Annotated in this window: 179 protein-coding genes, 5 tRNA genes, 1 rRNA gene and 1 riboswitch; of the genes, 149 read left to right on the top strand and 36 right to left on the bottom strand. The window is 59.1% G+C overall.

Annotated features, from left to right (window positions below; translation table 11 throughout):
- Positions 1–2: 2 nt before the first annotated feature.
- The 54 genes from rrf to rplQ all read left to right on the top strand — a co-directional run bounded on the left by rrf (position 3) and on the right by rplQ (position 40,205).
- Positions 3–117: ribosomal RNA gene (rrf, locus tag DYI22_RS12595) — 5S ribosomal RNA — on the top strand.
- A 231-nt stretch (positions 118–348) separates the two neighbouring features.
- Complete coding sequence (locus DYI22_RS12590; RefSeq protein WP_213478414.1) at positions 349–1,548, top strand: hypothetical protein; 1,200 nt, start codon at positions 349–351, stop codon at positions 1,546–1,548.
- A gap of 53 nt (positions 1,549–1,601) precedes the next feature.
- A complete protein-coding gene (locus DYI22_RS12585) occupies positions 1,602–2,630 on the top strand; it encodes a hypothetical protein (RefSeq protein WP_228301000.1) in 1,029 nt (342 codons plus the stop codon).
- On the top strand, positions 2,627–3,184 hold the full coding sequence (locus DYI22_RS12580) for a hypothetical protein (protein WP_213478412.1): 558 nt from the start codon (positions 2,627–2,629) through the stop codon (positions 3,182–3,184). The genes DYI22_RS12585 and DYI22_RS12580 overlap by 4 nt, the downstream gene beginning before the upstream one ends.
- A gap of 8 nt (positions 3,185–3,192) precedes the next feature.
- Complete coding sequence (locus DYI22_RS12575; RefSeq protein ID WP_213478410.1) at positions 3,193–5,589, top strand: DUF6160 family protein; 2,397 nt, start codon at positions 3,193–3,195, stop codon at positions 5,587–5,589.
- Between the two features lie 110 nt (positions 5,590–5,699).
- Positions 5,700–6,668 (top strand): biotin--[acetyl-CoA-carboxylase] ligase, encoded by a 969-nt coding sequence (locus tag DYI22_RS12570; protein ID WP_213478408.1) that lies wholly within the window; start codon positions 5,700–5,702, stop codon positions 6,666–6,668.
- Positions 6,665–7,396, top strand: a complete 732-nt coding sequence (locus DYI22_RS12565) for a type III pantothenate kinase (RefSeq protein WP_213478407.1) — start codon at positions 6,665–6,667, stop codon at positions 7,394–7,396. Before DYI22_RS12570 ends, DYI22_RS12565 begins: the two co-directional genes overlap by 4 nt.
- Positions 7,393–8,157 carry an SPOR domain-containing protein gene (locus DYI22_RS12560; RefSeq protein ID WP_228300998.1) on the top strand — a complete coding sequence of 255 codons (765 nt, stop codon included), beginning with the start codon at positions 7,393–7,395 and terminating at the stop codon, positions 8,155–8,157. Before DYI22_RS12565 ends, DYI22_RS12560 begins: the two co-directional genes overlap by 4 nt.
- 31 nt (positions 8,158–8,188) lie before the next feature.
- Positions 8,189–8,264 (top strand) — tRNA-Thr (locus DYI22_RS12555).
- A gap of 38 nt (positions 8,265–8,302) precedes the next feature.
- Positions 8,303–8,387: transfer RNA gene (locus tag DYI22_RS12550), tRNA-Tyr, on the top strand.
- A gap of 10 nt (positions 8,388–8,397) precedes the next feature.
- A tRNA-Gly gene (locus DYI22_RS12545) sits at positions 8,398–8,472 on the top strand.
- 17 nt (positions 8,473–8,489) lie between these two features.
- Positions 8,490–8,565, top strand: a tRNA-Thr gene (locus DYI22_RS12540).
- A 51-nt stretch (positions 8,566–8,616) separates the two neighbouring features.
- Positions 8,617–9,813, top strand: coding sequence for an elongation factor Tu (gene tuf, locus DYI22_RS12535; RefSeq protein WP_213478406.1), 1,197 nt, complete (start codon positions 8,617–8,619; stop codon positions 9,811–9,813).
- 42 nt (positions 9,814–9,855) lie between these two features.
- A tRNA-Trp gene (locus DYI22_RS12530) sits at positions 9,856–9,931 on the top strand.
- 33 nt (positions 9,932–9,964) lie between these two features.
- Positions 9,965–10,333, top strand: coding sequence for a preprotein translocase subunit SecE (gene secE, locus DYI22_RS12525; RefSeq protein ID WP_213478405.1), 369 nt, complete (start codon positions 9,965–9,967; stop codon positions 10,331–10,333).
- 12 nt (positions 10,334–10,345) lie between these two features.
- A complete protein-coding gene (gene nusG / locus DYI22_RS12520; RefSeq protein WP_213478404.1) occupies positions 10,346–10,879 on the top strand; it encodes a transcription termination/antitermination protein NusG in 534 nt (177 codons plus the stop codon).
- A 118-nt stretch (positions 10,880–10,997) separates the two neighbouring features.
- Positions 10,998–11,429, top strand: a complete 432-nt coding sequence (rplK, locus tag DYI22_RS12515; protein ID WP_012139849.1) for a 50S ribosomal protein L11 — start codon at positions 10,998–11,000, stop codon at positions 11,427–11,429.
- 1 nt (position 11,430) lies between these two features.
- Complete coding sequence (gene rplA, locus DYI22_RS12510; protein WP_213478403.1) at positions 11,431–12,129, top strand: 50S ribosomal protein L1; 699 nt, start codon at positions 11,431–11,433, stop codon at positions 12,127–12,129.
- Positions 12,130–12,354: 225 nt separating this feature from the next.
- Positions 12,355–12,885 (top strand): 50S ribosomal protein L10, encoded by a 531-nt coding sequence (gene rplJ / locus DYI22_RS12505; protein WP_048497732.1) that lies wholly within the window; start codon positions 12,355–12,357, stop codon positions 12,883–12,885.
- Positions 12,886–12,925: 40 nt separating this feature from the next.
- The gene (gene rplL, locus DYI22_RS12500; protein WP_213478402.1) at positions 12,926–13,300 is read left to right on the top strand and encodes a 50S ribosomal protein L7/L12; all 375 of its coding nucleotides are present in this window, start codon (positions 12,926–12,928) and stop codon (positions 13,298–13,300) included.
- Positions 13,301–13,542: 242 nt separating this feature from the next.
- A complete protein-coding gene (gene rpoB / locus DYI22_RS12495; protein ID WP_213478400.1) occupies positions 13,543–17,619 on the top strand; it encodes a DNA-directed RNA polymerase subunit beta in 4,077 nt (1,358 codons plus the stop codon).
- An 80-nt stretch (positions 17,620–17,699) separates the two neighbouring features.
- Positions 17,700–21,914 carry a DNA-directed RNA polymerase subunit beta' gene (rpoC, locus tag DYI22_RS12490; protein ID WP_213478398.1) on the top strand — a complete coding sequence of 1,405 codons (4,215 nt, stop codon included), beginning with the start codon at positions 17,700–17,702 and terminating at the stop codon, positions 21,912–21,914.
- Positions 21,915–22,080: 166 nt separating this feature from the next.
- The gene (rpsL, locus tag DYI22_RS12485) at positions 22,081–22,455 is read left to right on the top strand and encodes a 30S ribosomal protein S12 (protein ID WP_018405045.1); all 375 of its coding nucleotides are present in this window, start codon (positions 22,081–22,083) and stop codon (positions 22,453–22,455) included.
- A 115-nt stretch (positions 22,456–22,570) separates the two neighbouring features.
- A complete protein-coding gene (rpsG, locus tag DYI22_RS12480) occupies positions 22,571–23,041 on the top strand; it encodes a 30S ribosomal protein S7 (protein ID WP_048497735.1) in 471 nt (156 codons plus the stop codon).
- Between the two features lie 18 nt (positions 23,042–23,059).
- Positions 23,060–25,165 carry an elongation factor G gene (fusA, locus tag DYI22_RS12475; protein WP_213478396.1) on the top strand — a complete coding sequence of 702 codons (2,106 nt, stop codon included), beginning with the start codon at positions 23,060–23,062 and terminating at the stop codon, positions 25,163–25,165.
- Between the two features lie 34 nt (positions 25,166–25,199).
- Complete coding sequence (gene tuf / locus DYI22_RS12470) at positions 25,200–26,396, top strand: elongation factor Tu (RefSeq protein WP_213478394.1); 1,197 nt, start codon at positions 25,200–25,202, stop codon at positions 26,394–26,396.
- 185 nt (positions 26,397–26,581) lie between these two features.
- On the top strand, positions 26,582–26,893 hold the full coding sequence (gene rpsJ / locus DYI22_RS12465) for a 30S ribosomal protein S10 (protein WP_004580743.1): 312 nt from the start codon (positions 26,582–26,584) through the stop codon (positions 26,891–26,893).
- A gap of 76 nt (positions 26,894–26,969) precedes the next feature.
- Positions 26,970–27,608, top strand: coding sequence for a 50S ribosomal protein L3 (gene rplC, locus DYI22_RS12460; protein ID WP_213478393.1), 639 nt, complete (start codon positions 26,970–26,972; stop codon positions 27,606–27,608).
- A gap of 11 nt (positions 27,609–27,619) precedes the next feature.
- Positions 27,620–28,225 (top strand): 50S ribosomal protein L4, encoded by a 606-nt coding sequence (gene rplD / locus DYI22_RS12455; RefSeq protein WP_213478391.1) that lies wholly within the window; start codon positions 27,620–27,622, stop codon positions 28,223–28,225.
- A complete protein-coding gene (gene rplW / locus DYI22_RS12450) occupies positions 28,222–28,515 on the top strand; it encodes a 50S ribosomal protein L23 (protein ID WP_041341428.1) in 294 nt (97 codons plus the stop codon). Before rplD ends, rplW begins: the two co-directional genes overlap by 4 nt.
- A 17-nt stretch (positions 28,516–28,532) precedes the next feature.
- Entirely contained in the window at positions 28,533–29,360 is an 828-nt protein-coding gene (gene rplB / locus DYI22_RS12445; protein ID WP_213478390.1) for a 50S ribosomal protein L2, read from the top strand.
- A gap of 23 nt (positions 29,361–29,383) precedes the next feature.
- On the top strand, positions 29,384–29,659 hold the full coding sequence (rpsS, locus tag DYI22_RS12440; protein WP_012139770.1) for a 30S ribosomal protein S19: 276 nt from the start codon (positions 29,384–29,386) through the stop codon (positions 29,657–29,659).
- A 17-nt stretch (positions 29,660–29,676) separates the two neighbouring features.
- On the top strand, positions 29,677–30,009 hold the full coding sequence (rplV, locus tag DYI22_RS12435) for a 50S ribosomal protein L22 (RefSeq protein WP_008940674.1): 333 nt from the start codon (positions 29,677–29,679) through the stop codon (positions 30,007–30,009).
- An 11-nt stretch (positions 30,010–30,020) separates the two neighbouring features.
- Entirely contained in the window at positions 30,021–30,704 is a 684-nt protein-coding gene (gene rpsC, locus DYI22_RS12430) for a 30S ribosomal protein S3 (protein ID WP_029655325.1), read from the top strand.
- A gap of 12 nt (positions 30,705–30,716) precedes the next feature.
- Entirely contained in the window at positions 30,717–31,130 is a 414-nt protein-coding gene (rplP, locus tag DYI22_RS12425) for a 50S ribosomal protein L16 (protein WP_213478389.1), read from the top strand.
- On the top strand, positions 31,130–31,321 hold the full coding sequence (gene rpmC / locus DYI22_RS12420) for a 50S ribosomal protein L29 (RefSeq protein WP_213478432.1): 192 nt from the start codon (positions 31,130–31,132) through the stop codon (positions 31,319–31,321). The genes rplP and rpmC overlap by 1 nt, the downstream gene beginning before the upstream one ends.
- Before the next feature lies 1 nt (position 31,322).
- The gene (gene rpsQ, locus DYI22_RS12415; protein ID WP_213478388.1) at positions 31,323–31,589 is read left to right on the top strand and encodes a 30S ribosomal protein S17; all 267 of its coding nucleotides are present in this window, start codon (positions 31,323–31,325) and stop codon (positions 31,587–31,589) included.
- An 18-nt stretch (positions 31,590–31,607) separates the two neighbouring features.
- Complete coding sequence (rplN, locus tag DYI22_RS12410; protein WP_007154005.1) at positions 31,608–31,976, top strand: 50S ribosomal protein L14; 369 nt, start codon at positions 31,608–31,610, stop codon at positions 31,974–31,976.
- A gap of 16 nt (positions 31,977–31,992) precedes the next feature.
- Positions 31,993–32,313 (top strand): 50S ribosomal protein L24, encoded by a 321-nt coding sequence (gene rplX / locus DYI22_RS12405; RefSeq protein WP_012139777.1) that lies wholly within the window; start codon positions 31,993–31,995, stop codon positions 32,311–32,313.
- 15 nt (positions 32,314–32,328) lie between these two features.
- Positions 32,329–32,868 carry a 50S ribosomal protein L5 gene (rplE, locus tag DYI22_RS12400; protein WP_213478387.1) on the top strand — a complete coding sequence of 180 codons (540 nt, stop codon included), beginning with the start codon at positions 32,329–32,331 and terminating at the stop codon, positions 32,866–32,868.
- 12 nt (positions 32,869–32,880) lie between these two features.
- Complete coding sequence (rpsN, locus tag DYI22_RS12395; RefSeq protein ID WP_213478386.1) at positions 32,881–33,186, top strand: 30S ribosomal protein S14; 306 nt, start codon at positions 32,881–32,883, stop codon at positions 33,184–33,186.
- Between the two features lie 88 nt (positions 33,187–33,274).
- Positions 33,275–33,667 (top strand): 30S ribosomal protein S8, encoded by a 393-nt coding sequence (gene rpsH, locus DYI22_RS12390; RefSeq protein WP_213478385.1) that lies wholly within the window; start codon positions 33,275–33,277, stop codon positions 33,665–33,667.
- A gap of 9 nt (positions 33,668–33,676) precedes the next feature.
- On the top strand, positions 33,677–34,210 hold the full coding sequence (rplF, locus tag DYI22_RS12385) for a 50S ribosomal protein L6 (protein ID WP_213478384.1): 534 nt from the start codon (positions 33,677–33,679) through the stop codon (positions 34,208–34,210).
- Positions 34,211–34,219: 9 nt separating this feature from the next.
- Positions 34,220–34,567 (top strand): 50S ribosomal protein L18, encoded by a 348-nt coding sequence (gene rplR / locus DYI22_RS12380; protein WP_213478382.1) that lies wholly within the window; start codon positions 34,220–34,222, stop codon positions 34,565–34,567.
- Positions 34,568–34,579: 12 nt separating this feature from the next.
- Positions 34,580–35,080: a 30S ribosomal protein S5 gene (rpsE, locus tag DYI22_RS12375; protein ID WP_008174892.1), complete on the top strand. Its 501-nt coding sequence runs from the start codon at positions 34,580–34,582 to the stop codon at positions 35,078–35,080.
- A 4-nt stretch (positions 35,081–35,084) separates the two neighbouring features.
- Positions 35,085–35,273, top strand: a complete 189-nt coding sequence (rpmD, locus tag DYI22_RS12370; RefSeq protein WP_012139786.1) for a 50S ribosomal protein L30 — start codon at positions 35,085–35,087, stop codon at positions 35,271–35,273.
- 1 nt (position 35,274) lies between these two features.
- Positions 35,275–35,709: a 50S ribosomal protein L15 gene (gene rplO / locus DYI22_RS12365; RefSeq protein ID WP_213478381.1), complete on the top strand. Its 435-nt coding sequence runs from the start codon at positions 35,275–35,277 to the stop codon at positions 35,707–35,709.
- 17 nt (positions 35,710–35,726) lie between these two features.
- On the top strand, positions 35,727–37,049 hold the full coding sequence (gene secY, locus DYI22_RS12360; RefSeq protein WP_213478379.1) for a preprotein translocase subunit SecY: 1,323 nt from the start codon (positions 35,727–35,729) through the stop codon (positions 37,047–37,049).
- A gap of 30 nt (positions 37,050–37,079) precedes the next feature.
- Positions 37,080–37,193: a 50S ribosomal protein L36 gene (gene rpmJ / locus DYI22_RS12355; protein WP_008174902.1), complete on the top strand. Its 114-nt coding sequence runs from the start codon at positions 37,080–37,082 to the stop codon at positions 37,191–37,193.
- A gap of 141 nt (positions 37,194–37,334) precedes the next feature.
- Positions 37,335–37,691 carry a 30S ribosomal protein S13 gene (gene rpsM / locus DYI22_RS12350; RefSeq protein ID WP_099619752.1) on the top strand — a complete coding sequence of 119 codons (357 nt, stop codon included), beginning with the start codon at positions 37,335–37,337 and terminating at the stop codon, positions 37,689–37,691.
- 13 nt (positions 37,692–37,704) lie between these two features.
- The gene (rpsK, locus tag DYI22_RS12345; protein ID WP_007153992.1) at positions 37,705–38,094 is read left to right on the top strand and encodes a 30S ribosomal protein S11; all 390 of its coding nucleotides are present in this window, start codon (positions 37,705–37,707) and stop codon (positions 38,092–38,094) included.
- A gap of 18 nt (positions 38,095–38,112) precedes the next feature.
- A complete protein-coding gene (gene rpsD / locus DYI22_RS12340) occupies positions 38,113–38,733 on the top strand; it encodes a 30S ribosomal protein S4 (protein WP_213478378.1) in 621 nt (206 codons plus the stop codon).
- A 35-nt stretch (positions 38,734–38,768) separates the two neighbouring features.
- Positions 38,769–39,773, top strand: coding sequence for a DNA-directed RNA polymerase subunit alpha (locus tag DYI22_RS12335; RefSeq protein ID WP_213478377.1), 1,005 nt, complete (start codon positions 38,769–38,771; stop codon positions 39,771–39,773).
- Positions 39,774–39,806: 33 nt separating this feature from the next.
- Positions 39,807–40,205: a 50S ribosomal protein L17 gene (gene rplQ, locus DYI22_RS12330; RefSeq protein WP_036134902.1), complete on the top strand. Its 399-nt coding sequence runs from the start codon at positions 39,807–39,809 to the stop codon at positions 40,203–40,205.
- A gap of 66 nt (positions 40,206–40,271) precedes the next feature.
- On the opposite strand, the gene uvrA is transcribed toward rplQ, so the two are convergent.
- Positions 40,272–43,094: an excinuclease ABC subunit UvrA gene (gene uvrA, locus DYI22_RS12325; protein WP_213478376.1), complete on the bottom strand. Its 2,823-nt coding sequence runs from the start codon at positions 43,092–43,094 to the stop codon at positions 40,272–40,274.
- Between the two features lie 179 nt (positions 43,095–43,273).
- On the opposite strand from uvrA, the gene DYI22_RS12320 reads away from it, so the two are divergent.
- The 18 genes from DYI22_RS12320 to DYI22_RS12235 all read left to right on the top strand — a co-directional run bounded on the left by DYI22_RS12320 (position 43,274) and on the right by DYI22_RS12235 (position 62,233).
- Positions 43,274–44,644 carry an MFS transporter gene (locus tag DYI22_RS12320; RefSeq protein WP_213478375.1) on the top strand — a complete coding sequence of 457 codons (1,371 nt, stop codon included), beginning with the start codon at positions 43,274–43,276 and terminating at the stop codon, positions 44,642–44,644.
- A 58-nt stretch (positions 44,645–44,702) separates the two neighbouring features.
- Entirely contained in the window at positions 44,703–45,233 is a 531-nt protein-coding gene (gene ssb / locus DYI22_RS12315; protein WP_228300997.1) for a single-stranded DNA-binding protein, read from the top strand.
- 199 nt (positions 45,234–45,432) lie between these two features.
- Positions 45,433–46,947: a PilN domain-containing protein gene (locus DYI22_RS17640; RefSeq protein WP_323132910.1), complete on the top strand. Its 1,515-nt coding sequence runs from the start codon at positions 45,433–45,435 to the stop codon at positions 46,945–46,947.
- The gene (gene gspM / locus DYI22_RS12305; RefSeq protein WP_213478373.1) at positions 46,944–47,639 is read left to right on the top strand and encodes a type II secretion system protein GspM; all 696 of its coding nucleotides are present in this window, start codon (positions 46,944–46,946) and stop codon (positions 47,637–47,639) included. The genes DYI22_RS17640 and gspM overlap by 4 nt, the downstream gene beginning before the upstream one ends.
- Position 47,640: 1 nt before the next feature.
- Positions 47,641–48,006, top strand: a complete 366-nt coding sequence (locus DYI22_RS12300) for a hypothetical protein (protein WP_213478372.1) — start codon at positions 47,641–47,643, stop codon at positions 48,004–48,006.
- Between the two features lie 17 nt (positions 48,007–48,023).
- Positions 48,024–49,745, top strand: coding sequence for a pilus (MSHA type) biogenesis protein MshL (gene mshL / locus DYI22_RS12295; RefSeq protein ID WP_228300996.1), 1,722 nt, complete (start codon positions 48,024–48,026; stop codon positions 49,743–49,745).
- Positions 49,746–50,585: an ExeA family protein gene (locus tag DYI22_RS12290; protein WP_213478370.1), complete on the top strand. Its 840-nt coding sequence runs from the start codon at positions 49,746–49,748 to the stop codon at positions 50,583–50,585.
- Positions 50,582–51,682 carry a hypothetical protein gene (locus tag DYI22_RS12285; RefSeq protein ID WP_213478369.1) on the top strand — a complete coding sequence of 367 codons (1,101 nt, stop codon included), beginning with the start codon at positions 50,582–50,584 and terminating at the stop codon, positions 51,680–51,682. Before DYI22_RS12290 ends, DYI22_RS12285 begins: the two co-directional genes overlap by 4 nt.
- A gap of 3 nt (positions 51,683–51,685) precedes the next feature.
- A complete protein-coding gene (locus DYI22_RS12280) occupies positions 51,686–53,455 on the top strand; it encodes a GspE/PulE family protein (protein ID WP_213478368.1) in 1,770 nt (589 codons plus the stop codon).
- Entirely contained in the window at positions 53,455–54,684 is a 1,230-nt protein-coding gene (locus tag DYI22_RS12275; RefSeq protein ID WP_213478367.1) for a type II secretion system F family protein, read from the top strand. The genes DYI22_RS12280 and DYI22_RS12275 overlap by 1 nt, the downstream gene beginning before the upstream one ends.
- Positions 54,685–55,299: a hypothetical protein gene (locus DYI22_RS12270; RefSeq protein ID WP_213478366.1), complete on the top strand. Its 615-nt coding sequence runs from the start codon at positions 54,685–54,687 to the stop codon at positions 55,297–55,299. It abuts the gene before it with no gap.
- Between the two features lie 6 nt (positions 55,300–55,305).
- Complete coding sequence (locus DYI22_RS12265) at positions 55,306–55,815, top strand: prepilin-type N-terminal cleavage/methylation domain-containing protein (protein WP_213478365.1); 510 nt, start codon at positions 55,306–55,308, stop codon at positions 55,813–55,815.
- Positions 55,816–55,850: 35 nt separating this feature from the next.
- Positions 55,851–56,309: a type II secretion system protein gene (locus DYI22_RS12260; protein ID WP_213478364.1), complete on the top strand. Its 459-nt coding sequence runs from the start codon at positions 55,851–55,853 to the stop codon at positions 56,307–56,309.
- 97 nt (positions 56,310–56,406) lie between these two features.
- Positions 56,407–56,865 (top strand): type II secretion system protein, encoded by a 459-nt coding sequence (locus DYI22_RS12255; RefSeq protein WP_213478363.1) that lies wholly within the window; start codon positions 56,407–56,409, stop codon positions 56,863–56,865.
- Entirely contained in the window at positions 56,862–57,359 is a 498-nt protein-coding gene (locus tag DYI22_RS12250; protein WP_323132909.1) for a type II secretion system protein, read from the top strand. The genes DYI22_RS12255 and DYI22_RS12250 overlap by 4 nt, the downstream gene beginning before the upstream one ends.
- A complete protein-coding gene (locus DYI22_RS12245; protein WP_213478362.1) occupies positions 57,359–58,129 on the top strand; it encodes a PulJ/GspJ family protein in 771 nt (256 codons plus the stop codon). The genes DYI22_RS12250 and DYI22_RS12245 overlap by 1 nt, the downstream gene beginning before the upstream one ends.
- The gene (locus DYI22_RS12240; RefSeq protein WP_213478361.1) at positions 58,119–58,532 is read left to right on the top strand and encodes a hypothetical protein; all 414 of its coding nucleotides are present in this window, start codon (positions 58,119–58,121) and stop codon (positions 58,530–58,532) included. The genes DYI22_RS12245 and DYI22_RS12240 overlap by 11 nt, the downstream gene beginning before the upstream one ends.
- The gene (locus DYI22_RS12235; RefSeq protein WP_213478360.1) at positions 58,529–62,233 is read left to right on the top strand and encodes a DUF6701 domain-containing protein; all 3,705 of its coding nucleotides are present in this window, start codon (positions 58,529–58,531) and stop codon (positions 62,231–62,233) included. Before DYI22_RS12240 ends, DYI22_RS12235 begins: the two co-directional genes overlap by 4 nt.
- 4 nt (positions 62,234–62,237) lie before the next feature.
- On the opposite strand, the gene ntrC is transcribed toward DYI22_RS12235, so the two are convergent.
- The 4 genes from ntrC to glnA all read right to left on the bottom strand — a co-directional run bounded on the left by ntrC (position 62,238) and on the right by glnA (position 67,138).
- The gene (ntrC, locus tag DYI22_RS12230; RefSeq protein ID WP_213478358.1) at positions 62,238–63,665 is read right to left on the bottom strand and encodes a nitrogen regulation protein NR(I); all 1,428 of its coding nucleotides are present in this window, start codon (positions 63,663–63,665) and stop codon (positions 62,238–62,240) included.
- On the bottom strand, positions 63,662–64,756 hold the full coding sequence (gene glnL / locus DYI22_RS12225; RefSeq protein ID WP_213478427.1) for a nitrogen regulation protein NR(II): 1,095 nt from the start codon (positions 64,754–64,756) through the stop codon (positions 63,662–63,664). Before glnL ends, ntrC begins: the two co-directional genes overlap by 4 nt.
- A 256-nt stretch (positions 64,757–65,012) precedes the next feature.
- Complete coding sequence (locus DYI22_RS12220) at positions 65,013–65,537, bottom strand: DUF4124 domain-containing protein (protein ID WP_213478357.1); 525 nt, start codon at positions 65,535–65,537, stop codon at positions 65,013–65,015.
- Positions 65,538–65,734: 197 nt separating this feature from the next.
- Positions 65,735–67,138, bottom strand: a complete 1,404-nt coding sequence (glnA, locus tag DYI22_RS12215) for a glutamate--ammonia ligase (RefSeq protein WP_213478356.1) — start codon at positions 67,136–67,138, stop codon at positions 65,735–65,737.
- Between the two features lie 470 nt (positions 67,139–67,608).
- Here glnA and typA point away from each other — a divergent pair, with 470 nt between their 5' ends.
- From typA to DYI22_RS12190, 5 genes are all read left to right on the top strand, one after another.
- Entirely contained in the window at positions 67,609–69,420 is a 1,812-nt protein-coding gene (gene typA, locus DYI22_RS12210; protein ID WP_323132908.1) for a translational GTPase TypA, read from the top strand.
- A gap of 101 nt (positions 69,421–69,521) precedes the next feature.
- Positions 69,522–70,484 carry a prolyl aminopeptidase gene (gene pip / locus DYI22_RS12205; RefSeq protein ID WP_213478355.1) on the top strand — a complete coding sequence of 321 codons (963 nt, stop codon included), beginning with the start codon at positions 69,522–69,524 and terminating at the stop codon, positions 70,482–70,484.
- 81 nt (positions 70,485–70,565) lie between these two features.
- Positions 70,566–71,021 carry a D-aminoacyl-tRNA deacylase gene (gene dtd, locus DYI22_RS12200; protein ID WP_213478354.1) on the top strand — a complete coding sequence of 152 codons (456 nt, stop codon included), beginning with the start codon at positions 70,566–70,568 and terminating at the stop codon, positions 71,019–71,021.
- A gap of 520 nt (positions 71,022–71,541) precedes the next feature.
- Positions 71,542–72,468 carry a porin gene (locus DYI22_RS12195; protein ID WP_323132907.1) on the top strand — a complete coding sequence of 309 codons (927 nt, stop codon included), beginning with the start codon at positions 71,542–71,544 and terminating at the stop codon, positions 72,466–72,468.
- A 237-nt stretch (positions 72,469–72,705) separates the two neighbouring features.
- Complete coding sequence (locus tag DYI22_RS12190) at positions 72,706–73,566, top strand: CYTH domain-containing protein (RefSeq protein WP_213478352.1); 861 nt, start codon at positions 72,706–72,708, stop codon at positions 73,564–73,566.
- On the opposite strand, the gene DYI22_RS12185 is transcribed toward DYI22_RS12190, so the two are convergent.
- Entirely contained in the window at positions 73,563–74,732 is a 1,170-nt protein-coding gene (locus DYI22_RS12185; RefSeq protein ID WP_213478351.1) for a potassium channel family protein, read from the bottom strand. The two genes, DYI22_RS12190 and DYI22_RS12185, sit on opposite strands and share 4 nt — an antisense overlap.
- Before the next feature lie 79 nt (positions 74,733–74,811).
- Between DYI22_RS12185 and glnE the strand changes: the two genes are divergently transcribed.
- The 3 genes from glnE to DYI22_RS12170 all read left to right on the top strand — a co-directional run bounded on the left by glnE (position 74,812) and on the right by DYI22_RS12170 (position 79,209).
- Positions 74,812–77,712, top strand: a complete 2,901-nt coding sequence (glnE, locus tag DYI22_RS12180) for a bifunctional [glutamate--ammonia ligase]-adenylyl-L-tyrosine phosphorylase/[glutamate--ammonia-ligase] adenylyltransferase (protein WP_213478349.1) — start codon at positions 74,812–74,814, stop codon at positions 77,710–77,712.
- Between the two features lie 77 nt (positions 77,713–77,789).
- Positions 77,790–78,716, top strand: a complete 927-nt coding sequence (locus tag DYI22_RS12175) for a branched-chain amino acid transaminase (RefSeq protein ID WP_213478348.1) — start codon at positions 77,790–77,792, stop codon at positions 78,714–78,716.
- A gap of 85 nt (positions 78,717–78,801) precedes the next feature.
- On the top strand, positions 78,802–79,209 hold the full coding sequence (locus DYI22_RS12170; RefSeq protein WP_213478347.1) for a DUF6165 family protein: 408 nt from the start codon (positions 78,802–78,804) through the stop codon (positions 79,207–79,209).
- Positions 79,210–79,284: 75 nt separating this feature from the next.
- Here the strand turns inward: DYI22_RS12170 and DYI22_RS12165 are convergent, their stop codons facing one another.
- Positions 79,285–80,349 (bottom strand): glycosyltransferase family 9 protein, encoded by a 1,065-nt coding sequence (locus DYI22_RS12165; protein ID WP_213478424.1) that lies wholly within the window; start codon positions 80,347–80,349, stop codon positions 79,285–79,287.
- Positions 80,350–80,513: 164 nt separating this feature from the next.
- On the opposite strand from DYI22_RS12165, the gene DYI22_RS12160 reads away from it, so the two are divergent.
- The 9 genes from DYI22_RS12160 to DYI22_RS12120 are packed head-to-tail and all read left to right on the top strand — an operon-like array spanning position 80,514 to position 89,451.
- Positions 80,514–81,215, top strand: a complete 702-nt coding sequence (locus DYI22_RS12160; RefSeq protein WP_228300994.1) for a 3-deoxy-D-manno-octulosonic acid kinase — start codon at positions 80,514–80,516, stop codon at positions 81,213–81,215.
- Positions 81,216–81,220: 5 nt separating this feature from the next.
- Complete coding sequence (locus DYI22_RS12155; RefSeq protein WP_213478344.1) at positions 81,221–82,555, top strand: O-antigen ligase family protein; 1,335 nt, start codon at positions 81,221–81,223, stop codon at positions 82,553–82,555.
- A gap of 54 nt (positions 82,556–82,609) precedes the next feature.
- Complete coding sequence (locus DYI22_RS12150) at positions 82,610–83,296, top strand: cytidylyltransferase domain-containing protein (RefSeq protein ID WP_213478343.1); 687 nt, start codon at positions 82,610–82,612, stop codon at positions 83,294–83,296.
- 26 nt (positions 83,297–83,322) lie between these two features.
- On the top strand, positions 83,323–84,939 hold the full coding sequence (locus DYI22_RS12145) for an aldolase catalytic domain-containing protein (protein ID WP_213478342.1): 1,617 nt from the start codon (positions 83,323–83,325) through the stop codon (positions 84,937–84,939).
- Positions 84,908–86,233: a hypothetical protein gene (locus tag DYI22_RS12140; protein ID WP_213478341.1), complete on the top strand. Its 1,326-nt coding sequence runs from the start codon at positions 84,908–84,910 to the stop codon at positions 86,231–86,233. Before DYI22_RS12145 ends, DYI22_RS12140 begins: the two co-directional genes overlap by 32 nt.
- Before the next feature lie 9 nt (positions 86,234–86,242).
- Positions 86,243–86,965 (top strand): lipopolysaccharide core heptose(II) kinase RfaY, encoded by a 723-nt coding sequence (locus DYI22_RS12135; protein WP_213478339.1) that lies wholly within the window; start codon positions 86,243–86,245, stop codon positions 86,963–86,965.
- Positions 86,966–87,015: 50 nt separating this feature from the next.
- Positions 87,016–88,098 (top strand): glycosyltransferase, encoded by a 1,083-nt coding sequence (locus tag DYI22_RS12130; protein ID WP_213478338.1) that lies wholly within the window; start codon positions 87,016–87,018, stop codon positions 88,096–88,098.
- Positions 88,099–88,142: 44 nt separating this feature from the next.
- Positions 88,143–88,793, top strand: a complete 651-nt coding sequence (locus DYI22_RS12125; protein WP_213478337.1) for a hypothetical protein — start codon at positions 88,143–88,145, stop codon at positions 88,791–88,793.
- Positions 88,794–88,797: 4 nt separating this feature from the next.
- A complete protein-coding gene (locus DYI22_RS12120; RefSeq protein ID WP_213478336.1) occupies positions 88,798–89,451 on the top strand; it encodes an HAD family hydrolase in 654 nt (217 codons plus the stop codon).
- Here the strand turns inward: DYI22_RS12120 and DYI22_RS12115 are convergent.
- The 4 genes from DYI22_RS12115 to DYI22_RS12100 form a co-directional block, all read right to left on the bottom strand.
- Entirely contained in the window at positions 89,448–90,584 is a 1,137-nt protein-coding gene (locus DYI22_RS12115) for a glycosyltransferase (RefSeq protein WP_213478335.1), read from the bottom strand. The two genes, DYI22_RS12120 and DYI22_RS12115, sit on opposite strands and share 4 nt — an antisense overlap.
- Positions 90,581–91,411: a glycosyltransferase family 2 protein gene (locus DYI22_RS12110; RefSeq protein WP_213478334.1), complete on the bottom strand. Its 831-nt coding sequence runs from the start codon at positions 91,409–91,411 to the stop codon at positions 90,581–90,583. Before DYI22_RS12110 ends, DYI22_RS12115 begins: the two co-directional genes overlap by 4 nt.
- 136 nt (positions 91,412–91,547) lie before the next feature.
- Positions 91,548–92,456 (bottom strand): lysophospholipid acyltransferase family protein, encoded by a 909-nt coding sequence (locus DYI22_RS12105; protein WP_213478332.1) that lies wholly within the window; start codon positions 92,454–92,456, stop codon positions 91,548–91,550.
- Between the two features lie 81 nt (positions 92,457–92,537).
- A complete protein-coding gene (locus tag DYI22_RS12100; RefSeq protein WP_213478331.1) occupies positions 92,538–93,206 on the bottom strand; it encodes a YrbL family protein in 669 nt (222 codons plus the stop codon).
- Positions 93,207–93,271: 65 nt separating this feature from the next.
- Here DYI22_RS12100 and DYI22_RS12095 point away from each other — a divergent pair, with 65 nt between their 5' ends.
- Positions 93,272–93,967, top strand: coding sequence for an SGNH/GDSL hydrolase family protein (locus DYI22_RS12095; RefSeq protein ID WP_228300993.1), 696 nt, complete (start codon positions 93,272–93,274; stop codon positions 93,965–93,967).
- Here the strand turns inward: DYI22_RS12095 and DYI22_RS12090 are convergent.
- The 4 genes from DYI22_RS12090 to lpxL are packed head-to-tail and all read right to left on the bottom strand — an operon-like array spanning position 93,906 to position 97,950.
- Positions 93,906–94,955, bottom strand: coding sequence for a glycosyltransferase (locus DYI22_RS12090; RefSeq protein WP_323132906.1), 1,050 nt, complete (start codon positions 94,953–94,955; stop codon positions 93,906–93,908). The two genes, DYI22_RS12095 and DYI22_RS12090, sit on opposite strands and share 62 nt — an antisense overlap.
- 2 nt (positions 94,956–94,957) lie before the next feature.
- Positions 94,958–96,067, bottom strand: coding sequence for a glycosyltransferase family 4 protein (locus tag DYI22_RS12085; RefSeq protein WP_213478328.1), 1,110 nt, complete (start codon positions 96,065–96,067; stop codon positions 94,958–94,960).
- Positions 96,064–96,999, bottom strand: a complete 936-nt coding sequence (locus DYI22_RS12080) for a mitochondrial fission ELM1 family protein (RefSeq protein WP_213478327.1) — start codon at positions 96,997–96,999, stop codon at positions 96,064–96,066. Before DYI22_RS12080 ends, DYI22_RS12085 begins: the two co-directional genes overlap by 4 nt.
- Positions 97,000–97,950, bottom strand: a complete 951-nt coding sequence (gene lpxL / locus DYI22_RS12075) for an LpxL/LpxP family Kdo(2)-lipid IV(A) lauroyl/palmitoleoyl acyltransferase (protein WP_213478326.1) — start codon at positions 97,948–97,950, stop codon at positions 97,000–97,002.
- Positions 97,951–98,087: 137 nt separating this feature from the next.
- Between lpxL and waaA the strand changes: the two genes are divergently transcribed.
- Positions 98,088–99,350 carry a lipid IV(A) 3-deoxy-D-manno-octulosonic acid transferase gene (gene waaA, locus DYI22_RS12070; protein ID WP_213478325.1) on the top strand — a complete coding sequence of 421 codons (1,263 nt, stop codon included), beginning with the start codon at positions 98,088–98,090 and terminating at the stop codon, positions 99,348–99,350.
- 46 nt (positions 99,351–99,396) lie between these two features.
- Here the strand turns inward: waaA and DYI22_RS12065 are convergent, their stop codons facing one another.
- Positions 99,397–100,800, bottom strand: a complete 1,404-nt coding sequence (locus DYI22_RS12065; RefSeq protein ID WP_213478324.1) for a TolC family outer membrane protein — start codon at positions 100,798–100,800, stop codon at positions 99,397–99,399.
- A gap of 137 nt (positions 100,801–100,937) precedes the next feature.
- Positions 100,938–101,051: riboswitch (TPP riboswitch) on the top strand.
- Between the two features lie 80 nt (positions 101,052–101,131).
- Between DYI22_RS12065 and thiC the strand changes: the two genes are divergently transcribed.
- From thiC to cpdA, 4 genes are all read left to right on the top strand, one after another.
- The gene (gene thiC, locus DYI22_RS12060) at positions 101,132–103,009 is read left to right on the top strand and encodes a phosphomethylpyrimidine synthase ThiC (RefSeq protein ID WP_213478322.1); all 1,878 of its coding nucleotides are present in this window, start codon (positions 101,132–101,134) and stop codon (positions 103,007–103,009) included.
- Positions 103,010–103,484: 475 nt separating this feature from the next.
- Positions 103,485–104,102 (top strand): NUDIX domain-containing protein, encoded by a 618-nt coding sequence (locus DYI22_RS12055; protein WP_213478320.1) that lies wholly within the window; start codon positions 103,485–103,487, stop codon positions 104,100–104,102.
- On the top strand, positions 104,102–104,587 hold the full coding sequence (locus DYI22_RS12050) for a DUF1249 domain-containing protein (RefSeq protein ID WP_213478318.1): 486 nt from the start codon (positions 104,102–104,104) through the stop codon (positions 104,585–104,587). Before DYI22_RS12055 ends, DYI22_RS12050 begins: the two co-directional genes overlap by 1 nt.
- Before the next feature lie 171 nt (positions 104,588–104,758).
- The gene (gene cpdA / locus DYI22_RS12045; protein WP_213478422.1) at positions 104,759–105,565 is read left to right on the top strand and encodes a 3',5'-cyclic-AMP phosphodiesterase; all 807 of its coding nucleotides are present in this window, start codon (positions 104,759–104,761) and stop codon (positions 105,563–105,565) included.
- 32 nt (positions 105,566–105,597) lie between these two features.
- On the opposite strand, the gene metE is transcribed toward cpdA, so the two are convergent.
- The gene (metE, locus tag DYI22_RS12040; protein WP_213478317.1) at positions 105,598–107,871 is read right to left on the bottom strand and encodes a 5-methyltetrahydropteroyltriglutamate--homocysteine S-methyltransferase; all 2,274 of its coding nucleotides are present in this window, start codon (positions 107,869–107,871) and stop codon (positions 105,598–105,600) included.
- A 134-nt stretch (positions 107,872–108,005) separates the two neighbouring features.
- On the opposite strand from metE, the gene DYI22_RS12035 reads away from it, so the two are divergent.
- From DYI22_RS12035 to DYI22_RS12025, 3 genes are all read left to right on the top strand, one after another.
- Positions 108,006–108,896 (top strand): LysR family transcriptional regulator, encoded by an 891-nt coding sequence (locus DYI22_RS12035; protein WP_213478316.1) that lies wholly within the window; start codon positions 108,006–108,008, stop codon positions 108,894–108,896.
- 44 nt (positions 108,897–108,940) lie between these two features.
- The gene (gcvH, locus tag DYI22_RS12030; RefSeq protein WP_213478314.1) at positions 108,941–109,333 is read left to right on the top strand and encodes a glycine cleavage system protein GcvH; all 393 of its coding nucleotides are present in this window, start codon (positions 108,941–108,943) and stop codon (positions 109,331–109,333) included.
- A 194-nt stretch (positions 109,334–109,527) separates the two neighbouring features.
- Entirely contained in the window at positions 109,528–110,724 is a 1,197-nt protein-coding gene (locus tag DYI22_RS12025; RefSeq protein ID WP_213478313.1) for a class I SAM-dependent rRNA methyltransferase, read from the top strand.
- 147 nt (positions 110,725–110,871) lie between these two features.
- Here the strand turns inward: DYI22_RS12025 and DYI22_RS12020 are convergent, their stop codons facing one another.
- Entirely contained in the window at positions 110,872–111,528 is a 657-nt protein-coding gene (locus DYI22_RS12020) for an HAD family hydrolase (RefSeq protein ID WP_213478311.1), read from the bottom strand.
- A 174-nt stretch (positions 111,529–111,702) separates the two neighbouring features.
- Here DYI22_RS12020 and DYI22_RS12015 point away from each other — a divergent pair, with 174 nt between their 5' ends.
- The 3 genes from DYI22_RS12015 (at position 111,703) to DYI22_RS12005 (ending at position 115,905) form a co-directional block, all read left to right on the top strand.
- Positions 111,703–112,218, top strand: coding sequence for an RNA pyrophosphohydrolase (locus tag DYI22_RS12015; RefSeq protein ID WP_213478310.1), 516 nt, complete (start codon positions 111,703–111,705; stop codon positions 112,216–112,218).
- 30 nt (positions 112,219–112,248) lie between these two features.
- Positions 112,249–114,555 (top strand): phosphoenolpyruvate--protein phosphotransferase, encoded by a 2,307-nt coding sequence (gene ptsP / locus DYI22_RS12010; RefSeq protein WP_213478309.1) that lies wholly within the window; start codon positions 112,249–112,251, stop codon positions 114,553–114,555.
- A 105-nt stretch (positions 114,556–114,660) separates the two neighbouring features.
- Entirely contained in the window at positions 114,661–115,905 is a 1,245-nt protein-coding gene (locus tag DYI22_RS12005; RefSeq protein ID WP_213478308.1) for a patatin-like phospholipase family protein, read from the top strand.
- Positions 115,906–115,967: 62 nt separating this feature from the next.
- On the opposite strand, the gene hslU is transcribed toward DYI22_RS12005, so the two are convergent.
- The 5 genes from hslU to DYI22_RS11980 all read right to left on the bottom strand — a co-directional run bounded on the left by hslU (position 115,968) and on the right by DYI22_RS11980 (position 122,486).
- Positions 115,968–117,299: an ATP-dependent protease ATPase subunit HslU gene (gene hslU, locus DYI22_RS12000; RefSeq protein WP_213478307.1), complete on the bottom strand. Its 1,332-nt coding sequence runs from the start codon at positions 117,297–117,299 to the stop codon at positions 115,968–115,970.
- Between the two features lie 12 nt (positions 117,300–117,311).
- A complete protein-coding gene (gene hslV / locus DYI22_RS11995) occupies positions 117,312–117,842 on the bottom strand; it encodes an ATP-dependent protease subunit HslV (protein WP_213478305.1) in 531 nt (176 codons plus the stop codon).
- A gap of 110 nt (positions 117,843–117,952) precedes the next feature.
- On the bottom strand, positions 117,953–118,456 hold the full coding sequence (locus tag DYI22_RS11990) for an SPOR domain-containing protein (protein ID WP_213478303.1): 504 nt from the start codon (positions 118,454–118,456) through the stop codon (positions 117,953–117,955).
- Between the two features lie 18 nt (positions 118,457–118,474).
- A complete protein-coding gene (gene argS, locus DYI22_RS11985; protein WP_213478302.1) occupies positions 118,475–120,160 on the bottom strand; it encodes an arginine--tRNA ligase in 1,686 nt (561 codons plus the stop codon).
- A gap of 112 nt (positions 120,161–120,272) precedes the next feature.
- A complete protein-coding gene (locus DYI22_RS11980) occupies positions 120,273–122,486 on the bottom strand; it encodes a primosomal protein N' (RefSeq protein ID WP_323132905.1) in 2,214 nt (737 codons plus the stop codon).
- A gap of 232 nt (positions 122,487–122,718) precedes the next feature.
- Here DYI22_RS11980 and rpmE point away from each other — a divergent pair, with 232 nt between their 5' ends.
- Both rpmE and DYI22_RS11970 read left to right on the top strand, forming a co-directional pair.
- Positions 122,719–122,943, top strand: a complete 225-nt coding sequence (gene rpmE, locus DYI22_RS11975; protein ID WP_213478300.1) for a 50S ribosomal protein L31 — start codon at positions 122,719–122,721, stop codon at positions 122,941–122,943.
- A 230-nt stretch (positions 122,944–123,173) separates the two neighbouring features.
- The gene (locus DYI22_RS11970) at positions 123,174–124,439 is read left to right on the top strand and encodes a malic enzyme-like NAD(P)-binding protein (RefSeq protein WP_213478299.1); all 1,266 of its coding nucleotides are present in this window, start codon (positions 123,174–123,176) and stop codon (positions 124,437–124,439) included.
- Positions 124,440–124,511: 72 nt separating this feature from the next.
- Here DYI22_RS11970 and DYI22_RS11965 read toward each other — a convergent pair whose 3' ends face one another.
- The gene (locus DYI22_RS11965; protein WP_213478298.1) at positions 124,512–127,004 is read right to left on the bottom strand and encodes a penicillin-binding protein 1A; all 2,493 of its coding nucleotides are present in this window, start codon (positions 127,002–127,004) and stop codon (positions 124,512–124,514) included.
- 195 nt (positions 127,005–127,199) lie between these two features.
- Between DYI22_RS11965 and DYI22_RS11960 the strand changes: the two genes are divergently transcribed.
- The 12 genes from DYI22_RS11960 (at position 127,200) to DYI22_RS11905 (ending at position 143,506) form a co-directional block, all read left to right on the top strand.
- Complete coding sequence (locus DYI22_RS11960) at positions 127,200–128,264, top strand: pilus assembly protein PilM (protein WP_213478297.1); 1,065 nt, start codon at positions 127,200–127,202, stop codon at positions 128,262–128,264.
- On the top strand, positions 128,264–128,827 hold the full coding sequence (locus DYI22_RS11955; protein WP_213478296.1) for a PilN domain-containing protein: 564 nt from the start codon (positions 128,264–128,266) through the stop codon (positions 128,825–128,827). The genes DYI22_RS11960 and DYI22_RS11955 overlap by 1 nt, the downstream gene beginning before the upstream one ends.
- Entirely contained in the window at positions 128,827–129,438 is a 612-nt protein-coding gene (locus DYI22_RS11950) for a type 4a pilus biogenesis protein PilO (protein WP_213478295.1), read from the top strand. Before DYI22_RS11955 ends, DYI22_RS11950 begins: the two co-directional genes overlap by 1 nt.
- Before the next feature lie 2 nt (positions 129,439–129,440).
- On the top strand, positions 129,441–129,986 hold the full coding sequence (locus DYI22_RS11945; RefSeq protein WP_213478293.1) for a pilus assembly protein PilP: 546 nt from the start codon (positions 129,441–129,443) through the stop codon (positions 129,984–129,986).
- 66 nt (positions 129,987–130,052) lie between these two features.
- Positions 130,053–132,122, top strand: a complete 2,070-nt coding sequence (gene pilQ / locus DYI22_RS11940; RefSeq protein WP_228300991.1) for a type IV pilus secretin PilQ family protein — start codon at positions 130,053–130,055, stop codon at positions 132,120–132,122.
- Between the two features lie 128 nt (positions 132,123–132,250).
- On the top strand, positions 132,251–132,817 hold the full coding sequence (gene aroK, locus DYI22_RS11935; protein ID WP_213478291.1) for a shikimate kinase AroK: 567 nt from the start codon (positions 132,251–132,253) through the stop codon (positions 132,815–132,817).
- 16 nt (positions 132,818–132,833) lie between these two features.
- A complete protein-coding gene (aroB, locus tag DYI22_RS11930; RefSeq protein WP_323132911.1) occupies positions 132,834–133,919 on the top strand; it encodes a 3-dehydroquinate synthase in 1,086 nt (361 codons plus the stop codon).
- A 40-nt stretch (positions 133,920–133,959) separates the two neighbouring features.
- Positions 133,960–135,429: an AAA family ATPase gene (locus DYI22_RS11925; protein WP_228300990.1), complete on the top strand. Its 1,470-nt coding sequence runs from the start codon at positions 133,960–133,962 to the stop codon at positions 135,427–135,429.
- A 235-nt stretch (positions 135,430–135,664) separates the two neighbouring features.
- Positions 135,665–140,113 (top strand): glutamate synthase large subunit, encoded by a 4,449-nt coding sequence (gene gltB / locus DYI22_RS11920; protein WP_213478289.1) that lies wholly within the window; start codon positions 135,665–135,667, stop codon positions 140,111–140,113.
- A gap of 78 nt (positions 140,114–140,191) precedes the next feature.
- Complete coding sequence (locus DYI22_RS11915; protein ID WP_213478419.1) at positions 140,192–141,610, top strand: FAD-dependent oxidoreductase; 1,419 nt, start codon at positions 140,192–140,194, stop codon at positions 141,608–141,610.
- 120 nt (positions 141,611–141,730) lie between these two features.
- Positions 141,731–142,795 (top strand): uroporphyrinogen decarboxylase, encoded by a 1,065-nt coding sequence (gene hemE, locus DYI22_RS11910; RefSeq protein ID WP_213478288.1) that lies wholly within the window; start codon positions 141,731–141,733, stop codon positions 142,793–142,795.
- A 342-nt stretch (positions 142,796–143,137) separates the two neighbouring features.
- Positions 143,138–143,506: a PilZ domain-containing protein gene (locus DYI22_RS11905; protein ID WP_213478287.1), complete on the top strand. Its 369-nt coding sequence runs from the start codon at positions 143,138–143,140 to the stop codon at positions 143,504–143,506.
- Between the two features lie 63 nt (positions 143,507–143,569).
- On the opposite strand, the gene radA is transcribed toward DYI22_RS11905, so the two are convergent.
- Together radA and ettA are read right to left on the bottom strand one after the other, a co-directional pair.
- On the bottom strand, positions 143,570–144,946 hold the full coding sequence (radA, locus tag DYI22_RS11900; protein WP_213478286.1) for a DNA repair protein RadA: 1,377 nt from the start codon (positions 144,944–144,946) through the stop codon (positions 143,570–143,572).
- A complete protein-coding gene (gene ettA / locus DYI22_RS11895; protein WP_213478285.1) occupies positions 144,946–146,607 on the bottom strand; it encodes an energy-dependent translational throttle protein EttA in 1,662 nt (553 codons plus the stop codon). The genes radA and ettA overlap by 1 nt, the downstream gene beginning before the upstream one ends.
- Positions 146,608–146,984: 377 nt before the next feature.
- Between ettA and glyA the strand changes: the two genes are divergently transcribed.
- From glyA to DYI22_RS11855, 8 genes are all read left to right on the top strand, one after another.
- Entirely contained in the window at positions 146,985–148,241 is a 1,257-nt protein-coding gene (gene glyA / locus DYI22_RS11890) for a serine hydroxymethyltransferase (protein WP_213478284.1), read from the top strand.
- A gap of 92 nt (positions 148,242–148,333) precedes the next feature.
- A complete protein-coding gene (gene nrdR, locus DYI22_RS11885; protein ID WP_213478283.1) occupies positions 148,334–148,852 on the top strand; it encodes a transcriptional regulator NrdR in 519 nt (172 codons plus the stop codon).
- The gene (gene ribD / locus DYI22_RS11880) at positions 148,849–149,964 is read left to right on the top strand and encodes a bifunctional diaminohydroxyphosphoribosylaminopyrimidine deaminase/5-amino-6-(5-phosphoribosylamino)uracil reductase RibD (protein ID WP_213478281.1); all 1,116 of its coding nucleotides are present in this window, start codon (positions 148,849–148,851) and stop codon (positions 149,962–149,964) included. Before nrdR ends, ribD begins: the two co-directional genes overlap by 4 nt.
- Positions 149,965–150,029: 65 nt before the next feature.
- On the top strand, positions 150,030–151,145 hold the full coding sequence (gene ribBA / locus DYI22_RS11875) for a bifunctional 3,4-dihydroxy-2-butanone-4-phosphate synthase/GTP cyclohydrolase II (protein WP_213478279.1): 1,116 nt from the start codon (positions 150,030–150,032) through the stop codon (positions 151,143–151,145).
- A gap of 48 nt (positions 151,146–151,193) precedes the next feature.
- The gene (gene ribE / locus DYI22_RS11870; RefSeq protein ID WP_213478278.1) at positions 151,194–151,670 is read left to right on the top strand and encodes a 6,7-dimethyl-8-ribityllumazine synthase; all 477 of its coding nucleotides are present in this window, start codon (positions 151,194–151,196) and stop codon (positions 151,668–151,670) included.
- On the top strand, positions 151,670–152,146 hold the full coding sequence (nusB, locus tag DYI22_RS11865; protein WP_213478276.1) for a transcription antitermination factor NusB: 477 nt from the start codon (positions 151,670–151,672) through the stop codon (positions 152,144–152,146). The genes ribE and nusB overlap by 1 nt, the downstream gene beginning before the upstream one ends.
- Positions 152,147–152,149: 3 nt before the next feature.
- Entirely contained in the window at positions 152,150–153,094 is a 945-nt protein-coding gene (thiL, locus tag DYI22_RS11860; protein ID WP_213478275.1) for a thiamine-phosphate kinase, read from the top strand.
- Positions 153,091–153,618, top strand: coding sequence for a phosphatidylglycerophosphatase A (locus tag DYI22_RS11855; protein ID WP_213478274.1), 528 nt, complete (start codon positions 153,091–153,093; stop codon positions 153,616–153,618). Before thiL ends, DYI22_RS11855 begins: the two co-directional genes overlap by 4 nt.
- 31 nt (positions 153,619–153,649) lie before the next feature.
- On the opposite strand, the gene DYI22_RS11850 is transcribed toward DYI22_RS11855, so the two are convergent.
- Entirely contained in the window at positions 153,650–153,856 is a 207-nt protein-coding gene (locus tag DYI22_RS11850) for a DUF6316 family protein (RefSeq protein ID WP_213478273.1), read from the bottom strand.
- Positions 153,857–154,100: 244 nt separating this feature from the next.
- On the opposite strand from DYI22_RS11850, the gene DYI22_RS11845 reads away from it, so the two are divergent.
- Positions 154,101–154,784, top strand: coding sequence for a DUF2057 family protein (locus DYI22_RS11845; protein WP_213478272.1), 684 nt, complete (start codon positions 154,101–154,103; stop codon positions 154,782–154,784).
- Between the two features lie 21 nt (positions 154,785–154,805).
- On the opposite strand, the gene DYI22_RS11840 is transcribed toward DYI22_RS11845, so the two are convergent.
- Positions 154,806–156,335, bottom strand: coding sequence for a WS/DGAT/MGAT family O-acyltransferase (locus tag DYI22_RS11840; RefSeq protein ID WP_213478271.1), 1,530 nt, complete (start codon positions 156,333–156,335; stop codon positions 154,806–154,808).
- A 113-nt stretch (positions 156,336–156,448) separates the two neighbouring features.
- Positions 156,449–157,360 carry a LysR substrate-binding domain-containing protein gene (locus tag DYI22_RS11835; protein WP_213478269.1) on the bottom strand — a complete coding sequence of 304 codons (912 nt, stop codon included), beginning with the start codon at positions 157,358–157,360 and terminating at the stop codon, positions 156,449–156,451.
- Positions 157,361–157,463: 103 nt separating this feature from the next.
- Here DYI22_RS11835 and DYI22_RS11830 point away from each other — a divergent pair, with 103 nt between their 5' ends.
- On the top strand, positions 157,464–158,450 hold the full coding sequence (locus DYI22_RS11830; RefSeq protein WP_213478267.1) for a glutathione S-transferase family protein: 987 nt from the start codon (positions 157,464–157,466) through the stop codon (positions 158,448–158,450).
- 4 nt (positions 158,451–158,454) lie between these two features.
- Here DYI22_RS11830 and ispB read toward each other — a convergent pair whose 3' ends face one another.
- On the bottom strand, positions 158,455–159,423 hold the full coding sequence (gene ispB, locus DYI22_RS11825) for an octaprenyl diphosphate synthase (RefSeq protein ID WP_213478265.1): 969 nt from the start codon (positions 159,421–159,423) through the stop codon (positions 158,455–158,457).
- 241 nt (positions 159,424–159,664) lie between these two features.
- Between ispB and rplU the strand changes: the two genes are divergently transcribed.
- From rplU to proB, 4 genes are all read left to right on the top strand, one after another.
- A complete protein-coding gene (gene rplU, locus DYI22_RS11820; RefSeq protein WP_213478264.1) occupies positions 159,665–159,976 on the top strand; it encodes a 50S ribosomal protein L21 in 312 nt (103 codons plus the stop codon).
- 36 nt (positions 159,977–160,012) lie between these two features.
- On the top strand, positions 160,013–160,273 hold the full coding sequence (gene rpmA / locus DYI22_RS11815; RefSeq protein WP_213478262.1) for a 50S ribosomal protein L27: 261 nt from the start codon (positions 160,013–160,015) through the stop codon (positions 160,271–160,273).
- A gap of 144 nt (positions 160,274–160,417) precedes the next feature.
- The gene (cgtA, locus tag DYI22_RS11810) at positions 160,418–161,611 is read left to right on the top strand and encodes an Obg family GTPase CgtA (RefSeq protein ID WP_213478260.1); all 1,194 of its coding nucleotides are present in this window, start codon (positions 160,418–160,420) and stop codon (positions 161,609–161,611) included.
- Positions 161,612–161,645: 34 nt separating this feature from the next.
- On the top strand, positions 161,646–162,770 hold the full coding sequence (gene proB, locus DYI22_RS11805) for a glutamate 5-kinase (RefSeq protein WP_213478259.1): 1,125 nt from the start codon (positions 161,646–161,648) through the stop codon (positions 162,768–162,770).
- Between the two features lie 56 nt (positions 162,771–162,826).
- Here the strand turns inward: proB and rpsT are convergent, their stop codons facing one another.
- Positions 162,827–163,096: a 30S ribosomal protein S20 gene (gene rpsT / locus DYI22_RS11800; protein ID WP_213478258.1), complete on the bottom strand. Its 270-nt coding sequence runs from the start codon at positions 163,094–163,096 to the stop codon at positions 162,827–162,829.
- A gap of 280 nt (positions 163,097–163,376) precedes the next feature.
- On the opposite strand from rpsT, the gene murJ reads away from it, so the two are divergent.
- From murJ to DYI22_RS11740, 12 genes are all read left to right on the top strand, one after another.
- Complete coding sequence (gene murJ, locus DYI22_RS11795; RefSeq protein WP_213478257.1) at positions 163,377–164,957, top strand: murein biosynthesis integral membrane protein MurJ; 1,581 nt, start codon at positions 163,377–163,379, stop codon at positions 164,955–164,957.
- A gap of 44 nt (positions 164,958–165,001) precedes the next feature.
- The gene (ribF, locus tag DYI22_RS11790; RefSeq protein ID WP_213478256.1) at positions 165,002–165,979 is read left to right on the top strand and encodes a bifunctional riboflavin kinase/FAD synthetase; all 978 of its coding nucleotides are present in this window, start codon (positions 165,002–165,004) and stop codon (positions 165,977–165,979) included.
- Between the two features lie 61 nt (positions 165,980–166,040).
- Positions 166,041–168,860 carry an isoleucine--tRNA ligase gene (gene ileS, locus DYI22_RS11785; RefSeq protein ID WP_213478255.1) on the top strand — a complete coding sequence of 940 codons (2,820 nt, stop codon included), beginning with the start codon at positions 166,041–166,043 and terminating at the stop codon, positions 168,858–168,860.
- Positions 168,860–169,384, top strand: coding sequence for a signal peptidase II (gene lspA, locus DYI22_RS11780; protein ID WP_213478254.1), 525 nt, complete (start codon positions 168,860–168,862; stop codon positions 169,382–169,384). The genes ileS and lspA overlap by 1 nt, the downstream gene beginning before the upstream one ends.
- Positions 169,384–169,836, top strand: a complete 453-nt coding sequence (fkpB, locus tag DYI22_RS11775; protein WP_213478253.1) for an FKBP-type peptidyl-prolyl cis-trans isomerase — start codon at positions 169,384–169,386, stop codon at positions 169,834–169,836. The genes lspA and fkpB overlap by 1 nt, the downstream gene beginning before the upstream one ends.
- Positions 169,837–169,854: 18 nt before the next feature.
- On the top strand, positions 169,855–170,808 hold the full coding sequence (gene ispH / locus DYI22_RS11770) for a 4-hydroxy-3-methylbut-2-enyl diphosphate reductase (protein ID WP_213478252.1): 954 nt from the start codon (positions 169,855–169,857) through the stop codon (positions 170,806–170,808).
- A gap of 149 nt (positions 170,809–170,957) precedes the next feature.
- A complete protein-coding gene (locus DYI22_RS11765; protein ID WP_213478417.1) occupies positions 170,958–171,449 on the top strand; it encodes a GspH/FimT family pseudopilin in 492 nt (163 codons plus the stop codon).
- The gene (pilV, locus tag DYI22_RS11760) at positions 171,440–171,880 is read left to right on the top strand and encodes a type IV pilus modification protein PilV (RefSeq protein ID WP_213478251.1); all 441 of its coding nucleotides are present in this window, start codon (positions 171,440–171,442) and stop codon (positions 171,878–171,880) included. Before DYI22_RS11765 ends, pilV begins: the two co-directional genes overlap by 10 nt.
- Positions 171,877–172,989 carry a PilW family protein gene (locus DYI22_RS11755; RefSeq protein WP_213478416.1) on the top strand — a complete coding sequence of 371 codons (1,113 nt, stop codon included), beginning with the start codon at positions 171,877–171,879 and terminating at the stop codon, positions 172,987–172,989. Before pilV ends, DYI22_RS11755 begins: the two co-directional genes overlap by 4 nt.
- An 11-nt stretch (positions 172,990–173,000) precedes the next feature.
- Positions 173,001–173,555, top strand: coding sequence for a pilus assembly PilX family protein (locus DYI22_RS11750; RefSeq protein WP_213478250.1), 555 nt, complete (start codon positions 173,001–173,003; stop codon positions 173,553–173,555).
- 21 nt (positions 173,556–173,576) lie between these two features.
- Positions 173,577–177,089 carry a pilus assembly protein gene (locus DYI22_RS11745; protein WP_213478249.1) on the top strand — a complete coding sequence of 1,171 codons (3,513 nt, stop codon included), beginning with the start codon at positions 173,577–173,579 and terminating at the stop codon, positions 177,087–177,089.
- A gap of 9 nt (positions 177,090–177,098) precedes the next feature.
- Entirely contained in the window at positions 177,099–177,578 is a 480-nt protein-coding gene (locus DYI22_RS11740; protein WP_213478248.1) for a type IV pilin protein, read from the top strand.
- Positions 177,579–177,597: 19 nt separating this feature from the next.
- Here the strand turns inward: DYI22_RS11740 and DYI22_RS11735 are convergent, their stop codons facing one another.
- The 3 genes from DYI22_RS11735 to DYI22_RS11725 all read right to left on the bottom strand — a co-directional run bounded on the left by DYI22_RS11735 (position 177,598) and on the right by DYI22_RS11725 (position 181,303).
- Positions 177,598–178,161, bottom strand: coding sequence for a GspH/FimT family pseudopilin (locus DYI22_RS11735; protein WP_213478247.1), 564 nt, complete (start codon positions 178,159–178,161; stop codon positions 177,598–177,600).
- Positions 178,162–178,269: 108 nt separating this feature from the next.
- A complete protein-coding gene (locus tag DYI22_RS11730) occupies positions 178,270–179,655 on the bottom strand; it encodes a sigma-54-dependent transcriptional regulator (RefSeq protein WP_213478246.1) in 1,386 nt (461 codons plus the stop codon).
- A gap of 52 nt (positions 179,656–179,707) precedes the next feature.
- Positions 179,708–181,303 (bottom strand): sensor histidine kinase, encoded by a 1,596-nt coding sequence (locus DYI22_RS11725; RefSeq protein WP_228300989.1) that lies wholly within the window; start codon positions 181,301–181,303, stop codon positions 179,708–179,710.
- 137 nt (positions 181,304–181,440) lie between these two features.
- On the opposite strand from DYI22_RS11725, the gene DYI22_RS11720 reads away from it, so the two are divergent.
- Positions 181,441–183,105, top strand: coding sequence for an NAD+ synthase (locus DYI22_RS11720; protein ID WP_213478244.1), 1,665 nt, complete (start codon positions 181,441–181,443; stop codon positions 183,103–183,105).
- A gap of 30 nt (positions 183,106–183,135) precedes the next feature.
- On the opposite strand, the gene DYI22_RS11715 is transcribed toward DYI22_RS11720, so the two are convergent.
- Positions 183,136–183,969 (bottom strand): outer membrane protein assembly factor BamD, encoded by an 834-nt coding sequence (locus DYI22_RS11715; protein ID WP_213478243.1) that lies wholly within the window; start codon positions 183,967–183,969, stop codon positions 183,136–183,138.
- Positions 183,970–184,106: 137 nt separating this feature from the next.
- Here DYI22_RS11715 and rluD point away from each other — a divergent pair, with 137 nt between their 5' ends.
- The 3 genes from rluD (at position 184,107) to clpB (ending at position 188,544) form a co-directional block, all read left to right on the top strand.
- Positions 184,107–185,084 (top strand): 23S rRNA pseudouridine(1911/1915/1917) synthase RluD, encoded by a 978-nt coding sequence (gene rluD, locus DYI22_RS11710; protein ID WP_213478242.1) that lies wholly within the window; start codon positions 184,107–184,109, stop codon positions 185,082–185,084.
- Positions 185,074–185,829 carry a peptidoglycan editing factor PgeF gene (pgeF, locus tag DYI22_RS11705; RefSeq protein ID WP_213478241.1) on the top strand — a complete coding sequence of 252 codons (756 nt, stop codon included), beginning with the start codon at positions 185,074–185,076 and terminating at the stop codon, positions 185,827–185,829. The genes rluD and pgeF overlap by 11 nt, the downstream gene beginning before the upstream one ends.
- A 138-nt stretch (positions 185,830–185,967) precedes the next feature.
- Positions 185,968–188,544, top strand: coding sequence for an ATP-dependent chaperone ClpB (gene clpB, locus DYI22_RS11700; protein WP_213478240.1), 2,577 nt, complete (start codon positions 185,968–185,970; stop codon positions 188,542–188,544).
- 62 nt (positions 188,545–188,606) lie between these two features.
- Here clpB and DYI22_RS11695 read toward each other — a convergent pair whose 3' ends face one another.
- A complete protein-coding gene (locus DYI22_RS11695) occupies positions 188,607–189,080 on the bottom strand; it encodes a DUF4124 domain-containing protein (RefSeq protein ID WP_213478239.1) in 474 nt (157 codons plus the stop codon).
- A 506-nt stretch (positions 189,081–189,586) separates the two neighbouring features.
- Here DYI22_RS11695 and DYI22_RS11690 point away from each other — a divergent pair.
- The 4 genes from DYI22_RS11690 (at position 189,587) to pssA (ending at position 193,818) form a co-directional block, all read left to right on the top strand.
- A complete protein-coding gene (locus DYI22_RS11690) occupies positions 189,587–191,305 on the top strand; it encodes an acetolactate synthase 3 large subunit (RefSeq protein WP_213478238.1) in 1,719 nt (572 codons plus the stop codon).
- Between the two features lie 2 nt (positions 191,306–191,307).
- Positions 191,308–191,799: an acetolactate synthase small subunit gene (gene ilvN, locus DYI22_RS11685; RefSeq protein WP_070970156.1), complete on the top strand. Its 492-nt coding sequence runs from the start codon at positions 191,308–191,310 to the stop codon at positions 191,797–191,799.
- 68 nt (positions 191,800–191,867) lie between these two features.
- Positions 191,868–192,884: a ketol-acid reductoisomerase gene (gene ilvC, locus DYI22_RS11680; protein ID WP_213478237.1), complete on the top strand. Its 1,017-nt coding sequence runs from the start codon at positions 191,868–191,870 to the stop codon at positions 192,882–192,884.
- Positions 192,885–192,975: 91 nt separating this feature from the next.
- Complete coding sequence (pssA, locus tag DYI22_RS11675; RefSeq protein WP_213478236.1) at positions 192,976–193,818, top strand: CDP-diacylglycerol--serine O-phosphatidyltransferase; 843 nt, start codon at positions 192,976–192,978, stop codon at positions 193,816–193,818.
- The last annotated feature ends 618 nt before the right edge of the window (positions 193,819–194,436 follow it).

The following is a 194,436-nucleotide window of genomic DNA, read 5'->3' as shown; positions in this document are numbered from 1 at the left end:
TGCCTGACGACCATAGCGGTCTGGAACCACCTGATCCCATCCCGAACTCAGAAGTGAAACAGACCTGCGCCGATGGTAGTGTGGCGTTGCCCATGTGAGAGTAGGTCATCGTCAGGCTCCTAATACCTAAAACCCCAGCATCCTTGATGCTGGGGTTTTTTATTGCGCGAAATAAATTTCAGATTTGCACGATTCTATGACGCCGCTCACAGTGACAATCTGTAAGCAACGTTAATATTCTGTAAACAAACTGGCCACAAAAATAAAAGAGCCAGACTCAGAGACGCTCATCAGTCATCTTTTAATCAGCCGCAAAAGCACAACAAGCGGCAGTCGTGAGATGTGGCTATGAGTAAGAAAGTAACCCTGTTTTCCCTCCTGTCCGTCTTTGCTGCGGGAGTCGGCGCAGAGCTGCGTCCTATTTCCGATGATGTCATGTCCGAAGTCACCGGCCAGGCCTTTCTGTCGGTAGACCGGGAGTATCATCCGGACCCCGCTAACACCACTTCCTACACCCGTATCAATCTGGGTATGGATATTGATGTCCAGACCAATGTGGATGTTTTGGAGCTGGGCCGTTACGAGCGGGAGGGCGAGCGTCCCGGTTCCTCAGACGTGCTCATTGAGAATTTCGCTCTCGGCTACATCAATAATCAGGCGTATTTTGATAAGAACCCGAAGGCCGCTCGCCAGGTCAAACCCGATGGCACCGCCTACGCCGAGGGTGAGATCGTACCCTTCCAGATCAGTGATCCTTTCTTCGAATTTGCCTTTGATGATGCCACCAATGAGGTTGTCGGTGTTCGCCTTGGGTTTGGTCGCGCGATGGGCGTTCTGTCAGGCAGTATTCAGAGCCTGACCGGTAACGTAAACATCGATATCATCGACACCGGTCAGGGCCTGAGGGCGGCGGAAAACAGCACCGGCGGATTCTTCGATCAGCTGGTTCAACTGCTGACCCCGGTGCTGGCCGGAGGGAGCCCGCTGATTACGAAGGCCCAGCTGGTGCAGGGGCCGGATGCCCCTAATGCCGGTGAGCTGGACCCGGTGAGGGCCGAGTTTGTAGGCGTCCCGAATGGCGAATCCTTTGTGCTTGAGGATGTGAACGGCGCGGTTGCGGGAATCATTGACCTCATATCCCCCACCCTCAGCTCCGAGCTGTATACGGCGAACTGTTCCGGCTTCCTCTTCGGCTCCTGCGACGTTGTGGTGGTCGCGCGAGATTGCGAAGTGCTCGGTATCGAGGCCTGCTTCCCCCTGGATCAGTACAACAGCTTCCCGGTAGGAGAGCTGGATAGCGACGGTAACGGCGGGCGCCGTATTGTTGCTCCGAAAGAGGGGGCCTTCATCTCGTTTCAGACCAAGGACCTGGAATGGTTGAAGGACGTTAAAAACACCAGCGCTACCCCCGAAGATTTCATCCGCGCCACGTCCGGCGCCTTCTTTAACATTCCCAATGGCGCCGTTGAGGTCAATCTCGCTGAGGCACTGAACGGTACTGCCCGCTATCGGACCGAATACATTGACCGCGGCAAGGGGTTGTTCTGATGATCACTGGTTGTTGCCCGTCGCTTTCTATCGGCCTGGTACGGATGTCACAGATGCTCATGGCATGGCTGTTGGTGCCAGCTCTCGCTTCCGGCGAGCTGCAGGATCTTACGGAAGCGGAGCTCTCTGAAGTAGATGGAGCAGGTATCGGTGTTGTGCTGGAGAACTTCAAGTTTTCCCATGGCACCGACGCCCCCGACGAAAATGGCGAGCAGGCCAGAATTTTTCGCATCGGGGGGATCCAGAGTACCGACGGTCGTGATGTGGATATCACCGTGAATCATCTCTATATCTCCGGTAGCGGCAGCAATTATGGCCGGAACTTGAGTCCGGTAAACCTCGGACGTCTGGTTAACCCATACAAAATCGATGTGATTGATGGCAATACCATCGGCGTGACGGACAAGGCAGTTCTTGAATTCGCCGCGCCGGCACTCATGGCTGCGGAACAGGGGTTTGACTGCATGAGCCCCGCCGCAGTTGCCGTTTCAGGGCCCTGCTCCAGCCGCCCGAAAACCGACGACTACATCGGCGAGAGGCCGGATATCGGGATGCAGATGAATGTCGCGGTCGGGGAGGACCGTTCGGCGAATATCAATATCCACGCGGTCAGTGCGGTCATCGACGGCAGTTACCTGAGGCTATGGGGGGATAACGAGCGCCGGCAGATGGTTGGTCAGTTCAAGCTCAACTTTTTCTCTCCGGAAGTCTCCATCAATGCCTGTGAGCTGGATGGCAGTGAGTGCGGCTCGCGCATACTGCTCCGTGATTTTGCTCTGCAACTGGCCATCGGAAACGAGTTGCAGCCCGTGTTCTTTGACGTCGACGCGACCGGAAACTTTGTTGTCGAGGTTGCAGCCATACGGCGACCTTCGCCCGGAGCTATCGGGGCCGATGGTCAGCGGGCAAGCAGCGATCCGGAAGCCTGGGATTTTTACCAGGACTACTACACCAATCCAGACTATCGCTCCAATCTGCATATCGGGAATCTCAGTGTTGGCGATCGCGACTTTGGGGCGGCCCGAGTGGAAGGCATGCTGATGCAGCACCTCGAAATCAGAACACGGGATCTTGCGCCATGATCAAGACACTAGGGCGGCTTGGGAGGCCGATCGCGTTCGGGGCCTGCCTGGCGCTCACCTTGCCCAGTGCAGCCGAGCTGACCAGACTGGACGACGAGTCGTTGTCGGCGGTGTCCGGGCAGGGGGGTATCTATCTGTCTGGTGACATCAGTATCAACGAAATGGGCGGACCGGTGGAAAACAGGTACTTCGGTCGTTGCGAAGACACAACTAAAAAGTGCGGCGCCCGGTTTGCCTATCGGTTGAAAGAGACCGGGGGATGGATGGTGCTCGACGACATTCGCGGCAACTTTGCTTTCGAAGGACTGACGCTGCGGGTGCGCCACATTGATTCAGGATTTGGTGGCGACGGCGAGCTCTTCGATCGGGATGTCCTGGAGCTGGGGTTGCCCGACATCGTTCGATTCAATGACGTGCGATTCAAGATCGCGGCCAGTAACACGCCTCGTCCGACCGATCCGGGGTTCCAGCAGACGGATATCTTTTCGGTGCAAATGCGGGGGGCAGTCATCATGGAAGGGAATCTTCTGGTGTTTCCCGAAGGCAATCCTTAGGAGTCGCTATGCACGTTTGCGCGAGGAACAAACCCACCCCGAGACTGCTGTGCCTGGTGGCGTTAATGCCAATGACCGCGGGGGCCGAGATGAAAAGTCTTGATGACCAGGCGCTTGCAGGCATCAGTGGTCAGAGCGGGATTACTCTGGAGTTGGACCTGCAGATGGAGGCGGACCGACTGTCGTACTTTGACGATGGCCAGGGTATCCATCTGGAGGGATTTCGGGTCGGTTCGGCCAGTGATCCGAGCGAGCAAGCGTTCCACCTGGTCAGGGTCGACATCACTGACGATGCCGCCCTGAACCTGGATTACTTGGTTGAAGACCGGAGAATCGAGTTTGGAGACATACGCCTGGCCGGCGCGCCGGGTTTGAGCATGGGCGGGCTTTACTTCGACCACAGTCTGGAGGGGCGTCTTTCCATCCGGGCCGGTGGTGCCACCGGAGGCTCAGGTTATACCTTTGACTCCGCGTATACCATGACCGGCGGGCGGCTTGGCTACCGTACCAATGGCAACGAAGTGTTTCTGGACGACATCACCCTGAACGTGGAAGCCCTGGGGGTGACCCTGGATGTTGTCGGCGACACGCTTCAGCTTGAGGCTCCCCACACCGTGGGCACTTATGAAATCGGAGCCATCCGATACAGTAACAACCCGCTGAATCACGGTCGCTCCCGTGACATTGTCAGCGGTGCGGAACTGCCCAGTTACGGTGGTCTCAGTGGTGCATTTGATATCACTGCCTCGACGTCACTGAGTGCCGGCGGCCGAGCGGGCGAGGGGCTGCGAATCGATAACGAAACCGTGATCAACAGCGCTCATTTTCTCTATATCGACGACGGACGTGCGCTGGCCTTGCGAGACATTACTGGTTACTACCGGGTCAACGATCTTCGCCTTGACGTCACCAGTGACTGGCACGGCCGCGCTGCACTCGGGCTGACGCTGGGGTCCCTGGAAGGCGAGTTTGCTGTTGGCGATATCCAGTTAGGCGGTGCCGGGCGCAGTCTGGGCGGGGTAAACGTCAGCTTTCTGCTGGAAGACCAGGTATTCAACGGCCGCACCTATTCCAACGCCGTCTATCTTCAGGGCGGCGGCCACCCCGACGCCGGTGCGCAGGGGTTGAGGCTGGCCACCGAGTGGAGTTTGCGGCTGGCTGATCTCAGCTATGTCGACGATGGCAACCGGGTCATCTTCAGCGGTCTGCAATCCTGGGGGCGGGGCGATGTTACCGTCAATGTCACCCGCGACGAAACCCGCAACGGTACAAGGTTCTACGACGGATTACGTATCGGGTTCGAAGGGGTAGAGGCGGGGTACCGGATCAACGGCCTGCGGGTGGGGGATGAAGAGGCGCCCCTGCAGGGCGGGACAGAGCTGTTGCTGGCCCTGGGTTTCTATCCAGCCTATGAGTTCACCCTGGATGGTCACGTCACGCTGGGTGCCGGCGGGGCCAGTGGTGAGGGTATCACCATCAACTCGGACATTCGCATCCGTGACGGCCGCGCCGCGCTGATCGCCGCGCCCTATGACGAGGGGGGCGGTGAGATTGCGCAGAAGGGCCTCTGGATCAGTGACCTGAATTATAACGCACACATTCGCGACATGACCGTGGATGTTTCCGACGACGGTCTTGAAATGGTGGCAGCGGAAAGCTGGAGTACCATGGACGTTGGCAATCTGCGGGTGGGAGACAAGGCCACCGGCAGCAGCTTTGGCCGATTCGTGGTTCAGACGTACGAGACTGGCAGCAGTATGACCATAGTCCCGGGCGGGGCGGGCGATGTCTGTGTCGGGGGCGCTGGGACGAGTGCCGCCAGTTGCTCTGGGGCCGGTGGTGTCTGGGAGCAACGGGGCGATGAGGGAATCACCATTGGTATGAAGCAGATACTTGCCCGTGCGGTGGACGACACCCGCAAGAATTCCTTTGCCTGGGAGACCAATCGCCAGCCCGGTGGCGACGGCGGCTTGATCAACGGCAGCGGCACGCGCCTGGTTCTGAACGACATTTACACCAGTGACGGCGGTGATTTCGACAACGACGGCGTTGACGATAACACCTTCGGAATCCGCACCGACCTCGCGGTCGACGTCTATCAGACCAGGGTCGTCAAGAAAAGCGACGGGCCGGACAGTCTCGGGGTGCCCGGTGCCAGAGGCGATGAGAAAATCATGGATGCGTCTGCTGCAGCCGGGTATCGCTACGAATCTTCGCCCTCGGCCGCGGACCTGGAGAATCGCCCTCTTGGGTTTGCGGTCCGCGCCCAAAGTCGTTTCAAGGAGCTGTCCATCAATAATGTCGACCTGGTCCACCCCGTTGGCGGTCCGCAGACCGTGGTGTACGGCGTCAAGATGCAGAACTTCGACATCAAAGCCAATCTGACCGCAACTCCGATACCCTGAGCGCCGGGCCTCTGGGCTCGCCGGGCAGAGTATCGAGGCGCGGTTTTGTCTTTTGTTGTCTGCTGTTGTTTAATCCCGCTCTGGTTCTCTCAATTTTCAGGCGTTACCCGATGAAATCCCGAGCTCTGATAGGTCTTATGGCGGATGGCAACGTGCACTCCGGTGAATCCCTTGCGTCCAGCCTGGGGATCAGCCGCACCGCTATCTGGAAACAGGTGAAGCGTGCGGTGGCAGAGGGCTACGATATTGATACCATTCGGGGCAGGGGCTACCGATTGAAAACGCCGGTGGACCTTCTGAGCCACGAAGACATCGTTCGACATCTACCGCCGGCGATTTGCCAGCGCCTCCAACTGGATGTTCTCGACGAGGTAGACTCCACCAACGCAGAAATCATTCGCCGTCGCCCCAGCCTTGGTTCACCGGTCATCCCAGTTTGTATTGCAGACTGTCAGACGGCAGGCCGGGGGCGTCGTGGCCGTCAGTGGCAAAGCCCGCGAGGCGAGAACCTGTATCTGAGCCTCGGCCTCACGTTCCGCGGTGGCTTTGCGATGTTGGATGGGCTCAGTCTGGTGCTCGGTGTGGCTGCGGCTGAGGCGCTGGAAGCCGCTGGTGTGGATCGCGTCGGGCTCAAATGGCCCAATGACCTGTTTCTGGGCCGAGGCAAAATTGCGGGCATTCTGGTCGAGCTGCAGGGCGAGCTTGAAGAGGGAGTGGTACAGGTGGTGGCCGGTATTGGCCTGAATGTGCACATGAGGCGCGCGGAGGGCGTCGATCAGGCGTGGGAGAGCCTTGCCATAGCGTCGCCAGAGGCGCACTGGTCACGAAACCTCCTGTCGGCACGCCTGATTGCCTCGTTGGTCGCCGCGGCGGATCAATTCAGTTCAGAGGGTTTCGAGGCATTCCTCGACCGCTGGCAGGCGCGGGATATTTTCGCTGGCCAGGAGCTGACAACATCCCAGAGTGATCTGGCCGGGATTGGTCGTGGGATCGACGCCGCCGGCAATTACCTGCTTGATACCGGTCAAGCTCTGGTTCCCGTGCGCGCAGGTGAGATCAGTTTGCGAGTGCAGTCATGAGATTGCTGGTAGATGCCGGAAATACCCGCGTCAAATGGCAGTTGCGGGATGGCCAGGTTCTGGTGAGGCAGGGGGCGAGTCGATTCGACGACGACGTCTTCGCGGAGCTTGCCGGCATCGGGGGTTCGGTGTCCGGAGTGGCGATCTCTACGGTAATTTCCGAGTCCCGGCGTTTGGAGCTTGAGCATAAGCTGGCAGGGGTTGTGCCGGTTCGACCGCGGTTTTTCTGGTCAGAGTCTGTCCGCAACGGGCTGAAGAGCGCCTACGCGAACCCGGAAACCATGGGGGCAGACCGTTGGCATGCCATGTACGCCGGCTGGAGGAAAGTGGCGGGAGCCTTTGCCGTGATTGATGCCGGCAGCGCCATTACCGTGGACTTTGTCGGTGGGGACGGGCAACACCGAGGCGGGTACATACTGCCCGGCCGGGGAATGATGCTGCGCAGCCTGAAGAGCGACGCCGCCCGCATCCGCTTTGAAGATCACAAAGCCGACGCCGGAGAGCCGGGCGTGACCACCAGCGAATGCGTCTTGCACGGGTTGTTCTGGCTATGGCAGTCCATGGTGACTCGCATCCAGCAGGATTGTCAGCATTACGGTATTGATTCAATTTTGCTCACCGGGGGCGACGCCGACGGTATCCACGCGGCAGGCTTGCGCGCCGAATATATTGAGGACCTGGTGCTGGTCGGTCTGGCCACCATCGATGCCGAAGAGGCTCGGCAATGAAGTGGTTTGTCCTGTTATTGATTCTGTGCAATGGGGCTCTGTGGTACGTCGGGAAAGCGGTGTCGCCGGCGTCCAGCAGCGCAGCGCATCCCGGGGGCAGTTTGCCCCGGGTCGCCACCCTGAAAGCCCCTGTCGATTCCGCCAGTTCATTGGCCGCCGTCGAGTTCAGTGAACCTCAGCAGTCCGCGGCACCTGTTGATTCCTTCGAGTCTGAGGAGCCGGGGGAGCCGGTTCAGCCAGCGGGTCCTGCGGAACCTGCGGAGCCTTCGCCTGCCTTGCACTGTGTCAGGCTTGGCTGGTTTGAGAGTGAGGCGGATGCCCGGGCCGCGGTTGAGGGGATGTCGGCGGGCAGTGGCCAGATAGTCGTCGAACGTATTGAGCGGCCTCGCTCGCCCTTGCATTGGGTGTTGATTCCGCCGCAGCCTCCGGCTCAGGCTCGCGAGGCGTTCCGTGAGATACAGAGCCGGGGGATTGACTCGTACCTGGTCACCGAGGGTGAGAACAGTTACGCCATTTCCCTCGGCCTTTTCGAGTCCAGAGAGTCCGCCGAATCCGTGCTGGAGGAAAAAAAGCGCCAGAATCTCAATGCAATACTGGCCATCTTCCCACGAAATCAGATAAGCTACGCGCTCGTTTTTGAGGCAGGCCGTTTCCGGAGTCCGGAACAGGTCAAAGCGGCGGAAACGGATTACGGAGAGAATTTCGATTTAGTCGAAATCAGGCCTTGCGAAGGTGTTGCAACGCCAGAAAAAAATCCGTAGTATACCGCCCTCGCTGACGAGGCGATTGTGAGCTGGCGTAGCTCAGTTGGTAGAGCAGCTGACTTGTAATCAGCAGGTCGGGGGTTCGATTCCGTCCGCCAGCTCCATTTAAGTTTTGCCGGGTTCGCGTAAGCGGATTCGACTCGGAGGGGTTCCCGAGTGGCCAAAGGGATCAGACTGTAAATCTGACGGCATCGCCTTCGCAGGTTCGAATCCTGCCCCCTCCACCACTAATTGCTCGCGGGCATCGTATAGTGGCTATTACCTCAGCCTTCCAAGCTGATGACGCGGGTTCGATTCCCGCTGCCCGCTCCAATTTGGTTTTTTGAAATGCTCATGTAGCTCAGTCGGTAGAGCACATCCTTGGTAAGGATGAGGTCACCGGTTCAATTCCGGTCATGAGCTCCACTATTTGTCCGGTCAACGTTGCGATCCAGGTTGATTAGGGAGATTGGTCGAATGTCTAAGTCTAAGTTTGAACGTAATAAGCCGCACTTGAACGTGGGTACTATTGGTCACGTTGACCATGGTAAAACCACTCTGACCGCAGCTCTGACCCGTGTTTGTCACGAGGTGTGGGGTACTGGCGAAAGTCGTGCATTCGACCAGATCGATAACGCACCGGAAGAGCGTGCGCGTGGTATCACCATCGCCACCTCTCACGTTGAGTACGATTCTCCGACCCGTCACTACGCACACGTAGACTGCCCGGGCCACGCCGACTATGTGAAGAACATGATCACCGGTGCGGCTCAGATGGACGGCGCGATCCTGGTTTGTTCCGCAGCTGACGGCCCCATGCCGCAGACTCGTGAGCACATCCTGCTGTCCCGTCAGGTAGGCGTTCCTTTCATCGTTGTGTTCCTGAACAAAGCGGACATGGTTGACGATGAAGAGCTGCTTGAGCTGGTCGAGATGGAAGTTCGTGACCTGCTGAGCCAGTACGACTTCCCGGGTGACGACACTCCGATCATCACCGGTTCTGCGCTGATGGCGCTGGAAGGCAAAGACGACAACGAAATGGGTACTACCGCTGTGAAGAAGCTGGTAGAAGCCCTGGATGACTACATCCCTGAGCCGGAGCGTGCCATCGATCAGCCGTTCCTGATGCCGATCGAGGACGTATTCTCCATCTCTGGTCGTGGTACCGTTGTGACCGGTCGTGTGGAGCGTGGCATCATCAAGGTCGGTGACGAAGTGGAAATCGTTGGTATCAAAGATACCGTGAAGACCACCTGTACCGGTGTTGAGATGTTCCGCAAGCTGCTGGACGAAGGTCGTGCTGGTGAGAACGTTGGTGTTCTGCTGCGTGGTACCAAGCGTGACGACGTTGAGCGTGGCCAGGTTCTGTGTGTGCCGGGCTCCATCAAGCCGCACACCAAGTTTGAGTGCGAAGTGTACGTGCTGTCCAAAGAAGAAGGTGGTCGTCATACTCCGTTCTTCAAGGGCTACCGTCCGCAGTTCTACTTCCGTACCACCGACGTAACCGGTTCTTGCGAACTGCCGGAAGGTGTGGAAATGGTAATGCCGGGTGATAACGTCAAGATGAGTGTTACCCTGATCGCCCCGATCGCCATGGAAGATGGTCTGCGCTTCGCGATTCGCGAAGGCGGCCGTACCGTTGGCGCAGGCGTGGTCTCCAAGATCATCGAGTAACCTTCGGGTTACTCTTTGTGTTGCGCTGAGTTGTTTCGGTGCAGGCCAGTAGCTCAATTGGCAGAGCAGCGGTCTCCAAAACCGCAGGTTGGGGGTTCGATTCCCTCCTGGCCTGCCATTTTTTAACATCCGGATACATAAGTTGATTCCTATGGAGTCAAAAGCCGTTCAGTCAGCCAGCCGTTTCGATACCGTGAAGTGGCTGGTTGTTTTCGTTCTGATTGCCATCGGTGTGGTGGGAAATCAGTATTTTAATGCCGAGTCACTGCTGTATCGTGTTCTGGCTCTCGTGGCTCTTGCGCTGGTAGCGGTTTTTGTTGCGCTGCAGACCGACCGTGGTCGCCGTTTTGCGGCGCTGCTCAAGGAAGCGCGGGTAGAGATCCGGAAAGTTGTATGGCCCACCAGGCCGGAGTTGATACAAACCACCGTTATTGTTGTGGTGTTTGTGTTGGTTGTGGCGTTGTTGTTGTGGGGAATGGATTCGCTGATCAGTTGGCTGGTCGCCGGATTTATCGGTTAACAGGAGTGGGCAATGGCTAAGCGCTGGTACGTCGTTCACGCGTATTCTGGCTTCGAAAAGCATGTAATGCGCACTCTGAAAGAGCGCGTGGCTCTCGAGGGCATGGAAGACAAGTTTGGTGAGATTCTTGTTCCCACCGAAGAAGTTGTCGAAATGCGCGATGGCAAGAAGCGCAAGAGCGAGCGCAAGTTTTATCCCGGCTATGTGCTCGTTCAGATGGAAATGGATGATGGCACCTGGCACCTGGTGAAGAACACGCCGCGAGTGCTGGGCTTCATTGGTGGTACCAAGGATAAGCCGGCGCCGATCACTGAGCGTGAAGCGGAGGCGATTCTGCGTCGCGTTGAGAGTGGTGCGGATAAGCCGAAGCCCAAGACTCTGTTCGAGCCGGGCGAGATTGTGCGCGTGGTTGAAGGTCCGTTTGCGGATTTCAATGGCGTGGTAGAAGAAGTCGACTATGAGAAGAGTCGGGTCAAGGTTGCGGTTCTGATCTTCGGTCGCTCAACTCCGGTAGAGCTGGAGTTCGGGCAGGTTGAAAAAGACTAGGTCGCGGCCTGAAATCTGAAAGCTCGCGCGCTCATGCGTCGCGGGCTTTTTGTGTCTGCTTTTTGCAGTTGTAACTACAGGGGAGCCGAAAGGCGTCTGAACCCATAGGAGATTTATCATGGCGAAGAAGATCGAAGCCTATATCAAGCTTCAGGTTGCTGCCGGTAAGGCCAACCCGAGCCCCCCCGTTGGTCCTGCTCTGGGTCAGCGCGGTGTGAACATCATGGAATTCTGTAAGGCGTTCAACGCCCAGACCCAGGACATGGAGCCGGGTCTGCCGATTCCGACTGTCATTACTGTTTACAGTGATCGCAGCTTTACCTTTATCACTAAGACCCCGCCTGCACCGGTTCTGCTGAAAAAGGCAGCTGGCATCAAGAGTGGCTCCGGTCGTCCGAATACCGACAAAGTCGGTACCGTGACCCGTGAGCAGCTTGAAGAAATTGCCAAGACCAAAGAGCCGGATCTGACTGCAGCCGATATGGATGCAGCGGTTCGTACCATTGCAGGAACAGCCCGCAGTATGGGCCTGAATGTGGAGGGCCTGTAACATGGCAAAGCTGAGCAAGCGTCAGAAGCTGATTCGCGAAAAAGTAGATTCAACCCGCGCCTACTCTGTGGATGAGGCCGTAGCCCTGCTCGTCGAGCTGGGTCAGAGCGTCAAGTTCAAAGAATCTGTAGACGTTGCGGTGAACCTGGGTGTGGACGCGCGTAAATCCGATCAGGTTGTCCGTAGCAGCACCGTGCTGCCTCACGGCACTGGTAAGTCGGTTCGCGTAGCCGTCTTCACCCAGGGTGCGAACGCTGAAAAAGCGACCGCGGCCGGTGCCGACATTGTTGGCATGGATGACCTGGCGGAAGAGGTCAAGAAAGGCAACATGGATTTCGATGTGGTTATCGCTACTCCGGACGCCATGCGTGTTGTTGGTCAGCTGGGCCAGATCCTGGGTCCCCGCGGCCTGATGCCGAACCCGAAAGTCGGTACTGTGACTCCGGACGTTGAGACTGCGGTCAAGAACGCCAAGGCTGGTCAGGTTCGGTACCGCACCGACAAAAACGGCATCATTCATGCGCCGTTGGGTAATGTTGAATTCTCTGCCGAGAACATCAAGGAAAACCTTGAAGCGCTCGTGGCAGACCTGAAAAAGGCCAAGCCGTCGTCGGCGAAAGGTGTGTATCTCAAGAAGATCACCGTTTCGTCAACTATGGGTCCTGGCCTGACTATCGATCAGAGCGGTCTGAACATCTGATCCTTTGAGCGGTAGTTACTTTGTAGTCTGGGCGGAAGCCAAGGCTGTCAAAGACCGCAGGCCCCCGAAGCCGTTCTGTTAAATGCGGAGCGGCTACAAGGGTTAAAGCAACGCCTGCGCAGACGGTGTGAAGACGTTCTCTCTGAACCCAAACACCGTTAAGGCGCCCGCAAGGGCAATGATGGGTTTGCCGGGATAACCCCGGCGAAATCGAGGAGAAATCCAGTGGCAATTAGACTCGAAGACAAGAAAGCGATCGTCGCTGAAGTCAACGAGACTGCCGGTGGTGCTCTGTCTGTGGTTCTGGCTGACTACCGTGGTGTGACCTCTGGTGACATGACGGCTCTTCGTGCCAAGGCTCGTGCCGAAAACGTACGTCTGAAGGTTGTTCGTAACAACCTGGCGAAGATTGCGATTCGTGGTACCGAGTTCGAGTGCATCGATGAGGCCCTGGTTGGCCCGACCATTCTGGCATTCTCTATGGAAGATCCGGGAGCGGCTGCGCGCCTGCTGAAGGATTTTGCCAAAGAGAAAGAGGCATTTGAGATCAAAGGCCTGGCCGTCGGCGGTGAGCTGATGGGTGCAGACCAGATTGATCGCCTGGCCAAGCTGCCAACGCGTCACGAAGCGTTGACAATGCTGGCCGCCGTAACACAGGCACCGATCACCAAGCTGGCACGTACACTGAACGAAGTTCCTTCGAAAGTGACTCGTGCTGTAGCGGCAGTTCGCGACCAGAAGCAAGAAGCTGCTTGATTCTGTTGAACACCATTTTTTATATTTTTGGGAGAAAGTCATGGCTCTGTCTAACGAAGACATTTTGAACGCAATTGCAGAAATGAGCGTAATGGACGTTGTTGCGCTGGTTGAAGCAATGGAAGAGAAGTTCGGCGTATCTGCGGCTGCCGCCGTAGCTGCTGCGCCTGCAGCTGCCGCTGCTGGCGAAGCTGCTGAAGAGCAGACCGAATTTGACGTTGTTCTTACCGGTCCTGGTGAGAAGAAAGTAAACGTTATCAAGGCCGTTCGTGAACTGACTGGCCTGGGTCTGAAAGAAGCTAAGGAAATGGTTGACGGTGCTCCTTCTACCATCAAGGAAGCTGCGAGCAAAGCTGACGCTGAAGAAGCCAAGAAGAAGCTTGAGGAAGCAGGCGCTTCTGTTGAGCTCAAGTAAGAGTCGGCTGTTGATCGAAACCGTGCATTAAGCATGGATAGGCTGGTGGCTTTGTGCCACCGGCCTTTTTCTGTTGTATATGCTATAGAGTCTGGTGTGCAATTACAGGTTGATGTCAGTTTCTATAACCTACAGCCAGAGTCTTGTTCAAGACGGCGCAGTATGCCGAGCAATTCGGCCCCGAAGCAGAACAATGGTTGCTTCTTGATACCAGGTATCAGGTCTAAAGCTGGGGAATGCAGATGACTTACTCCTACACTGAGAAAAAGCGGATTCGCAAAGATTTTAGTAAATTGCCTTCCGTGATGGACGTCCCCTATTTGCTGTCTATTCAGCTGGATTCGTTCCGGGACTTCCTGCAAATGGAAGCCGCACCTGAAGATCGCCGGGAAACCGGTCTTCACGCAGCATTCAAATCCGTATTCCCGATTGTCAGTTACTCTGGCAACGCCGCGCTCGAATACGTGAGTTACCGTATCGGTGAGCCGGTATTTGATGTCAAGGAATGCCAGCTTAGGGGCGTAACCTACGCAGCGCCGCTGCGCGTTAAAGTCCGCCTTATCATTTACGATAAGGAATCGTCCAACAAGGCGATCAAGGATATCAAAGAGCAGGAAGTCTACATGGGCGAAATGCCCCTTATGACGGAGAACGGTACCTTTGTTATTAATGGTACCGAGCGAGTAATCGTCTCCCAGCTCCACCGTTCACCTGGTGTGTTCTTCGATCACGACAAGGGCAAGACCCACTCATCCGGCAAGCTGTTGTACTCTGCGCGGGTGATTCCTTACCGTGGCTCCTGGCTGGATTTCGAGTTTGATCCGAAAGACAGCGTGTTCGTTCGAATCGACCGTCGCCGTAAGCTGCCGGCATCGATTCTGCTCAGAGCGCTGGGCTACACCTCCGAGCAGATGCTCGAGATGTTTTTTGAAACCAGTAAGTTCAGCCTGGGCGCGGAAGTGTGCAAGCTGGAACTGGTGCCAAGCCGACTGCGCGGTGACATTGCCACGTTCGATATCAAGGACAACGAAGGCAATCTGATCGTTGAAGAAGGCCGCCGTATTACCGCTCGTCACATCAAGCAGCTTGAAAAAGCTGGCATCAACGAGCTGGAAGTGCCGACCGAATACCTGTACGGCCGAGTATTGGCCAAGGACATGGTGGATACCAAGTCCGGCGAAGTGCTGGTTGAGGCGAACAGCGAGCTGAGCGAAGAGATCGTTACCAAGATCCTGGATGCCGGTGTAACCGACATCGAGACACTGTATACCAACGATCTGGATTGCGGTCCGTTCATGTCCGACACCCTGCGTATTGATCCGACTCGCACTCCGCTGGAGGCGTTGGTCGAGATCTATCGCATGATGCGTCCTGGCGAGCCCCCCACGAAAGAGTCGGCGGAGAACCTGTTCAACAACCTGTTCTTCTCCGAGGAGCGTTACGACCTGTCCGCGGTTGGCCGTATGAAGCTGAACCGTCGTCTGCGTCGTGAAGAAAGCACCGGGGAAGGTACGCTGACCCACGACGACATCATCGACGTGCTCAAGACGCTGATCGATATCCGTAACGGTCAGGGCCAGGTCGACGACATCGACAACCTGGGTAACCGTCGTGTTCGTTGCGTCGGTGAAATGGCCGAGAACCAGTTCCGCGTTGGCCTGGTGCGCGTCGAGCGTGCGGTTCGCGAGCGCCTGAGTCTGGCAGAAAGCGAAGGCCTGATGCCGCAGGACCTGATCAACGCCAAGCCGGTAGCGGCGGCGGTGAAGGAGTTCTTCGGTTCCAGCCAGCTGTCCCAGTTCATGGACCAGAACAACCCGCTGTCCGAGGTCACTCATAAGCGTCGTATCTCGGCCCTTGGGCCAGGCGGTCTGACCCGCGAGCGCGCCGGCTTCGAAGTCCGTGACGTACACCCGACCCACTACGGTCGTGTGTGTCCGATCGAGACCCCGGAAGGCCCGAACATCGGTCTGATCAACTCGCTGGCGACCTATGCCCGCTCCAACTCCTACGGCTTCCTGGAAAGTCCGTACCGGAAAGTGGTTGATGGCCTGGTAACTGACGACGTGGTTTACCTTTCCGCCATTGAGGAAAGCAACTACGTGATCGCCCAGGCCAGCGCAGCCATGGACGACAACAAGCGTCTGTCCGATGAGCTGGTTACCGTTCGTCATCAGAACGAATTCACCGTAACCCCGCCGGAAAACGTCAACTTCATGGACGTGTCTCCGCGCCAGGTGGTGTCGGTTGCTGCTTCGTTGATCCCGTTCCTCGAGCACGATGACGCCAACCGGGCGTTGATGGGCTCGAACATGCAGCGTCAGGCGGTTCCGACCCTGCGTTCACAGGTGCCGCTGGTCGGTACCGGTGTAGAACGCACGGTGGCACAGGACTCCGGCGTCTGCGTGACCGCCCGTCGCGGCGGTGTGATCGAAAGTGTGGACGCCGCCCGTGTGGTTGTCCGTGTGAACGATACGGAAACCGAAGCCGGTGACGCTGGTGTGGATATCTACAACCTCACCAAGTACACCCGCTCGAACCAGAACACCTGCATCAACCAGCGTTCCATCGTGCGCCAGGGTGATGTGGTTGCCCGCGGCGATGTGCTTGCAGACGGGCCGTCGGTAGATCTGGGTGAGCTGGCACTGGGCCAGAACATGCGCATCGCGTTCATGCCCTGGAACGGTTACAACTTTGAGGACTCCATCCTCATCTCCGAGAAAGTGGTGCAGGAAGATCGTCTGACCACCATCCACATTCAGGAACTGACCTGTGTGGCTCGGGACACCAAGCTGGGAAGCGAGGAAATCACCGCGGATATTCCGAACGTTGGTGAAAGCGCGCTGTCCAAGCTGGATGAGTCCGGGATTGTTTATATCGGTGCGGAAGTTGGCCCCGGTGACATTCTGGTAGGCAAGGTAACGCCGAAGGGCGAAACCCAGCTGACACCGGAAGAGAAGCTGCTGCGTGCGATCTTCGGTGAGAAGGCGTCGGATGTGAAAGACACATCCTCCCGTGTGCCGACCGGCACCCGTGGCACGGTTATTGACGTGCAAGTCTTTACCCGTGACGGCATCGAGAAGGACCAGCGGGCCCAGGCCATCGAGAAAGAGCAGCTGGATCAGTACCGCAAGGACCTGAAAGACGAGTACCGCATCGTTGAAGGCGCCACCTACGAGCGTTTGACCAACGCGCTCAAGGGCCAGGAAGTGATCAGCGGCCCCGGTCTCAAGAAGGGTGCCAAGCTGGACGAAGGTTACCTGGCCGAGCTGCCGAAGGCCGACTGGTTCAAGCTTCGCATGAAAGACGAAAGCCTGAACGAACTGCTGGAGAAATCCGAGCAGGGTCTTGAGGATCGCAAGAAAGAGCACGAAGCGCGCTTTGATGACAAGAAAGGCAAGCTTCAGCAGGGCGATGACCTGGCTCCGGGCGTTCTCAAGATCGTCAAGGTCTACCTCGCGATCAAGCGTCGTATCCAGCCCGGTGACAAGATGGCCGGTCGTCATGGTAACAAGGGTGTTATCTCGGCGGTCATGCCGATCGAAGATATGCCATACGATGACAACGGTACCACCGTGGATATCGTGCTGAACCCGCTGGGTGTACCGTCGCGGATGAACGTGGGTCAGGTGCTGGAGACCCATCTGGGTGCTGCGGCCAAAGGCCTGGGTGAGCGGATCAGTCAGATGCTTGACGAGCAGCGTAAGGTTGCTGAGCTGCGCAAGCTTCTGGATGAGATCTACAACCACTCAGACGAAGTTACCAAGGTGGATCTGGATTCCTTTACCGATAAGGAAATCCTGGATCTGGCTGGCAATCTTCGCTCCGGCGTACCGATGGCGACGCCAGTGTTTGACGGCGCCAAGGAAGCGGAGGTCAAGCGGATGCTTGAGCTGGCTGGCCTGAATACTACAGGTCAGACCAAGCTGTATGATGGCCGTACCGGCGATGCCTTTGATCGCCCGGTTACCGTTGGCTATATGTACATTCTCAAGCTGAACCACCTGATCGACGACAAGATGCACGCTCGTTCCACCGGTTCTTACAGCCTGGTTACCCAGCAGCCGCTGGGTGGTAAGGCGCAGTTCGGTGGTCAGCGCTTCGGTGAGATGGAAGTGTGGGCTCTGGAAGCCTACGGTGCGGCATACACGCTGCAGGAAATGCTTACCGTCAAGTCTGATGATGTAAACGGTCGGACCAAGATGTACAAGAACATTGTCGATGGCGACCATCGCATGGAGCCGGGCATGCCCGAATCCTTCAACGTTCTTGTCAAGGAAATCCGCTCGCTGGGTATCGACATCGAGCTGGAATCCGACTGAGCCGAATTGTTTTTTGGCAGCGTGAGCGGGACGCCCTCTGGGCGCCCGCCCGAGATTAACGCCATCCGGAGCTTTTACTGATGAAAGATTTGCTGAATCTTCTCAAGAGCCAGAATCAAAGCAAGGAATTTGATGCCATCCGTATCGGGCTGGCATCTCCCGACATGATTCGGTCATGGTCTTTTGGCGAGGTGAAAAAGCCTGAGACTATCAACTACCGTACCTTCAAGCCGGAGCGTGACGGTCTTTTCTGTGCCAAGATCTTCGGCCCGATCAAGGACTACGAGTGCCTGTGCGGCAAGTACAAGCGCCTGAAGCACCGCGGTGTGATCTGTGAAAAGTGCGGCGTGGAAGTGGCGCTGGCCAGCGTACGTCGTGAGCGCATGGGTCACATTGAGCTGGCCAGCCCGGTTGCGCACATCTGGTTCCTGAAATCATTGCCGTCCCGCATCGGTCTGATGCTGGACATGACACTGCGCGACATCGAGCGCGTACTGTACTTTGAATCGTTCATCGTGATTGATCCGGGCATGACCACGCTCGAAAAAGGTCAGTTGCTGAACGATGAGCAGTACTACGAAGCCCTGGAAGAGTTCGGTGACGAGTTCGACGCCCGCATGGGTGCCGAGGCGGTCAAGGAGCTGCTCGAGGGTATCGATCTGCAGGCGGAAGTGGACACGCTGCGGGAAGAAATTCCCCAGACCAACTCCGAGACCAAGATCAAGAAGTTCAGCAAGCGTCTGAAAATTCTCGAGGCCTTCCTGTACTCCGGCAACAAGCCGGGTGACATGGTGATGACCGTGTTGCCGGTTCTTCCGCCGGATCTGCGTCCGCTGGTGCCGCTGGACGGTGGTCGGTTTGCCACGTCCGATCTGAACGACCTGTATCGCCGCGTGATCAACCGTAACAACCGTCTCAAGCGTCTGCTCGAGCTGAACGCTCCGGACATCATCGTGCGCAACGAAAAGCGCATGCTGCAGGAAGCGGTGGACGCACTGCTGGATAACGGCCGCCGCGGCCGTGCCATCACCGGCACCAACAAGCGCCCGCTGAAGTCCCTGGCTGACATGATCAAGGGTAAGCAAGGCCGCTTCCGTCAGAACCTGCTAGGTAAGCGGGTGGATTACTCCGGTCGTTCGGTGATCGTGGTTGGTCCGTACCTGCGTCTGCACCAGTGCGGTCTGCCGAAGAAGATGGCACTGGAGCTGTTCAAGCCGTTTATTTTCTCCAAGCTGGAGCACCGCGGCCTGGCGACCACCATCAAGGCCGCCAAGAAGATGGTCGAGCGCGAGGAAGGCGTGGTCTGGGACATCCTGGACGAGGTCATCCGTGAGCACCCGATCATGCTGAACCGTGCGCCGACCCTGCACCGTCTCGGTATCCAGGCGTTCGAGCCGGTACTGATCGAAGGCAAGGCGATTCAGCTGCACCCGCTGGTCTGTGCCGCCTACAACGCCGACTTTGACGGCGACCAGATGGCGGTACACGTACCGCTGACCCTGGAAGCCCAGCTCGAAGCCCGCGCGTTGATGATGTCCACCAACAACGTGCTGTCGCCGGCGAACGGCGAGCCGATTATCGTGCCCTCTCAGGACGTGGTTCTGGGTCTGTACTACATGACCCGTGAGCGCAAGAGCGCCCTGGGTGAAGGTATGGTGTTCGCCGATGTCAAAGAGGCACATCGTGCCTATGGCGCCGGCATGGTTGACCTGCAGGCCATCGTCAAGGTGCGCGTGAAGGAAGTGACCATCCAGGAAAACGGTGAGCGCACTGAAGAATTCAAGATCGTTGACACCACGGTTGGCCGTGCACTGTTGTTTGATATTGTGCCGGACGGCCTGTCGTTTGACCTGGTTAACAAGCCCATGGTCAAGAAGGCGATCTCTAACCTGATCAACACCTGCTACCGTGATGCCGGTCTGAAGGATACCGTTATCTTCGCTGACCAGCTGATGTACATGGGTTATCACTACGCAACCGTTTCCGGTATCTCCATCGGCTTCAACGATTTCGAGATCCCGCCGGAAAAGTACGAGCTGGTTGATGCGGCCTCTGACGAAGTGAAGGACATCGAGACCCAGTACGCGTCCGGTCTGCTGACCCAGGGCGAGAAGTACAACAAGGTCATCGATATCTGGTCCCGCGCCAACGACAAGGTCTCCAAGGCCATGATGGAGCGCCTGTCGAAAGAGCAGGTGATCGGTCCTGACGGCCAACCGGTCAAGGGTGAAGACGGCGAGTTCGAGATGCAGGAGTCGTTCAACTCCGTGTACATGATGGCCGATTCCGGCGCCCGGGGTTCCGCGGCGCAGATTCGTCAGCTTGCCGGTATGCGAGGCCTGATGGCCAAGCCGGACGGCTCCATCATCGAGACGCCGATCACCGCGAACTTCCGTGAGGGTCTGAACGTACTGCAGTACTTTATCTCTACTCACGGTGCGCGTAAGGGTCTGGCCGATACGGCTCTGAAGACCGCGAACTCCGGTTACCTGACCCGTCGTCTGGTGGACGTATCCCAGGATCTGGTGGTGACCGAGGAAGATTGTGGCACCGATGAAGGCCTGCTGATGACGCCGCACATCGAAGGCGGCGACGTGGTTGTTCCCCTCGGTGACCGGGTGCTGGGTCGTGTCACAGCACGCGACGCCTTTACACCGACCGACAAGGACAACGCGGTTGTTGCGTCCGGTACGCTGCTCGACGAGAAAACCGTTGAGGCGCTGGAGCGGGCCGGTGTGGACGAGGTCTGGGTGCGCTCCGCGATTACCTGTGAGACTCGTCACGGCATCTGTTCCAAGTGCTACGGCCGTGATCTGGCCCGTGGCCACCGGGTGAACGTGGGTGAAGCGGTTGGTGTTATTGCCGCCCAGTCCATCGGTGAGCCGGGTACCCAGCTGACCATGCGTACCTTCCACATCGGTGGTGCGGCGAGCCGGGCATCCGCAGTCGACAATATTCAGGTCAAGCATGGCGGCACCGTTCGTCTGCACAACCTGAAGTCCATTGAAAAGAGCGACGGCTCACTGGTGGTTGTGTCTCGTTCTTCCGCTCTGGCGGTCGCCGATGAGCAGGGCCGTGAGCGGGAGTGGTACAAGCTTCCGTATGGCGCGGTTCTGTCAGTCAAGCACGGTGACAGTGTTGAGGCCGGTGTGGTGGTTGCCAAGTGGGATCCCCACACTCACCCGATCATCGCCGAAGCCGGCGGTACCGCCAAGTTTGTCAATATGGATCAGGGCATTACCGTCCGCACCCAGACTGACGAACTGACCGGTCTGTCGACGATGGAAGTGATCGACTCGAAGGAGCGTCCTGCTGCTGGTAAGGACATCCGTCCGGCGATCCAGCTGGTGGATGCCAAGGGCGAGGACGTTGAACTGCCTGGCGGCGGTACCGCGATCTTCTTCCTGCCGGCGAACGCCCTGGTTACCATGGCTAATGGCGCCAACATCGAGCTCGGTGACGTGGTAGCGCGGATTCCGCAGGAAAGCTCGAAGACCCGGGATATCACCGGTGGTCTGCCGCGGGTTGCCGACCTGTTCGAGGCCCGTCGTCCGAAAGAATCGTCGATCCTCGCTGAGATCAGCGGCACGGTATCGTTCGGCAAGGAAACCAAGGGCAAGAAACGCCTGGTGATCACGCCGAAAGATGGTGACGCCTACGAGGTTCTGATTCCCAAGCACCGTCAGATGAACGTGTTTGAGGGTGAGACGGTCGAGAAGGGTGAGGTGATTTCCGACGGCCCGTCCAACCCCCACGACATTCTGCGTCTGCTGGGTGTGGTCGAGCTGGCCAAGTACATCACCAACGAGATCCAGGACGTTTACCGTCTGCAGGGTGTTGTCATCAACGATAAGCATATCGAGGTTATCGTTCGTCAGATGCTGAGGAAAGTGGAAATCAGCGATCCGGGCGATACCACGCTGCTGTCCGGTGATCAGGTCGAAATCACCCAGGTGCTCGAGGAAAACGAAAAGGCCAACACGGCAGACAAGGAACCTGCGCGGTTCGAGCGTCTGCTGCTGGGTATCACCAAGGCATCGCTGGCCACCGAGTCGTTCATTTCGGCGGCTTCGTTCCAGGAGACCACCCGGGTACTGACCGAAGGTGCGGTGACCGGTAAGCGTGACTACCTGCGTGGCCTGAAGGAAAACGTGGTGGTTGGTCGACTGATTCCTGCGGGTACCGGTCTGGCCTACCACAACGAGCGTCGCCGCAAGCGTGACCTGGAAGAGCAGGGCGTGACTGCAGCCGACGTGGAAGAAGCTCTGAGCGCCGAACTCAACCGCGAAAGCTGAGTTGGGCCGGCACCACCCGCCGGTAGTTACTTATGCCGCGGGTGGTCAAAAAGAGATCAGTCATCTTGACTGTGCAGGGGCGCAGGCTTAAACTTGCGTCCCTTAAATTTTGCCCCCAGCTTCTGGGGGCAAGTTTCATTGATATGGTTTTTTGGAGTTTGCTTACATGGCAACGATTAATCAGTTGGTGCGTAAGCCTCGTAAGCGCAAGGTAGCCAAGAGCGATGTTCCTGCTCTCCAGGCCTGTCCTCAGCGCCGTGGTGTGTGCACCCGTGTGTACACCACAACGCCGAAGAAGCCGAACTCAGCACTGCGTAAAGTGTGCCGTGTTCGTCTGACCAACGGCTTCGAGGTTTCCTCTTACATTGGTGGTGAAGGTCATAACCTTCAGGAGCACAGTGTTGTGCTTATCCGTGGCGGTCGTGTAAAAGACCTTCCGGGTGTGCGCTATCACACTGTTCGCGGAACACTGGACACCCAGGGTGTGCAGAACCGTAAGCAGGGTCGCTCCAAGTACGGTACTAAACGACCCAAGTCCTGATGTCCCGAGCGGGTGTCTTTTATCGTTGCTTGTCAGAACGGTAAGAGTAAGGCTGAGTAGCTACAGGCTATCTCAGGGGTTCCTGAAGACCTTTTAGATATATAAGGGCTTATCGATGCCTAGAAGAAGAGTTGCAGCAAAGCGGGAAATTATCCCGGATCCGAAATTCGGCAGTGCACGTCTTGCCAAGTTCATCAACCACGTGATGGAAAGCGGTAAGAAGTCGGTTGCAGAGCGCATTGTTTACGGCGCCCTGGACATTGTTGCCGAGAAGTCGAAGGAAGAGCCGATCGACATGTTCGAAAAGGCCCTGGAGAACATCCAGCCGATGGTTGAGGTTAAGTCCCGTCGTGTGGGTGGTGCTACTTACCAGGTGCCCGTAGAAGTACGGCCTTCCCGTCAGAACGCGCTGGCCATGCGCTGGCTCGTCGAATATTCACGGAAGCGCGGTGAGAAGTCCATGGCTCAGCGACTGGCAGGTGAGATTCTTGACGCCGCTGACAGCAAGGGCTCCGCTGTTAAGAAGCGTGAAGACGTACACCGCATGGCAGAAGCCAACAAGGCGTTCTCTCACTTCCGTTTCTAATCAGCCGAGGTTTATACAGTGGCACGCAAGACTCCTATCAAGCGTTACAGAAACATTGGTATTTGTGCGCACGTTGATGCGGGCAAAACCACAACCACCGAGCGGGTTCTGTTCTATACAGGTATTTCCCACAAAATCGGTGAAGTTCATGATGGTGCAGCTACCATGGACTGGATGGAGCAGGAGCAGGAGCGTGGTATCACCATTACCTCTGCTGCGACCACCTGTTTCTGGCAGGGCATGGACAAGCAGTATCCGGAGCACCGGATCAACATCATCGACACCCCGGGGCACGTTGACTTTACCATCGAGGTAGAGCGTTCACTGCGTGTACTCGACGGCGCTGTCGTTGTGTTCTGTGGTTCCTCCGGTGTTGAGCCGCAGTCCGAGACTGTATGGCGCCAGGCCAACAAGTACGAAGTGCCCCGCATGGTGTTCGTCAACAAGATGGACCGTGCTGGCGCGAACTTCCTGCGCGTGGTTGACCAGATCAAAAACCGTCTGGGCGCAAACGCCGTTCCCATTCAGTTGCCGATCGGCGCAGAAGACGACTTCGAAGGCATTGTCGATCTGATTCGTAACAAGGCGATTTACTGGAACGAAGCCGATTCCGGTGCGACCTACGACGAGAAGGATGTGCCTGCGGAAATGGCTGACGAAGTCGCCATGTACCGTGAGCAGATGATGGAAGCCGCAGCTGAAGCCAACGAAGAGCTGATGGAGAAGTACCTCGACGAGGGCGAGCTGACCAACGACGAAATCAAGAAGGGTCTGCGTATGCGTACCCTCGCTAACGAAATCGTTGTTGCAACCTGTGGCTCCGCGTTCAAGAACAAGGGTGTACAGGCGGTTCTGGATTCGGTGATCGAATTCCTGCCGGCTCCGGATGAAGTCAAAGCCATTCGCGGTGAAATTGACGAAGACGGCACCGAGGAAACTCGTCAGGCCGATGACGACGCGCCGTTTGCTGCGCTTGCCTTCAAGATTGCTACCGACCCGTTCGTTGGTACGCTGACCTTCTTCCGGGTTTACTCCGGTAAGTTGGAAAGCGGCAACGCGGTCTACAACTCTGTGAAGGGTAAGAAAGAGCGTGTTGGTCGTATGGTTCAGATGCACTCCAAGGATCGTCAAGAGATCAAGGAAGTGCTGGCTGGCGATATCGCCGCTGCCATCGGCCTGAAGAGCGTTACCACCGGTGATACTCTGTGTGACGAGAATAACAAGATTATTCTTGAGCGCATGGAATTCCCGGAGCCGGTTATCTCTGTTGCCGTTGAGCCGAAGTCCAAGGCCGATCAGGAGAAGATGGGTGTGGCGCTGGGCAAGCTGGCCCAGGAAGATCCGTCATTCCGTGTCCGGACCGATGAAGAGTCTGGTCAGACCATCATCTCCGGGATGGGTGAGCTTCACCTGGATATCATCGTTGACCGTATGCGTCGCGAGTTCAAGGTAGAGGCGAACATTGGTAAGCCACAGGTGGCCTACCGTGAGTGCATCCGCAAGCCGGTGGATGTGGAAGGCAAGTTTGTTCGCCAGTCTGGTGGTCGTGGTCAGTATGGTCACGTCAAGATCAAGCTTGAGCCGCTGCCGCTGGATGATGAAGATGGCGAAAACTTTATCTTCGTGAATGAAATTGTTGGTGGTGTTGTTCCCAAGGAATACATCCCGGCAGTTCAGCAGGGTATCGAAGAGCAGATGCAGAACGGCTGTCTGGCTGGTTATCCGCTTCTGCGTATCAAGGCGACCCTGTACGACGGTTCCTATCACGACGTCGACTCCAACGAGATGGCCTTCAAGGTTGCTGGTTCCATGGCAATGAAGAAGGGTGCGCTGGAAGCAAACCCTGCGCTGCTTGAGCCGATCATGCGAGTTGAGGTTGTGACCCCGGAAGACTACATGGGTGATGTTGTCGGCGATCTGAACCGTCGTCGCGGTGTTATCCAGGGTATGGACGAAGGTCCTGCCGGTAAGGTTATCCGCGCGGAGGTTCCGTTGTCGGAAATGTTCGGTTATGCCACTGACCTGCGTTCCGCAACGCAAGGCCGGGCGTCGTACGCGATGGAGTTCTCTGGTTATTCAGAGGCGCCTTCGAACATTGCCGAAGCGATCATTAAAAAGGGTTGATCCCAGGACTTAAGAAACAGGAAGAGGTGTAACCGTGGCTAAAGAAAAATTTGACCGTAGCAAACCGCATTTGAACGTAGGCACCATTGGTCACGTTGACCATGGCAAAACTACTCTGACCGCAGCGCTGACCCGTGTTTGTCACGAGGTTTGGGGCACTGGTACTGCAAGTGCGTTCGATCAGATCGATAACGCACCGGAAGAGAAGGCGCGTGGTATCACCATCGCCACCTCTCACGTTGAGTACGATTCTCCGACCCGTCACTACGCACACGTAGACTGCCCGGGCCACGCCGACTATGTGAAGAACATGATCACCGGTGCGGCTCAGATGGACGGCGCGATCCTGGTTTGTTCCGCAGCTGACGGCCCCATGCCGCAGACTCGTGAGCACATCCTGCTGTCCCGTCAGGTAGGCGTTCCTTTCATCGTTGTGTTCCTGAACAAAGCGGACATGGTTGACGATGAAGAGCTGCTTGAGCTGGTCGAGATGGAAGTTCGTGACCTGCTGAGCCAGTATGACTTCCCGGGTGACGACACTCCGATTGTCACCGGTTCTGCGCTGATGGCGCTGGAAGGCAAAGACGACAACGAAATGGGTACTACCGCTGTGAAGAAGCTGGTAGAAGCCCTGGATGACTACATCCCTGAGCCGGAGCGTGCCATCGATCAGCCGTTCCTGATGCCGATCGAGGACGTATTCTCCATCTCTGGTCGTGGTACCGTTGTGACCGGTCGTGTTGAGCGTGGCGTCATCAAAGTTGGTGAGGAAATTGAGATTGTCGGTATCAAGGATACCGTCAAGACCACCTGTACCGGTGTTGAGATGTTCCGCAAGCTGCTGGACGAAGGTCGTGCCGGTGAGAACGTTGGTGTTCTGCTGCGTGGTACCAAGCGTGACGACGTTGAGCGTGGTCAGGTTCTGTGTAAGCCGGGCACCATCAAGCCGCACACCAAGTTCGAGTGCGAAGTGTACGTACTGTCCAAAGAAGAAGGTGGTCGTCATACTCCGTTCTTCAAGGGCTACCGTCCGCAGTTCTACTTCCGTACCACCGACGTAACCGGTTCTTGCGAACTGCCGGAAGGTGTGGAAATGGTAATGCCGGGTGACAACGTCAAGATGAGCGTTACCCTGATCGCCCCGATCGCCATGGAAGATGGTCTGCGCTTCGCGATTCGCGAAGGCGGCCGTACCGTTGGTGCCGGCGTGGTCTCCAAGATCATCGAGTAAGTTGCTCGTTTGATCAGGAAAAGGGGCTGATACGTCAGCCCCTTTTTCCGTTAAGGCCGCACATCATGCCCGACCGTGTCACGCTTCATGGCAGTTGACATGGTTGGGTATTATGCATACAATGCGGCTCCTTTTTTTGAAGGTCGGCTAAACAAGTAGCTGCTACGAGTGGAGTTTGGTGCATCATGCAAAGCCAAAAAATTCGAATCCGGTTGAAGGCGTTTGATTACCGCCTGATCGACCAGTCCACGCAGGAGATTGTCGATACCGCTAAGCGGACCGGCGCTCAGGTGCGTGGACCTATCCCTCTGCCGACGCGGAAGGAAAAGTACACTGTTCTGATCTCCCCGCACGTCAACAAAGACGCGCGTGATCAGTATGAAATTCGTACTCACAAGCGTTTGCTCGACATTGTTGAGCCGACGGAAAAGACAGTAGATGCTTTGATGAAGCTGGACCTGGCAGCAGGTGTAGACGTTCAGATCAGCCTCGGCTAATACCGCCCGGTATTAGTCTGTGTAACTGTCATAAGGCCATAGAGGGTGAGAGCCCCGTACACTTAAGAGGTGAAACATGGCAATTGGTGTTGTCGGTCGTAAGGCCGGTATGACCCGTATTTTTACGGAAGATGGGCAGGCGCTGCCCGTTACGGTAATCGAGGTTGAGCCCAACCGCATTACCCAACTGAAAACTCTTGAAAGCGATGGCTATCGTGCAGTTCAGGTAACTGTGGGTGCCCGTCGTTCCTCTCGTGTGACCAAGAGCGAAGCAGGCCACTATGCCAAAGCCGGTGTTGAAGCCGGTCGTGGTATGTGGGAATTCCGGCTGGCCGATGGCGAAGGTGAAGACCTGGTGGCCGGTGGCGAGATCACTGCTTCTGTCTTCGAAGACGGTCAGGTTGTCGATGCTGTAGGTCAGTCCAAGGGTAAAGGTTTCCAGGGCGGTGTTAAGCGCTGGAACTTCTCCATGCAGGATGCGACTCACGGTAACTCACTGTCTCATCGTGCTCCGGGTTCCATCGGTCAGAACCAGACTCCGGGTAAGGTGTTCAAGGGCAAGAAGATGGCGGGCCAGATGGGTAACGCGCAGGTGACTGTGCAGAACCTGAAGATCGTCCGTGTCGATGCCGAGCGCAACCTGCTGCTGGTAAGTGGTGCCGTTCCCGGCGCGACCGGCGGTAACGTTGTCATCAAGCCTGCAGTTAAAGCCTGAGGAGCGGTTCGATGGAATTGACTATTACAGGTAGCGGCAAAGGAATCACTGTTTCCGAAGCTGCGTTTGCCAAAGATTTTAACGAGTCGCTGGTTCACCAGGTGGTTACTGCTTATATGGCAGCTGGTCGTCAGGGCACCAAGGCTCAGAAGACGCGTTCAGAAGTCAGTGGCGGTGGTAAGAAGCCCTGGCGTCAGAAGGGCACTGGTCGTGCCCGTGCCGGTACTATCCGTAGCCCGATCTGGCGCTCCGGTGGTGTGACTTTTGCTGCGAAGCCTCGCGATTTCGAGCAGAAGGTCAACCGTAAGATGTACCGCGCAGCGATGCGCTCCATTTTTTCCGAGCTGGTTCGTCAGGAGCGGCTGGTGGTGGTTGACGATATGAACGTCGACAGCCCCAAGACCAAGGCGTTCAGCGCCAAGCTGAAGGATATCGGTGTAACCAACGCGCTGATTCTTGCCGATAACGTCGAGCAGAATCTGCACCTGGCATCACGCAACATCCCGCACATCGATGTGCGCGACATTGCTGGTCTGGACCCGGTGAGCCTGGTTGCTTTCGAGAAGGTCGTCGTGACCGTTCCCGCTCTGAAGAAGATCGAGGAGATGCTGGGATGAATCAGGAACGCATTTACAAGGTCCTGCTTGGGCCGCACGTATCTGAGAAAGCTTCTCTGGTGGCCGAGCACGGCCAGGTTGTCTTCCGGGTTGCCCCGGACGCCACCAAGCCCGAGATCAAGAAAGCCGTTGAGCAGCTGTTCAACGTCACCGTCGAAGGTGTTCAGGTTCTGAACCGTAAGGGTAAGCTTAAGCGCACTATCCGCGGGTTCGGCAAGCGTAATGACATTCGTAAGGCTTACGTAAAGCTGGCTGAAGGTCAGGACATCGATTTTCTGGATGTGGAATAAGGTAAAGGGGTCGTAATATGCCGATCGTCAAAACCAAGCCAACATCTGCCGGACGCCGTCACGTTGTAAAGCTTTACAACCCGGATCTGCACAAAGGGCGCCCATACGAGCCGTTGGTAGAAACAAAGAGTAAGTCTGGTGGCCGTAACAATGTGGGCCGCATTACTACTCGTCACATTGGTGGTGGCCACAAGCAGCACTACCGTGTCATCGATTTCAAGCGGACCAAAGATGGTATCCCGGCGACTATTGAGCGCCTGGAATACGATCCGAACCGCTCTGCGCACATCGCACTGCTGAAGTACGCCGATGGCGAGCGTCGCTACATTATCGCTCCCAAAGGCATGCAGATTGGCGATCCTGTGCGCTCCGGTATCGACGCGCCGATTAAAGTGGGTAGCACGCTTCCGCTCCGGAATATTCCGGTCGGTTCCGTTATTCACTGCGTCGAACTCAAGCCTGGCAAAGGTGCCCAGCTGGCTCGCTCTGCGGGCGCATCCGTACAGCTGGTAGCGCGTGAAGGTGCTTATGCCACCATCCGCCTGCGCTCAGGTGAAATGCGAAAGGTGCTTGTTGACTGTCGCGCAACGTTGGGTGAAGTGTCCAACAGCGAGCACAGCCTCAAGCAGCTTGGTAAAGCGGGTGCATCACGTTGGCGCGGTAAACGTCCAACAGTACGTGGTGTTGCTATGAACCCAGTTGACCACCCACATGGTGGTGGTGAAGGGCGTACCTCTGGCGGGCGTCACCCGGTTACTCCGTGGGGTGTTCCGACCAAAGGGCATAAGACTCGTAAGAACAAGCGTACTGACAAGATGATAGTACGTCGTCGTTCAGCCAAGTAAACGACTACATAGAGGTAAATGCTGTGCCACGTTCTTTAAAGAAAGGTCCTTTTATAGACCTGCATCTGTTGAAGAAGGTCGAGGCAGCTCTGGAAGCGAACGACAAGCGTCCGATCAAGACCTGGTCCCGTCGTTCGACGATCTTTCCGGAGTTCGTAGGCTTGACCATTGCAGTCCACAACGGCAAGCAACACGTGCCGGTTTATGTCACCGAAGATATGGTCGGGCATAAACTGGGTGAGTTCGCGGCAACGCGTACTTATCGTGGTCATGCGGCCGACAAGAAAGCTAAACGCTGATTGTGAGGGGAATAGAAATGGAAGTAGCGGCTAAGTACAAGGGCGCTCGCCTCTCAGCTCAGAAAGCGCGTCTTGTCGCTGACCAAGTACGCGGCAAGGCTGTTGAGGACGCCCTGAACATTCTGACTTTCAGCCCGAAGAAGGCGGCGGTCGTGATCAAGAAAGCTCTTGAATCCGCCATTGCCAATGCTGAGCACAACGAAGGTCTCGACGTAGATGATCTGCGGGTCTCCACCGTGATGGTGGATGAAGGTCCGACGCTCAAGCGAATCAAAGCTCGAGCCAAGGGGCGCGCTGACCGGATTTTCAAGCGCACCTGCCATATCACCGTCAAGGTCGCCGACAAGTAGGAGATGCTCAGATGGGTCATAAAGTAAATCCAACCGGCATTCGCCTGGGTGTGATCAAAGAGCACAACTCAGTCTGGTATGCCGACAAAAAGGAATACGCGAAAAACCTGTTGAACGACATTCAGGTTCGTGAATTCCTCGACAAGCGTCTGGTTAAGGCGTCTGTCAGTAAGATTGTGATCGAGCGCCCTGCTCAGAACGCCCGTATCACGATCCATACAGCCCGTCCCGGTATTGTTATCGGTAAGAAGGGTGAAGATGTTGACCGTCTGCGTCGCGAAGTCAGCGACATGATGGGTGTGCCCGTGCACATCAACATCGAAGAAGTCCGCAAGCCGGACCTGGATGCCCGCCTGGTAGCGCAGAATGTTGCCGGTCAGCTGGAGCGCCGTGTGATGTTCCGTCGTGCCATGAAGCGCGCGGTACAGAACGCTATGCGTCAAGGCGCCAAGGGTATCAAGATTCAGGTAGGCGGACGTCTCGGGGGTGCTGAAATCGCGCGTTCCGAGTGGTATCGCGAAGGTCGTGTACCTCTGCACACTCTGCGTGCAGATATTGATTACGCAACCTACGAAGCGCATACCACTTACGGCGTTATCGGCGTCAAGGTATGGATCTTCAAAGGTGAGATTCTTGGTGGTATGGAGCAGGTCCGTGCTGACAAGAAAGCCTCTGGGAAGAAAGGTTCTAAGTAAAGGGGCACTCTTATGCTGCAACCAAAACGCACCAAATTTCGCAAGGTAATGAAAGGCCGTAACACCGGCCTCGCTCACCGCGCTAACAAGGTGAGCTTCGGTGAATACGGATTGAAGGCGACCAGCCGTGGGCGTATAACTGCGCGCCAGATTGAGGCAGCGCGTCGTACCATGACTCGCCGCATCAAGCGGGGCGGTAAGATCTGGATCCGGGTATTCCCGGACAAGCCGATCACCGGTAAGCCGCTGGAAGTTCGAATGGGTAAAGGTAAGGGTTCTGTCGAGTATTGGGTGGCTGAGATTCAGCCGGGCCGCATGCTCTATGAGATGGAAGGTGTTGCTGAAGATATCGCACGCGAAGCCTTCACTCTTGCGGCGGCCAAACTGCCGGTACAGACCACCTTTGTAACGAGGACGGTGATGTGATGAAAGCAACAGAGCTGCGTGAAAAGTCCGTCGAGGAGCTGAACAGCGAGCTGATCGACCTCCTGAAGGAGCAGTTCAACCTGCGCATGCGTAAAGCGACAGGCCAGCTGAATCAGTCTCACCTTCTCGGCAATGTGAAGCGCGACATCGCTCGCGTGAAAACAGTATTGAATGAAAAGGCAGGACAGTGACATGACCGAAGCTACCCAAACTGCCAGAACTCTGAGCGGCAAGGTCGTGAGCAACAAGATGGAGAAGTCCATCGTTGTCCTGGTTGAGCGCCAGGTAAAGCACCCTCTGTACGGTAAGTACATGAAGCGCTCAACCAAGATCCATGCTCACGATGAGAGCAACCAGTGCAATATCGGTGACACTGTAACGATCCAGGAAACCCGTCCGGTCTCCAAGACCAAGAGCTGGGCCCTGGTGGAAGTTACCGAAACGGCATCCAAGGTGTAATTCGCCCGGAGAACAACCATGATTCAGACTCAAACAATGCTTGAAGTCGCGGATAACAGCGGTGCGCGTCAGGTGATGTGCATCAAGGTCCTGGGCGGTTCACACCGGCGCTATGCAAGCGTTGGGGATATCATCAAGGTGACCGTCAAGGAAGCCATCCCCCGCGGCAAGGTGAAGAAAGGCCAGGTCCTGAAGGCTGTTGTAGTACGTACCCGCAAGGGTGTGCGTCGTCCGGACGGTTCGCTGATCCGTTTTGACGGTAACGCGGCGGTACTTCTGAACAATCAGGACGCTCCCATTGGTACCCGTATCTTCGGACCGGTTACCCGTGAACTGCGTAACGAGAAGTTCATGAAGATTATCTCACTGGCACCCGAAGTACTTTAAGGACCAGAGGCCGGTTATGAAAAAGATCAAACGAGATGACGAAGTAATCGTCACCACGGGGAAAGATAAAGGCAAACGTGGTAAAGTCCTGAAGGTTCAGGACGATGGCCGAGTGATTGTTTCTGGCATCAACATGATGAAGAAGCACACCAAGCCGAACCCGATGCTGGGCACCCCAGGTGGCATCGTCGAGAAAGAAGCACCTATCCAGGCTTCCAACGTGGCTATTTTTAATCCGCAGACCGGCAAAGCCGATCGCGTAGGCTTCCAGATCAAGGAAGACGGCGCTAAAGTGCGGATCTTCAAGTCCACGAACGAAGCTGTCGATAACCAGTAAGCGGTGGTGGTTACGATGCTTAACATGAAAGAGCAGTACAGTAAGGAAGTGGTACCCGCCCTGCAGAAGGAGTTCGGCTACAAGAACATCATGCAGGTGCCGCGTATCGAAAAGATCACCCTGAATATGGGTGTCGGTGAAGCGGTTGGTGACAAGAAGCTGATTGAAAATGCCGTGGCGGATCTTGAGCGCCTGGCAGGTCAGAAAGCGGTTGTCACCAAGGCACGTAAGTCCGTCGCGGGTTTCAAAATCCGGGAAGGCTGGCCTATCGGTTGTAAGGTTACTCTGCGCGGCGAGCGTATGTGGGACTTCTTTGATCGTCTGGTGCACATCGCGGTTCCCCGCGTTCGTGACTTCCGCGGTCTGAACCCCAAATCGTTCGACGGTCGTGGTAACTACAGCATGGGTGTGCGTGAGCAGATCATTTTCCCGGAAATTGAGTACGACAAGGTCGACAAGATCCGTGGTCTGGACATCACCATTACCACCACTGCCGGTACCGACGACGAAGGTCGCGAACTGTTGAAAGCCTTCGGCTTTCCGTTCAAGAAATAAGGAACGAGTGTAATGGCTAAGGTTTCCATGAAGAACCGAGAGCTCAAGCGCGAAAAAACCGTTGCGAAGTTTGCAGCGAAGCGTGCAGAGCTCAAGGCGATTATCAAGAACCCGAATACCAGCGACGACGAGCGTTGGGACGCACAGATGAAGCTCCAGCAGCTTCCTCGCGATGCCAGTCCTTCACGCCTGCGTAATCGTTGCCAGGTGACTGGTCGTCCCCATGGCGTTCTGCGCAAGTTCGAACTTTCACGGATCAAACTCCGTGAGTACGGCATGCGTGGCGACGTACCGGGTCTGACCAAAGCAAGCTGGTAAGACAGGTATCCTGGCTTCGGTCAGGTGCCCGTTGGTAAGCGGTGCGGCGCGCCGCTGCACAACTAAAAAGATCAGGAGTCTCATACCAATGAGTATGCAAGATACGCTTGCGGATATGTTTACCCGTATCCGTAACGCACAGATGGCACAAAAGGCCGATGTGGCCATGCCGGCTTCAAAGATGAAGATCTCCGTAGCCCAGGTCCTCAAGGACGAAGGTTACGTTGCAGATTTTTCCGTTTCAGCTGACGCGAAGCCCGAGCTGACGATTACTCTGAAATACTTCGGCGGCAAGCCGGTTATTGAAGAGATCAAGCGGGTCAGCCGTCCGAGTCTGCGCCAGTACAAAGGCGCTGGGGAACTGCCGAAGGTATCCGGTGGTCTGGGAGTCGCGATTGTCTCAACGTCCAAGGGCGTTATGACAGACCGCGCCGCACGTGCTGCTGGCGTGGGTGGCGAAGTCATCTGCACCGTATTCTAGGAGAATCACATGTCCAGGGTTGCCAATAATCCTGTCGTGCTGCCTTCCGGTGTTGAGGTTAAGCTGAACGGACAGGAAATTAATGTGAAGGGCTCCAAGGGAGCGCTTCAATTCACCATTCACCAGGCGGTAGACGTAAAGCAGGAAGAAGGTGTTCTTCGCTTTGCGGCACGCGATGGTGCCAAACAGTCCCGCGCTCTTGCTGGTACTACCCGTGCATTGGTCAATAACATGGTGACCGGTGTATCCACAGGCTGGGAGCGTAAGCTCGCACTGACGGGCGTAGGTTACCGTGCTCAGGCGCAAGGTAAGAAGCTCAACCTGACTCTGGGTTTTTCCCACCCGGTCGAGTATGAGCTGCCCGAGGGGATTACCGCTGAAACTCCGTCCAATACGGAAGTTGTGATTCGCGGAATCGACAAGCAACAGGTTGGCCAGGTCGCTGCGGAAATCCGCGCATTCCGTCCGCCAGAGCCTTACAAAGGCAAAGGTGTGCGTTATGCGGATGAGCAGGTCAGACGCAAAGAAGCCAAGAAGAAATAAGGCGGGACTATGAGCGCGAATAACGAAAGATTGCGTCGCGCACGCAAAGTGCGCATGAAGATCCGTGAGCTGGGTACCAATCGTCTGTGCGTTCATCGCACACCGCGTCACATGTACGCCCAGGTTACGACTGCAGATGGCAGCAAGGTTATTGCCACTGCCTCCACGTTGGATAAGGAACTGCGCCAGGGTGCAACCGGTAACGTGGACGCTGCCAAGAAGGTCGGTCAGCTGATTGCTGAGCGCGCCAAGGCGGCAGGTGTAGAGAGCGTTGCTTTTGACCGCTCCGGTTACCGTTATCACGGTCGCGTCCAGGCTCTTGCCGACGCAGCCCGTGAAGCTGGCTTGCAATTCTAAGAGGTGGAGAAGATGAGCGTTAACGAACAGAAGGCGCCTGAGCTCCAGGAGAAGCTGGTTCAGGTCAACCGCGTCGCCAAGGTAGTTAAGGGCGGACGTATTTTCGCCTTCACCGCACTGACTGTAGTGGGTGATGGTAAAGGTCGCGTTGGTTTTGGTCGTGGCAAGGCGCGTGAAGTGCCGGTCGCTATCCAGAAGGCTATGGAAGCTGCGCGCAAGAACATGGTAGAGGTTCCGCTCGACGGCACGACTCTGCAATACCCGGTCAAGGCTCAGCATGGCGGCTCCAAGGTCTACATGCAGCCCGCCTCTGAAGGTACTGGTATCATCGCCGGCGGTGCGATGCGTGCGGTACTGGAAGTAGCCGGTGTTCAGAACGTACTGTCCAAGTGTTACGGGTCTACCAACCCGGTGAACGTGGTACGTTCCACCATCAAGGGTCTCCAGGCGACACAGGCGCCTGAGGATATTGCAGCCAAGCGCGGTAAAACCGTGGAAGAGATTCTGGGTTGAAGTCATGGCGAACGCAAAAACGATCAAAGTAACTCTGACCCGCAGCCCCATCGGCTGTCAGCCCAAGCACAAACTGTGCGTCAAGGGCCTGGGTCTTCGTAAAATCGGTCACACCGTGGAAGTGGAAGATACTCCGTCTATCCGCGGCATGATCAACCGGGTTGATTACCTGGTTCGGGTTGAGGAGAACTAAGATGCGTCTGAACGAACTTAGTCCAGAGCCCGGTTCACGTCCGGCCGCAAGGCGCGTTGGTCGTGGTATCGGTAGCGGTCTCGGTAAAACCGGTGGTCGCGGTCACAAGGGTCTGAAAGCCCGTTCCGGCGGCAGCGTAGCTCCCGGTTTCGAGGGTGGTCAGCAGCCGCTGGCCCGTCGTCTGCCGAAATTCGGCTTCACTTCTCGTCAGCAGCGTTACGTTGCCGAGATTCGCCTGAATGAACTGGCGAAAGTTGAAGGCGATGTGGTAGACCTCGACGCACTCAAGAAAGCAGACATCGTTCGTGAAGAAATTCGCGAAGCTAAGGTTATCCTCTCCGGCGAACTGAGCCGCGCGGTAACCGTTAAGGGTCTGCGAGTGACCAAGGGCGCACGCGAGGCGATTACTGCCGCGGGTGGAAAAGTCGAAGACTAAGGCGAGTCGAGGACCAAATGGCCAAGACAGCATCATTGCCTGCGGGCGCGGGTAAAGGACTGGCAGAGCTGCGTTCGCGGCTCTGGTTTGTCTTCCTGGCATTGCTGGTGTACCGGATTGGTGCCCACATCCCGGTGCCGGGTATCAACCCAGACCGCCTGGCAGCATTGTTTGATCAGAACCAGGGCACGATCCTGAGCCTGTTCAACATGTTTTCCGGTGGTGCGCTTGAGCGCATGAGTATCTTCGCACTCGGTATCATGCCGTACATTTCGGCCTCCATTATCATGCAGCTCATGACTGCGGTCAGTCCGCAGCTTGAGCAGCTGAAAAAGGAAGGCGAGGCTGGTCGTCGTAAGATCAGTCAATATACGCGGTATGGTACGGTTATCCTGGCCCTGGTTCAGGGCTTCGGTATTTCTGTCGGTCTGGCATCGCAGGGCGTCACCTTCAACGACAGTTTCAGCTTCCACTTCGTGGCAGTTGTATCTTTCGTAAGTGGTGCTGTCTTTATGATGTGGCTGGGTGAGCAGATCACCGAGCGTGGCGTGGGTAACGGCATTTCCCTGCTGATTTTTGCAGGAATCGTTGCCGGGCTGCCCGGTGCTATTGGTCAGACACTGGAGCAGGCACGGAATGGCGAAATGAGCCTTCTGGTCGTTCTGGGTATCGGTGTTCTGGCGATTGCCGTCGTCGGCTTTGTGGTGTTCATGGAACGCGGTCAGCGCCGTTTGACGATCAATTACGCCAAGCGACAGCAGGGCCGTCGGGTATTTGCCCAGCAGTCCAGCCACCTGCCGCTGAAGGTGAATATGGCCGGTGTTATTCCGCCGATCTTTGCCTCGTCGATCCTGCTGTTTCCGGCTTCGCTGGGGCAGTGGTTCGGTCAGGGTGAGGGCATGGAATGGCTCAGCGATATTTCCCAGGCTCTGGCGCCCAGCCAGCCTCTGTATATCATCCTGTTTGCGGCAGCAGTGGTCTTCTTCTGCTTCTTCTACACAGCGCTGATGTACAACCCGAAAGAAGTTGCGGATAACCTCAAGCGCTCTGGAGCGTTTATTCCGGGCATCCGTCCCGGTGATCAGACCGCCAAGTATATTGATGGCGTACTGACCCGGCTGACGCTGTTCGGTGCAATGTACATTGCAGCAGTTTCCCTGTTCCCTCAGTTCCTGATGGTGGCCGGGAATGTACCGTTCTATCTGGGCGGGACCTCTCTGCTGATTGTTGTAGTCGTGGTGATGGATTTCATGGCCCAGGTGCAGTCACACCTGATGTCGCATCAGTATGAATCGCTGATGAAGAAGTCCAATCTCAAGGGCTATGGTCGGAACGGCTGACGCTGTTCCCCTTGAAAACTGGAGTCGACAATGAAAGTACGCGCTTCGGTAAAGAAAATTTGCCGTAACTGCAAAGTAATTCGTCGCAATGGCTCAGTACGAGTCATTTGCTCGGAGCCTCGCCACAAGCAGCGTCAGGGTTAATCCTCACGGATTCAGCTCTGGCATTGTAGAGGGTACGATTAATGGCGCTTGACCTCACACGGGGTCAAGCGCTATTATTTCGCGCCCTTTTATAGTGGCGGAAAATTCACACAGCAAAGCTTTGAACGCGGAGTAATTTGGATGGCACGTATAGCCGGTGTCAATATACCCGATCACAAACATGCTGTTATCTCGCTGACCTACATCTTCGGTGTTGGCAAGACAACAGCTCAGAAGCTTTGCGACGCTACCGGTGTCAAGCCGGACCTTAAGGTCAAAGACCTGAGCGACGAGCAGCTTGAAGCACTTCGTACTGAAGTGGGCAAGGTGTCTGTCGAAGGCGATCTGCGTCGTGAAGTACAGATGAACATCAAGCGTTTGAAGGATCTCGGATGTCACCGTGGTCTGCGTCATCGTCATGGCCTTCCGGTCCGTGGCCAGCGCACCAAGACCAACGCCCGCACCCGTAAAGGTCCTCGCAAACCTATTCGTAAGTAACAGGTAGGCAAACATGGCAAAGCCAGGTACACGTACCCGTAAAAAGGTGAAAAAGACGGTTGTTGATGGCGTCGCGCACATTCACGCGTCCTTCAACAACACTATCGTGACCATTTCTGACCGTCAGGGCAACGTCCTGTCCTGGGCTACCTCTGGTGGTTCCGGTTTCCGTGGGTCACGCAAGAGTACACCTTTTGCTGCGCAGGTAGCAGCTGAAAGAGCCGGTAATGCGGCTGCTGAATACGGCCTTAAAAACCTGGACGTAGAGGTTAAGGGTCCTGGGCCCGGACGTGAATCTGCAGTTCGCGCGCTGAACGCGTGTGGCTACAAGATCACCAACATCACTGATGTGACGCCGATTCCCCATAACGGCTGTCGTCCGCCCAAAAAGCGCCGCGTCTAACACAGGAGACAGTGAATTATGGCTCGTTATACAGGCCCGAAGTGCAAGCTGTCTCGTCGTGAAGGGACAGATCTTTTTCTGAAGAGCGGTGTTCGCGCGCTCGATTCCAAGTGCAACATCGAGACTCCGCCGGGTATGCACGGCGCGCGTCGCGGTCGTCTGTCCGAGTACGGCGTACAGCTTCGTGAAAAACAGAAAGTCCGTCGTATCTACGGCGTACTGGAGAAGCAGTTCCGCAACTACTATAAAGAAGCAGCCCGCATTAAGGGCGCAACCGGTGAAAACCTGCTGCAGCTTCTTGAAGGTCGTCTGGACAACGTTGTTTACCGCATGGGTTTTGGTTCTACCCGTGCTGAATCCCGTCAGCTCGTTTCTCACAAAGCGATCCTGGTGAACGACAAGGTAGTGAACATTCCTTCCTACCAGGTCAAGCCGGGTGATGTTGTGAGTGTGCGTGAAAAGGCAAAAAACCAGCTCCGCGTTAAAGGCGCGCTGGATCTGTCTTCAAGCCGCGCACCGGTGAGCTGGGTAGAGGTCGACGCCAGCAAGATGTCAGGCGTTTACAAGTCAGTGCCAGAGCGTACTGAACTGCCGGCCGACATCAACGAGAACCTCATCGTCGAGCTTTACTCGAAGTAAAGCCCAGTTAGCAACGAGAGCAGATAGGGGCGTCTATGCAGCGTTCAGTACATGAGTTATTGACACCTCGTACCATTGACGTGAAGGAATCAAACGCCACGCGCGCCAAGGTGACGCTGGAGCCTCTGGAAAGAGGCTTCGGTCATACCCTGGGTAGCGCATTGCGCCGTATACTCTTGTCCTCAATGCCGGGCTGTGCGATCACTGAAGCACAGATTGACGGTGTTCTGCATGAGTACAGCGCAATCGAGGGTGTCCAGGAAGACGTCATTGAGATTCTTCTGAATCTCAAAGGCGTGGCTGTCAAAATGGGCGGTCGGGATGAGGCTGAGGTTACCCTCAGCAAGAAAGGCCCGGGCGTTGTTACAGCCGGAGATATCAAGCTGGATCACGATGTCGAGATCACCAACCCGGATCATGTGATCTGTCACCTGAGTGAAAACGGTGAAGTGAACATGCGTCTCAAGGTTGCCCGTGGTCGCGGCTATGAGCCGGCCGATCAGCGGGGTCTGGACGAGGACGAAACTCGCGCTATCGGACGCCTGCAGCTGGATGCAACCTTCAGTCCGGTCCGTCGTGTTGCTTATGCCGTGGAAAGTGCACGGGTAGAGCAGCGCACCGACCTGGACAAGCTGGTTATTGATCTGGAGACCAATGGCACCATCGATCCGGAAGAAGCTATTCGCCGGGCCGCAACCATTCTCCAGCAGCAACTGGCTGTGTTTGTTGATTTCGATCATGAGAAAGAGCCTGAGCGTGTTGAAGAAGAGGAAGAAATTGATCCGATTCTGCTGCGTCCGGTGGACGATCTGGAATTGACTGTGCGTTCAGCTAACTGCTTGAAGGCTGAGAACATCTACTACATCGGCGATCTGATTCAGCGCACTGAAGTTGAGCTGCTGAAGACGCCTAACCTTGGTAAAAAGTCGCTGACCGAGATCAAGGACGTACTCGCGTCCCGTGGTCTGTCACTGGGTATGCGTCTTGATAACTGGCCGCCGGCTAGCCTTCGTGGCGACGACCGGGTTCTGGGCGGTTAATCGCCGATTGGTTTAAGGTAAGGAATAAGAGCAATGCGTCATCGTAAGAGTGGTCGTAAGTTCAGCAGGACCAGTGCGCATCGCAAGGCCATGTTCCGTAACATGACTGCGTCACTGGTTGAACACGAGCTGATCAAGACAACGCTGCCGAAAGCCAAAGAGCTTCGTCGTGTAGCTGAGCCTTTGATCACGCTCTCAAAGAATGATTCGGTCGCGAATCGTCGTCTGGCGTTTTCTCGCCTGCGTAACGATGCGGCGGTAGCCAAGCTGTTTGATGAGCTGGGTCCCCGTTACAGCGAGCGTCCGGGTGGTTACCTTCGTATCCTGAAGTGCGGCTTCCGGGCCGGCGATAATGCCCCGATGGCATTCGTCGAGCTGGTCGGCCGTCCGCTGGATATCGAAGCGGAAGAAGTGGACGAAGACGAAGAGTAAGCAGCTTTTCGGTTCGGTTCAGAAAAAAGCCGGAGGGAATCCTCCGGCTTTTTTTATGGGCTCGGGTTAGCGGCTTAGAATGGGTTTCAGGTATCGACCGGTATGGGAGCCCGCCACGCTTGCCACGTGTTCCGGAGTGCCCTCGGCGATGATCTGTCCGCCGCCGGAGCCGCCTTCCGGACCAAGATCCACAATCCAGTCGGCTGTCTTGATCACGTCCAGGTTGTGCTCGATGACGATGATGGTATTGCCGTGATCGCGCAGCCGCTGCAGCACATTCAGTAACTGCTGAATGTCATAGAAGTGCAGGCCGGTGGTCGGTTCGTCCAGGATGTAGAGTGTCTTGCCGGTGTCCCGTTTGGACAGTTCCTTGGCGAGTTTGACCCGCTGGGCTTCGCCGCCGGAGAGAGTCACGGCGCTCTGCCCGAGTCGGATATAGGACAGGCCGACATCGATTAGGGTCTGCAGCTTGCGGGCAATAAAGGGAACCGGATCAAAAAATTCCCGGCCCTCCTCAACCGTCATTTCCAGCACTTCGTGGATATTCTTGCCCTTGTAGCGGACTTCCAGGGTTTCCCGGTTGTAGCGCTTGCCTTTGCACACATCACACGGAACGTAAACGTCCGGAAGGAAGTGCATTTCCACCTTGATCACGCCATCGCCCTGGCAGGCTTCGCACCGCCCCCCTTTCACATTGAAGCTGAAGCGGCCAGGCTTGTAGCCGCGCGATCGCGCTTCCTGAGTGCCTGCAAACAGTTCGCGGATCGGGGTGAACAACCCGGTGTACGTGGCCGGATTGGACCGCGGCGTGCGGCCGATCGGGCTCTGGTCAATGTCGATGACCTTGTCAAGCTGGTCAAGGCCCTTGAGTTTGCCATAGGGAGAGTGGTTGAGACTCGTGGCCTTGTTCAGTTTGGCGGCAGCAACGGGATATAGGGTGCTGTTGATGAGCGTGGATTTGCCCGAACCCGAGACCCCGGTGACGCAGGTCATCACGCCAAGGGGGATCTTCAGGGTGACGTCCTGGAGGTTGTTCCCGCTTGCGCCAGTGAGGGTCAGTTGTTTGCCGTTGCCGCTGTTACGGGTGGCGGGTATGGCAATCTCCTGGGTGCCGTTCAGGTACTGGCCAGTCAAAGATTTGGGATTGTTGATGATCTGGTCCGGGGTGCCCTGGGCGATGATCTGGCCACCGTGCACGCCCGCGCCGGGGCCAATGTCGATCACGTGGTCTGCGGCGCGAATGGCGTCTTCGTCATGCTCCACCACGATCACCGTGTTGCCCAGGTCGCGAAGGTGGGTGAGGGTCGCCAGTAGGCGGTCGTTATCGCGCTGGTGCAGACCGATCGACGGTTCATCAAGGATGTACATGACGCCCACCAGCCCGGCGCCGATCTGGCTGGCCAGGCGGATGCGCTGGGCCTCGCCGCCGGACAGCGTATCGGCGCTGCGCTCGAGGGTCAGGTATTCCAGGCCCACGTTTACCAGGAACTGCAGGCGTTGGCGTACTTCTTTCAGGATTTTCTCGGCGATTTCCCCCTTGCGACCGGGCAGGGCCAGGGTCTCGAAATAGTCGTGTGCTTCGCCAACCGGCAGGTGGGTAACGTCCGCAATGTTGTGGTTTTCGACAAACACGTGGCGGGCACTGCGGCGCAGGCGCGAGCCATGGCAGTCTTTGCAGGGCTGGGTGCTCAGGTTGCGCGCCAGTTCTTCGCGCATGCTCTGGGAATCGGTTTCCCGGTAGCGGCGTTCCAGGTTCGGCAGAATCCCTTCGAACGGGTGGGCCTTCTCCATGATGTGGCCGCGGGAGTTCACATAACGGAACGGAATGTCATCGCTGCCGGAACCATACAGCAGGGTTTGCTGGAAACTCTCGGGCAGATCGACCCAGGGGGTTTCCATATCGACCCCATAATGCTCGGCGACACTGGTGAGCATCTGGAAATAATAAACCGCGCGGCGGTCCCAGCCCTTGATGGCGCCGGCCGCGAGGTTGGCTTCCGGATGCTGGACGATCTTTTCCGGATCAAAGAACTGTTTCACGCCGAGCCCGTCACAGGTCGGGCACGCGCCGGCCGGGTTGTTGAAAGAAAACAGCCGCGGCTCCAGCTCGCTCAGAGAATAGCCGCATTGGGTGCAGGCGTAGCGGGCGGAGAACGTGTGTTCCTCGCCGTCGCCGCTCATCGGGGCGATCAGCGCAATGCCGTCCGCCAGCGCCAGCGCGGTTTCAAAGCTCTCGGCCAGGCGCTGTTCCAGGCCAGGCTTGACCTTGAACCGATCCACCACGACGTCGATCTGGTGTTTGCGCTTCTTGTCCAGAGCCGGCACGTCGTCGATGTCATAGACCGTGCCGTCTACCCGCAACCGAATGAAGCCCTGGCTGCGCATTGTCTCCACCACTTGCAGGTGCTCGCCCTTGCGGTCACGAATGACCGGCGCAAGGATCATCAGCTTGCTGTCCTCCGGCATCGCCTGCACCTGATCCACCATCTGGCTGACGGTTTGCGCTTCCAGGGGCTGGTGGTGGTCCGGGCAACGCGGCTCGCCGGCGCGGGCAAACAGCAGGCGCAGGTAATCGTAAATCTCGGTGATGGTGCCGACCGTGGAGCGGGGGTTGTGGGAGGTGGATTTCTGCTCAATGGAAATCGCCGGTGACAGGCCTTCGATGTGGTCCACGTCCGGCTTTTCCATCATCGACAGGAACTGACGCGCATAGGTGGAGAGGGATTCCACGTAGCGCCGCTGGCCCTCAGCGTAAAGCGTGTCAAAGGCAAGAGAGGACTTGCCGGAGCCGGACAGGCCGGTGATCACAATCAGCTTGTCCCGCGGCATATCCAGGTCGATGTTCTTCAGATTGTGAGTTCGCGCACCTTTGATCTGGATATGATCCATAACACCTCGCTCGAAGAAAAACAGGGATTATACCGTGTTATCCTGCGCCCGGCGAAAGCCGTGACGGTAAGTGACTATAGGGCTTGCCACCGTGCCGCGGCCTGCCCGGTTCTGTTACAATGCCCGGCCTGCGGATCGGCGGTGGTCCGCCAGAAACCGTTTTGAGGAAAGTCTCCCCCATGAATTCACTGGAAAGGCGCTCAGTGGCCGCACTGGCATCGGTCTACGCTCTGCGTATGCTGGGCCTGTTCATGGTGATGCCGGTCTTCGTGCTGCTTGGCGACGATCTCCGCGGCGCTACGCCTGCGTTGATCGGGTTCGCCATTGGCGCCTACGGATTGAGTCAGGCGCTGTTGCAGATCCCTTTTGGGCTGCTGTCGGACCGCATCGGCCGCAAGCGCATGATCTACGCAGGGCTCGTCCTGTTTGCCGCAGGCAGTCTGGTCGCCGCTTCGACCGATTCCATATACGTTGTCATTGCCGGACGGATTCTTCAGGGTGCCGGCGCCATCGCCAGCGTGCTGATGGCGCTGCTGAGTGATCTGACCCGGGAAGAGGAGCGCACCAAGGCCATGGCCACGGTCGGCATTTCCATCGGGCTGTCGTTCTCGGTCTCGCTGGTGTTGGGGCCGTTGATTGGTTCCGTATTCGGTCTGTCCGGCCTCTTCTATCTCACGGCCATTCTTGCGGTGGCAGCGATGGTTATTGTCTGGCGCCTGGTGCCGACACCCCATCAACATAAAATCAGCGCCGACACTCATCCGGCGAAGGACATGCTGGCGACGGTGTTGGCCGACCGCCGTCTGCTGCGTCTGGATTTCGGTATTTTCGCCCTGCACCTGGCGTTGACCGCGATCTTCCTGGTGTTTCCCCTGCTGCTGCAGGATCAATTGGGGCTGCCGTCCTCGTCCCACTGGTGGTTCTATCTGACGGTGATGGTGACCTCCTTTTTTGCCATGGTGCCGTTCATCATCATTGGCGAGAAAAAGCGCAAGATGAAGCCGGTGCTGTGCGGTGCCATTGTTCTGCTTACCCTGTCGACCCTCGGGATGGCTCAACTGGCAGGCAGCCTGGGCGCGGCCTGGGGCGTGCTGTTCCTGTTCTTCATGGCCTTCAATCTCCTGGAAGCGTCGCTGCCATCGCTGATCAGCAAAGAGGCGCCGGCCGCCAGCAAGGGCACCGCCATGGGGGTGTACTCGACGTCCCAGTTCATGGGGGCGTTTGTCGGTGGTGCCGTGGGCGGGCTGCTGCTTGAAACAGCGGGCGTCAGCGGGGTGCTATGGTTGATGGCGGGCGTGCTGACGCTATGGTTCCTGGTCGCCCTGACCATGCCGGCGCCGGGTTACACCACCAGTTTCGTGGTACAGTTGAAAGAAGTGGCGCAAAGTCAGTTCGACAGCATAGACGATGCCTTGATGGCGCTGCCCGGTGTTCAGGATGTGGTGATTCTGGAAGATGCGGGGACGGCCTACCTGAAGGTGGATCGTAAGAAATTTGATAAAGGGTTACTTGCGGACTTCCCGTTTGTCCGGCACGGTAACGGTTCTTGAAATCCGGAGGCCCGCAGGGACGACGGGCCATCCCAGAAAACAGAGTCAGGAGCAGATCATGGCACGAGGCGTAAACAAGGTCATTCTTATCGGAAACCTGGGGCAGGACCCCGATACCCGTTACACCCCCAACGGCAACGCGGTGGTGAACCTCAACCTTGCAACCGATGAGAGTTACAAGGACCGGCAAACCGGTCAGATGGTGCCCAAAACCGAATGGCACCGGGTGGTGATGTTCGGCAAGATCGCCGAAGTGGCCGGTCAGTACCTGCGCAAGGGCTCCAAGGTCTACATTGAAGGCAAGCTGCAGACCCGTAAATGGCAGAACAAGGAAGGCCAGGACGTTTACACCACCGAAGTGGTGGTGGACATCAACGGCCAGATGCAGATGCTCGATAGCCGTGGTGGCGAAGGCGGCGGAATGGGGCAGGGCGCCCCGGCGGGTCGTCCGCAGCAGTCCAATTACAACGCGCCGCCGGCGAATCAGGGCAACCAGCCGCCACAGCAGCAATCGGGTGGCTACAATCAACCTTCTCAAGGCAGCATGCCTGAGCCGGTGGACGATTTTGACGACGACATTCCGTTCTGAGGTTGATACGGAACGCCCCCGTTTTTTCGGAACGCTAAGGATAGCCCCCGCTTGTCGGGGGCCTTTCTGTTACAGGCTTGCAAAAAGAAGTGAAATTCACGGAAAGACGTGGAGTTAGGTTCAGCTTCTCATCTATCATGTAAGCCAATGTAAAAAATGCACAAATTTTGAGCGCTGTAGAAAGCACCGAGGTTGGCGAGTGGCCCGAAGTCTGATCACCAGCATACTGAGACGACGAAAGAGCCGGCAGGCACTGTGCCTGGAAATTCGCCCGGACGGCATAGCCTGGGCTTTGTCTCCCGGTACCCCCAGCCAGCGGGCGGGGTTCGCCGAGTGCCTGCCGGCAAAACGCGAAACCGCGCTCGCGCAACTGGTCAACGAGAATGGCTGGGCGGGCACGCCTACCACGCTGGTCCTGCCGCTGGACAAGTATCAGGTCTTTCAGCTGGAGCGGCCGGAAGGGATCGACGACGCGGAACTGGGCGATGCCCTGAAGTGGAAGCTGAAGGATTTCCTGGATTTCAGTCCCACCGATGCAGTTTCCGACGTGTTTGAGTTTCCGCCCGATGCTGCCCGTGGTCGCGGCCAGCTGGTCAATGTGGTTGCCGCCCGCAAATCGCTGGTGCGCGAGCAGGTCGCTCTGGTGTTGGCCGCGGGGCTCGATCTCGTTGCCGTGGATGTTGCCGAGTTGGCCCTGCGCAACCTGATTGCCCGCCTGGATCCGCAGCGCCGCGGCGCGGCGCTGGTGCATCTGCGCGATGCCTATGGCCAGATGGTGATCGCCCGGGGCGGAGAGCTGTACCTGTCGCGCCGGCTCGACGTGATGTCCGATGACCTTCGAAATGCCTCTACCCAGGAGACCGCGGTGCAGTCTCTGGCACTGGAGATGCAGCGTTCGCTGGATTATTACGAGAGCCAGCTCGGGCAGGTGCCGCCGGCGGTCATCCGGCTGGTGGCGCGGGACAGCATGCTGCCGCTGTCATCCATGCTGTCGTCCTACGTGGCAGGCGGCGTCGAAACCGTCGACTGGGCGCCGTTTGAACTTCCCACTGCGCTGGACAGCCGCTGCCTTCCGGCCTGGAGCTCAGGCCTGGGTGCGCCGGATGGCGCGCAGCAGGTCAACCTTTACACCCAGGAACTGCGGCCCCGCCGCGAAACCCTGCAGGCGGCGAAGGTGGTGCCGGTGTTGGTGCTGGCCGTCGTAATGGTTGCCCTCAGCAGCGCCTTTGCCTATTACCAGGGCGGTGAGCTGCAGGCCCGTCAGGCCGGGCTGCAGCAGCAGAACGAGCGGCTGGAATCTTCGGTCGCGCAGTTGTCCGCCGAGGTCAGTGCCCGGCGCCCGGACCCCGCGCTTGAGGCGGCGCTGGAGAGAGCCGCCAGCGATCTGGTGCGGCGTCAACGGCTGCTCGAGCGGGTCGATAACCTGGTCGCCGGCGACAGTCCCGGGTTTTCCGGTCAGATGTCGGCCCTTGCGCGCCAGGTACCAGAGGGATTGTGGCTCACCGGCGTCACGCTGGAGGCTGACCCTGGTCGTGTAACCCTGTCCGGCGGCACCCGGGACGCGTCAGCTGTCCCGGCTCTGCTGGAGAATCTGGGTGCGGAGCCTTCGTTTGCCGGCCGCACTTTCGGCAGCTTCGAACTTGCGCAGGAGGAAGACGGGCGCTGGATTCAGTTCCGCGTCGCCACGGATACCTCCGGGGGAGCGGACCGATGAATCAGTCATTATCCCGCGCGTGGTCCCGGCTGGCGTCGTGGTTTGACGAACGGCCGGTGCGCGAGCGCGGCCTGCTGACCGTTACCGCGCTGGTACTGATTCTGCTGGTCGGTTGGGAGCTGGTGGTAGCCCCGGTGCTGGCCCGCAATGACCGCATGGAGAGTGAGATCGAGACCCTTGCCGCCAACCAGCAACGCCTGCTGGAGCAACAGCAAACCCTGACGACTCAGCTGGAAAGTGATCCGTCGGCGGAGCTGAAACGTTTGCTGGAGACCCGCAACCAGCGGCTGGCGCGGCTTGATGCGGAGATTGCGGAATCCACCGGGCGACTGATACCGCCCCGGGACATGGTCGCGTTGTTGCGTACGATTCTGGCGGCGCAGAGCGATCTTGAGCTGCTGGGGATGTCCCTGAATACGCCACAACCGGTCTACGCCGACACGCCGGCTGATCGAGATGCCGCGGGCCCGGGGGAAACCGAGGGCGGCGAGCCTCTGCTGTACGCTCACGACGTTGAGATCCGGCTGCGGGGCCCGTACCTCAAGGTCCTGCGTTATGTGGAACAGCTGGAAAGTGTGGACGAGCGACTCGGCTGGGGCCAGCTGAGTTATGACGCCGACGCCTACCCTGAGGGCGAGGCCACAATCCGCGTGCGTACGCTGAGCCTTGAACCGGCCTGGCTGGGGGTGTGATATGACCAGTCTGATTACAACGAGTTGGCCGACAGAAGTGCGGCGAGGCGTCAGAACTTTGCTGGCGGCATTGCTGCTGCTTCCCGCGGGCGCGGCGCTGGCGGCACTGCAGGATCCGACCCGGCCGCCGGACTTTCGCCCCAGCACAACGCAAGCGAGTCCCCAGAAAGCCCTGAGTGTGGCATCGATCCTGATCGGCGAGCATCGTCGCACCGCGGTAATCAATGGCCAGCCACGGCGCGAAGGGGACCGTTTCGAGGGCGTCCGGGTGCAGCGAATCTACCCGGACCGTGTGGAGATTCTGGAACAGGGACGAGTACGGGTATTACGCCTTGAAGCCCTCCCGCAAGTGCGGGAGACGCAATGACAGACAAACGAGCTGCTATGACTTTATACAGAACTTTTCTGACCCTGCTGCTGGCCCTGTCGCTGGCGGCCTGCAGCAACAATCCGCTGATGAGAACGAGCTCCGCGACCTCGACCGATGCAGCGGACCAGATCGACCGTACCCTGGCAGAAGCTGAACGCGGGCCACAAGTGCCGATCCGCGAGGGTGCACCCGCCGCGACTGCCCAGGTGCCCGCCGACGTCAGTGCGGCGCTGTTGCCGCCGCTGACCACCGGTGCAGCCAGTGAGGAGCGCTTCGACGTGAATGCCGCGGGGCTGGACGCGCGCACCTTTTTCCAGGCGCTGGTTGAAGGCAGCCGTTACAACGTGGTGGTTCATCCGGAAGTGTCTGCCACCATTGATCTGCGATTGAGTGATGTGACGGTTCCGGAAGTGATGGACATCGCCGGAGATCTGTACGGCCTCAATATCCAGCGCAACGGCCGCTTGTTCCGCGTGGACTCAAACAGCGCCCGCACCCGGATCTTTCCCATCGATTACCTGCACTTCAAGCGCAAGGGTGGCTCGGAAACCCGGGTCAGTTCCGGTCAGGTCAGCAGTTCACGGAACAACGGCAGCGGTGCAGACAGCAGCCGTGACGTCGGTGATGGCAGCGGTAACGAAACCGCCAACCTGGTCGGAACCCGCATTTCCACGGCAACCGAGTCGGATTTCTGGAGCGATATCACCGAGGCGCTCTCAATGATCGTGGGCCCTGGTGACGACCGTCAGGTCATCGTCAATCCCGGGGCGGGGCTGGTAATGGTGCGCGCTGATGGCACCGCACTGGATCAGGTCGAAGAATATCTGCGTCGTACCCAGCTGATCATGCAGCGTCAGGTGGTGCTGGAAGCGAAGATCCTGGAAATCACCCTGAACGAAGGCTACCAGCAGGGCATCAACTGGGCGGACGTGCAGAGCGCGTCACGGATCACCGCGTCGGATGGCTTGCCGGAGGACTTCACTGCCCAGGCCCTCGCCGGCCAGGCCATCCAGACCTCCGATATTGGCGGGCTGTTTTCTGCCAGCGTGCGGGCCGGTGATTTCACCGGGCTGATTGAACTGCTGGGGGAGCAAGGCAACGTGCAGATCCTTTCCAGCCCGCGCATTTCCACGGTGAACAATCAAAAAGCCGTGATCAAGGTTGGCACCGATGAGTTCTTTGTGACCGATATTGATTTCGATGACAACAACTCGGCGGTAACGGCCACCGACCGGACCTCCACCTCCGTGGAGCTGACGCCTTTCTTTTCCGGGATCTCTCTGGATGTGACGCCGCAGATTGCCGAAGACGGCGCCATCACCCTGCACGTGCACCCGTCGGTCAGTGAAGTGAACGACCAGGAAAAGATCATTACCGTGGGCGACCGCGACGTGACCCTGCCGCTGGCTCTCAGCACCGTACGGGAAACCGACAGTGTGATACGGGCGGAAAGCGGCCAGATTGTGGTCATCGGCGGTCTGATCCAGAACACCAGCGAGGACAATAACGCCGCGGTACCGTTTTTCAGTGAGATTCCGTTACTCGGCGAGCTGTTCAAGCAGCGTCGCTTCCAGTCCCGCAAGAGCGAACTGGTTATCCTGCTGCGCCCCGTTGTGGCCGGCTCCGGACAAATGAACGCGGACATTGCCGCCAGCCGCCAGCGTATGAACGTGCTGCGGGACCTGCTGCAGTCTGCGGAATCCGTCAAACCTGCACCGGAAAAAGCCAGACCCTAGATGTACGAAACCCATTTCGGACTGCAGGAAGCACCGTTTGCATTGACGCCCAACACCCGATACTTCCTTCGGGCACCCAGCCATCATGATGCGCTGGAGCTGCTACTGGTTGCGTTGCGCCAGCGCGAAGGCTTTATCAAGATCACCGGTGAAGTCGGTACCGGCAAGACGCTGCTGTGCCGGTTGCTGCTCAACGAACTGGAGCAGGAGGCGTACACCGCCTATATACCCAATCCACACCTGACGCCGGACACCCTCTATGAAGCGGTGGCGGAAGAGCTGGGGGTGGATGTGACCCGTTGCGCCAATACCCATCAGGTGCTCAAGGCCCTGAACGAGCGGTTGATTGCATTGGCGATGGAGCAGCGCCCGGTGGTACTGGTGATCGATGAGGCCCAGGCCATGCCCGAGGCAACGATCGAAGCCCTGCGCCTGTTGACCAACCTGGAAACCGAGAGCGTGCGTCTGTTGCAGGTAGTGCTGTTTGGTCAGCCGGAGCTGGACACGCTCCTCAGACGCGAGAGCCTGCGGCAATTGCGCCAGCGCATCACGTTTGCCCACCGGCTTGCACCGCTGGACCGGGCCTCCGTCAGCCACTACCTGCGCCACCGACTGGCCCAGGCGGGTTACAACGGCGGCGATCTGTTCGCCCCGGCGGCCCTGCGCCTGATGACCCGCTGCTCCGGCGGTATTCCCCGCCTGATCAATATCTTGGCACACAAATCCCTGCTGGCGGCCTGGGGGCGTGGTGAGCGCCAGGTGGGGCGTCGTCACGTTGCAATGGCGGCCCGCGATACCGAGAGCGCGCGTCAGCCCGGCCTGATGGCGAGGTGGCTATGAGCCTGCTGAACGACGCGTTGCGTGCCGCGGAGCAACGGCAGGGGCGGCCCGGAGCACCGGCTGCCTATACCGGGCAGCCCATCGCTGCGCGGGCTGGGCGCCAGCGCGGCCTGTGGTTGCTGATGGCGGCGGCACTGGTGATGGCAGTCCTCGCCGGATGGTGGTTGCTTTCCGAGCAAACCCCTGAGCTCGAAAAGCCGGCGACGCCAGTGACTGGGTCACGGGCAGCTGAGCCGGAGCCCGCGCTGGAGCCGGCGACGGCCACTGAGCCTGAGCAAATGGTGGCCGTCGCCCCGGTAACGCCGGAACCTGAGCCAGACCTTGAGGCCGCCCCGCCAGCAACTGAGCGGGAGCCGGAGCTAAAGCCTGCAGTAACGAAGGTACCAGAACCACAACCCACTACGGTCGGAATCCCGGTCCGTAAGGACGCTGCCGTGGAAGCGTCGCCGCAAGTCGGCACCGCTTCGTCTGAGGCATCCGCGGAGGCGCCGGTGGCGAACACGGCCGGCGTCAAACAGGTGCGCGACACTCCGGAAGTGGTTGATCGCAGAACAAGCCGTGAACTGGGGCGCTTATTGCGCGCCGGGCGCTGGGCAGAAGCCCGGCAAAGGCTGCAGGCGCTGACTGAAACCCAGGATGCACCGCTCAGCCGCCATGTGATGGCCAAAAGGCTGCTGATTGAGGGCGAAACAGATCAGGCGCTGGCGCTGTTGCCGGAACCCGTTGCCCAGACCTCGGCACCGTTGCGGTTATTGCGGGCCAGAGCGCTACTGGCGAGGGGCAGCCTGGCGGCGGCCCTGGCAACCTTGCAGGCCCGCGTGCCTGAGGTCGCGGATCACAGCGAATACCATGTCACCCTGGCAACTCTGTTGCACCAGAGTGGCCGCAACGACGAGGCCGCGAGACGCTGGGCTGAGCTGATCGCCTGGGACGACAGCCGCGCCCCCTGGTGGGCCGGGCTGGCCATTACTCTCGAGTCCAGCGGGCAGCCCGAAGCGGCGCGACGGGCCTTCGAGCAGGCCGCGGTGCTGCCGGGGCTTCCGCCCTCCCTGGCAGAGTATGTTCGCCAACGTTTACAGTCTTTGCGGGCAGGATGATCAATGACTGAGCCGAAGAAAAAAATCCGTATCGGGGACCTGTTGGTCCAGAACGACGTGATTACCGAGCAACAGCTGATGACGGCCCTGCGTGAGCAGAAAGATACCGGCCGCAAGCTCGGGCGTACCCTCATCGACATGGGCTATGTCGACGAGGACAACCTGCTGAACTTCCTCTCGCGCCAGCTGGATGTGCCGTTTGTCCAGCTGCGCCATTTTCAGTTCAACAACGAACTGGTGAAAAAACTGCCGGAGGCCATGGCCCGCCGGTTCCGCAGCATCATTCTGGCAAAGCAGGGCGACGAGCTGCTGGTGGGCATGGCGGACCCGCTGGACATCTTTGCCTACGACGAACTGGTGCGGGTGCTGAAGCAACCCATCAAGCAGGCGGTGGTAAGGGAGAGCGAACTGCTCGGTACCCTGGACCTGGTGTATCGCCGCACCGACGAAATCGCCTCGCTGGCGGAAGAGCTGGAAGACGAACTCGGTGACGACGCCTTCGATCTGGCCAACCTGTCCGCCGAATCCGAGAGCGCGGAAGCGCCGGTGGTCAAACTGCTACAAACGCTCTTTGAAGACGCGGTACAGGCCCGCAGCTCGGACATTCACATCGAGCCGGATGAGACGGTGGTGCGCATTCGCCAGCGGGTGGATGGTGTACTGCAAGAGCAGGTGATGAAAGAAAAGCGGGTCAACTCCGCACTGGTGCTGCGTTTGAAACTGATGGCCGGGCTGAACATCTCGGAAAAGCGCATGCCCCAGGACGGCCGTTTCAACGTGCGGGTCAAGGGGCGCAGCATTGATGTGCGGGTGTCCACCATGCCGGTGCAGTATGGCGAATCCGTGGTCATGCGTTTGCTGGATCAGAGCCAGGGCATGCTCAATCTGGATGGCACCGGCATGCCCGCGGAGCTGCTCGGGCGATTCCGCCGCATGATCAAGAAGCCCCATGGCATGATCCTAGTCACCGGGCCGACGGGCAGCGGCAAGACCACCACGCTCTACGGTGCGCTGACGGAGCTGAATCGGCCGGAAGTCAAGATCATCACGGCGGAAGATCCGGTGGAATACCGTCTGCCCCGTATCACTCAGGTGCAGGTCAATCCCAAAATCGGTCTCGAGTTTGCCAACGTGCTCAGGTCCGCGTTGCGCCAGGATCCGGACGTGATTCTGGTAGGTGAAATGCGCGACCGGGAGACCGTGGAAATTGGCCTGCGTGCCGCCATGACCGGCCACCTGGTGTTGTCCACCCTGCACACCAACGACTCCATCAGCAGCGCCATGCGGCTGATCGACATGGGCGCCGAGCCGTTCCTGGTGGCCAGTTCGCTGCTGGGGGTGGTGGCCCAGAGACTGGTGCGCCGCGTGTGCGACAACTGCCGCGAACCCTGTGAGCCCACAAACCAGCAGCAGGTCTGGCTGGACGGATTCAATTTGGATCCGCTGGATCTGGAGGTGGGGTTTGTCCGCGGTCGTGGTTGTTACCAGTGCAGCAACACCGGCTACAAGGGGCGGGTTGGCGTCTATGAAATGCTGGAGATGAACGAGACGATGCTGGATGCGCTGCGGCGCCGCGACGTGTCGGCGTTTACCCACGCTGCGCGGCAAAGCCGCTATTACCGCCCACTGGGAGCCTGCGCCATGGATTACGCCTTGCAGGGCGTGACCACGCTGGAAGAAGTGGCCCGCGTCGCGGCCACGTCCGAGGGCGACGTATCACTGGAAGAATCGCATCACCGCGCCGCTGAAGCGTTCAGTGAGGACGTGCCGTAATGCAGTTCAGTTATCGGGGTAAAGACAGCCGTGGCATTGTGCAGCAGGGATTGCTGGCTGCACCGAATGCCGATGTGGCCGCCTCGGAGCTGCTGCGTCGCGGTATCACACCCTTGTCGATCCGCGAGCACGAGCAGACCGTTACCCTGAGCGATCGCCTGAACCGCGTACCGCTGTTTCGCAAGAAGGTCACCCTGGACGAGCTGATCGTCTTCTGCCGCCAGATGCACGCCCTCACCAAAGCCGGCATACCGCTGATCCGCACCATGCGCGGGCTGGCTGAAACCAGCCGGTCACCGGTGCTGGCGGAGGTGCTGGAAGATGTGACCTCACGGCTGGAAGGCGGTACCACCATGGCCACGGCCATGCAGGCCCATCCCGGCGTGTTTTCCGACCTGTTCATCGCAATGATTCACGTTGGCGAGAACACCGGCATGCTGGACGACGCCTTCAAGCGGCTGTCGGAGATCCTCGAGCTGGAGCGTGATACCAAGCGGCGTCTCAAGCAGGCCATGCGTTACCCCACATTCGTGGTGGTAGCACTGCTGGCAGCACTGATGGTGGTCAACTTTCTGGTGATTCCGAAGTTCGCTTCGGTGTTTAACAAGCTGGGGGCTGACCTGCCGTTTCTCACACAGGTACTGGTGGGCACCTCCAACTTTCTGCTGGGTTACTGGTACGTGCTGTTGTTCGGAGTTGCCGCGTCAGGGCTGCTGCTCCGCCAGTGGAAACAGACCGAACAGGGCCGCATTACCTGGGACCGATACAAGCTGAGAATACCGATTATCGGGCCACTGCTGGAACTGATCACCCTGAGCCGGTTTGCCCGCAATTTTGCCAGCATGCTGGCCGCGGGCATGCCGGTGACCCACGCATTGACGGTAGTGGCGGACGCCACGGACAATGCGTGGATTTCGCTGCACATCAAGGACATGCGCGCCGGGATTGAGCGCGGCGAGAGCCTGCTGCGAACGGCACGGCAAAGCGGAATGTTTACCCCGCTGATCCTGCAGATGATTGCAGTGGGCGAAGAAACCGGGTCGGTGGACGACATGCTCAACAACGTCGCCGATTTTTACGATGAAGACGTGGATTACGGCCTGAAGCGGCTGGCGGAGTCCATCGAGCCCATTCTCATTGTGGCCATGGGTATCCTGGTGCTGATTCTGGCACTGGGCGTATTTCTGCCCATCTGGGATCTGGGCGCGGCGGCTATGGGGCGGGGCTAGGTGCCAACGGCCCGGCTATCGGACGCCAATGCCCTGAAAAATGGCCGCCGGCTCCGGATGTTGGTGGCGTTGGCGGTGTTGTTTCTGTTGTGGTGGTTTGTGCTGGATGTGGTGGACCGCGAAGCGTCCCGGGTCGAGCAGGTCTCAGCCACTCTGGTGCTAAGCCAGCTGCAATCCGCGCTGGTGATTAAGGGCGCGGAGGTGATGCTGGCGAGGGATCAGAGCCTGCTGCAGCACGAAGGACTGAATCCCTTCGAGCTGTTAGAGCATCAGTGGGGGCGCTACCGCGGCCAATGCAGGAGGGCGCTGCCACCACCGGGGTACTGGTGCTTCCAGAGCCGAACCGAAAGGAAGACAGCGCACAGGCAGGAGGGCTGGTTCATCTATAACCCGGCACGGCCGATAACCCTTAGAGGACGGCCACCCGAAGTGGCCCAGCCTCTTGCCTGGGAAGTGACAACGGATTTTGCAGACCGCAACAACAATGGACAGCGGGAGCATGAAGAGCGACTGACCGGACTCAAACTCGAGCCGGTAGCGTTACAACCAGAATCAGCGCAACGGCAGGACGCGAAACGCTGGCATGACGAATCAGAAACCGGGAAAGAGGACTAATCAACGATGCAGTTCACAAGCAAGAAGAAACAGGCAGGGTTCACCCTGATCGAATTGGTAGTGGTGATCGCCATCCTGGCCATTCTGGCCGCGTTCGCGTTGCCGCGTTTTGCGCAGCTTTCGGAGCAGGCGCATCAGTCCAGTATCCAGGCGACCGCCGGTGCGCTGAGTGCGGGTGTAGCACTGGTCAAGGCGCAGTGGGTGACCAACGGCACTACAGGCGCGGTGGCCGCGGTGGAAGGCTTTGGTAACGACAACGTTGCAGTCAACGATGAAGGCTGGGCGACGTCCACCAACGGCACCACCGGTGCCCCGAACGCCAACCGTTGCCTGCAGGTATGGAACGGCTTGTTGCAGTCAAACGCGCCGGTTGCAGCGACCACCAACGCCGCAGACACCGAATATCTGGTCGGCCTGTCCGGGGACGACTGCGAATACGAATACCTCGCCGATGGGCAGGGCAGCACCATCGTTTACGACACGGATAACGGTGACATCGTCACCACGATTAACTGATTCAATTAGCAGCAACCAAAAAAGTGGAGAACACCATGAACGTAATGACTTCAATGGCAGCACGAAAAGAAAAAGGTTTCACCCTGATCGAACTGGTTATGGTGATTGTGATCTTGGGCATTCTGGCGGCGTTCGCTTTGCCACGGTTTGCAGACTTGGGCGGAAGTGCCAGAGCGGCGGTATTCGATGGAGCTCTCGGTTCTGCTCGGTCTGCGATCAGCATCGTCAGGTCTGCTGCACTCGCTAATGGAGTAACGGACGATGCGACCGAGACTGTGTCACTGGACGGCGGAGACATCGACGTCGTATTTGGTTATCCCGCGATCGATGCTCTTGATGATGCTGCGCAGTTCGATGGGGACGGCCTTGCTTACGATGAAGATGCAGGCACTATCACTGTGGGAAGCTGCGTGGCTACCTACGCAGCTGCCGCTGATGCGGACACCGCAGCTACCCTCACTGTAACGACAGACAAAACAGATGGTGAGTGTTAATTCATCAGAGCTGTCGGAAAGTTAGGTCGGTTTAGCTCAGCGTAATCCGACCTACCCTGAGAGAGTTTGACTGATTGTAGGGAATCCGGGAGGGGGCATGACAATGAAAAACGCCCCGAGGTCATCGGGGTTTACCCTGGTTGAGCTGGTCATGGTCATCGTCCTGATCGGAGCTCTTTCCGTTCTGGGCATTGGCCTGTTTGCCAGCCGTTCGGCCTTCTCTCCCCTGCTGGCCACCCAGCAACTTGCCGCCGCCACGCTGCTTGCCCAGCAGGCAGCGCTGGCGGGCAACGCGGGTGGCTCTCTCCGTGTGGAACAGGCGGGCGACGACTTCCGGTTTGTGGTCGGCGCCGGAACGCCTGTTGCCCGCACGTTCGAACTGCCCCGTGAGGGCACCAGTCTTTCGGTTGGTGGCGGCCTGCCACTGATCATCAATTTCAATAGCAAAGGCGTGCCAACAAACGGTGCCGACACTCTGTTCGTGTTCAGTGGCCAGAGCAGTTTTTCCACCTGCCTGAGCTCCCTCGGCGCGGTGTACCGGGGTGCCTGTCTATGAGGCAAATGAACGCCCGCGGTGCAACGCTGGTGGAGCTGGTGATGACCATTGTGATCATCAGTGTGGCCATTGCCGGAGTAGTCGGAGCGTTCTCTTTGTTGACAGGCCGCAGCGCCGATCCTCTGAACCAGACTCGCGCCGTTGCCCTGGCGCAGCTTTACGCAGATGAAATTCAGTCCCGCCGTTACGATGACAGCACCCCAATCGGTGGCACACCGCGAGTAAGCGGATGCTCAGTAAATACCGAAGAACCGGATCGGTCTGCCTATGACGATGTTGATGACTACAACGCCATCGATGATGAGGTGCCGCAAAAAGCCGACGGGTCAGACCTGAACAGTGCGGCCTACGGCAGCTTCAGAGTTTCCGTGGAGGTGACGTGCGCCGGTGCCGAGGTGGGGCTGCCCGCACCGGACGCGAAACGCGTCGACATCACCGTTCGCGATCCGTCAGATGGCCGGTTCGTGTTCACGTTCTACCGGGTGAATTTCTGATGCGTCGCTCTCGGGGGTTCACGCTGATCGAACTGGTTATGGTCATTGTATTGCTGGCCATTGTTGCCACCGTGTCCGTACAGTTTGTCAGCCTGTCCACCCGGGGCGCTCTGGATCTGAGCGCCCGGCAGCAACGGGCATTGCAGGCCGTGGTCATCGGTGAGCAGCTATCCCGGTCCCTGCGAGAAGCTTTTCCTTTATCCGTCCGTGTCAACGGTCAGTGTATCGAGTGGTTACCATTGCTGGCGGCGACCAATTACAGCCGTCGCACTCGCGGGCCGGGTTTTGACAGGGTTGATGTTGTGCCTTTCAGCGACCCACCGCCGGCCGGCAGCCGCGCCGTGATCTTCGGCTACGGCACGGGCGTTTCAGCGTTGTATGGCAACAATAATCCCGGTCCCGTTTCCACGTCGGTCGACACCGTTGCGGATACTACCCTTACGCTCACCGCCGCGCACCGCTTCTCGCAGCAATCGCCGGAGCGAAGGCTGTTCGCAGTAGGTGAGCCGGTCAGTATCTGCCAAAGCGGGCGGTACCTGTATCGGCACACTGGCTATGGTCGCAGTGAAACCCAGCTGGCGCCCCCCTCAGCGGGGCGACGTGAAGTGATGTCCGCCAATCTGGCTGGCCCGGTGAACTTCCGCGTTACACCGCCGTCGCTACTGCGCGCCGCGGTGGTGGAATTCACCCTGACCTTGCAGGACTACGATACCGGCAGTGATGAAACTACCACCACCATTCAGGAGGTACAGATCCGCAATGTACCCTGATCAGTCATTAATCAATCAACAGGGTGCCGGTCTGCCGGTAGCCATTTTCGTGGTCACCGTACTCGCGCTGGTGGTTTTCAGCATGGCGCAGATTCAGCAGGGTTCCGGTGAAGCGGTCAGTTTGCAGATCCAGTCTCAGCGCGCGTTTTTTGCGGCAGAAAGCGGTGCGCAGGTGGCGGTGGCCGATGTGCTCCATCAGGGGCGGGCGTGCCCGGCTGACTGGACGCTCAATTTCACAGAGGACGCGCTGAGTAGTTGCAGCGCGCGCATTCGCTGTGCCGCGGAAGATGCTTCGGCGGTTGCCGGGAGCGGTGGCGATACGCTGTACACCATTAATAGCCGCGGTCGCTGCGGAGGCGGAGTGGATGCAGCCGAACGGGTTGTAGAGGTGAGGGTGCGATGAGGATTGTTCGCCCGCTGATTATCTTGGTGGCCCTTATTCTGGGATTTGGCAGCGCCCATGTGCTGGCCGCCCAGTGTACCGAGGTATTTGGGGACGCCGATGGCGTCAACGGCAATCTGGGGAGTGAAGGGCTGGATCTTTCCGGGGTTCCCCGGGCGGAGGGAGGCTGGCCGCCGTCCGGAACCCCTCAATCCGGCGGAGAGCGCTATGTCTCCGGCTCCTCCATCGGCAACTACGAGCTGGAATTATCGCCGGGAGCAGAGCTCGTCATTTTTGTGAACGGCAATTTGACCATTGGGCGGGGTACGTTGCTGAACGCTGGCGAGAGTTCACGAAATCTACTTATTGTTGTCCGCGGCAACGTCACGATCGCCGGAGGTAACAACAGCCCGGGCAATCAGGTGGTGATCAATGGATCGATTTACGCCGGCGGCGCCATATCGGTCGGCAACAATGTTTTCGTGAATGGCGCGCTTGCCGCGGCCGGCCCGATCAGCGAGGGCAATCGTGACGTGTCGTTTTCGGAGGGCGACGTAAATCAGGAGTTGCTGGAAGGCCTGTGCGACGCCGACATCGTTCTGTCTGCCAATGGGCAAAGCCAGGGTCCGGTGATTGTTGAAGTGGGGAGCACAATTGATTTTTCCGTGGTCGCTTCTGGATGCCCTTCGCCACAGACTTCCTTTTTCAATGCGGATTGGGTCGACCAGTGGCGCGTTGATGGGGCGGTTCGTGAACAGCAGGGTAGTAACCAATCGCCCTGCAGCCGGGTGCCCGAGTGGTCAACCACGTTCGATGATCCAGGTGTTTACACCGTGGAATTTGAAGCTTTCTTCTGCGCGGATACGGTTTTCGGTTTTTGTGCGCAGTACCAATTCTGGAGCTCGGACGAGATTGTCATCGAGGTAGTCGATGAATCGACGGCTCTGAACTGCGAAACCCAGGACGATTTCTCCGCCAACGTGCTGGATCCGGAGTTGTGGGTCACCTCGCGCTCCAGTGGCAGCTTCACACCGGGTATCGATGACGGCCGCCTGAGGATGACCGAGGCGGTACCCAATCAGGCGACGGCCGCTACCTTGCAGGCGGAGATTCCGGGGGCGGACAATCTGGTCGTTCTCACCTTTGATTACTACGCCTACGGCGGAACCGGCGCTGACGGGGTGGCGTTCGTGCTCTCCGATGCAAACTTTACGCCCCAGCCCGGCAGTTATGGTGGATCGCTCGGATACGCGCAGCGCCGGGGAAGCGGGGTCGAAGGGCCGGGTTTCTCGGGGGGCTGGCTTGGCATCGGGCTGGACGAATACGGCAACTTTGCGAACGCCTCCGAAGGCCGGGTGGGTGGTGCCGGTTTTACGCCGCAATCGGTCACTTTACGCGGGTCCGGAAGTGGTCTTGAGGGCTACAAATTCCTGGCCAACAGTGGCGGATTAACGCCCGAGGTGGACGGAACCGGGGCAAATAATCCTCACCGGTACGAAATCACCATTGATTCCCGCACGGCAAATCAGGCAATCGTCACCGTCCGGCGGGATACCGGAGCTGGTCTGCAAACCCTGATCGGCCCGGTTGACGTTCTGACCGACCCCGATCAGGCCGCAGTACCAGAAACGTTTCTGCTCTCCCTGACCGGTTCCACGGGGGGCTCAACCAACGTGCATGAACTGGATAACGTCGGGCTTTGCGCGCTCAGGATTAATCCGGTTGGTGAACAGGTCGATCATTTTGAGATCATCCATGACGGTGTTGCGCTGACCTGTCAGCCTGAGACGCTGCAGGTTCGCGCCTGTGCCAATGCCGACTGTTCGGAGCTGTTCACCGATCCGGTAGAGGCAACCCTGGCACCGGCTAATGGCTGGCAAGGTGGCAACAGAGTAACGCTGACCAACGGTTTTGGTGAGGCCACCCTGCAAAACACCACACCCGGTGAGGTAACGCTGGACGTGATCGGATCGACCCCTTCCACGCGTCCCCAGGCGGTCACGTTGTGCCAGGTGGGTGGCTCGCTTTCGTCCGGCAATTGCGAACTGCCGTTTTTTGAATCCGGGCTGGCGTTTACCATTCCCGAGCTGATTTCCCATCGGCCTTCCGGACCTGTACGGGTTCAGGCGGTGCGGCAGGACGATGTCACCCAGCAGTGCGTGCCCGCGTTCGAGCACCAGACCAAGACCGTCGAATTCTGGTCCGATTATGTCGATCCCGGTCCGGCCGGTCGTGCAGTGAGTCGGCCGGTCTCAGTCAATGGCCAGGCCATCGGTAATGGCGCTTCGGCGCCTACAGGGCTTGAACTGGCGTTCGGCGAGGATGGCATTGCAGAAATGGAGGTGACCTATCCGGACGCCGGACTTGTTCAGGTAACCGCGCGATATGTCGGTTCCGAAGCGACAGAGGACGCCGGGCTGGTGATGCCCGGCGCGGACGAATTTGTGAGCATTCCTGCCGGATTCTGTGTGGCCTCGGCAGGTAACTGCGCGGCCGGCGATGCCTCTTGCCCGGCGTTCGTGCGCGCCGGGGAGGCGTTTGATCTGTCGATCACGGCAGCGGGCTGGCAGAGTGACGCCGACACGGATTTTTGCGCGGGGAACCCGGGCACGCCCAATTTCCGCCTGGCGGACATTCCGCTGCAGGTGGAATTAGCGGCGCCCGTCGGCGGCGAGACCGGAACAGTGACCCCGGCACGCTACAGCCACGAACGAGCGTCCGACGCCGCCAGTGTGGTCAGTGCGCAGCAGTCAGAAGTGGGGGTGTTCCGTTTCGTGACGGAACCACCCGCCGGTGCATATTTGGGCCGTAACCTGCCGAAGGGAAGGAGCGCCCCGATTGGACGTTTCTACCCGGATCGTTTCCGCATCAATGTCGATCCAGGAGAGTTTGCGCCAGTCTGTGAGCCGGGAAGCTTTACTTACACCGGGCAGCCTTTTGAATGGTTGATGCCACCTTCGGCTCTGATCGAGCCCTTGTCGGTTCAGGGGCTTCGCACGCGGAACTACACCGCTGACGGTTTTCAGCGCCTGGCTGTTACGGGGATCAACCGTTCCGTACCAGCCGGGGACGAAACGGCTTTTGATGCGGGTAATGGGCCGATGGCGGTCGCGGTGGACCAGCAGGGCGGCACTCTGGCGGCTATTGCTCCGGGCCTGATGCAGTTTACCTACAGTACGGACGACGCCTTCTCATACATAAAAACGCCGGCTACCCGAATCGATCCATTTGTGCCGGAGCTGCGGTTTGCGCTGGAGAGTGTTGGAGACACCGACGGGGTTCAGGCGGAGTCTGCGCCCTACCGTTTCACGCCGGGTGCAGCATTTGATGTTCGATATGGTCGCCTGGTCATGGAGAATGTATACGGGCCGGAAACAGTGGGTGAGTTGCAGATGCCGTTCCGGATGGAATTTTTCCGGGCAGGGGATTTCGAGGTGAACCTGGATGATTCATGCAGTGGGTGGTCCACAGCCGCAATCGACAACACCGGTAATCACCACACGCTGGCGGCGAGTTCCGGCACGATCAGCGCCGGTACCGCGGGCCCGCTGCGACTGGCGCCGAACGGCAGTCAGGGAACCGACACTCTGGTCTGGCAGGTGTCGCAGTGGCTTCAGGACGACCGGGATAGTGACGGGGCGCTGGAGTTTCCCTCCGCAACCGCCACCTTCGGCGTCTACCGCGGCCATGATCGGGTCATCTACTGGCGCGAAGTCCCCTGATCCGTCAGTCCTCGTCACCCTCCGGATGATCCATCCCCAGCTCATTGATTTTCCGCGTCAGGGTATTGCGCCCCCAGCCCAGCAGAATTGAAGCATCCCGCCGGCGACCGCCGGTGTGCTTGAGAGCAGATTCAATCATGATCTTCTCGAACTCCGGCACGGCGGTATCCAGAATGCCCTTCCGACCACGCTTGAGTTCCTGCTCGGCCCAGTTGCGCAAGCCTTCCTGCCAGGTCTGGCCGGTGGCCGGTGTTTCCGCCTGGTGCAGCAGTTCCGGGGGCAGGTCATCAATGTGAATCTCCCGCCCGCTGGCCATCACCGTGAGCCAGCGACAGGTGTTTTCGAGCTGGCGGACGTTACCCGGCCAGGGCATGGTGGTGAGGTATTCTTCCGCTTCGGCGCGCAGAATCTTCGGCTCCACCGCCAGTTCTTTGGCCGCGCGTTTTAGGAAATGCTGCATCAGCCGGGGAATGTCTTCCCGGCGTTCGGCCAGCTTGGGCAGGTGCACCCGGATGACGTTCAGCCGGTGAAACAGGTCTTCCCGGAACGAGCCGGCCTGCACCAGCTTTTCCAGATCCTGGTGCGTGGCGGCAATGATCCGTACGTCCACCTTGATCGGGGTGGTGCCGCCGACCCGGTAGAACTCGCCATCGGCCAGTACCCTCAATAGCCGGGTCTGGGTATCGGCCGGCATGTCGCCGATTTCATCGAGAAACAGGGTGCCGCCGTTGGCCTGTTCGAAGCGGCCCTGGCGGGCGGCACCGGCACCGGTGAAGGCGCCTTTTTCGTGGCCGAACAGCTCCGACTCAATCAGGTCCTTGGGGATAGCGGCCATGTTCAGAGCAATGAAGGGGTGATTCGCCCGCGGGCTATGGTTGTGCAGGGCCTGGGCCACCAGTTCCTTGCCGGTGCCGCTCTCGCCGTTGATCAGTACGGTGATGTTGGAGTGGGACAATCGCCCGATGGCCCGGAATACCTCCTGCATCGCCGGCGCTTCGCCGATGATTTCAGTGTTGCGCTGGCTGCTTTCCGCCTGTGGTTCGGCCGTCGCCCGACGTTCGTGGCTGTGAGCCACCGCGCGCTTGACCAGGGCCACCGCATCGTCCACATCGAATGGTTTGGGCAGGTACTCGAAGGCGCCGGTCTGGTAACTGGTGACGGCACTTTCCAGGTCCGAATGCGCGGTCATGATGATGACCGGCAGATCGGGATGAACATCCACAATCTGGGAAAGCAGGGTAATGCCGTCGACTCCGGGCATGCGGATGTCACTGATGATGGCGTCGGGCTGTTCGTGTTCCAGCCTTAGCATGATGCTTTCGCCGCTCTCGAAGACCCGGGGCTGCATACCGGCCTGGTTAAGGGCGCGCTCCAGCACCCAGCGAATACTGCGATCGTCGTCTATGATCCAGACGTTTGCCGGTTGGCTCATTGATTGTCCTCCAGGGGCAGGAAGATGATGAAGTCGGTTTTTCCGGGCTCGCTTTCGCACTCAACCAGCCCGTGGTGTTGCCCGATGATGCTCTGGGTAATGGAGAGACCCAGGCCGGTGCCGCTGGCACGGCCGCTGATCATCGGGTAGAAAATGTTCTGTAACAGCTCCGGGGGAATACCCGGGCCGTTATCGATTACGTCCACCCGGCACACCAGCCTGTGTCGCTTGTGGCCAATGGTGAACTGCCTGAGCGCGCGGGTGCGGAAGGTAATGGTGGGCATCTCGTCGCGGGCGTGCTCGGCCTGATTCTCGAAGGCCGCTTCCATGGCGTTACGGGCGATGTTGAGAAAGGACTGGATCAGCTGCTCCTTGTCGCCCTCTAACTCCGGCAGGCTGGGATCGTAATCGCGGCGGAAGGTCAGGCGCCCGCGACTTTCGGCTTCCAGCAGGGTTTTGACCCGTTCCAGCACCTCGTGAATGTTGGTGGGCGCCAGTTTCAGCGCCTTGTTGGGCCCCAGCATTCTGTCCACCAGAGAGCGCAGCCGGTCTGCTTCGTCGATGATGACCTGGGTGTACTCGCGCTGACCTTCGTCGTTCAGCTCCCGGTCCAGTAACTGCGCGGCGCCGCGGATCCCGCCCAGCGGGTTCTTGATTTCGTGGGCCATGCCCCGCACCAGGATGCGGGTGGTTTCCTGCTGGGAAATAATGTCTTCCTCACGACTGATTCGCAGCAGCCGATCCCGCGGCTGAATTTCAATCAGCAGTTCGGTCGGGTCCAGGCTGATGGGCGAAACCGAGTAGTCCACCATGAGCCGCGTTCCGCTGGTGAGGATAAACTCGGCCTCGCGCCGCGTGTAGGACTGCCCATTCTCCGCCGCGGACAGCAGGGTGGTGAGGGCGTCTTCGGAATCCACCAGGATGTCGTTGATGGGGAGGCCGTGACTGCGGGTAATGCTGGTCTCGAACAGGCTCTCAGCAGCGGGGTTCAGGTACTGTATGCGCAGGCCGTCCTCCAGAACCAGGATGGCGGTGGTCAGGCTGTCCAGTATGCTTTTGTAGGCAGAGGTTTTGGTGACTGTGAAGGCCATGCTGCTGTCTCGATCGATGGACATTGCTGCTTATCTTCCGGTTTCTGCAAGAAGTGAACCAATCTGGAGAATCGGCTCAGATTGCGTGCCCGTTTAACGGGCACAAGCCTGATACAGACCTGCTGACGCAATGACCTAGTGCGTTGTGTCCGGGGTTGCCGGTGGTGGGGCGTATAAAACGCCCCGTTGAAGATCAGAGTATGGCTTTTTTGTGGTGCGCGCGCACTAAAATGGTGCGCGCATAGGGAAGGGTAGGTCAGTTGTTTACGGAGGGGCGGTGGATGGTGAATGTGATCTGGTCGCCGGATTTCACCTGAACGCCGTTCTGGTCAATGATGCTGACCCGGGCCTCATGGGTGCCACGGAACACATTGCGAACGGTTACGGTATCCGAGGCGGTCTGGCCAACCGGTTGGCCATCGAGGGTAACTTCGTAGCGGTGTCCTTCCTGCAGCGCGGGTTGGCTGGTGACGCGGAAGGCGACATCGCCGCTGCCGCTGTGAAAGGCTTGGTCATCGCTCGGCGACAGAATGCGCACGCTCTGGTAAACCGCACCTTCTTCCTCGACCTGCTGGCGCAGTTGCTCGGGCTCCTGCACGTCAGCGGGTTTCGGTAGGGTCACGGTGGTCACCGGTTTTACTTTTACCTCTTCCGCCCCATCAGAGGGTTCGTCCGAAAAGGTGACATTGCCCTGGGCATCCACGTTGCGATAAACCTCCGCAAATGCCGGAGCGGCGCCGATAAGCAGGATGCCTGCAAAGAGTCCAAACCGTTTGTTCATGCCACTGTCCTGTCATGGAGGGAATGATCTGATTATCAATGGCAGGCTGGGGGTTTTCAACGCTGTTGGGGGATCAAAGAGTTACATATCGTTAAGGGCAACAGGGCGTGTGTCGCAGCGCACAAAAAAACCCCGCCGCAGCGGGGTTTTTCGTCACGATCACCAGATCATGTCATGCCTGTCGATAGCCGGGGCTATTAGCAGGAGTAGTACAGTTCGAACTCGACCGGGTGAGTGGTCATGTTGATACGCTCAACTTCACCACGCTTCAGGTCGATGTAGCCGGCGATCATGTCTTCGGTGAACACGCCGCCACGGGTCAGGAACTCGTGATCGGCTTCCAGGCAGTCCAGTGCCTCGGCGAGGGTTTCTGCAACCTTCGGAATGTTCAGTGCTTCTTCCTTCGGCAGGTCGTACAGATCCTTATCCATGGCATCGCCAGGGTGGATCTTGTTCTGGATGCCGTCGAGGCCGGCCATCATCAGGGCCGCGAATGCCAGGTACGGGTTGGCCGCCGGGTCAGGGAAGCGAACTTCGATACGACGTGCTTTCGGGCTGTTCACGTACGGAATACGGATAGAGGCCGAACGGTTACGGGCGGAGTAAGCCAGCATGACCGGTGCTTCAAAACCAGGTACCAGGCGCTTGTAGCTGTTAGTGGCCGGGTTGGTGAAGGCGTTGATGGCCTTGGCGTGCTTGATCACACCGCCGATGTAGTACAGAGCAGCTTCGCTCAGGCCTGCATAGCTGTCACCTGCGAACAGGTTCTTGCCGTCTTTGCTCAGGGACATGTGTACGTGCATACCGGAACCGTTGTCACCGACAACTGGCTTGGGCATGAAGGTGGCCGTTTTGCCATAGGCATGGGCCACGTTGTGTACGCAGTACTTGAGGATCTGTACTTCGTCGGCTTTCTTGGTCAGGTTGGCCGGGCCAACGCCGATTTCGCACTGGCCAGCGGTGCCCACTTCGTGGTGGTGAACTTCGATGTCCAGGCCCATGGATTCCATGGCAGCACACATGGCGCCACGCAGGTCATGCAGGCTGTCGACCGGCGGAACCGGGAAGTAGCCGCCTTTCACGCCCGGGCGGTGACCGATGTTGTTGCGGTCGAAGTCTTCGCCGGAAACCCAGGCGGCTTCTTCGGAGTAGAGCTCGTACATGGAGCCCTGCATGTCGGTCTTCCACTTGACGGAGTCAAAGATAAAAAACTCGGGCTCCGGGCCGAACAGCGCGCCGTCAGCAATGCCGGTGGACTTCAGGTACTCTTCTGCGCGACGTGCAACAGAGCGCGGGTCGCGCTCGTAGCCCTGCATGGTAGAGGGCTCAACGATGTCGCAGGTAATGTTCAGTGTGGTTTCTTCGGTGAACGGATCCAGCACGGAGCTGCTGTCGTCCGGCATCAGGATCATGTCGGATTCGTTGATGCCCTTCCAGCCAGAGATCGAGGAGCCATCGAACATCTTGCCGTCGGTGAAGAAGTCGTCGTCCACTTCGGTAGCCGGCAGTGTTACGTGCTGCTCTTTACCGCGGCTGTCGGTGAAACGCAGGTCAATCCATTTCACTTCGTGTTCTTTGATCAAATCAACTGTCTTGGACATTGTGCATGCTCCATCGTGTTACCCGCTGCGCGGGTGATTTCATGTTCGTTATGCCGGATCGGTCAGGCGGGGCTGACTTCCGATCTGTTTTGAGGTCGGGGCAGCTTATCAAAAGCCGCGGCGTCTTACCTGCAAAATCGGCTGACTGGACTAAAGCAATTGCCTTGCCAATTCGATGAGGGTGCGCCAGAACGGCGCAACTGCAAGGAGATCGGGCATTTTTGGCGCGTACCTGAGAACCGGGCCGGGCGTTACGCACCTTGTTGGTGCATCAAAATGGTGCATTTTGCGGTTATGCGCTCTAAAAGTGTGCATAAGGGGTGTTCAGCAAATAGGCGTTTATCTTCATATTAACGACACGGACTTTTCGATATACTGCGCGCCGCTTCATTTATACCCTGCTGCTTTTCGGATGCAAAATCGGGAAATACCTTGCAGGGAAGCTCCGCAAACGCCGCAGGATTATTTTTGTGATTGAAAAACTTCGTAATGTCGCCATCATCGCCCACGTCGACCATGGCAAAACCACTCTCGTTGACCAGTTGCTTCGTCAGTCCGGCACGCTGGACCGCAAGGAGCTCGAGAACGAGCGGGTCATGGATTCCAACGACCAGGAAAAAGAGCGTGGCATCACCATTCTGGCAAAGAACACCGCGCTGAAATGGAATGGCTACAACATCAACATCGTGGATACCCCGGGCCACGCCGACTTCGGTGGCGAAGTTGAGCGGGTGATGAGCATGGTGGATTGCGTGTTGCTGGTGGTCGATTCCATTGACGGCCCGATGCCGCAAACCCGCTTCGTGACCCAGAAAGCCTTTGATGCGGGCCTGCACCCGATCGTGGTGGTCAACAAGATTGATCGCCCCGGCGCCCGCCCCGACTGGGTAGTGGACCAGGTATTCGACCTGTTCGACAACCTGGGCGCCACCGATGAACAGCTGGACTTCCCCATCGTTTACGCCAGCGCTCTGAACGGCATTGCCGGGATGGACCACGAAAAACTCGACGACAACATGGACGCCGTATTCCAGGCCATCGTTGATCACGTGCCGGCGCCCGCCGTCAATCTGGACGGTCCGTTCCAGATGCAGATCTCCCAGCTGGACTACAATAGCTTCCTGGGTGTTATCGGTATTGGCCGGATCATGCGCGGCAAGATCAAGACCAACTCGCCGGTAACGGCGATCGGCGCCGACGGCAAGAAGCGTCAGGGCCGTATCCTCAAGATCATGGGCCACTCCGGTTTGCAGCGGGTGGAAGTGGACGAGGCACAGGCAGGCGACATCGTTTGCGTGAGCGGCCTCGACGAGCTGTATATCTCCGACACCCTGTGCGACCAGAGCAGCGTTGAGGCCCTGCCGCCGCTGACGGTCGACGAGCCAACCGTTTCCATGACCTTCCAGGTCAACGACTCGCCGTTCTGTGGTAAAGAAGGCAAGTTCGTCACCAGCCGCAACATCAAGGAGCGCCTTGAAAAAGAGCTGTTGCACAACGTGGCACTGCGGGTGGAAGAAGGCGACTCGGCAGACAAGTTCAAGGTGTCTGGCCGCGGTGAGCTGCACCTCTCCGTCCTGATTGAAAACATGCGCCGGGAGAATTTCGAGCTGGCCGTGGGCCGCCCGGAAGTGGTGATTCGTGAAGTTGACGGCGTCAAGCAGGAGCCTTACGAGAACGTGATCATCGACATCGAGGAGCAGCACCAGGGCGCCCTGATGGAGCAGATGGGTCTGCGTAAAGGCGATCTGACCAACATGATCCCGGATGGCAAGGGCCGCATGCGTCTGGAGTACACCATTCCGGCCCGTGGGCTGATCGGTTTCCGCAACTCGTTCCTGACACTGACCTCCGGTTCCGGCATCCTGACGTCCACGTTCAGCCATTACGGTCCGATCAAGGGCGGCGACATGACCAGTCGTCAGAACGGGGTGCTGGTGTCCATGGCCACCGGTACGGCACTGACCTACTCGCTGGAAACCCTGCAGAGCCGTGGCAAGCTGTTCCTCGACCCGGGCCAGGAAATCTACGAAGGCCAGCTGTGTGGTATCCACAGCCGTGAGAACGACCTGGTGGTTAACCCGACCAAGGGTAAAAAGCTGGATAACATGCGCGCCTCTGGCAAGGATGAGGTCATCGGCCTGGTGCCGCCGATCAAGTTCACGCTTGAGCAGGCTCTGGAGTTCATCGACGATGATGAGCTGGTGGAAGTAACACCCAAGTCGGTGCGTCTGCGCAAGAAGCTGCTGACAGAGAACGAACGCAAGCGCGCGAACAAGAAGTGAGCCGCATGCGTTGATTGAAGAGGGGCGGGCCAGTGATGGCCCGCCCCTTTTTCGTTCACTTCAGCTACACTCCGGTTATACCTTTTTATCCGGAGCCCTCCATGCTCACCCTCTACCCCGAGATCCGCCCCAACGCCCAGCACCGGATCGCTGTCGATCCGCCCCATGAGCTGTACATAGAGGAAAGCGGTAATCCCGACGGCATGCCGGTGCTTGTAGTACACGGTGGTCCCGGTGGTGGATGCGAGGAATATCATCGTCGTTTTTTCGATGCCGAGCGTTACCGCATCATTTTGATGGATCAGCGGGGGGCCGGGCGCTCCACTCCGCTGGCGGAATTGGAGGGCAATCGCACCGATCGTCTGGTGGCGGACATGGAAACGGTTCGTACTTTTCTGGGTATCGAGCGTTGGCTGCTGTTCGGCGGCAGCTGGGGGTCAACCCTCAGCCTGGTATATGCCCAGACCCACCCTGAACGGGTACTCGGGCTGGTGCTCCGTGGCATCTTCCTGTGCCGCCCGAAAGACATTCACTGGTTCTATCAGGAGGGAGCTAGCCGGATCTTTCCTGACTACTGGGAAGATTTTCTCGCGCCGATTCCCCAGGGGGAAAGGGCCGACCTGGTCTCCGCCTACTATAAGCGCCTGACCAGCACCAATGAGCTGGAGCAGATCCAGGCGGCGAAAGCCTGGTCCATCTGGGAAGGTCGTTGTGCCACGCTCCATCCCAACCCGCGGGTGGTCGAGCATTTCGGGCATCCCCATGTTGCCATCGCCTTGGCCCGCATCGAATGTCACTACTTCATGAATCAGGCCTTCCTTGAGCCGGACCAGATTGTACGCGATGCCGGAAAGCTGGCGGATATCCCCGGTGTCATTATCCATGGGCGCTACGATATGGTGTGCCCGCTGGATAACGCACTGGCTCTGACCTCGGTCTGGCCAAGGGCCGAGCTGAGAATAATCCGCGACGCCGGTCACTCGGCGTCGGAACCTGCCATTGTCGATGCCCTGATCCGTGGTGTGGATGAGGTGGCTTCGGAAGTAAAAGGCACTTTGGCCTGATTGACCTCTCCCGGGGTTGCCACTGTGTAACCCCATGGATACACTCTTGCAAATTCTTAATGGTCCTTCCGCAGGAGTTCGATGAAAGGGCTTATCCAGCGCGTCTCCACCGCCAGCGTTTCCGTCGATGAGCAGGTTATTGCCGAGATACCCACGGGGCTTTTGCTGCTGTTAGGGGTAGAGCCCAATGACGGTTCGAAAGAGGCTCGGGCGCTGGCAAAGAAAGTGGTTGGTTACCGTGTTTTTGCCGATGACCAGGGTCGGATGAATCGAAGCCTGCTGGACATCGACGGCGCTCTCCTTGTGGTTCCCCAGTTTACCCTTGCCGCTGATACCGGCTCCGGCACACGCCCCGGCTTCTCAACGGCGGCGGCCCCCGCGGTGGCCGAAAGGCTGTTCCAGGAATTTCTGGGCAGCGCCGAGAGCCTGCTGCCTCGTGAGCGGGTGGGTCGAGGTCGGTTCGGGGCTGATATGAAAGTTTCCCTGATAAACGACGGGCCGGTGACTTTTATGTTGCAGGTGGGAGACAGTTCCTGAAATTGAAACATTGTCGCACCATAATTGCGCGCGAGCGTCATGGGTGATCCTGATTGGTGCGGCCCAGCGGCAGGATCTGACGGTGGTGGGCAGGGTGAAGAGAGGTTTTTTATCTTAACCTTTTGATAATTCGAAGGTTAATGGATCATGGCCCCGGATTTGAACATGAAAAACCGGAAAGCTTCACGGGTTGCCTGAAGGATCAGGTGCAGCGAATCGCACCAAAAAGAGCTGAAAGCAGAGCAAAAAAAGTAACGTTAAAAATTTGCAAAACGCAGAAAGGTATATTACAACAGGCTCATCATCCAGCGCTTTAACTTTTTATTGTAAGTTGTTGAGCTGCAAAGTTACATTTTGGGCCGGATGAAAAAAATCAAATAATAGTTACTTCCATGTCATAAAACTGACATGGTGGCGACATAGAATAAGGCTCTGACCAGCCTGACTGGTAAGAAGTCTAAAGAACGGGGATAGAACCCGTCGCTAAAACCTGAGTTAACTCAATAAAGGAAGACGCAACATGAAAAAAACGCTCATCGCATTTTCTGTTGCTGCAGCAACTTTCTCTGGCGCAGCGCTGGCCCAGGATCCGACTCTGACCGCTTCCGAGCTGGCAGCGAAGATGGATTCCATGCCGACTGTTTACGGTAACATCCAGTACGCACTTGCTCACGACAGCTATGACGGCGGCCCTTCTGGTGTCGAGCACTTTGACAATGGTTCTACTCTGGGTGTTACCCACGATCACATGATCGCTTCAGGTGTGACTGGTTTCTTCAAGATTGAGCTGGATGGTTTTGGGGCTGACGAGAAAGATTCGTCAGGCGCCAACATCGACGAAGCCTATATCGGTGTCAAGGGCAACAGCTTCGGCCAGATTTGGGTTGGTTCCGATGACTCCACTTATGAGCGCGCCGTTACCGAAATCTCTGAATTTTATGAAGTTGCGACCCTGAGTCAAAGCGTTGATTACACGACTGGTGAAGGCGACCTGATCCAGTACATGTCACCGTCTTTTGGCGGTCTGACCATCTGGGGTGCGGTACAGGTCAACGGTGATGGCTTTGATGGTGGCGACGACACCAAAGATGGCGACGAGAAGTCCTATCCTTACCAGCTGGCCGCCGTGTACGAAGTTGACGCTCTGGAACTGGCTGTGGCCATGGACTCCAACGATACCAGCGACGGCAACAACGAAAACACCTACGGCCTGCGTGCCAGCTTCAACGCTGACAACCTGCGCCTGACCGGTGAATTCCACACTCGCAAAGACGAGTCTGATACCTTCGGTATTATGGGTATTTACACCATGGGTAAAAATCAGTTCGCTTTGTCCTACGAACTGACCCAGTTTGACGATGATGCTTCTAGCCCGGCTGCAGGTCGTGATGCTGACACCATTACACTGCAGGCTCTGCACAACGTGTCTGATCACATGTACGTCTAGTTCGAAGGCTACCTGGGTGGCGGCGATGAAGTATACCTCTACGATGAGAACGGTGCGGTTGATAGTGTAGGTGAGGCAACCGGCGTATCTGACGAGCGCTCCATCGCCTCTGTTGGTGCTGTTTACTACTTCTGATCCGCTAATCAGCTAATCAGAACGTAAACCGGAAAACCGGCGACCTTCGGGTCGCCGGTTTTTTTATGTATTCTGCTCATACGTATCAGAGGGAGTGGTGACGTGGCTGAAGAGCTTGAAATAAAACTCAGTCTGACTCCGGTCAGTCAACAATCAGCGCTGAAATGGTTGCTGTCCCGACCGGGGGCGACCGAGGGGTCGAGCAAAACCCTGGTCAACCGGTATTACGATACCCCGCGTGGGGACCTGAACCGTCAGCGGGTGGCGCTGCGGGTTCGCCAGGCGGGCAGCCAATTCATTCAGACCCTGAAAACCCAGGGAGACTTCGTGGCTGGCGCTCATCGTCGCCAGGAATGGGAGTGGCCCCTTCTCAGCACGGAGCTGAATCTCGGGCTGCTGGCCGACACGCCGTTGGGCCAGGGCGTCAATCTGGCGGAACTGAAACCGGTGTTCGAAACCAATTTTGAACGCCAGGTGGTGATGATCGAAGAGGGCGACACGGTCATTGAGGTGGCCATCGATGCCGGTCACATTCTGGCGGGTGATTCGCGGCGACCGCTGAATGAGGTGGAGTTTGAGCTCAAAACCGGGGACGCCTCGCGGCTGGTCGCCTGGGCCCGCGCGCTGGCCGATAACGTGCCGGTGTTTCTGAACCTGATCAGCAAGGCGGAGCAGGGCTACTTCCTTGCCGGCCTGCACGAGCCCGAGTCTCCGTTGACGGGCGGCGATCCGGATTTATCCGTTTCCGCTTTCCTGCAGGCATTGAGCGTCGCCTGGCTGAAGGGAAAGCCGCTGGCGGTGGATCAGGATAGCCTCAAGGCGATTGAGCGATGCGCCCGGGACCAGGGCGCGGCGGAGCAGTACGCGCAATTTGCCGGGGAAGTCGCCGCGCACGAGTCGGTCACCGATCTGGCGGAGCGCCCGGAACTGGGCCAGCTGCAACTGGCGTTGGCGATGGCCTAGTTCGAGGCTTTGTCGGAATTCGCCCTGGCATCGGCCTCGGCCTGGGAGGCGTGCCACCGCTCGAGGAAGGCGCGATAGCGCTCAAGGGCTTCCTCGACTACCTGTACGGCCGGCGTGTCGTGGGATTTGACCAGCACAATCAGCCCCTTGCCCTCGATCTCCTCGTCGGTAGGGGGGTGACAAACCACCTCGTCATCGTTGTCGATGTAAGCCAGTGCCGTTCCGATCCCGTGGCGGATCAGGGCGCTGACGATGTCGGCCCAGTTCAGGTCATCCAGCTTCAGGTCGTAGCGATGGGGGTGGTCGTCCTGGTAGTTGAACATGTCTTCCAGAACCTTTTCCGAACCGGGTGCCACCACCGCGCGAACCATGATCTCAGGGTAGGTGCGTACGGGGCGGATAATTGTCCGCACGCCGGCGGTCTTGAAGCGGTTGCGGTTCCCGTCGCTGACGCACTCCGCGGTTGTGCGGTGGCCCAGGTTGGCTTCGGTCAGCCGGTGGGCAATATCAAACGTCAGGCTGTCGGAGATCGGGTCGGATTCGTCGGAGGCCAGTACCACAATATGCTTTGCGCTGCCGGCATGGACGGCTTTCAAGGCGTCGGGATCGCTGCCGGAGCCGTGAAAATGCAGCATGCCCACATCGGACAGTTCCGGCGGAAGGCCGGTGGGAAACTGTCGGGTCAGCAGGATGATGGGAATGGTTTCGTATCCGGGTACGGCGCGTACCTGAGAGGCAAACCGCATGAAATACTGTTCACCGCCGTTCTGGGGGGTGTTGATGATTACGATATGGTCTTTCATTTTGTATACCCATCGTCCGGTTACGATACGTTCCCGGCGGTAAAACCGGTATTCAATAAAGTCACTGACTATCAGTGTCATCAGGGTAATGGCGCTGACGAACATGATGGCAATGGTACTGATCCGCCCGACCGGGGTTTGCGGCGCGAAATCCCCGTAGCCCACCGTAACCAGAGTGGTCATGGTCAGCCATACCGATTCGAACAGGGTAAGATCCTCTACCCACCACAGCAGCAGCGCCTGGAATGCCAGCAGGCCGCCGAGTATGGCAAACAGCCGCTTGATTCGTGACCGAATGATGCCGGACATCGGAAGATGCGTAAGCTGGTGTTCCGGGTTGAGTGGTCGGCGGTTTCGCAGCATTCAGGGCCTGGGCGGTTCAGTCGGGTGGCGGTTCGTTATACAGTACGGGAAATATAACAGAGATACAGGGGTTTGCATTATGTCAGAGCCGTGGAGTGGTCTACCCAAGATGCTTGCCGACGACGTGGCGGCCGGTTGGGCATCGGTGTTTTCCGGTGAGGCACACCCCTGGATGACGGCCACGGCAGGCCTCGCCGAAGCCGATGTGGCCGGCGCCATGGCCCGCAGCGTGTTCCTCAAACAGACCCTTGAGCGTCATCCCGATCAGGTGGAGGCGCTGGTCACCTCCCTCTCATTGCGCGAGCCGACCACCGATGCGTATCTACGGCAGCGCTGGCAGGAGCATCTGGAGGCGGTTGAGGATGAGCCGTCCCTGCACAAAGCGTTGCGGCAGTTCCGTCGCGAGAGCCAGTTCCGCATTATCTGGCGTGACCTGATGCGATGGGCCGACATGCACGAGACCGTTGCCGCCACCAGCGCCTTTGCGGACACCTGCATCCAGGGTGCGCTGGACTGGCTGTACCGGGATGCCTGCGAGCAGGCGGGCACGCCCTGGGGTAAAGACCCGGTCACCGGCGAGGAAGGCCCGCAATCGATGGTGGTTCTGGGGATGGGCAAGCTGGGCGGCCGCGAGTTGAACGTGTCGTCCGACATCGATCTTATTTTTGCGTTTCCGGGCAAGGGCGAAACCCGCGGCGGTCGCCGTTCCCTCGATAACCAGCAGTTTTTCATCCGGCTGGGGCAGAGGCTGATTCAGGCGCTGGATCAGATCACCGCCGACGGATTCGTATTCCGCGTGGATATGCGACTGCGGCCCTACGGGCAGAGTGGCGCGCTGGCCCTCAGTTTCGCCGCGCTGGAAACCTACTACCAGGATCAGGGGCGGGACTGGGAACGCTACGCTATGGTTAAAGCACGCGTGGTGGCCGGCGATGAAAAAGCCGGGCGCGCGCTGATGGACAGCCTGCGTCCCTTTGTTTACCGCAAGTACGTGGATTTCAGCGCCTTTGAGTCGCTGCGCAGCATGAAGGCGATGATCAGTCGTGAGGTCCGCCGCAAAGGCCTGGAAAACAACATCAAACTGGGCAGTGGCGGCATTCGCGAGATTGAGTTCGTGGTGCAGGCGTTCCAGCTTATCCGGGGTGGCCGGGACCGGGAGTTACAGCAGCGCGAGCTGTTGAACGTATTGAAGGAGCTCGAAGAACTGGAGTTGTTGCCGTCACCGGTGGTGAAGGAGTTGCGGGCGGCCTATGTGTTTCTGCGCAATCTCGAACACGCGTTGCAGGGCATGGAAGACAAGCAGACCCAGCTGTTGCCCGAAGACGAACTGAGCCAGGCGCGCGTTGCCCTGATCATGGGCTATGACAGCTGGGCTGATTGTCTGCAGGAACTGGACGCCCACCGCGAACGGGTGGCCCAGCATTTCTCCGATATCATCGCGACCGAAGAAGAGGAGCACGATTCTGCAGCGCTGGAAGAGGGCTGGCACGAGCTCTGGCTGGCGGAAATGGACGACACCGCGGCGGGCCAATGGCTGGCGGATCATGGTTACGAGGCGGCTGAATCCAGTCTGGCGTTGCTGCACGATCTACGCGACAGCCGCACGGTTCAGGTCATGCAGACCCAGGGCCGTAAACGCCTCAACCAGTTCATGCCGGTTCTGCTGCAGGCGCTGACTCAGGTGGATGCCCCTTCCGAGACGCTGGGGCGGGTGTTGCAGCTGGTCGAAGCCATCCTCCGGCGAACCGCCTACATGGTTTTGCTGCTGGAGAACCCCGGCGCACGAACCCAACTGGTCAAACTGTGCAGCGAAAGCCCGTGGATCGCCAGGCAGCTGGCGGACACCCCTTTGCTGCTGGACGAGTTGCTGAATGCGGAAAGCCTGTATCACCCGCCTGCCAAAGAGGAGCTGCAGGACGATCTGCGTCAGCAGATGCTGCGCATTCCGTTCGAGGATCTGGAGGAGCAGATGGAGTCGCTGCGGCACTTCAAGAAGGCCCATATCCTGCGGGTCGCCGCGTCGGAGCTCAAGGGCACGTTGCCGTTGATGAAGGTGAGCGATTACCTGACCTGGATTGCCGAAGTGGTACTCGATCATGTGGTCGACGTTGCCTTTGCCAATCTGGTCAGCCGTCATGGCTACCCGCGGCGGGCTGACGGCTCTGCCTGCGACACCGACTTCGCCATCATCGGATATGGCAAACTCGGGGGCATTGAGCTGGGCTACACCTCGGATCTTGATCTGGTGTTTGTCCACAACGCCGATCCCGAGCAGGCCACCGATGGCGACAAGCCCATCGATAATGCGGTGTTCTACACACGGCTCGGTCAGCGCATCGTACACATTCTCAGCACCCAGACACCCTCTGGTCAGCTCTACGAAGTGGATATGCGGCTTCGGCCCTCGGGCAATTCCGGGCTGCTGGTCAGCACTCTGCAGGCCTTCGAAAAATACCAGCGCAACGATGCCTGGACCTGGGAGCATCAGGCACTTGCGCGGGCCCGGGGCGTGGCCGGGTGCGGTGATACCCTGGCGGCCTTTGAATCCCTGCGTCATGACCTGTTATGCCAGACCCGGGATCGGGACGCGTTGCGCCAGGAGGTGGTCAGCATGCGGGAGAAAATGCGATCCAGCCTGGGAACGCCGGAGTCCGGCCAGCAGGCCACGTTCCACATCAAGCACGATCACGGCGGCATCATCGACATTGAATTCATGGTGCAGTTCCTGATGCTGGCGAACAGCTGTCAGCACCCGGAACTCACCCAGTGGTCAGACAACATCCGCCAACTGGAAGAGCTGGGGCGTGCCGGTGTGATTGCCGTGGCGGATGCGGAAAAGCTGAGGGAAGTCTACATCACCCTGCGTTCCACCATTCACCGGCGGGCCTTGCAAAACCTCAACAGCCAGGTCGAGGGCGATGCCTTTTCGGAAGAGCGGACGTACATCCGCAGCATGTGGGAGAAGGTGATGCTGACGTAGCCAGCGACATTTACGCTCCGCCAAAAATTCCTGCTAGAATGCCGGTTCCCTGAAAAAGCTTGTATGGAGCAGAAACAATGTCAATGGCTGATCGCGATGGCCTGATCTGGCTGGATGGTGAAATGGTTCCCTGGCGGGAAGCCAAAACCCACGTGCTGACCCACACCCTGCATTATGGACTGGGTTGTTTTGAAGGCGTACGTGCGTACAACACCGCCAATGGCCCGGCGATCTTTCGCCTGAAGGAACACACCGACCGTTTGTTCCGTTCTGCCCATATCCTGAACATGAAAATGCCGTTCACCAAGGAACAGCTGAACGAGGCCCAGTGTGCGGCGGTTCGGGAAAACAACCTCGACGAAGCCTACCTGCGCCCGATGGTGTTTCTGGGTTCAGAGGGCATGGGTCTGCGCGCCGATAACCTGCAGGTCCATGTGATGGTGGCGGCCTGGAGCTGGCCGTCCTACATGTCGCCGGAGGCGAAGGAGATGGGCATCAAGGTGCGTACCTCTTCTTACACCCGTCACCACGTCAACATCACCATGTGCAAGGCGAAGGCCAACGGCAACTACATCAATTCCATGCTGGCCCTGAACGAAGCCATCGCCAGCGGTTGTGAGGAAGCCCTGCTGCTGGACAACGAAGGTTACGTGGCCGAAGGTTCCGGTGAGAACATCTTCATCATGCGTGATGGCGTACTGCACACGCCTGAGCTGACTTCCTGCCTGGAAGGTATCACCCGCGCCACCATTCTTGAATTCGCCCGCGAGCTGGATATTCCGGTGAAAGAGCGCCGCATCACCCGTGACGAAGTGTATATTGCCGATGAAGCCTTCTTCACCGGCACCGCTGCCGAGGTGCTGCCCATCCGTGAGCTGGACGGCCGCGTCATTGGCGAGGGCAAGCGTGGCCCGGTGACTGAAAAGCTGCAGGGGATGTACTTCGATGCCGTGAAGGGCAAGTCAGCCGAACACAGTGCCTGGCTGACTCACGTAAAAGGCTGATCCCGCATCGTTCGCAAGCCGCCGCGGACTCTATCACCCCGGCGGCTTTGTTGTTTTCACACGTTTATTTCTGAAGGACGCGCAAATGGCAGACGTCATCAAAGTACCGGTATCGTTTGGCGAAGTGCTGGACAAGATCACCATTCTCGAAATCAAATCCGAGCGCATCAAAGATGAAGCCAAGCTGAAGAACGTCCGGCTTGAGCTCGATGAACTGAGCGCCACCTGGGACGAGGCTGTCAAAGACAAGGCTGCCGAAATTGCTGATCTGCGCAAGCAGCTCAAAGCGGTGAACGAGGAGCTTTGGGTGATCGAGGACGACATCCGCGACCAGGAGGCGGCGCAGGATTTTGGCCCGAAGTTCATTGAACTGGCCCGGGCTGTCTACGTCACCAACGACAAGCGCGCCGCCATCAAGAAAGACGTCAATCTTGCGCTGGGCTCTCGCTTCGTGGAAGAGAAGTCTTACCAGGACTACACAGCCCGCAAGTAAATGGGCTGGCTCACAGGTCTGGGCGCGCAGGTCGGATGACGCTGCACTAACCTGACCTGCAACAACGGCGCCGGATCAGACCAGATCCGGCGCCGTTGTTGTTTCAGTCACCCGTTGAGCCTCAACCCACTCATCCAGCATCGCAGTGGCATCCTCCACCGTCACCAGTTCCATTGCCCCCTCGAATTCCGCCTTGGCACCCCAGCGTGCCTCGTCCACCGACTTGCCGGTGAACTTCGCCAGTGCTTCCGGGTAGCGGTTCACGCACCAGCCAAGCGAATTGTAGGGGCCCGAGCGATGCGGATTGCTGGCCGCAAATATGCCCAGCACGTCCGTACCCACGGCGCTGGCGATGTGCGCCGGGCCAGTGTCGGGCGCGACCGCAAGGTCAGCGTGGCTGAGCAGTGCCGTCAGCTGTTTCAGGGTGTCCTTGCCGCAAATATTGTGGGCTTTCTCTTTCATGGCATTTTCGATGGCCGCGCAGTATTCCGCTTCAAACGGTGCCGGGCTGCCGACCAGAATGACCCTCATACCATGCGTCGTAATGGCGTGGTCAGCCAGCCGCGCATAGCGTTCGGCCGGCCAGTTGCGCAACGTGTGGCTGGCACAGGGGCTGATCACCAGGTTGCGGCGATCCTCGGCCAGGTGCGTTCTCGCAAATTCGTGGTCGCTTTCGGACAAGGGGATGGTCCAGCGCGGGGGGGCAGGCTGCAGCCCCAGTGGTTCCAGGAAGCTCGCCAGACAGTCACGAACGTGCTGTTTCGGTGCCGGCGCAATGCGGGTGTTGATGAACAGGCTGTGAAGATCCTTGCTGCGGGCCTTGTCGTAGCCCACCTTCAGCCTGGCGGGAATCATGGCGGCCGCAAGGTTGGCGCGGAAGGCCACCTGCATATGCAGCAGCGCATCGAAATTCCGCCCGCGCAGTGTCTGGCGAAGTTCCGCGTAGCCGCGGCGGCCGGCCTTCTTGTCGAAGATTATGAACTCCACTCCGGGCAGGTCGCCAATCAACTTTGCCTCGATCTTGCCGATAACCCAGGTGATCCGGACGCCGGGTAGTTGCTGCTGCAGACTCAGGACCACCGGGATGACGTGAGTGACGTCGCCGATGGCGGACAGGCGCAGAATGCAGATGGATTGGATGCTGGCGGTATGTGGTTGCGTGCCCAAGTTACGGTCCGTTTCGATTCTTTAACCGGCGGCTGTAGTGCCGGAGGGGTGTCGTTGGTAAACTGTGCGCCATTCTAACGTACTCCCCGGCCAACGTCTTGCGAGCCTTGGCAGGGCAAACTTCGGTATCCATGGTCATGGTGTCAGTGCTCCGCGCACCCGGTTGCGAAGACGTAAACGAGCAGTGGTTTTCGCCGACGTACTGGGGCGGAAAGGCGGAGCCGGTGTCCGCCGGAGGTCGCGGGAGCGCGTGGTTCGTGCATTCGCCCAGCGGTCAGCTGGTTCTCCGGCACTATCGTCGCGGCGGTATGGTTGCCCGGGTTTCCGAGCGCCGGTACCTGTTCACCGGCGAGGAGAGAACCCGGTCATTCGCGGAGTTCCGGCTCCTTCGGGAGTTGCATGACCAGGGATTACCCGTGCCCAGACCTGTCGCCGCGCTGGTGGCGAAGCGCGGCGCGTTCTCTTATGAGGCAGCCATCCTCATCGAAAGGATCGAAGGGGCGCTGCCCATGCCGGAGCATCCGGAAGTGAGCAGCGAGGCGCTGTGGCACCGGGTCGGTCAGGTTATCGCCCGCTTTCATTGCGCCGGGCTGGATCATGTCGACCTTAACTGCGACAACATTCTGGTGGCCGGGGAGCGGATATTCCTTATCGACTTTGACCGATGTCGGTTGCATCCTGACGCCGACCGGCGTGCGCGCTGGAAAGAACGCAATCTGAGCCGGTTGCGCCGGTCGGTGGAGAAGCGTGTCCGCCCGTTGCAGCCCGCCCGGTTAGAACGGCTCTGGCAGGCACTGATAGCCGGATACGAGAGCCGGATAACCGATCGGAATGCGTGATGGTCATGCGATACGAACCTTTATTTAACTCAGACGGTACCCCTTTGACTCAGAACTCAATCGCAAATCCGGATACGGTGGCATCGGCGGATGTTGGAGACAGGGTATTGTCCTGGCTGTCGTTTCTCGCGCTGGCTTCCTACCTGCTTTTCTATGTCCTGGTGCCGGACGCGTATGCATTCGGCCCCTCCCTCGTGCTTTTGCTGGCGCTCATGAGCTTTCGCTGGAAAAAGCTGCTGGACGGTGTTGATCGGGAAACTCTGGCGCTGGTGGGCGTGCTCTGGCTGTTTTTCCTCAGTCAGGCGCTCATTCTGCTGGTCCACGGCGAGGATGTATCGGAGTTCGACCTATCCACCCGCTATGTTGCAGCTTCTCTGGTGATGCTGTTTGTCATGAAATACTCCATCAGCGCCAGTTGGTTTTTCCTGTTGTCCGCAGCGGGTGCCATCATGGCTGGGGCGTTTGGCGTCTATCAGTGGGAGTTTCAAGGTGTCGGGCGTGTCGCGGCTTACGACAATCCGATTCACTATGGCAACGGCGCAATGGCCCTTGCGCTGCTGGCGTTCTCCGGACTGCTATGGGCCGCAAAACGAACCCATCGACGTTTCTGGGTAACCCTGCTGCTGTGCGGCTTTGTCGGAGGCGTTTATGCCTCCATGGTTTCTGGAACCCGGAGCGGTTGGGTCGCCGTGCCCGTTGTTATCCTTATCGGCATGTATGCTTTCTGGCAGCCTTTGATCCAGCGCAAAGTGTTGCTTGCGCTGATGGCAGTGTCGATCGGTCTTGGGCTTGTCTTCGCCGCCCAGGTAGATCTCGTTGAGCGAAGAGCAACAGTCGCTGTCAGCGAGTTCTTCGATTATTACGAAGAAGGTCGAAACGGCACGTCTGTTGGCCTCCGCCTGGACATGTGGAAAGCGGGTTGGACGGCGTTTCAGGAAAACCCGCTCATCGGCTCTGGTCCGAGCGGGACGGAAGCGGTTATCGACGACCTTATCGGCTCAGGGCAGATACATCCTGCCGTCCGGAACTTCCGCCACCTTCACAATCAGTATGTAGAGGTCATGGCCCGGTACGGGGTGGTGGGAGTTGCGGCCTATATCTTGCTGCTCGCCGTCGCAATTGGTTTGTTCATGAAGAAGACACGCTCCACCATTCCGGAGGTCAGGGCGCTGGCGCTAGGGGGAGCGTTCTTCGTTACGCTCCACGCCGTTGTCAACCTCACCCAGAGTATGCTTGAGCGAAACATAGGCGTTACCATGTTCGTGTTCATGGTCGTATTTATCTGGGCCGTGTTGAAGAGTGAGGAATCGAAGAGTGCCGGCGCTGCCAATCCGGTTTGATGGCTAGCGCAGTAGGTCTATTAGCAATCCGTGGGAAACTCTGGGGGAGATGATTTGACTGTTACCTGTTTTTTGCCGTGCCGCAAGGGCAGCGAAAGGGTGCCCAGGAAGAATATCCGGCCGATTGCTGACCGGCCCTTCGGATTACTGCAAATCAAGCTTGAGCAGCTCCTCGCAGCCCGTCGCATTGATCGAATCACTCTCTCGACCAATGATGAAGAAATCATCGATTTTGCCAGAACACTTGACGCACCCAAGCTGGAGATCCGGTTGCGAGAAGACGCTCTGGCATCCAGTAGCACCAGCACAGATGAGCTGATTGAATATGCCGGTTCACAGGTTGAAGACGGGCATTTGCTCTGGACCCACGTTACCTCCCCTTTTCTGACTGCCTCCCTTTATGACTCAATCATCGAAACCTATTTCGAGCAGATTGACAAAGGGTGTGATTCGCTTATGACAGTCAATGAGTTGCGTGGTTTCTTATGGGACGATGCCCGTCCGATCAACTACGATCGCAACGTTGAAAAGTGGCCCCGAACCCAGACTCTGGAGCCCCTGTACGAAATCAACAGTGGTGCGTTTCTTGCGCCAGCAGATGTCTATCGGTGCAAAGGGGACAGGATAGGCGACCGCCCCTACAAATACGTGGTTGATAAGATTCAGGGGTTCGATATTGACTGGGAAGAGGACTTCCTGATCGCGGATGCCATGCTCACTGCCGGGATCTCGGAAGTCTGATCCCGCGTATCAGGATGACTCACTCTATGAACAGCCAGACATTAACTTTCCTCGACTGCACCCTGCGTGACGGTGGTTATTATAACGATTGGGACTTCGACGCAGACCTGATTGCACGCTATCTGGAAGCGATGGCGGCTGCCGGAGTAGATGTCGTCGAGATGGGTTTGCGGACGCTGAACAATAAGGGTTTCAAGGGGCCGTGCGCCTACTCGACGGACGCTTACCTCGCCAGCCTGCCCATCCCGGAATCCCTCGCGCTGGGTGTGATGGTTAACGCCTCTGAACTGGTCGGCGATCACCCCCTGGAAGATCGCCTGACCCAGCTGTTTCCAAACCGGGCTGAGGAATCGCCGGTCAGTGTGGTGCGCATTGCCTGCCATATCCATGAATTTGAAGAGGCTGTTGAGGCCAGTGTTTGGCTGCGGAGCCGCGGCTATCGGGTAGGTTTTAACCTGATGCAGGTGGCGGATCGAGCCCAGAGTGAAATTGAAGCCATCGCCAGGAAGGCGTCGGCATACCCGATTGATGTGCTGTATTTCGCCGACAGTATGGGCAGCATGGCACCGGAGCAAACGGCCCGTATCATTTCCTGGTTACGTCGCCACTGGAAAGGCGAGCTGGGCATCCATACCCACGACAATCTGCGTATGGCGTTACAGAACACCCTGGCAGCTCTCGGAGAAGGTGTTACCTGGGTTGATTCGACAGTGACCGGGATGGGGCGGGGACCCGGAAATGCCCGAACGGAAGAGCTGGCGATCGAAATTGCCCAGTTGCGCCAGCAGCCGGTTTCTCTCGTGCCGCTGATGCGGGTGGTCAGAAGCGACTTCCGGCCGATGCAGGAGCAGTTCGGCTGGGGCACCAACCCCTTCTATTATCTTGCTGGCAAATACGGCATCCACCCTACGTACATTCAAGAGATGCTGAGTGATTCCCGCTATGATGAGGAAGATATTCTGGCGGCGATCGAGCATCTTCGGGTGGAGGGCGGTAAAAAGTTCAGTATCCACACGCTGGATGCCGCCAAGCACTTTTACGGCGACCTGCAAAGCGGCTGCTGGAATCCGGCTTCGCTTCTCCGAGATAGAGAAGTGCTGTTGCTTGGCACTGGCCCCGGGGTGTATCGGCACCGCTGGGCGTTGGAGAATTACATTCGTCGCCGCAACCCCGTTGTTATAGCGCTCAATACGCAAGCGGCTGTTTCGTCCGAACTGATCAGTCTCAGGGTGGCATGTCATCCGGTTCGGCTGTTAGCTGACTGCCACGCCCACACCTTGCTGCCGCAACCACTTATAACCCCGTGGTCGATGCTGCCGGAGGACGTGAAACTCGCTTTGCAGGGGAAAGAGGTTCTCGACTTCGGGCTCTCGGTAGAGCCGGGTGTTTTCCGGTTCGCGGAAGCATCGTGCACACTGCCGACGTCTCTGGTGGTGGCCTACGCGTTGGCCATCACAGCGAGTGGTCAGGCTTCCCGAGTGTTGATGTCCGGTTTTGATGGCTACGGAGCTGATGATCCACGGAACCGTGAAATGAAAGAACTGCTGGATCTGTATCAGCGAACACCGGAAGCGCGAGAGCTTGTTTCCGTAACCCCCACAAGGTATGAACTTGCAACCCAATCCATTTACGGCATGGGCTAACAGGGTTGCGTCCGGAATAATGATGAATCCGTTGCTCAAGAAGAAGCGCCTTGATCGGTGGTGGCGTTTCAATACCCTGAAAAAGGCGTTTGTTGCCGCACAGCAGGCTCCCGTGAACTCGAAAAAAGAGGTTGGGGTGCTTGACCGTGCGCTGCGTCGCATTGGATACCGTCGCGCCCCCCATGACCTGGTGTTGTTCTGGCGAGAACTTTTGAGCCAGGGCGCCTTGCGAAAGCCGCAGCTGGATCTCGCTGACGCAAACAGAATGGAAACGCTGGGTCGTGGTATGGCCCCTGAAATGCTCCCCGCTCAATGCTGGTTGGACCTTTATCGCTTGTGTATCGGCGTTGGTTTTTTTCAAACCGGCAGAATCCTCAGAGATCATGGCCTCTGTCGAATGATCACGGACGCGCTGGCAACTGAATCCGCGGGTTCGGACGTCGTCATTCGGGGACTATATGCTGCGCTCGAAAACGGGCACTTCGAGGATGCGGAGGCCCTTCTTGGCAAGCTTGAGCGGTTGGGGGGCTTCGGGCATGACCTTGCGCAAGCTCGCTGGTTCTTCCGCTTGTTGCAGAGTGGCAACGGCGGAAATATCGAAGATGGCAGTGGCCCTCTTGCGGAGCGTGATTGCGAATTCGGTGCGTTCGTTCGTGGCCAGCGTGTGGCCCTGGTCGGCCCGGTGCCCAACGACAAGGCACAGGGTGCCGAGATTGATGACCACGATATCGTTGCAAAATTCGGATACAGAGGCGGCGAGAAAGGACGTGACCCTGAAACCCAGGGGGAGCGCCTGGACATCAGTTACTACAACAACACCCAGGCTCATCAGTTGGCAGAGTCAGACTACGGCCCGGTGTTCGCCGCCATCCGCTGGGCGGTATTCCACAACCGTAAGGGGCGCTCTCTGTTTCCGGCGGAACATCCGGGCCTGAGGCAATTGGCCTCTATCCAGTGGCTACTGCCAGACACCCACTTCAATGCCGGTCCCAACGCGATCCTTGATTTGCTGCGCTTTCATCCTGCCGGTATCCGTGTTTTCAATACCGACCTGATGTTGTCGTCCGGTCGTTTCGCAGGATATACCCCGGCCGGTGCAAAACCGGTCGACTATACTCGCTCTTTTATTAAAACCCATGACCCCGTACTGCAATATCAGATTATGCGGCGACTCTGGAGCCAGGGCTGCATTTCCGGCGACGATCGCTTTAATCAGGTAATGGGAATGGGCCTCCAGTGTTACCTTGATGAACTCCAGCAAGCGCATGGAGCCAGGGATAAGGCGCTCTTTTAAAGGTTAACGATGTCCTGCTCATTTGATTATGGTGATAGACATGTAGTTTCCAACCTGGACGCGCCGACCAGCCGACAGCTGGTTGATGACGTCCTCGCAGGAGCTCTGCTGCGGGAAAAAGTGTTCCGTGACAACTGGAGAACGCTGAGTGCCAAGGTGCGTTTTCAGGATGATTCGCTGTTGCTGAAAGTGCCCCGCGCGAGAAATGGCCGTCGGTGGGAACGTTTTCTGACACGCTTTCGGGAAAGTGATGCGCTACGGACCTTCCGTCATATAGAACAGCTGTCCGCCATGGGGTTCGGGACGCCGGAGCCGGTTCTGGCGTGCGAGTGCCGGCATCACGGTGTCGTTGTTGACTCTTTTGTCTGTTACCGGTTTGTCGACGGCCGGCCGGCGGGGCCACAAGATGCAGATAAGATTCTGCAGTCGCTCAGAGCACTGCACCGGCGTGGATTGCTCAGAAGTGACGCGCAGCTGGCCAATTTTCTGATGGTCAGGGACGAGGTTACATTTATTGATTTCAGGCTGAAGAGGCCCCGGTGGCTCCCGCAGTTGCAGAAAGCGAGAGAAATTGACCGGTTTCTGAGGAGTTGCCCTGAAGCCCGCGAATGTCTTGCCCCCGGCGAAGCGTCATCTTTCTGGCTCAGGTTGGCGTCCGGTATGGAAGCCGCCAGTTTCGGTTTTCGGAATCTGAAACGGACTCTGAGAAGGCGTAAAAGAAAGACCGGCTGATGGTCCCGCAAAGGGAAGCGGTTTCATTGTCACGATAGGATCAAGCCAACATGGAAAGAGCAGTTCTCTTTTGCCCCTCACGTGTGTGGGGTGGAATCGAAAAAAACGTGCGTCTCCGGGCCCGGTTTCTGGGGGAATCAGGCGTGCAGGTTTACGTGGTTCTTCTGCAAGGCTACTTCGCAGATCGCTTCGAAGGCCTGGACAATGTCAGCGTTGTTGAGGTCAGATCACGCGGCGGGGATTTCAATGCCTTTGTCGTTGCAAACTACGTCAGGATTCTCAGGAAAATTAAGCCAGGTGTTGTGTTCGCCGCACTGAAGAAGGACTGGTGGCTGGTGACTCTGGCGTCGAAGCTCGCCGGTGTGGATCGTGTGGTGCTCTACCTTGGGATTTCGCGACGGGTAAAAAGCCCTTTAAAGTACCTGGCAATCTTCCGGTGGATGAAGGCGATTCTGATGGTGAACAGCGACTCACTCCGGAATGAAATGTTGAGCCACCCGCGTTTCTTTGACGAGCGCAATGTTGTGCGAGTCTACAACGGCTTTGATCTCCCGCCTGTCGAAGCAAGGCCGACGGATTTCAGGGCTCTGCTCAACCTGCCGGCAGACAGTGTAATTGTAGGCTGCGCCGGGCGCTTCAGTCCTCAAAAAGGATTCGACCTGCTGCCGGATATCCTCTCTGAGCTCCCGGAGAACGTCCATGTGGTTCACGTCGGGGAAGGTGAGTTTGAAGAGGAGATCAAAGCGGCCATCGCCAAACGGCCCGAGTCGTCAAGAATTCACTTTTTAGGCTACCAGGCCAATATGGATGGCTTCTTCGGAGGCATAGATCTGTTTTTGCTGTGTTCCAGAAATGAAGGCATGGCGAATGTGCTGAACGAAGCCCTGAGCCATGGAAAGCCGGTGGTTTCGACCCGTGTGCCGGGCAGTGAGGAGTTGCTGGCGGAGGGTAGGTACGGGGTTCTGACCGATATCAATGATGTCGCGGCCCTGTCACGGGGCATTCAGGCAATCATTGATGGCAACAAAGTATATCCGCCGGGCGAGCTGCGGGAATGGATTGATCGGGAGTTCGGGCTTGACCGAATGATCCGTGAAACCAACCGCCTATTTTTTGAGGCTGAACTCAGCTGATCATCCGAGGGATGAGGCCTTATTTTCTCGATTGAGGGTTATATTTGACTACCAAGTACCAGCACAGGGCGTTCTGGAAGGATGCCGCCAACCGGCTGCGGTTTGGCACTGAAGCACCTCGTTATGCCGAGCGCATTTGGGTGCCTCCGTCAGAGTGCCAGCGCTATGTCGAGGCAGCGGATCTTGCGGCATTCTTCGGTTCTCGCGTCAGACAGATGTCGGGTCGCGTCGTAAAGGATTGGCCCGGCTCGCTGGAGCAGACCTTTGATCGTCATCCCAAGTTGACCTATTGCTGGTCTCACTGGCGGGAAGGAAAGAGTTGGGAGGAGGCCGGCGCCATCGATTTTATGCTGGGGAGGATCGCCGTGTCGCCGAGCGGGGTAACGGACAAATGCCGGACCCCCGATGATGTCGCCCGTCGGTTTGAAGCGCTTGATGGGATCTGGAACGAGGTGAGGGCGAAAGGGCGTCTGCCGTCCCGGGCTGAACTGTATCCCACGAACTTCCGGGAGGTGGGAGGCATCCTGATGCATCTGGGGCCCGGCGGGGAGCCAATTTTTTCGGGTGCCGGCTGCCATCGTTTTGCCATGGCCATGATGCTGACGGCGCGTTTTCCGGCGCAGCTGGGTGTGGTTCATGTGTCGGCTCTGGAACGTCTTGGTGACTTTCGCGACGTGAATGAATTGATGGAGTAGATAAATGGCTGGTTTGACTCAGTACAGGACCTGGGTGTTCGACTGTGATGGGGTTCTTCTGAACTCGAACCGGGTGAAAACCGACGCCTTCTACGAGGCGGCCAAGCCCTATGGCGAGGACAAGGCCCTTGCCCTGGTGGATTACCATGTCAAGAATGGCGGCATATCCCGCTATGTGAAGTTCGAGACATTCCTGCAGCGGATCGTTGGCCGGCCATCGGTCGATGCTGCTGAGCTCAGTGAGTTGCTTGAGCGTTACGCGGCTTTTGTGAAGCAGGGGCTGAGAGAGTGCGACGTGGCTTCCGGGCTGGAGCAGTTACGGCAGTTGACGCCGGCCGCGACCTGGATGGTCGTATCCGGTGGTGACCAGCAGGAATTGCGAGAGGTGTTTCGCGATCGTGGCCTGGATGCGCATTTTGACGGCGGGATTTATGGCAGTCCTGATAACAAGGACGATATTCTGAAAAGAGAGCTGGGTTCAGGCGCCATACAGACGCCGGCCGTTTTCGTCGGTGATAGCCAGTACGATATTGAGGCCGCTTCCCGCGCCGGGCTGGACTTCATTTTCCTGAGCGAATGGAGTGAATCCACTCATGATTTCGAAGGGGCGACCCTCAAGCTGCCAGCCATCAGCTCGATCGTTGAACAAATGAGCTAGTCTAGAAACGCGTCTACCACCGTCTTCCCACGAAACGCTTCCAGCCACTCGGGCCTGACTTCAATCGGCAACTTGCCAATGGTCTCTTCCAGCCCCCGGGCAAGCCCCTCAGGCGTGCCCGGTGTCAGGTACTGTTCCAGTTCACCCTGAAACACAAACCGCACCCCGCCGCGGCTGTCCGTCGACAGGATGGGGGTGCCGCAGGCCAGTGCTTCGGTCAGTACGATGCCCAGCCCCTCATATTCGGAGGCAAGGACGAACAGATCGGCCCGTTGCATCCAGGGGTAGGGATTCGTGCGTTTCCCGGCGAACAGGACGCGGTTCGCAATGCCCAGCGAGCGGGCCTTCTCCTCAAGCTCATGCCGCAGCGGGCCTTCACCCACGATCACCAACTGATGGGGAATGCGCGCCCGGGCGAAAGCTTCCAGCAGCAGGGCGTGGCCTTTCTGGGGAACCAACCGGGCCACGTTGACGATGTAGCGGTCGGAAGGGATGTCAGGATCTTTTTCCTGAGCCAGTGCCTGAATCTGTTCGACCGGGCAGGGGTTGGTGATCACCCTCAGGCTTTTCGGTTGCACATGCCCTTTCTCAAAGGCTTCTCGCGCCGATTCCAGTACGCCGGAAGACACGCAAGCCAGATGGCGGTTGTCGAACACCAGTTTCCATTCCAGTTTTTTCTGCCACAGCGGCCGGTCGTAGTGGATGACGTTTTCCAGAACGTAGACGTTGCGGTCATCGCGGAAAGACCAGAAATATTTGAAGGTGCCCAGGCCGCGGAAGACAATCCGGTCGAAGCGCCCGTAGCGACGTTCCAGTTTGCGGATATGGCGTTTGAGCAGCCACCCGTTGAGCCATCCAACCCACATGAAGTGCGACTTGGGCAGGATGACGCCCAGCAGAAGGCGTGACAGCAGAAAGACCGGGATGCCAATGACCGACTTGAGCAGGGCCTGAAGCTGGTCAAAATGGTGCAGCTTCACCTCGCTATCGGCTGGCTGCAGGTCATTGGGCTGATTGCGACAGGCCAGCAGGTGGCTGTCGTGGCCCTCTTCCGCGAAGGCGTCGGCCAGATTGACAGCAACACGCTCCATGCCACCCATTTTCAGGCTGTGAATGACGACCAGTGTTCTCATGCGGCGGGGTTCTTGTTGATTCCGTTGTCGGCCCAGTAAGTCCGGTCCTCTTTCACCGCCTTGCGAATGGCCCGGTTTTTCTCCCAGATTTCCGGCTTGGAATAGCCCCGCGCATGGTCCAGATGCAGGCACACCGTGCTGTAGCGGATCTGCTTCGATTTGTGGCCGTAGTTCCACAGGCGCTCGCCCAGTTCCCGGTCCAGCCCGCCGTACTGCATGTCTTCGTTGAAGCCGTTGACGGCGATCAGGTCTTTGGTCCAGGTGGAACTGTTCATGCCGTTCCAGCTTGCGGCGGCGGGGGTGACGGCGTTCAGCAGCTTCTTTTTCAGAGCCGAGCGGGACAGCTTCCACAGTTTGTGGGTTTTCGGTTGTCCCTTGCGGACCAGCCATTCCGGATCGAAGATGGCGGCGCTGCGGATATCGTCGTCAGAAATGGCTTCAGACACCGGCATGGTGAGCTTGATGTAGCCACCGGAAAGAAAATGCCCGGGTTCAGCCAGATTGCGGTGGGTCTCGATGAAGTGCGGTTCGGGAATGCAGTCGCCGTCTGTGAAGATCAGGTAGTCACAATCGGTTTCCTGAATCGCCTTGTTGAGGATCTGGCATTTGCGAAAGCCGTTGTCCTCGTGCCACACGTGGTCAATGGTCAGAATGCCACGCTCGCGGAACCGGTCAATCAGGGCGCGGGTGTCATCGGTCGAGCCGTCATCGGCGACAATCACCCGGAAGTCCTTCCAGGTCTGGTTCTCGTACCCGGTCAGTACTTTGCCAAGCCACAGGGGTGAATTGTAGGTGGTGATAACCACGCCAATGGATTGTGGTGTCATAACTCAGTCGGGCCCGTGCCGGTGTGGTTTTGGTGTCAGGCGCCTATTATACACGCGCCGGCGGCGGCTTGCCTGTCAGGGATTCTTACCACTGGCCAGGGGGTAATCCAGAGGGTAACCGAGGGGTGGGTAAGTGTCAGCGGCACAGTTTTTTCGGGTTGTACGGGTTGGGTGTTCCCGGGGTCAGATGGCGGAAACGTTTGTACTCCCACTGGTACTGTTCGGGAATTTCCCGCACGCATTTTTCAATGGAGCGATTCAGTGCGGTCGTCGCGACCACGGCGTCGGTTGCATCCAGATTCGGTTCGCATTCGCGGATCACCAGGCGGAACCCCTTGCCGTCCTTCAGGCGTTCAGAAAAGGTGATCAGAGCCGTGGCGCCGGACTTCTGCAGCAGTTTCGACACCAGGGTCATGGTGCGCACGTTCAGGCCAAAGAACGGCGCGTGGGCGACTCCTTTTGCCCGCGGGCTCTGATCCGGCAGGATGCCGGCAACGCCGCCCTCCCGTAACAGGGTAATCAGCCGTGCAAGACCTCGCCGGTCACCACGAACCAACTCGGAGCCGACACGGCCACGCACCCGGATCATATAATCTTCGAACTCTCGTATATGGGGCGGGCTGTACAGTGCGGCCATTTTATGGCGCGAGGAGAAGTACAGGCCGGTCAGTTCCCAGTTACCGAGGTGGGGCGCCAGCAGTACCAGTCCTTTGCCTCTGGCCATCGCGGCGTCCAACAGGTGCTCACCCTCGATTTCCCGGATAAGCCCCAGGCAATCCTCGACCGGCCATTCCCACATCAGTGGGATTTCCATCAGGGTCTGGCCAGTATGGCGAAGGCTGGAGCGGGCCAGGTCCCGGCGCTTGTCGGCAGGTATTTCCGGTAGGCAGATGCGCAGGTTGGTTTCCGTTACTTTGCGGGATCTGCTGTTGGTGATCCAGCCGAGCGTGCCAAGCAACCGGCCGATACGCTGGGCACCCCGCAAGGAAAGCTTGCCGGCGAGTTTGAGGGCGAGAATCAGGAAAGTTGCTTTCGACACGGCCATGGATCGGAGGTTCATCTCTCATTATCTGACTGAGCGGAAGCTATCACCATCGAGTCGGGGCGGCAAGATACCGCGGCGAATCTACAGTTTCTGGGACTGCTCCCAGCTGTGTGCCCGGTCGCCCAATTCCCACTCAATACGGCGATAGAAACGCTGGATGCGTCGGGCAATGTAGCGTTGTCGCCAGGCCGGCAGCGCGGCCAGCTTGTCTGGAATGGTGGGGGCTCCAAGCCCGTCCACCAGGAACAGTTCCGGCTGGTGGTTGCGGGTGACGATCACCAGATTGTGGGGCAGAAGGTTGCGGGTAAGTATCCCGGTGTGCTGCAACCAATGGCAGAAACGGCGGACGGCGTCTGCCATCGGTTGGTCAAAGCCCCGGCGTTGAAGGTACTGTTCCAGTGTCGGCGCCGGCTGCTGTTGATCGTCCAGCAAGAGTTCACTGACATTGGCGTGCCCCAGGGTGGTGGGTTGCGAGCCATGAAAACGCGGCAGATGCTGCCATACCGTTTCGGCATGGCCTTGTGACAGCAACCGCTGAATGGCGCTTTGTTGGTGGGCCTTCAGCTCCTGGGCGTTATCGTCAATACGGCGTTTGCCCAGCAGTTTCTTGGCCAGGGGCTGGCGCTGATAGCGCGCCTCGATGTTTTCAGGGCGCAAGACTTTCAGACACAATAGCGGGTCGTCCGGGTGCCGGAAGCAGTGACGGTTGTAGCCTGAAGCGAAAGGCTGGCTGGCACCAAGGTCAATCATCTGTATCAGCTGAACCGGTCATGTGTCGAAAAGAGCCTCGCCGTCGCAATCATGGAGAAGGAGTTATGTCTGAGCGCTGTATTGCCTACGGCGACTGTAACACCGAAGGTCTGCCAGATTACCACGACCCGCTGTGGCCGGAACTGGTTGCCGAGCATTTCCGCCTCGAGCTCATCAATTGCGGCCACACCATGAGCACCACGCGGGAACTGCTCCGTTACGCGCAGGCTTTTCCGCCGGCCGGTTACCGGATCGCGTTCATCCAGTATGGACTGGTGGATTCGTGGCAGGTGTTCCGCGGTGCACCTTACGTGTTGTACTACCCGGATCATCCGCTGCGCAAGATCGCCCGTAAAGTGGTGAAGAAGATCAAGAAACTCGGCCGCCGGTTTTCTCTCCTGGAGCGGCTGGGTGCGGTGGAACAGGTGCCTTTGCAGGAATACCTTGGCAACATCGGCACGGTTATCCGCTCGGCACCGGCGACCCGTTTTGTGCTCGTCGCCACACCCCCGAATCTGGACGAGCCCCGGAATCCCCGCATCGAGACTTATAACCGGGCCTTGCGTGCGCTGGCGGAGCAACACCCCAACGCCGTAGTCGCCGATGCATACAGCCAGCTCTGGCAGCGTCGCGCGGAGTGCCTGATGGCCGACGGCACGCACCTGACCGCTGACGGCCACCAGCTGGTGGCCAGAGAAGTCATCGCTGCGCTGGGAAGTGTTGCGCTATCAGCTGCTGATAAAACCGCTCGGTCGCTATAACCATGGCGTCCAGGGTGAGCGTGGCCGCGGCCTGCCCAAAGGTTGCAGCCTGTTGCTCTGCCAGTAATTGCGGCGCCTGAAGGTGAAGGGCAAGCAGGCGGCTCAGGTCGTCGACGTTATCGGAGCCGGCCACAAATGCCGGCGGCAGGATGTCGCGCACACCGCTGACCGGCGTGGCGATCACCGGGCAGCGGGCCAGCAGGGCTTCCACCAGGATGTACGGAAACCCCTCCCGACGGGAACTGATCACGCAGGCAGACGCCGCCTTTAGCCATGCCTCTGTATTCGCCTCGAAACCGGGCAACAGTACCCGGTCTTCCACGCCCAGGCTTTTGATCAGCGCGGTGAGCCGGGTTCGTTCACTTCCCTCCCCGAGAATGACCAGCGTGCCGGGAACGCCGGCGTCAACCCACGCCTGAATCAGGCGGTCGAACTGTTTGACGGGCTCCAGGCGACCGGCGGCAAGCGCAATCGGGCGATGCTGCGGGATCGGCACGAGGGTGGCGCCCGTTGCCGCAACCTCGGAAGGCGGTGCCACGCCGTTATGGATCAGGCGCTTATTGGGGTGGGGCAGCGTCGCCAGAATGTCCCCGCTGACGGCGATAACGCCCTCCAGTTTCGCAAACGGCGTGTGAGATCGCTTGGTGCCGTGCAACGTGCCGATGGTGGCGCCAGCGTAGCGCCGGGCAATGGTGAGCAGGCTCGCCCCTTTGTTGCCCTGGGCGTGGGTTATGTCCGGGGCAATTGCCCGCAAGGTCCGTTGCAGCCGGAACCGGAGCCAGGGGTTGCGCCGGCCGAGTTGCAGGGGAAGCGGGTGTACCGTGACGGCGGCCGGGAAACGGCCCTGGTAGGCCCGGTGTGCCAGAACATGCACCCGGTGTCCTCGGGCCGCAAGAGCCGCAGCGAGCTCCACTGTGTGCCGTTCCATACCACCCCAGCCGGTGCCGGGGGTCGCAAGTATCATGGCAATGGTCAGGCCGGTGGCCACGATCAGACCTTGCGCCCGGCGACCAGGCGTTGGTAGATCGCCAGCGTCGCCTCGGTCTGCGCTTTCAGGTGGAACCGCTCCGGCACCTCGATCGTTGGAACCGGCTGGCTCAACAGGCGCAGTGCGGCGGTGGCAAAGTGGTGGGTATTATCCGGTTCTACCAGTCCCTCTGGGAAACAGGCGCGCAGGGTCTCGGCGGCACCGCCGCGATCGAACGCCACTACCGGGGTGCCGGAGGCCAGGGCTTCGGTCACCGTGCGGCCGAAGGGTTCGGGTTTGGTGGACATATGGCAGACCAGATCCGAGGCGAGGTACAGCTCGGCCATGTCACGACGCTGGCCGAGGAACGTGATGTGGGTGTCCAGCCCCAGCTGTGCCCGCCGCGCGAGCAGCTCATCCATGAAGCGATCCTTGCCCGGCTCTACACCACCCACCACGATGCCGTGGCAATCAGGATTCTGGCGCACGATCTCGGCCATGGCCTCCAGAAATAGCAGCTGGCCTTTCCAGCGGGAAATCCGGCCCGGCATCATGATCAGGCGTTTGCCAGCAAGTTGCGGATGCTCTTGTGTAAGTGCCGTCGCCCAGTTGGCGCAGAGCCTCTGGCTGCGAAAGCTGTCCACATCGACGCCGCGCTGGATCACCGTCAGCTTGTTTTCGGCTACCTTGAAGTGATCGAGTATGTAATGGCGCACGCAATCGGAGACGGCGATGATGTGGTCCGCTTTGGCCATGATGGCGCTGTACGGATTCACCGAATACATGCCGTGAAAGGTGGAGACCACCACCGGTCGCTGATTCGCCGGAATGCCCCGTAACGCCAGCCGGGTGATCCAGGCGGGCATGCGCGATCGCACGTGCACCACATCCGGCTGGAGCGCCTGCAACAAACGCCGCAGCGGGAGGATCTGACCGAACGAAACGGGGGACTTGCGGTGAACGGGCTGCGCGATATGCACCGACCCCTGGGCCTCGAGCTGGCGAACCAGCGGGCCGCCATTGGAGACCACGATGGATTCGTGGCCGCGGCGGACCAGTTCCGCAGCAAACTCCACGGTGCCGCGCTCTACGCCGCCGCTGTTGAGGGCTGGCAGAATCTGAACAATCTTCACCGCCGCCCTCCCGTCAGGAACCGCTGAATGAGCCATTTGGCCGCACGGTCGGCCTCCCACAGGCGATGGTGGTCCTGAGGCGCACCGCCCATGACCGCGGCATGATCGCTCCAGCGTGCGACATGCCCCCGTTCCACCATCCGGTTTACCCCGTCGGCAACCCGGCTGCCGCTGTTCGGCGTGAGTTGCAGCAGCCCGGCTGGCACACCGGAGGTGGCGGCTTCGCTGACCATAGACAGGCTGTCCGGCGTTATCCATACCGCGCGTGACGCGGCCAGTTGATGGGGTAGCCAGTCGGCATGGGTGCGCTGTGGGTCCGCCACGGTGACCTTGAGGCCGTCCAGCCCCTGAAGGCGCTTCGACAGTGTCTCCGGCGTGCGCCGCGAGCCGGAAATGGTCCAGCGCCAGGACGGGTAGGTCGCGATCAGGTAGCTGATCTGGTCGAACACCACGTCGTCGTCCCAGCGAAAATGGGGTGAAGGCCCGCCGACCAGAATCAGTGCTTCCGGTTTGTCGGTAATGCGGGCCAGCGGCGTCACGCTATTGATGCAGCCCTCGGTGAGCAGCGTCCGTTTGCCTGCCGGCAACCGATCGTGTTCCGGGACAATGGCGGCGTTCACCCAGCTCAAAGGAAATGCCGGCTTCATCAACACCACGGTTCTGGCGCCCGGTTTACGGCGCAGGGCAAGCAGTAACCGGTGCGTTGCGGTGCCGGCTGCAATGATCAGGTTCGGTGCGGGCAACCCGGGGGGCATGGCCGGGGGCAGGCCGGTAACGGCGCGCCACAGGGAGACGTTCAGTGCCGGCGCGTCGATCCAGTGGGTGGCAGCGCCGGCGTTGACCCGCAGGCGATTGCCCAGGCCCTTGAGCTGGTTACGGTGCCCGGGTTTGTTGTCGGTCAGTAGCCACACGGTCGGGGCGTCGGAAGCCATTCAGCGTGTGTCCTCGTGGTACAGGTCCGGATCGTCTCTGGACGGGCGGGTTTTGAACCGCCGATGCATCCACAGGTACTGGTCGGGATTGTGGCGCACTTGCTGTTCGATCGTCTGATTCACCAGCGTGGCGTCGGTCAGGTCGTCTCCCGACGGAAAGTCCTCCAGCGGCGGGTGGAAGTAGATGTCGTAGCCAGGTTCCCGCTCACGGCGGAAATGGCTGAACGGAACCACCGCGCACCCACTGCGCTCGGCAATGCGCGAGGTGGCGGTAATCGAGCCTGCGGGCACGCCGAAAAAGGGCGCAAATACAATGCCCTTGCGGCCGTAATCCTGATCGGTGGCGTACCAGACCACCCGGTTCAGTTTGAGCTGTTTCAGCAGGCCCCGCAGGTTTTTGCTGTCCAGAGCGGTGCCATAACGGCGTTCCCGCGCCCGGGTCATAACGGCGTTCATCAGCGGGTTGTTGTGGTCCCGCTGCATCACATCCGCTTCGATGAATTCCGTGACCAGGCTGCCGCCAAGATCCAGGGTGCTGTAATGACCGCCCAGCAGCAACACGCCATTGCCTTTCTCCAGGGCGGCATTGAGATATTCCAGGCCGTGAACGTTGGTCACCGGCAAATAGGTTTTCGGGTCGCGAAACCACGCCAGCCCGATCTCCATAATGCCGATGCCGTTGGAGTGGAACGCTTTGCGCACCAGTTGTTGCTGCTCAGCCGGGGAGAGCTCAGGAAAACAAAGGCGTATGTTGACCTCGGTTATGTGGCGCCGGCGGGGAATCAGCCGATAGGCGAGCTCGCCTATCAGTCTGCCAAGCTGCCATTGCCACCGAAGCGGCAGGCGGGACATCAGCCACATCATGGCAATGCCAAGCCAGGTGGGCCACCAGCGTGGATGGCGATAACTGGAATATCGGGTGTCGCGTTTTCTGGGAGGGCGCTTGCTCACGCTGGGGCAATCTCGTCTGTAAATTGGAATCAGAACCGGAGTTTAGCAGGGTGTTTCCCGTCGACTAAAGTAGCAGTGTGGGCGAATCCGGGTGTGTTTCGGTAGAATGCCTCCGAAATGCCGGTCCCGGAGACTCCATGCTTCATTTTCTGTATTCACTGTTCTTTCGCATAGCGTTGCCCTTTGTGCTGTTGCGCCTGTGGTGGATCGGTCGGCGCAATCCGGATGCGTGGCATCGCTGGCAGGAGCGGCTGGGCTACGTGGAGCGATCCGACGAGCCGGTGATCTGGGTGCATGCGGTATCGGTGGGAGAAACCATTGCCGCCGCCCCTCTGGTCAAGGCGCTGCTGCGCCGCCGCCCCGATATTCCAATTCTGATGACCGCGATGACGGCCACCGGATCGGCTAGAGCCCGGGCCATGTTCGGGGATTCCGTCCGTTACGCCTACTCCCCTTACGATACGCCGGGAGCTGTTCGCCGTTTCGCGGAGCGGGTGCGGCCACGGGCACTGGTGATCATGGAAACCGAACTCTGGCCGAACATGATTGCCAACACCTATCGTGGGGGCGTACCGATATTTCTGATCAATGCCCGGCTCTCCGAGCGCTCTGCCCGGGGATACGAGAGGGTTGCCTCGCTGGTGAAACCCCTGCTGCGCAGCCTGTGCTGGATCGCAGCGCAGGCCGACGAGGACGCCGGGCGGTTCCTGAGAATCGGCGCGCAGCCGGAATCGGTGTCGGTTACCGGCAGCATCAAATTCGATGTGGATATTACCGAAGCCCTGAAAGCCGAATCGGCCAACCTGCGGGCACAACTGGGTGCCGCCCGGCCGGTGTGGATCGCGGCCAGCACCCACGACGGCGAGGATCAGCAGATCCTGGCGGCCCACAAAACGATTCTTGCCTCGTTTCCGGAGGCGCTGCTGGTGATTGTGCCACGCCATCCTGAGCGCTTTGATGATGTCGCTGCACTGACCGAAGCGCGGGGCCTCAGGCTGGCGCGCCGGTCCGTTGCGCGGGGCCCCCTGGCGTCAGAGATTCAGGTCTATCTGGGGGATACCATGGGCGAGCTGCTGATGTTGTACGGTGCCTCCGACGTTGCCTTTGTCGGTGGTTCCCTCATTGAGCGGGGAGGGCACAATCCGCTGGAGCCTGCGGCCTGGGGCATTCCGGTATTCTCCGGCACTCATGTGTTTAATTTCGAGACAATTTATCAGCGCTTACTGGATGATCAGGGTGTCCAGTTGGTCGAAAATGCGGATGAGCTGGCCCGGGCAATCTGTTCACTGATAGACGACCCGGAGGCGCTGAAGGCATACGGTGAGCGGGCATTGGCGGTAGTCAACAAGAACCGGGGTGCGCTGGATAAGGTCGTGGAGGGTATTACGGAGCGGTTGTAACTCCGGGTGCCGCGCTGGCACCCGGAATTCAGCACGGTTAGCCCGCTTACTGCATCGGGTCGTCCAGTGTTTTTCCTTCTTCGGCCAGAGCTTCAATGCCCCGGGCGCCTTCGCTGAGCCAGTTGTTCAGATCAATCAGGTCCTGCGGGCTCAGGGTGCCTGCCGCCTGCTTCAGTTGCAGGGTGTTGATCACGTAGTCATACCGGGCGTTGGCGTAATCCCGCAGCGCCACGTAGTAAGCGCGTTCGGCATCCAGCACTTCCACAATGTTCCGGGTACCTACATCATAGCCGGCGCGGGTTGCATCCAGTGCACTGCGGCGGGAGATGATGGTTTGCTCAAGGGCGGATGCGGTTTCCACGTTGTTGTTAACGGTCAGGAACAGGCTGCGGGTGTTCACCTGTACATCCCGGCGCACCGTATTCAGGTCCTGTTCGGCGGCGGTGACCAGCGAACGCTGTTCCCGGGCGCCGGCCTGGGTGCCGCCGCCCGTGTAGAGCGGGATGGTCAGTGACAGTGAGGCAACGGACTGGCTGCGCTCCTGCTGGGTAAAAAGGGCGTTCTCCAGACTGGTTTCCTGGTAGGAGGCGCTCAGCTCAAGGGTTGGCAAATGACCGGACTTTGCCGCTTTCAGGCTGGCTTCGCTGGCATTGAGTTGCCTCAGGGCCGCCTGAATAGACCAGTTTTGCTCCACCGCGGTTGCTTCCCACGAAGTCGGATCCATGGGCTCCGGGCGCCCGAGCGGAAAATTCTGCCTGAGATTTTCCATGGCGTCCGGATATTCTCCGGTTAACCGGGCCAGTTGTTCCCTGGCCACATTCAGGTCGTTGTCGGCGGCGATGCGCTGGCTCCTGGCATCGTCGTAGCTGGCACGCGCTTCATAGACTTCGGTGACGGCAATGAGCCCCACGTCAAACCGTTCCCGGGCCTGTTCGTACTGGCGCTGGATGGCCGTTTCAGTCGCTTTTGCGGTTGTGACGGTGTCCTTGGCGCGCAGGACATCGAAGTAGGCGGTTGCCACATCCAGAATCAGTTGTTGCTGGGCCAGGTTGTACTGGGCCTCGGCCGCCTCGGCCTGGAACTGGCTGGCTTCGTAGCTGAACCAGTCTTGAGCCCGGAACAGTGGCTGGGTCAGCTCGACGCCGTAGCGGTAGGTTCGATAACTGTCTCCCGAGAAGAGTTGCCGCGTCAGCTCATCGGCGTTTGCCCCCCCGGGTATATTCCTGGGCTCGAAACGTGTGTAGCTTGCTGACCCAACCGCCGAGATTTTGGGCAGCAGGGCGCTCTTGCTGACATCGCTGGTTGCCTGCTGTGCCTGGAACTGTGCCATGGCAGAGGCAATGCCGGAGTCATAAGACAGGGCTTTCTCGTAGGTTTCCATCAGATCCAGAGCAAGCGCAGGCTGGGCTGCGAGCAGGGTGATCAATCCTGGAAGTAAACGTTTTTTCATTGGTTCTCCTGAAATACTGACTCCGGGAATCTGCCCGGCAATGACCCAAAGGTATTGGTTGACCATTATGGACAATAATCGTTCCCGTCTCTAGACTTGCTAAGTCCACGTATTTTGTGGACAAACGAATTCAGAATCGCGTCTTGACGGGGTGCTGATTCGCCATAAACTGGCGATCGGCTGAGATTGCAACGCAGAACCCGCGACCTGATCCGGATAATACCGGCGTAGGGATTAAGGCCAGATGAACCGCGACACCATGCCTGTAGGGCTATTTGTCGCAACTCCGTCATACGCGACCCGATACCACAAGACCATCCGGGAGCAGATCATGACGGACTTACCAGCATACCTCAGCGACTCCGCAAAAGTAGACTCCGCAGCAATCAAACCATTACCAAGCTCACGAAAAATATACGTGCAGGGTAGCCGAGCCGATCTGCGCGTGCCTATGCGGGAAATTACTGTGGGCGACACCCCCACTGAAATGGGTGGCGAAAAGAACCCGCCCGTGGTGGTATACGATACCTCTGGGCCCTACACAGACCCGGAAGCCACCATTGATCTCCGCAAGGGCCTGCCGCCGGTTCGCGCCGCCTGGATTGCCGAGCGGGGCGATGTAGAGCAACTGGACGGCTACACCTCCGAATTCACCCGCCGCCGCATGAAAGACCCTCAGCTTGATCCCCTGCGGTTTATGGACGAGCGAAAGCCACTGCGCGCCAAGCCCGGAAGAAACGTATCCCAGATGCACTATGCCCGCCAGGGCATCATTACGCCGGAGATGGAATACGTTGCTATCCGGGAGAATATGAAGCTGCAAGACGCCCGGGCCAATGGCTTGCTGGTGGATCAACACCCCGGCCAGTCCTTCGGTGCCAACCTGCCGCCTGAAATCACCCCCGAGTTTGTTCGGGATGAAGTGGCCCGGGGCCGCGCCATCATTCCGGCCAACATCAACCATCCGGAAACCGAGCCGATGATCATCGGTCGCAACTTTTTGGTGAAAATCAACGGCAACATCGGCAACTCCGCGGTCAGTTCCTCTATCGAGGAAGAAGTGGAAAAGCTGACCTGGGGCACTCGTTGGGGTTCGGACACCATCATGGACCTGTCCACCGGCAAGAACATCCACGAAACCCGCGAGTGGATCATCCGCAATTCGCCGGTGCCGATCGGGACCGTACCCATTTACCAGGCGCTGGAGAAAGTGGGCGGCGTAGCCGAGGACCTGACCTGGGAAATCTTCCGCGACACGCTGATTGAACAGGCGGAGCAGGGCGTCGACTACTTCACCATCCACGCCGGCGTGCGTCTGCATCACGTGCCAATGACGGCCAAGCGAACCACAGGAATTGTGTCTCGCGGCGGCTCGATCATGGCCAAATGGTGCCTGGCCCACCACAGGGAAAGTTTCCTGTACGAGCATTTCGAAGACATCTGCGAAATCATGAAAGCCTACGACGTGTCGTTCAGCCTCGGCGATGGCCTGCGTCCCGGCTCCATCGCCGACGCCAACGACGCGGCCCAGTTTGGCGAACTGGAAACCCTGGGCGAACTCACCAAAATCGCCTGGAAGCACGATGTGCAATGCATGATCGAAGGCCCTGGCCACGTGCCCATGCACCTGATCAAGGAGAACATGGACAAGCAGCTGGAATGCTGCGACGAAGCCCCGTTCTACACCCTCGGCCCGCTAATCACCGACATCGCCCCGGGTTACGATCACATCACCTCTGGCATCGGCGCTGCGATGATCGGCTGGTACGGCTGCGCCATGCTCTGTTACGTCACGCCAAAGGAGCACCTGGGCCTGCCCAACAAGGACGATGTCAAAACCGGCATCATCACCTACAAGATCGCCGCCCATGCTGCCGATCTCGCCAAGGGTCACCCGGGCGCGCAGATCCGCGATAACGCCCTGTCAAAGGCCCGTTTCGAGTTTCGCTGGGAGGACCAGTTCAACCTCGGCCTCGACCCGGACACCGCCCGCGCCTACCACGACGAAACCCTGCCGAAGGAGTCCGCCAAGGTGGCGCATTTCTGTTCCATGTGTGGTCCGAAGTTCTGCTCCATGCAGATTTCCCAGGAGGTTCGCGATTACGCCAAGGAGCATGGTCTTGATGAGGTGTCGGGGGTGGACGCTGGCATGCAGGCCAAGTCCCGGGAGTTTGTTGAGTCTGGCAGCAAGCTGTACGACAAGATCTGACTCTGGCGTTTTTGATCCCCTAGCCTTCGATTTTAGGGGGGGAGCTGGGGTGGCAGGGCCGTTCAGGAGACGCCTCAAGACGTCCTGTTCGGCTTGGGCTCCGCCATCCCTGGCTCCGCACACTCCTGAACGGCCCTGCCACCCCAGCTCAATCGAGCTTTCGAGATATGTCGGGAGTTCACGCTGTACAAACCGATCTTCTTGGGTTTCTGTTGTCCTGGCAAGCTTCATCCGAGATACGGGGCAGGCACAGGGGCTGTCTTCCCAAAACTATGCGGAGCCATGGATGGCGGAGCCTAAGCGCCCCATGGATGGGCTTGAGCGTGTTTTGGGAAGACAGCCCCTGTGCCTGCCTTGCACCCAAAGCTGCCGTCAAGGTCTGTCATGCACCTGACCTGACAGGCGAGGACCAGCGCTTGCACCACTGCAGCAGTTCCGGCTATCGTTCAAAATCGATTCAGCAACCGGATTAACGATGACCAAGCCGTTCCAGTTCAACGCCAGCGACGTCACTGTCGAAAAGCGCGAAACCGTCTTCCAGGGCTTCTTCCGCATGGACAAGCTGTGGCTGACGCACCCGCGCTTTGACGGCCGAGACATGCCCGTGTTTACCCGGGAGCTGTTTATTCGCGGGGACGCCACCTGTGTGCTCCCGTACGACCCACAGCGGGACGAAGTGGTACTGCTGGAACAGTTCCGCCTCGGCGCTATGGGTCGCAACCAGTCACCCTGGTTGCTGGAACTGGTTGCCGGTATGAACGAGGACGGTGAAACGCCCGAAGAAGTCGCGCAACGGGAAGGTCAGGAAGAAGCGGGGCTGACCTTCAGCGTGCTCGAGAAAATTTGTGATTACCTGGTCTCTCCCGGTGGCAGTACCGAACTCATACATCTTTATTGCGGACGCATCAGTACCGAATCCGCTGGAGGCCTGTTTGGCGTTGAGCATGAGCACGAAGACATCCGTGCCCACGTAGTGCCCGCCGACGAGGCCATCGCGATGATTGCCGACGGCCGTATCAACAACGCAGCGGCGATTATTGCCCTGCAGTGGCTCCAGTTGAATCGTCCCCGCCTGCGGGAAGGGTGGGGCTGATGGGCGAGTGGACCATGAAGCCGAAACGCTATGTGCCGGACCTGCGCCGGCTCGGCGCTTTGTGTGACGGCAACTACCTGCGTCTGCGTCAGTTGCGGCAGCTGGAATCCGGCGGTGAGCCGGTGTCCGAGTTCGAGTTGCACCGGGAATCCCAGTACCTTGGGCGGGTGCGGATCAAGGTGCTGCAGACGGCCCGCTTTACCGAAACGCTGCTGCTGGAGCAAATCCACAATGCCGGCCGCTGGCTCAACAACCCGCAGCTGACCGTGCGGGTATACCACGATGCCGCCATGGCAGAGGTGATCAGCTGTTACCGGGATCGTCAGATTGCCGCCGTCAACGATTACCCCAATCGCTTCATGCACCACCCCGACGAGAAGGTTCAGGTGAATGGTTTTCTGGCAGACTGGCTGGATTACTGTCTGCGGTTCGGCCATCTGCCCATGGAGCATTCGCTGTGGTCTGCCGGCGAAGGCGTGGACTAAGGTGGCATAGCCAGCCCCGGTCGCTGTGGCATAGTTGTCAAATTGTGCAATATGTCGTGTGAGTATGGGCAGAATGTGATTGCTGTTCTGTTTAGCACTGAGAAAACGGATTACTCTCGGCGTATACCTGTACCAAGCTAAGTGTTCTGCCCAGCAACGAAAATGAGCGCCATGAACGAGAAGGACAACCCCCGGCCCCTCCGGGTACTGCAGTTGACAGACCCCCACCTGATGGCCGATCCGGCGGGCGCGCTACTCGGCGTGAACACCCGCGACAGCCTCGATGCGGTGATCCGGCAGGTGGTTGCACAGCACGGGCAGCCAGATCTGGTTCTGGCCACCGGTGATCTGGCGCAGGACGGTTCAGAAGAAGCCTATCGGGTGTTTGCGGACAAGTTGCGGGCATTTCCCTGCGGATCGGCGTGGATTGCGGGCAATCACGACAGGGCCGATCGGCTCGAACGGGTCGCCAGCGAGCAGCAGGCCAGCCGCCGGCACATTGTTCAGGGCGGGTGGCAGTTTATCCTGCTGGATTCCTCGGTGCCGGGAAAAGTGCATGGCGAGCTGGCGGATTCCGAGCTGGCGTTCCTGGCGCAAACGCTGGAGCAGAACCCGGCACTGCCGACCCTGATCGGGTTGCATCACCACCCGGTGGACATCGGTTCGGACTGGATGGAAAAGATCGGTCTACGCAATCGTGAAGCGTTCTGGGCGGTGGTCGATCGCCATCCCCAGGTGAAGATCGTGTTGTGGGGGCATATCCATCAGGAGCACGATCTGAGTCGCCGAGGGGTTCGGCTGCTCGCCACGCCATCGACCTGCATACAGTTCACCTCCGGTTCCCGCAAGTTCGCGGTGGAGGAGTTGCCCCCCGGTTACCGCTGGTTCGAGTTGGAGGCCTCCGGCGACTTCCGCACCGAAGTGCGGCGTGCCACGGATTTCGAATTTGATCTGGACAGCAACAGCACCGGCTACTGATCCGCAGCCGGCGCGATGTGGCATCCCGTGTCTCAGTTCGCCCGCAGGCTACGGGCGGCGTCCACCATCTCCCTCAGGGCGGGAATCACTTCCTCCCAGTTTCGGGTTTTCAGCCCGCAATCAGGGTTCACCCACAGACGCTCTGCCGGTATCCGTTGCGCCGCTTTCTCCATGAGAGAAACGATGTGGCGCTTGTCGGGGATGTTCGGCGAATGTATGTCGTACACGCCGGGGCCGATGTCGTTCGGATACTGGAAACCTTTGAACGCATCCAGCAGCTCCATATCGGATCGTGAGGTCTCGATGGTTATCACGTCGGCGTCCATGCGGGCGATGGCTTCGATGATGTCATTGAACTCGGAATAGCACATATGGGTATGAATCTGGGTTTCATCGCTGACGCCGTTGGCGCTGATGCGGAAGGCCTCGATCGCCCAGTTCAGGTAGCTTTGCCAGTCCGACTGGCGTAGCGGCAGGCCCTCCCTCAAGGCTGCTTCGTCGATCTGGATGATGCGCACGCCGGCGCGTTCCAGGTCCAGCACTTCATCGCGAATCGCCAGTGCCAGCTGCAGGCAGGTGTCTTTTCTTGGCTGGTCGTCCCGCACGAAGGACCAGTTGAGAATGGTCACCGGCCCGGTGAGCATGCCTTTCATGGGCTTGTCGGTCAGTGACTGGGCGTATTCGGTCCAGGCCACGGTCATGGCTTTCGGGCGACGGATGTCACCAAACAGGATCGGTGGTTTCACGCAGCGGGAGCCGTAGGACTGCACCCAGCCAAAGCGGCTGAACACGTAACCGTCCAGTTGTTCACCGAAATACTCCACCATGTCGTTACGTTCAGCCTCGCCATGCACCAGCACATCCAGTCCGAGTGCTTCCTGCTCCCGCACGCAGCGGGCAATTTCCTCGCGGATGCGGGTGGTGTACTGCGTTTCGCTGAGGCCTCCCTTGCGATACTGAAGCCGGGCCTGGCGGATCTCCCGGGTCTGCGGGAACGAGCCAATGGTCGTGGTCGGGTAGGCCGGCAGGTTCAGGTGCGACTTCTGTGCCTGCAGGCGTTGGGTATAGGCGCTTCTGCGGGTGCCAAGGTCAGGAGAGATCGCCGCAACGGCATGGGTGACGGCGGGGTTGTGAACGCGGGGGGACTGGCGGCGGCTGGCGATCGCGTGGGCATTCTGCGCAAGTACATCCGCGACCGCCGCGCGCCCCAGCTGGAGTGCGTCGGCCAGAGTTTGCAGTTCGTCGAGTTTCTGCACGGCGAAAGCCAGCCAGGAGCGCAGCTCGGCGTCCATCTCGGTTTCTGACGTCAGGTCGACCGGCACGTGAAGCAGGGAGCACGATGGTGCCAGCCACAGTCGGTCGCCCAGGCGCTGGTGCACCGGTTCAAGCCAGTCCAGCGTCGCCGGCAGATCCGTTTTCCAGACATTGCGGCCGTTGATGACGCCGAGCGACAGGATTTTGTGGGCCGGCAGCCAGTCGGTGACCCGGCCGACTTCGCCCGGCGCGCTGATGGCATCCAGGTGCAGGCCCGCCACCGGCAGCTCGCAGGCCAGTTGCAGGTTTTCCCGCAGTTCGCCGAAATAGGTGGTCAACAACAGCTTGACCGGGCAGGCCTTGAGCTGGTGGTAGGCAAGGTTGTAGGCGTGTCGCCAGGGGCTATCCAGCTCGGTCACCAGTGCTGGCTCGTCGATCTGCACCCACTCCACACCCTGTTCTGCAAGAAGGTTGAGCAGTTCGGCATAGACCGGTAACAGATCTTCCAGCAGCGCCAGCCGGTCGCTGTCATCCTTGCTTTTGCCCAGCCATAGATAGGTGACCGGGCCGATGATCACCGGTTTGCTGTTCACGCCCTGAGCCCGGGCTTCGGCCAGCTGCGTAAGCAGTCGTTCCGGGTTGAGCTGGAAGCGGCTGCCGCGCTCAAACTCAGGCACGATGTAGTGGTAGTTGGTGTCAAACCACTTGGTCATTTCGCCGGCGTGGATGGCGCAGCAGGCAGTGTCGTTCGCTGACCGCCCCCGGGCCACGCGAAAATAGCGATCCAGCTCGGTGCCCTGGGTGTCCCGGGCGCGGGCAGGCAGATGGCCGAGGGTGAAGCTCATGTCCAGGACCTGATCGTAAAGGGAGAAATCACCGACCGGTGCGAACGTCAGTGGCGATTGGAGATGCCAGTTTCGGTGACGCAGATCGGCAGCCGTGAGGTTCAGGTCCTCTGCGCTGAGTTCGCCTTTCCAGAAGGCCTCCTGGGCGAATTTGAGTTCCCGCTTGGCACCGATGCGGGGAAAGCCGAGGTTGTGTGTGGTAATCATGGTGTCGTCCCTTGTGAATGGTGATGGATCTTCAGGAAGAGTCATCAAGGTTACCGGCTCAAATTCATGAGGAATAATGGTAATATTTCACCAATCCATGAAATATTTTCACATGAAGGTGGGTGTCGGACGTCATGATCGAGCGCAATCATCTCGAAATTCTCAGGGAAGTTGAGCGTCAGGGTTCGTTGACCGCAGCGGCAGAAGCGCTCCATCTGAGCCAGTCGGCGCTGAGTCATTCGGTCAAGAAACTGGAGCTGCAACTGGGTACGCCGGTGTGGGAGCGGGAGGGGCGGCAGTTGCGGCTGACTCAGGCGGGTCAGTACTTACTGTCGCTGGCGACGCGGTTATTACCGCAGTTCGAGCATGCAGAAATGCTGATCGGGCAGTTTGCCCGGGGGCAGCGGGGCACACTGCGCATCGGTATGGAATGCCATCCCTGCTACCAGTGGTTGCTGAAGGTGGTGGGGCCGTATCTGGAGGAGTGGCCGACGGTGGATGTGGATGTGAAGCAGCGCTTTCAGTTTGGTGGCATTGGCGCGCTGTTCGGGCACGACATTGATCTTCTGGTGACCCCGGACCCGCTGCATCGGCCCGGCCTGGTCTTCGAGCCGGTATTTGATTATGAGCAGGTGCTGGTGGTCGCCAGTGATCATACCCTGGCGGCCAGAGCCTGGGCCGAGCCGGCGGATCTGGCGGAGGAGACGTTGATTACCTACCCCGTGGAGGTGGAGCGTCTGGATATCTACACCCATTTCCTGCTGCCGGCCCATGCCAGCCCGGCCCGACACAAGACCATCGAAACCACCGACATTATGCTGCAGATGGTCGCCGCGGGCCGGGGCGTGGCGGCCTTGCCGCGCTGGCTGGTGGAAGAGTATGGCGAGAGAATGCCGATAACCCCGGTTCGGCTGGGTAAAACGGGTATTCCGAAACAGATCTTTCTGGGCCTTCGTGAGCGGGATCGTGAGGTGGATTACCTGAATTCGTTCATGAACCTGGCGCGAGGGGTTCGCTGGCATTAGCGTCTTCGGTTAAACTGCGCCAAAAATCAACAGGGAATCCAATCATGAGCGATATACCCGCAGATCTTAAGTACATCGAAACCCATCAGTGGGTTCGCATTTCCGACGACGGTACCGCGACCGTTGGCATAACCGATTTTGCCCAGGAACAACTGGGGGATGTGGTTTATGTTGGCGTGCCTGATATCGGCACGACGGTAACCGGCGGCGAGGAAGCTGGCGTGGCGGAGTCGGTCAAGTCCGCTTCGGACGTGTTCAGCCCGGTCACCGGCGAGGTCATCGAGGTGAATGAGGCGCTTGAAGACGAGCCAGAGAAAGTGAATGAAGATCCGTACGGTGACGGCTGGCTGTTCAAGGTGCGTCTGGCAGACAAGGGCGAGCTGGATGGGTTGATGGATCCTGCGGCCTATTCTGAGCATGTAGCTGCCGAAAGTTAGGCTCCGTGCAGGGTCTGAGTCGGCCGGCCCTCCCAAAACACGCTCAAGCCCGTCCATGGGGCGCTTGGGCTCCGCCATCCATGGCTCCGCACAGTTTTGGGAGGGCCGGCCGACTCAGACCTCAGAATGCAGCGATGGCTTCCAATGCTCATGTATAATCCGTCCCCCTTTTCGTACTCCACCAGGTAGCCGTTATGAATTTCCCCGTCCTTTATCTCCGCAAAGGCGCAGAGCGCAGGCTCAAAGCCGGTCACCTTTGGGTTTACAGCAACGAGGTGGATACCCGCCGGTCGCCTTTAGCGGGTTTCGAAGCCGGGGTGCAGGCGGAGTTGCGGGCATCGAATGACAAACCCCTGGGTACGGTGTTCGTAAATCCCCATGCACTGATCTGCGGGCGTCTGATCAGCCGGGACGCCAGTCACGGTATGACGCCCCAGCGCCTGACTCAGCGCATGGAAACGGCGCTGGCGATGCGGGAGCGGCTGTTCGATAAACCGTTCTATCGTTGGGTGTTCGGTGACAGTGACGGGCTGTCCGGGCTGGTGATTGATCGGTTTGACGACACGGTGGTGGTGCAGATCTCCACTGCCGGTATGGAGCTGATGAAAGAGGCGATTGTTCGCGCGGTTCAGCGTCTGGCCCATCCTTCGTCGATCATCCTGAAAAATGACGGCAAGATGCGCAAAGTGGAAGGGTTGGACACCTATGTCGAGCAGGCCCACGGTGCGGAGACCGGTCTTTTGAAGGTGGAAGAGAATGGGGTGCGGTTTGAAGTGCCGCTGGAACGCGGCCAGAAAACCGGCTGGTTCTACGATCACCGAATGAATCGCCAGCGCCTGCAGGCCTATGCGCCGGGCAAGCGGGTCTTGGACGTGTTCAGTTACGTTGGCGGTTGGGGGCTCCAGGCGGCCTGTGCCGGCGCTACGCAGGTCACCTGCGTGGACAGCTCCGGGGCGGCGATTGATTCAGTGCACCACAACGCCCGGCTGAATGGTCTGGATAATGTGGAAACCCTTGAGGGGGATGCATTCGAGGCGCTGAAGGCGCTGGCCGATGAAAAAGAGAAATTCGATATCGTGGTGCTGGACCCGCCGGCACTGATCCCCCGTCGTCGTGACCAGAAAGCCGGTGAGCAGGCCTACGCGCGACTGAATCAGTTGGGGCTGCGGTTGCTGGAGCGGGACGGTCTGCTGATTTCCGCGTCCTGCTCGATGCATCTGTCCCAGGACAAGCTGGTCGATATCATCCGCGGCAGCGGTCGCAAGATTGACCGTTTCGTCCAGTTGCTGGAGCAGGGCCATCAGGCGCCGGACCATCCGGTGATTCCGGGTATTCCCGAGACGGATTACATCAAATCCTGTTTTGTTCGTTCGTTAACGGGATTTTTTTAGACTTCCCTCAACGCTTGGCGGAGGCCCTTCAGCGGGTACAGTGCTCCGGGATACGCTGTGAATACGTCCCTGTACGCTCGACAAAAACATCCCTGTTTTTGACGATCCCGGAGCACTGTACCCGCTGAAGGGCCCAGAGCTCGGTGGTCAATCCCGCAGAGACATCACTTTCCATCCCTTCTCCAAAGCCAGTTTCTCCAGCGTCGGATCCGGATCAACCGCTACCGGGTTGGCGACTTGTTTCAGCAAGGGCACGTCGTTGTGGGAATCGCTGTAAAACCAGGCGCCCTCCAATGTCTCACTTTGCGAGGCCAGCCAGTCGTTCAGGCGGGTGACTTTTCCGTCCTGAAAGCTGGGAACCCCTGCGACTTGGCCAGTGTAGCGGCCATTGACCAATTCCGGATCGGTGGCGATCAGGTGCTCGATCCCCAGAAGCTCTGCAATCGGTTCGGTAACGAAGCGGTTGGTGGCGGTGATGATCATCAGGGTGTGGCCCTCGCTGCGGTGCTTTTCCAGCAGTTCGAAGGCTTTGTCCTGAAGCATAGGCCGCACTTTCTTTTCCATGAAGTGTTCCCGCCAGGCAAGCAGATCTTCCATTCCGTGCTTTGCCAGAGGCTGAAGCGCAAAGCCCAGGTAATGCAGGATATCCAGTTCGCCGTTGAGGTATTCCTGGTAAAAGCGGTCGTTCGCCTTGCGGTATTCCTCGGCATCGACAATGCCCTCTTCCACCAGAAATTCTCCCCAGGCGTGGTCGCTGTCTCCGGCGAGCAGGGTGTTGTCGAGGTCAAAGATTGCGAGCGTCAAAGGTGTTACCTCCGGTCTTGGCAGGGGTTGCGGGAAAGGCAACAGTCTACCACGGCGTTCAGGTGACGGCTTCGTTTGCCGAACCCTTGGGATTCTGTAAGAATGAGAGCAACTTGGACAAATCCGACCGGTGAATTTTTGCGCTGGTCCACCGACTTTTATAAGGACTGTGCCGTGATCGACTCAGACGGTTTCAGACCCAACGTCGGAATCATTCTGGCCAACCACAGGGGCGAGGTTCTCTGGGCAAGGCGAATAGGGCAGGACTCCTGGCAGTTCCCTCAGGGCGGTATCAAACACAACGAGTCTCCGGAAGACGCGTTGTATCGGGAGTTGGGGGAAGAAGTGGGCTTGAGTGCGGCGGATGTCGAGATCATCAGCTGCACCCGGGGCTGGCTGAGGTATCGCCTTCCGCGGCGGATGGTGCGACACAACTCGCACCCCGTCTGTGTGGGACAGAAACAGAAATGGTTCCTGCTGAGGATGTTATCGCCGGATGCGCAAGTGCGCGTGGACGGCACCGATTCGCCGGAATTCGACGGCTGGCAGTGGGTGAGTTACTGGTACCCGTTGGGGCAGGTGGTCTCGTTCAAACGCGAAGTGTACAGACGTGCGCTGAGAGAGCTCGCACCGCGACTGTTCTACAACATGGAACAGTGGCACCGCATCGAGCAGAACCGGCGCAAATAGGATCAACAGAAATGACGGGCTGAAACCGCCATGCTGAGCATACTGCGAAATCTGGTACAAGAGGTGAACAGCGCCCGCGATCTGCAGGAAGCGCTGGATATCATCGTATCGCGGGTGCAGAAAGCCATGGGCACCGAGGTCTGCTCCGTTTACCTGCTGGACCCGGCTACCAACCGTTATATTCTGATGGCCACCGAAGGCCTCTACCGCAAGGCGGTGGGGCAGGTCAGTCTCGCCTATTCCGAAGGCCTGGTGGGTCTGGTGGGTTCCCGTGAAGAGCCGATCAACCTGGAAGACGCTCCCTCGCATCCCCGCTATCGTTACTTCCCCGAAACGGGGGAGGAGCGCTTCCGCTCTTTCCTCGGCGTCCCCATCATTCACCATCGCCGCGTGCTCGGGGTGCTGGTCGTTCAGCAACGGGAAAGCTCTCGGTGCTTCGACGAAGGCGAGGAAGCATTCCTTGTTACTGTTTCCGCGCAACTGGCTGGCGTCATTGCCCACAGCGAAGCGACCGGCGCCATCAGCGGCCTCTCGCTCACCGGTGAGGAGGCGAAGGACGTCAGCTTCAACGGTGTGCCCGGTGCCCCCGGCGTGGCGCTGGGCAAGGGTGTGGTGGTCTATCCCGCCGCGGATCTGGATGTGGTGCCGGAAAAGCCCACCGACGATATTGATCTGGAGCTGGAGCTGTTTGGCGGCGCGGTGACCGCCGTACGCGAGGATATCGAGCGAGTGGCGGCCCGACTGGCATCTCAATTGCGCCCGGAAGAGCAGGCGCTGTTTGATGTCTACCTGCGGATGCTGGGTGATGACGCCATGCCCGGGGAAGTCGCCAACAAGATCCGCGAAGGGTTCTGGGCCCAGGGTGCGTTGAAACAGGTGGTGCAGCAGTACGTGCGCCACTTCGAAATGATGGATGATCACTACCTGCAAGAGCGGGCGGTGGATATCCGCGATCTGGGCCGGCGGCTGTTGTCGCATCTGCAGGAGGGCGAGCAGAAAGACCTCGTTTATCCCGAGCGCACCGTACTGGTCAGTGAGGAACTGACGCCGGCCATGCTGGGGGAGGTGCCCAAGGGGCAGTTGGTCGGTCTGGTGTCGGTGAAAGGCTCCAGTAACTCCCACGTGGCCATTCTCGCCCGTGCCATGGGGGTGCCCACGGTGATGGGGCTGGTGGATATTCCGGTGAACCAGCTCGATGGCCGGGATCTGATCGTGGATGGCTTTGAGGGGCAGATTTTCGCCTCTCCCTCCGAGGACCTGCGCGCCTATTACCAGGAAATCTGCGACGAGGAAGACGAGCTGATCAAGGGGCTGGAGGTCCTGCGGGACAAGCCCTGCGAAACCACCGATGGCCACCGGGTCTCGCTGCTGGTGAATACGGGGCTGATGACCGATGTGGTCCGGTCCCTGAACCACGGTGCCGAAGGTATCGGTCTGTATCGCACCGAAGTGCCGTTCATGATCAAGGACCGGTTTCCCTCGGAACAGGAGCAGCGGGAATATTACCGCGAGCAGCTCGAGGCCTTTGCTCCCAGCCCGGTGACCATGCGCACCCTAGACATTGGCGGCGACAAGGCGCTGACCTACTTTCCGATCGAGGAGGAAAACCCCTTCCTCGGCTGGCGGGGGATCCGGGTCACCCTGGACCACCCCGAAATCTTCCTGGTGCAGGTGCGGGCCATGCTCAAGGCCAGCGAAGGCCTGAATAATCTGCAGATCATGTTGCCGATGATCAGTAATATTTCCGAAGTGGAGGAATCACTCCACCTGATTTACCGCGTCTATCACGAGGTCCGCGAGGAGGGGTACGACATCCACATGCCCAAAGTGGGGGTGATGGTCGAGATTCCTGCGGCGGTCTATCAGATTCGTGAACTGGCGGACCGCGTCGATTTCCTGTCGGTTGGTTCCAACGATCTGACCCAGTATCTGCTGGCGGTGGACCGCAATAATCCGCGCGTGGCCCAGCTCTATCATTCCTATCACCCGGCGGTGCTGCAGGCGCTGGTGCGCATCGCCCAGGACGCCCATTCGGTGGGCAAGTCGGTCGGTATCTGCGGCGAGCTTGCCGGTGACCCCGGCGGCGCCCTGCTGCTGATGGCCATGGGTTACGACTCGCTGTCGATGAACGCGGCCAGTCTGTCCAAGGTCAAATCGGTTATCCGCAGTGTCAGTCGTGAATGGGCGAGCCAGTTGCTGGAAGATGTGCTGCTACTGGATTCGCCTCATGTCATTAAAAGTTGCGTTGATCTGGCGTTGCGCAATGCCGGCTTTGGCCGGTATTTGCGCCCGGGCAGGTCCTCCGGCAAGAGCCGGTCGGAGCAGGCCGTACTCTAACGGCCAGCGGGCTGGCCCTTGAAGCCGTATTTATAGGGTGTGAACTCTAAAATCCGTTGTTAACGTGTTAGCACTCAACGCACAGGACTCCAATCGGGAACGCCTATGACCCCAACCACCACTGACATCACATCGAAACCCCGCATCGGGCTGGCCCTGGGCGGCGGTGGTCCGCTGGGCGGGATCTACGAAATCGGTGCGTTACGGGCGCTGGACGAGGCGCTGGACGGTCTGGATTTCAACAATATCGACGTTTATGTGGGCGTAAACGGTGGCTCTTTTGTTGCCGCCAACCTGGCCAATCAGATGACCACGGCCCAGCTTTGCCGTATTTTTGTGCGCAATGAAGCAGAAGTGCATCCGTTCCATCCCGAGGTTTTCTACCGCCCGGCGTTGCGGGAAATTGGCAGCCGGCTGCTGGCGGTGCCCGGTTTGATGACCACGGCCATTCGTCGCTTTATCAACAATCCCTACGATCAGAGCCTGCTGGAAGCCATGACCATTCTGGCGCAGGCGGCCCCGGCCGGGCTGTTCGACAACGAGGGCTTGCACGAGTATCTGCAGCGGGCCTTCACCATGCTTGGCCGCACCAACGATTTTCGTCAGTTGAAGCGCAGCCTCTACGTTGTTGCCGCCGACGTGGAGAGCACCGAAGCGGTCTGTTTCGGTGCGCCGGGCTTTGACCATGTGCCCATATCGCGAGCTATCCAGGCCAGCACGGCGTCGCCGGGGCTGTATGTGCCGGTGAACATTGATGGCCGTTATTACGTGGACGGTACGCTGCGCAAGGGCTTGCATGCGTCAGTGGCGTTCGAGGACGGCGCCGATCTGGTCTTTGCGGTCAACCCTCAGGTCCCGATTGATGCCAGCGCGGCGGTTCGTGCCGGTACCATGAAGCCCGGCGAGCTGACCCGTTCGGGCATGCCCAACCTGCTTTCCCAGATGTTCCGCACCATGGTGTATTCGCGCATGCAGTCGGGCATTGCCCAGTACAAGCGGGACTATCCGGATAAGGATATTCTGCTGTTCGAGCCCACCCGGGACGACGCCAAACTGTTTTTCTCCAACGTGTTCAGCTTCCAGTCACGGCGCATGGTGTGCGAGCACGCCTATCAGATGACCCGTCGTGACTTGCTCAAGCGCGCCGATGAGCTTGAACCGAAGCTGGCCCGTTACGGTATCCGCTTGCGTCGTGACCGGCTGGAAGATGAGCAACGCACCATCAGCACCAGTCTCTATGGTGAAATGTTGCCGCTGTACGTTGCCAAAGGGCGGAAAAAGCAGGCCCAGAAGGGCAAGCTGGCGAGTGGGCTGGAGAATGTGACGCACCTGTTCTCCAGGGCGCAGTAAGGCTGGACGACTGTCGGTTTCGCCTTGCTAAACCGACAGTCGTCCATCACGCAGAACCCGCGTCAGAGAATGTAGCGGCTCAGATCCTCGTCCTCGGCCAGCTCGCCGAGCTTCTCATCCACGAACGCCGCCGTGACTTCAAAGCCGTCCGTAACGGCGTCTCCAGCTTCGTAGGACAGGCTTTCCAGCAGCCGTTCCAGTACCGTGTGCAGGCGGCGTGCGCCGATGTTCTCGGTGGTTTCGTTCACCTTCCACGCCACTTCCGCGATCCGGGTGATGGCGTCGTCGGCAAAGGTCAGCTTAACGCCTTCGGTGCCCATCAGTGCTTCGTACTGTTGCACCAGTGAGGCATCCGGCTCGGTCAGGATGCGCTTGAAGTCTTCCGGCGTCAGCGCCTGCAGCTCTACCCGGATGGGCAGTCGGCCCTGGAGTTCCGGAATCAGGTCCGACGGCTTGGACAGATGGAACGCGCCGGAGGCAATGAACAGGATGTGATCAGTGCGCACTGCGCCGTACTTGGTGCTGACGGTGCTGCCCTCGATCAGCGGCAGCAGGTCACGCTGAACGCCTTCGCGGGACACGTCGGAGGAGGTGTTCTCTGAGCGCTTGGCGACCTTGTCGATCTCATCGATAAACACGATGCCGTTCTGCTCAACCGACTGCACCGCACGCTGTTTGATTTCCTCCTCATTCACCAGTTTGGCCGCTTCCTCGTCCTGCACCTGCTTCAGCGCATCCGCAACCTTCATCTTGCGGGTTTTGCGCTTGTCGGCGGACATGCTGGAGAACATGCTCTGCAACTGGTTGGTCATCTCTTCCATGCCCGGAGGGGCCATGATCTCGACGCCGGCACCGCCACTGCGCAGGTCGATCTCGATTTCCTTGTCGTCGAGTTCGCCTTCCCGCAGTTTCTTGCGGAACAGCTGGCGGGTGGAGGATTCCCCGTCGGTACGCTGGCTGTCTTCCTTGAAGTCCCGCGCCGGCGGTAGCAGAGCATCGAGAATGCGCTCCTCGGCGGCGTCCAGCGCCCGGTGTTCATGGCGCTTCTTTTCCTGCTCCCGGAGCATCTTGACCGCCATGTCGGCGAGGTCGCGGATGATGGATTCCACATCCCGGCCCACATAGCCCACTTCGGTGAACTTGGTCGCCTCCACCTTGAGGAAGGGGGCGTCCGCCAGTTTGGCCAGGCGTCGTGCAATTTCAGTTTTGCCGACGCCGGTCGGGCCGATCATCAGGATGTTTTTGGGGGTAATTTCTTCGCGCAGGCTGGCGTCCAGCTGCATGCGACGCCAGCGATTGCGCAGGGCAATGGCAACCGCCCGCTTGGCCTCTTCCTGGCCGACGATGTGTTTGTTGAGCTCGTGAACAATTTCACGGGGAGTCATTGCAGACATGGTGGCTCCGAATCAGTCGTTGGCGGAAAGCACTTCCAGGGTGCGATTGTGATTGGTGTAGATGCAGATGTCGGCCGCGATATCCAGGCCTTTTTCCACAATCTCACTGGCTTTCAGATCGGTGTTCTCGAGCAGGGCGCGGGCAGAGGCCTGGGCGAAGGGGCCGCCGGAGCCGATGGCGATCAGCCCCTGCTCGGGCTCGATGACATCGCCATTGCCGGTGATGATCAGGGAAGCGGTTTTGTCGGCCACCGCCAGAAGCGCTTCGAGTTTGCGCAGAGCCCGGTCCGTTCGCCAGTCCTTGGCCAGCTCAACGGCAGCCCGGGTGAGATTTCCCTGGTGTTTTTCCAGCTGGGCCTCGAATCGTTCAAAAAGCGTAAAGGCATCTGCAGTGCCGCCAGCGAACCCGGCCAGGACCTTGCCGTTGTAGAGCCGGCGAACCTTGCGCGCGTTGCCTTTCATAACGGTGTTGCCGAGGGAAACCTGGCCATCGCCTGCCATGGCGACTTCGTCGTCGCGCCTGACGGAAAGAATGGTAGTCATGTGGGCTCCAGTTGCCTGATGAAAAACGGTATTCAGCAGTTATGGAGGCAGGCGGTGGTTTTTCAAGGGGCGCCGGCGTCGGGTGACAGGCTGGTCATGAAAGAGGGCCGTCAGCCCTCTTTCGGAACTTTCCTCACCAGCGGCTCGATGTTGATGGAGACCAGCTTGTCGACGGCCGAGTTCATCTGGCTGCGGGAAGTGAACGGGCCAACATTGACCCGGAACCAGGTGCTGCCGCTGTCCAGATCTATGCGCTGTACGCTGGCACGCAGGCCCTGAAAGGCGATCTGTGCGCGCTGACGCTCGGCGTCCTGCTGGCTACGGAATGAGCCGGACTGGATCAGGTAGGTGAAGTTCTGTGACGCGGGCCCGGGGGTGTATTCCTCCACTTCGGGCGGAACCACTTCCGATTCCGGCAGCAGTTCATAGAACCGATAGCGCTGTTTCTCCTCCGTGCCGCTGGCGGTTTCCGCTTCCGCAGGTGCCGGTGCCACCGGAGCAGGCCTGGCCGCTTCCTGTGGGGCCGGGCCGGGGGCCGGCAGCGAATTAAGGTAGGCGATAAAGCCGATGAAACCGCCAACAGCTGCCAGAGACAGTATCCACTTCAGAGACATGTGCAGAGGTATCCCGTGTTACATTTCTTCAGGCGCGCTGACGCCCAACAGTTCCAGACCATTGGCGATCACCTGCCGCACCGCCAGATAGAGGCTGATGCGGGCGTCACGCACGGCGGTATCTTCGATCAACACCTTGTGAGCGTTGTAGTAGGTATGAAACTGGCCCGCCAGATCCCTGAGGTAATGCGTCAGGTGGTGGGGCTCGCGCTGGGCGGCGGAGTTGGCAATCAGCTCCGGATACTTCGCCAGCTGGTTGGCCAGCTCCTTTTCCTCATCCAGGGTCAGCAGGGACAGGTCACCAACGCATTCATTCCAGCCCCGGTGAACGCCTTCTTCAGACAGCTTGCGCAGAACGCTGCAGATGCGGGCATGGGCATACTGGATGTAATAGACCGGATTTTCATTGGTCTGGGAGCGGGCCAGATCGATATCAAAGGTCAACTGGGAATCCACGCGGCGCGCCGCCAGGAAGAAGCGGGTGGCGTCACGGCCTACCTCGTCAATCAGGTCGCGAACGGTGACGTAACTGCCGGCGCGCTTGGAGATCTTCACTTCCTGCCCGGAGCGGGTCACCATCACCATCTGGTGCAGCACGTAATCGGGCCAGCCTGCGGGAATGCCCGCATTCAGGGCCTGCAGCCCGGCACGTACCCGGGTCACCGTGGAGTGATGATCCGCACCCTGCTCGTTGATCACGGTGGTGAAGCCGCGCTGCCATTTGTCCAGGTGATAGGCCACGTCTGGCAGGAAGTAGGTGTATCCGCCGTCCTTCTTGCGCATTACGCGGTCTTTGTCGTCGCCGAACTCGGTGGTTTTCAGCCACATGGCGCCGTCGTGTTCGTAGGTGTAACCGTTTTCCTGCAGCCGCTTCACGGTGGCGTCCACCTTGCCGTCGTCGTACAGCGAGGACTCCAGGAAGTAGACGTCGAACTCCACGCCAAAAGCTTTCAGGTCAAGATCCTGCTCGCGGCGCAGGTAGGCAACCGCGAAGTCGCGGATGGCGTCGGTATCGTCCGGATCGGCCTTGCCGGTCACCTGGCGGTCGTCTGCGGTGATGGTTTCACCCGCCAGATAGGCGTTGGCCACATCAACGATGTAATCGCCGCGATAACCGTCCGCAGGCCAGTTCTCGTCGTCAGGGGTGAGGCCTTTGACCCGTGACTGCACAGACAGCGCAAGATTGTTGATCTGCGCGCCGGCGTCGTTGTAGTAAAACTCCCGGGTGACGTCATACCCGTTAGCCTCAAGCAGGCGGCAGAGGCAGTCGCCAATGGCCGCACCACGACCGTGGCCGACGTGCAGCGGGCCGGTGGGGTTGGCGGATACGAATTCCACCTGCACCTTTTCACCCTGGCCACTGTGATTGCGCCCGAACTGCGCTGCCTCTTCCAGAATGGTGTTAACCACGCCGAAGGCGCTGGCAGTGCTCATGAAAAAGTTGATGAACCCGGGGCCCGCGATCTCCACTTTCTCCACCGCAGCGCTCGCCGGAATCCGCTCGACCAGGGCCTCTGCCAGTTTGCGCGGCGGGCATCCCGCCGCCTTGGCGGCCACCAGGGCAATGTTGCAGGCGTAATCCCCGTGGGATTTGTCCTTGGTGTTGCCTACCTGCGGGCTGAAAGACTGGTCCGCAGGCAGGGTGCCTTCGGATTGCAGTGTCGCCAATGCAGACTGGAGCAGATCGGATACGGTCTCTTTCATGCTGTCGGATGACTCGGTTTGCAGGAGAATGGGTGTCAGGCGGGAAACCGCCGGGAATCGAAGGCCGCTATTATCGCGGAAAGTGCGGCCGCAAGCAAAAAGCCCGTGAGTGTCAGCCGGTTTCCTGCGGATCCACGTCAATCATCCATTTCAATCCGCCTTGTAGCTTCTGCTGATCCAGCTCCTGACACAGATAGGCCAGAACATGATTCAGCCGCTTGCGGTTGTCGCAGCACAGCACCAGCTGAGCCCGGTGCCGGTCGGCCCGCCGGGCAATCAGTGCCGGTAGCGGCCCCCAAACGTCGATGCCGGTGATGCCGGCTTTGGGCTTGAGAGTGTCGAGCAGCTGCAGGGATTTCTCCATGGTGTCGGCCTCTGCCCGGAAGATAGCCATGGCGCGGAAGGGTGGAAATAGCCCGCTTTCCCGCTCCGCCAGCAGTTGATCAGCAAGGGTCAGGTAGTGGCCCTGGCACAGCGACCGGAGAATAGGGTGGTCACTGTGGCAGGTCTGCACCAGCACTTGCCCCGGATTCTCGCCGCGTCCCGCGCGGCCGCTGACCTGCAGCAGTGTCTGGATCAGTTGCTCCGGGGCGCGGAAATCAATGCTGAACAGGCCGCCATCGGCATTGACCACCACCACGAGGGTGACATTGGGAAAGTCGTGGCCTTTGGCGAGCATCTGGGTACCCACCAGAATGCAGGGTTTGCCGGAGTTTACCCGTTTGAGAATGTCCTGAATGCTGCCCTTGCGTTGCGTGCTGTCTCGATCCACACGAACCACGGGCGTGTCCGGAAACTGGCTGGCCAGAATGTCTTCGGTGCGCTCCGTGCCCTGACCCACCGGCTTGAACGCCTCGCTCTGGCACTTCGGGCAGTGCTCGGTGGCCGCGGTCTGGTAATCGCAGTGGTGGCAGCGCATGGCCCGGTCTCGCCGATGGTAGGTCATGCGGGTGTCGCAACGGGGACATTCCACCATGTGCCCGCAATCGAAACACATCATCACTGGCGCGAAGCCCCGTCGGTTCACAAACACCAGGGCCTGCTGACCAGCGGCCAGGCACTTTTCAATGGCTTGCAGGGCAGGGCGGGACATCCCGCCTTCCAGCGGACGGCTGCGGATGTCCAGCAGGTTGATGGTGGGCGGGCTGGCATCGCCGGCGCGTTCTTCAAGCCGGATCAGATGGTATTTTCCCGACAGTGCGTTGTGGTAAGACTCAAGAGAGGGCGTGGCGGAGCCGAGTATGACCGGGCATTGGTTCAGGTGCGCCCGGTAGACGGCCACATCGCGGCCGGAGTAACGGAAGCCTTCGCCCTGTTTGTAGGAGCTGTCGTGTTCCTCGTCGACGATGATGGTGCGCAGATTGGTGAACGGCAAGAGCACAGCGGAGCGAGTGCCAATCAGCACAACCGGCTCGCCATTGCGAATTTTCAGCCAGGTTGACAGCCGCTCGCCGTCGTTCAGGGCAGAATGCCAGACCACAATGCGGTCGCCAAAGTAACGCTGGAATCGCGCCACGGTTTGCGGCGTGAGGTTGATCTCCGGCACCAGCACCAGCGCCTGAGCGGCGGTGTCGAGCTGCTGCTTCAGATAGTGCAGATACAGTTCGGTTTTGCCGCTACCGGTAATGCCAAACAGCAGCGAGGCACTGAAACCGGACTGCGGCCCCGGCACTTCATCAATGGCCGCCTGCTGGGCAGGGGACAGTATGGGGCCGGGTATACTGGTCGGGTTGGGGGCAGTCTGGTCGCGTGCCGGAGCTGCTGTCTCGGTCACCAGTTCACGTTGCTCCAGGGTCCGAATTTGATCGCGGGTGAAGCCGGCGGCGACAATGGCGGAAGCGGGTGCGCCTTGGGGGCGCGCGACGAGCCAGGCCAGCAGGGCTTTCTGGCGATGGGCGTTGGCGGGCAGTGCTTCGGGCTGTCCGCTGGCCTGCCACCAGGTGTCCGGCTTTTCCGCGGCCGGGCGGCCCCGCCTGAGCGCCGGCGGCAGCGCGGTAAACAGGCATTCCCCAAGGGGATGCTGGTAATAGTCAGAGGCCCAGCTAAGCAGGCGAAACGTTTCCGCGGGCAGGGCTGGCCAGTGTTCAAGCGCGCAACGCACCGCTTTCAGTCGGATGCCCGCCGGCGGTTCGACACCGGTTTCCACGACCAAACCGACCGCCGATTGCCGACCAAACGGGATACTGACTCGTTGCCCCGGCTCCAGTTCAAGATGCTCTGGAATCTGATAGTCAAACAGGCGCCGCAACGGACGGTTCAGGGCAATACGCACCGTGGCTTGCGGCTGTCCGGCCACGCTGGAATTCCGCTTGGGTGAGGCTGTCACGGTATTTGCGTATCCTTGAAATGGGCTTGGAAATGGTCGGGGCCCGGTGCAGGCTGAATTCCCCGGAGGCTGGGGCTTGCCTGGTGTCGCGATTGCAAGTAAGATTCGCGGTCTGTTTCCGGCAGGGCATGATTGTGCCCCGTCTTCTCAATTGATTCAAACATGCGGTGCCTGGCGCCCGGAGCGGAAAGCTCCCGCGATCAGGTAGCGGCATGACCGACAGAGGTTCACCATGAAAGAAGGTATCCACCCCAAGTACGCAGAAATCACTGCCACCTGTTCCTGTGGCAACGTGATCAAGACCCGCTCTACCATCGGTCAGGACCTGCAGCTGGATGTATGCTCACAGTGTCACCCGTTCTACACCGGTAAGCAGAAAGTGATGGATACCGGTGGTCGCATCGATCGCTTCCAGAAGCGTTTCGGTGGCCGCATTGCCGGTGGCAAGAAAGACTGATTGTTCAGTCTTTCCCGAAGAAGCGCCCTGGGGGGCGCTTTTTTTGTGCCTGCGTTTTGTGGATAAAGTGAGCGGTTTGCCCTCTATACGCAAATGGCCCTATTGACTGTTCAGTAAATGCACAGTCAGCCCTTGTCTGATTCACACCTTCACGCCATAATGTCGCGCTCCGTTGGGGCAGGTCCCCGCGGGTTTATTACCTCTTAAACGTGACAAACGGAACAGTGGCAATGTCTCAAGATCTGAAAGAAGCAGCCCTTGAATATCACGCCAAGCCGCGGCCTGGTAAGCTGAGTGTTGAAATCACCAAGCCGACCCAGACCTCCCGCGACCTTTCCCTGGCGTACAGCCCCGGGGTTGCCGAGCCGGTCCGCGAGATCGCGAAGGACCCCGAGAACGCATACAAATACACTGCCAAGGGCAACCTGGTAGCCGTTATCTCCGACGGTTCTGCCATTCTTGGTCTGGGTAACCTCGGTCCTCTGGCGAGCAAGCCGGTTATGGAAGGCAAAGGCGTACTGTTCAAGCGCTTTGCCGGTATTGACGTCTTCGATATTGAGGTCAATTCCGAAAGCCCCCAGGCGTTTATTGAAACGGTAGAGCGTATCGCCGATACCTTTGGCGGTATTAATCTGGAAGACATCAAGGCGCCCGAGTGCTTTGAGATCGAGCGTGCTCTGATCGAGAAGTGCAGCGTGCCCATCTTCCACGATGATCAGCACGGCACTGCGATTGTGACCGCAGCCGGCATGATCAACGCTCTGGAGCTTCAGGGTAAGAAAATTGAAGAAGCCAAGGTGGTGTGTCTGGGTGCAGGTGCAGCCGCCATTGCTTGCATGAAGCTGCTGATCAGCTGCGGTATTCGCTCTGAAAACATCTTCATGCTCGACCGCAAGGGTGTGATCCACTCTGGTCGTGACGATTTGAACCAGTACAAGGCGATGTTCGCCAACGACACCGACAAGCGCACGCTTGATGACGCTATGGACGGTGCCGATGTGTTCCTGGGTCTCTCCGGCCCGGACCTGCTGAGTGCTGAGCAGCTGGGCAAGATGGCGCCTAACCCGATCGTATTCGCTTGCTCCAACCCGGATCCTGAAATCAGTCCGGAAGTGGCTCTGGCCACTCGCGATGATCTGATCATGGCGACCGGTCGTTCGGACTACCCGAACCAGGTGAACAATGTGCTGGGTTTCCCGTTCATTTTCCGCGGTGCGCTGGACGTTCGTGCCACCGCCATCAATGAGGAAATGAAAGTGGCGGCGGTTCACGCGATCCGCGAACTGGCCAAAGAGCCGGTGCCCCGTGAAATCTGCGAAGCCTACGGTGTTGAGGCGTTTGAATTCGGCAAGGAATACATCATTCCCAAGCCGATGGATGTGCGCCTGCTGGACGTGGTTCCGGCTGCGGTTGCCCGTGCAGCGGTTGATTCCGGTGTGGCCCGCAACCCGTATCCGGCCCATTACCCGCTCAAATCCATGGACGACATCATCTAAGTCGTCAGTCACAGGATGAGCACAAAAAAACCGGCGGTGATCCCGCCGGTTTTTTTGTGCCTGACCGGTTGGTCAGAATATTTGCCGTGACAGGTCCTCGTCACCGTTGTCACCATTGCCGGCCTCGTCTTTCGGGTCCAGGGGTGGTGGTGCGTCTTCCTCGCGGAAAACCTCAAACTCACCGTCCTGGCCGGGGCGGGCGCGCCTGCCGGTTTCCGGATCAATCCTGACATTGACGATGCCGTTGGGGCGGGGCATCAGCGCGACAGGCGCATCCTTCAGCGCGGCCCTCATGTAGTCTATCCAGATCGGCAGCGCGGTGCTGGCGCCGAACTCGCGCCGCCCCAGTGGCGCTGGCTGATCAAAGCCGACCCAGACCGTGGTGGCTATCTCGTGGTTGTAGCCGGCAAACCAGGTATCCCGCTGCTCATTGGTGGTGCCGGTTTTGCCCGCCAGATCACTGCGGTTCAGGGCCAGTGCCCGGCGACCGGTGCCTCGTCTGATTACATCCCGCATCATCGAGTGCAGAATGTAAATCGAGCGCTCATCGGCCAGTCGCCGGGCGACGCGTACCGCGGGGGCGCTGTCTTCGTCGTCTGAGGCGGCGTCGCTGGCCAGTTGTTCCTTCTCGTCACATTCCCGGTCGCAAAGAACCACTTCTGGCGCCCGGTAGATTTCCTCGCCATTGACGTCGGTGATGCTTGAGATCACGAAAGGCTGAACGTCGTAACCGCCGTTTGATATAACCGCAAACCCCCGCGCCAGTTCCATCGGGGTAAGGAGTCCGCTGCCGAGGGACAGCGACAGGTCCTTTTGCATGTCGTCGGTCGGAATCTTCAGTTGTTCCAGATAGTCCAGGGTGTTCTGGATGCCAAGGTCCCGCAGCAGCCGGATGGAAACCAGGTTTCTGGACAGGTAGAAGGCTTTGCGCAGCCGTGTGGGGCCGTAAAACTGGCCGGAGGAGTTCTGCGGGCGCCAGGCGGTTTCAAGCTCGTCGTCATCGAAGACGATCGGGGCGTCGTTATAGATGGTTGCCGGCGTCATGCCACTCTCAAGAGCCGACAGGTACAGGAAGGGCTTGAAGGTGGAGCCGGGTTGGCGCTTGGCCTGGGTGGCACGATTGTACTTGCTCTGGCTGAAGCTGTAACCGCCGGCCAATGCCTCAACGGCGCCGGTATCCGAGTCCAGGGAGATCAATGCCCCTTCTACCCGCGGTGCCTGGGAGAGGGCAACCTTGCGGATGTTGATCGTGCCCATCTGTGTGGCGTCGCCGCCCGGGGCGTCGTCGGCGCCCATGGTGTCGAGCGCCGGTTCGGCGGCCGGCTTGACGTAAATGACGTCGCCGACACCGACCACATCCGACGGCTTCTCCGGTTCCGGACCGGTCAGGTTCTCGGTGCGGTAGCGGCGTGCCCAGGTCATGGTGTCAAATGGCATGACCGTTTTGCCCAGGGTGCGGGCGAACAGGTCTACTTCGCCATCACTGTCTCGCACTTGCGTTACGATGGCGGGAATCAGGGCTTCCACCCGAGGGTAGTTGGCAATCAGCCGCTCGAGGTTTTCCGGCTGTAGTTTGTCGCTGTCAATCTGCCCGATTGGTCCGCGGAAGCCGTGGCGGCGGTCATACGCCTCAAGGCCGTTACGCAGCACCAGTGTGGCCTGTTGCTGCTTGGTGCTGTCGACGGTCAGGTGGACTTTGTAGCCGTCGGTGTAGGCCTGGTCGCCGAAGCGGCGAACCATTTCGGTTCGTGCCATTTCGGCGATGAAGTCGGCATCCACCTCGGTATCCGCGGCGTTATAGCTGGCGGTCAAAGGCGCCGTTGCTGCCAGCTCATAGGCATCCTCGGTAATGTAGCCGAGGTCCCGCATGCGGCCCAGTATCCAGTTGCGGCGAATCTGGGCCCGTTCCGGGTTGGCCAGAGGGTTGTAAGCAGAGGGTGCTTTCGGCAGGCCGGCGAGCATCGCCATCTGCGCCAGTGACAGATCGGCTATGGGTTTGTCGTAATAAACCTGGGATGCGGCGGCAATGCCGTAGGCCCTGTTGCCCAGGTAGATCTTGTTCAGGTAAAGCTCAAGGATCCGCTCTTTGCTCAATTCACGTTCTATTTGAAGTGCCAGAAGTATCTCGTTGAACTTCCGTATGAACGTCCTGTCGCGTGACAAAAAGTAATTTTTTGCAACCTGCATGGTGATGGTGCTGCCGCCAGACTGGATTTCGCCGGTGGATACCAGTTCAATGGCAGCCCGCATCAGGCCTCTAAAGTCCACTCCGAAGTGCTCGTAAAAACGCGCGTCTTCCGCGGCCAGAAAGGCGTGTAACTGAATTGTAGGGATCTGTTCGATTGTGATCGGTGCCCTTCTCTTTTCACCGAATTCTGCTATTAATCTGTTGTCCGCGCTGTAGACCCGCAGCGGTGTCTGCAACTTGATATCAAGCAGCTGATCCACTGGCGGGAGTCCGGGGCGAAGGTAAAGATAGAATCCGGACACCACGATCAACGAAAGACTTAATCCGGTGAAAAAAAACCATGCAAACAGGCGAGATGTACGCAACAAATGAGACATTTTTTTCTGACAACAGTTGGATATAGGTCTATCATTTGAGAAATTGCTTTAGGAAGGACGAGTCGCTTCACCGTTGCAATGTCACTCAAATAAAGAAGAAATCGCATTGTAGACGGAAAACTGAAGAAATTCTCTTAAATAAAAAACACATATGTTACGTAACCCGGTGCATGTAACCAGGTATAGGGTGAGCGCGTGTTCGGATTGTTTGGTAAAAAATCCAGTGCCGTCTTGGGTGTAGATATCAGCTCCAGCTCGGTGAAGCTGTTGGAACTCTCAAAGACCGGAGACCGATACAAGGTCGAAAGCTACGCAGTAGAGCCATTACCGGCCAATGCTGTTGTCGAAAAAAACATCACCGATGTCGAGGCGGTTGGGGAAGTACTCAAGCGCGTTGCATCCAAATCCCGCACCGGCGTGAAGCAGGTTGCTGTCGCTGTCTCGGGTTCTGCCGTCATTACCAAGGTCATCCAGATGGATGGCGGCCTCAATGAATTCGAGATGGAAGATCAGATCGCCCTTGAGGCCGATCAGTACATTCCATACCCCCTGGATGAAGTCGCTATCGACTTCGAGGTTCAGGGGCCCTCGGAAACCAATCCCGATCAGGTGGACGTTCTTCTTGCCGCGTGCCGGAAGGAGAACGTCGATATCCGTGAGGATGCTCTGGAGATCGCGTCGCTGACCACCCGGATCGTCGATGTGGAGGCGTACGCCCTGGAGCGTGCCTACTCGCTCATTGAGCCTCAGCTGGAGTCCCAGGGGGAAGAGTTGGTGGTGGCGATTGTCGATATCGGCGCCACCATGACGACCCTCAGCGTTCTGGCCGAAGGCAAGACGGTCTATACCCGCGAGCAGATATTCGGTGGCAAGCAGCTGACCGAAGAGATTCAGCGTCGTTATGGCCTGTCTCTCGAGGAAGCTGGCCTGGCCAAGAAGCAGGGAGGTCTTCCGGATGACTATGACTCCGAAGTGCTGACCCCATTCCGGGAAGCGGTCGTGCAGCAGGTTGCCCGTGCGCTTCAGTTCTTCTTCGGTGCCAGTCAGTACAACGCGGTGGACTACGTGGTTCTTGCCGGTGGTACGGCGTCCATTCAGGGGCTGACGGAAATGGTCGAAGAAAAAACAGGCACTCCAACGCTGGTGGCGAACCCGTTCGCCGACATGGCGGTGGGGTCGAGAGTTAACGCATCGGCGCTGAGCAACGATGCACCATCGCTGATGATTGCGTGTGGCCTGGCGATGAGGAGCTTTGACTGATGGCAAAGATTAACCTCAGACCCTGGCGCGAAGAGCTTCGCGCAGAGAAACAGAAACAGTTCGTGGTCATGATTCTGGGGGCCGCTGTCATTGCGGCCGGCCTGACGTTCCTGTGGAAGTCCGACCTGGACAGCCGCATTGACTACCAGCAGTCGCGGAACGCCTACATCGAGACCGCCACCAAGGAGCTGGATCAGCAGATCAAGGAGATCGAAGACCTCAAGCGGAAGCGGGACGAATTGCTGTCGCGGATGCAGGTTATTCAGGATCTTCAGGGCAAGCGCCCGGTGATCGTGCGGGTGTTTGACGAACTGGTGCGGACGCTTCCGGACGGTCTGTTCTACACCGACCTGAAAAAGACCGGCGAGCGCGTGGACATTGTCGGCATGGCGGAATCCAACAGCCGGATTTCCACCCTGATGCGCCGCTTCGAGGAGTCGGACTGGTTCAGTGAACCGAATCTGTCGAATGTGGCGGCCGCCGACAACCGCAGGGCTGGGTACAGTCAGTTCAACCTGTCGGTCCAGCAACAAACACCAGAGCCCGAAGGGGAGGATAAGTAATGAGCCTCGCGGACTCACTGAAAAGTCTCAATGAATTTGATATCAACGATCTTGATGTCAACAATGCGGGCATCTGGCCGGCGCCGATCAAGGCCATCGTCGCTCTGATCATCTTTGGTCTGATTCTGGGTGGCGGCTACTGGTTCTTTATCAAGGACCAGTACTCTCAACTGGAAAGGGTAGAGCGCACCGAGCAGGAACTGCGCAAGAAATACGAAGACAAGGCCTACCAGGTTGCCAACCTTGATGTGTTCAAGGCGCAAATGGAGGAGATGGAAGAAACCTTCGGGGCCCTGGTGCGTCAGTTGCCCAGTGAAACCGAGGTGCCGGGACTGCTCGAAGACATCACCAATACAGCGCTGGGCAGCGGCCTTGCACTGCAGGAAGTGGCCTTGCAACCGGAACAGCGTCGTGACTTCTACTCAGAGTTGCCGATAAACATCCGTGTTTCTGGCTCTTACCACGAGCTGGCGTCGTTCGTCAGCAGTGTGGCGAGTCTGCCGCGGATTGTGACGTTGCACGATTTAACCATCAAACCAACTGGCGGTGATGGCGAACGGCTTGATATGCAGGTTGTTGCGCGTACCTACCGCTACCGGGCTGGAGAATGAGCATGGCACGACAGCATGCGGGAAAAGCCTGGCTGGGAATTTGTCTGGTATCCCTTCTGACGGCGTGTTCCCAGGGAAGTGGTTTTTCGGATCTTGACAAATTCATGGCCGATACCAGAGCCAAACCGAGGGGTCATGTAGAGCCTCTGCCAGAGTTTCAGGCCTATGAGGCGTTCAGTTATTCAGCGGCCGACCGGCGCGCACCGTTCGAGCCGCCGATCGATGTTCAGTTGACCATGGTAGATAACGAGCCGGTCAGCGACGTGGAGCCGGATCTGGATCGTCCGCGGGAAGTGCTTGAAAACTTCGACCTGAAGGATCTGTCGATGGTCGGAACCCTGACAGACACGTCGGGAGGGCTCTTTGCACTGATTCAGGATAACGCCGGTGGCGTGCACCGGGTTCGCTCGGGAAATTACATGGGGCAGAACTACGGCCGAATCGTCGGCATCAGTGAAACCCGTGTCGAGCTCATCGAAATCGTTCCCAATGGCCAGGGGGGATGGGTAGAACGTCCTCGTTCCCTGTCTCTGGATGACGAAGGCTAAGGGGGCGGCAGTATGAATAATCAAAGAAACATGCATGAACAAAAAAGTTTGGGGTCGAGGCTAGCGATGTTCAGAAAACTCAATGTATACGTCGGCGTGATTGCTCTTGGGTTGTTGTCCGGCCTGGCCAATGCGGTCACGCTGGAAGACGTGTCGTTTTCATCGTTGCCTGGCGATCAGCTGGAAGTGACGTTGCAATTCGACGGACAGCCCCCGGAACCGACCGGTTACACCATCGAGCGTCCGGCGCGGATTGCCGTGGATCTCCGGGACACCCGCAGCGGCCTCGACAGTCGCAGCGTGCCGCTCGGTTCGGGCAACGCCCAGAGCATGACCGTGGTGGAAACCAAGGATCGCACCCGTCTGATCTTCAACCTGGTGGAGCTGGCGCCCTACGATACCGTGCGCCAGGGTAACTCGCTGGTGATGACGATTGGCGGTGAAGGCAGTGGCACCTCAATGGCAGCGAGCCAGAGCGGTTCTTCCTCCTCGTCCTCAATGTCTTCTGGCGGTGGCGATTCCCTGACCGGGGTGGACTTCCGTCGTGGCAAGGATGGCGAGGGCCGGGTCATCGTGGACCTGGCGCGCTCCAGTATCCCGGTGGACCTTTCCGAACTGGGTGGCAAGATCCGCCTCACCATGGAAGGTACCCGAGTGCCGGAGAACCTGCGTCGTCGCCTGGACGTAACCGACTTCGCGACACCAGTAACCCGCATCGATACCTTTGTTGAAGACGGCAACGCCGTGGTCGAAATCCGTCCGGAAGGCAACTACGACTACATCGCGTATCAGTCCGGTTCGCAGTTCACCGTCAGCGTTGAGAAGCTCTCCGAGCAGGAAGCGGAAGAACGCCGGGAAGAGAAGTTCCCGTACACCGGCGACAAGCTGTCACTGAACTTCCAGGACATCGAAGTGCGCTCCGTACTGCAGCTGATCGCTGACTTCACCGGGCTCAACCTGGTGGCCAGTGACACGGTGAGCGGTAGCATTACCCTGCGCCTGCAGAACGTCCCCTGGGATCAGGCCCTTGACCTGATTCTGAAGACCAAGGGTCTGGACAAGCGTCAGATCGGTAACGTGCTGCTGGTTGCTCCGGCCGACGAGATCGCTGCCCGCGAGAAGCTGGAGCTGGAAACCAGTAAGCAGATTGCCGAGCTGGCGCCGGTACGCCTCGATATCATTCAGGTCAACTACGCCAAGGCGGCGGACATTGTCGCGTTGATTCAGGCGGATGAAGAGCTGATTTCCTCCCGCGGCTTCGTCTCTTCCGATGCCCGTACCAACACCATCAGTGTGCGTGAAACCAACGAGAAGCTCGAAGAGATTCGCCGTCTGGTGTCTACCTGGGACGTAGCCGTACGCCAGGTGTCCATCGAAGCCCGGATCGTCAGGGCGCAGACCAACGTCGCCGAAAACCTCGGTATTCGCTGGGGTGGCGCAGCTTACGATGTGCGCGGTGACAACGTAGTCTCTATCGGTGGCTCACAAGGTGCGGTGGAAGAAGGTCGCCAGGCCTCTCAGGATGGCAATGCCACTGCCATTACCTTCCCGGGTGCGCTGGCAGTGGATCTGGGCGTGACCGGCGATGGCGCATCCTCCTTTGCCATTGGCTGGGGCAGTGATGACTTCCTCGTCGATCTGGAGCTCTCGGCTCTGGAAACTGACGGCCAGGCGGAGGTGGTCTCCCAGCCGCGAGTGGTAACCGCCGATCGCCAGACTGCCAAGATCAAATCCGGTGAAGAGATTCCTTACCAGGAAGCCTCCTCCAGCGGTGCTACCTCGGTATCGTTCAAAGAGGCCGCGCTGTCACTGGAAGTGACGCCGCAAATCACTCCGGATGACAAGATCATCATGGATCTGGTGGTGAACCAGGATTCCCGCGGTGAGGTCACCGCAGGCATTCCGGCCATCAACACCAACGAGGTGACCACTCAGGTGCTGGTGGGCAACGGTGAAACGGTTGTGCTCGGTGGTATTTTCCAGTCCGAAGTGGCAACGCAGACCACCAAGACCCCGTTCCTGGGCGATATTCCCTACCTGGGTCGACTGTTCAAGCGCACCGAACGTATCGACGAGCGCAGTGAGCTGTTGATCTTCATCACCCCGAAGATCATCAAGAGCGACCTGATCCAGTAATCGTTATTGGTAACAGAAAAGCCGCCGCCTGACACCGGCGGCTTTTTTGCGTCTGGGGATGGCTGAAATTTATTGATTCTGCCGCCCTGTGCTATTCTCACCCGCCAGAATGTTTATGAGCTCGAGTTATGTCATTGCCAAAACGAATAGTCCTCGTTGGTCCGATGGGCGCGGGCAAAAGCACCATTGGCCGCATGCTTGCGCGGGAGCTCGGCTACCGATTTCTGGATTCGGACCGGATTATCGAAGAGCGCTGCGGTGCCAATATTCCCTGGATCTTTGACGTAGAGGGTGAGGCCGGCTTCCGGCAGCGGGAAACCGCTATGTTGGCCGAGTTGTCAGAGGTGGAAGGCACGGTGCTGGCGACCGGTGGTGGTGCGGTCATGAGGCCGGAGAATCACGAACTGCTCAAGCGCGACGCCATCGTTGTCTACCTGAAAACCTCCATAGACCAGCAGGTAGAGCGCACCCGTCGCGACCGGAATCGTCCCCTGCTGCAGAACGATGACCCGGAGGCGGTTTTGCGTCACCTGTTTGCGGTGCGTGACCCGATCTATACCGAGCTTGCCGATGTGGTCATGCACACCGATCGGAAAAGCCCGCGGCTGGTGGTTCGTCAACTGGTCAACAGAGTCAATCCCCGAACACCCAGGCACCGACGTCAGGTCAGAAAGGAAGGTCGAAATCATGCATAGTGGCCAGAGCCCTGTCGTGCGGGAACTGAATGTCGATCTGGGGGAGCGCAGTTACCCGATCCTCATTGGTCAGGGGCTGCTGGGCGCCCGGGATCTGACGCCCTATGTTGCCGGTCATCAGGTGATGATTGTCACCAACGAAACCGTGGCACCGCTGTACCTTGAGAAGACAAAGGCCTGTTTCTCCGGTAAGAGTGTTGATTCAGTGGTGCTTCCTGATGGCGAGAAGTACAAGGACTGGCAAACCCTGAATCTCATTTTTGACGCCCTGCTGCAAAAGCGCCACACCCGCAAGACCACGCTGGTCGCGCTGGGCGGCGGCGTAGTCGGGGATATGACCGGATTTGCCGCCGCCTGTTATCAACGTGGTGTTTCTTTTATCCAGATACCCACGACGCTGCTGTCCCAGGTTGACTCCTCCGTCGGTGGCAAGACTGGCATCAATCATCCGTTGGGCAAGAACATGGTGGGTGCGTTCCATCAGCCAGAGGTGGTGTTGATCGATACCGATTCCCTGAACACTCTGCCTCAGCGCGAAGTATCCGCGGGCCTGGCGGAAGTGATCAAGTACGGCCTGATCCGTGACACCGGGTTTCTTGATTGGCTGGAGCAGCAAATGAGTCGGCTGATGGCCCGTGAGGCAGAGCCGTTGGTGGAAGCCATTTTCCGGTCGTGTGCCTGCAAGGCCGAGGTTGTTGCGCAGGATGAGCGTGAAGGGGGGCTTCGGGCGATCCTGAATCTCGGTCATACCTTCGGACATGCTATTGAAACATCGGCGGGCTACGGCACCTGGTTGCACGGCGAGGCGGTGGGCACCGGCATGATTATGGCCGCTGACCTGTCGTGTCGGGAGGGTCTGATCTCGGAGCCGGAGTTCCGTCGGGTACGAGCGCTCATCCTGAGCGCGGGGTTACCTGCCACGCCGCCGGGCGCAATGACTCCAAGCGAGTTCATGGAGTTGATGTCGGTTGACAAGAAGAACGTCGATGGCGCTTTACGCCTTGTTCTGTTGCGGGCGCTCGGCGATACCTTTGTGACCGCGGATGCCAGGCCGGAATCCCTGGCGGCCACTCTGGCCGAGTTTTGCAATTCTCCGGGCTGAGAGCCCCTGGCAACCGAACCTGGAAAGGGCGCAACAAGGAATGACCGTGGAAGAAGCCGGATTGAACAGCCTGGAAGGCGGTGGCCTGTTCCCGAGATTGCAGCAGCGATACGGCCTTCGGGCCGATCCGCTGGAGATGGAAACTCCGTTCTTCCCGGATGCCATGCGTCACCACGCACTGGAAACTCTGCGCCATCTCTGCGGGTTCGGTGATCTTGCCTTGCTGCTGACCGGCGCACCGGGTGCGGGAAAGTCGCGGATCCTGGCGGAGCTGGTCCGCAGTGAGTCTTCCCGGCTGGATATTCACCGCGTGCCAGCCGCTGCGCTGACCAGTGCGTCCGCGCTGGCACGATGCCTTTTGGCAATCGCCCATAAGCGTATCGAGCCCCCGGAAAGCGCTCGCGACGCTCTGTATGGGTTCTTCCGCTGGTCGGAAACCCGGGCGCGCAAGGGGCAGCGACTGGTGCTGTTGATTGACGACGCCGATAAGGCCCCGCCGGAACTGTTACGAACGTTGCTCTCGGCGTTTCTCGCCGCTGAGCGTGCCGCAGCAGCGGTACCGGTGTTCAGTGGCGGCAGTGATCTGGTTGGTATGCTGGGCCTGGACCCAAGCTTGTCGGGGATCCATCAGGTCCATCTTCGACCGCTTACGCTCGAGGAATCCAGGGCGTATCTGGCGCCCAGGGTGCATCGCGCGGGTGGCAATGATGCCGAACTGCTCAGCGATTCACGTATGCGACAGATTCACCGTCTCAGTCAGGGCAGCTTTGGCCGGTTGCAACGGGTAACGCCGGCGGTGTGGCTGGATATGGCGCCGTCCGCAGGGCCGGCAGTGAAGCGGCCGTCGTTCCGCTTCCTGATGAGCGTTCGCTGGCCGGCGCTGGCGCTGGTTTTGCTGGGGGTGTCGTGGTGGATCGTGTCGCAACAGTACGATCAGTCCGTAAGTCGTGATGTGGCAGTGGAACCCCCGGAGCGGGTCAGGAAAAGTATCACCATCGGTCCGGGCCACCCCGAGTCAGCTCTCCCTGCCGCGGTCGGTTCAGACGCCCCGGTGCCGTCTTCTGCTGGGCCAGAGCCGAAGGTACAATCCGCTCCAGAGCCAGAGCCAGAGCCAGAGCCAGAGCCAGAGCCAGAGCCAGAGCCAGAGCCAGAGCCAGAGCCAGAGCCAGAGCCAGAGCCAGAGCCGCAATTGGAACTCGAGCCGGTCGAAGAAGGGTTCAAGCCGGCGTTGCCCGAACGCTTTGTTGCGGTCAGCGATGTGCGCCGCATGAGCGGAGTCACCGCCCAGTTCGTCGCCGGCTTTCGCGAGCAGACGGCCACGGATTTTCTGCAGCGGCACGCTGATGTGGCTGAACTGCGCTACACCCGCTCTACCAGGCAGGATCAGGACTGGTTTGTGGTATTCTATGGTCAATTTGAGGATTCGGGCGCAGCCAGAGCCGCGGTCACCAATCTGCCCGATGATTTGCAATCCATCACGCCCTGGATCCGACCGTTTGGCGGTTTCTGACGGCACCCGTCACGGGGCATGGCAAACTCTATTTGCTCGATAAAAGACTTTTAAATCAAAGGGTTTAAGTCTTTTCGTTGGTTATCGGGTCCCTTAAATAAGCAGTCTTCGGATTGAGTACGTATTTCTACGTGTGTAGAATATCCAGCCCCCATTTTCAGTGTCAAAGGGTGACTTTAACGGTATTTGCTTATAACTCTTTGATTGAAAAGCATTTCTATGTGAGAGAACGCTTATGATGACAGGTTTGTATCATCCCGAAGAATTCAGGGACAACTGTGGTTTCGGACTGATCGCCCATATGAAAGGCGACGCCAGCCACAAGTTGTTGCAAACTGCCATCGAGTCGCTGACCTGCATGACCCACCGCGGTGGTATTGCTGCGGACGGCAAGACCGGTGATGGTTGTGGCCTGCTGATTCAAAGCCCCGATGCCTTCCTTCGCAAGGCTGCCAAAGCCGCCTTCGGCAAGGAACCCGGCGACCTGTTCGCGGTCGGTCAGGTATTTCTCAACCAGGATGAGAGCAAGGCCCAGGCAGGGCGTGCTGCCATTGAGTCACGACTGACCGAGCAGGGGCTGGATATCCTTGGCTGGCGCGAAGTGCCGACTGACAACAGCTGCCTTGGTCCCATGGCCCTGGACTGCCTGCCGCGCATCGAACAGGTGTTCGTGGCGCCCGCGGGCAAGGCAGAAAAAGAGTTTGCCATCAGCCTGTTCATCGGTCGCCGCTACGCTGAGCGGGATATGGCAGAGGACTCCGAGTTCTATATCTGCAGTCTCTCGCATCGCACGCTCGCCTACAAAGGCCTGATGATGCCGGCGGACCTGGCCAACTTCTACAAGGATCTGGGGGACCCGGATCTGCAGACGGCCATCTGTGTGTTCCACCAGCGCTTCTCCACCAACACCATGCCGCGCTGGCCGCTGGCCCAGCCGTTCCGCTTCCTTGCGCACAACGGTGAAATCAATACCATCGACGGCAACCGCAACTGGGCGATTGCCCGTGCCGCCAAGTTCAGTTCGCCGGACCTGCCGGACCTGCAGACCTTGCAGCCACTGGTCAACCTGACCGGCTCCGACTCATCAAGCATGGATAACATGTTGGAAGTGTTGCTGGCCGGGGGTGTGGACCTGTTCCGAGCCGTGCGAATGATGATTCCGCCGGCCTGGCAGAACGTCGACACCATGGATTCCAAGTTGCGTGCCTTCTACGAGTACAACTCCATGCATATGGAGCCGTGGGATGGTCCCGCCGGACTGGTGTTCTCTGATGGCCGTTACGCGGTGTGCATGCTGGACCGTAACGGTCTGCGTCCCGCCCGTTGGGTCATCACCAAAGACGACTTCATCACACTGGCCTCGGAAATCGGTACCTATGGGTATCAGCCGGATGACGTGGTGGCGAAGGGTCGGGTAGGGCCCGGGCAGATGCTCGCGGTGGATACCGAGACCGGCGAAGTGCTCCACACTCCGGACATCGACGAACGTCTCAAAAACGCCCACCCCTACAAGCAGTGGCTGCGGGACAACGCCTTGCGTGTGGAATCCACACTGAATCAGGACACTCCCGAGTTCCGCCTGATGGATGCCGATGAACTGCTGGTTCACCAGAAGATGTTCATGGTGTCTTTCGAAGAGCGTGATCAGGTTCTCCGCCCGCTGGCGGAAAACGGGCAGGAAGCAGTCGGCTCCATGGGCGACGATACCCCCATGGCGGTGCTTTCCAGCAAGGTGCGGCACGTGGGTGACTACTTCCGTCAGAAGTTCGCCCAGGTAACCAACCCGGCGATCGATCCGCTGCGCGAAGCCATCGTCATGTCGCTGGAAACCTGTCTGGGTTCCGAGCGCAACGTGTTCGAGGAAACCCCGGAGCATGCCGACCGGATTATCCTGACCACCCCGGTGCTGTCGCCTGCCAAGTTCCTGAAAATTTCCAACAATGACCGCCCCGGTTTTGAAGTGGCGCGCATCCATCTTGGCTACAGCCCCGAAATGGGGCTCGAACAGGCCATCCGTCAGGTTTGTGACGAGGCGGAGCAGGCGACACGGGACGGTAAGGTCTTGCTGATTCTGTCCGACAAGGACCTGAAAGAAGGCGAGTTGCCGGTCAATGCGCTCATGGCCACTGGCGCGGTACACCATCACCTGGTGGCCAAGGGTCTGCGTTGCGACTCCAACATCATCGTGGAAACCGGCTGGGCTCGCGATCCCCACCAGTTCGCGGTGCTGTTTGGCTTCGGTGCCACGGCGGTTTACCCGTACCTCGCCTATCAGGTGCTGAACGATCTGATCCGCACCGGTGAAGTGCTGATGGATCCGATCGAGGCGAAGAACAACTACCGTAAGGGTATCAACAAGGGTTTGCTGAAGATTCTCTCGAAGATGGGTATCTCCACCATTACCTCCTACCGTGGTGCCCAGCTGTTCGAAGCCATTGGTCTGGCAGACGACGTGGTTGACCTGTGTTTCAAGGGCGTGCCCAGTCGCATTCAGGGCGCCGGCTTCTTTGATTTCCAGCAGGATCAGGAGCAGCTGGCAGCGGTGGCCTGGAAGCCGCGCAAGCCGATTTCCCAGGGTGGCCTGCTGAAGTACGTTCACGGTCAGGAATACCACGCCTTCAATCCGGATGTGGTGGGCAAGCTGCAGGAAGCGGTGATCAGTGGTGATTATGGCCATTACCGGGAATACGCCGGGCTGGTGAATGAGCGCCCGGTAGCGACCCTGCGGGACCTTCTCGGCTTCCGCAAGGACATCCAGGCGATTGATATTGCCGAGGTAGAGCCGGTCGAGAACATTTTCCCGCGCTTCGATTCTGCCGCCATGTCCCTGGGGGCGCTGTCACCGGAAGCCCATGAGGCTCTGGCGGTGGCGATGAATACCCTCGGGGGGCGTTCCAACTCCGGTGAGGGCGGTGAAGACCCGGCCCGTTACGGCACCAACAAGCGCTCCAAGATCAAACAGGTAGCATCCGGCCGGTTCGGCGTAACAGCCGAGTACCTGCGCAGTGCCGACGTGATGCAGATCAAGGTGGCCCAGGGCGCCAAGCCCGGCGAGGGCGGCCAGTTGCCGGGCGGCAAGGTCAACGACCTGATTGCCCGTCTGCGCTATTCGGTACCCGGCGTGACACTGATCTCGCCACCGCCGCACCACGATATCTACTCGATTGAGGATCTGGCGCAGCTGATTTTCGACCTGAAGCAGGTGAACCCGCAGGCTCTGGTTTCCGTCAAACTGGTTTCTGAGCCGGGTGTCGGCACCATCGCCGCTGGTGTGGCCAAGGCCTATGCCGACCTGATCACCGTCTCCGGTTACGACGGTGGTACCGCGGCCAGCCCGCTTACCTCGATCCGTTACGCGGGCTCCCCCTGGGAGCTGGGGCTGACGGAAACCCAGCAGGCGCTGCGCGCCAACGATCTGCGCGGCAAGATCCGCCTGCAGACCGATGGCGGTATCAAAACCGGTCTGGATGTGGTCAAGGGTGCAATTCTCGGTGCCGAGAGCTTCGGTTTCGGTACCACCCCGATGGTGGCGCTGGGCTGCAAATACCTGCGTATCTGCCACCTGAACAACTGCGCCACCGGTGTGGCGACCCAGAACGACCACCTCCGTGAGGAGCATTTCAAAGGCACGGTGGAAATGGCGATGAATTTCTTCCGTTTTGTGGCGGAAGAGACCCGCGAATGGATGGCCAAGCTGGGTGTGCGCAGCCTGGAAGAGCTGGTGGGCCGGGTGGACCTGCTTGAACGTCTGCCGGGCGATACCGAGCGCCAGAAAAAGCTGGACCTCAGCCGCCTGCTGGCGAACGACCACATTCCGGCGGACAAGCCGCAAACCTGTCAGGTTGAGCGCAACCAGCCATTTGATGAGGGTGCGCTGGCCGAGCAGATGGTCAAGGATATCGTCGGTGCGATCGACGAGAAATCCGGCGGGGCCTGGAGCTATCGAGTGACCAACTGCGATCGTTCCATCGGTGCGCGTCTGTCCGGTGAAATTGCCGCGAGGCATGGCAACCAGGGCATGGCCGATGCGCCGATCACCCTCGACCTGACCGGTACGGCCGGGCAGAGCTTCGGTGTGTGGAATGTCAGCGGTCTCAACCTGATTCTGGAAGGTGACGCCAACGATTACGTGGGCAAGGGGATGACCGGCGGCAAGCTGGTGGTCAAGCCGCCCCGGGGCAGCAGCTTCAATACCAATGAGACCTCGATCGTCGGTAACACCTGCCTGTACGGCGCGACCGGTGGCAAGCTGTTTGCCGCGGGTACCGCCGGTGAACGCTTCGCGGTTCGTAACTCCGGAACACACGCGGTCGTCGAAGGCACGGGCGATCACTGCTGTGAGTATATGACCGGCGGACTGGTCACGGTTCTCGGCTCTACCGGATACAACTTCGGCGCCGGCATGACCGGTGGTTTTGCCTACGTACTGGACATGGATAACACCTTCGTGGACAAGTACAACCACGAACTGGTCGAGATCCAGCGCATTTCCCGGGAAGACATGGAGTCTTACCGCAATCACCTGCGCGGCGTCATCCGGGAGCACATCTCGGAAACCGGCAGTCAGTGGGCAGAACACATTCTTGAAGATTTCGACGATTACATCGGCCGCTTCTGGCTGGTGAAACCCAAGGCAGCCAACCTGCGCAGCCTGCTGGCAAGTACCCGGGCGCGCCCGGAATAAGCGCCGGAACACCATGGGTTCGGGGCGCCCGCCACGGAGCGGTGCCCCTGTCGAGATCGAGTTGATGAGAGCATCATGATGAAAGAACGACTGAATAACGACTTCCAGTTTGTCGAAGTAGGGCGCGTAGACCCGAAAAAGGTACCTGCAAAAAAGCGTAAGAAGGAATTCGGGGAGATCTACCACCCGTTCACCCAGGAAGAGGCCTCGCCGCAGGCGCACCGCTGTCTGGAATGCGGGAACCCCTATTGCGAATGGAAGTGTCCGGTCCATAACTACATTCCCAACTGGCTGAAGCTGGTCTCCGAAGGCAACATCATGCGGGCGGTGGAGTTGTGTCACCAGACCAACTCGCTGCCGGAAGTGTGTGGCCGGGTGTGCCCCCAGGATCGTCTGTGTGAGGGGGCCTGCACCCTGAACGACGGGTACGGGGCGGTGACCATCGGGTCGGTTGAAAAGTACATCACCGACACCGCCTTTGCCCTCGGCTGGAAGCCGGACATGTCTGCTGTAAAGTGGACGGACAAGAAAGTGGCGGTGATTGGCGCCGGGCCGGCGGGTCTGGGTTGTGCTGATATCCTGGTCCGTAACGGCGTGAAGCCGGTGGTGTTCGATATCTACCCGGAGATTGGTGGTCTGCTGACCTTCGGCATCCCCGAGTTCAAGCTGGAAAAATCGGTGATGACGCGCCGTCGCCAGGTGTTCGAGGAAATGGGCGTGGAATTCCGCCTGTCCACGGAAGTGGGCAAAGACGTGATGATGGAAGATATCCTCAGTGACTACGACGCCGTATTCATGGGCATGGGCACCTACACCTATATGAAAGGCGGCTTCCCGGGTGAGGAGCTCTCCGGGGTATACGATGCGCTGCCGTTTCTGGTCTCCAACGTCAACCGTCGCCTGGGTTACGAAGAGAACGCGGACGACTTCATCGACATGAAGGGCAAGCGCGTTGTGGTTCTGGGCGGTGGTGACACCGCGATGGACTGCAACCGCACCTCCATCCGTCAGCAGGCGGAGAGTGTTACCTGTGCCTACCGTCGGGACGAGGCCAATATGCCTGGCTCACGCAAGGAAGTGGCCAACGCCAAGGAAGAGGGCGTCAAGTTCATGTTCAACCGCCAGCCCATCGCCATCATCGGTGAAGACAAGGTGGAAGGGGTGAAAGTGGTGCAGACCCAGCTGGGTGAGCCCGACGAGAACGGTCGTCGCCGTCCGGAAGTGGTTCCGGGCAGTGAAGAGGTTATCCCGGCGGACGCGGTGCTGGTGGCCTTCGGTTTCCGCCCGAGCCCGGCGGATTGGTTCGATGGCCAGGGCATCAACACCGACGATTCCGGTCGCGTGGCTGCGCCGGAAGAAGCCGAGTTTGCCTTCCAGACCAGTAACCCCAAGATCTTTGCCGGTGGCGACATGGTCCGCGGCTCGGATCTGGTCGTAACCGCTATCTGGGAAGGCCGTCAGGCTGCTGAAGGTATCCTCGACTACCTGGATATCTGAGCGCGGACCTGATTCCGATCAAAAGGGCGGCTTGCTAAGGGTAGGCCGCCCTTTTTTATTGCTGTAAACGGGGTATCATTGCCCCCTCACTCCGCAGACCGAGAGCAGACTGGAAATCCTATGACCGAGCTGAAGAATGACCGTTTCCTGCGTGCGCTGATGCGCCAGCCCGTTGACCGCACACCTGTGTGGATGATGCGCCAGGCCGGCCGTTACCTGCCGGAGTACCGCGCCACCCGCGCACAGGCGGGCGATTTCCTCAGTCTCTGCAAGAACACCCCGTTGGCCTGTGAAGTTACCCTGCAGCCACTGGAGCGCTTTCCCCTGGATGCAGCGATTCTGTTCTCAGACATTCTGACGATTCCCGATGCGCTGGGGCTGGGTCTGTATTTCGAAACCGGCGAGGGCCCGAAATTCCGGCACACCATCCGTTCCGAGGCCGACGTTGCTGCCCTGCCTGCGATCAAGGCGGAGACGGATCTGGACTACGTGATGAATGCGGTGTCGACCATCCGCGGTGCGCTTGCCGGCAGCGTTCCGCTGATCGGCTTTTCAGGAAGCCCCTGGACGCTGGCCACCTACATGGTGGAAGGCGGTTCCTCAAAAGATTTCCGCGAAGCAAAGAAGCTGATGTACGGCCAGCCGGAGGTGATGCACCGCCTGCTGGATCACCTGGCCGACTGCGTCATCGACTATCTGAACAGCCAGATCCGTGCCGGTGCGCAAGCGGTGCAGATCTTCGATACCTGGGGCGGCGTGTTGAGCAGCTGGGCGTATGAGGAGTTTTCCCTGCGCTACATGAAGAAAATTGTGGCTGGGCTGATTCGCGAAAACGACGGTCGTCGGGTGCCGGTGATTCTGTTCACCAAGAATGGCGGTCAGTGGCTCGAATCCATCGCCGATTCCGGCGCCGACGCCGTGGGTCTGGACTGGACCACCGACATTGGCAACGCCCGCGTCCGTATCGGCGACCGGGTGGCTCTGCAGGGCAATATGGACCCGGCCATGCTCTACGCGCCGCCGGCACGGATTCGCGAGGAAGTGGCGGATATCCTGCGCCGCTATGGCACAGGCACCGGGCATGTCTTCAATCTTGGCCATGGGATTACGCCGGATGTGGATCCGGAGCACGCCAAGGCATTTATCGAGGCGGTGGTTGAGTTGAGTCCTGAATATCACCGCTGATTTTGGTGCTTGCCATCCCCTGGCCTGTAAGCGAGGGGATGGCAGCGGTTGGAAGAGGATTCCAAAAACCGCTACAAGCACATCCCTGTGCGCTTCTCTCCGGCCATCCATGGCCTCCGAAATTTTTGGAATCCCCTTCCAACCGCTGCTGTCCGAGTTCAGTAGTAGCTCCCTTCGAAGATATGTTGCCGGCAGTAAACTTCGAGTAGGTCGGATTAGGCACGCAAAGCGAGCCGTAATCCGACAACAACATCCTCAATGCCACCCAAAAACTCCGCTAGCCCCACTGTCCTGTCGGGTCTATAGTCCTATAAACCAAGACCGGTAGACAGGAGTCACCACTTGACTACTCAGCCCCCCGAAAAACGCCGCTTTCACCGCATTGAGTTTGACGCCCCCTGTGAGCTTCATTGTCAGGACAGTGTGTGGGCAACGGAGTTGCTTGATATCTCCCTGAAGGGTCTTTTGGTCAAGCGTCCTGCTCGCTGGAACGTGCCGTTAAAACAGCCGTGCGAGGTGATTATCCACCTTGACGATCATAAGAGCGGCATCGTGATGGCGGTGGAATTGCGGCATGTGGAGCCTGAGCGGCTGGGGTTCAAATGCAAGTACATTGACCTGGAAAGTGCGACGCATCTGAAGCGGTTGGTGGAGCTGAATCTGGGCGATCAGGCGCTGTTGGAGAGGGAATTTGCGCATATGATCGATTAGGTTGTTCGCGTACGGCTTCTCCAATCCCGCCCCGACACCCTTTTAAAAGGTTGGGGCCGAAAGTCAGAGTTCCCCCAAAGCCGAAAGCGCATCACTGAGCTTGGCCACCGGAATCACCTTCATCCCCTCGACAGGTTTGCGTGGCACGTTGGCCTTGGGCACCAGTGCCCGGGTGAAGCCGTGCTTGGAGGCTTCGTAGATGCGTTCCTGACCGCTGGGCACCGGGCGAATCTCGCCGGACAGGCCGACTTCGCCGAAAATCACCAGATCCTGGGGCAGGGCGCGGTCACGGAAAGATGATACGACAGCTGCAAGCAGAGCCAGGTCGGCACTGGTCTCGTTGACCTTCACGCCACCTACCACGTTCACAAACACATCCTGATCCGACACATGCAGGCCACCGTGTCGGTGCAGCACAGCAAGCAGCATGGCAAGTCGGTTCTGATCGAGACCGACGGCAACCCGCCTGGGATAGCCGCCCTGGGCCATATCTACCAGCGCCTGAATTTCCACCAGCATGGGTCGTGTACCTTCCCAGACCACCATCACGACACTGCCGGGTGCGGCTTCCTCGCCGCGGTTGAGAAAAATGGCGGATGGGTTTTTTACTTCTTTCAGGCCCTGTTCCAGCATGGCGAACACGCCCAGCTCGTTCACCGCGCCAAAGCGGTTCTTGATGCCCCTCAGGGTTCGGTAGCGGCTGTCGTTGGAGCCTTCCAGCAGGATGGAGCAGTCGATCATGTGCTCCAGCACTTTCGGGCCGGCCAGGCTGCCATCCTTGGTAACGTGGCCGACGAGAAAAAGGATGGTGCCGGTCTGCTTGGCAAAACGGGTCAGGAAAGCGGCGCTTTCGCGCACCTGGGACACGCTGCCCGGAGCGGACTCGATCTCGGCGACGTGCATCACCTGAATACTGTCCACCACCAGAATCCGCGGCTGCTCGGCTTCCGCCACCTGCATCAGGCGCTCCACGCTGGTTTCCGAGAGCATTTTCAGGTCTTTGGTGGGGAGCCCCAGGCGCTTGGCACGCATCGCCACCTGTTGCAGGGATTCCTCGCCGGTGACGTACAGGGCGGGGACGCTGGTGGCCAGATGGCAGACCGCCTGCAAAAGCAGCGTGCTCTTGCCGGCGCCGGGATGACCGCCCATCAGCACAGCGGAACCTTCCACCAGGCCGCCGCCCAGCACCCGATCGAACTCCTGCATGCCCGTGCTGATGCGGGTTTGTTCGGCCAGGCTGACGTCATCCAGGCTCTGGACTTCCGACAGACTGCCGGCAAAACCCTCGAACCTGGCTCCGCGAGCGCCCTTGCCATTGCTGCTGACGCCACGGACCTCGCTGACCGTGTTCCAGGCCTGGCAAGCGGTGCACTGGCCCTGCCATTTGGAGTAGTCTGCACCGCACTCGGTGCAGACGTAGGCGGTCCTGGTTTTTGCCATCAGGCCAGCTTCTTGTACTTCATGCGCTGCGGTTGCATGGCGGAGTCGCCCTTGCGCTTCTTGAAGTCCTCATCGTACTCACTGAAGTTGCCTTCGAAGTACACCACTTCACCGTCGTCTTCGAAGGCCAGGATGTGGCTGGCCACCCGGTCGAGGAACCAGCGATCGTGCGAGATCACCAGCGCAGAGCCGGGGAAGTTCAGCAGCGCCTCTTCCAGGGCGCGCAGGGTTTCCACGTCCAGGTCGTTGGTGGGCTCGTCCAGCAGCAACACGTTGCCGCCCTGTTTCAGCAGCTTGGCCAGGTGCAGGCGGTTACGCTCGCCGCCAGACAGATCGCCGACCCGTTTCTGCTGGTCGCTGCCCTTGAAGTTGAAACGCCCCACATAGGCCCGGGACGGGGTCTCGTAGTTGCCCACCTTGATGATGTCGTTGCCGTCTGAAAGCTCTTCCCACACGGTCTTGCTGCCATCCAGATCCCGCATCTGGTCGACGTAGGCCAGTTCCACGGTTTCGCCGACGGTGATGGTGCCGGAATCGGGTTTGTCGTATCCCCCGATCATCTTGAACAGGGTGGATTTGCCGGCGCCGTTGCCACCGATAATGCCGACAATGGCGCCGGGCGGCACGCTGAAGGACACGTCTTCGTAAAGCAACCGGTCACCGAAGGACTTGCTGATGCCGTCCACGTCGATCACCTTGTTGCCCAGGCGGGGGCCCGGTGGAATGTACAGCTCGTTGGTTTCATTGCGCTTCTGGAATTCCTGGGAACTCATCTCCTCGAAGCGGGCCAGGCGGGCCTTGCTCTTGGACTGACGGCCCTTGGCATTGCTGCGCACCCACTCCAGTTCCTGCTTGATCGCTTTCTGGTGAGAAGCCTCCTGTTTGGACTCCATCTCCAGACGCTTTTCCTTGTTCTCCAGCCACTGGCTGTAGTTGCCTTCAAACGGGATGCCCTGGCCGCGGTCCAGTTCCAGGATCCAGCCGGCCACGTTGTCGAGGAAATAGCGGTCGTGGGTAATGGCCACGACAGTGCCTTCGTAATCGTGCAGGAAACGCTCCAGCCAGGCCACGGATTCGGCATCCAGGTGGTTGGTAGGCTCGTCCAGCAGCAGCATGTCGGGGCCGGACAGCAGCAGGCGGCAGAGCGCCACCCGGCGACGTTCACCACCGGACAGTACTTTGACTTTCTGATCCCAGGGCGGAAGGCGCAGTGCATCTGCGGCAACTTCCATCTTGCGCTCGATGTCGTGACCGTCGGTGGCCTGAATAAAAGCCTCCAGCTCGCCCTGTTTCTTGGCCAGGGCGTCAAAATCCGCGTCAGGTTCCGCGTAGGCCGCGTACACCTGATCCAGTTCCGCCAGGGCGTCGTGAACGCCCGAGACGGATTCATCGACAATTTCCTTGACGGTTTTCTCTTCGTCCAGCTCGGGCTCCTGGGGCAGGTAGCCCACGTTGATGCCGGGCTGGGGGCGGGCCTCGCCGATGTAATCCTGGTCTACACCCGCCATAATGCGGAGCAGGGTGGATTTACCGGCACCGTTAAGACCCAGAACGCCAATCTTGGCGCCGGGGAAGAAGCTCAGGGAGATGTCTTTCAGAATCTCGCGCTTGGGCGGTACCACCTTGCCCACGCGGTTCATGGTGTAAACGTATTGGGCCATGTTGGCGTAAACCTCTTGGTAAAACAGGTTCGTGAATTCTCAATCTGATGGTTCGGGCGGCGGGGCTGGCCTTCCGGGATGCGCTATGAATACGTCCATGTACGCTCGGCAAAATCATCCCTGATTTTGACGATCCCGGAAGGCCAGCCCCGACGCCCTAGATCGGAGCCATTGCTATTGATCCGGTAAGGTATCGAAACCCATCAGTGATAGCAATTGAGCAGAAACCGGAGTTGGCCGCATGCCGGTATCTGCGGACGGCATAAAGGATGATTTTTCACCCGTTTGTACGATAGAATAGCGGCCCAATTTTTCAGGGAGCCTGCGGAGATTTCAAAGCTTCCCGGGCCAGCCAAGCACACAGAGGCAGCGCATCCATGTTTAATCGTGAAATGAAAATCGCCGGCTTTGACGACGAACTCTGGAACGCCATGCAGGCGGAAGAGAAGCGCCAGGAAGCTCACATCGAGCTGATCGCGTCAGAGAACTACACCAGCCCACGGGTGATGGAAGCCCAGGGCAGCGTACTGACCAACAAGTACGCTGAAGGGTATCCGGGCAAGCGTTACTACGGCGGCTGCGAATTTGTGGATATTGCCGAAGAGCTGGCCATTGACCGCGCCAAGGCGCTGTTCGGCGCTGCCTACGCCAACGTCCAGCCGCACTCCGGTTCCCAGGCCAACTCCGCGGTGTTCATGGCCCTGCTCAAGCCCGGCGATACCGTGCTCGGCATGAGCCTGGCCCATGGCGGCCACCTGACCCACGGTGCCAGCGTCAATTTCTCCGGGAAGATTTACCACGCCGTCCAGTACGGCCTGAATCCGGAAACCGGCCTGATTGATTACGACGAAGTGGAAGCGCTGGCGGTCGAGCACAAGCCGAAAATGATCATTGCCGGTTTCTCTGCGTATTCCCAGGAGCTGGATTTTGCCCGTTTCCGTGCGATTGCGGACAAGGTCGGCGCCTACCTGTTCGTGGACATGGCCCACGTGGCTGGTCTGGTTGCTGCCGGTGTCTATCCGGACCCGGTGCCCCACGCCCATGTGGTGGCAACCACCACTCACAAGACGCTGCGCGGCCCCCGTGGCGGCCTGATTCTGGCCTGTGACGATGCCGATCTGCAGAAAAAGCTGAACTCGGCGGTATTCCCCGGTGGTCAGGGCGGACCGCTGATGCACGTGATTGCGGCCAAGGCCATCTGCTTCAAAGAGGCCATGAGCGATGAATTCAAGGCCTACCAGAAGCAGGTGGTCAAGAACGCCTCCGCCATGGCCGAGGTGTTTGTCGAGCGCGGTTTCGATGTGGTCTCCGGTGGCACCAAAAACCACCTGTTCCTGCTGAGCCTGATCAAGCAGGACATCACCGGTAAAGACGCCGATGCGGCGCTGGGTCGTGCCCACATCACCGTCAACAAGAACGCGGTTCCCAACGATCCGCGCTCACCGTTCGTCACCTCCGGTCTGCGGATCGGTACGCCTGCCATCACCACCCGTGGATTTGGCGAAGCCGAGTGCCGTGACCTTGCCGGCTGGATCTGCGACATCCTCGATAACCTTGAGGACGAAGCCGTGAACGCGCGGGTGCGGGAGCAGGTAGAAGCCCTGTGTGCTCGCTTCCCCGTCTACGCGGGCTAAACTTCAGGCAAGCAGACCGGGTCATCCTGCGGGTGCCCCGGTCAACCTGTACCCGGTGACTCTTCCCCGGCTATTTTCCGGAGCTCCCGACTATGCACTGTCCTTTCTGTGGTGAAGCAGATACCAAAGTGATTGACTCACGGCTGGTGGCCGAGGGCGATCAGGTGCGTCGCCGCAGGGAGTGCCTTTCCTGTCGTGAGCGCTTTACCACCTTTGAAACCGCCGAACTGGTCATGCCGCGGGTGGTCAAGCAGGATGGCACCCGCCAGCCGTTCGACGAGGAGAAGCTGCGCTCGGGCCTGATGAAAGCCCTGGAAAAGCGTCCGGTCAGCATCGAGGAAATTGACGCAGCCCTGAACCGGATCCGATTCCGGTTGCGCGCCACCGGTGAGCGGGAAGTGAAATCCATGCAGCTGGGCGAAGAAGTCATGACCGAATTGCGGCAGTTGGATAAGGTGGCGTACGTGCGCTTTGCCTCGGTGTACCGCAGTTTCCAGGACATCAATGAGTTCAAGGAAGAGATTGAACGGCTGTCGGTCAACACCGGAGAAGATCCGGTGGATGTCGCCAAAGTGCTGGCGGGCAATCACTCCACCAAAGGCAAGGCATGATCGACGCCCGGGATATCGCCTTCATGGCCCGCGCGGTCCAGCTGGCGTGGCGTGGTCGGTATTCGACACATCCGAATCCGCGGGTGGGGTGTGTCATTGCCCGCGACGGCAAGATATTGGGCGAGGGCTGGCATGAGCGGGCCGGCGAGGCTCACGCCGAGATCCGTGCACTCAGTCAGGCGGGCCCGAACGCTCGCGGTGCCACCGCCTACGTCACGCTTGAGCCCTGCAGCCATTTTGGCCGTACACCGCCCTGCGCGAAAGCGTTGATCGAGGCGGGCGTGGCCCACGTTTTTGCCGCCACCAAGGATCCCAACCCCTCGGTGTCCGGGCGCGGGCTGGATATGTTGCGGGACGCCGGCATTCGGGTTACAGAGGGCCTGTTGGCAGATGAAGCCGTTCGTTTGAACCCCGGTTTCATGAAACGGATGAACTCCGGTCGCCCCTATGTTCGGCTTAAAATGGCCGCCAGCCTGGACGGGCGCACGGCGATGGCGTCGGGCGAGAGTCAATGGATTACCGGTGCCGAATCGCGCCAGGACGTACAGCGCCTGCGGGCCATCAGCGACGCGATCCTGACCGGTGTGGGCACTGTGCTGGCCGACGATCCGTCGCTCACGGTTCGGCGTGCCGAGCTCGGCGATATCGGCGATGCCACCGAGCCGTCCCGTCAGCCGTTGCGGGTGATTGCGGACCGGGATGCCAGAACACCGCCGGGCGCAAAGATTCTTCAGGGCGGCAACGTGCAGGTGTTCTGCGCATCGCCGACGCTGGCATCGGCGCCGGCGCAGGATCTTGCGGCGCTGGGCATCAGCCTGACCGGTGTTGCCTGGAAAGATAACGGTATTGATGTGCGGGAGTTGCTGGACTCCCTCGGCGATCTCGGGATCAACGAGTTGCTGGTGGAAGCCGGTCCGACGCTGGCCGGAACCTTCATAGATGAACGGCTGGTGGATGAACTCTGGCTCTACCAGGCGCCGGTGTTCCTGGGCAGTACCGGGCGGCCAACCGCTCATCTGCCGCTCGAGTCGATGGCCGATAAAGTACAATGGACGGTGCTGGATCGTCGTCAGGTGGGTGAGGATCAGCGTCTGATCCTGGCGCCACGGTAACTTTCAAATTCACGGTTTGCCCGTCCCGGAGTCCGGGGCAGCGAACTGAAAGGGTGCAACAACCTATGGCACTGAACAGCATAGAAGACATCATTGCGGATATCCGTCAGGGCAAAATGGTCATTCTGATGGACGACGAGGATCGCGAGAACGAAGGGGATCTGGTGATGGCGGCTGAACACTGCACGCCGGAAGCCATCAACTTCATGGCTCGCTTCGGTCGCGGCCTGATCTGTATGCCGATGACCCGCGCTCGCTGTGAGCAGCTGGGGCTGCCGTTGATGGTTCAGCGCAACGCCTCCGGATTCGGGACCAAGTTCACCCTCTCGATCGAAGCGACCGAAGGAGTGACCACCGGCATTTCGGCAGCGGATCGCGCGCGGACCGTGCAGGCCGCCGTCGCGCAGAACGCGAAAGCGTCGGACCTGGTTCAGCCTGGCCATATTTTCCCGTTGATGGCGGATCCCGGCGGCGTGCTGAGCCGGGCAGGGCATACCGAGGCTTCCTGTGACCTGGCGGCGCTGGCCGGTTGTGAGCCGGCGGGTGTGATCTGCGAGATCATGAACGATGATGGATCCATGGCCCGGCGTGAGGATCTCGAAAAGTTTGCCGAGGAACATGATCTGAAGATCGGCACCATCGCCGATCTGATCCACTACCGGACCCTGAACGAGCGCACCATCGAGTGTGTCGAGCAGTATGACCTGGACACCGAGTATGGCGTGTTCAACCTCCGCACCTACCGTGACAACATCCAGGGTTCCACGCACCTGGCGATGGTGATGGGTGACATCCGGGCGGACGACCCGGTGCTGGTTCGGGTGCATATCACCGATACCCTGCGTGACCTTCTGGGTGCCCGTCGGGCTGACTCCCGCAGCTGGCCGCTGCACCACGCGCTCGAAAAAGTGGCCAGCGAGGGCCGCGGGGTAGTCGTGCTGCTCAACAGCGCTGCGGACAGCTACAAGCTCGAGGACCGGATTCACGAGTTCTTTGGCGAAGAGCAGGCGGCTGCCGCGAAAGGCAGTTCGGGCGTCTACTTTACCGTAGGAACCGGGTCACAGATCCTGCGGGACATCGGCGTGGGCAAAATGCGCCTGCTGAGTCCGCCTATCAAGTTTTCCGCCATTTCCGGCTTCGATCTGGAAGTGGAAGAGTACGTACCCTATACCCCCGATTGATGAACCTGGCGGTGTCGTCCGGCGACGCTGCCCGTTAAGGAGCCATTCATGGCAGAGATCAAAGTAATTGAAGGCGATTTCACCCAGTGCAGCGGTCGTTACGCGCTGGTGGTTGGCCGGTTTAACGGATTCGTGGTGGAGAGCCTGGTGGAAGGCGCCATCGATACCCTGCGTCGTCACGGTATCGCCAACGACGACATCAGCATCGTTCGGGTGCCCGGTGCCTATGAAATGCCGCTGGCGGTCAAACGTGTGGCGGAAACCGGCAATCACGATGCCATCATCGCCCTGGGTGCGGTGATTCGCGGCGGCACGCCGCACTTCGAGTACGTCGCCGGTGAAGCCTCAAGCGGCCTGGGCGCGGTCAGCCTGGAAACCGACGTGCCGGTAACGTTCGGCGTGCTGACGGTCGACTCTATCGAGCAGGCCATCGAACGCTCTGGCACCAAGGCCGGCAACAAGGGCGCGGAAGCGGCCATCACAGCGCTGGAAATGGTCAGCCTGTTCAAGAAGCTGGGTGAGTGATGAGCGCAACGGAAGACACTTCCCCGCAACCTGGCGCCACCGGTCAACCGAAAGCCGGGGATCGACGTCGTGCCCGCGCGCTGGCCATGCAGGGGCTCTATCAGCGTCACTTCAGCAAGAGCTCGGTATCAGACATCGAGGCTGAGTTCATGGTCGATAACGACATGAGCAAGGTAGACACGCTTTACTTCCGCGATTTGCTGCGTGGCGTCCACCGGGAGCAGGCGGAACTCGACAGGCTGCTGGAGCCGTTTCTCGACCGCCCCCTGCACGAGGTTGATCCGGTCGAGCTGGCCATTGTCCGTCTCGGTGCCTATGAACTTAAGCACCGTCTTGATGTGCCCTATAAAGTCGTTATCAACGAGGGGATCGAGATGGCGAAAAAGTTCGGTGGCACGGAAGGGCACAAGTTTGTTAACAGCATTCTGGACAAGCTCAGCCGCCGTTTGCGGTTGGCAGAGACCCGCCCGCAATAACACATGGGCGAGTTCGAGCTGATTCGCCGTTATTTCGCGCCCCTGGCCAAGGGGCGGGCACCCGGGCTGCTGCTCGGGCCGGGCGATGACTGTGCAATTGAGCGGGTCGGAGCCGGTAACGATCTCGTCTTTTCGGTGGATACGCTGGTTGAAGGTGTCCACTTCCCCGTGGGCTACGCCCCCGACCACCTCGGCTGGCGGTCACTGGCGGTTGCTGCCAGTGATCTGGCTGCCATGGGCGCTCATCCGGTCTGTTTTACCCTTGCCCTGACCCTGCCACAAGCTGACCCTGACTGGCTTGCGGATTTTTCCGGCGGGCTGGCCCGGGCCGCCGGAACGTTTGGCCTGGCTCTGGCCGGAGGGGACACCACGCGGGGACCCCTGACCATAACGGTGCAGGTACACGGTGAGGTGCCTGCGGGTCAGGCCATTCTGCGCTCCGGTGCCCGGGTAGGTGACCTGGTTGGCGTCAGCGGGACGCTGGGTGAGGCCGGGGGCGCCCTGCGCTTCCTCGACCTGACACAGCCCACGCCGGAACAGCAAACGTGTCTGCAACGCTATCACAGGCCGATGCCCCGGTTGCAGCTTGGCGAAAGGCTGCGGGGATTAGCCAGTGCCGCCATTGATATCTCCGATGGTTTGGTGGCGGATTTGGGGCATATTCTTGAGGCCTCCGGGGTAGGGGCCGCGCTTGATCTGTCTGCGGTTCCGGTTTCGGCGTCTGTCTGCCGTGAGGCGGGGCCCGATGAAGCCCGGAGGCTGGCCCTTAATGCCGGTGATGATTACGAGCTGTGTGTCACCATTCCACCGGAGGCCTGGGCAAAGATGCCCGATTCGCTGCGGACGGAGCTGACCATTATTGGTAAGGTGATCGCAGGTCAGGGCGTGTCCGGTCTCGGTTCAGGCGCCCCGACCTCAGGATACGACCATTTCGGGGGCAGGGAATGAGCAGTGATAACGAATTTCAGCAGCCGGAGTACGCAGACGCGTTATTGCCGCGGGGTTTCCTGAAAGACCCGGTTCACCTTCTGGCATTCGGCTTTGGCAGTGGCGCTGCGCCCCGCGCTCCCGGCACCTGGGGGAGTCTCGCTGCCATTCCGTTGTGGTTTTCCATCGCCTGGTTGCCAGTCGCTGCATACTGGCTGGCGGTGGCTGTGGCGTTTGTCGTGGGTATCTGGTTGTGTGGCAAAACCGCGGACGACCTGAAAGTGCATGATCATGGCGGCATCGTGTGGGATGAGTTTGTCGGCATGTGGATTGCGCTCGCCCTGATCCCCGATACCATTTATGGCGTGCTCACTGCGTTCATGCTGTTTCGTCTCTTCGATGTTGCCAAGCCCTGGCCGATTGGCTGGATTGATCGCAGGACGCCCGGCGGGCTGGGGATTATGGTGGACGATGTGGTTGCCGGATTCATGGCATTAGGGTGTCTGTTCGCCATTGACCGGTGGCTGATGCCGATCATTGTCTGAACGGGAGCTGTTGCCCGGTGTTATCCGGGAATCAGTGAATCTGTTGCTGATCTTCCGGTAACAACCGCACAACGTGAAGGAATCGTTTCAGCCCGGTTTCGGCGCGATCTCGGGTGGCAAACGGTCCACTGTCAAAGCCTTCTCTGGTGGTGAAATACCATTTGCTGCCCACGCAGAAAAAGCGGCTGCTGCGGAAGGGAACCGGCCCGTCTTCCCCGGTACGGCATTGAGTGTCCATGGTGTCTCCTGCGCCCTGTTCTGTTTTTTATGTGCCGGACTCTGCGTTTGGGTGTGCCGATCTGAATAAAATTAAATCAATTCCGCGTGAATTCAACAATTATTTACAATTAATACGCTGCGGGTCTCAGTCTGGTTCGCCGGGCGGGGTTCTTCAGAGGCGATGGCCTGGCAATCTGTCTTGCCCTCGTCACAAGCACTCGTCAGAATGCCTGCAGTTTGAATTCACTTCAGAGGTAGGTTTCATGAGTTTGTATCGCGTTATCGAAGTTTCCAAAGCCGCCATGCTGCAGGTGTCGGTACTGCGGCTGCTGGCCTTCATCACAGCCGCCCTGGTGCTTTCCGGTTGCAGCTCTTCCATGACCCGGGTGCAAACCTGGGAAGGCGAGGCCTCGACCGACGGCTCCGCACTGCTGAAGGCACCGGGGGAAATCCGGGTTGCCAGCGTGAACGGCCGGCCCATGGGCAACTTCCTGATCGACGATCTGGCACTGGATTACGAACTTCTGCCGGGTGAAAATCAGGTGGTGTTCAGTTACAAGACCATCTGGGCCAAGACCGGCGTGGTACGTAACGGTGAGTCAAAGGTGCATGTGGTCGAAACCGAGCGCCATGCGGTTACCTTTGACGCCGAGGCGGGCGAAACCTACCAGTTCGAGTTTGATAAGCCGGAGTCGCGTCAGGCCGCCGAGGCAATGACCAGCGATTTTTCCGGGGCACTCGTCAACAGCGCCGGTGAGCAGGTTGCTGCGTTCGAATCCTGGGATGGTCAGTCGCCGGCGATCCCCGCCCGCACGCCGGTCCCGGGTGCGTCAGCGGCGCAATCATCGACGCCGCAGCCCGGTAATACTCTGGAGCAGTTGAAAGCACTCTGGGGTAGTGCCTCGGAAGAGGAAAAGCGTACCTTCCTTCGCTGGGCGTTCGAATGACCGTGGCGGGTGACGGCGCCTTCAGTGCCGGAGCCGCCGCAGCGTTTTTCTGAGCATTCCTTCCAGCATCGTCAGGGCCTCGTCGGTGAGGCTCTGACCGCCCTCTCCGGGTTGCCGCCGATCTTCCTCCTCCTCCGGCAGTGCCGCCGCTGCGGTCTCAATGGTGCTGAGGCTCTCTTCCAGCAGGCCTTTCAGGGATTCGCCATCGGCGACCACGTCCGGGCACAGGGTGAAATTGATGGTCAGTTGCCCCTGATAGCTGACGGCCACGATCACTAGGCCCAGGCTGTCAAACAGCGGGGCCGAGTTGTACTGGCGAACCAGCCGTGCACCCTGCAGGAAGAGCGGCACCTGTGGCCCCGGCACGTTGGTAATCGGCAGGTTAAACGCCGGCTGATAGCGCTGGGCAATCTGCAGTTCCGAGTAAAGTCTGGCGGAGAGCGCCAGCATGGTGGAGGGCAGCAGCTCGGTGAGCCGGTCGGCGGCGATGGCCTCGCGATAGGGCTCGGAGGCCACCGCATTGCGGTGGATCTGACGGATGCGGCGGGCGGGATTGGCTTCTCTGGTAGCCAGATCCAACAGCATCGCCGACATCTGGTTGCCGGTCGCCTTGCGCAGGCTGTTCGAGCGCACGGAAATGGGCGTCATCGCGACCAGGGATTTGTCCGCATCCGCATCGTGGTTGACCAGGTAGCGGCGCAGGGTTTCCGCGCACAGGCCCAGCACCACGTCGTTCAGCGTTACATCGGCAAGGTTCGCCTTGATTGCCTTCAGCCGTGACAAACTGATCTCGGCAGACACGATCTGTCGGTTCGCGGTGATCTGGCGATTGAACGGGCTGTGGGGTGCGGAAAACAGCGGAAACGGTAACGGCAGCTTGCGGATCTGCCGTTGCACCAGGCTGCGCGCGGTCACCTCTGCGGCGCTCATGGCGAGCGACGTGACCTGCAGAGGTTTGCGCAGCAGGTTGGCGCCGGTCTGGACGATCACCCGTTCTTCCGAGGGGCCGGGTCTCGGAAACCACGGGCGCGGCGGTGTGATGGTGCGGGCTTCCGGGGTGTATTCCAGCAGCTTGCCCATGATCTCCTCGCCGCTGAAGGCGTCAATGGCCGCGTGATGCAGTTTGACGATCAACGCAAACCCATGGTTTCCGTCATCGTCGTCATCAGCCGGGAAGCCATCAACAAACGTAATGTGCCAGAGCGGCCGATCCCGCTTGAGGGGTTCTTCGAGGATTTTGGGCGCCAGCTCCATCAGGCTGTGAATCTGCCCGTACTCCCCGAGATTGACGTAGGCAAGGTGACGCTCGATGCTGAACTCCGGATCGTCGACCCAGTAGGGGCGCCCGAGGCGGAACGGAATTTCTTTCAGTCGCTGGCGAAAAACCGGCACCACATGGAGGCGGCTGCGCAGGTAAGCCACAAACGTGCTGAACGTCAGGGGGGTGCCGCTGCCGCGGGCATCAAACAGGTAGATGCCGCCGATGTGCATTGGTGCCGTTTCCGACTCCAGGTAGAGGAAAGAGGCATCCAGTTCCGACAGCTGCCGCATGCGTGAGCTCCGTTCTGCGGTTGAGTTTCCCGCAGTATAAACGAGTAGCGCAGGAATCCGTTGGCTGGCGTGCCTCATTTTTCGCCGGCGCGGCAGTCAGGTTGAGGGGTGGCTCAGGTTTCCAGCCACTCAGCGAAGGTTTTCGGTTCGCTGAGCCGGTTCCAGAACCACATCAACGCTTTGCCCTTGTCTTCCGCATGCCGGGCCAAATGCAGCATGATTGGCTGCCGGGCGTCATGCACCTGCATTGCCACCAGGCTGCCCGAGGTCAGCTGTTCACGGATGCGCGGCTGCGGCAGCCAGCCGACCCCGAGCCCCGCCTGTTGCAGCGCAATTTTCTGATCAATGTTGGCAACGGTAATGGTGCGTTGTCGGCGGAACAGGCCGGCATTGCCCGGCGGCAGGGAGCGGGAGGTGTCCGCGGCCACGGCGGCTGGATAGCGGCTGATATCAGCCTCGCTGAGGGGTTGTGGGGCTGATGTCAGGGGGTGCCCGGGGGCCACCGCATAGACAAAGTGCATGGTGCCCAGTGGTTTGGTGGCAAAGGCTCCCGCCGGTTTGCTGAGCTGGTCGGCGCCCACAACAAGATCCACCCGACGGCTTTGCAGGGCGTCCCAGGCGCCGGCGAACACCTCTTCAATCAATTGCACTTCTACCGGCACACCGAGAGCATGGAACTCGCCGATGGCGGCAAACAGGCTCTCAGCCGGCAGCAGGGAGTTGAAACCGATGCGCAAGCGGGTTTCCCAGCCCTGGGCGACCTGACGGGTAGTGTGGGCCAGGTTCTCCGCCGCTTCCAGCAGCGTGCGGCCTTCTTCGAGAAGGTAGCGGCCCGCGGGAGTCAGGGTGGCCCGGTGCCCGCTGCGATCAAATATGGCGATATCCAGGTCCTCTTCCAGCTTCTGCACCGTGTAACTGATGGCGGAAGGAACCCGGAACAGTTCGCCGGCGGCGCCGGCAAAGCTGCCCTTGCGGTCGATGGCGTCCAGAACTTTCAGGGCGTCGATGGTGATGGCTGTATGCATGTTCGAATAATCTGAGGTTGTTGGCCGAAATTGCTTGTTTGAGAGGTTAGCAGGCTGGCCGGTATTCTTCCCGCATATTTCACGGTTTTGGCGAGGTAAGGATATGGGACTGTTAGTCGATGGCAAATGGCACGATAAGTGGTATGACACCGACAAGACCGGTGGCAAGTTCGAGCGGGAAGCGGCTCGCTTCCGCAACTGGGTCACGGCGGACGGCTCGCCGGGGCCTGACGGCGAGGGCGGCTTCAAGGCAGAGTCGGGGCGTTACCACCTATACGTATCCATGGCCTGTCCCTGGGCCCACCGCACGCTGATTTTCCGAAAGCTCAAGGGGTTGGAGCGGCACATCCCGGTGTCCGTCGTGCATCCTGATATGGTCGAAAATGGCTGGGAATTCCGGCTTCGAGACGAGCAGCACCGGGATCATCTGCACGATTTTCGCTTCCTGCATCAGGTCTACACCAAAGCCGCCCCTGATTACTCAGGTCGGGTGACGGTCCCGACCTTGTGGGATACCAAGAAGAAGACCATTGCCAGCAACGAATCCGCGGAGATCATCCGGATGTTTAACTCGGCCTTTAACCATCTCGAGGGGGTGCGTGCCGACCTGGACTTCTACCCGCAGGCGTTGCGCAGTGAAATTGATGAAGTCAACGCCCGGGTCTACGACACCGTCAATAACGGCGTCTACAAGGCAGGGTTCGCGACGGCCCAGGACAAGTACAGTGAAGCCTACGCCGAGCTGTTCAGATCGCTGGACTGGCTGGAGAAACGGCTGGCAGGGCAGCGGTATCTGGTCGGCGGGCAGTTGACGGAGGCTGACTGGCGGCTGTTCACCACACTGATCCGGTTCGACGCAGTCTACTACAGTCATTTCAAGTGTAACCGCCAGCGTATCGGGGACTTTCCGGCGCTTTCCGCCTATGTGCGCGATCTATACCAGGTGCCCGGGGTGGCAGAAACGGTGGATATCGATCAGATCAAGCGGCATTACTACGTCAGTCAGCGCACGATCAATCCCACCCAGATCGTACCCGAGGGCCCCGCGCTGGATTTCGAGGCGCCCCACGGTCGTGAGGCGCTGGGCTAGCGTCTTAGCTCACCCGGGCCACTGCCAGCTCGGTCAGCAGGGTGAGGGACTCTTTATACGCGGACGTGGGCAAGGCGGTCAGGCAGTCAGCGGCCAGAGCCGCCTGCTCTCTTGCCTTGGCCATGGTGTATTCGAGGGCGCCGGAGCTTTCGACGATGCCGAGGATGGCCGGCAGGTCATCCAGGCCGCCTTTGCGGATCGCCTGGCGAATCAGCTGGCGCTCTTCCTCCACCCCCTTCTCCATGGCGTAGATCAGCGGTAGCGTGGTCTTGCCCTCGGCCAGGTCGTCGCCCACGTTCTTGCCCATGGCTTCGGCGTCGCCGCGGTAGTCGAGAACGTCGTCGACCAGCTGGAATGCCAGCCCCAGATGCTTGCCGTACTCTTTCAGGGCCTGTTCTTCGGATTCGTCCGCACCTGCCAGCAGGGCGCCGGTGTGGGAGGCGGCTTCAAACAGCATGGCGGTCTTGTTGTGGATGACCGTCATGTACTGGCGTTCATCCAGATCCGGATTTTTCACATTCATCAGCTGCATCACCTCGCCCTCAGCAATGACCGCCGTGGCGTGGGACAGCACCTCCATGATGCGCAGGCTTTTCAGCTCCACCATCATTTCGAACGCGCGGGCGTAGAGGAAATCACCTACCAGCACGCTGGGCGCATTGCCCCAGCGGGCATTGGCGGTGGAGCGGCCCCGGCGCATGTCGGACGTGTCGACCACGTCATCGTGAAGCAGGGTGGCGGTGTGCAGAAACTCGATCACCGCCGCCAGCTTGAGGTGGTCGTCCTGGCTGTAGCCAGCTGCGCGGCTGGACAGGAGCACCAGCAGTGGCCGCAGCCTTTTGCCACCACTTTCAATAATATAGTGGGCAATTTTTTCCACCAGGGGAACGTCAGAGGAAAGCCGTTTGATGATCAGGTCGTTCACGCGGCTGAAGTCATCTGCCACGGTGTCGTAGATGCGCTGGGCTGTCATGCGGCTTGCGGGTCCCTTTATGATGTGTCGTCTGGTGCTGTTGTCGATAAACAGGGCAGGTCGCGGCAATGCTAGGTACTGGCGCTTTCAGTGTCAACTTGGCTTGTATTGCGGGACGTGTTTTCGTACAATCACGCGCCCAACTCATCCCAACCTGCGCTCCCTGCTATAGGGTTGCCGAAGCGCTTCCCTTAGAACCAGGTGGATAAGAGCAGGGATGGGTCAATCGCGGAGAGCATGAATGTACGCAGTTATTGTTAGCGGTGGTAAGCAGCACCGCGTAAAGGAAGGCGAAACTCTGAAGCTGGAAAAGCTGGAAGTGGAAACCGGCGGTAACGTCGAGTTTGACCGCGTTCTGCTGATCGCCGATGGTGACAAGGTTCAGGTAGGCGCGCCGGTAGTTGATGGTGCCAAAGTGACAGCGGAAGTGGTCAGCCACGGTCGTCACGACAAGATCCAGATCATCAAGTTCCGTCGCCGGAAGCATCACATGAAGCGTCAGGGCCACCGTCAGTGGTTTACTGAAGTCAAGATCACGGGTATCAAGGGCTGAAGCTCTCGAAACACCCCTTAGATAAGGAGGCTTGTAATGGCTCATAAAAAAGCAGCAGGTAGTACCCGTAACGGTCGCGATTCCGAGTCGAAACGACTTGGTGTGAAGCGCTATGGCGGTGAAGCCGTTTCTGCAGGCAGCATCATTGTTCGTCAGCGTGGCACCCGCTTTCACGCAGGCAGCAACGTAGGCATCGGCAAGGACCACACCCTGTTCGCAAAGGCGGACGGTCAGGTGAAGTTTGAAGTCAAAGGCCCGCAGAGCCGTAAGTTCGTGAGCATCGTTCCGGCTGCGTAAGCAGCGGCGATCCGGTTCTGTCGAACCTTGGGTGGCGCTGATATCCTGATATCATCGGGTATCAAGCGCCATCCGGAGCCCCGCAAAGCTTCCTAGAGGCTGCGGGGCTTTTTAGTTTATGCGCGTTGCGCAAAGGGTTGATTCATGAAATTCGTAGACGAAGCCACCATCATTGTGGAAGCCGGCAAGGGCGGTCACGGCTGCCTGAGCTTCCGGCGTGAAAAATACGTTCCCAAGGGTGGTCCCGACGGCGGCGACGGGGGCGATGGTGGTTCCGTGTACCTGATAGCGGACGATTCGCTCAACACGCTGATCGACTATCGCTTCCAGCGCAAGCACAAGGCCCAGAATGGCGAGCCGGGCGCCGGCCGTAACTGCACCGGCAACAAGGGCGAGGATCTTGTTCTGCCGGTGCCGGTGGGCACCACGGTGGTTGATATGGACACCCATGAGGTGCTCGGGGACCTCACCCATGTTGGTCAGCGCCTGAAAGTTGCCCAGTGCGGCTTCCATGGTCTCGGCAACACCCGCTTCAAGTCCTCGGTCAATCGCGCTCCGCGCCAGACCACCAAGGGCTCGGAAGGCGAGCTGCGCAACCTGCGGCTGGAGCTGAAGGTGCTGGCGGACGTGGGGCTGCTGGGGATGCCCAACGCGGGTAAATCAACGTTTATCCGCTCGGTGTCGGCGGCGCGCCCGAAGGTGGCGGACTACCCGTTCACCACGCTGGTGCCGAATCTTGGTGTGGTCAGCGTGCAGGCGCACCAGAGTTTCGTGATTGCCGACATCCCCGGGTTGATCGAAGGCGCCGCCGAGGGCGCAGGGCTTGGAATCCGCTTTCTGAAACATCTTGTGCGTACCCGCCTGTTGTTGCACCTGGTGGATGTGGCGCCTTACGACGGCTCATCTCCGGCGGAATCTGTGCGCGCCATTGAGCACGAGCTGGAAAAGTTCAGCGAAACGCTGGCGAACCGGGAGCGCTGGCTGGTGCTCAACAAGGTCGATATGGTGGCGGAAGAGGATCGTGATGCCCACTGCCAGGCCATCATTGATGAGCTGGATTGGCAGGGCCCGGTCTTCCGTATCTCCGCGCTGAGCGGGGAGGGCGCCAAGCCCTTGACACAGGCGGTGATGCGCTGGATCGAGGAGCAGGCCGAGGAAGAGGCGCAGAACCCGGAATTCGCTGAGCGTGAGGCGGCCCGTCGCCGCCAGATGGACGAAGAGGCCCGCGCCCGTATCGAAGCCGAGCGCCAGGCTCGCCGCGCCGCCCGCGAAGACGACGATGACGACGACTTCGACGACGATGATTACGATGTCGAAGTGGTGTACGCTCCCGAATAGTCTCACAACCGCACAGAGAGCCTCCGGACCAATCATGAGTGAACGCTCCCAGTTACGTCAGGCCCGCCGCCTGGTGGTTAAAATAGGAAGTGCCTTGCTGACCAACGACGGCAAGGGCCTGGATGTTGCGTCGCTCGGGCTCTGGGTCGATCAGATTGCCGAGTTGATTGAGGCCGGGGTGGAAGTGGTGATTGTGTCGTCTGGCTCGGTGGCCGAGGGCATGAGCCGGCTGGGTTGGAAAACCCGGCCTGCCCAGTTGCATGAGTTGCAGGCCGCAGCGGCGGTTGGGCAGATGGGGCTGGTGCAAACCTGGGAGGCGCAGTTCAAGCGCCACGATATCCACACCGCGCAGATTCTGCTCACCCACGATGATCTCTCCGATCGCAAGCGCTACCTGAACGGGCGTGGTACCTTGCGGGCGCTGCTGGATCTCGGGGTGGTGCCGATCGTCAATGAGAACGATACCGTGGTGACCGACGAGATCCGCTTTGGCGACAACGACACCCTGGGTGCGTTGGTGGCTAATCTGATTGAGGCGGACGGCCTGATTATTCTCACTGATCAGTTGGGGCTGTTCGACCGGGATCCGCGCAAGCACGCCGATGCGCAGCTGGTGACGGAGCGCCGCGCAGGCGATCACGAGCTGGATGCCATGGCTGGCGGTGGCGCGGGCGCTCTGGGGCGGGGCGGCATGCAGACCAAGGTGCGGGCGGCCCGGCTGGCAGCGCGCTCCGGTGCGTTTACGGTGATTGTGGGCGGTCGGATTGAGCATGTCATCACCAGGCTGCGTGCCGGTGATGTCATTGGCACCTTGCTGTTGCCGGAGCAGGGGCGCATTGCGGCCCGCAAGCAGTGGCTGGCCAGTCATCTTCAGACCCGTGGCAAACTGACGCTGGACGATGGTGCGGTGAAAGTGCTGTGTCTGGGTGGGCGGAGCCTGCTGCCGGTGGGTGTCAATGGCGTCTCCGGCCAGTTTCGGCGTGGTGAAATGGTGTCCTGTGTTGATGGCAGTGGTAAGGAGATCGCCCGTGGGCTGGTCAACTACGATGCCGATGAGGCTCGGGCAATTGCCGGGCGTTCCAGTGATCGCATAGCGGATGTGCTGGGCTACGTCTCCGGGGAGGAGATGATTCATCGGGACAACATGGTCATTGTCTGACGTGCACAAAAAAACCGGCTTGAAAGCCGGTTTTTTTAACGCTGAAGGAAATCCGCTTACGCGCTCTTCAGGGCCTTGATCTTGTCGGTCAGACGGCTCTTATGGCGAGCAACCTTGTTCTTGGCGAACACGCCTTTGTTGACCATGCTGTCCATGATCGGCTGGAACTGCTGAAAAGCCTTCTGGGCTTCTTCGTAGTTGCCGGCTTCAATCTTCGACTGAACCTTCTTCATGTAGGTGCGCGCCATGGAACGCAGGCTGGCGTTGTGCTTGCGGTTCTTCTCGTTCTGACGTGCGCGCTTCTTGGCTTGCGGGGAATTTGCCACCGTGTAACTCCTGAAAATCTGTAATTGATTCGAAAAATCGCGGGCGCGCCAAAACCAGCGCGTCGAAATAAATGACGCGGAACTATGCCGCCGATGGCTCTAAATGTCAAGGCTTAAACCCATTTCATCCCGTGGTGCGCAAGGGCTGTGCTAAACTCCCGGCTCGGCAGGCGGCAGTGTCCGGGGCGGTGCAGGTAATTTCCGAGATGCCAGCGCGCTTGCCTTGATGTACACGCCGATTCCGTCACCCGATTCCGTTGATACAGGCACCAGGGCCCGAATGTCATCCCAAGCAGAACAACCGTCACAGAAAAAGCTGCCACCGAAAGCGCCCGGCTTGCTGCGCTCATCGGGCCTGGTGGGCGCCATGACCATGCTGTCCCGGGTGTTGGGGTTGGTGCGCGATATGGTCATTGCCCGCTATTTTGGTGCCGGCGCTGGCGCAGACGCCTTCTTTGTGGCGTTCAAGATCCCCAATTTTCTGCGGCGCCTGTTCGCGGAGGGTGCCTTCTCCCAGGCCTTTGTACCGGTGCTGTCATCGTACCGGGCGAAAGAGGACATCGCCGAAGTGCGGCGGTTGGTCAATGCGGTCGCCGGGTCGCTCGGGCTGGTGCTGCTCGGGGTCACCCTTGTGGCGATGCTGGGCGCGCCGTTGCTGACGGCGGTCTTCGCCCCCGGTTTTCTGGATGACGACTACAAGTTCGGGCTCGCCAGCGACATGCTGCGGATCACCTTTCCCTATCTGCTGCTGATATCGCTGACTGCGTTTGCCGGCGGCATCCTCAACAGTTACGACCGCTTCGCGATCCCTGCCTTTACCCCGGTGCTGCTGAATCTGGCCATGATCGGAGCGGCGGTCTTCCTTACGCCACTGATGGAGACGCCGGTGATGGCGCTGGCCTGGGGAGTGTTTATCGCCGGGGCCCTGCAACTGTTCTTCCAGTTGCCGTTTCTGATGCGCCTTGGCCTGTTGCCGCGGCCGCGGGTGGACTATCGCCATGAGGGGGTCAGTCGGATTCTCAAGCTGATGGCACCGGCCTTGTTCGGGGTCTCCGTCAGTCAGATCAACCTGCTTCTCGATACCGTGCTGGCGTCGTTCCTGCAAACCGGCAGTGTGTCCTGGCTGTATTATTCTGACCGGCTGTCGGAGCTCCCGCTGGGGGTATTCGGCATTGCCATTGCCACAGTCATTCTTCCGAGCCTGTCGCGCAAGCATGCTGCCGCGTCGGCGGATCAGTTCGCCGCGACGCTGGACTGGGCGGTGCGGGCGGTTCTGTTGATCGGGTTGCCAGCGGTGGTTGCTCTGGCCCTGCTGGCAGAGCCTTTGATTGCCACCCTGTTCCATTACGGCGAGGTGACGGATCGGGACGTCGCGATGTCGGCCCAGAGCCTGCGCGCCTACTCCGCCGGTCTGCTGGCGTTCATGTTGATCAAGGTGCTGGCGCCGGGTTTCTTTGCCCGCGAGGACACGCGAACACCGGTGAAGATCGGCATCATTGCGATGGTGGCGAACATGGCGATGAATCTTGCCCTGATTGTGCCGCTGGCACACGCCGGGCTGGCGCTGGCAACCTCGCTGTCGGCCTGGCTCAACGGGCTGTTGCTGTGGCGCGGGCTGAAAAAGGAGGGTGCCTGGAAAAGTCAGCCGGGCTGGCCGCGCTTCCTGTTGCAATTGGCCTTCGCTAACGGTGCACTGGCCGCGACGGTGTTGTACCTGCGAGCACCGGTGAGCGACTGGCTGGCCGCCGGCGGCCTTGCGCGGGCATCGGATATGGCGATCCTGGTGGCTACGGGGGTGGCGGTCTACTTTGTTGCGCTCGCCATTACCGGCGTGCGGGTAAGACATTTCCGCCACAGGTAGGTTATAATCGCGCGTTTTCTCACCAGCGTAAGGGTTCGCATTGCATGCGTCTGATCCGAGGCCTGACCAACCTGAAACTACTGGCCCGCCAGGAGGCGTCGCCGCTGACGGACGGCTGTGTGGCGACTATCGGCAATTTCGATGGCGTTCACCTGGGCCACAAGACCATTCTTGATCAGGTCAAAGACAAGGCCCGGGCATTGAACGTGCCCTCCGTGGTGATGATTTTTGAGCCCCAGCCCCGCGAGTTCTTCCAGGGTGCCGATGCTCCCCCGCGGTTGATGGCCTTTCGGCAGAAGTTCGAGACGCTGCTGGCCGAGGGCATCGATATGGTGTTGTGTCTGCGTTTCAATGAGCGTTTTCGCAGTTATTCGGGTATGGGCTTCATTGAAGACGTTCTGATTGAAGGGCTGGCGGTTCGCCATCTGGTGGTCGGCGATGATTTCCGCTTTGGCTGCGACCGCGCCGGGGACTTCGCCCTGCTTGAGAGCGTTGGCGCGAACCGGGGCTTCACGGTGGAGAACACCCGCACCGTGACGGTGGGTGGTGAGCGGGTGAGCAGCACCCGGATCCGCGAACTGCTGAACGTCAACGGCCTGGAAAGCGCAGAAAAACTGTTAGGCCATCCCTACCGCATTCGCGGACGCGTGGTTTACGGCCGCCAGTTGGGCCGCGAAATCGGCGCCCCGACTGCCAACATCCTGCTGCGTAACATGCCCGCTCTGCAGGGTGTGTTCGTGGTCAGCGCCACCTTGCAGGATGGTTCGGTTCGCGACGGTGTTGCCAACATCGGCGTGCGGCCCACGGTGGACGGCAAACAGCCGTCGCTGGAAGTGCACCTCTTTGACTTTGCTGGCACACTTTACGGCCAGACAATGGACGTGGTGTTTCGTCACGGTGTGCGGGAAGAGATCCGTTTCTCCTCCGTGGACGAGCTCAAAGCGCAGATAGCACGGGATTTTGACAGCGCCCGGGCATGGATTGCCGAACACGGCTCCGCCACTGGCGACCAACAGGTTTAACCGGCGCGATCTGACCCCCATTTATTGATGACAACTGACCGAAAGAGCACGCACACAGACCATGAGCGACTACAAGCACACTCTGAATCTGCCTGAAACCGCCTTTCCAATGCGCGGTAACCTGGCCAAGCGCGAGCCGGACATGCTCAAGCGCTGGCAGGATCTGGATGTTTACGGCAATCTGCGCAAGCAGCGTGAGGGTCGGGACAAGTTCATTCTTCACGATGGCCCTCCATACGCCAACGGCAGCATTCACATTGGTCACGCGGTCAACAAGATCCTCAAGGACATGATCGTCAAATCCCGCAGTTTTATGGGGTACGACGCGCCCTACGTGCCAGGCTGGGACTGTCACGGCCTGCCGATCGAGCACAAGGTCGAGCAGGCCATCGGCAAGGCCGGCGTCAAGGTGGAATACAAGACCTTCCGCCAGGCCTGCCGTGACTACGCCACCGAACAGATCGCCGGTCAGAAAGCCGACTTCATTCGCCTGGGTGTGATGGGCGAGTGGGACAAGCCCTACCTGACCATGGATCCGAAAGTGGAAGCCGGCATTGTCCGCGCCCTTGGCAAGATTGTCGCCAAGGGCCACCTGGTGCGGGGATACAAACCGGTGTACTGGAGCGTGGTTGGTCAGTCCGCCCTGGCAGAAGCCGAGGTGGAGTATCAGGATAAGACCTCCACCCAGATTGACGTACGCTTTACCGTCGTCGATCAGGCCCGCGCGCTGTCGCTCTTCGGCACTGACCAGGGTGAAGGTGACGTCTCGGTGGTGATCTGGACCACCACCCCCTGGACCATTCCCGCCAACCAGGCCGTATCCCTGAACGCCGAGCTCGAGTACGCGCTGGTTCAGGTGAATACCGGCCAGGGCCCCGAGCGAATGATTGTGGCGGCGGAGATGGTCGACGGCATCATGGCGCGCTGGTCGGTGGAGCAGTTTGCGGTGCTGGGCACCTGTTCCGGCTCGGATCTTGAGCGTTTGGCGCTGCACCACCCGATCTATGACCGGCAGGTACCGGTGATTCTCGGGGACCACGTCTCCACCGACGCCGGTACCGGTGCGGTGCACACGGCGCCGGATCACGGTATGGAAGACTTTGAAGTGGGCAAAGCCTACGGCATTGATACCATCAACCTGGTGCAGGCCGACGGTACCTACACCAGTGCGGCGGGCGAATTCGCCGGAGTTCACGTCTACAAGGCGGATGAGCCGGTCTGCGGTGCCCTGGAGCGCGAAGGCAAGCTGGTGTTCGCCGAGAAATTCCGCCACAGCTACCCCCACTGCTGGCGTACCAAGACACCGCTGATCTACCGCGCCACGCCGCAGTGGTTCATCAGCATGGAAAAGCAGCACCTGCGGGCCGATGCCCTGGAAGCCATAAAGGGCGTGCGCTGGGTGCCGGCGTGGGGTCAGAACCGCATCGAGGCCATGTTCCAGCAGTCGCCGGACTGGTGTATTTCGCGCCAGCGTACCTGGGGCGTGCCGATTACGCTGTTCATCCACAAGGAAACCCAGGAGCTGCACCCGGATACCCAGAACCTGATCGAGGCGGTGGCCAAAGAGATCGAAACCGGCGGTATCGACGCCTGGTACGATCTGGATGCCACCGCGTTGCTGGGTAACGACGCCGAGCAGTACGAGAAGGTAACCGATACCCTCGATGTGTGGTTCGACTCCGGTGTTACCCACGATTCCGTGCTGCGCCCACGGGCCGAGCTGGGCCAGTTCCCTGCGGATCTGTATCTGGAAGGCTCTGACCAGCACCGCGGCTGGTTCCAGTCGTCCCTGAAAACCTCCATTGCGATGAATGGTGTGGCCCCTTACAAACAGGTGCTCACCCACGGCTTCACGGTGGACGGCAAGGGCCACAAGATGTCCAAGTCCATGGGCAATGTGATTGCACCTCAGGAAGTGACTAACGACCTGGGTGCAGACATCCTGCGCCTGTGGGTTGCCGCCACCGATTACAGCGGCGAGATGTCGGTGTCCAAGGACATCCTGCGCCAGACTGCGGACGGCTATCGCCGCATTCGCAACACTGCTCGCTTCCTGCTCAGCAACCTCACCGGGTTCGAGCCGGAGCAGCACATGGTGGCGCCGGAAGACATGATCGCGCTGGACCGCTGGATGGTGGATCGCGCCCTGCAATTGCAGAATGAGCTCAACGAGGACTACCAGAACTACGCCTTCCTGCGGATTTATCAAAAGGTGTACAACTTCTGTGAGGCGACACTCGGCGGGTTTTATCTGGACATCATCAAGGATCGTCAGTACACCACCCCGGCCGACAGCCTGGCGCGGCGCTCCTGCCAGACAGCGCTTTACCATGTGGCCGAAGCGCTGGTGCGCTGGATTGCGCCGATCCTCAGTTTCACCGCGGATGAAATCTGGCAGACCCTGCCGGGCAAGCGCGGTGACACCGTGTTCTACGAAACCTGGTACGAAGGCCTGACCGCGTTGCCGGACAACGCCGAGCTTGGCCGTGACTACTGGCGCGAGATCTACAGCGTCAAGGAAGCGGTCAACAAGTGCCTGGAAGAAGCGCGGGCGCGCGGTGAGATCAAGGGCTCTCTGAGCGCCGAGGTTACCCTTTACTGCGAAGGCGACCTGGCGGCGGATCTGAAGCATCTTGGAGAAGAGCTCCGGTTCGTGCTGATTACCTCCGAGGCCACGGTCAAACCGGTTTCGGAAGCGGCAGACGCCGAGCCCACCGCCTACGAAGGCTTGCGAGTGAAGGTGACGCCGGCGACCCACGCCAAATGCGAGCGCTGCTGGCATCACCGCGAGGACGTCGGCCAGCATGGGGCGTTTACGGATCTGTGCGGTCGTTGTGTCACCAACGTCGAAGGGCCGGGCGAAGCCCGCTCGTTCGCCTGATGGAAGCGGCTATGACGGATGACAGCACCGGCTCAAAACTGAAGTGGTTGTGGCTGGCGGTGCTGGTCATCGCCCTTGATCTGGGCACCAAGGCCATGGCCACCGCCATGCTGACCTACGCCAGCCCGGTGCCGGTGATGCCCAGCTTTAACCTGACCCTGCTGCACAATACCGGCGCGGCGTTCAGTTTTCTGGCCGGCGCCGCCGGCTGGCAGCGCTGGTTCTTCGTGGTGCTGGCCATCGGTGTGAGCGTGGCGCTGGTGGTATGGCTGAAAGCTTTGAAGCGACATGAAACCTGGACGGCGGTGGCCATCGTACTCATTCTTGGCGGCGCGCTCGGTAACGTTTATGACCGGGTAGTGCACGGTTATGTGGTCGATTTCCTCCATTTTTACTGGAACGACTGGCATTTCCCCGCCTTCAACCTGGCCGACACCGCCATCACGATCGGTGCCGGCATGATGATTCTCGACATGTTCCGCAAGCCCTCCGACGGTTCTGCGGACGGGAGTGACCAACACTGATGAAAGATCTACCGGTAGACAAGGGCACCCGCGTGACCCTGAACTTCGCCCTGAAGTTCCAGGACGGCGAAGTGGTGGACTCCACCTTTGACAAGTCCCCCGCCACCCTGGAAATCGGGGATGAGAACCTGCCCGAGAATTTCGAGGCCTATCTGATGGGTATGACTGCCGGCGAGCAGAAGACCGTCGAAGTGCCCCCGGAAAAAGCCTTCGGTCAGCATAATCCGAACAACGTGCAGACGTTCAAGCGCCATGAATTCAGCGCCGACATGGTGCTGGAGCCGGGCGTGATGATCTCCTTTGCCGATGCCCGCCAGCAGGAGCTGCCGGGGGTGGTCAGCCGTGTGGAAGGCGATGAAGTGGAGGTGGACTTCAACCATCCGCTGGCAGGGCGTACACTGACCTTCGAAGTTGAAATCATAGACGTGGAGCCGGTCGGACCGGCCCACTAACCAGAGCAGCAGGCTGACATGCAGATCCGACTCGCCAATCCCCGCGGCTTCTGTGCCGGCGTGGACCGTGCCATCGAAATTGTAAACCGGGCGCTGGATGTCTTCGGCGCGCCCATCTACGTGCGCCACGAGGTGGTGCACAACAAATTCGTAGTGGATAACCTGCGGAATCGCGGCGCGGTGTTCGTGGATGAGCTGCATGAAGTGCCGGACGACACCCTGGTGATCTTCAGCGCCCACGGCGTGTCCCAGGCGGTGCAGAACGAAGCGGCCCGTCGCGGCCTGAAAGTGTTCGACGCCACCTGCCCGCTGGTGACCAAGGTGCACATGGAAGTCATGCGCTACAGCCGCGAAGGCCGGGAGTGCATCCTGATCGGCCACCATGGCCACCCGGAAGTGGAAGGCACCATGGGGCAGTACGATCACAGCAACGGCGGCGACATCTACCTGGTGGAAAACGAGGACGACGTCGCCAGCCTGCAGGTAAAAGATCCTGCCAAGCTGTCTTACGTTACCCAGACCACGCTGTCCATGGACGACACCGCAAGGGTCATCGACGCCTTGCGTTCCAAGTTCCCCGACATCCAGGGCCCAAGAAAAGACGATATCTGCTACGCCACCCAGAACCGCCAGGACGCGGTCAAACAGCTCGCCGGCGACTGCGACCTGATGCTGGTGGTGGGCTCCCCCAACAGTTCTAACTCCAACCGCCTGCGCGAGCTGGCCGAACGTATGGGCACCCCCGCTCATCTGATCGACGAAGCCGCCCAGATCAACCCGGCCTGGCTTGATGGCAAACAGATTGTTGGCGTCACCGCCGGCGCCTCTGCGCCGGAAGTGCTGGTCAACGACGTCATCTCACGACTGAAAGAACTCGGTGGTGACCTGCCGCAGGAGATTCCCGGGCGCGAGGAGAATATTGTGTTCTCCATGCCGAAGGAGTTGCGGATTGATGTGGTTGAGGTTTCCTGAGGGCCTGAAACATCTAAGACTGTGATGGCGGTCTCACAATCCCTCCCGACTATACCGCTTATCCGACTGAAAGCTCCGCTTGTCGTCTGGCAATAGCAGGGGGCGTTAACTCTGAGTAACGTTCCCATAGGCCAAACTGGAAGTGGACTATGCATCGTAACGTCAGAATAAAAGGTTTTACGCTCATCGAATTGCTGGTCACTGTTGCGATTGTGGCAATAGTGGCCTCCGTGGCGGTTCCATCCTTTGCGACCATGATTGCAAACGGGCGGATCGCCAGCACCTCCAATGATCTCGTCGGACTCATCAACTACGCCCGGGCCGAGGCCGTGAAGCAGGGTCGCGTGGTTCGAGTATCTCCGCAGGACGGTAACGATTGGGCGAACGGAGTAGCTGCGTGGATTGATCAGAACGCCAATAACGCCTTCGACGCGTCGGAAGCGATCCGGGTCATTCCTGCCGCCCCTGGGGCTGTTACCGTCACTTCGACAGGCAACTTTGGTTTCACAGGCGGCGGCTCCTCGTTTGCCGGCGCAGCAGTCACGATCGACGTCTGCGACGATCGCAGTGGAGAAGCGGGCAGCGAGATAACCGTAACCCTCGGCGGGCGGGTACGGGCGGGAGATGAGCCATGCGCGTGATACCTGAGAATCCAGCCCACAAATCAGCCGGTTTCACCATGATTGAGGTCTTGGTGGCCCTGATCATCCTCGCGATTGGCCTGCTGGGTGTGGCCGGTATGCAGGCCCTGTCGCTGAAACAGACCAGTAACTCCAATATTCGTTCGCTGGTAACGATGCACGCTTACGACCTCTCAGAGCGCATGCGCTCCGAAGCCAGCGATGTGATGGCCTTCGAAAAAGCGCTTTCCGCCGACTGTAATGACTGCAACAGCGATCTGGAAACCTGGCATGAACTTTTATTGAACGATGTACCGACCGCCTCCTCGGCCATTGATGTAACCTCCGGTGCCAACAGCACCTTTGCCGAAATTACGGTGAACTGGACCGAGAGAGGGATTGGTAATGACGCCATCGCCCAGGACTACACCTTGTATGTGAGGTTGAAATGAAGCCACTTTACTTCCGACAACAGGGCCTCTCGATCGTTGAATTGATGATTGCCATCACCTTGGGCCTGATTCTGACCGCGGGTCTGGTTCAGATTTTCAGCGGCAACCAACGCTCCTTCGTGGTGGCCGAAGCCAACATGCGGGTTCAGGAAGCCGGACGAATGACGTCAGAGTTTCTCGGGCGGGCCATTCGGAATGCGGATTACTGGGGATGCATTCCTCGCGAAAATGTGGGCAACAAACTGGATGTCACCAGCCCTGACTATGTTGCCGATTTGTTCGACTTTCAGGATGGATTCATGTCTTTTCAGAGTGACGGAAGCGGTCTCGGGCTGACCGGAACCGACGTGATGGTGCTGCGTGGGGTTGGCGGCGCCGGCGACGTGTCGATCACCAAAGAGATGAAGGTCTCCTCGGCCAATCTGAAAGTGAATACCGTGGACGGCATTGAGAAAGGCGATATTTTATTAGTTAGCGATTGTATTGCCGGTGATATTTTCCAGGTTACCTCGCTGCAAACGGGAGCCAACCCGGGCATAGGCCACGCAACCGGAAGTAATGTATCCCCGGGCAACGGCAAGCCCAGAGAGGGTGTGGACGTGGTGGTCGATAATAACTGTAATGGCGGAGCCGTGAACTGTTTATCAAAACAATATGACGACACCGCTCAGATCTTCTCCCCTTACTACCATCAGTACTTCGTCGACGCAGATGCCGACGGCAACCGTGCGTTATTCCGTCAGGCGGCCAATGGCACCGCAGAGGAAATCATGGACGGCGTCTGGGACATGCAGATGCGTGTTGGCGTGGATACGGGGTTGTCCAACGGTGAAGTGACCGACTGGGTGGAGATTACCGGCCCGAATTCGCTGAGCCAGGCCGCAGCGGCGAACGTGGTGGCGGTCGAGATTTCCATGCTGGTGCGGTCTCCGGAGAATCGCATCGTTGATGGGCCCATGGTGCTGTGCTATCCGCACTGGGCGGATTGTGACGGAGCCGGTGAGTTTGATGTGGAAGACCAGATCGGTGCGGACTCGCGGCATCTTTACCGTGTGTTCTCATCCATGGCGACCATCCGAAATCGAATTCTGAAAGTCGAACAGAACTGAGGGGCGTAGGCATGAACAACATTCAATTGCGTCAATCCGGTGCCGTTCTCCTGACCAGCCTTCTTATACTTCTGGTGCTCAGCCTGCTGGCGGTATCCAGCATGCAGAACAGCACGCTGCAGGAACGGATGGTGTCGGCCCAGCGAGATGGCTTTATGGCTATGGAGGGTGCGGAGCTGGCGCTGCGTGAGGCAGAGCGGGCCATCGATAACCTGGCCAGCCCCTCCGGGCTGGGTTCCATGGCCGGATTCTACGAGAAAGGGGAAGCACCCCGCGGCAAGAACATTTTTCTGGCAGGCAATTGGAGCGGTGACAATTCCGTTACTGTGACGGTGCCGACGGTGAATGACAGCCCTTTGTTTCCGGAGGCCCCCAGGTACTTTGTGGAGTACGTCGGTGATGCACAGGTCTCGGTGGGTAACGAATCCGCCGACGTTAACATGACCAATTATTCCCATGAAACCGGGGCATCAGTGGCCAAAGCGTTCCGCATTGTTGCCCGCGGCACGGGCGCCACCGGCGAAGGTCAGCGAATTCTTGAAGAATACTATCGGCGTGAGTTTTAACGCGCACTGGAGGATCGGATAATGAATAAATTGATTAGTAAGGCCGCACACTTTGCCCTCGGTGTTGGCTTGATCGCTCCGTCGCTGGGTTACGCTGATGTACCGTTTGCGGACGTACCGCTCTTTGTTTCCGGGTCGGCAAAGCCTAACCTGATCTTTGCGGTGGATGATTCAGGGAGTATGGATTTTGAGATTGTCAGCGAGTACCGGACTTCCGGTTCCGCCTACCTTTTCAACAGCGGTGAGGCGCCTGGAGAGTGGAATGGCTCGCAGTGGGTCGGTATCAGCTATGACGGCGGCTGGTTGCCCAACACCGGACGGACTGGTCAGGTTCCTTTTACCCGTCGACATTACTATCTCCGATCGTCCGATTATAACTCGGCTTACTACAATCCGAACTCCGATTATGGTCCATGGGTGAGCTCGTCTAATCGGACGTACACTGACGCGAACCCTAAAGCCGCTCCATACGAACCGACTCTCGACGGCAGCGATAAGCTGGATTTGACGTCCAATACGACCGATGAAGACGGCAACAGCTTTTATCCGGCTACGTATTACACCCGCCTGCCAAAGGGAGTGGATGATCCCGAAACGTTTGTATACGACGGGACAACGTACAACTGCGGTGCAGGCAATGCCTACAGTGTTTGGCTATCTGTCCCTGAGCGCTTCACGTTCTCCAATGGCATCGTAGGCTTCGGGCCAGATGATGCCTGTATAAAAGAAACCAAGATCGCTGCAGGTTCTGATGAAATGCAGAACTTCGCAAACTGGTTTTCTTACTATCGAAGGTTGCATCACGCCACCCGTGCCGCGATTTCGGAATCCCTGGAAGGGCTTTCGGGTATGCGTATCGGGACTTTCTGGCTCCACAATAACCGTACGGTGCCTATGAATGACCTCGACACGGAGCGCGGGGAATTTCTGGATGATACGTACGGACGATTCAGCTCTGGCTGGCAAGGCGGCGGGACGCCACTTCGCAAGGCGTTAAGGCATGCAGGGCAGCAATACAACTCCAACAGCAATATCATCGAGGCAGAATGCCAGAAGAACTTTACACTTTTGTTCACCGACGGCATCAACAACGACAGTATCAGTGGTGTCGGTAATACCGACAATGATAAAGGTGAACCTTACGAGGACTCAGCCTCGAATACGCTGGCTGATGTTGCCATGAAATATTACGAGGACCGGCTTCGTTCCGGCTCTTTCTCTGCGGGTGGTGTGAGGCGACCCCAGGCCTGTTTCAAGCAGGAAGGCGACCCGGGTTATAGCAGCACGACGCCTCTGCTCGCGGTACCGTCTGACCCCAGCTACGATCCGACTGCCGATTGCAATACTGACCTGCACATGAATACCTACACGGTAGGCTTTGGTGCAAAAGGGGAACATTTTGCAGGCATTGATTACTTGAAAGTCACGGATGCTCACGACACACCTCCCGACTGGGATGACATCAGTGCCGACACCTGGGACGGTAATCAGATTGATGACCTTTACCACGCGGCGGTTAACGGCCGCGGCGAGTTCTACAATGCCAGTAATGTCGACGAGCTGAGGAGTTCTATCTCGGCCGCGCTCCGTGACATCATTCGCTCTACTGGGTCGGCCACCAACGTTACCTTCAATACCGCGACGTTGGAGGAGGGGAGTAATGTTTACACGGCTTCTTTCAACAGCGGCGATTGGTCGGGCTCGGTTGCCGCGCGCGCGCTCAACCCGGTAACCGGCAACATCGGTAATGTGGTTTGGGACGCAGCAGATACGCTGAATGAGATGTCGCCGAATGAGCGCAATATTGTTACCTACAACGGCGGCGGCGTACAGTTTAACTGGGCCTCGCTTAGTACGGATCAGCGTGGCGACCTTGACGGACCGCTGAACGACGGGCTTGGCCCCGATCGCCTGGCGTACATCCGTGGCGATCGATCGAACGAAGGTGGCACCTTCCGCAAACGGTCAACGGTATTGGGTGACGTCGTTAACTCCTCACCGGTTTATGCCGGCAAGCCCGCCAGTGGCTGGCCTGATATTGATCCCTTTGGGGCAGGTGAAACCGGCCGCTACTCAACGTTCCGCCAAAATAATTCCACCCGAACCCCGGTGGTCTATGTTGGCGCAAACGATGGCATGCTCCATGGCTTTAACGCGCAAACAGGCGCGGAGCTGATGGCGTATGTGCCGAGCTTCGTCTATTCGGAGCAAGCCGAGCGTGGTCTGAACTACCTTTCGGATCCAGGTTATGGACATCGTTTCTATGTCGACCTTTCGCCCGCGGTATCGGACGTCTACATTGGCGCCGCTAACGGCTCTGGCGCGGAGTGGAAAACGGTGTTGATCGGTGGGCTCCGTGCAGGGGGTAAGGGGCTTTTCGCACTTGATGTCACCGACCCGAGCGCGTTCGAGAACACCCCGACGGCGGCCGACGACATGGTGCTGTGGGAGTTTACCGATCCACGTCTCGGCCAGATCGTCGAGCCTCCGCAAATAGCGCTAGTAAAGTGGAAGGCTAACGAGTACCGCTGGAGCGCCCTGATCCCTAACGGCTACAACAGTGGAAGCGGACAAACCGGGTTGTTTGTACTAGACATTCAGGGAGGACAGGATGGCTGGTCTGAAGGCCAGGACTTCGTATTCGTACCTCTGGCAAGCGGGCAGGGGTTATCACCGGTTCGTGCTGTTGATTATAAAGACGAAGACGGAACAGGCGTAAGGGACGGTGTCCTCGATCGTGTCTACGCGGGTGATCTGGACGGAAACGTCTGGGCGATTGATTTGAGCGGCGCGAGCAATAAATGGGGCAATGTTTATAATAGTTCGCCTTTTTTCGTTGCCAGAGACAGCGACAACAATCGGCAACCCATAACCACAGCGCCAGTCATGGGGCGCAACATATACAATACCAACGGTGATACACCGAACCTTTTCGTATTTTTCGGTACGGGTCGTTACCTCACCGATACCGATCCGACCAACACCGCTGAGCAAAGCTTTTACGGTGTTTGGGATCAGGGCGAAACGGTTACACGGAGTGACCTGGAGCCGCGCTCCATTTCCGAAATGATGTCGGGTGGGCGCGAAGTTCGTGAGGTCAGTGGCGACAGTATCAACTGGGTTGATAACTCTGCCAACGCCGTTCGTGGCTGGGTGGTGGATTTCAATACCGAAGCCGGCGAACGTGTTGTGCAGAGCCCACTGGTCCGGGGTGAGTACGTGCTGTTCAATACCGTTACACCTATGCAGAGCCTATGTCAGAGTGGTGGCACCAGTTGGACCATGGCGCTGCGTTTTGACGGCACCACACCCTACCAGGCCGTGTTCGATGTCAATAACGACGGTGTCGTGAATGGCGACGATGCGGTGGTTGCCGGCGTGCGATATGGCGATGCAATGATTCTGAACATGAACATCTTGGGGGATAACCTTTATCGACAGGCTTCGGATGGCACTGTTGATCAGTCGAAGGTAAATCTCGGCGGTGGCAAGTCTCTCGGTCGTTCCGGCTGGCGCGAAGTCTACGAGCAGTAAGGAGAAACAATGAAGAATCTACAAACAGCCAGGCAGAGCGGTTTTACATTGATTGAGTTGATGATCGTGGTCGCGATCATCGGCATCATCGCCGCGATTGCCTATCCCAGTTACCTCGCGCAGGTGGAAAGCACGCGGCGCGGTGATGCTCAGGGCGCGCTGGCATCTTTCGCCAACGCGATGGAGCGTTATTACACTCAAAACAACACATACATCGGTGCCGATGGTGGCAACTCCGCCATATCCGACACGCTGACGGCCCCGGCAGCCGGAGTCTTTGCCAGCCAGTCACCGGCCGACGGTACTCCTTTCTACAACCTGCGTATCTTCAACCTGACGGCGAACAGCTATGAGTTGCGAGCCGTCCCCATTGCGGGCTCTGCACAGGCCGGGGACGGATTTCTGCAGCTCACTTCCACCGGCCAGAGGGGGTGGGATGCTGACAACTCCGGTGCCTTGAGTGGTACCGAAAACACCTGGTCCAAATAATCCTTCCGGTGAACGTACCTCAGGAACAGGCAACCGGGCGCCCTCCTGAATCCTCTACAATGCCGTCGCCATCCCGGTCTTTGGCCAGGGTGGGGCGGCCTCCCATATTAATTCTGATCTGAGCGGCAAGGGCGGCATCGCCATCATTCGGGCACCAGGTGATGTTGCCGATGGCCCCGTAAGCGAGTCCGGACGCGTTGAAGCGGAAGTAGGTATGTATTCCTGTGGCTCCCCGGATTGTGCCGATGTTGTTGGTCTGGCGTTCGCGGATGATTTGCGACGGATCGGACACTGTCCGTGTTCGACCCGGGTCTCGAAATGCTACCAGTGGGAGGTCCCAGTCGCGATTGCAGCGATTGGTTTCATCAATCGGGCAGAGGGTGACCGTGGTCTGCTCATAAATGGCTGTATTTCGAGCCACGTTGATCAGTGTGATCAGCTCGCCGATTTCGGAATTGCGATCCGAGGTGGCAAGTAGACGGGAAAAAGAAGGGGTTATCTGCGTAGCGACAATTGCCACGATGGCAAGCGTCACTAGCAGCTCCACCAGGGTGATGCCCCGGTTGCGCTGGAAAAGTGTCATCCTTGAGTCTCCATAGCGCATTCCGTCCTGGAATGCGTAATTGCATCTAATATAGGGTCAACCGAACCGGCGAATCCGCGCCGTTGGCGACCCCAGTCTATCGAATAATCACTCCATCCCCAACTTCTTCAACCGATACCGCAACGCCCGGAAACTGATCCCCAGCCGTTTGGCGGCGGCGGTCTTGTTCCAGCGGGTCGCCTCCAGGGCCTTTTCGATGGCCTGGCGTTCAATGGTTTCCAGATAGCCTTCCAGGTCCATTTCGCCATCGGGCACTTCTGGCGGCTCCGCGTCGCGGGTGATTTCCCGGGTGGCGGCGTTGCCGCCGGTCTGGGCAAGGGGGGTATTGCCGATGTGCAGGTCAGAGGCGCCGATGCGCTCATCGTCACAGAGCGTGAACGCGCGCTCGAGGATGTTCTCAAGCTCCCGCACGTTGCCCGGGAAGTCGTGTTCCTTGAGGCGGGCGATGGCGTCTGGCGTGAGGGTTGCCGGGTCGCACTCGTATTCCCGGGCGATGCGCTCAAGAATGTGGCTGGCCAGCAGTTCGATGTCATCGGGGCGCTGGCGCAAGGATGGGACGGCCAGCTCGATGACGTTGATGCGGTAAAACAAGTCCTGGCGGAAGCTGCCGTCCTGCACCAGTTGCGGCAGGTTTTTGTGGGTGGCACTCAATACCCGGATATCCACAGGCACCTCTTTGGTATCACCCACCGGGCGTACGGCTTTCTCCTGGATGGCGCGCAGCAGTTTCACCTGCATGGCCAGTGGCAGGTCGGCCACTTCGTCCAGAAACAGGGTGCCGCCGTCGGCGGAGCGGAACAGGCCGTCTTTGTTATCCACCGCGCCGGTAAAGCTGCCTTTCTTGTGGCCGAAGAACTCGCTTTCCATCAGTTCGGACGGGATCGCACCGCAGTTGACGGCGATAAAGGGACCGTCCCGGCGAGGGCCCTGCAGGTGGATCATCCGTGCCACCAGTTCCTTGCCGCTGCCGGATTCGCCGCTGATGAACACCGGTGCCTGGCTGCGGGCCAGCTTGCGAACCTGACTTCGCAGCCGCTTGATCTCGGCGGAATTGCCCAGCAACAGGCCGGGCTCATCCGTTGCCGTGTTTGCTTCCGGGGCCGATTCGGACAGTTTCAGCGCACTGTTTACCAGCTCCCGCAGGCGTGGCAGTTCCACCGGTTTGGAGACGAAGTCGAACGCGCCGGCCTTGAGGGATTCAATGGCGGTATCCATGTTGCCGTAGGCGGTGATCACGGCCACCGGTGTGCACGGGGTGTATTGCTGGATCCAGTGCACCAGATCGATACCGTTGCCGTCCGGCAGGTTCATGTCGGTCAGGCAGAGCTGTGGTTTGTGCTCTTCCAATAGTTGTTTTGCACTGGCGATGTCGGGCGCAGTCAGGGTTTTGATGCCCATGCGGGTCAGGGTGATCTCAAGCAGATCCCGGATGTCCGGTTCATCGTCAACGATCAGCGCGGTGTGAGTGGTCATCTTGTGGTGTCGGTTCCCTATCGTTGTTCTGTCGCCGGCCGGTCTGGCGGCGTTAAATCATCCGCCCGGGATGGGCGAAGGTAATGCGAAAGCAGCAGCCGGGCTCATCGTCTTCCACCAGGGAAAGGTGGGCCTGGTTAGCCTCGCACAGTTCCCGGGCCAGATAAAGGCCGAGGCCGGTGCCCCGTTTGTCGGTTGTGAAAAAGGGCTCAAAAACCGAGATGCGCTGCTCCGGCGCAATGCCGGGGCCAACGTCGCGCACATCGAGGTAGGCCCGTTCGCCGTCAGCTGTGGCGCCGGCGTGCAGTTGCAGGTAGCGTTTGCCGCTGTGCTGTTCACTGTAGCGCAGCGCGTTGTCGCAGAGATTGACCAGTACCTGTTCGATCTGGCTTTTATCGAAGCGGGCGGCGGGCAGGGGGCTGCTCAGCGTCAGCTCAATCTCGGTTGCGGCCTGCTGGTCGTGGTTCTGGGTCTGAAGATACTCGCTGCGAAATTCCCCCAGCCAGTCGCCCACGTCGATCAGCTCGCTGCTGGCTACCCGCCGGCGGGACAGATCAAGCACGTTTTCGATGATACCGTTCACCCGGCGGGAGTGGCGACGAATGATGTCGAGCATCTGCCGGTCACCACCGTCCAGGTTGGTGGACTCCTCCATCAGCTGAGCCGCGTGGCTGATGGCGCCAAGCGGGTTGCGGATTTCGTGGGCGATGCCGGCGGTGAGCCGGCCAAGTGAGGCCAGTTTCATCTGCTGCGCCTGTTGCGTCACCTTGCTCATGTCTTCCACGAACACCAGGATATGGTCGCCACGGTCCTGATCCAACGGCGTGAAGTTCACCTGCAGCAGCGGCGACGTGGGCGAAGCCTGAAACGGCTCGGTTTTACGGGTGGGGTCCTTCAGCCAGGCTTCAAGGCCAAGACGCAGTGGCTGCGGCAGGATGCGGCCGCGGTTATCGGTGGTCGACGGCCCGGTTCCGGCACCGAACAGTAGCTCCTCGGCGGCGGCGTTGGCAACGCGGATCTGGCCGTAGCGATCCAGCACCAGAATGCCGGTGCGCATCCGCTGGATGATCTGCCGGTTGATCTGTTCCAGCTCCGCAATGCTACGGGCGCGGGAGACGGCGAGCGCTTCACTGCGCAGCATGCGTCGGGAAATGTTCTGCAGTATGAATGCCGCGGCAAAGTAGAGAATGCCGAGGGAGCCGGCGCGGACGATGTCATCGGCGGACTCGTCAAGCGCCAGTACCGACCAGCCGGAAATGCCCAGTGAACAGATGGCCGCCAGCGCCGCGTAGAATGTGCCCATGCGGCTGGGGGTGAGGATGTTGCCAGCCGCTACCGAAATGATCACCAGGTTGGCGAGACCGTTGGTGATGCCGGTGCTGGTGAGCAGCAGCGCGTGCATGACAAGAATGTCCAGCAGCACCGACAGGGTGATATGCCGCTGCTGCGGATGGAAGCCGGCGAGCATCACCAGGGCGACGAAGGCGTTCACCGCAAAATAGCTGATCACCGTCGTCTGGTAGATGTCGAGCATCCGGAACTCGGTGTCGAAGTTCACCGGGTCCACAAACAGCAGCGCCACCAGAATCAGACTGATCACCACCCGGTAGTGATTGTAGATCCGGAAAAGTTTGCCGCGTTGGGACATCTGGGGATTTCCGGGCCAGTGGTCCGGAGGGGTAATGGCCGGTGTGGTCATAATTCGTTGGGTTTCCCGCGAGAATTTCGTGGCTTTGACGGGTTATAATAGCCTTTTAATGGCAATAAGTTACAGGAGCTGCCTTTATGTCTGAGTCACAGCAACGCGCTGCCACTGAAACCTCGCCGCCACGCCTGCGGGTGGTGATGGCGCAGCTGGATTTCCTGGTCGGCGATATCCCGGTCAACACCCGGGCTGTGATTGAAGCGGCGCAAAAGGCATATAACGAACACGCGGCCGATGTGGTGGTGTTTCCGGAACTCTGCCTGACCGGCTACCCGCCCGAGGATCTGCTGCTGCGGCCAAGTCTGGATCTGCGGGTGAACGAGGCATTGGAAACCCTGAAACAGGCAAAGCTCGACGCCGCCATTGTGATCGGCGCGCCGGTTCGTCAGGGCGGCTTGCTCTACAATACCGCGGTGGTGATTGACCGCGGCGAGATCACCGGTCGATATTTCAAGCGTTTTCCACCCAATTACCAGGTTTTCGATGAGAAACGCTACTTCGCCGAGGGTCGCGAGCCGCTGGTGATGACTATCCGTGGTGTGCCGGTGGGTATCACCGTGTGCGAGGACCTGTGGAGTGACGGGCCGGTGGAAGATACCGCGGCCGCCGGCGCGAAACTGATCCTCAATCTCAACGCTTCCCCCTACGACATCGACAAGCAACTGCGGCGCAAGGCGTTGCTGGAACGCAAGGCGCGTGAGAACTGCGTCAGCATTGTCTATGTCAACCTGGTGGGTGGCCAGGATGAACTGGTGTTTGATGGCGGCTCGATGGTGTTCGACCATTCCGGGCATCTGGATGTGGAGATCCCCCAGTTCGTCGAGGGTCTGTTCCCGGTGGACTTTCTGTGCGAACACCACTGCCAGCCGATATCGCAGCCGTTACCAAGTGAGCCTGCGCTGGAAGAAAACGTGTACAAGGCGCTGGTGCTCGGGGTGCGGGATTACGTCAACAAGAATGGTTTCAAATCCGTAGTGCTGGGCCTGTCCGGCGGAATTGATTCTGCTGTTACCCTGGCGGTAGCGGTTGATGCGCTGGGGCCGGAGCGGGTCAGGGCGGTGATGATGCCGTTTCGCTATACCTCCGGTATGAGCCTGGAAGACGCGGAAGCCGAAGCGGTCGCCCTGGGCGTACAGTACGATGTGTATTCCATTGAGCCTATGTACGACGCCTTCATGGCCGCGCTGGCAACGCCTTTTGAAAGCACGCAACCGGATACCACGGAGGAGAACCTGCAGGCGCGGCTGCGTGGGGTGTTGCTGATGTCGCTGTCCAACAAATTCCGTTCACTGGTGCTGACCACCGGCAACAAGAGCGAAATGGCGGTGGGTTACTCGACGCTGTACGGCGACATGGCCGGCGGCTTCGATGTGCTGAAAGACGTCCCGAAAACCCTGGTATTCCAGTTGGCCCGATACCGCAACACGCTGTCGGCGGTGATTCCGGAACGGGTCATTACCCGGCCACCGTCGGCGGAGCTGGCGCCGGACCAGAAAGATGAGGACAGCCTGCCGGGATACGACGTGCTGGATCAGATTCTCAATCTCTATGTGGAGCGGGATTTCAGCGCCGATGCCATTGTGGCCGAAGGCTTTGCGCGGGAAGACGTCGAGCGGGTGATTCGCCTGGTGGATATTAATGAATACAAGCGGCGCCAGGCGCCGATCGGGGTGCGGATCACCGAGCGAGGGTTCGGCAAAGACCGCCGTTATCCCATCACCAATGGCTGGAAAAGCGGGAAATAGGGGGCATTTCCCGCCGGTATTCGGCCCGGTTTACTCGTCGCCCATCAGGCCAAAGGTGACAACGCTGGTGAGTGATCGGTCTTCGCGTTCCAGCAGTGTGGGTACGAATTCGCCCTCGTCGTTGAAAACGTCGCTGTCGGGGTAATTCTGCGCCAGCAGGGCAATCGCATCGTCAGCAGCCTTGTTCAGCTTCAGGAAACGGAAGGTTTCCGCGAGAATGATCAGCGCGTCCTCGACCGCCGGGGACGTTGAATAATTCTCCACCACGTAGCGGGCACGGTTGTTGGCTGCTACGTAGGCTTCGCGCTTGATGTAATAACGGGCCGCGTGAATTTCCAGCTCGGCCAGGCGATTGCGGATGGCAATCATGCGCTGCCTGGCGTCGGGTGCGTACTGACTGTTGGGGTAGCGGTTAAGCAGGTCCGAGAAATCACGGAACGCCTGGCGCTGCTCGCCGGGATCGCGGGCGTCGACATCGATCGGGAAATAGCGGGCGGCCAGACCGATGTCGAGGTTGTAGGACGCCAGCCCGCGCATGTACAGCGCGTAGTCCGCGTGTTCGCTTTGCGGATTCAGCCGCAGGAACCGGTCAGCGGCCGCCCGCGCGCCTTCCAGATCGAGGTTCTGATAGCGGGCATAGATCAGATCCATCTGCGCCTGCTCGGCATAGCGTCCGAACGGATAGTAAGTCTCCAGGTAATCGAGGTTCTGTTCTGCCTCGTTGAAGTTACCGGAGTTCATCGCTTCCCGGGCATTTTCGTAATAGGTCTTTTCCGGCAGCACTTCCTCCTGGTCGTTGGAGGCACACGCGCTGATCATCAGCGCCGTGGTGGCCAATAGCAGTAATCGAACAACTGATCTCATGCCGGAATCCCGTATAATGACAAAATCGAATGGTTGGCCATTGTAACGGGGAACCTCTGCCTTGTGCAGTGGCTGGCCAACACGAATGGAATTTTCTGACCGAAACGTAACACATCACCACTGGCCCCGGGGGCTAAATGTCTGCTGAAAACCGAATTACTGCAGTGTTCTCTGTTCCGCCTGAACTCAGTGACCGCCGCCTTGATCAGGCGGCCGCGGAGCTGATGCCGGAGCATTCCCGCTCCCGTCTGCAGGGCTGGATCAAAAGCGGTGCCCTGACGGTGAACGGAGAAAACCGCAAACCACGGGACAAGGTGATGCTCAATGATCGCCTGGAGCTGGACGCCGAGCCGGAAGCGCAGGTGAGCTGGCAGGCGGAATCCATAACCCTTGATGTGGTCTACGAGGACGAGCATCTGCTGGTGATCAACAAGCCGGCGGGGCTGGTAGTGCACCCGGCGGCAGGTCATGCCGACGGCACGTTGGTGAATGCGCTGCTCAATTACGCGCCGGAGGTGGAAAACCTGCCGCGCGCCGGCATCGTTCATCGTCTCGACAAGGACACCTCGGGCATCATGGTGGTGGCGCGCAGCCTGATCGCCCATACCTCGCTGGTGGATCAGCTGCAGTCCCGCACCATGGGGCGGGAATACGAAGCGGTGGTGGTGGGCACGCTCACGGGTGGCGCTACGGTGGATGCACCCATTGGCCGCCACCCCCAGGAACGGAAGAAAATGGCGGTGGTGTCCAGCGGTAAGCCGGCCGTCACCCATTACCGTCTGGTTGAGCGCTTCGCCGCCCACACCCACGTACGCTGCAAGCTGGAGAGTGGCCGTACCCACCAGATTCGTGTGCACATGGCCCACGTCAGGCACCCGCTGGTGGGTGATCCGCAATACGGCGGTCGCCTGCGCCTGCCCAAAGGCACCACCGAGGCCCTGCGGGAGGTGTTGGCCGGGTTCCACCGCCAGGCGCTGCACGCTCGCCAGCTGACGCTCGAGCATCCGGAAACCGGAGAAATCCTGAGCTGGGAGGTGCCGTTGCCTGACGATATGGAACAATTGCTGGCGGCGCTGCGTCAGCATGTCCTGGACCTGCAGCAAGATGAATTCTGAACTGCCGCTGATCAAGCCTAACTGGCCGGCCCCGTGGCGGGTGCAGGCGCTCTCGACGACGCGTGAGGGCGGGGTAAGTGAGGCGCCGTGGGACTCTCTGAACCTGGGGGCGCACGTGGGAGATGATCCGGCGAGGGTGGCGTTCAACCGGCAGCGGCTGGTGGAGGCCACGGGAATCGACGCGGATCGCATCGGCTGGCTCGATCAGGTACACGGGACGGACATTGTCTCGCTGCCGCTCAGCGGGGTTCCGCGGGCCGACGCCAGTTTCACGCGCCGCCCCGGGCAGGCTTGCGTAATCATGACTGCGGATTGCCTGCCGGTGCTGTTCTGCGATGTGTCCGGCACGCGGGTCGGCGCGGCCCACGCCGGGTGGCGCAGCCTGTGTGGCGGTGTGCTGGAATCGCTGGTGAGCGAAATGACAGTAGCGCCCTCCGAACTCATGGCCTGGCTGGGCCCGGCGATCGGTCCGACGAAGTTTGAGGTGGGCGCGGAAGTGCGGGCTGCGTTTCTGCATCATGACCCGGAAGCGGCCTTGGCGTTTTCGGTTGCCGGCGCGCGACCGGGCCACTTCATGGCGGATATTTACACGCTCGCCCGGCAGCGTCTTGCTGCCTGCGGGGTTCGCCGGGTCTATGGTGGAGGCTACTGCACCGTCTCCGACCCCCAGCGCTTCTTCTCATACCGACGCGATGGCCAGACCGGCCGCATGGCCAGCCTGATCTGGTTATCCGCAAACGACTGACGCCCGTCAATTTTCTGACAGTTTCTTTCTGTCGCCGCTTGAAGTCCTTCCGGTTGCCCCTACATTTAATGTCAAAGCAAACGGGAAGCCGGCAATGTTGTCGCCTTATCCCGCCACCGAATCGGGGAACAAGAGAATATGCGAATCGACAAACTCACCAGCCGACTGCAGACCGCGCTTGCGGATGCTCAGTCACTCGCGGTTGGCAAGGATCACAACTTCATCGAGCCTGTGCATCTGATGCAGGCTCTGCTGGATCAGGACGCCAGCTCCATCAAGCCTTTGTTGAAGCAGATTGGGGTTGAGCCGGGGCGCGTTCGCCAGGCCATCGCCCGGGAGATCGAGCACCTGCCCGAGGTGCAGGGTTCCGCCGGGGATGTGTCCATGTCCAATGACATGGGCCGACTGTTCAACATTGCCGACAAGCTGGCGCAAAAGCGCAAGGACCAGTTTATTTCCAGCGAGCTGATGCTGCTGGCGGCCCTTGAGGATCGGGGCACTCTGGGGCGGGTGCTGCGGGAGCAGGGTGTGGACCGTGCCGCTCTTGAGCAGGCGATTGACGAGGTACGCGGGGGCGAGCCAGTGGATGATGCCGCCGCCGAGGAAAGCCGCCAGGCGCTGTCGAAGTACACCATCGATCTGACCGAACGGGCCGAGGCCGGCAAGCTGGACCCGGTGATCGGCCGCGACGACGAAATTCGCCGCACCATTCAGGTGTTGCAGCGCCGCCGCAAGAATAATCCGGTGCTGATCGGGGAGCCCGGTGTCGGCAAGACCGCCATTGTCGAGGGGTTGGCCCAGCGCATCGTCAATGGAGAAGTGCCTGACGGCCTGAAAGACAAGAAAGTGCTGTCTCTGGATATGGGCTCGCTGATTGCCGGCGCAAAATTCCGCGGTGAGTTCGAGGAGCGCCTGAAAGCGGTCCTCAATGAGCTGTCGAAGCAGGAAGGCCAGATCATTCTGTTCATCGACGAGATCCACACCATGGTGGGGGCCGGCAAGGCCGAAGGCTCCATGGACGCCGGCAACATGCTCAAGCCGGCGCTGGCTCGCGGCGAACTGCACTGCGTGGGTGCCACCACACTGGACGAATACCGCGAGAACATCGAAAAAGACGCGGCGCTGGAACGCCGTTTCCAGAAGGTCCTGGTCAGTGAACCCAGCGAAGAGGACACCATCGCCATCCTGCGGGGGCTGAAAGAGCGCTACGAGGTGCATCACGGGGTCGAGGTGACAGACGGCGCTATTATCGCGGCCGCGAAACTGTCCCATCGCTACATTGCAGACCGTCAGTTGCCGGACAAGGCGATTGATCTGGTCGACGAGGCGGCGAGTCAGATCCGCATGGAGATGGATTCCAAACCGGAAGCGCTGGATCGTCTGGAACGCCGCCTGATTCAGCTCAAGATCGAGCGGGAGGCACTGAAAAAAGAAACGGACGCAGCGTCGAAAAAGCGCCTGGAGGAACTGTCCGACGTGATCTCCCGGGTGGAGCGTGAATACGCCGATCTGGAAGAGGTGTGGAACACCGAAAAGGCGGCCCTGCATGGTTCCCAGAAGATCAAGAGCCAGCTGGAGCAGGCGCGGATAGATCTGGAGAACGCCCGCCGCGGCGGCGATCTCGGCCGCATGTCCGAACTGCAGTACGGCAAGATTCCGGAGCTTGAGCGCCAACTGGACATGGCCAGTCAGGCTGAAATGATGGAGATGAAGCTGCTCCGCAACCGGGTAACGGATGAAGAGATTGCCGAGATTGTTTCCAAGTGGACGGGCATTCCGGTCTCGAAGATGCTGGAAGGGGAGCGTGACAAGCTGATGCGCATGGAAGACGCCCTTCACGGCCGGGTCATCGGCCAGGACGAGGCGGTCGAGGCGGTATCGAACGCGGTGCGCCGTTCCCGCGCGGGTCTTTCCGACCCTCATCGCCCCAACGGCTCCTTTCTCTTCCTGGGGCCCACCGGTGTTGGCAAGACCGAACTGTGCAAGGCGCTGGCCTCGTTCCTCTTCGACACCGAAGAGGCCATGGTGCGCATTGATATGTCGGAGTTCATGGAGAAGCACTCTGTGGCCCGCCTGATCGGGGCGCCCCCGGGGTACGTTGGCTATGAAGAGGGGGGCTACCTGACCGAGGCGGTTCGTCGCCGCCCTTACTCGGTATTGCTGCTCGATGAGGTGGAAAAAGCCCACCCCGATGTGTTCAACATTCTGCTGCAGGTGCTGGAGGACGGTCGCCTGACCGACGGCCAGGGCCGTACCGTGGATTTCCGCAACACCGTCATCGTGATGACCTCGAACCTCGGCTCCGACATCATTCAGCAGAAAGCGGGGGAGGAGAACTACGAGGCCATGAAGAACGCGGTGATGGAAGTAGTCGGCACTCATTTCCGCCCGGAGTTTATAAATCGCGTGGACGAAGTGGTGGTGTTTCATCCGCTGGCGGAGAATCAGATCCAGGGCATTGCGAAAATACAGATCGAGTCGCTCAGCAATCGCCTGAAAGATCAGGACATGAAGCTGGTGCTGGACGAAGCCGCCATGGAGCTGTTGGCGGAAGTCGGTTACGACCCGGTGTACGGTGCGCGTCCGCTGAAGCGGGCAATCCAGCGCATGATCGAAAACCCGCTGGCGCAGCGCTTATTGCAGGGAGACTTTGTGCCCGGCGACACCATTCGTGCCACGGTCAGTGAGCACAAGCTGGTGTTTGATAGAGCCTGACGGCGGGCGGGCTCCAAAAAAAAGAGGCGATCCTTGCGATCGCCTCTTTTTTATCCGCTCTATCAGCGCTCGGCTGTGCCTTCGCTTTCGGCGCCGCAGTTTTCGTCAGCCACTTCCTGGTATTTCTGCCGCTGCTCCTGAATTTCTTCCGGTGACAGGTAGCGCTGCTCGCCGTCTTCTTCAATGCGTATCCGGCTGTTGCGCTCGAGTATGTCTAGGTTGCTGCGTGCGGTCTCGCAATTGGCCTCGCGCTGTTTGCGACGCGCCTCTTCCGCAGCTGATTCTTCGCGCTTTCCGGCCTCATCCGCCTGGCGGGATTCAAGCTCGTCCAGCTGTTCCTGAGCGCTTTTCTGCGGCTGACCGCCGGAAATCTTTCCGGTGCGGACGCTGACCCGTTCGGCGTTCTTGCCGGTGGGCTCCCTGTCGCCGAAGTGGGTCACGCCGTTCTCGTCAGTCCATTTGTAGACGGACGCAGCGGTCGCTGCTGCCGGCACTACTGCCAGAATGATTGCCAGTGTCAGGGTTCTTTTGTTCATCACTCTACTCATCTCGCGTTAGCCTTTGCGGAGCAGGCCGGCGTGTTCCGGGATCATGCACCACGTTGTGTCGACATTTTTATCATGCCAGTTGCCGGTGCAATTTTCTCTAGGCTGGTTCAAAAACCAGCAGAAAGTATGACAGACCTTTGCGCACCATGGGCAGAGAATACGCTCGCTGCTATTGACAGGGAGTTTCCCGCTGTCAAAATTACCGATTGCCTGAAGACAGGGGTCAATACGGCAGGCAATCCCGAGCGAGTATCCCCCGTTAAACACCACACTGAACGCGCCGCGCCCAGGTCGCGGGATGGTTGTTGCTTATTTGCAACCCGTCGATTGGCCGTTCTCCGCAACCCTCAGGAGGGCGGCTGGCCAGGAGACAACCTCTTAAAGGTAGTGTGGAGGAGCAGCCGGTGTCGCTTTCAAAAGAAGCAGACAAACCGGATATCCAGGCAACCGGGAGCGTTCCCGGCTCATTCACTCGTAGAAGAGGGTAGAAAATCGTGGAGTTATTGTCTGGCGCCGATATGCTGATCCGGTCCCTTCAAGATGAGGGTATCGAATACATATACGGCTATCCGGGTGGTGCAGCCCTTCATATTTATGATGCGCTGTTCAGGCAGGACAACGTCAAGCATATTCTGGTTCGGCACGAACAGGCCGCGGTCCATATGGCCGACGGTTATGCTCGCGCAACCGGAAAACCAGGTACCGTACTGGTGACCTCGGGTCCTGGAGCCACCAACACCATCACCGGCATTGCCACTGCGTTCATGGATTCCATCCCCATGGTGGTTCTGTGTGGTCAGGTCGCGTCCACGCTGATTGGCGAGGATGCGTTCCAGGAAACCGACATGATCGGTGTTTCCCGTCCTGTGGTTAAGCACAACCTGAGCGTCCGTCACCCGGAGGAAATTCCCGAGGTGATTCGCAAGGCTTATTACATCGCCTCAACCGGCCGCCCCGGCCCGGTCGTGGTGGATATCCCCAAGGATATGACCACCCCGAACGAGCGTTACGAATACGTGTTCCCGAAGAAGATCAAGCTGCGTTCGTACAACCCTGCCATCCGGGGGCACGCTGGCCAGATCAAGAAAGCAGTGGACATGTTGCTGGCGGCCAAGCGGCCGATCATTTATGCCGGTGGAGGGGTGATTCTGGGCAAGGCGTCCGGTCAGCTCACTGAGCTGGTGCGAATGCTTGGCTATCCCATCACCAACACCCTGATGGGCATCGGCTGCTACCCGGCGTCTGATAAGCAGCATTTGGGCTGGTTGGGCATGCACGGTACCTATGAATCCAACATGGCCATGCACCACTCGGACTTGATCCTCTGTGTGGGTGCGCGCTTCGATGACCGGGTGACCAACGCCACCGAGAAGTTCTGTCCCGGGGCGCGGATCGTCCATATCGACATCGATCCGGCTTCCATCTCCAAGACCATCGACGCCGACGTGCCCATCGTGGGTCCGGTTGATGCGGTGCTCAAGGAGATGATCACCCTGGTCAGGGAGAGCAAGGAGAAGCCCGATGCCGACGCCATTGCCTCCTGGTGGAAGCAGATCGAAGAATGGCGGGCATTCCATGGCATGCGCTATGAAACCAGCGCCGATACCATCAAGCCGCAGGAAGTGATCGAAACGCTGTGCCGCCTGACCAAAGGCGAGGCGTTTGTGACGTCCGACGTCGGGCAGCACCAGATGTTCGCCGCCCAGTACTACAAGTTCGACAAGCCCAACCGCTGGATCAACTCCGGGGGCCTCGGCACCATGGGCTTTGGTTTTCCCGCGGCCATGGGCGTCAAACTGACGCATCCGGACGACGAGGTGCTCTGCATCACCGGTGAGGGCAGCATCCAGATGAACATCCAGGAACTGTCTACCTGCAAGCAGTACAACCTGCCGGTGAAGATCATCAACCTCAACAACCAGGCCCTCGGCATGGTCAAGCAGTGGCAGGACATGAACTACGAGTCCCGTCACTCCCAGTCGTACATGGAGTCGCTGCCGGACTTCATCAAGCTGGCGGAGGCCTACGGTCACGTCGGTGTCCGGATCGACCGCAAGGAAGATCTCGAGACCAAGCTGAAAGAAGTGCTGGCAATGAAGGATGAGCTGGTGTTCGTGGATATTTACGTCGACCGCTTTGAGCATGTGTATCCGATGCAGGTTGCCCGTGGTTCCATGAAAGACATGTGGCTCAGCAAGACGGAGAGGGTGTGATCATGCGTCGAATCATTTCTGTTTTGCTTGAGAACGAGCCGGGTGCGCTGTCCCGCGTTGTGGGGCTGTTTTCCCAGCGCAACTACAACATTGAAACACTCACCGTGGCGCCCACCGAGGACGAAACCCTGTCTCGTCTGACCGTGACCACCACGGGTTCGGACAAGGTCATCGAGCAGATCACCAAGCAGCTGAATAAGCTGATTGAGGTGGTCAAGCTGGTGGACCTGACCGAGGGTTCCCACATTGAGCGCGAGCTGATGCTGGTCAAGCTCAAGGCCACGGGATCCCAGCGTGCTGAAATCAAGCGCACCGTCGACATTTTTCGCGGCCAGATCGTGGATGTCACCAGTTCGGTTTACACCGTACAGCTGGCCGGTGACAGCGAGAAGCTTGACGGCTTCATTCAGGCGGTGGGTACGTCAGGTGTGCTCGAGGTGGTTCGTACCGGGGTGTCCGGCATTGCCCGTGGCGAAAAGGTGCTGAGTCTCTGACCGGCGCGTGATCCATTTTTTTAATCATGGCCTCCGCGGCGGGGCCAGAACAATACAGAGGTTATCCCATGCAGGTTTATTACGATAAGGATTGTGATCTTTCCATCATCCAGGGCAAGAAAGTCGCCGTTATCGGTTTCGGTTCCCAGGGCCACGCCCACGCGTGCAACCTGAAAGAATCCGGCGTTGATGTCACTGTCGGTCTGCGCCCGGGCTCTTCTTCCGTGGCCAAGGCGGAAGCCTATGGTTTGAAGACCAGCGACGTGCCTTCTGCAGTTGCCGCCGCTGACGTGGTGATGGTGCTGACTCCGGACGAGTTCCAGGCGCAGCTGTACGCCGCTGAAATCGAGCCGAACCTGAAGCAGGGTGCTACCCTGGCGTTCGCGCACGGTTTCGCGATTCACTACAACCAGATCGTTCCGCGCAAGGATCTGGACGTTATCATGGTTGCACCCAAGGCGCCCGGCCACACCGTTCGCACCGAATTCACCAAAGGTGGCGGTATTCCTGACCTGATCGCGATCTTCCAGGACGCCTCCGGCAACGCCAAGAACCTGGCCCTGTCCTACGCCAGTGGTATCGGTGGCGGCCGTACCGGCATCATCGAAACTACCTTCAAAGACGAAACCGAAACCGATCTGTTCGGTGAGCAGGCTGTTCTGTGTGGTGGTGCGGTTGAGCTGGTCAAGGCCGGCTTTGAAACCCTGACCGAAGCGGGTTACGCGCCGGAAATGGCTTACTTCGAGTGTCTGCACGAGCTCAAGCTGATTGTTGACCTGATGTACGAGGGCGGCATTGCCAACATGAACTACTCTATCTCCAATAACGCGGAGTATGGTGAGTACGTGACCGGCCCGGAAGTCATCAACGAGCAATCTCGCGAAGCCATGCGTAACGCACTGAAGCGCATCCAGAGCGGCGAGTACGCCAAGATGTTCATCTCTGAAGGCGCGCTGAACTACCCGTCCATGACCGCGCGTCGCCGCCAGAACGCGGCGCACGACATCGAAGTTGTGGGTGAGAAGCTGCGCGGCATGATGCCGTGGATCTCCGCCAACAAGATCGTGGATAAGGACAAGAACTGAGTCGGTTTTCCGAAAAGGTTCTGACAAACGCGGCCCGGGTGGCCGCGTTTTTCGTATATACTCCGCTCAAATACTTTCCGGAGTGAATGGAATGAGTGAAGACAGAAAAATCCCGGAATCCGAAGAGGCCGACAAGGGCGCGGCACAGGCGGCGGCCGGAGAGTTCGAGCCCGGAGAGGTAGTGGAAGAAGAGTTGGTGGAAGGGGCCCCGGTCAGGCGCAAGGGGATTTACCTGCTACCGAACGCCCTGACAACCGCGTCGTTGTTCTCCGGGTTTTACGCCATCGTCTCCGCGGCCAACGGTATGTTCGATAACGCCGCTATCGCGGTGTTCGTCTCAATGATCCTCGATGGTCTGGATGGGCGTGTCGCAAGAATGACCAACACCCAGAGTAAGTTCGGCGAGGAGTACGACAGCCTCGCAGACATGGTCGCGTTTGGCGTGGCGCCGGGTATGGTGGCGTTTTTCTGGTCATTGAACGAGCTCGGTCAGGTTGGTTGGGCCATTACCTTCATTTACGTTGCCGGTGCCGCCCTGAGGCTGGCACGGTTCAATACCCAGATCGGCTCGGTGGACAAAAAGTTCTTCGTGGGGTTGGCGAGCCCGGCCGCCGCGGCTTGTGTTGCGGGGCTGGTGTGGTGCTTCCACGAGGTTGATCCAGCCACCTGGCTGACCTTTATGACCATCGTGGTAGTCGGTGGTTGTGGCGTTTTGATGGTCAGCAACATCCTCTACCGCAGCTTCAAGGACCTGGATTTGCGTGGCAAGGTGCCGTTTGCTGCCATTTTGCTGGTGGTGCTGATGTTTGTTGTGGTCACGCTGGATCCGGCCACCGTGTTGTTTACCGGCTTCCTGGTGTATGGCTTGTCCGGTCCTTTCCTTGCGCTGACCCGCAAACTGCGGCGCAGTGGTTCTTCAGGCACGGCTGTCTGAAGGTCCGGTTTCCGGCGCTCACGGCGAGCGCCGGAGCGCCTTACTGTCGGAAATGATCGAGTTTTGTCCAGGTTGATCGCTTGTTGATCGGTGGTGTAGGTGGAAACCGAAAGAATTCTGAAATAGTTGAGAACGCGCGTTGACACCCCGGCTGGTGTCTGTAGAATGCGCTTCTCCTTCGAGGGGCGGGTCACTTGGATAGCCCGAGATTGAGAAGGTAACGATTTGAAATTGCTGAAGAAAATGAAGTTTAAAATTCTTCAGAAAGCGGTTGACAGGATGGCGGTTCAGTGTAGAATGCGCGCCTCGACACAGCAGTAAGCCGGAGAGTTTTTCGGCGGTTTTCGGAAGCGGAAACAGCGAAAAATAAACGGTTGACAAGGCAGCGGAACGATGTAGAATACGCGGCCTTGATTGAGCAACAGCTCAAACGCTCTTTAAAAAGTTAACCAAGTAATTCGTGTGGGCGCTGGCCGAGGTATTTCGGATATGAAATATCAGGACAGTGACTCGTCGAAATTGAGTTTTGTCTTGAGCAAGAATAGAGAATCTTCGGATTCTTGTATGATTTAAACTGAAGAGTTTGATCATGGCTCAGATTGAACGCTGGCGGCAGGC

The sequence above is a fragment of the Marinobacter lipolyticus genome, from assembly GCF_018424605.1.
GTDB classification, from domain to species: domain Bacteria; phylum Pseudomonadota; class Gammaproteobacteria; order Pseudomonadales; family Oleiphilaceae; genus Marinobacter; species Marinobacter lipolyticus_B.
Note: the sequence above shows the minus strand (reverse complement) of the source record. Positions and strands in the feature narration are given on the sequence as shown.

Excerpts from the sequence above, each read along its gene's own strand:
- hslV (WP_213478305.1), bottom strand. The coding sequence starts at position 117,842 with ATGACTACCATTCTTTCCGTCAGGCGCGACGACGAAGTCGCCATGGCA.
- DYI22_RS11925 (WP_228300990.1), top strand. The coding sequence starts at position 133,960 with ATGACCGTGGAAGAAGCCGGATTGAACAGCCTGGAAGGCGGTGGCCTG.
- aroK (WP_213478291.1), top strand. The coding sequence starts at position 132,251 with ATGTCATTGCCAAAACGAATAGTCCTCGTTGGTCCGATGGGCGCGGGC.
- nusB (WP_213478276.1), top strand. The coding sequence starts at position 151,670 with ATGAGCGCAACGGAAGACACTTCCCCGCAACCTGGCGCCACCGGTCAA.
- rpsG (WP_048497735.1), top strand. The coding sequence starts at position 22,571 with ATGCCTAGAAGAAGAGTTGCAGCAAAGCGGGAAATTATCCCGGATCCG.
- DYI22_RS11750 (WP_213478250.1), top strand. The coding sequence starts at position 173,001 with ATGAACAACATTCAATTGCGTCAATCCGGTGCCGTTCTCCTGACCAGC.
- DYI22_RS11715 (WP_213478243.1), bottom strand. The coding sequence starts at position 183,969 with ATGAGATCAGTTGTTCGATTACTGCTATTGGCCACCACGGCGCTGATG.
- ssb (WP_228300997.1), top strand. The coding sequence starts at position 44,703 with ATGGCACGAGGCGTAAACAAGGTCATTCTTATCGGAAACCTGGGGCAG.
- DYI22_RS11695 (WP_213478239.1), bottom strand. The coding sequence starts at position 189,080 with ATGAACAAAAGAACCCTGACACTGGCAATCATTCTGGCAGTAGTGCCG.
- rpsJ (WP_004580743.1), top strand. The coding sequence starts at position 26,582 with ATGCAAAGCCAAAAAATTCGAATCCGGTTGAAGGCGTTTGATTACCGC.
- rplC (WP_213478393.1), top strand. The coding sequence starts at position 26,970 with ATGGCAATTGGTGTTGTCGGTCGTAAGGCCGGTATGACCCGTATTTTT.
- rplE (WP_213478387.1), top strand. The coding sequence starts at position 32,329 with ATGCTTAACATGAAAGAGCAGTACAGTAAGGAAGTGGTACCCGCCCTG.
- ptsP (WP_213478309.1), top strand. The coding sequence starts at position 112,249 with ATGCTGAGCATACTGCGAAATCTGGTACAAGAGGTGAACAGCGCCCGC.
- thiC (WP_213478322.1), top strand. The coding sequence starts at position 101,132 with ATGACGGACTTACCAGCATACCTCAGCGACTCCGCAAAAGTAGACTCC.
- DYI22_RS11855 (WP_213478274.1), top strand. The coding sequence starts at position 153,091 with ATGAGCAGTGATAACGAATTTCAGCAGCCGGAGTACGCAGACGCGTTA.
- DYI22_RS12255 (WP_213478363.1), top strand. The coding sequence starts at position 56,407 with ATGACAATGAAAAACGCCCCGAGGTCATCGGGGTTTACCCTGGTTGAG.
- glyA (WP_213478284.1), top strand. The coding sequence starts at position 146,985 with ATGTTTAATCGTGAAATGAAAATCGCCGGCTTTGACGACGAACTCTGG.
- DYI22_RS12590 (WP_213478414.1), top strand. The coding sequence starts at position 349 with ATGAGTAAGAAAGTAACCCTGTTTTCCCTCCTGTCCGTCTTTGCTGCG.
- rplF (WP_213478384.1), top strand. The coding sequence starts at position 33,677 with ATGTCCAGGGTTGCCAATAATCCTGTCGTGCTGCCTTCCGGTGTTGAG.
- lspA (WP_213478254.1), top strand. The coding sequence starts at position 168,860 with ATGGAAGCGGCTATGACGGATGACAGCACCGGCTCAAAACTGAAGTGG.
- metE (WP_213478317.1), bottom strand. The coding sequence starts at position 107,871 with ATGATTACCACACACAACCTCGGCTTTCCCCGCATCGGTGCCAAGCGG.
- DYI22_RS11970 (WP_213478299.1), top strand. The coding sequence starts at position 123,174 with ATGTCTCAAGATCTGAAAGAAGCAGCCCTTGAATATCACGCCAAGCCG.
- secY (WP_213478379.1), top strand. The coding sequence starts at position 35,727 with ATGGCCAAGACAGCATCATTGCCTGCGGGCGCGGGTAAAGGACTGGCA.
- rpmE (WP_213478300.1), top strand. The coding sequence starts at position 122,719 with ATGAAAGAAGGTATCCACCCCAAGTACGCAGAAATCACTGCCACCTGT.
- DYI22_RS12065 (WP_213478324.1), bottom strand. The coding sequence starts at position 100,800 with ATGAAAAAACGTTTACTTCCAGGATTGATCACCCTGCTCGCAGCCCAG.
- DYI22_RS12100 (WP_213478331.1), bottom strand. The coding sequence starts at position 93,206 with ATGATTGACCTTGGTGCCAGCCAGCCTTTCGCTTCAGGCTACAACCGT.
- rplA (WP_213478403.1), top strand. The coding sequence starts at position 11,431 with ATGGCAAAGCTGAGCAAGCGTCAGAAGCTGATTCGCGAAAAAGTAGAT.
- rpsM (WP_099619752.1), top strand. The coding sequence starts at position 37,335 with ATGGCACGTATAGCCGGTGTCAATATACCCGATCACAAACATGCTGTT.
- DYI22_RS11845 (WP_213478272.1), top strand. The coding sequence starts at position 154,101 with ATGAGTTTGTATCGCGTTATCGAAGTTTCCAAAGCCGCCATGCTGCAG.
- rpsH (WP_213478385.1), top strand. The coding sequence starts at position 33,275 with ATGAGTATGCAAGATACGCTTGCGGATATGTTTACCCGTATCCGTAAC.
- rluD (WP_213478242.1), top strand. The coding sequence starts at position 184,107 with ATGTCTGCTGAAAACCGAATTACTGCAGTGTTCTCTGTTCCGCCTGAA.
- DYI22_RS12275 (WP_213478367.1), top strand. The coding sequence starts at position 53,455 with ATGCAGTTCAGTTATCGGGGTAAAGACAGCCGTGGCATTGTGCAGCAG.
- rplU (WP_213478264.1), top strand. The coding sequence starts at position 159,665 with ATGTACGCAGTTATTGTTAGCGGTGGTAAGCAGCACCGCGTAAAGGAA.
- DYI22_RS12575 (WP_213478410.1), top strand. The coding sequence starts at position 3,193 with ATGCACGTTTGCGCGAGGAACAAACCCACCCCGAGACTGCTGTGCCTG.
- rplD (WP_213478391.1), top strand. The coding sequence starts at position 27,620 with ATGGAATTGACTATTACAGGTAGCGGCAAAGGAATCACTGTTTCCGAA.
- cgtA (WP_213478260.1), top strand. The coding sequence starts at position 160,418 with ATGAAATTCGTAGACGAAGCCACCATCATTGTGGAAGCCGGCAAGGGC.
- ileS (WP_213478255.1), top strand. The coding sequence starts at position 166,041 with ATGAGCGACTACAAGCACACTCTGAATCTGCCTGAAACCGCCTTTCCA.
- DYI22_RS12260 (WP_213478364.1), top strand. The coding sequence starts at position 55,851 with ATGAACGTAATGACTTCAATGGCAGCACGAAAAGAAAAAGGTTTCACC.
- pgeF (WP_213478241.1), top strand. The coding sequence starts at position 185,074 with ATGAATTCTGAACTGCCGCTGATCAAGCCTAACTGGCCGGCCCCGTGG.
- radA (WP_213478286.1), bottom strand. The coding sequence starts at position 144,946 with ATGGCAAAAACCAGGACCGCCTACGTCTGCACCGAGTGCGGTGCAGAC.
- DYI22_RS12580 (WP_213478412.1), top strand. The coding sequence starts at position 2,627 with ATGATCAAGACACTAGGGCGGCTTGGGAGGCCGATCGCGTTCGGGGCC.
- DYI22_RS11915 (WP_213478419.1), top strand. The coding sequence starts at position 140,192 with ATGAAAGAACGACTGAATAACGACTTCCAGTTTGTCGAAGTAGGGCGC.
- rplX (WP_012139777.1), top strand. The coding sequence starts at position 31,993 with ATGAAAAAGATCAAACGAGATGACGAAGTAATCGTCACCACGGGGAAA.
- DYI22_RS12185 (WP_213478351.1), bottom strand. The coding sequence starts at position 74,732 with ATGCTGCGAAACCGCCGACCACTCAACCCGGAACACCAGCTTACGCAT.
- argS (WP_213478302.1), bottom strand. The coding sequence starts at position 120,160 with ATGAAAGAGACCGTATCCGATCTGCTCCAGTCTGCATTGGCGACACTG.
- DYI22_RS11835 (WP_213478269.1), bottom strand. The coding sequence starts at position 157,360 with ATGCATACAGCCATCACCATCGACGCCCTGAAAGTTCTGGACGCCATC.
- DYI22_RS12290 (WP_213478370.1), top strand. The coding sequence starts at position 49,746 with ATGTACGAAACCCATTTCGGACTGCAGGAAGCACCGTTTGCATTGACG.
- DYI22_RS12035 (WP_213478316.1), top strand. The coding sequence starts at position 108,006 with ATGATCGAGCGCAATCATCTCGAAATTCTCAGGGAAGTTGAGCGTCAG.
- DYI22_RS11840 (WP_213478271.1), bottom strand. The coding sequence starts at position 156,335 with ATGCGGCAGCTGTCGGAACTGGATGCCTCTTTCCTCTACCTGGAGTCG.
- rpmA (WP_213478262.1), top strand. The coding sequence starts at position 160,013 with ATGGCTCATAAAAAAGCAGCAGGTAGTACCCGTAACGGTCGCGATTCC.
- DYI22_RS12195 (WP_323132907.1), top strand. The coding sequence starts at position 71,542 with ATGAAAAAAACGCTCATCGCATTTTCTGTTGCTGCAGCAACTTTCTCT.
- hemE (WP_213478288.1), top strand. The coding sequence starts at position 141,731 with ATGACCGAGCTGAAGAATGACCGTTTCCTGCGTGCGCTGATGCGCCAG.
- pip (WP_213478355.1), top strand. The coding sequence starts at position 69,522 with ATGCTCACCCTCTACCCCGAGATCCGCCCCAACGCCCAGCACCGGATC.
- DYI22_RS12220 (WP_213478357.1), bottom strand. The coding sequence starts at position 65,537 with ATGAACAAACGGTTTGGACTCTTTGCAGGCATCCTGCTTATCGGCGCC.
- pssA (WP_213478236.1), top strand. The coding sequence starts at position 192,976 with ATGAGTGAAGACAGAAAAATCCCGGAATCCGAAGAGGCCGACAAGGGC.
- mshL (WP_228300996.1), top strand. The coding sequence starts at position 48,024 with ATGACTTTATACAGAACTTTTCTGACCCTGCTGCTGGCCCTGTCGCTG.
- glnA (WP_213478356.1), bottom strand. The coding sequence starts at position 67,138 with ATGTCCAAGACAGTTGATTTGATCAAAGAACACGAAGTGAAATGGATT.
- DYI22_RS11955 (WP_213478296.1), top strand. The coding sequence starts at position 128,264 with ATGGCAAAGATTAACCTCAGACCCTGGCGCGAAGAGCTTCGCGCAGAG.
- DYI22_RS12110 (WP_213478334.1), bottom strand. The coding sequence starts at position 91,411 with ATGACACCACAATCCATTGGCGTGGTTATCACCACCTACAATTCACCC.
- DYI22_RS12155 (WP_213478344.1), top strand. The coding sequence starts at position 81,221 with ATGCGATACGAACCTTTATTTAACTCAGACGGTACCCCTTTGACTCAG.
- DYI22_RS12240 (WP_213478361.1), top strand. The coding sequence starts at position 58,119 with ATGTACCCTGATCAGTCATTAATCAATCAACAGGGTGCCGGTCTGCCG.
- DYI22_RS12585 (WP_228301000.1), top strand. The coding sequence starts at position 1,602 with ATGCTCATGGCATGGCTGTTGGTGCCAGCTCTCGCTTCCGGCGAGCTG.
- DYI22_RS11850 (WP_213478273.1), bottom strand. The coding sequence starts at position 153,856 with ATGGACACTCAATGCCGTACCGGGGAAGACGGGCCGGTTCCCTTCCGC.
- DYI22_RS11720 (WP_213478244.1), top strand. The coding sequence starts at position 181,441 with ATGTCTGAGTCACAGCAACGCGCTGCCACTGAAACCTCGCCGCCACGC.
- DYI22_RS12250 (WP_323132909.1), top strand. The coding sequence starts at position 56,862 with ATGAGGCAAATGAACGCCCGCGGTGCAACGCTGGTGGAGCTGGTGATG.
- DYI22_RS12055 (WP_213478320.1), top strand. The coding sequence starts at position 103,485 with ATGACCAAGCCGTTCCAGTTCAACGCCAGCGACGTCACTGTCGAAAAG.
- DYI22_RS11740 (WP_213478248.1), top strand. The coding sequence starts at position 177,099 with ATGAAGAATCTACAAACAGCCAGGCAGAGCGGTTTTACATTGATTGAG.
- rplP (WP_213478389.1), top strand. The coding sequence starts at position 30,717 with ATGCTGCAACCAAAACGCACCAAATTTCGCAAGGTAATGAAAGGCCGT.
- ettA (WP_213478285.1), bottom strand. The coding sequence starts at position 146,607 with ATGGCCCAATACGTTTACACCATGAACCGCGTGGGCAAGGTGGTACCG.
- secE (WP_213478405.1), top strand. The coding sequence starts at position 9,965 with ATGGAGTCAAAAGCCGTTCAGTCAGCCAGCCGTTTCGATACCGTGAAG.
- ribD (WP_213478281.1), top strand. The coding sequence starts at position 148,849 with ATGATCGACGCCCGGGATATCGCCTTCATGGCCCGCGCGGTCCAGCTG.
- DYI22_RS11830 (WP_213478267.1), top strand. The coding sequence starts at position 157,464 with ATGGGACTGTTAGTCGATGGCAAATGGCACGATAAGTGGTATGACACC.
- ispH (WP_213478252.1), top strand. The coding sequence starts at position 169,855 with ATGCAGATCCGACTCGCCAATCCCCGCGGCTTCTGTGCCGGCGTGGAC.
- murJ (WP_213478257.1), top strand. The coding sequence starts at position 163,377 with ATGTCATCCCAAGCAGAACAACCGTCACAGAAAAAGCTGCCACCGAAA.
- DYI22_RS12285 (WP_213478369.1), top strand. The coding sequence starts at position 50,582 with ATGAGCCTGCTGAACGACGCGTTGCGTGCCGCGGAGCAACGGCAGGGG.
- DYI22_RS12235 (WP_213478360.1), top strand. The coding sequence starts at position 58,529 with ATGAGGATTGTTCGCCCGCTGATTATCTTGGTGGCCCTTATTCTGGGA.
- ribBA (WP_213478279.1), top strand. The coding sequence starts at position 150,030 with ATGGCACTGAACAGCATAGAAGACATCATTGCGGATATCCGTCAGGGC.
- ilvN (WP_070970156.1), top strand. The coding sequence starts at position 191,308 with ATGCGTCGAATCATTTCTGTTTTGCTTGAGAACGAGCCGGGTGCGCTG.
- DYI22_RS11725 (WP_228300989.1), bottom strand. The coding sequence starts at position 181,303 with ATGTCCCAACGCGGCAAACTTTTCCGGATCTACAATCACTACCGGGTG.
- glnE (WP_213478349.1), top strand. The coding sequence starts at position 74,812 with ATGTCAGAGCCGTGGAGTGGTCTACCCAAGATGCTTGCCGACGACGTG.
- rpsE (WP_008174892.1), top strand. The coding sequence starts at position 34,580 with ATGAGCGTTAACGAACAGAAGGCGCCTGAGCTCCAGGAGAAGCTGGTT.
- DYI22_RS12175 (WP_213478348.1), top strand. The coding sequence starts at position 77,790 with ATGTCAATGGCTGATCGCGATGGCCTGATCTGGCTGGATGGTGAAATG.
- rplN (WP_007154005.1), top strand. The coding sequence starts at position 31,608 with ATGATTCAGACTCAAACAATGCTTGAAGTCGCGGATAACAGCGGTGCG.
- rplO (WP_213478381.1), top strand. The coding sequence starts at position 35,275 with ATGCGTCTGAACGAACTTAGTCCAGAGCCCGGTTCACGTCCGGCCGCA.
- ribE (WP_213478278.1), top strand. The coding sequence starts at position 151,194 with ATGGCAGAGATCAAAGTAATTGAAGGCGATTTCACCCAGTGCAGCGGT.
- DYI22_RS12300 (WP_213478372.1), top strand. The coding sequence starts at position 47,641 with ATGACCAGTCTGATTACAACGAGTTGGCCGACAGAAGTGCGGCGAGGC.
- ntrC (WP_213478358.1), bottom strand. The coding sequence starts at position 63,665 with ATGAGCCAACCGGCAAACGTCTGGATCATAGACGACGATCGCAGTATT.
- proB (WP_213478259.1), top strand. The coding sequence starts at position 161,646 with ATGAGTGAACGCTCCCAGTTACGTCAGGCCCGCCGCCTGGTGGTTAAA.
- DYI22_RS12135 (WP_213478339.1), top strand. The coding sequence starts at position 86,243 with ATGTCCTGCTCATTTGATTATGGTGATAGACATGTAGTTTCCAACCTG.
- DYI22_RS11765 (WP_213478417.1), top strand. The coding sequence starts at position 170,958 with ATGCATCGTAACGTCAGAATAAAAGGTTTTACGCTCATCGAATTGCTG.
- thiL (WP_213478275.1), top strand. The coding sequence starts at position 152,150 with ATGGGCGAGTTCGAGCTGATTCGCCGTTATTTCGCGCCCCTGGCCAAG.
- DYI22_RS11730 (WP_213478246.1), bottom strand. The coding sequence starts at position 179,655 with ATGACCACTCACACCGCGCTGATCGTTGACGATGAACCGGACATCCGG.
- rpmD (WP_012139786.1), top strand. The coding sequence starts at position 35,085 with ATGGCGAACGCAAAAACGATCAAAGTAACTCTGACCCGCAGCCCCATC.
- DYI22_RS12265 (WP_213478365.1), top strand. The coding sequence starts at position 55,306 with ATGCAGTTCACAAGCAAGAAGAAACAGGCAGGGTTCACCCTGATCGAA.
- rpsC (WP_029655325.1), top strand. The coding sequence starts at position 30,021 with ATGGGTCATAAAGTAAATCCAACCGGCATTCGCCTGGGTGTGATCAAA.
- rplQ (WP_036134902.1), top strand. The coding sequence starts at position 39,807 with ATGCGTCATCGTAAGAGTGGTCGTAAGTTCAGCAGGACCAGTGCGCAT.
- clpB (WP_213478240.1), top strand. The coding sequence starts at position 185,968 with ATGCGAATCGACAAACTCACCAGCCGACTGCAGACCGCGCTTGCGGAT.
- rpsQ (WP_213478388.1), top strand. The coding sequence starts at position 31,323 with ATGACCGAAGCTACCCAAACTGCCAGAACTCTGAGCGGCAAGGTCGTG.
- hslU (WP_213478307.1), bottom strand. The coding sequence starts at position 117,299 with ATGTCTGCAATGACTCCCCGTGAAATTGTTCACGAGCTCAACAAACAC.
- DYI22_RS12280 (WP_213478368.1), top strand. The coding sequence starts at position 51,686 with ATGACTGAGCCGAAGAAAAAAATCCGTATCGGGGACCTGTTGGTCCAG.
- DYI22_RS12130 (WP_213478338.1), top strand. The coding sequence starts at position 87,016 with ATGGAAAGAGCAGTTCTCTTTTGCCCCTCACGTGTGTGGGGTGGAATC.
- DYI22_RS12320 (WP_213478375.1), top strand. The coding sequence starts at position 43,274 with ATGAATTCACTGGAAAGGCGCTCAGTGGCCGCACTGGCATCGGTCTAC.
- nusG (WP_213478404.1), top strand. The coding sequence starts at position 10,346 with ATGGCTAAGCGCTGGTACGTCGTTCACGCGTATTCTGGCTTCGAAAAG.
- ispB (WP_213478265.1), bottom strand. The coding sequence starts at position 159,423 with ATGACAGCCCAGCGCATCTACGACACCGTGGCAGATGACTTCAGCCGC.
- uvrA (WP_213478376.1), bottom strand. The coding sequence starts at position 43,094 with ATGGATCATATCCAGATCAAAGGTGCGCGAACTCACAATCTGAAGAAC.
- gltB (WP_213478289.1), top strand. The coding sequence starts at position 135,665 with ATGATGACAGGTTTGTATCATCCCGAAGAATTCAGGGACAACTGTGGT.
- DYI22_RS11745 (WP_213478249.1), top strand. The coding sequence starts at position 173,577 with ATGAATAAATTGATTAGTAAGGCCGCACACTTTGCCCTCGGTGTTGGC.
- rpoB (WP_213478400.1), top strand. The coding sequence starts at position 13,543 with ATGACTTACTCCTACACTGAGAAAAAGCGGATTCGCAAAGATTTTAGT.
- DYI22_RS11965 (WP_213478298.1), bottom strand. The coding sequence starts at position 127,004 with ATGTCTCATTTGTTGCGTACATCTCGCCTGTTTGCATGGTTTTTTTTC.
- dtd (WP_213478354.1), top strand. The coding sequence starts at position 70,566 with ATGAAAGGGCTTATCCAGCGCGTCTCCACCGCCAGCGTTTCCGTCGAT.
- rpsN (WP_213478386.1), top strand. The coding sequence starts at position 32,881 with ATGGCTAAGGTTTCCATGAAGAACCGAGAGCTCAAGCGCGAAAAAACC.
- DYI22_RS11990 (WP_213478303.1), bottom strand. The coding sequence starts at position 118,456 with ATGTCTCTGAAGTGGATACTGTCTCTGGCAGCTGTTGGCGGTTTCATC.
- DYI22_RS11755 (WP_213478416.1), top strand. The coding sequence starts at position 171,877 with ATGAAGCCACTTTACTTCCGACAACAGGGCCTCTCGATCGTTGAATTG.
- fkpB (WP_213478253.1), top strand. The coding sequence starts at position 169,384 with ATGAAAGATCTACCGGTAGACAAGGGCACCCGCGTGACCCTGAACTTC.
- rpmJ (WP_008174902.1), top strand. The coding sequence starts at position 37,080 with ATGAAAGTACGCGCTTCGGTAAAGAAAATTTGCCGTAACTGCAAAGTA.
- ribF (WP_213478256.1), top strand. The coding sequence starts at position 165,002 with ATGCGTCTGATCCGAGGCCTGACCAACCTGAAACTACTGGCCCGCCAG.
- rplL (WP_213478402.1), top strand. The coding sequence starts at position 12,926 with ATGGCTCTGTCTAACGAAGACATTTTGAACGCAATTGCAGAAATGAGC.
- DYI22_RS11735 (WP_213478247.1), bottom strand. The coding sequence starts at position 178,161 with ATGACACTTTTCCAGCGCAACCGGGGCATCACCCTGGTGGAGCTGCTA.
- DYI22_RS11950 (WP_213478295.1), top strand. The coding sequence starts at position 128,827 with ATGAGCCTCGCGGACTCACTGAAAAGTCTCAATGAATTTGATATCAAC.
- rpmC (WP_213478432.1), top strand. The coding sequence starts at position 31,130 with ATGAAAGCAACAGAGCTGCGTGAAAAGTCCGTCGAGGAGCTGAACAGC.
- DYI22_RS12080 (WP_213478327.1), bottom strand. The coding sequence starts at position 96,999 with ATGGCTTCCGACGCCCCGACCGTGTGGCTACTGACCGACAACAAACCC.
- DYI22_RS12245 (WP_213478362.1), top strand. The coding sequence starts at position 57,359 with ATGCGTCGCTCTCGGGGGTTCACGCTGATCGAACTGGTTATGGTCATT.
- nrdR (WP_213478283.1), top strand. The coding sequence starts at position 148,334 with ATGCACTGTCCTTTCTGTGGTGAAGCAGATACCAAAGTGATTGACTCA.
- DYI22_RS12105 (WP_213478332.1), bottom strand. The coding sequence starts at position 92,456 with ATGGCCGTGTCGAAAGCAACTTTCCTGATTCTCGCCCTCAAACTCGCC.
- DYI22_RS12160 (WP_228300994.1), top strand. The coding sequence starts at position 80,514 with ATGGTGTCAGTGCTCCGCGCACCCGGTTGCGAAGACGTAAACGAGCAG.
- DYI22_RS12115 (WP_213478335.1), bottom strand. The coding sequence starts at position 90,584 with ATGAGAACACTGGTCGTCATTCACAGCCTGAAAATGGGTGGCATGGAG.
- rplR (WP_213478382.1), top strand. The coding sequence starts at position 34,220 with ATGAGCGCGAATAACGAAAGATTGCGTCGCGCACGCAAAGTGCGCATG.
- DYI22_RS12005 (WP_213478308.1), top strand. The coding sequence starts at position 114,661 with ATGACCCCAACCACCACTGACATCACATCGAAACCCCGCATCGGGCTG.
- DYI22_RS12120 (WP_213478336.1), top strand. The coding sequence starts at position 88,798 with ATGGCTGGTTTGACTCAGTACAGGACCTGGGTGTTCGACTGTGATGGG.
- DYI22_RS12050 (WP_213478318.1), top strand. The coding sequence starts at position 104,102 with ATGGGCGAGTGGACCATGAAGCCGAAACGCTATGTGCCGGACCTGCGC.
- pilV (WP_213478251.1), top strand. The coding sequence starts at position 171,440 with ATGCGCGTGATACCTGAGAATCCAGCCCACAAATCAGCCGGTTTCACC.
- DYI22_RS12095 (WP_228300993.1), top strand. The coding sequence starts at position 93,272 with ATGTCTGAGCGCTGTATTGCCTACGGCGACTGTAACACCGAAGGTCTG.
- DYI22_RS12560 (WP_228300998.1), top strand. The coding sequence starts at position 7,393 with ATGAAGTGGTTTGTCCTGTTATTGATTCTGTGCAATGGGGCTCTGTGG.
- gspM (WP_213478373.1), top strand. The coding sequence starts at position 46,944 with ATGAATCAGTCATTATCCCGCGCGTGGTCCCGGCTGGCGTCGTGGTTT.
- rpsD (WP_213478378.1), top strand. The coding sequence starts at position 38,113 with ATGGCTCGTTATACAGGCCCGAAGTGCAAGCTGTCTCGTCGTGAAGGG.
- gcvH (WP_213478314.1), top strand. The coding sequence starts at position 108,941 with ATGAGCGATATACCCGCAGATCTTAAGTACATCGAAACCCATCAGTGG.
- DYI22_RS12565 (WP_213478407.1), top strand. The coding sequence starts at position 6,665 with ATGAGATTGCTGGTAGATGCCGGAAATACCCGCGTCAAATGGCAGTTG.
- cpdA (WP_213478422.1), top strand. The coding sequence starts at position 104,759 with ATGAACGAGAAGGACAACCCCCGGCCCCTCCGGGTACTGCAGTTGACA.
- DYI22_RS12335 (WP_213478377.1), top strand. The coding sequence starts at position 38,769 with ATGCAGCGTTCAGTACATGAGTTATTGACACCTCGTACCATTGACGTG.
- glnL (WP_213478427.1), bottom strand. The coding sequence starts at position 64,756 with ATGGCCTTCACAGTCACCAAAACCTCTGCCTACAAAAGCATACTGGAC.
- tuf (WP_213478406.1), top strand. The coding sequence starts at position 8,617 with ATGTCTAAGTCTAAGTTTGAACGTAATAAGCCGCACTTGAACGTGGGT.
- rpoC (WP_213478398.1), top strand. The coding sequence starts at position 17,700 with ATGAAAGATTTGCTGAATCTTCTCAAGAGCCAGAATCAAAGCAAGGAA.
- rplB (WP_213478390.1), top strand. The coding sequence starts at position 28,533 with ATGCCGATCGTCAAAACCAAGCCAACATCTGCCGGACGCCGTCACGTT.
- rpsK (WP_007153992.1), top strand. The coding sequence starts at position 37,705 with ATGGCAAAGCCAGGTACACGTACCCGTAAAAAGGTGAAAAAGACGGTT.
- rplV (WP_008940674.1), top strand. The coding sequence starts at position 29,677 with ATGGAAGTAGCGGCTAAGTACAAGGGCGCTCGCCTCTCAGCTCAGAAA.
- DYI22_RS12570 (WP_213478408.1), top strand. The coding sequence starts at position 5,700 with ATGAAATCCCGAGCTCTGATAGGTCTTATGGCGGATGGCAACGTGCAC.
- DYI22_RS12170 (WP_213478347.1), top strand. The coding sequence starts at position 78,802 with ATGGCAGACGTCATCAAAGTACCGGTATCGTTTGGCGAAGTGCTGGAC.
- DYI22_RS12145 (WP_213478342.1), top strand. The coding sequence starts at position 83,323 with ATGAACAGCCAGACATTAACTTTCCTCGACTGCACCCTGCGTGACGGT.
- DYI22_RS12025 (WP_213478313.1), top strand. The coding sequence starts at position 109,528 with ATGAATTTCCCCGTCCTTTATCTCCGCAAAGGCGCAGAGCGCAGGCTC.
- rplW (WP_041341428.1), top strand. The coding sequence starts at position 28,222 with ATGAATCAGGAACGCATTTACAAGGTCCTGCTTGGGCCGCACGTATCT.
- pilQ (WP_228300991.1), top strand. The coding sequence starts at position 130,053 with ATGTTCAGAAAACTCAATGTATACGTCGGCGTGATTGCTCTTGGGTTG.
- waaA (WP_213478325.1), top strand. The coding sequence starts at position 98,088 with ATGCTTCATTTTCTGTATTCACTGTTCTTTCGCATAGCGTTGCCCTTT.
- ilvC (WP_213478237.1), top strand. The coding sequence starts at position 191,868 with ATGCAGGTTTATTACGATAAGGATTGTGATCTTTCCATCATCCAGGGC.
- rplK (WP_012139849.1), top strand. The coding sequence starts at position 10,998 with ATGGCGAAGAAGATCGAAGCCTATATCAAGCTTCAGGTTGCTGCCGGT.
- DYI22_RS11945 (WP_213478293.1), top strand. The coding sequence starts at position 129,441 with ATGGCACGACAGCATGCGGGAAAAGCCTGGCTGGGAATTTGTCTGGTA.
- rpsL (WP_018405045.1), top strand. The coding sequence starts at position 22,081 with ATGGCAACGATTAATCAGTTGGTGCGTAAGCCTCGTAAGCGCAAGGTA.